Origin of the sequence: Pedobacter sp. V48 (assembly GCF_000523515.1) — a bacterium.
GTDB lineage: Bacteria > Bacteroidota > Bacteroidia > Sphingobacteriales > Sphingobacteriaceae > Pedobacter.
On sequence record NZ_AWRU01000009.1, the window covers coordinates 26,953 to 215,871 of the forward strand.

Genomic DNA, 188,919 nt, shown 5'->3' on the forward strand with positions numbered 1-188,919 from the left:
TCCCAGGTATAGAAATCTTGAGGCAGGAGATAAGCATGGTTTTATTGGCGGATATAATATACAAGGGCACGGAGAGCGTCAGGAATGGACAGATAAATCAGAGGGCCTTAAGGGGTTTGGAGCCAGTTTTAAAGAACAGCTAACTACCCCAGGACCGTGGACAGTTTGGATGGCAGGATGGGGTGAATGCCTTCCATATTTTGATAACACAGTATCTGTTTCAAATGATGAAAAAGACAAATGGGGAATGCCCTTGATCAAAATTGATTTTTCATTTAGAGAAAATGAGCAAAAAATGATGAGTGATATTAAGGATACGGCATCTGAAATGCTTTCTGATGCAGGATTTGAGGATATCGACGCCTTCTCATATAATAAGCCCGGTGGATCTACAGTGCATGAAATGGGTACCGCAAGGATGGGAAAAGATCCTAAAACATCTGTTTTAAACAGATTTAATCAGATTCATGCTGTAAACAATGTGTTTGTAACTGATGGAAGTTGTATGACTTCGTCTGCTTGTCAGAACCCATCGCTAACTTATATGGCATTAACTGCCAGAGCATGTTCTTACGCCGTTGATGAAATGAAAAAGGGAAATCTCTAAATGAAAAATCTGGCACAATTATTTAAGACTATTATTCAAATCCAAACTAAATGTCATTAAGACCATTAAGTATTCCTTCTTACATTAAAGCGCATCAATACAATGCTGAATGGTTTCTTAACCATGTAGATGATATTCGCAGGGATTTGCATAGGTTTAATCCTGAACATCCTGATGTGACTGTTATTATACCAGCATATAATGAAGAAGATTCGATATTGAGAACGCTGTCTTCTCTCTCGAAAACAATAACCGTTCAGCAGGTTCAAATATTGGTTGTAAATAATAATTCTACAGACAATACACAAAAATTGATTGAACTGACTGGTGCAAATTTTATAATTGAATACAAGCAGGGTGTAAAGCACGCGAGAAATGCAGGGTTGGCTGCTGCAAAAGGAAAAGTTATTATAAATGCTGATGCTGATTCTGTTTACAGTCCCTATTGGGTAGATCTGATCAGTTTGCCTCTAAAGGATAATAATGTGGCTTGTGCTTATGGAAGATTTGCCTTTTTGCCTGATAAAGATGCAAATAGAGGAGCCTATTTTTTATATGAAACTGTTGGTGATCTTTTTAAGAGAGTAATACAGAGAAATAAAGATGAGGCGATGTATGTATATGGATGCAGCTCCGGATACAGAAAGGACCAGGGCCTGTCTGTTGGTGGTTATGAGCATCCTCCGGGAGCGAATGAAGATGGGTATATGGCACTTAAATTAAGAAGCAAGTTTGGCATACTTTATCGGGTAACAGATAACCGATCATTGGTTTGGACATCAGACCGTCGTTTAATGGAGCAGGGAGGGCTGTTAAAAGCATTCATGACAAGGCTTAGTTCCATGTTTAAATAACTTGTCGTTAATTTTACTTTAAGCCGGAAGCCGTAGTTTATGAAATCTAAAATTAAACTTTTATTCAATTTACTAAAGAGTAAACATGTTTTATCCCTAATCAGTAATGGGGTTAATGCTATAATTGGCGTGGTCACTTTAGGGATTCTCTTGCGTTTTCTTACTAAAGAAGACATGGGTAACTGGGGCTTCTTTCTTACTGTTTTACTGCTGGTTGATACTTTTAGATCGGGTTTCTTATCAACTTCATTTGTGAAATTTTATGCTGGTGCAAGTGAACAGCGGCAGCGAGAAATTATAGGGTCAACATGGTATATAGGAATTGTAATTACTTTGATTTTTGTAGTCATAAATATACCTGCTTATTTTGCTTCATTGTATGTAAAGGACACGAGCATTAGTTTGTTTTTGAAGTTTTTTAGTCTTAATTATGTGCTTTCACTTCCTTTTTTCGTGTCCAATTGTATTTTACAAGGGAAACAGCGTTTTGATAGATTGCTCATTCTTAATTTTACAAATCAAGGTTCTTTTTTGGTATTACTGCTTATTTGCATCTTTTTACACAAGATAAATATCCATACTGTTCTGTATTGTTATTTATCCTCAAATCTGATATCAAGTTCATTATCTCTTATTTGTGGATGGGCCAATATCACCAAACTTAAATATAAAACGAAAGCTGGTGTACAGGAAATGTATAACTTTGGGAAGTTTAGTGTGGGTACGAATCTGAGTGCAACTTTATTAAGCTCAACAGATTCATTCATTATTAAAATGTTTTTAGGACCGGCGGCTCTTGCGATTTATGGTGCCGGAATAAAATTGATTGCATTTATAGAAATTCCTTTAAGAAGCTTTGTTTTTACTGCAATGCCTGGATTATCAACTCATTTTAATTCGGGAGAAAAATCAGAAGTACTACTACTTATGAAGAAGTACATAGGCATGCTCACTTTTGCATTATTGCCTTTAAGTGTGTTGGTATTTATATTCGCGGATTACGCTATACTCATTTTAGGTGGAGAAAAGTACGTGTCTACAGAGGCGCCAAACATTTTAAGGATATTTATGGTTATCGCACTATTATACCCTGCAGACCGCTTTTTTGGTTTAACTCTTGATATTATTCACTTACCAAAAATAAATTTTATAAAGGTGGTATTGATGGTTTTAGTAACTGTGGTTACTGACTGGCTATCCATTAAACTGACKSKTMSKATYTNTGGTGTTGCTGCTGCTTCAATCTTTTGCACTTTGACAGGGATGATAATTGGATTTTATGCTTTGAACCGTTATTATCAGAGATTTACCTTTTTAGATATCTATAGTAGTGGTTACAGGGATGTGTTTTCGCTTTTAAAAAGCAGTTACGGAAAGTTTTTTAATAAATCCGGTCGGATTAGTTAACCTTAACAAAGGTTGGAGTTTCGGTAACTTTAATGTTGATTTTTTGATTTGTTACGGCCATTTTCTGAAAAGTCATTTCATCGGCTCCTGCCTTCGGATGACAGATGGTTACTTCTTTAATTCCATTTCCAAGATTTAATGTGTAATCAGCTGTTTTGCCTTTTTTATCGGGAACAGTAAGCACATAAATTTTAGAATCACCGGAAGTATACAGATCAACAAGTGGATCAAATGAAGAGGTGCTTTGATACAAGTAATCGCCCATTAGTTTTTTTGCCTGAAATATGAAATCGGCTGAAGGCCTTCTTTTTGTTTTATCTACCAATCCAGCAGATGAATATTGAGTAGGATCATTAACGTTGACATCATTTAACATATAGAAAAAAGTACGATTGATCCCTTTTCTAGCATATAAAAGAGCTGTTCTTAATATCCAGTCGGCTTGAGTATCTATTGTAGATTTAGTACCAATAGCAATAGCCCGTTGAGGACTCTTATCATTTACATCAAATCCGCACTCAGTTACCCATACCGGCCTTTCATCTGCATGGTCCTTGCTTAATTGAACGAAGCTTGAAGCAACGCTTCCAATATCAGATAGTTCGGGTGCTGCACCAGATTTCCAGTTGTCATTTGAATACTGATGATAATTAATAACATCAAAGCATAAAGTATATTTACCATCCTTAATCCTGTTGGATTTGCACCAGTCAATAATTCTTTTAACGAATTCTGGCTCTGGGAAAGCGATTCCAGCCATAACGACTTTCATGTAAGGATCGGCCGTTTTTACGCCTACATCTTTCCCTAATGTACCCATGTGTCCGTCATAAAATGCAGAGAGTTGAGCTGCATACTGCTCAGGGGTTTGCTGAGCTTCAGCACCTCGCCAGTTCTTATCAGGCTCGTTACTGCATTCTATATAGCTAAGTACACCCAAACCTATTTTTGGATTATTTTCGTACGCGGGATGCTTGATTAAAACATTATCAATGTTTTTATTTTTTCCGTACCTGGCAGCGATCTGGAAACCAGCTTTTGCCATCGAAATGTAGGATGAAGGTTCACTTTTATCGCTGCCTTTTGAAACCGGAGTATAGTCTCTAAGACTTCCAAAGGGATCAGCAGGATTATATTCAGGATAACTTTTTCTCATCCATCCCGGCATGATCTGCAAGCACATTAACGACTGGATATCATTGGCGCTGTTTTTTTGATAAATCTGATCATAAAAATTTAGATCAAAGGATCCTTCTTTTGGCTCTATTTTTTCCCAATCAAGATAATGTCTAAAGCCTGAAAAAGTTTTAATGAGATCGAATCTGGAATTGTCAAGTTGATTTGAACCGTTGTTACTTATATACTCCCATTCAAATCCATTTACTCCCAGCATGTTTTTAAAAGGCAGGGAGCCTTTGTTAGCCTCGGTAATTAAATTTAGATTCGTTTTATCTTCTACCGTAGCGACAGGTAAAGTCTTTTTGCAGCAACTACAACTTAAACCGGCAAATATGGTAAAGACCAAAAGATATCCAGATTTCATATTCCCAAATTTAATTAAAACAGTTCACATTAAGGCTATTCAACTGCCCCAACAGATGGAGTTAATGGATTTCTTGCTTTTCCGTAATAGTCTAGATTAACTTCTTTACTTATTAATGCATCAAAATTTTGAATTGAAAGAGATACTCCTAAATGCTTTGCCTTAGAATTATTATTAAGATTAAATGATGTTTCGTCTGTAATTCCTGCATCCTGATAGGTCTTAAAGTACTTATTTCCCGAACCAGTGGGTTTTGTGTTTTCTAACTCATTCCAAAAATAGTTTTTATTGTTGTTTCCGACCAGAACAAGTTTGTACGCAAGGTTATTTGTTACTTCGCATTTGCCACCCAATAAACTGTACATATCTAGCACTTGTGCCGGAAAAGATCCTGATTTTGGCAGTAAGTTTCCACAGGTATTATTAAATACTTTAGCATTTACATAGGTAGTTTTTCCTGGAATTATATTTCTTTGAAACGATTGAAGTTCAAAAGCACTATACTCTCTGGAACTTACAATAATATTATTAAATATTAATACTTGTTTTGGAGTTGTTCCTATACTATAAGCCCAAGCTCTTATTGCATTTCCCTGATGATCTCTAACTAAATTGTTATAGAATTTTCCATTCCCCTGTAGGTAGAATATACCATTGTGATTGCTATTGTCCTGATTAACATTTTGAACCAGATTGTTATGTATATTAAAAGAATCAGCATTTTCAATAACAACCACACTACCAACAGCTCTTGAGTTTTTATAAATTACATTGGCTATTTCCACATTCCTTACAAGCCCGGTAACGAGGTTATTTTGTGCAGACCCCTTAAATCTTATCAGGGTGCCTGTATTATCACAATCAATATTTAAAAATTTCAGGTTATTTGAATAGGAGGTCTCCGATCCATCATAATTTTTCCTTGAATCATATTGGATAACCCCATATGTAGTCAGGTTTGAAAATGAAAAATTCTTCAGCGTAAAGTCATCAATATTATCTTTAAGAAGTACTGATGCCCCATCGGCAGTTCTATTTTTAAATACGAAGCCCTTTTCTATTCCGGCAGTGCCTTTACCATCTAGTATTACATTTTTGAGATTAGACAGTCTGATTTGTGTATTACCCAATAACTGAATAAGTCCATCGTTCTGGATGGTTACGGTAAAATTCTTATTGCTAATATTAGAGATCTGGATGTCTTTATAGGATCCACCTTTTATTTTAATAAGTGTTGCCGAAGAAATGTTAAGAGTTTTACCATCAATAGAAAGATTTCCTGATCCAGTGCCAATATTTAATATCTTACTAGGAGCGGCTATACTATCTTTTGGGGGTGTGGGCTTTGGCTGTTCTACTGGGACGGGAGTAATTGGCTCTAAAAGCTCTGCAGCTTTTTTGCATGAAATGCTGATTATTAGCAAAACAAATAGGGTTAAATGCATTCTAAAGCTATTCTTCATAAGTTGAAATAAGTTGGGGGTGTCATCCTATGCCGCAATTGTAGTGAAATTCCTGCAAAAAAAAATTTATTAGCACAGATAATAAATTGAATAATACCCATTCAGCCTATCTAAAATATCAGAAATGTTGCATTGGGGAAGGTTTTTCCCATTTTTATGAAAATAATATAGTTTTAGCGGATTTTTTTTATGACAATTAAATTACATTTATTTCGAATTAAGAAAGATTCCTTATTCTGGCAGTATAGGGAGGTGGCTGCTTATTTCGGCGCGATTTTTATGCCTTTAATCTTGACTTAATTCGAGGATTTTTTTCTACGATTGTGTAACACAGTTAAGATTTGTTTACAAATAGTGGTGTCAAATTTCCTTGCAAAGAGCATGTCGGAGTTAGTAAGTGAAGGAAGATCTTCCATGACCAGTATCTTTGGATGAGCCTTTTGCTCAGACCAGTCGATATACCTGAGGTTGTTGTTTAGCACTCGGTTTTTGAATTCTGAGTTCATAATTAGACTTGCTATAATGAACTCATCAGGAGACCAGGTATATTTAAGAAATTGACGAAGTTTTAAATTAGTGTAGAATTTGTCATCAAGATATTTAGCGCATTCCCCACTTATAGTCCACCAGGTCGAATTACTTCCTCCATAGAGATCAACTGGAATAGGGAATTTTCTTCTCGGAGCAATAGTGTTTAATACCGCCTGCAAAAGATACCTACCCCTAACGGTAAAGTCTGTAAAATGATATTGCTCATATCTGGCATTCGCCTGTTTCCACCACTCCGAAACACTGGTATCATCGTAAGAAATAAAATTTATACCTTTTTTACTTTCAAAAAAATTATAGATATACTCAGAAGATTTTAATGGATAGTCCTGACCACTTAAGAGATTGATAAAATCATAATTCTTCCCCGTTGCCAAAATTTCATGTAAAGAGTGGGTTATAGCGTTCAAAAAACTATTGCCTCCCCAGTTGCAGACTGTTCTGTTTCTTATAATATTTACATTTCCACCTATGTCCTTGAAAGTGGTTAAGTCAACTTTTTTATCGACGTGCAGGTATATATCAAAATTCGGATGCTGCAGGCTTTCTACAAGCATTAACAGCTGATCAGGATTTTTATGTGCCATTATAAGATGAGCAATACGCATTTGATGATTTATAGAGGTTAATTTTTGATTCCTGATAAATGAGAATTAATAATTTCAACGATCTCTTTAGTCCTGTTTTTCCAGGTATTCCTTTTGGCTAATTCCTTTCTTTTTTGAATTATGATGTGGTCATTATTGACTATCGCATCATTTATAGCCCTGGAAAAAGTATTTGCATCATTGCAGTATTCCACCAGATCATCTGTGAAGTCCTTCAGATCAGGGTTGAAGTCGGTCGCTATTACCGGTTTTCCTGCACTAAGATATTCAAACAGTTTAATTGGAAAAATAGTGTCACTTACATCGTCTTTTTTAAACGGTATGATCGCTACGGTAAAGCTATTTAATAGCAATGGAACTTCGTTATACGGTATTGAACCTATGATATGTACATTAGACATTTTTTGTAATAGTTCCGGGACAAAGCTGTTTTCAACAGGACCGGCAAAAACAAATGTTTTATCTGTATTCATCCGGATAACTTCTAAAATGAGCTCGTAATTTATACGACGCTCAATCGTTCCAAGATAGCCGATTATTGGTTTAGGTAGATTTTTTAGCTTCTCATGTATCGGAGTTGTTTCATTTAAGGTTTCATATAAATGATATGAATCGGTTGCATTCGGGACGAAATAAGTATTTGGGTTAACTAGCTTTTTTTCATTATATAATGCCTTGCTTGTACAGATGATCAGATCGCTTTCTCTAGCTAGCTTCTCTTCGGATTTAATTCCATGCCTCATATCATATGGCACTATCATCGGATCAACGCACTGATAAATGGTTAGCATTGGATTAATTTTCCTGCCTACATTAGGATAGTGAAAGTTGAACGAGTTGATATAAATAAATTCCAAAATATTATTAGCTTTCAAAATTTTCTTTATGCGGTAGGCTATTATAGACTCATTTATTTTAAGCATCCACCTAAAAAGTTTACCCTCGGGCAGAAAGTTAATAGGAATTATTGGGGGGGTGATTATGGTCTTTAGGTTAGGCAGGTCTGTATCTAATAACCCATCTGAAAAAATGGAAAACTTCTCTTTGTACTTACTTAGCTGAGTCGAATTTCTGAATCTAAAGTAATCTTTAAGCGTAAGAGGATAATCAATAAAAAAAACCTTATTATCTTTTGCCAGGTTACGCGCGATAAACAGGGAGGTTGCCTGTATCTCGCTTTTAAAGTGGGTATTCCCTAGAAAAATAATTACTTTATCTTTTAGATTCATGAGCGTACGTTAATTCAGTGACTACTTTATAGGCATATTTCGTGCCTTTTAAATGCAAGACACTAAAAAAATAAAAAAAAAGTATATTTTTTACTAAAACGATATCTTTGTTTATTGTTTTTGGCAATTTCCCAAGGGTTAATTTAATGAGAAAAAAATATTTATTATATATATGTGTGCTTATCATTGGAAGCATAATTGGCATTATAGCTGACAGAAACCGAGAGTATTTAATCAATGGACAATTTTTAAGAGATCATTTACATCTCAGGAAAGCGATAGCTGATAAAGATAAAGTTATAAAATCAAATGATATAATGATATTTTTTGCATTTGGGCAATCCAATTCAGCGAATTATGGTGAAGGAGGTTACCATTGTCGCAATGAGGTTTATAACTATTACAAGGGCGATATTTATAAAGCAGAGGAGCCGTTGTTGGGTCCTGATGGGAAAGGGACAAGCGTTTGGTCAAGACTTGGTGACATGCTGATCGATAGCGGGCTTTATAAAAAGGTAATTATTATTCCAATAGGTATTGGCTCTACATCTATTCAGTCGTGGGTAGAGGAAAGCTCTGCAAAGAAGTTGGATCAGACACTAAATTATTTAGGAAAGGATAATATAAAACCTACACATATTTTTTGGCAGCAGGGAGAAACTGACAATGTAGATGGAACAAGTAAAAATCAGTATAAAGAAAGACTAAAAATGCTGATCAATGTATTTAGAAAACGAAATATCCAAGCCCCGTTCTATACATCAATAACATCTTATTTTCCTTATAATAATAACAACCCATTAGGAATAAATAAAGGTATTACGGAAGCTCAGCAAGAGGTCGCAAAAGAGGTTCCTGGGGTAATTGAAGGCCCGAATACCGATTCTTTGAACTTAGCTTATTATCGTTATGAGGCTGTTCATTTTACAGAAAAAGGTTTGGATAGATTGGCGTACGAATGGTTTAAGAAAATAAAGGCCGCCGAAGCTAATTAAAAAGAAATTCGAGTCTTGATTTTGTATATCTCCAAAAATCTTTAATTATATACAATAGTTTTTTTGGAAAAAGAAGTATATGTGCTATCAATATAAACCATATGCGATAGTCATCTATGGAAGCGGTAACCAGTAAGGATATTGGAAGAAATACTTGATAATAATCAGCCATTAAGATGTGTAATGGTTGATTTTGCGGGCTAATCACAAGAACAGATTTATAACCAAATGATTTTGATCTGATGAAAGCCAAAAGGATATATAGACCCAGAAACAATACAGGTAAGGGCATAAATAGATTGCTGAGCATAACGAGCAATGAAATGGCCTCTAACACAAATATCATGATTTCCTTTGTTTTAAAATTGTCGGGGTTCAAATTGCTTGCATAAGTATTGGTTCCGGTGATAATATCATTTTCCCGATCATGGAATTGATGCCACAAAATTCCCCTTATTCCATAGCACATTGCCCATACCCCGGTGCTTATAAACCATATCCAATCCATTTGGGCATGCGCGATAAAACTTATACTACTGATCATTAAAAGGCTGGTGAAAATATGTGAACCAGAGGCATCTGCGAACACACCTAATATTCCTCTGTCTTTAAGTCTGACTGGCTTAAAAGAGTATAAGGAGAAACTAACCCACGGAATACAATACAAAATGACGGATCTCAGGTCCGGTAGTAAAAGACTTGCACAAAAGCAGCCAATTAATATTAGTGTAATTGGAAGCAGCCAATGAAAATATACTTTGACATTTGCCATTCTGTTTTTCTTTCCTTGAGTATTGTCAATTCCAATATCTGTTATGTCGTTAATTATACTAACGTAAATTGCACCTATAATCAGTGAGAGAAGCAGGAATAACAGATGAGGTACTATTGATAAAAAAGATCCATTTACCTTAAGGGCAGTAGCATAACCTATTGCAAGGAGCGGAGGTAATTTGTATTCCCACCAATCTGCAGATCTGATGATTTTTTTCATTAATGGCTTTAGGAGTGTAGGTTTGTCTTTTTAAATTTATTGGCTAAGGAGTTTATCTTTCGCTGAAAGCCGATCAAGAAGACCTGAGGTATTGTTTTAAGTGTATACGGGATATTTATATTAAATGATTTTTTTAATAATCTAACCGAATTTAGCAGATTAAGTTCCCTAATAAGATTATGCTTTGAAAGTTCAATTAAACTTGCCATATATCTCTCCTCCATCTGTTTCTGCTCATTCTGTGTTAAGAGTGCGCTAAACTTAGTCATTTTAGCTTTCAAATCCGCAACGTAGAGGAGTTCTAAGACTTCGCTCCATTTTCTTCCGTCATAAACATTTATTTCATCTACTCTTTTTCTCCAAAGTTTATTTAGTGTAAATGCGGCTTTGCATTCCTTTGTAAGTATCATTTCAAGATATAAACACCAATCGTCGCCGATGTTCATGTTTTCATCCCAGCCAGATACAACTGATGATTTCCGCATCACTAATGAAGACGAAGGAGAGGGGCAGGCTTGAATATAAAGATCCCGAAGATCGAGATTATTTAAGTTAATCCAATGGTCTTTTTCTTTGCCGAAATAAGGTTTTAAGAAAGGGTCGTTATTTAAAAAACTCCAGCTCTCTCCGTTTTTAGTGTCTTGGTCCCAATTTGCAAACACAAAGTCGAGCTGTTCACTCTCTAACTTTTTTAGGCAACTTTCCAAAAAATCAGGATGCCATATATCATCAGAATCCAGAGAAGCGAGAATTGTGCCTTGGGCTTTGCTAAGGCCAAAATTTCTTGCTGAGGCCTGTCCGCCATTTTCTTTCCAGTAATACTCTATTTCAGGATATTTTGCTATAAGTTCTTTAGTTTGATCAGTAGATCCATCATCAACCACAATGATTTGAACATTTTTGTAAGTCTGATTGATTGCACTGTGAATTGCATCAGGCAACTTTTTTTCTCTATTATAGGTCGGAATAATTATCGAAACCAAAGGATTAGTGCTCATCTATTAGATCGTTTAAATAATTAGCAAAAACAGTTTCAGGGGAAGAGGGGATGTGTTTGGAAATGTGTAAGGAAGCTTGTTCTCCTATTTTTTTCCATTCTTCCCGTTTTTCCCATGCCCGATCCATAGCCAATTCAAAATCTCTTTCGGTTGCTTCCGCTATGAATCCATTAATTCCATCTTCAATTATGTCTGCATTTCCGCCTGCGTTGCTTACAATAACAGGTCTGCCTACTGACATAGCTTCTATCATAGACAAGGGAAGTCCCTCACTTCTGGACGGGAGAACCAGAGCATGATGCTCTGCCCAAACATTCTCAACATTATCAAGATAGCCGATAAACTTAACATTGTTGATGTTTAAAAGTTTTGCCATCTCTTTCAAACCTTCTTCATCAAGTCCACTTCCTATAAAAGAGATCGTGATAGGCCGGGTTCTCCATTTTTCTTTATTCATAATTCTCAGTAGAATGTCCTGACCTTTATCAATTATAAATAGTCTGGCAACGCAGGCCAGTTGGTAGCCCTTACTGGTTGTAGGAAAGGGTAGAGGGGTAACATTGGTTTTAACCGGATTAAAAACAATTTTGCTATTTGGAAGTCTTATTCCGAATTGCTCTTCAGTTAACTGTTTGTTATGATTGGATACAAAGAAATTCATTTTTGCTCTAAGCAAGGTTTCCTTCATATAGCTTCTATCGGTATGGTAAGGCCAAAAGAAATCAACCGCTTTTTGTGCAATTATTACATATGAGATGTTTAGTCTGAAACATTCATAAGCATAAATGAGCCCATCGAAATTTATTCCCTGGGCAATAATAACCAAGTCTGGTTTGTTATCTTTTATTGATGCGCGGAATTTGTTTAGCGCATGGTTGTCGGTAAAATTATTAGTTAAAATTCTTTGGTAAAGTTGTTTTAATTTTCTTGTTGCTTTATTAGAAAAGGAAAGCTTAGGCTCAAGTTCAATAAATGTAGCTCCTGCAAGTTTTAACTTTACAAATTCAGCATGCAGAAAATTAATTTTGGATTTATATACGGTAATAGACGAATTGTTTATCATAGGGATACTTTTTGCCCAAAGTTCCTCACTTCCTCCCCAGTCATCCATGCAGCAGGTTATTATTGAAATTTTTTTTAAACGCCTCATTAAAATAATTTATTTTTCACACTATCTTCTTTAAACAAATCTGCATAGTCCCCTTTTAAGGAAAGTAATTCCTGGTCTGTTCCTTGCTGTGAAATGGTTCCTGCCGAAAGCACATAAATATAATCAGCATGTTTAACAGCAGAATGCCTGTGACTTATAATTAAAGCCGATCTATTGCCAATACGGCTTCTAAAGCTATCAAATAAATCCTTCTCAGCAATGGCATCTAAAGCACTTGTGGCCTCATCTAGTATCAACAGGCGGGCATTGCTATAAAAACTTCGCGCAATGGCTAATTTTTGCCACTGTCCAATGCTTACTTCCTGACCATCTTCAAAGACTCTCCCCATCATGGTTTTGTATCCATAAGGGAATTTTTCTACAAATGAGTGTGCCCCAGAATTTTGAGCTGCTTTAACAATATCATTTTCACTGTAAGGTCTGTCTATATCACCGAATTTAATGTTATCTGCTGCTGAAACATTATAACGGGAAAAATCCTGAAAAACTACGCTTACCTGTTTCCTGTATTCCGATTTCTCAAAGCTCTGGATATCTGTATCGTTTAAGGTTATTGTGCCAGAATTGGGCTCATAGAGCCTGCAGAGGAGTTTTATTAGTGTGGATTTACCTGCACCATTTAAACCTACTACTGCAATTATTTTCCCAGATGGGATTTTTAAATTGATATCAACTAGAGTTGGCTTATCCGAATGCGGATAGATGAAATTAATGTTTTTAAGTTCCAGATTGGTAACATCTTCCACAGGCACAGGCTTACCAATCGTTTCATTAGTCATATCAGTTTGAAGATCAAAAAGCTCAAATATGCTGTTTATGAAAATGCTATTCTGATATAAAATAGAGATTCCAGCACCAATATTTTGCATTAAAGTAAAGGCCTGAGGAAATGCCATTAAGAACAAAACGATATCACCTACACTGGTTTTTCCGCTAACTGTTCCTAAAGCAATATAGCCTATACAGGTAAAAAAGCCAATGCTGGCAAGTGAGGTGGTAAATAATTCATTCAAAGTACGTCTGTAGCTTAGCTTTATTTTTTGATCTATAACCTCTATTCTAATGCTTTGATAGAGGTTTTTAAAGTAATTGCCCAAATTGAAACTCCTAATCTCTTTGGCTGGCTGATCAGAGGTGATCAGATTACTCAGATAAGCAGCTTTACGCTCTAGTTTAGTGTGCTTTATTCTCCAGATATTCTGTTTGTTTGCAAAATAAATCCTTACGAAAAGTGTTGGCAGAATGAAAACAACTAACAGGGGTAACAGTATCCAGTTAATTGTGATAAAAAGAGAACCAACTGCGCAAAGATTAAGGGTGTTTTTGGCAATTTCAATTAGTGTGGTTACTACAAGATTTGGACGATCAGCACCAGCATCTTTTGCTCGCTTTAGGATATCAAAATAATCAGGACTTTCATAGTAAGAGAGATCCATTTGGATGGCCGATTCATGAATTTTTTCATCAATGTAATTAGCTACTTTAGTTGCCTGAACTTCGGTAGTATACACTGAAACAGCCCGTGCAATAGCATAAAAAACAGCTATAATTCCGGCGATAACAACATATTTTAAGATAGTGCCCTCCTGGTTTGCATGGATGAATTCTGTTGCAGAGATCTTGTCTACCAGAATTTTTAAGGCATAAAATGATCCCATGAATAACAGGGTTTCTGCCAGGATCATCCCAATGGAAACAAGCATCCACCCCCTTGCTGCCAACCAAACTAATTTGAGCGTTCTTTTTAGGTTTAAATTGGTGCTAAGCGTTTTGAGCTTTTGAGTGATTGCGTGAACCATGGAGTTTATACAAACTTAATTATATTATTTAAGACAACATATATGCGTACCTATCTAAACAAATCTATAAAAAAAACTATCTTCATGTAGATTAATTATCTTGACCGAGTGTTTATTGGTCGAACTACTTAATTGAATTAGCATGGTATTTGATTATTAGAAGTATATGAAAAAAAATAATGTGATCATTGGACTGGTTTTTATTACCATTGTTTTGATTTCAGCGAGCTGCACTCAAGATAAAAAAGATGTTATAAATATCCCCGCTCTTAGAACAAAGCAAGTTAAAATTAAGGATATGTTTGGAGTAAACGGTTTTGAATGGGACTTTTATGATTCAAAATATAATTTTGATACTTCAAAATTTAATCTCGTAACCAATTTTAGTGGTTTCAGACATTTTCTTGATTGGGAGCGGATAGAGCCTGAAAAAGGAGTTTTTAGATTTAATCATAAGCCTGAAGGGGGCTGGAGCTATGACGAAGTATATCAAAAATGTCATAAGGATAGTATGGTTGTTTTAGTTGATATTCAAACTATCCCTAATTGGTTAATTAATACTTATCCGGTTGCCAAAAGACAAAGAGATTTAATCCCCGTAAGTTATGGGGCAAAAAGAGATAATCCCGCGTCTTATATAGAAATTGCACGTGCAGGATTTCAGTTTGCAGCCAGATATGGACATAATTCAAAGATTGAAAAAGAATTAATTAAAGTTCCAAAAGAAGCCGAGCATCCTGTTATTGGCTTAGGATATGTAAAATATATAGAAAGTGGTAATGAACCTGATAAATGGTGGAAAGGTAAGGACAGCGAGCAAACCCCGGAAGAACATGCTGCACAATTGTCTGCATTTTACGATGGTCATAAAGGTACCTTAGGGAAGGATGTTGGTGTAAAAACTGCGGACTCTACTATGAAAGTAGTAATGGGAGGCATCGCTAAACCAAATGTTGAGTTTGTTGATCGAATGGTTGAATGGTGTAAGAAGAATAGAGGATATAAGAAAAATGGAGACATTGACCTATGCTTTGATGTGATTAATNTAMSACATGTATTCTAACGATTATACGGGTTGGTTTGCGAAATTTACAGGGAAAAAGAGGGGAGTAGCACCTGAAACAAACAGTATGACAAAAATTGCAGGAAGCTTTACTGATTTTGCTTCCAAATTGAATAAGGGGGTAGAAGTTTGGTCAACAGAAACAGGATATGACCTTAGTGAAAGAAGCGTGCAAAGGGCAATACCAATTGGATCAAAATCAAATGAAATCACTCAAGCCGACTGGTTAATAAGATTAGGGTTGTTATATGCCAGACAGGGAATCGATAGGGTTTTCTATTATCAGCTTTATGATAATAATGATCCCGGAACGGATACTGGAACACCTTACGGGTTTTCCGGTTTATTGGATAAAACAGGGAAGCGCAGGGCTGTAGCAGATTATGTTCATCAGATTACTGCATTAATGGGGAATTACTATTATTATAATACCATTAACCAGGATCCATTGGTTGATATTTATCAATCTGGTAAAAAACGCATGTATATATTAGTAGTTCCAGACGAGGTTGACAGAAAAGAAAAATATGAGCTTGACTTGAATTTTGCTAAAAAGGCCATTATACGCACGCTTAATCCTGGATCCAACCAAATGACCAGTAAAGAAGTTGACACTGATAATGGAATACTCGAAATTGAAGTTACCGAAACTCCAGTTTTTGTTGAAGCTAAATAGAGTATATCTTATGCAATTTATTGAAACAATACAAATAATAACTACTTTAGTCAATAGATGGGTATAACTTCAATTATTACAGTTAATTTTAATCAGCCAGAAGTTACCATAGCTTTTCTTAGTTCTGTTAAAAAGCATACTTCAAAAGAAAAAATTCAACTAATTCTTGTTGATAATGGAAGTCGAATTGATCATGAGCATGATTTTAGGGCTGCGTACGACGGTTTAATATATATCCGTTCGACTGAAAATCTTGGATTTGCCGGTGGAAATAATTTAGGTATTAAAGCGGCTACCGGCGATTATCTTTTGTTTTTGAACAATGATACTGAAATTGTTGATGGTTTGGTAGATACACTGAGATTGGAGCTAGATAATAATCAGGATATAGGTATAATCTCTCCTTTAATTTTATTTTTTGAGAACCCTCAAATCATTCAGTATGCGGGTTTTACCGAAATGAATTACCTGACATGTAGAAATAAGGGAATCGGAAATATGGAAACTGATACGGGTCAATTTAATAACGATAGCAGGGAAACTGCATATTGTCATGGAGCTGCGATGATGTGTAGAGGGAAAGATCTGTTAAAAGCTGGTTTAATGGCGGAAGAGTTTTTTCTGTATTATGAGGAGCTTGATTGGTGTGAGAAATTTAAAAAAGCGGGAAAAAAGATTTGGTTTACAGGTAAAACAAGAGTCTATCATAAAGAGTCTATGAGTGTTGGGAAAGAAAGTGATATTAAAACTTATTTCATGACCAGAAACAGATTGCTTTTTATAAGAAGAAATACGAGCAATTTAACCACCTTTATTTTTGGTGTTTACTATATTTTATTCGCATGTACAAAGCAGATGATTTTATATTTATCAAAAAAACGTTTCGATTTGATTAAATGGATCGTAAAGGGGGTGTTGTGGAATTTCGTTAACTCCAAAAACAGTAGTAAATTGGGATTCAAAATTAAAAATTWRYSATYNTWGCSYNCYRSWTWTGCCTTTTTGTAGTAGTATACACTTTTGTTGGGTATGGTTTTGTACTGTTTATAATTATCAAACTAAAAAGACTCTTTAAAACTAAAACTGTTCTTCCGTTAGATAAGATTGAACCATTTGTTACTATAATGATTGCAGCTTATAATGAGGAAGATATTATTGAAAAGAAGATCGAAAATACCTTAGAACTTGCATATCCTGAAGGAAGGCTGCAGGTTATATGCATAACGGATGGCTCATCTGATAGTACCCCAGATAAAGTGAAGCAGTTTAAAGATTTGCTGTTACTGCATATAGATGTAAGGGGGGGCAAAATGGCAGCCATAGAAAGAGCTATACCATATGTAGAGGGAGAAATTATAATTTTTACAGATGCAAACACCTTCTTAAACAAACATGCTGTTCAGGAATTAGTAAAACACTATCAGAATGAGAAAGTTGGGGCGGTAGCTGGTGAAAAAAGAATTTTTGTTGATACAACCGCTGATGCCAGCTCTGCCGGAGAAGGCTTCTATTGGAAGTATGAATCCTTATTAAAAAAATGGGATTATGAACTTTATTCAAATGTGGGTGCAGCAGGAGAGCTTTTTAGTATAAGGGCAAAACTTTATGCACCTATTGAAACCGATACCATTATCGATGATCATATGATCGCAATGAGAATAGCCGAAAGGGGCTATGTTATTGCATACGAACCCAATGCTTATGCGCTTGAAACAGCTTCTGCCAACTCCAGCGAGGAGTTAAAGCGAAAAATCAGGATTGCCGCTGGCGGTATACAATCTATCTTTCGTTTAAAAAAAGCAGCCAATCCGTTTAATTATCCTTTATTAACTTTTCAATATATAAGTCATCGTGTTCTGCGTTGGACTGTTACACCTTTTCTCCTTATTTTAATCTTTATATTAAATGCGCTAATTCTTTACAAGTATAATTCGGCTACTTACTTATTGATATTTATCGGCCAGGTGTTTTTCTATGGAATGAGCCTGATCGGTTGGTTTTTTGAAAGCAAAAATATAAAAGTAAAGGTTTTTTTTGTGCCATATTACTTTTGTATGATGAATTATGCAGTATTAGCCGGAATAATCAGGTATTTTAAAAAGACCCAAAGTGCAGCGTGGGAAAAATCGAAACGAAAATAAAAGGTCTATTGATAATCAAGATAAACGATTTTACTGATTTCACTACTAAAAGCCAGGCTCCAAATATACTCTGGGGTAGATAAAAAACTTTTAATCAGGAATAAGGTATTACCCCTTTTAATTGAATCATGTAAAACAGAAATCTGAGTTAAATCGTCAACTAAGCCTTCTCCTGTGGCTTTTAGGAGCGCCTCTTTTTTCGTCCAAAGATGATAGAAAGCTAAACTTAAATCCTTGCTTAGATTAAGATCAGAAGTCTCATCACTATTAAAAACAGAAGCGACCAGCGACTCGATGTTAAAGCTTCTATTTATGTATTCAATGTCAATACCCACTGGCTTTTTACACACTGCAATTAATATCTGATCACCACTGTGCGAAACATTATATTCAATTCCTTCGACATAAGGTTTTTTATTTGGGGAAAGAAGAAATTGAATTTTTTCAGGGTCCTTACAAAGCAATTTAGATAAGATCATTCTAGTCGCCGTTTTTGCCGATACGTAGTTTTTCCTATCGTTGATATGAAAGTATCGGGATGCTTTGTAAGCTTCATCAGCTGATAAGATGTCCTTTAATTCAACAGCAACTGGATAATATTTTTGAGCAAAAATCCTAAATACATAAACAGTGTCGTTTTGCAGCTCGATCTTGTCAGAAAAAATTTTCCATTTAGCATCTATTGGATTAGCATTCATTTTCGGAACTTAGCCTTTATCTATCGTTTTTTGCAATATTTGAGCAAATATTTTATCGTTTGGTGAATGTAAGAAAGTCTTATGATCACCGGGTATAGTTTTAATATCCACCCCTTCTTTCGCAAAATTATTCCATCCCAAGCTAACAAGATCATCCAAATAATACAACCTTTTTTCAACTCTGAAAAGTGTTACCCTTAGGTTACTAGGAGCCAGAACATAATCACTTAAGGCTTTGCTATAAATTTTGTATATCTCTTTCTCGTATCCTGTAAAAATGTCTTTTTCCATAGAATCTGTCGAATACATTAATGCCTCAAATTTGTCTTTGATTATTTTAAACTGATATTCTAAGGTTTCTTTAGGCTGGTGTATGAAAGACTTTGTAAAGAATGGCACCTTGTAGAATTGACGCTGGACTTTTGTTGCTAGCTTATTTAACTTAGTTTCCTGTCCGGAATTTGAACCTGCATAGGTATCAATAACACCAAGTATTTTGATCTCTTTACCCATTTCTTTCAGTTGCTTAGCAATTTCGAAAGCTATAAAACCTCCCAATGAATAACCAGCAAAAGAATACGGGCCATTTGGCTGAACTTTTAAAATTTCATCTATAAGTTTCTTCGAAATTCCTTCGATAGTAGGAGGGATTTCAGTTTCCTTGTTAAGCCCCAATGCCTGTATCCCGTATATTGGTTGGTCCTCATCAAGATGTTCTATTATTGATTTAAACAAAAGAATATTTAAACCACCACCATGAATTAAAAAAATAGGATCTTTAGTACCAACAGTTTTAATTGGAACAATTGATTGATAGCTATTTTCCCTGTTATCCTGGCATAATTGAAGTGCTAATTTTTCAATAGTTGAATTTTCAAAAAGAGTAGCTAAAGGAAGCCGCTTACCGGTTTCTTTCTCAATAGCAACCATTACTTTTACTGCAAGAAGTGAATGACCACCGAGTTCAAAAAAGTCATCATCTGTTTTAATATTCTCCAGCTCAAGTGCTGCCAACCAAATGTCTGATATTATCTGCTCATTTTTTGTTTTGGGTGACAGTCCATTACCGGATTTAATAGCTTTTTTTGAAATCCTGATTGGAAGTGCATTTCTGTCGATTTTAGCATTGGGCGTTAAAGGGAAGCTTTTTAATGCTACAAATTCTTCAGGAATCATATAGGTTGGGAGTGTTTTGTAAAGCTCCTGTTTCCAGTTCTGGATAACCTCTTTTGACAACAGTATTTCGTTCTTTGAAAAGGGTGTTCTTGCAAAGTTATAGATGTCCGATTCTAATGAAGACTTATATGGATTTTGTGGAAGCGCATTTTCAAATGTCAAAGGAATGAAGGTAACGTCATAAGTACCATCAGTTCCATCGGTACTCCATTTTATGTAGGCCTTAAAATTAAATTCCGTACCAATATTCCAGAAAATATCAGGGTCCAAGCCTTCCTTTAATGCGCTTATTTCTTTTTTAATGTGTTTAATTGATAAGCCTGAATTTTCACTATTGATCAACTGTAGTAACTTATAATCTGGAGCAGTTCTGGAGTTTAATACATTTTTAACTTCCAGTACAGAATTTGTGTTTGCAGTTAAAAGATGTCTAACTTTATCGAGTTGCATCTGATCATCTTTCCAGTCGACTTTAATCTCGGGTGCCTTTTCATGATGAGTTTTACCAACATAGAGCCATACGTCGTAATGATACTTTGTGGTTTCATTTAGCAACTGCCCTCTTCTGAGCTGTATGTCAATTCCGCTAATGCTAGGTATCAACTTTTGAAGATTGTAAAAGAACTCAGGGTCGGCAACAAATTCGTCCTCAATTTTAACTCTATTGAGCACAGTTTCTTTAAATTTAGCTAACGTGTTTTCATCAGAAGAATTAGGAAGATAATCCATTGCATGACACATTTCGAGTGTGTTTTTTCCTTGCATATCTCCAATAAATATGCATCCTGAATGATCAATTGCGGCAACTGATTTTTTTATAACATCAATTAAATACTTTGCGTTAGGAAAATATTGAGCAACACTATGTAATAATATCAGATCAAAACGCTCTTCTGATACAAATGAGAAATCATCAGCAGGGCAGGCCATTGCTTTAACGTGTCCCCATTTCTCAGAATCGGATAAAATTTTTTCATTTAGTTTCTCAATAGCTGTTTCTGCGTAATCAGTTGCTACATAGTAATCTGCTTGGGGAGCTAATTCAAACAACAATTGACCCGCACCACTCCCAATTTCATAGATTCTTTTAGGATTAAGTTGCTTAATGCGCTCCACAGATGCTTGCAGCCACTGAGATGATTGCGCAGCTAAATCAGTTTTATTTTTATAATGTTCAAGTAAAGTGTCGTCAAGATTTTGGTCAGAGATTCCAAGATTTTGTCTAGACTCTGCACCTATGTTATATAAGGTGTCCCACCTGTCTTTCCATGAAAGACTATCTTCTTGCCCGTTATCATTTAATGTTACATAGGCAATTAAGCGTTTATCAGAAATAGCATCACCCTGGGCTACTACAACAGATTGTTTTACGTTCTGCTGAGAAGATAGTATACTTTCAATTTCGCCCAATTCTATTCTATGGCCTCGTATTTTTACTTGTTGATCAATTCTGCCGAGACATTGAAACTCGCCATTTTCAAGTAACTTACCTAAGTCTCCGGTTCTGTATAATTTTGAACCATTTGATTTATTAAAACTATCCAAGACAAATTTCTCCGATGTAAGTTCTTGTCGGTTGAGGTATCCATCTGCAACCCCAAAACCACCAATATATATTTCCCCTGGCATGCCGACAGGTAATGTATTACCTTTTTCATCAAGTACGTAGATCTCTGTGTGATCGATAGGCAATCCTATCGTGATTAACCTGTCTTGGGATGTAATACGTTTAATGGCCGACCAAATTGTTGTTTCAGTTGGGCCATACATATTCCATACCTCATTTGATCTTGTCAGTAGCCTGTCTGAAAGCTCTTTTGGTAAAGCTTCTCCTCCGGTTAATATCTTTATCGGATATTTTTTCTCCCAGCCAGAGTCAATCATCATCTGCCAGGTTGAAGGCGTCGCCTGCATAATACTTACAAGATGTTCATCAATTAAGTCTAAAAGTATCCTTCCATCTTTTATTGAGTCGGCATCAGCGATGATCACTTGGGCACCAGCTATTAAAGGAAGGTAGAGCTCTAGTCCTGCAATATCAAATGAAATAGTTGTGATGGCCAGCAAGCGGTCATCGGAACTAATGCCAGGATATTTTTGCATGCTGAGTAGGAAATTGGCCAAATTTTTATGAGTAATTTTTACACCCTTTGGTTTACCGGTAGAGCCTGATGTATACAGAATATAAGCAAGATCACTCGTTTTAAATTCCCTTATAAGATCAACATGAGCGTAGTTATCAAGCTCAGACCACACATCCTCAATAATTATTTCAATCGCCTTGCTGTGGTACTTGTTCTTGTGTTTGCTGGAAACGAGTAAAATTTTGGCTGAAGAGTCTTCAAGCATAAACTCTATTCTTTCGTGTGGATATTCGGGATCTAAGGGTACATAAACAGCCCCTGCTTTAAGGATTCCCAATAAGGAAACCATCATGCTTGTGGAGCGATCAGCCGCAAGGGCCACTATGTCTCCGGTTTTTATACCTTTTTTAATTAGCAATAAAGCAAGCTGGTTAGCTTTACTAATCAATTCTGCATAGCTGAGTTTCTCATTATTAAAACTCACAGCTACTTTAGACGGATTTAAAAGGGCAACCTGGTTAATCAGCTGTACTACATTTTTCTCAATTTCACTGGAATAACCTTCTTCCAGTTGAACAGGTTCTTTATGATGAGAAATGATGTTTTGTAATTCAATGTCAGGATTTTGAGCAAGCGATTTAAGTAATAGCTCAAATTCATTTGTCATCCGTTCAATTGTTGAGGCATTAAATAATTGCGAATTATAAGTCCACTCTAATGTAAAAGCTTCTTTAGAACCTGTTGCATTAAGGAATATCTCAAATGTTTCGTATTCTCTTGGATTGGATACAAGTTTGTGATGCAAGTTCTCAAAAGATACAGCGCTATCCATGCCCATATCGATATTAAAAACAACAGGCACAAGAGGGATGCGTGAGCTGTCTCTTTTAATACTTAGTTTTTTAATTAGTTGACCAAAACTGAATTGTTGATGGTCATAAGCATCAAAAAAAGCATTTTTTCTATCTTTAAGATACTCGTTGAACGAAACATCAAGGTTGATGGTTGTTTTTAACGGTAGGAGGTTAACACAATGACCAACGAGCTCAAAATTTTCAGTAGCCGATTGTCCTGCTGCCGGAAGCCCGACTACAATATTTGATTGTTTTGTCACCTGGCATAAAAAAATCTCAAATGCACTCAATAGTACATTTACAAAACTGCAACCAGCCTTAATACCAGTTTCTTTTAGCTGATTAATTAAGTCTATTGGCAGTTTATGATCAATGCGATTTGCCTTATAGGATCTTGTAACAGGTCTGGGGTTATCCGTCGGTAAATCCAGAACAGGGACAATACCCTGATAAGTTTCCAACCAGAAATTTTCAATTTTTTTAAAATCGGCACTGTTTAAGAATGCTGCTTGTTCTTCAGCATACGAACTGATTTGGGGACCGTTATTAGGCAGGGAAATGGGTAGGCCCTTAGCATAAGCATTATAAAATTTACTTAAGTCCTCAAGGATAATTCCTATCGACCATCCATCACCAATTATATGATGAATAACCAATGTAAAATAGTGATGATTGTCACTCAGTTTATGAACAAATACCCGAAACAAAGGTCCTTCCTGAAGGTTAAAAGGATTGCTCATTTCGTTTTTTATGAACTTGCTCAAAGCATCTTGCTGGCCGGCTTCAGTCTCAGAAGAAAAATCTTTGATGTCCATAACAACCTCCTGGTCATCATAAATGATTAGATTTTCTCCATTTGAACTTATTACAGATCTCAGTGCCTCATGGCGTTTTACTACTTTTGAGAATGCCTTTTTGAAAACATCAAAATGAAATGTTCCTTTTAAATCTAATGATACAGACTCGTTATAGGCAAGGCTGGCAGGGTTACCACCAATTATGCAGGATAACCAGATTTCTCTTTGTGGCTCATTAATTAATACTATCTTTTCGATCTCCTTTAAATCCTCGAAAGGATCAAAATCGATCTCACTGAAATTTATGGAAGGGCTCTGATTAGTCATAGTATTTAATTAAATCCTAGTTGAAGATATTTCCCATTCTTAGGGTCTTTGATGAACCATGCAGGATTACCTGTTTTATCTTTACCAAGTCTGGCACCATCAATAGGCGGTGTATCGGCACTGATAACAATAGCTTGGGGATTAAATTTTACATCAGATCCTCCTGAGGATGGAAAGAAGCCTGCAGCTATCATTTCATCCATACTCTCTACAAAACAATTGATCACCTGTTCAATATCACTATTTGATGTTGCTTCAGTTACAAAGCAGGGGAACCCATCAAGAATATGGATGCCCTTTTGCCTCATTAAGGTAAACATCAATTCGCTGTATGGGATCTCCTCATTGAATTTAACTTTCCATAAAGACCCATAATTAGCAACAAAGAAAGGAAGATGTCTTTTTTCTATTTCCTTGTTAATGGTTTTGGCAATATAGTCTCCTTTTTCATTTAGCTCCAATTGTAATTTTGGTCCTTTTTCTTTCATGTATAGTAATGACGCTTTTGCCGAAGCCAAAGCTAAAGGATGACGAACAAAGGTTCCGGCAAAGTAAGTTACGCCAACCTCAGGGTATGAGCTATCTCCATAACTCCAGGTTCCCCCGTCAAGGGCATCCATATATTCCTTTTTACCGGCAATAACACCAATTGGGATACCAGCGCCAACCACCTTACCATAAGAAGCAAGGTCTGCACGCACATTAAACAAAGCCTGTGCACCACCAGGATGCATCCTGAAACCCGTGATTACCTCATCAAATATTAAAGCTGATCCGCTGGCAGAGGTGATTTTTCGTACTTCTTTAACAAAATCTATTGGTACAAACTCAGGACGTCTGCTTTGTATAGGCTCAATAAGAACTGCAGCAATTTCGTCGGCTTTCTCTTTGATTATAGCCAAAGCTTCTTCAGTTCCATAATCTAGTACAAGAATATTTTTAACTGCATCAGGCATTATACCGGCAGCTGCAGGAAATGATTTTAATTTTTTTGTTCCTCTAACCAGTACTTCGTCAATAATGCCATGATATGATCCTGTGAAGGCAACAATTAATGATCTTCCGGTAACTGTTCTTGCAATTCTAATGCAGCCAAGTACGGCTTCTGACCCAGTGCTGCAAAGGGCTGACCTGTCGAATCCGGTAAATTCACATACTAATTTACTTACTTCAGCGGCAAGTTCGTGTTGTGGGCCTACTTCATATCCGTTTTCAATCTGGTCATGCATTGCTTTTTTGATGACCTCTGGTTGGTAACCAAGCAAGTTAGAACCAAATCCGTTTAACACATCGATATATTCATTCCCATCAAGATCCCACATTCTACTGCCACTCGATTTATTTATTACAATAGGGTAGGTCAGTTCTTTTGTTAAAGGTTTAAAACCTGAAACAACCCTCGGGTCAGCCATATAATTCCGGCTTTCCTCTGCATATTTTTTACTCTTAAATGTTTTGTGATTATAACGCTCAATCAATTTTTCGAGAAAGCTTAACTGATCTTTGTTCAGCTCTGTTGATTGACGATCTATTTTGGGGGTGGCTCCAAACGGTTTTTGAATTTCAGATTTTTCTTGAACGGTTAGTTCAGATTCCTCTTGTTGTACTGGCTTTGATGGTTGTATCGCAATAGGGGCAGCCACAGGATTATTCCCATTCATTAACAAAACTTGTTTAGACAAGATTTCTAACTGCTGCGCTATCAGCCCCAGCGCTGAATTATTGTAGTCGATAGCATTTCCAAATGAAACCGGCGCAATAACCTGATGATTATTTACATGAACTACAGGATTACTGTTTTGTGTTGACTCAGGGCTTTGCTGAACAGTATTGTTCTCTATGTAATCTGTTAATAATTCAATAGTAGAATATTCTTCATTTAATTTCCTAAATGTAATAGGTAAATTAAATTCTCTTTTCAAAGAGATTGCTATCTGAGTAAGTAATAAAGAATCTAATCCTATTTCAAGGAAATTTTGATTTGATTCAACATTTTGCATTTCAATTCCAGATGCATCCTCTAGTACTTGTCTGATCTTAATTGCTAGGTTATTCTTTTTCATCGCAAGAGTGTTGTTAGTGTTTGGTTTATTGCTATCGTCCTCTGGTATCACTTTGTTTATCGCAACTGCATCCACCCAGTGTCTCTTTCTATCAAACTGATAGGTCGGGAGATCTAAGAAGGATCTTTTTTGATTGTGATAAAAATTATCCCAATTTGGTTGCAGGCCATAATTCCAAAGCTGACCTAATGTGTTTAGTATAATGCAATAATCGTTCTCATTATTTGATAAGCTCTGCATTCCCCTTACAGGAGTCGATTTTAGCGCGGCAATCTGTCTTACCAGCGTGGTTGTTACCGAGCCTGGTCCAACTTCCAGGAAAATTGGAGAATTGTAAGTAAGCGCGGTTTCTATCGCCTTAGAAAATTGAACGGTATTTCTTAAGTGACTAGCCCAGTATTGAGGATCTGTTGCCTCTTCATTGGTTAAAACAACACCGGTAACTGTTGAGATAATTGGTGTCTGAGGAACAGAAAGTGATATTTCAGAAACTACTTTTTGAAAGTCATCAACTATTGGATCCATCATAGATGAATGGAAAGCATGGCTTGTAAACAGGAGTTTATTTGGGATCTCTTTAGTGTCAAGTAGTTTGCTGAATTGCAGGATCTGGTCTTCTGGACCTGCAATTACACAAAGTTTAGGGCTGTTTACTGCTGCAACACATAGCCCTTTGCTTAACAAACTGCTTACTAGATCTGATTCGCTTCTTACAGATAACATAGATCCGGCAGCAAGTGCATTAACCATTGCTCCCCTGGTTGCTATTAATTTTAACCCATCCTCTAATGAAAAAATTCCTGAAAGGTGTGCCGCAACATATTCTCCGATGCTATGACCGCAAAGTAGAGTAGGAGTAATACCCCAATTCATCCATAGCCTGGCAAGAGCATATTCAATGACAAATAATGCTGGTTGGGTGTACCTGGTTTCTTTTAATAGTTGTTCTGCTTTTTCATCAACAGAGTTGGTAAATATGATTTCTTTGATGTCCAGATCTATATATTGCTTAAGTATTTCCGAGCAATGATCTACAGCTTCTCTAAATATGGGCTCATCCTTATATAGATCAGCTGCCATGTTTAAGTATTGCGCTCCCTGACCTGGGAATGTAAACACCACCTCTTCAGGCATTTCGCGAAGATTATTTATGCTCCCTGTTTTAGGTAGTTCCAAATGGTGTTGGCTTATAATAGATTCAGTGTTGTTTACAACAGCAAACCTTCTATAAGAGAAGTCGTTCCTTGTTTTTTGAAGCGTATAAGCAATATCTGAAATATTAATATCCTTATTCTTTTTTACATAATCAGCTATTGAGGACCCATATTGTTCTCTGCTGTTCTCTGATTTGGCCGACCAGGTGATTAAGTCGTATGGTCTGCCGGTTGATGACTTTGGTTCTAGATTTTCATATTCTTCAACAATCACATGTACATTTGTACCTCCAACACCAAAGGAACTTACGCCAGCAATTCTCTTAGTTTCACATGTCCAATCACTCAGGCTATTGTTAACATAAAAAGGGCTGTTTAGAAAGTCGATGTTCTTATTTCCCTGTTTGTACCCCAAAGAAGCTGGTATTTTCTTGTGATGTAGAGATAGACAAGCCTTAATCAGTCCTGTAACTCCTGCAGCCTGGGTAAGATGTCCGAAATTGCTTTTAACTGATCCTATGGCACAAAATTGAGTCTTATTCTGATGGCCAAAGGCCTCAACAAGTCCATCAAATTCAATTGGATCGCCAATTGGGGTCCCTGTGCCATGTGTTTCGATATAGCTGATTGCTGAGGCATCAATACCTGCGTCTGTTATCGCTTGTTTAATTGCATTTGCCTGGCCTTCAGTATTCGGAGCGGTAAAGCTTCCTTTTTCTGCTCCATCGTTGTTTAAACCGACACCTTTAATTACCCCGTAAACAACATCACCATCACGTTTAGCATCTGATAATCTTTTAAGTAAAACAACACCAGCGCCATCACTAAACACAGTTCCGGTAGCATCATTGTCAAACGGACGGCAATGACCATCGGCGCTCAACATACTGCCTTCCTGGTAAATGTGTCCGCTGTTAATAGGCGACGTGATACTGGAGGCCCCCGCAATAGCTGCATCACATTGTCCAGAACGCAAGCTGTTTACCGCTTCAACAATAGCGAGTAATGAAGTTGAGCAGGCCGAGTTCACACTTACCGCTTGTCCTTTTAGATTTAAATGATAAGCTGTTCTTGACGCAATGTAATCCTTTTCATTAACGGTAAGTACCTGCAGACTTCCCTGGTTTTCTATTAAATCGGGGTATTGTAATAAATTGTTTACATAATAGGTGTTGCTGCCGCTACCTGCATAAACGGCGACTTTTTTGGGGTAAACAGGGAATAAATGCCCCGTTTTTTCCAACACCTCCCAGGCTATCTCTAAAAATATTCTTTGCTGAGGATCCATTAAATCTGCGAGCTTTGTGTTGATTCCAAAAAAAGCAGGATCAAATTTTTCGGCGTCTTTAATTACTCCTCGTGCTTTAACATACGCTTTGTCATTTTTTATACGATCAGGAATGCTGATGTCTAGTTCCTCGTCACTAAAAAATTTGGTTGTTTCCTTACCTTCGATAAGCAGACCCCATAAATCTTCAATAGTTTCTGCTCCGGGGAATCTGCCTGCCATTCCTATTACAGCTATATCCTGTGAATCGTTACTATACGCACCTAGTTTAGCTGATGATACCTGCTCAGGACTCTTCTTTTCAAGAAACTCGGCTATGCCTGCAACAGTAGGATATTGATATAATTTGGTGATAGGTAAATGATAACTGAATTGATATTTCAGCTCTGCTATTGTTTTTTGAGCAAGAAGAGAATTGCCTCCAAGCTCAAAAAAATTGTCTTCAATTCCTATTTTGTCATATTGGAATATATCGAGGAATAAGCCTGTAACGTCCTTTTCGATCTTTGTCTTTGGACTTTTATACAACACATTTAGTTCAGGTCTTTTAAGATCTGGTTTGGGTAGTGCTTTCCTGTCTACTTTTCCGCTTGTTGTTTTGGGAAGCTCATTAAGCCAAATAAAGCCTGATGGGATCATATAATCAGGAAGGAGCTTACTTATGTGGTATCTAAGCTTGTTGCTGTCTCCTGTTGCATCATTTCCTGTTAGATAGGCTATGATTGCTTTTCTGCCTGGATAATCCTCTCTTAATATCACTATTGCCTGATTAACGCTTTCTTCTTTCATCAGGGCAACTTCGATTTCACCGAGTTCAACTCTGTTGCCTCTTATTTTAACCTGGCCATCTTTCCTGCCTTCAAATTCTATTTCGCCATTGTCTAAAAGCTTACCCAGGTCTCCGGTTCTGTACACCTTAATCTGTCCAAGGGTTGGGTGGGTAAGTTCAATGAATTTTTCATTTGTAAGTTCCGGTTGATGAAAATATCCATTTGATAAGCAAGCGCCTGAAATACATATTTCGCCAGTTTGTCCATTTTCAAGAAAAGTCGATTTTTCATCAATAAAATAAATGGATGATTGTGCTATTGTTTCCCCAATTGTGGGTATTGATGCCCACTTATCAGGGTCGCCAGTAAGTTTTAATTCCGTTACCCATATGGTTGTTTCGGTTGGTCCATAGACATTTACCAGGCTAGAATTGGAAATAGAAGAGAAGAATTCTCTTATATTAGGTGTGATTTTAAGTAGTTCCCCCCCTGTTATTAACTCTTTTAAGTTAGCTGGAAATCTCTGTTCCTTTGTAGCAGCTTCTGTTAAATATTGAAGGGTAACATAAGGCAAAAAGGCTTTGTTTATGTTATTTGAAATAATAAAATCTAAAAGTTTTGCGCCGTCAAGTCTATAATCTTCATTAATAAGGTACAGTGTAGCACCCGTAGTTAGTGGGACGAAAATCTCTTGAAATGATGCATCAAAACTGAGATGGCAAAACTGTAATGCATTAATACCTTTACCGTTAAGGGCGTGATCTTTTTGCCATTGTAAGAAATGAATCAGACTTTTGTGGCTGATACATACTCCTTTTGGTTTCCCTGTGGAGCCTGACGTATAAAGAATGCATCCATTTTCAGATTGCAGGAAATTGTCATTTTTAGTCGTATCAGCGTATGATTTATCTGAAATTATAACATCAAGCCCCAGGCCAGTAAAGATGTTGGATTCCTTTAGCAACGCGATGCATGTGCTTACTCCGGAGTCTTCTATAATCTGTAATAGCCTGTTTTCAGGATAGCTGGAGTCTAATGGTAAATAGGTTTTCCCTGCTTTTAGAATTGCCAGTAATCCAACAATCATTTCTATTGAGCGGGTTGCGCTTATTCCAATAATTTGCTGATCAAATGCTTGGTTTAAAATAATAGTTGCCAAATTTTCAGCTCTATTATTTAATTCACGGTAGGTAATAGACTTTTCGCCAAAAACTATGGCGGTAATTTCTGGAAAATCCTGAGCTGCAATATTAAATAACTGGTGAACCGTTAGTTTGTTCTGGATATTTGAAATTTGATCTTTAAACATATGAGCGTGATTGAATAAATTAACCTTACATACGCTAACTTGCAAAAGTTGTTCCTTTTATTAAAGGTCATTTCATTTGGGTTCATTATTCCTGTTAATGGGAAGATTGTTGAAAGGGACCAGAATTAATTATTCGGTTCAGCTTGCTTGGCTCTTTCTCTTGATAGGCGCATATCAGATGCCCTTTCACATTCCTTGGTTGACTCAGGTAACACCTGTTGCTGTTAACCCGAACCAGACCATTCCCAAAGCCATGCAAGGCGAGATGACAATGAAATAGTAGTGCAAAAAAAAGACCCTTATTGAAACAATAAGAATCCTTTTGGAGATTTTAGCTTTTAAAGGCTAAATTATTTTTTCTCTGGCGGAGTGGATACAATTTCTCCCCACTCGTTAACATAGGCCATCATGCTTTCCAGATCACCACCAGAGGAATTCTGTTGACGTTCAAGTTTGCGCTGCTCTTTATCTTCTTTTTTCTTTTGTCTGTTTTTTTCTAGTTGCTTCTTCATGAAGGTAGCCTGAGATTTAGCCATAAATTCAATGTATTAGTTAAAAAATAACTCTTCTCTGGTTTTACCTGTTTGCCAACATGTAAACTTATTGTTTACTGTTAATATGGCTTAATATAATTAATTCTCGGGCGACAACGGACCAGTAGCCAGGAGGAATTGAAACCCAATCAAAAGGTTTGATTGGCAAGTAAATATTAAGAGAATAGTATAATGATATCCCGTTTGTGCAAATATACTAAATTTCTGGTTAAGAATCAATATTTGAAACAACCGGTTGCTTAACGGGAAGTTAAACCATTACTATATTTCTTATAAACCAACCCTAATGGCATAGGTTACTTTAATGCGTGCCTTTAATTCCTTAGTGGTAGCCGTTCTTAATTTGGCTGATAGATTATAGGTGAATGAAGAGGACGTAAGGAAGGTCCTGACATCTGAACTTCCGGATGTTATTGGAATGCTAAGTTTAGTGGCTCGAGTATTTGGAGGATTTACTGTAGCAATTGATTGGTCTGCTTGCCCGGATGCCTGCAGTTTGACAATTATGTTTTCTATGTTTTGAATGTTATTTAAACTATCTGCGTCCAAAAGTTCTAAGTTAAATTCTTTGATGCGTATGTTTTTTACATTACCTAATCCGAACCTTGATGATTCTTTATTGATCAAAGAATCGAGATTTAAGTTTTTGACATTGAGGTTTCCAAGGATTGTTCCGGATTCGGTACCTGTGATCTTTGGTATTGTAAAAGATATGCCATCGGCAGGGGTAATGAAAAGATCACGTTCGATGGATTCTTTAATGTTGTTGCAAGATAGAAGTACCGTTGCAATTATCAGAGTGGATGCCAGCAAAGTATTAATTTTAGTTCTCATATAAATTACTTTAATTTGATTTTTCATCTTCACAAAGGTTCAAATTATTCTCCATACCACCAATTAATTGTTTGGAGAGCTCGAGGTTCGAAAATCATTTTTTCTGCTGAACTTCTCATATATTTGGCTATTATAGACCACAGAATATTATATTGTGTGTTTATTTAATTATCTGTAAAACAGGATATTTGAATGTGATTTGTTTAAGTTTTAGTTTATAAAGATGAGTGTTTTAGGTGTTTTGAGAATGTTAAAATGCAGAATAATATTCTGTTTACTGATTTATTTATCTGTATTGCAGTTAGTTGTGTTCGTTTTGGTGTGCTAATACTGTTGTCTGTTATATGCCGCCGAAAAATCACTTCTCATGCTCTTAAATCGTTCAACTACGGTGGCAATAAACGCCTCATCAAGAATTTGAAAGACCTCGTTTGCCCCTCCTCCACTCAGGTCCAGTTCTGATAATTTATAGCTTTGTTCGAGGGTTCCCTGCTCAAATTTGATGATGTATTTTTGGTTCATATTAAACAAGGTGATCTTGCATTCTGGATGTGGAAGTTCTGCTATTACTCTCATGCTTTCTGTAATTTATTAGATAAAAAAATTGATTTTGTATTGAAAAAAAGCCGCCTTTCATTTTGTCGGACGACTTTTTTTGATGGTTATTTTACGGCTCTGTAGGTTAAAGTCTAATGCCCATTTCTTTTACAAGAAAATCAGCTTTGTCAATTTTTGAAGCCACCCATAGTATATAACGAATGTCTACGCCAATTGACCTGCTGTAGCTGTCATTCCATGCATAGTCGTTTATTGTTGCTCCAAATGCACGGTCAAAATTTACGCCTACCAGCTCGCCATAGGCATTCATAATAGGAGAGCCTGAATTTCCGCCGGTGGTGTCCATGTTGTAAAGGAAAGAAACGGGGACGTCGTTAAGGTCTTTCTTTGCGTATAGACCAAAATCTTTAGCATTCCAAAGCGCTTTGATTTGCTCTGGGTAAGCAAATTCTGGATTCCCTGTTGCGCCTTTTTCAAGTATTCCTTTTATTGTTGTGTATGGTCTCATGTATGAGGCATCTGCCGGCCAGTACCCTTTAACGTAGCCATAGGTTAACCTAAGAGTGCTGTTTGCATCAGGAATGAAGTCTTTGTTCAAGAACTTCTCTTTAATGTTTACATAGTCGCCCATGAGCTTGTTTAACAGTCCGTCTCTGCGGTCTTTTTCTGGTTTTAACTCGTTGATCTGTTTTGCGATATCATCCTCAAACAGAAGTAGGCCATCATTATATGTAGAAATAGATTTTGGCGATTGTAATAGTACGTTTAAAACGTAATTGGCTTCTTTTAGTTTAGATACTTCAAAAACACTTTCGACATATTGATCGATAACATCATTGCTATTGGCTCCCTTACTGGTGATTTTGTTAACAGCTGTTACTTTTTGGATGGGGCTGAACTGAGAAGCGTCTTCTAGCATTTTTTTAAATATCTTTCTATCTGCGTCTATGTCATATGATTCATAGGTACTTGATAAGGTTTGTTTAAGTTTTTGGATGTTCTGATCAAAAAAGTCTTGCTTTTGAGCTGCGGGCTGCGCTTTAAGAGCGGTTTTGAATGCATTTATATTTTTAGCAACCGTTAATAGGTTTGTTGAGCTGTAAATCTGTGTAAACCAAAGATCGCGCTGGGCATCAGTATTGATAAGTTTATACAGGTTATCTATTTCGGTCATCAGGTTTCCGTATTTTGCTTTAGCATTAACATTATTGTTGATGAACTGAATTAGGGCTTCTTCTTCCTTTTTCTTTTTTGAAATTAGATCTATCCCTTTTAGCCCCTGCAGTTTGCCTCTGTAGTTCTTTAAAACATTAGCGTTTCTTTTTATGCGGGTTGCCAGTTTAATTTCGGTAGCCTTGTCCTTTTTACCAATAGTTTCCATTGTTGAGTTCTGGAAATCATATAAGTTAGATACATAAGGTAGAAGGAACTTTTCCTGGTACTCTATAAATGCAGCCGGACGATGGCGGAATGTTTTTCCTGGATACCCTAAGATGAAAACAAAATCCTCCTCGTTAGTGCCTTTAGCATTTACTTTTAAGAATTTCTTAGGCGTGTATGGTACGTTGTCTTTAGAGAATTTAGAAGGAGAGCCGTCGGGCGCTACGTAAGCACGCATAAACGAGAAATCTCCGGTATGACGAGGCCATACCCAGTTGTCCGTTTCGCCGCCAAATTCGCCTATTTGTCTGTTAGGTACGTAAACAAGTCTAACATCCTGAATGGTTTTGTAACGGAATAACACATAGGTTTTTCCAATAAACATTTCTGATACCTCTGCTTTAATGCTTGGGTCTTTCCTTTCTGCTTCAATAACGATGTTTTTCATTACATCATTGATTATTTTTAATCGCGAAGCAGGATCTTCTATTTGTGCTACAGCACCTAAAACACGATCAGATACATCTTCATAACTATCAGTTATGCGGCATGTTAGTCCTTTTGCTTCAATTTCCTGTTCACGTGTTTTGGCAACAAATCCGTTTGTCAGGTAATCATTTTCTACAGTGCTGGCAAGTTGTACCGCGCTGAAGGCGCAGTGGTGATTGGTAATGATTAAGCCTTCATTTGAAACGAAAGACCCGGTGCAACCACCAACATTGACAAGTGCATCAACCAGGCTAGTGCCTTTTGGATTATATATGTTGTTTTGGTCGATTTTTAAACCAGCCTTTTTCAAGTCAAGTTTGTGGATTTCGCTTAATGGGAACATTCCTTCTTCCCATGGCTTATAACCCGATTGGATTATTCCGAGTGTAAGAAGTGAAGTGATAATTAAGGTTTTCTTATTCATCTTTATGGTTAATATAGTAGTTAAAACTGCAAATTTAGGGATTTAATTATGCTTTTACCCATAGATGGCAGTATTGACTCCCTGGTTTTGTATTTTTGCAATTCATTTACATAGATTAAAATGGCAGAGGATTTACGTATAATAACGGATATTAGTAAGGAAGAGCAATACCGCTCAATTATTCCGCAAATAAAGGCTTTGATAAGTGGGGAGAACGATCAGATTGCTAACCTGGCTAACATAGCGGCAGCTTTAAAAGAACAATTTAAATGGTTCTGGGTTGGTTTTTATCTGGTAAAAGGCGATGAGTTGGTGCTTGGGCCTTTTCAGGGGCCAGTTGCTTGTACCAGAATCAAAAAAGGTAGAGGTGTTTGCGGTGCTTCGTGGGAACAGGCAGAGACTTTGATAGTGCCCGATGTTGATGCGTTTGCTGGTCATATTGCTTGTGCTTCTGCTTCAAAGTCAGAAATTGTTTTGCCTGTTTTTAATAACAGCGAAATTGTTGGTGTATTAGATGTAGATAGTGAATATCTTTCTCATTTTGATGATATTGATGCTAAATACTTAAAGGAAATAGTTGGTTTACTAGATGCCTAAATTAGCATATTCTTTTTATCAAAGTACCGATGTAAATAATCTTGCTGTGCAGTTGCTTGGCAAGTTGTTGTTTACCAGGATTGATGGCGAACTGACCGGTGGAGTTATAGTTGAAACAGAAGCGTATAAAGGAACAGAAGATAAGGCATCTCATGCGTATGGAGGGCGCTTTACAAACCGTACTCAGGTTATGTATGAAAAGGGTGGCCTGTCGTATGTTTACCTCTGTTATGGCATTCATCATCTTTTTAATGTAGTTACTGCTCCAAAGGGAACTCCGCATGCTGTTTTAATTAGAGGTATTGAACCTGTACAGGGAATAGATATAATGCTTAAGAGGAGGAATATGGCAATATTAAAGCCTAATATTACGGCAGGTCCGGGAGCACTTTCAAAAGCAATGGGAATTGATAAAAGATTAAATGCAGAAGATCTGTTGGGAGATGAGATATGGATTGAAGATAACGGGATTGTTTTTCCTGTCGATCAGATTGTTTCATCAGCAAGAGTCGGTGTTGATTATGCCGAAGATCATGCGCTGCTTCCCTGGAGATATTACATCAGGGGGAATAAATTTGTGAGCAAGCCAAACAAATAAAACTGGTTTTTACAGTAAGTAAAACCACTATTGTTGATAACAAATGGGGCAGGTGATTTAATTATCTGCCTTTTTTATTGATATTTGAATCGATGAATTTTGAGAATAATTTAGCCTTTGCTCAAAGCCTAGATCAGGCAGATCCGCTTAGTAGTTTTAGGCATGATTTCTTATTTCCACAGCAAAATGGAAATCCATTTATTTACTTGTGTGGTAATTCTTTAGGATTGCAACCTAAAGCTGTACGTAAGGTAGTTGATGAGCAGTTAAACAACTGGCGCAATCTTGCTGTAGAAGGGTGGTTTGAAGGTGATAATCCTTGGATGTTCTATCATAAAGAGTTAAAAAAACTGATGGGCCCGTTGGTTGGGGCAAGCACTGATGAGGTTTGTCCGATGAATACTTTAACGGTGAATTTGCACTTGTTGATGGTCAGTTTTTATAAGCCCGTTAGAGGCAGGTTCAAGATCATCATGGAAGCAGGTGCCTTTCCATCAGACCAATATGCAGTTGAAAGCCAGGTTCGTTTTCATGGATATGATGCTAAAGAAGCGATTGTTGAGGTGGCCCCAAGAATAGGTGAATATATATTAAGAACAGAAGATATTTTAGCACAGATTGCCAAACATGGAGATGAAGTAGCGTTAGTGTTATTTAGCGGGGTAAATTACTTTACCGGGCAATGGTTCGATATGGAAGCCATAACCATGGCAGGGCATGCTGAAGGGGCTGTTGTGGGCTTTGATCTGGCACATGCTGCAGGCAATGTTCCATTAAAATTACACGATTGGGATATTGACTTTGCTTGTTGGTGTTCCTATAAATATCAAAACTCAGGACCAGGTGGAATAAGTGGCATTTTTGTTCATGAAAAGCATTTTACAGATACCACACTGAATCGCTTTGCAGGATGGTGGGGATATCAGCAGGCGCATCGATTTAAAATGGAGAAGGGCTTTTTGCCTGAACCGGGTGCAGATGGCTGGCAGGTGAGTTGCACTCAGGTGATGCCTATGGCATTGTACTTCGCCTCATTGCAGATTTTCGAAAAAGCAGGATTTATTGAGCCATTAAGACTTAAAAGTAAAACTTTAACCTCTTATTTATTTCATATTGTAAATCAGGTAAATAAGCTGTTGAGTTGTGAGCAGTTTGAAATTATAACTCCTGATAATGAAAATGAGCGTGGGGCTCAGGTATCTATTATTGCAAAACAGAAAGGGAAAGAGATTTTCGAGAAACTAATAGCAAATAATGTTCTTGGCGATTGGAGGGAACCTAATGTAATCAGATTGAGCCCGGTTCCCTTGTATAATTCATTTGAAGATGTATTTCGCACAGGCGAACTTTTATTACAGATTACTAAAGGTGTTATTTAATACTATTTAAGAGATTTTAATATGATAAACTATAATCCAAAAGACTGGTTCACTTTTATCTTTCAGGTTCATAAGGCTGATACAATTAGAAAATTGTGGCCATTAATGATTAGCGTTGCTATTTTTTCGGCTATAATTGCATTTTTGGAGCTAAATTACCTCAAACTCGCAGAAACTACCTACGTTAAAAATATAGGAATGATGCACAACTTGCTTGGTTTTGTAATCTCCATGTTGTTGGTATTTAGAACCAATACTTCTTACGACAGGTGGTGGGAAGGACGGAGGCTTTTAGGATCGCTAACCAATGTGAGTCGTAATTTCGCAATAAAGATTAAGTCGTTAAAACTAAATGAAGAACATATAGAATTTTTTGAGTACGGAATTCCCAAGTATGCATTCGCTTTAAAAGAGCATTTGAGGGAAAAACAATATTTCGGTAAAAACAGTTTTCTTATTGAGGTTGACGGTGGGAAGCACATTCCTAATCAGGTAGCAGCCAGTATTTCGTCTAAAGTTTTTGAGCTGCAGGCGGCAGGAAATATCAGTCAGGAACAGTTAATTATACTTAATGCAGATGTTCAGCAGTTTACTGATATTTGTGGTGGCTGTGAGCGTATTAAGAATACACCTATTCCGTATTCTTATAGTGCTTTCATTAAGAAATTCATTTTCATATATGTAATTACTTTGCCATTTGGCTGGGTGTTTAGCTTAGGTTACTTTGTGGTTCCTATTGTGCCGTTTATACTTTATGTGCTGGCCAGTTTGGAGCTTATTGCAGAAGAGATTGAAAACCCTTTCGGATCTGATGCAAATGATTTGCCTGTTGACGAGATTTGTAATAACATTGAAAAGCATGTAGAGCAAATATTGCGATAAGATGGTTAAAATTGCCTGGCATCCTTTGTTTGCACATCCGTTACCAGAGGGGCATCGCTTCCCGATGCTTAAGTATGAGTTAATCCCCGAGCAGTTATTGCATCAGGGATATATAAGCAGGAAGAATCTGTTTGCTCCCGATAAAGTAAGTGAAGAGGTGATTTTGCTGACACATAAGGACGAGTATTGGGAAGAGCTAAGGGATTTAACGCTTCCTGCAAAGGAACAGCGAAGGATTGGGTTTCCTTTAACAGCGCAATTGGTAGAGCGCGAGGTGAGAATTACCCAGGGAACGATTGATGGTGCCCTGTATGCAAAGCAGTTTGGTATCGCTTTTAATGTTGCAGGTGGTACTCATCATGCCGGGAGCAATTGGGGCGAGGGGTTTTGCTTGTTAAACGACCAGGCTATCGCGGCCAACTATTTGCTAAATAATGGTTTATCTAATCGGATCTTAATTGTAGATTTAGATGTTCATCAGGGAAATGGTACAGCGGAGATCTTTTATAGTGAGCCACGTGTGTTTACATTTTCTATGCACGGTGACAAAAATTTCCCATTTAGAAAAGAGCAATCTGATTTAGATATAGCGTTGGAGGATGGAATCGAAGATGAATTGTATTTAAGTAAATTAGAATCTCATTTGCCCGCGCTGCTAAAACATAAACCTGATTTTGTATTTTACTTATCAGGGGTTGACGTACTTAAAAGCGATAAGTTAGGTAAGCTCGCTTTATCAAAAGCGGCTTGCATGGAAAGAGACAGTATGGTATTGCAGTTTTGTAAAGACAATAATTTACCAGTTCAGGTGAGTATGGGCGGAGGGTATTCTCCAGATATAAAAGATATAGTGGATGCACATTGCAACACATTTAAAGTTGGTTTAGATATTTTTGAATAATTATGAAGATTGTTATTGCAGAAAAGCCTTCAGTGGCTCGTGAGTTGGCTAAAGTCTTCGGCGCTACTACAAAAAAAGACGGCTATATAGAGGGTAAGGGATATTCTTTTACCTGGGCATTTGGGCATTTGCTTCAATTGGCTCCTCCTCAAGAGTATGGTTTTATTGGATGGAGGAGGCAACATTTACCAATGCTGCCTAAAAAATTTAAACTTGGTATTAGGAAAATTAAAACCAAGGATGGGTTGGTGGAAGATCCGGGCGTTAGGAAACAGCTGGACATCATTAAGAAATTGTTTGATGAAGCTACCGAGATCATTGTGGCAACGGATGCCGGGCGGGAAGGTGAGCTTATTTTCCGCTATATCTATTATTTTTTGAAATGTAAAAAACCCTTCAAAAGGCTGTGGATCTCATCGCAAACTGACGAAGCGATTAAGGAAGGCTTTAGAAATCTAAAGCCGGGAACAGATTATGATACACTTTTTAATTCGGCACATTGCAGATCTGAATCAGATTGGCTGGTAGGAATGAATGCAACCCAGGCACTTAGTATATCTGCAGGAGCGCGGTCGGTGCTTTCATTGGGAAGGGTTCAAACACCTACTTTGGCAATGATCTGCTCCCGCTTTCTGGAAATTAAGAATTTTGTGCCTCAACTATATTATCAGCTTGCCATACAATTAGACAAGGACGGCCAGTTGTTTAAAGCAATCTCCGTAAATAACTTTGATAAGAAGGAGGAAGCAGAAGAACTGTTTGCAAAAATTGAGGACGTTGCATCTGGTTTTCCATATGGAGGTAAGATCTTGACTGTAGAAGCAAAACCAAGAAAAGAGCCACCTCCCTTATTACATGATTTAAGTAGCTTACAGCAAGAAGCCAACAAGCGCAAAGGATTTACAGCAGATCAGACGCTGAACTTGTTACAGGGCTTATATGAAAGTAAATTGGTTACTTATCCCCGTACAGGGAGCAGGTATATCGGTGATGATGTTTTTGCTGGTGTTCCTAACCTGATAGATAAGCTGAAGGTGCATAAGGATTTTGGGAAACAGGCCGATTTTCTACAAACGGTTTCTTTAAATAAGAGAAGTGTAAATGCAAAAAAGGTAACCGATCACCATGCTATTTTGCCTACAGGCGAATCTCCTTATCAATTGAGTGGCGATAAACAGGCCATTTATGATATGGTAGTTGGCCGTATGCTTGAAGCGTTCCACCAGGAATGCGTAAAAGAAGTCACAAAGATAACAATTGAAGCCGGGTCAGTTTTTATTGCAAATGGAACAGTAATTCGTTCTGCTGGCTGGAGATCGGTATTTAATGAATCGGATGACGAAAAGAAGGACGAAGAAAATCCATCATTACCGAAGGTAAAGGCAGGCGAAGAGCTTCCAATTGTAAATAAGGCTTTACTTGAGAAGCAAACAAAGCCTAAGCCGCTGTATAATGAAGCATCCTTATTAAAAGCCCTTGAAACCTCAGGGAAAGATATAGAGGATGAAGAATTGAGGTATGCAATGAAAGACAGTGGATTGGGAACTCCTGCTACCAGAGCTGCTATTATTGAAACGTTGATTAACCGTGAATATATTGTCAGGGAAAAAAGAAACCTTGTTCCTACAAGTAAAGGCTTAGCCGTTTATGATGTAGTAAAAGATCAGAAAATTGCACAAGCAGAATTAACCGGACAGTGGGAAAAGAGATTGGAAGAGATCCGTTCCGGCGCGTCGGTGGCCGATTTTAAAGCTGAAATTACTGATTATACCAGGACTATTACGAACGAGTTGTTACAATCTGGAATGGGACTGGCAGAAAAGTTCGCAAAAGACGAGAAGCTGGAAGAGAAAGTGAGTTAAGAGATCAGAATTTTTTGTAAGTATATTCGCTTGTATTAACCATATGAAAAGAAGATTATGTATTCCATACTGATTTTTATTGCTGTGTTTGTGCTGTTTACAGTTTGGGTGCTTAACTTTCCTATTTTCGGGCGAGTACCTGAGGGTGCTCGCTTAGCACGTATAAAAAAATTGCCTAATTATAGGGATGGTGCACTTGAAAACTTGTCGCCAACCCCTATGAAACCTGATAACGTAAGTTATTGGGATATGATAAAAGGAATGTTACGGGGCAATGTAAATGGGGCTCCTAAAAGTCCGGTACCTACCATTAAACCCGACTTTGCACAAGATGCTTCCCAGACTAAAATAATATGGTTTGGGCATTCTTCTTATCTAATACAAACAGATGGACAAAATATATTGGTTGATCCCGTATTAAGCGAAAGGCCATCTCCCTTTTCATTTATCGGGACCAAAAGGTTTTTAGGGACAGATTTTGTAAAAGCCGAAGATTTTCCTGAACTGGATGTTGTGCTAATCACTCATGATCATTATGATCATCTGGATTATCAAGCCATTTTAAAATTAAAGGATAAAACAAAGCACTTCATCGTTTCATTGGGTGTAGGATCGCATTTGGAGAAATGGGGTGTGTCTGCTTCCTGGATTACTGAAATGTCATGGGGAGAGGAAATTGTTTACAATACGCTGAAATTTACTGCGCTTGCTGCCCGTCATTTTACTGGAAGGACATTTAAAAGAAATCAGACGGTATGGTCTGCATTTGTTTTACAAACATCAAAAGATAAATTGTATTTAGGGGGCGATTCAGGATATGATACACATTTTAAAGATGCAGGAGAACATTATGGCCCGTTTGATATTGCAATATTGGAATGTGGGCAGTACAATACCTACTGGCCTTTAATACATATGTTCCCTGAGCAAACTGTTCAGGCTGCAATAGATTTGAACGCAAAGGTTCTGCTACCTGTCCATTGGGGGAAATTTAAATTAGCTATGCACGACTGGAATGATCCGATCATAAGGGTTGTTAATAAGGCAAATGAAGAAAATTTGAAAATTGCTACTCCATTAATGGGCGAATCTGTAATTTTAAATAAGAATTATCCTTCTAGCAAATGGTGGTTAGCACATAACTTATAATCTTAAACAATATTGATAAATAGATGTTGTTTATTTGATAGTCATCTATAACTTAAAACAATGAAAACTGATTTTGTAGAAATTTTTCAAACCATTAGGGCATCGCTGCAGCCTTATGCTACTGTGGGTTTTAGTAATAGAGTAAACAGTGAAACCTCCTTCGACCTTTGGAGTGACAAGAATGTAGTGATTGAAGGAAGGCAAAGAAATGAAGTTTTCTTTGCGAGCGTAATTATACAAAAGGGGCATGTTGGTTTTTATTATATGCCTGTATACACGGAGCCAGATATGAAAAAGATTTTTGGTCCTGAGCTGCTTAAATTGTTAAATGGTAAGTCATGTTTCCATATTAAAAAGCTGGATGACGCATTGATGTTACAAATAGAGGAGGCGCTGGCGGCTGGGTTTAAAGTTTATAAAGAAAAGGGTTGGGTATAAAACCAGATTGGCAACAAGATGTAATTACCAGTTTTGGGAATATTGGTATTACCACACATGATATTGAATCGTTGGAATACAAACTGCTATCTGTAGGTGCAGGGGAGGTTGTAGTTAATCTTATTTCACTTAAAAATACTTATCGTCCTGAAGATCTGATATTGCTGCAAGAGCAATGTCAATTGAAAAATATTGCAGTGCTACATTTATGGGAAGATGTATGGAAAACTAGAAAAGCACAGGTAATAGGACGAATCTCTTCTATTCTTGGTCTGAATAAACGCATTCATGCGCGCAAAACTAAGATTATTCAAATTACACAAAAGCATGCTGATGATTTCTTAAATAATAATCATCTGCAGGCATCGGCCAAATCTAATTACAAATTCGGGCTGAGTTTAGATGATCAGATTATTGCAGTTGCTTGTTTTAGTAACCTCAGGTATATGAAAGGACTTAGTCCAGGCTATCGATCTGCTGAACTTATCAGGTTTGCCAGTATATCTGGTTATACCGTTATCGGAGGTTTTACCAAGTTATTACAACATTTTATCAAGACCTATAAGCCAAATGACATAATGAGCTATGCTGACAGGGATTGGTCGTTAGGGAAAGCTTACGAGCAATCGGGTTTTAAACTCGCTCATGTTACGCCGCCTTTGGAGATGCGATTGAAGAAAGACACCTTGGTTAGGTACTTTCCTCATAGGTTACCGGCTGAGTCTATTGAAGACGAGTATTTAGAGATTTATAATACTGGTAATTTAAAATATATTTTATATTTATAATGCATCAAAATCCTTTGTTGATCATTTTGGGACCAACTGCATCTGGTAAAACCAAGCTCGCTGTGAAATTAGCCGAAGCGCTAAATGGCGAGATAATCAGTGCAGATAGCAGACAAATCTTTAGGGGTATGGATATTGGTACGGGCAAAGATCTTAGTGAGTATGCGGTGAATGGAAAAAGCATTCCGTATCATTTGATCGATATTAAACAAGCAGGAGAAAGATATAACGTAAACGAATTTAAAGAGGACTTCTTTGCTGTTTTTCAGAAATTAACTGACCAAAGTGTACTTCCTATACTTTGTGGTGGTACAGGGATGTATGTTCACAGTATTCTTCAAAATCATGAATACACCGCTATACCAGTAAATAGTGAACTTAGGGACACTTTAAAAGAACTGAATAATGAGTTATTACGGAACAAGTTGTCTGCTTATCCATCCGAATTTACAAACCACGCAGATCAATCATCCCAAAAAAGAATGATCAGAGCAATTGAGATTGCAGAATACCTGATTCATAACGATTTGCCACGAATTGAAAGACCTTTAATTGATCCACTGGTAATCGGTTTGACATCGAATGTTGAACTTCGGAGACAGAAAGTGATCAATCGTCTTGAGCTTAGGTTCGATGAAGGTATGATAGATGAAGTGAGGAAGTTAATTGCTGAAGGAGTTACTAAAGAAGACCTTGTTTTTTATGGCCTGGAGTATAAATTTATTGCAGCTTACATTTTCGATGAGCTTAGCTATTGGGAATTGAAAGAAAGACTCGCTACAGCAATTTGCCAATTTGCAAAACGACAGATGACATTTTTTAGGAAAATGGAGAAGGATGGTGTTAAAATAACCTGGCTTAATACGGAACTAAACTCNNAWGANGWTWKWTCNTMKTKCTSTMWSWACTTTTAAATTGAAATATAATGATCGTAGTTAAGCTATGTGATATAATTGTTAGTGTAATTTAAAAGTTGTTATTCCTTTAATAATATATTTCTTTTCAATGTATGGCATACAATTTGTAAATGATCAGTTGTATAGCAAAAAACCTATACATTAAATTTAAATAAACGATCAAATGAAAAACTCTACAAAATTCTTTGCGACTGCAGTAGCTGCAGTGGCATTATTTTTTACCACTAATGCCAGTGCTCAAAAACTAGGTATTGGAGTGAACCTGGGTGTTCCAACAAACGACGGTTATAGTTTTGCGATTGGCGCAGACGCCAGACTTCAATTTGATGTGTCGAAACAAATATCTATTCCGGTAACTACGGGTTATACTCATTTTCTTGGAAAAGAAGTAGCAGGTGTTGACGTGCCTGATTTTGGTTATATTCCATTAAAGGCTGGTGTAAAAATATTTTTCGATGAAACTGGATCAGGTCTTTACGGTTTAGGTGAGCTGGGAGCTGCTTTCGGCGTTACTAATGGTTCAGGAACTTCATTTCTTTATTCACCTGCCCTAGGTTATTCATGGAGCAACGGTTTGGATTTAGGAGTGAAATATGAAGGTCTTTCAAAAGGAGGAGGAAATTTAGGGCAAGTAGCCTTGCGCGTCGCTTACGGGTTTAAACTATAGTAATTTAATAAATAAAGTTTATAGCCCTGCCTGAAAATTCAGGCAGGGCTTTTTGCTGGATAATTTATTAAGGGTATAATAATTAGGGTATGCATGGAAAGGTGGGCTTGATATTAGTGCCAGATACGAAGGTTATAATCAAGGCAGCTCTTCGAGCACTTATCAACCAGTAAATGGTCAGTTTGCACTGAGGCTTGCCTACCGGTTCAAGTTATAATGCTGAATTTGAATATTTTATTTAAAGCCTCTGAATTTTTCAGGGGCTTTTTTAGTTATTTAAATATAAAATAGGTATTTTAACCAAAAAAACAATGCAATGGAGCTATTTTAGGCCTGTACAAGCATGAATTTGCCATTTTAGAGCTACATATAGATTCATAGATTCATAAAAATATAGATAAAGTATGAAAAAATATCTTGCAGCCGGAGTCCTTTTGATGGCTCTGTCTTGTACAAATACAGATAAAAAAAAAACGCAAGCTTCAACAGATAGTATATCTGAAAGTAAGGTAGCTACTACTGCTGTTGTTGAATTAACCGATAGTAAAGTTCAAAATATTTATGATGGTTATATCTATTTAAAAGATGCTTTAGTAGAATCAAAGTTTGAAGATGCTCAAAAAGCAGCAACACAGTTAAAGACCAGCCTTACTAATTTTCCAGGTTGTGAGAATACGGCTATAATTGCAGAAAAAATAGCTTCGGCCAAAGATATAGCCTCGCAAAGAAAAGAATTTACTTATTTGAGTTCAGATGTAATTGCGATGTTTAAACACGCAGATTTGAAAAAAGGCTCTATTTATGTTCAACATTGTCCTATGGCCAATAAAGGAGAAGGAGGGGATTGGCTGGCTTCCGAAAAACAGATTCAGAATCCTTATTATGGAGATGAAATGATGGATTGCGGCGCAGTTTTGGAAGAGATCAAACCCAGTAAGTAGTTATTAATCTTACTTGATTTTGACCCACATTTAATAATTATTTAACAGCTTTGTTATAGTTGATTTAATGCTAATAAAAAAGGATTAGTTAGTTTTGTTTATTATAAATTTAAGATATATATATGTCAGATATTGCAGAAATTAAGATTGATGGGAAGATATACGAATTCCCAGTTATAACAGGTTCCGAAGGAGAGAAGGCCATAGATATTTCCAAACTTAGAGACTTAACAGGTCATATTACTTTAGATTTTGGCTATAAAAACACTGGGTCAACGAAAAGTGCCATCACTTTTCTTGATGGTGAAAAGGGTGTTCTAAAATATCGTGGTTATCCAATTGAAGAGTTAGCGGAAAAGTCAACATTTCTTGAGGTAGCATATTTACTTATATATGGAGATTTACCTAAACAAAACGAACTGAACGATTTTCAGGCTCAAATTAGCAGACATACGCTAATTCATGAAGATATGAAGAAGTTCCTTGATGGATACCCTTCAAAATCTCATCCAATGGCGCAATTGTCTTCATTGGTTTGTTCATTGTCAACATTTTATCCTGAATCGTTAAATGCAAATTCGTCAGCGGAAACGATGGATTTAACAATGATCAAGTTGTTGGCTAAATTCCCTACAATTGTATCTTTCATTTATAAAAAATCATTAGGTCACCCACTTATTTATCCTAAAAATAAGTTCGATTACGTTAGCAATTTCTTAAATATGATCTTTGGRCRMYSTWCCGAAGAAATAGAAATAGACCCTGTAGTTGTCAGTGCAATGAACACGTTGCTCATTCTTCATGCTGATCATGAGCAAAACTGTTCTGCATCAACTGTAAGAATGGTAGGTTCTTCTGATTGTAATTTATACGCTTCGGTATCTGCCGGTATTGATGCCCTATGGGGACCATTACATGGTGGAGCTAACCAAGCTGTAATTGAGATGCTAGAGCGTATTAAAGAAGATGGCGGAGATACCGAAAAATGGATCAACAAGGCAAAAGATAAGAATGATCCTTTCCGCATGATGGGTTTTGGACATAGAGTTTACAAAAACTTTGATCCAAGAGCTAAGATCATCAAAAAAGCTTGTGATGATATTTTAGAGAAATTAGGTATTGATGATCCTGTTTTAGAAATTGCTAAAAAATTAGAAGAAACTGCGTTAAGCGATCCATACTTTGTTGAGCGCAAGCTTTATCCTAATGTTGATTTCTATTCAGGGATAATTTACAGAGCACTTGGTTTCCCAACGGATATGTTTACAGTTCTTTTTGCTTTGGGCCGTTTACCAGGATGGATTGCTCAGTGGAAAGAAATGCACGAAAATAAAGAGCCTATCGGCCGACCACGTCAAATATATGTAGGTCATACAAATAGAGAATTTGTTGCCATAGAAAAAAGAAAATAGCTTAACCGTATATCTTAAATAAAAAAACCTTAGCTGTTTAGCTAAGGTTTTTTTATTTATACAAAGTAATATATGAATCGCTCAATTATCCATTCAGAAATGAAAGCCGCCATAATATACAGGAAGCAGAGTGTTATCATTTTCTTAATGGTCACTTTCCTGGAACGCTGGTAGAATACAGTTAAAGCTTTATAGAGATACCAGATAATCCCAATAATTACCGCCCATTTAATTAGATCACTGATAGTGGATCCCGTACCAAATAAATCCCTCCGCAAAGGAACAGTAACTATTTGGGTAATAAAAAAAGCAGTTGTTCCGTGTATAGTAAATATAAGGTGATCTAAATAATAGATGTGGTTTTTTCTGAAATTCCACATAATAAATAAAGCCAGTAAAGGCATCAATAGGAAATATTGTTTAGGCCTGTAATGTTCAAGTTCTTCTTTTACGGACCAATTTCCGGACGCTGATTTCTGGTTTATAGCAATTTCACGTTTCTTAAAAATTCTATCAATCCAGGAATCACGATCTTCTTCATTTAGTTTTTGCTGCCTTAGCAGGTATGAACTATACGTGCTGTCTTGCTTAATAATGTGTGATCTCTCATAAGACTTTAACACATCGTCATATTCATTGGTCTTTAAACTATCTATGATATGTTTAAGTTCAGTAATTTTCTTTTCCTGATCTGAGAAACTAAGTGATTTAAATTCAACCAAGTCAAGTTTTCTTTGCACATATGTTGCCGATTTTCCAATAAAAGAATCATCCTCAAAATCCCCATCCTCAAGGGTTTTTTTTAGCGCTTCTGTTTTTGATTTTGCTGAATCCTTACTTGCAGAAGAATGAAATTCTACTGCTTCGGCTTTGTGTTCTAATTTATTTGGAACTACAATGAAATAAACAATAGAAACAAAGATATACATGCTAACCGGATTGATATATCTGGCCCTTTTACCAGCTAAATAATCCAGCGTAACTTCTCCGGGTTTTGTAAGTAAGGGTGATAAAGTTTGAAAAAACTTATTGTCGAAGTGGAAATAATGGGCAATACTGTGACTTATGAACTGCCAGAAATTTTCTTTAAGTTCCAGGTTGGCCTGTCCACAATTACTGCAATAATGTTTTTCTACATTCTGCCCGCAATTGAGGCAATTATGTTCTTTTCTATATTTACCAGTCGACATAAATCTATTAAAAACGGTTACTAAAAAATCCTAAAGCAATTGAGTTAATGGCTCATTGCTTTTATAGCTGATTCCTCTGCACGGTTATGTTTATACTTGAAAATAAATGGAAAAATAACAGCTAGCACTAGAGCATACGATGCAAAAGTAATCCAGATTCCTTGCCAATCCTTACTATGGTCGGCATAAGTAAAAAATTTATCAATTATTAACCCGCTTGTAAAACTTCCAAAAAGTGCTCCAAAACCGTTTACCATCATCATGAATAAGCCTTGTGCGCTACCTCTTATAGTGGCATCAATTTGAGTTTCCATAAATAGGGATCCCGAGATATTGAAAAAGTCGAAAGCCATACCGTAAACAATACAAGAAAGGATGATCATCCATAAGCCACCTGCCGGATCAGCAAAAGCGAAAAGACCAAATCTTAGCACCCATGCTAGCATACTGAGCAACATCACGTACTTAATCCCGAATTTCCTTAAGAAAAAAGGTATCGCAAGAATAAACAATGTCTCAGATATCTGAGAAATGGACATTATAATTGCAGGGTATTTAACAGCGAGCAGGTTTTCGTATTCCGGTATATTTTTAAAGTCGTGCAAATAGGTATCGCCGTAAGCATTGGTCAGTTGTAGGGCGGCCCCTAAAAACATAGAGAAAAAGAAAAATACGGCAAATTTCTTTTGTTTAAATAAAGTAAATGCCCTTAAGCCGAGTGCATCAACAAATGATTTCGAATCAATTCTGTTGGCAAGAGGGGGGCATTTAGGTAATGTAAAAGCATAAATACCCAGAGCTAGTGACACAGCAGAAGCAATATAAAATTGATTGGAGGATGCCTCGTTTCCTGAAAGACTTACTACCCATAAGGCGGCAATAAATCCGATGGTTCCCCAAATCCTGATAGGCGGATAATCTTTTACCACATCTTTCTGGGCACTTTTTAATGCTGAATAAGCTACTGTAATAGATAGAGAGAGCGTTGGCATGTAAAAGAACATGTTTACTAATATGACCCAGAAAAAGGTTGTCGGGTTATCTACAAGTGGCAAGGAGAAAAGACTAATTGCTCCAAGGATGTGTAAAATTCCATATAGTTTCTCTGCATTAATAAAACGATCGGAAATGATACCCATAAGGGCGGGCATAAAAATAGCAGAAATACCCATCGTAGAGAAGATTGCTCCAAACTCTGAACCAGACCATCTTTTATTTTGAAACCAATAAACTCCAATGGTAATGAGCCAGGAACCCCATATAAAGAATTGTAAAAAATTCATTAGAGTTAAGCGAAACTTAACATTCATAAATAATAGTTTAGTTGGTTTTTTAAAGTAATGGCTGAATATATAACTATTTTAAAATTGTTAAGCTGAATTTCTTTTATTTATTTCATCACGAATTCTTGCAGCCTTCTCATAGGCTTCTTCAGCAATTGCATCCTGGAGTTTTTGCTGCAGTTCTTCCATGCTTAAGGCTTTGTAATTAGTGCCTGGAATTGAAGTGCTGATGTCTTCTGAACCCTGTTCTTTTGGAATGCTATCTATGTTTTCAAGAAATAGGAAATCATTTCCCTCAATTACAATTCCTGCTGAAGATAGAATGAACTCATAGGTATAGATAGCAGCATTAAAACGAACAGCCAAAGCTATCGCGTCCGACGTGCGAGCATCTATTTCATGAGTGGTTTCACCATCAGTACAGATCAGTTTTGCAAAAAAAACGCCTTCTACCAAGTTATAAATCAAAACTTCCTGTATTTCAATATTATAAGTTTGGGCAAATGTTTTGAACAGATCATGAGTTAATGGCCTGCTTGGTGTCATTTTTTCAATTTCTATAGCAATAGCCTGCGCTTCAAAGGCGCCAATAATTATAGGCAAACGTCTTCTTCCGTTTACTTCGCCAAGAACCAGAGCATAAGCTCCTGATTGAGTTTGGCTATAGGATAAACCAACAATATCGAGTTTTACTTTTTTCATATTAAATAATATCCGGCAAATGCAGATTGCCCTTGCCAGATATTTAATTAACCTTTATGTGCTTTTAATGCTTCTATTAATTTTGGAACAACTTCAAACGCGTCGCCAACAATTCCGTAATCGGCTACTTTAAAGAAAGGTGCTTCAGGATCTTTGTTAATTACAACAATAACTTTGGATGAACTAACACCAGCTAAATGCTGTATTGCACCTGAAATACCTATTGCAATATATAAGTTTGGACTGATGGCGATACCCGTCTGACCAACGTGTTCCGAGTGTGGTCTCCAGTCAGCATCAGAAACTGGTTTAGAACAAGCAGTTGCTGCACCAAGAAGGTCGGCCAGTTCCTCTATCATTCCCCAATTTTCAGGGCCCTTTAATCCTCTTCCCGCCGATACTACAAGTTCTGCATCAGGTAAGGAAACCTTATTGGTTGCTCTTACAATTTCTTTAACGATAGCAGTAAGATCAGTTGCTTTAATTTCCGGACTAAACGCTTCAACAGTTGTATCAACTGCTGATTCTTTAACACCAAACGCATTTGGATTTAATGCTATTATTTTAACTGCTGAAGTTAATTCTGTAACTGCAAAAGCTTTACCCGAAAAAGCAGTCTTTTTAACAAGAAACTTGCCGCCATCCAACTGAGGAAGTTCTACCGCACCATCTACTAATCCGGCTTTAAGTTTAACCGCCACGCGAGGAGCTAGGCCTTTTCCTGAGAAAGAGTTTGATAAGACAACTACGTCTGCATTTTCTTTTTTTGCTGCTTCAGCAATAATTGAGGCATATGCCTGATTTACGAAATTCTTAAGCTGATCATTAGAAACATTTAAAACTTTAGAAGCTCCGTATTTACCTAATGCCTTTAGTTCACTTTCATCAACATTACCTATAGATATCGCGGTTAAACCACCGCCTTGTTTATCTGCAATGGCTTTTGCATAAGATACTGCCTCGAAAACAGATTTCTTAAACTTGCCATCTACTTGTTCTACATATACTAAAACTGACATACGATCTTTATTAAATAATTTTTAAACTCTGAAATAGAACTTCAGTTAGATAACTTTAGCCTCCTGATGTAATAAGTCAATTAATTTAGCGGTCTCTTCAGCCGGGATAAGCTTAACTGCACCACGTGGTGGAGGAGTTTCAAATTGTTGAACCTTAGCAACCTGTTCGATTTCTTTAGCTTCAACAACTACAAGAGGTTTAGTTCTTGCCGACATAATACCTCTCATGTTAGGGATTTTAGGTTCAGCAGTTCCCTCTGCACAACTTGCAATAAACTTGCCAGTTACAGAAACAACTTCTTTACCACCTTCAATTTCGCGGTCAATTGTTGCAGTTGTTCCGTCATAATCTAATTTCTTGATGATAGAAATAGACGGGATATCAAGGAATTCGCCAATCATTGCAGCAACCTGAGACCCATTATAATCTATAGATTCGCGACCGCAAAGGATCATGTCAAATTCAGTAGTCTTGGCGTATTCTGCTATCTGATAAGCTGTAAAATAAGCATCTCTTGGAATCGCATTAATTCTAACGGCGTCATCAGCACCTATAGCAAGTGCTTTTCTTATGGTTGGCTCTGTCTGGCTTTCTCCAACATTTATTACGGTTACCGTTCCTTTACCACCCTCACAAAGCTCAATAGCTCTTGATAAGGCGATCTCATCATAAGGGTTAACAATAAATTGTACACCAGAGGTATTGAATTGTGTATTATCGTTAGTAAAAGTTATTTTTGTTGTTGTGTCGGGCACATTACTGATACAAACTAATATTTTCATATGTATAAATTTGTTTTAAAGGTAATGAAGCTGTTTTAGCTAAAATTGTCTTTTTGCAAATCTAATTAAAAAAGCAGGGATTAAAAATGCAAAGTACCCGATTAACCAAACTATTAAACTTTTTAGAGAGCGAACCTAATGATCCTTTCGTTTTGTATGCCCTTGCAACAGAATATAATTCAGCAAATGACCCTGAAAAAGCATTTGAATACTATTTAAAACTTGTAGCTGAGCACCCTGATTATGTTGGAACTTATTATCATCTCGGAAAGTTATATGAAAAAACAGGGAAAACTGAAGAGGGTATAAAAATATACCAAAAAGGGATGCTTGCAGCCAAAAATAAAAGAGATATGCATGCTTTTTCTGAGTTACAAGGCGCGTATAATTCTGCAGCGGGTTTAGATTATGAAGATGATTAATTACTAAAAGATTGAGCAGTAAGAAGCAACTTTTGTTTATCAGAAATGTGATACTGTTCACGTTTACTGCTTTTGGCGGTGCGCAAGCGCATCTGGCTTTATTGCTTAAGTATTTTGTAAAGGATACCAAATACATCACAGAAGAAGAATTGTTGGAACTGAATGCATTAGCACAGGTATTGCCCGGCCCGGCATCTACTCAAACACTGGTTGGTATTGCTTATAAAGTAGGAGGGTTAAAACTTTCTTTAGTCACTTTTATAATCTGGATTTTTCCCTCTGCTGCTATCATGACTTTTGCCGCTATCAGCTATGCAAAGGTTGACCACAAAGAAAAGTTTGTAGAGATATTGGAATATATACAACCGATAGCTTTGGGTATTGTTGCTTTTGGGGCATATAATCTTTCAAGAAGGGTGCTGGTTTCACAATTGTCGGTATTTCTTGCTATTTCAGCTATAATTTCTACCCTTGTCTTGAGAAATGCCTATGTATTTCCTATTGCAATTTTAATAGGAGGTATGATTTCATCTGCCTTAGATGCTCCAAAAGAGGAAAGCGAAATCCGGGTAAAGCTATTCTCAAATATAAATCCCAAAAAACTGATCTATTTTGTAGGGGTATTGTTATTTCTGGCCTTATTAGGGGCCATTATTAACCGTACTTCGCCTTTTAGTTTGCCTATCAGGTTGTTCGAGAACTTTTACCGCAATGGTATCTTTATTTTTGGTGGTGGACAAGTGCTTGTTCCGCTTATGTTTACTGAGTTTGTGCAAATGAAGCATTATCTGCATTCTTCAGGCTTTCTATCTGGCTTTGCATTGCAGCAAGCTTTACCGGGACCTACGTTCTCGTTTACCAGCTATGTTGGTGCGTTAAGTATGAGGAACTTTGGATATGGAATAACCGGCCAGATAACGGGAGGGATAGTAGCCGTTTTAGGCATCAATCTGCCTGGATTGATTTTGGTGTTATTTATTGTTCCCTTTTGGGAAGATCTTAAAAAGATAGCCCGTATTAAATATTCGTTATCCGGGATAAATGCTGTCAGCGTGGGTTTTATTATTGCTGCATTTATTCTCCTTGTAAAACCAATTGGTATGGACTTTACAGCTATAACGGTTTTAATAGTGACTTTTCTTATTCTGAATTTCACTAAAATAAGTCCACCTTTTATTGTTTTGGGCGGTATATTGTTAGGCTACTTTTTATAGCTCAAAAAGAATTACCTGATTAGAACGGAGCATCTTCATCATGCATGTCATCCATGCGCGACGGTTTAATGATTACATTTCCGGCGGGTCTGTCAAAATCTTGTGAAGGATGCATGCCTGCCCCCGGGCTGTCCATAGAGAATGAAGTAGGGGCAGAGAAGCTTTCTTCCAAATCCGCAAATTTCACATACTTACCAATAAAGCGTAGCGGCACAATTCCGGTTTCACCGTTACGGTGTTTTGCAATAATTACCTCACCAATACCAGCTTGTGAGCGTCCCTGCTCATCTTCGGTAATACCATAATATTCTGGTCTGTATAAGAATAGCACCATATCGGCATCCTGCTCAATAGATCCAGACTCACGTAAATCTGATAGCATTGGTCGTTTTCCGTTAACACCAGGTCTGCTCTCTACTGCACGACTTAACTGTGATAGCGCAAGTACGGGTACGTTTAGTTCTTTAGCAACAGATTTAAGCGCTCTTGATATACTACCAATTTCCTGTTCCCTATTACCACCACCGCTTTGTCCTTCTCCCTTACCATGCATCAACTGCAAGTAATCGATGATGATTAGCTGCAAGTCATACTGAGATTTAAGTCTCCTGCATTTTGCTCTGAATTCAAAGATGTTAAGGGCAGGGGTATCGTCTATTAATAGTGGTGCCTCTGTTAAGGTTCCTATTTTACTATGTAGCTGTTGCCATTCCCATTCTGCCAGATTTCCTTTTCTGATTTTTTCCTGCTCAATCTCGGTTTCTCCTGAAATCAAACGATTTACCAATTGAACCGACGACATCTCTAATGAGAACACTACAACGGGTCTTTTAAATTCTACAGCTGCATTACGTGCACAGGTTAGAACGAATGCTGTTTTACCCATCGCCGGACGAGCCGCAATGATTACTAAATCTGAAGGTTGCCATCCACCTGTAATACGATCAAGATCAGTAAAGCCGGATGGAACACCGGTTAACCCATCACTCTTACCACGAAGCGCTTCTAAGGTGGCTAAAGATTGTTTTACAATCTCATCCATCTTTTGTGTATCTCTTCTTAAGTTGTTCTGAGCAATATCAAATAAGTTCTTTTCCGCATGATCCAGCAAATCAAATATATCTGTGGTGTCCTCGTAAGCATTCTGAATAATCTCTGAAGAGATCCTGATCAATTCCCTCTGAATATATTTTTGGGAAATGATACGGGCATGGAATTCTATGTTCGCTGCTGAAGCAACTCTATTTGTCAGGTTAGTAATATAATAAGCGCCCCCAATCATTTCTAATTGTCCCAGCGTTCTTAATTCAGAGGTAACGGTTAAAATATCTACTGGTTTGGATTTTTGAAAAAGCCCCTGAATCGCTTCAAAGATTTTTTTATGCCCTTCATGATAAAATACTTCGGGTTTTAGAATGTCAATTACGGTAGATAGGGCATCTTTTTCGAGCATTAATGCGCCAAGTACAGCTTCTTCAAGGTCAATCGCCTGAGGCGGGATCTTTCCCATCGTGGTCATAGAATTACTTAATCTATTTTTCCGCGCTGTGAAGTTTGCCTTGTCTTGTCCTTGTGTTCCGTTATCGCTGCTCATGAATACAAAAATAGACAAAAATTAGGTCTCTTCTTAAAATCTTTATGAACAWTCCCACAACTTAAATTCATTAGTCCTAACATGACTTTCGTGAATTCGAACAATTTCCTAACAACAAGATGTTAATAAGCAAAACACTCGCACTTAAAAATTAGGTTAAATTAATCGCAATTTTTGAGCTATTTTTGCCCTTCAATTTAAAGGAAATGGAAAACTCAAGAAGGTCTGCCAGACCTAAAGAAAATAATGAGTTCGTATTTGGTATACGTGCAGTTATAGAGGCTATTAAGGCTGGTAAAGATATAGAGAGTATTTACATACAACGTAGTTTAACTGGCGAGATTATATTGGAGTTAAAACAGCTATTAAAGGAGGTTGATGCGCCGGTGCATAATGTTCCGGTAGAGAAATTGAACCGGATGACCCAAAAAAATCATCAGGGAGTAATTGCTGTAATTTCATCCATTACCTTTCAAAAAATTGAAGATATCATCCCATTAGTTTACGAAAAGGGAGAAACACCTTTAATTTTGATTCTTGATGGGATTACCGATGTAAGAAATATGGGGGCCATAGCCAGAACTGCTGCCTGCGCAGGAGTACACGCTATAATTGTGCCTACTAAAAATTCTGCGCAGATCAACGCTGATGCCATTAAGACTTCAGCGGGAGCTTTATTTAGTATACCGGTATGCAGACATCCAAATCTTCAAAAAACAGCGTTGTTTTTGCAGGAATGTGGATTACAGATAGTTGCTTGTACAGAAAAGACCAACGATTTAATATATGCGCCGGATTACACTGCCCCAACAGCTATTGTTATGGGAGCTGAAGATGAGGGAATTTCAAATGAAATTATGAGAATGGCCAACCATCTGGCTAAGATTCCAATGCTTGGCGAAATCAATTCATTAAACGTATCAGTTTCTGCGGGTATTATCCTGTACGAAGCGATAAGACAACGTTCGTAATAATTTGGAATGATAAGTTTAACTTATCATTCCTCAAATAGATAACCACTATAGGCAAGTCCTTTAGCTACACTAATAAAATTATCTCCCGAATGCACTGGTGTACTTGGGAATTTTGTTTTAAAGAGATCTTTGATTGCAGCAACCATAGATGTACCTCCAGTAAGGAAAAGGCTATCAATGTCATTTACAGCGATCTGATGATTTAATAGAAAATCATCTAAGTAAGCACTTATCTTTTTAATATCTTTTTGAATGATGCCATTATACTGATCAATGGTTACTTCATCGTTAATTTCAATATCCATTTTTGAATACTGAAACTGCGAAACAGGAAGTGACGATAATTCCACTTTTGTTTTTTCAACTGATTGAAAAAGAGAATATCCTAGATTATTGTCGGTAAGGGTAATCAGGTTTTTGAATTTTCTATCTTGCTTAGAGTAATGATAGTAGTTTTGAAGATCATTTTTAATCTTAATTCCGTTAAAAAAGTTCATTTGTTCCCAGGAACATATATTCGCAAATAAAGAAACCGGGACTGTAAGCATTTTTCCTGGTGCTGCTTCGTATAGCGTGTGTTTTCCAAAATGAGGTGTTCCTTTGTCCCACATAAATGCAGAATCAAAGCTGTCGCCCCCAATATAAATGCCTCCGGTAGCGATTATGTCGTTTCTTCTGTTTTTGCTGCCAACCTTTGCCGGGTCAAGCTCCAGATATGTAAAATCCGTTGTTCCACCACCTAAATCCGCTACCAGTACTTTTTCCTTTTTAGATATTGTCTTTTCGTATGCGAAAGCAGCACCTATAGGTTCAAACTGGAATCTTACTTCTTCAAAGCCAGCATTTTCTGCTGCCTTATTTAATCTCTTTTGTGCAAGAGCATCCTTTGCAGTATTGTCATCGTCGAAAAAGACAGGGCGACCGATAATAGCCTTTTTACAATCATAACCAATAACCTCATCGGCTTTTTCCTTTAATTCCTTTAATATCAGGGTAACAAGATCGGAGGCGTTGAACTTTTTGTTATGAATTCTGGTTTCTATAAAACTGCTTCTTGGCAGAATACGTTTTATTGATTTCATGAATCTACCTTTCATTCCATCCTTTATGTATTGGGCTACGGCTTGGTCGCCAACCACATATTTTAGGGGTTCTGCAGCACTTTGCTCACTTTGAAAATATAGTATTGAAGGAACAATGATTGTTTTTATGATTTCCTTTTTTTCTTCATCAAAAATTGATAGGGCTGAATTGGTTGTGCCGAAATCAATTCCATATAAAAATTTAGACATTGCAACGTTAAAATTGGACGTAAATAAAACAACACATCCGGATTAAGACCTGGCCCGATCCGGATGTGTTAAAAGATAATTCAATGGGTTTAAATATATTTTGTGCCGAATTTTGATTTTACATCAGCAACAATTTGCTTTATGCTTTGTTCAGATGATCTTGGACAAATTAATAGTGTATTGTTAGATTCTACAACAATGTAATCATGTAAATCCTGCAAAATCACCAATTTATTCTTTGGCACATTTACCATGCAGTTTGATGAGTTAAACATCATCACCTTTTCTGAGGGAATTACTGCATTGCCAACATAATCGTGCTCAGCAATATCATAGATAGAAGCCCAGGTTCCAAGGTCAGACCAACCAAAATCAGCGGGAAGTACATAAACATTATCTGCCTTTTCCATAATCCCGAAGTCAATGGAAATATTAGTACACTGCAAATATGCATTTCCTATAAATTCGGCTTCATTAGCTGTATTATATAAATCATCTCCCTGATGGAATATCTCGTACATGTCCGGTAAATGCTTTGAGAAAGCATTGTTAATTGATTTTGCAGACCAGATAAAAATCCCGGCATTCCATAAGAAATCCCCGCTTTGTACAAAAGATTTGGCCAGATCTAAATTAGGCTTTTCAGTAAAGATTTTTACTTTATGGATCTGCTCATCAGTTTTTAATGAACTCTCCGTGTATTGTATATAACCATAGCCGGTATCAGGTCTGCTAGGTTTTATGCCTAAAGTAATCAGGCAATCATTTTCAGATGCTGCTTTTAAAGATTGTTCAATCGCTTCAACAAAAGCGTCCTGATTGGTAATGGTATGATCAGAAGGCGCTACTACAATAGTTGCATTTGGATTAATCTGGGCAATTTTCATTGATCCATAAGAAACACATGGAGCTGTATTTCTCATAATAGGTTCTGCCAAAATTTGATTCTCATTCAAATCAGGAAGCTGCTCTTTGATGATATGCGTATATATTTCGTTAGTTACTACAAATATATTTTCTGGAGGACAAATCTTTAAAAAACGATCGTAAGTGCTCTGTATAAGTGTTTTTCCAACACCGAAAAAATCAATAAACTGTTTAGGATATTCTGTTCTGCTGACAGGCCAAAAACGGCTTCCAACACCGCCAGCCATTATTAAGGCGTAATTATTATTATTCATATTTGATATTACAGTCTCTTTAAATTATACCTTCTTGTAAAAGGTCGTGAAAATGTATCATGCCAAAATAGGCTCCATTATCGGTAACCAATAGTTGCGTAATGTTGTTTTCTTTTATCATATCCAAAGCAGTGATTGCTAAAACCGCTCTATCTACTTTCTTTGGATTGGGGTTCATTMRMTCNYTMGCTNNAATATCGGCTAAATTAGAATGTTTTTCCAGCATTCTACGAATATCTCCATCAGTAATTATCCCCAAAATAGCATTGCTTTCAATAACAACAACAGCACCCAAACGGTTTTGACTAATTTCGATTATGACATCTTTAACCGATGCCGAAGGATGAATACTTGGTTTCTCGTTCTTCAGGGCAATATCTCCGGCTTTTAAATAGAGTTTTTTACCCAGTGCTCCACCCGGGTGAAAGCGCGCAAAGTCGTCTTCATTAAAATTACGTGCGTTTAACAAAGCAATAGCCAAAGCATCGCCCATAGCAAGCTGGGCAGTGGTACTGGTAGTAGGAGCCAAGTTATGCGGACAGGCTTCTTTTGCTACGAAGGTGTTTAATATAAAATCGGCCTGCAAAGCCAAATCAGAATTTAACTGACCAACCATACCGATCATAATGTTGCCGGCTTGTTTAAGTAATGGTGTCAATACCTTTATTTCAGGAGTATTTCCACTCTTGGAAATACAGATTACAATGTCGTTTTTTTGGATCATTCCGAGGTCTCCATGTACAGCGTCTGCTGCATGCATAAATATGGCCGGAGTACCCGTTGAGTTAAAAGTTGCCACAATTTTTTGCGCAATAATGGCGCTTTTTCCAATTCCGGTTACAATTACACGACCCTCACTTTCGATAATTAGGTCAATAATCTTAACAAAATCGTCATTTATATTTTCAATTAAGCCTAAAATAGCCTGAGCTTCCAACTGTAAAGTGCTAACAGCGTCGTCGATAATAGATTTTTTACTTTTCAAACAGAATTATTTAGTATATTGATGCTTTGAATTTGTGCAAAATTATGTTATTTTGAAGTAAAAATAGCACTGAATATTTTATACACGAAATGGATATAAAAAAGTCGTTGTTTGATAACTTACAAACCTTTTTTGGTTTTGATAATTTTAAAGGAGATCAGGAGTCTATCATCACCAATATTCTTGAAAAAAGAAATACGTTTGTTATAATGCCTACGGGTGGGGGGAAGTCCATTTGCTACCAGTTGCCAGCTTTGATGGAAGAGGGAACTGCTATCGTGATATCGCCATTAATTGCATTGATGAAAAATCAGGTAGATCAGCTAAGGGCATTTGGAGGAAGTGATAGTATTGCACACTTTTTAAATTCTTCTTTAAATAAAACCGAAATTACTCAAGTTAAAAGTGATTTATTAAGCGGACAGACAAAATTGTTGTATGTTGCTCCCGAATCGCTTTCTAAGCAAGACAATATAGATTTCTTAAAATTGATTAAGATTTCTTTTGTGGCGGTTGATGAAGCCCACTGTATTTCCGAGTGGGGCCATGATTTTAGGCCCGAATACAGGAAAATCAGGCAAGTGATACAAGGTCTGGGCGAAGATATTCCAATTATAGCCTTAACTGCTACTGCAACACCTAAGGTTCAGCAGGATATCATTAAGAACCTTCAAATGTCTGATGCCACTTTGTTTAAATCATCATTTAACAGGCCCAACTTATTTTATGAGATCAGGCCCAAGAGGGATGTCATTAAAGAAATCATCAGATATATAAAATACAATACCGGTAAATCAGGGATTATTTATTGCCTTAGCCGTAAAAAGGTTGAAGAGGTTGCAGAAACCCTAAATCTGAACGGTATTAAAGCCTTACCATATCATGCAGGCTTAGAACCAAAGGTGAGAGCCGATACTCAGGATAGGTTCCTTATGGAGGATGTAGAGGTTATTGTAGCCACTATCGCCTTTGGTATGGGAATCGATAAACCGGATGTGCGTTTTGTAATTCACCATGATATCCCTAAAAGCATGGAAGGTTATTACCAGGAGACTGGTAGGGCCGGACGTGATGGAGGAGAGGGAATTTGTATTGCTTTCTACGCTCAAAAGGATGTAGATAAGCTGGCCAAGTTTATGAAGGACAAGCCGGTATCTGAACGCGAAATAGGCACTCAGATATTAAAGGAGGTTATTGATTATGCTGAATCAGGCGTGTGCCGAAGAAAGCAGATCCTTCATTACTTTGGAGAGAACTTCAATGAGACCGGTTGTAATTGCATGTGTGATAACTGTAAGAAACCGAAAAAACTATTTGAGGCAGAAGAATCTTTGATGGTTCTGTTAAAGCTGATTAAAAAAATAGGAGAGAAGTTTGATGATGCCCATATCCTGAGCGTTATTTTAGGTAATGAAACTGCTCAGACAATTGCTTATGAACACAGTAAGCTTCCTGAATTTGGCTTAGGAGTTGTTGAGGGAGAGAATCATTGGAAATCACTTATAAGACAAGCGGTATTAAATAATTTCTTATCTAAAGACATAGACAATTACGGTTTACTTGGGTTAACCAATGGCGGATTAAGCTTTATTGAAAATCCATATGCACTTAAGTTTGTCCTAAATGAGCCAATAGAAAGTGCAGCGGATGATGATGAAGATGATGTGAAGCATGGTAGTGGAGCTGTAGATGCTCAGTTACTGCAGTTGCTGAAAGATCTGAGAAAGAAAATAGCMAAACAAAAGAATGTACCTCCTTTTGTAGTGTTTCAGGATCCATCTCTTGAAGAGATGTGTACCCATTATCCAATTTCGATGGACGAGCTAAAGCAAATATCGGGAGTTGGTCATGGAAAAGCGCTTAAATTTGGAGGATCTTTTCTTGAGCTTATCAAAAAATATGTAGAGGATAATGATATCGAACGTCCTATTGATCTGATTATTAAAACACAGGCCAATAAATCTCAGCTTAAAGTATCGATTATTCAGAATATAGACAGAAAAATTGGCCTCGAAGACATTGCAAAATCGAAGGGTATCACATACGATGATATTCTAAAAGAAGTAGAAGCAATTGTAAATTCTGGCACCAAACTAAATCTTAGTTACTTTGTGGATGAAGTGATAGATGAGGACCGCCAGGATGAAGTATTTGATTATTTCCAATCAGCAGAAAATGACTCAATTGATGAAGCATTAAGAGAACTTGGAGAATCAGATTATTCTCGTGAAGAAATACAGCTGATGCGTATTAAATTCATGTCTGAACTAGGTAATTAACAATAAAAACAACGATGATCAATTTCCCTTTAAATAATTTCAAAAATCAGGAATCAGGTAATTTCTTTTTAATGGCAGGGCCCTGTGCCATAGAAGGCGAAGAAATAGCCATGCGCATAGCCGAAAAGATAGTGACAATAACAGATAAACTACAAATACCATATATTTTTAAAGGCTCATACCGTAAAGCTAACCGCTCTAAAGGTGATTCTTTTACCGGAATTGGTGATGAAAAAGCACTTAAAATATTAGAGAAAGTAAGTAAAACCTTTGGTGTACCAACGGTAACAGATATTCATKAMASCRMTGNSKYWGMTATGGCTGCTGCTTACGTTGATGTGTTGCAGATTCCAGCTTTTTTATGCAGACAGACCGACTTGTTAATTGCAGCTGCCAAAACAAATAAGGTTGTAAACGTTAAAAAAGGACAATTTCTATCTGCCGGATCAATGAAATTTGCTGTAGAAAAAATAGTAGAGGCAGGAAATAATAAAGTGATCCTTACAGATAGAGGCAATACTTTTGGCTATCAGGATCTTATCGTAGATTACCGTGGTTTGCCCGAAATGCAATCTTTTGGAGTACCTGTTGTTATGGACTGTACGCATTCATTACAGCAGCCAAATCAAAGCAGTGGTGTAACAGGAGGTAAACCGGCATTAATAGAAACAATTGCTAAAGCTGCAATTGCGGTGGGAGCGGATGGCTTGTTTATTGAAACACATCCTGATCCGGCAAATGCAAAATCAGATGGTGCTAATATGCTGCATCTCGATTTGCTCGAAGACCTTTTGGTTAAACTAATTAGAGTAAGAAAAGCGGTTATTTAATCGCTTTTAAAGCTTACTGATAACAAAAGAAGTTCTCCTGTTCAGCTTTCTATTTTCTTCAGTGTTATTGGATGTAATAGGGTTCGATTCACCATACCCTTTGTAAGTTAAGCGCTCAGCCGCTATTTTATGTTCTAAAAGGTAATCATAAACCGCTTTGGCACGCTGCATAGAGAGTTTTTCGTTGTCCTTTACATTTCCAACATTGTCAGTATGTCCCTGTATTTCAATGCTAATATTGGCATTGTTATTTAAAAGATCTACAAGTGTAGTTAATTCGGTAACGGATGCAGGTAGCAAACTATGCTGGTTGGTGTTAAAGAATATGTTTTTCAATATTACATTGGTGCCTACCTTTAGTTTTTCCAGCAAAATCTCCAGCAGAAAGGGTTTGTTAGAATAGGAACTATTCAATTCATAATTTTCAGAATAAAACAAATAACCATCGGAGCTAGCGTTAAAGGCATAGTTTCCTCCAATTGGCATTACGGCAAGGAAATCTCCGGTTTCTTTAGAAGTATAATCGTTATATTCAGTTTTTCCATTTTTGAGGTCCACTACCTGAACCTTTGCTTCTACAAATACACCTGTTTTTTTATCCTTTACAATGCCTTTTACATAAGTAATCGGGAGTGGTTTTTTATTTTCTGGCATTTTGAACCGGTAAATGTCCATGTCGCCAAATCCTCCTTTTAAATTCGAAGAAAACAAACCTTCTGTGCCATCAGGAGTTACTATTAAGCCGGTTTCTTCATTAAATGTATTAATAGGATAACCTAGGTTTTCTGGTTTGCCCCAATGCCCGGAATCGTCCAATCTGCTTAAAAAAACGTCCTTATTTCCTAATCCAGGCCATCCGTCCGACGAAAAATAAAGCGTTTTTCCGTCTGGATGGATAAATGGAGTATGCTCATCATATGGCGTATTTATTTCGGGTCCAAGATTTTGAGGGACGCCCCAATACCCATCACTTTTTAGTGTGCTTTTCCATATGTCATAGCCACCTAAACCACCTGGTCGGTTGCTTACAAAAAACAAAGTGGTGCCATCAGGACTAATTGCAGGTTGCGAATCCCAAAAAGGTGAGTTTAAAGGGGCACCGAGATTAAAAGGTTCGCCCCAGTTATTACCTTCTTTATGGCTAACATAAATGTCGCATCTGCCTAAGCCATCAGGTCTGTTGCATCCAGTAAAAAACAAATAAAGCCCGTCAGGTGAAATGGATTGAGCGCCCTCGTTAAATTTTGAAGTGTTAATTTTATCACTCAATGGAGTAGGAGTTGTCCATTCTTTATTAACCTTGGCAGAAATAAAGAAGTCTTCGTTTCCATTTATGTTTCTGCTAAAAATTAGTTTTTCTCCATCTGCAGTAACAGAAGGAAAGTAGTCTCTATAGCTGGAATTTATCTCTTTTCCCAGGTTAACCGGCTCGTATTGCTGGGGGAATTTTATTGCTAAAACGGCAAACTCACAATCTTTAAGGTATTTATTGGCTTTATTAATGAAATCTTTATCGTTGCCTTTGTAGTTTTTAATAAAGAGTTCGATGTGTTTTAAAGCATTCGAATAGTCGCCTGTATTTAACTCAGATTCAGCTAACCCGTAATATAAACGGGGATCAGCTTTATCGGCTCCAAGATTTAAAGCACTCAGATATGCCGTTTTAGCTGCGTCAAAGTTCTTTGTTCTGCGATTGATATCGCCAAGTTGTATAAAGGCAAACTGAAAAGACGGATCTTCTTTTACAGTTTCTAATAAAGCAGAAACTGCAAGGTCATAATTATCTTGCTTTAAATAATTCTGAGCTTTATCAAAATTGGTCTGCGCCTTCTTTATATTGGTAGTTTGGGCACCAGCATGTACAACAACAAAGAGTAAGAAGAACAGGAGTAACGTTTTCTTCATTGACGCTTATATTAACGATAATATTAAATATAGCGAAATAGATAGAAAACCTATGGAATGTTTAAAAATTTATGTGTCTGTAAAGAAATTTCCCATTTCGGATTAGCCATTACATAATCAATGATCAATGGGGTAATCTCCTTTGATTTTGACCACTCTGGCTGTAAATATAGTTTACAGTTTTCGGAAACTGTTTCAGCATATTTCTCTGCCCATTCGAAATCGCTTTTGTTGAACACAATAACCTTTAGTTCATTTGCAAAAGGTGTAATATCGGGTCTTGGGGCTTTAAATTTCTTGGGCGATAAACAAATCCAATCCCATTCTCCAGAAAGCGGGTATGCACCAGAGGTTTCAATAAAGGTTAATATTTTCCGTTCGCGAAGCCTTTGAGTAAGGTAATCGAGGTTATAGATTAAAGGCTCCCCACCGGTAATGACGACAGCTTTACCTGGAAAAGTATCGGCTTTAGCAACAATATCATCAGATAAAGTGAGCGGGTGTAGTTCAGCATCCCAGCTTTCCTTTACATCACACCAGTGACAACCAACATCACAACCGCCTAAGCGAATAAAATAAGCTGCTTTACCGGTATTAAATCCTTCCCCCTGTATAGTGTAAAACTCTTCCATCAATGGAAGTAGCGTGCCGTCTGCTGGTATTTGATGTGCCATATATAAGGGTGCAAAGTTAAATAAATATCCGGGGGAAATTAGATTATATGTATATTGAGCCAATATAAATGACCTATCTGTGAAGAAGTTGTTTGAAATTTAATTAGAGTTCGATTTTGAAGTGGCATAAAATAGAGACAGAAATACCTGACGAGGAATTTGTGAAGCAGATCAATATTGGTGGTAAAAAGGTATGTCTGGTAAAACATCAACAAAAAATTTTTGCAGTACAAAACACCTGTCCACATGCCGGAGGTATTTTAAGTGGCGGATGGTGTAAAAACGGGCATCTCATTTGTCCTATTCATCGTTGGGAGTATAATCTTGAAAACGGAAGAGGAGCAGAGGGCCAGGGCGATTACATAGATATTTACCCGCTAGAAACCAGATCTGACGGGGTTTATGTAGGTTTTAAAGAAAGCTGGATTAAAAAGCTTTTTGGAAAATAGAATATTATAGAAACTTATTTACCTGTAGATTTCTTTTTTAGCCGATGCAAGTGTGTTCTTTAACAAACCAACAATAGTCATTAATCCAACACCACCCGGAACAGGAGTTATCCATGAAGCTTTTGGTGCAACATTTTCAAAATCTACATCCCCATACAGTTTGTATCCTGATTTTGTAGCAGTAGAAGTTTCTCTGTTCATACCCACATCAATAACGATAGCACCAGGCTTCACCATATCAGCAGTAATGAAGTTCTTTTTGCCAATAGCAGCAATAATGATATCACCTTGCAAACACATTTCTTTTAAGTTAGTAGTTCTGCTATGAGTAAGGCTTACTGTACAGTTACCGGGATTTGCATTGCGGGCCATCAGAATACTCATTGGGCTACCAACAATATTACTTCTACCAACAACTACGCAGTGTTTACCAACCGTATCTATTTGATAAGACTCCAACATTAGCATAATACCGTAAGGCGTTGCAGGAATAAAGCATGGTAAATTGCGCATCATGCGTCCTAAATTGATTGGATGAAATCCATCCACATCCTTACGGTGATCGATAGCTTCAGTTACCTTTTCAGGATCAATATGTTTAGGAAGTGGAAGTTRWRYWRYYANMAMMRTSAAMAMCWGCRWMMWMGTTRRYTTCNYWRWCTTNWTTGNAWCAGNNMTWSCTMAGNAWCGGNAASAKCRTNRTSTRRKCAATGAAGACTGGAAGCCAACTTTTTCGCAGTTTTTCATTTTGCTGGCAACATAAGTCTCACTTCCTCCATCATTACCTACAAGTATGGCTACCAGGTGGGGCTTTCTGCCGCTCTCTGCTAAAAAATCTGCAGCCTCAACCGCTATTTCCTGTTTTATTTTCTCTGATACAAATTTTCCGTCAAGTAACTGCATTTAAATGATGTTATTCGTTAATAAATATATTCAGCCAGGCCGAATTGTTGCAATAAATGTTAATCTAATTTCAATACCGCCATAAATGCAGTTTGTGGAATTTCCACATTTCCTACCTGACGCATACGTTTCTTACCTTGTTTCTGTTTTTCCAATAACTTACGTTTACGGGAAATATCACCGCCATAACATTTAGCGGTAACATCTTTACGTAAAGCGCTGAGCGTTTCACGGGCAATAACTTTTGCACCAATAGACGCCTGTATCTTAATCTCGAATTGTTGACGAGGGATTAGTTCTCTTAGTTTCTCACAAATTTTCTTTCCAAAATCGTAAGCATTGCTACGGTGAATCAATGAAGATAAAGCATCAACAGGTTCATCATTTAGCAGCATGTCTAGTCTTACCAGGTCCGACTTGCGGTAACCAACCTGATGGTAGTCAAATGAGGCATAACCTTTAGAAATTGTTTTCAGCTTATCATAAAAGTCAAAAACGATCTCTCCCATAGGCATTTCAAAAACAAGTTCTACACGATCTGAAGTCAGGTAAGATTGATTTACAATAATTCCTCTTTTCTGAATACAAAGTGACATTACTGGACCCACAAATTCGGCCTTGGTAATGATATTTGCTTTGATATAAGGTTCTTCTACAGAATCCAATTTACTTGGATCTGGTAAATCAGAAGGATTGTTTACAGTAACTTCTTCGCCCTTAGTGGTGTGCGCGATATATGATACGTTGGGTACGGTTGTAATAACCGTCATGTCAAATTCACGCTCTAAACGTTCCTGGATAATTTCCATGTGCAGCATTCCTAAGAAACCGCAACGGAAACCGAAGCCTAAAGCCGCTGAACTTTCAGGTTCAAACACAATAGAAGCATCGTTAAGTTGCAACTTGTGCATTGCCTCACGCAATTCCTCAAACTCATCAGTATCAACAGGATAAATTCCGGCGAAAACCATTGGTTTAACCTCTTCAAAACCTTGAATTGATTCTAACGATGGTCTGTCAACAGTGGTTATCGTATCACCAACTTTTACTTCACGGGCTTCTTTGATCCCCGAAATAATATAACCTACATCACCGGTCTTAACAACACTGCGTGGCGACATATCCAGTTTCAGGATACCAACTTCGTCTGCTAAATATTGTTTGCCTGTGTTTATGAATTTAACCTTATCACCTTTTTTAATCTGACCGTTTACTACTTTATAGTAAGCGATAATTCCCCTGAAAGGATTAAAAACAGAGTCGAAAATCAATGCCTGTAAAGGCGCGTCAGGATCACCAACCGGAGCAGGAACACGGTCTACAATAGCCTGAATAATATCAGGAATTCCCAAGCCCGTTTTGCCTGATGCAGGGATAATCTCCTCACGTTTACAGCCAATTAAGTCAATAATCTGATCTTTTACTTCCTCAGGCATTGCCCCAGGTAAATCCATTTTATTCAAAATCGGGATAATCTCAAGATCGTGCTCTAAAGCCAAATATAAGTTTGAAATAGTTTGTGCCTGAATTCCCTGAGATGCATCAACAATCAGTAGGGCGCCTTCGCAAGCTGCAATAGAACGCGAAACTTCGTAAGAAAAATCTACGTGTCCGGGAGTATCAATCAGGTTAAAATTGTATTCAATTTCGCCAACCTTATAATTCATTTGTATGGCATGACTTTTAATCGTTATGCCTCGCTCACGTTCAAGGTCCATGTTATCCAATAACTGGGCCTGCGATTCGCGTTGAGTAATCGTCTCAGTGTATTCTAATAAACGGTCAGCCAAGGTGCTTTTCCCGTGGTCAATATGTGCAATTATGCAAAAATTACGTATATGCTTCATCAGTGGCGCAAAGATAAGATTTTGAGCGGATTATTATGCAGGTTTGTTGGCCAGCCCGATTAAATTTTTTACAGTCTCACTATCAGTAAGATCGTAACTAAATTCATCAGCTACACTTCSMATKCTYANWTCNKKSGGWKWCTAAACTGCATTTGGCTCTTAACTGCATGCTTTGCAGAGGCATGAAACTCTTTAGCGCCTGTTAATTTAATGATGTCAGCAATATTACTTATAGAAACACCGGCACCAGGCATAATGATAATTCTGTCTTTAGCCTGTTTAATCAGCTTTGCAAGTACACCTGCTCCTTTAAACGCAGAAGATTCTCCGCCCGAAGTAAGAATTCGCTCACAGCCGAGCTCAATAATGTCCTCTAAAGCCTTTTCCAGGTCATTACTCATGTCAAAAGCCCTGTGAAACGTTACAGGCATAGGTTTAGCTGCTTCAATAAGTGCTGCGCATCTTTCTTTGTCTACGCTGCCATCAGTTTTTAAGATACCTATAACTACTCCATCACAATTTAATGATTTGCAGATTTTTATATCTTCTTTCATTAGGTCAAACTCCAAATCAGAGTATAGAAAATCGCCTCCGCGTGGTCGTATAATAGGGTATACCTTTATAGAAAGCATTTTTTTCGCTAAAGCGATTGTTGCATAACTTGGTGTTGTGCCGCCTTCAGGTAAATTATCGCATAGCTCAATCCTTATTGCTCCCCCTTCCTGAGCTGCAAGAGCAGATCTTACAGAATTGGCGCAAACCTCCATATTTACCATGATACTTAAATATTAATAATAACTTTTTCCGGGAATTAAAAGGTCATTTTTCTGTTCAGTACAAACGGCATAACTAAAGCCTTTCTGAATAGCATAAGCGCCATATTCTCCTTTTTTATTGATGGCAAGAAAGCCTACCTGTATCACTTTTGCAATTTCAGGTTTCTTTTTAATGATTCTCATTACGGCCTCTTTGCAGGCGTCTTCGGGCGAATAGCCCTGGCGCATTAGTTCTACTACCAGAAAGCTTCCGACGTTACGGATCACTTCTTCGCCAACTCCGGTAGAAGTAGCGCCACCAACTTCATTATCCACATATAAACCAGCGCCAATTATTGGGCTGTCGCCTACACGGCCATGTAGTTTATAAGCCATTCCGCTGGTTGTACATGCACCGGAGATATTTCCTTTTGCATCAATGGCCAGCATGCCTATAGTGTCGTGATTGTATTGATTGCCGGGTAATTTAGTAGGAGCAGCTTTTTGATAGAGCTTGTTCTCAATATTCATTACCGGGGCATATTTTGCGGTTTTAAGCCATTCTTTCCAGGCTTTTTCACTTTCTTTGGTAAGTAAATTTTCCTTTTTAAAACCGTTTTCTAAAGCAAACTGAAGGGCGCCATCACCAACAAGCATTACATGTGGTGTTTTTTCCATTACCAATCTGGCAACAGAAATTGGGTGCATAATATGTTCCAGGCCCGCTACAGAACCACAATTACCCTGTTCGTCCATAATACAGGCATCAAGTGTAACGTGCCCGTCTCTATCGGGCAAGCCGCCATAACCTACCGATTGATTTTTAGGGTCAGCTTCTGGCACGTGAACACCTTGTTCAACTGCGTCCAGTGCTCTCCCTCCTGAAGACAATACTTTCCATGCTGCCTGATTAGCAGCAATTCCAAAATCCCAGGTAGAGATTACAATAGGTTTAACATCAATTGAGGTTGATTTAGCCGGAATCATTTCGGCTATACTACTTTTATTAACAGCTAGAAGCGAAGCCGATATTGCAGTTGTTTTTATGAATTTTCTACGATTAAACATTGTAGGTTTAAAGTAACTAAATAATTTTAAAATTATCAGCATCTCTTAGAAAAGGAAAACTATGGCGGGTTTTAACCAAGTCATAGTAACCTATGCTAAAGGTGTATAGATCTTCATCTTCAGGTTTGTAATAAACAGTTTTTCCCATTGGGTCAATACATTGAGAATGACCACTGTGATAAACTTCTTTTCCATCATGACCAACCCTGTTTGCGGCAATCACATAACTTTGATTTTCAATGGCACGGGCAGGAATGAGTGCGTTCCAATGGCTCGATCTTTTATCTGGCCAGCTTGCAATTAATAATAGTATATCATATTCTGCATTCTGATTGCGCAGCCATACAGGGAAACGAAGGTCATAGCAGATGGCTAGACGTATTTTCCAGCCTTTTAAGTCTACAATCACTTTGTCGTGGCCAGGCGTGTAAGTCTTATCTTCATCACCTAAACCGAAAAGGTGACGTTTATCATAATGGCTGAAACTACCATCCGGCAACATCCATATTAAGCGGTTAAAATATTTATCGTTTTCTTTTACAATTAAACTTCCGGTAACAACGCAATCGTATTTATCGGCTGTTTGTGCCATCCACTGCATTGTTTTTCCGTTCATTTCTTCGGCAAGTGAGGCAGCATTCATGCTAAAACCTGTGTTGAACATCTCTGGAAGTATGATCAGATCTGTTTTCTCTTTTATCCCCATTGATAATCTGAGGGCAAGGTTCTGTAAGTTTTTATCTATGTTTTCCCAAAATAGATAGGCCTGATAAATTGTAATTTTGAGATTGCTAATATTCAGGTTATTTGGTTGATCCATTATTCTAATTTAAAGGGATGTAAATTATAACTTCATTAGTCCTTCAACGGCTTTTTCTAATGTTTCGTGCTTTTTAGCAAAACAAAAGCGTAATACTTTATGATCTGTTTTTCTAATGTAGAAGGCCGAAACAGGTATGCTCGCTACTCCATTTTCCCTGACAAGCTTTTGGGCCATATCTGTATCTTTCTCGTCATTCAAGTGAGCATAGCTAACACATTGAAAATAAGAACCATGACAAGGTAATAATTTAAATTTAGTTTCGCCAAGTAATGAACGGAAGAAATCCCGCTTTTCCTGGAAAAAATCGGGTAACCCGCTGTATGTTTCAGGGTCATTAAGGTAATTAGCTACGCCTACCTGCATTGGCGTGTTTACACTAAAAACGTTGAACTGGTGTACTTTACGAAATTCCTTCATTAAGTTGGCAGGAGCAAGGCAGTAGCCGAGTTTCCATCCTGTTGTGTGTAGTAATTTGCCAAATGATGCTGCAATAAAACTTCTGTCTCTTAATTCGGGATATAAAGCGAGGCTATGATGTTTTTTACCATCAAATATGATATGCTCATACACCTCATCACTAAGAATAAGTATATCTGTATTCTTAGTGAGTTTAATAAGCGCTTTGATGTCCTTTTCCGTTAAAATACTGCCAGTAGGGTTGTGGGGGCTATTTAAAATGATCATTTTGGTGTTCACAGTAAATAGTTTCCTTACCATTTCCCAATCGATCTCATAATCCGGTGGCACCATTTCGTAAGGCTTTACCAGTCCACCCAATAGTTTAATTGCAGGGGCATAAGAGTCGTAAGCCGGTTCAAAAATAATTACCTCGTCACCAGCGGTAATGCAGGAAGATAATGCAGTAAAGATAGCCTGTGTTCCGCCTGCGGTAACCGTAACTTCAGTATCCGGATTATAATCAGCATCGTAAAGTGTATTTGCTTTTTCTGCAATAAGTTCCCTAAGTGATTGTAATCCTGGCATAGGGGCGTACTGATTAAAGCCTTTCTTCATTGCATTAGATACAAAATCTACCAGTTTAGGATCGCAGTCATAATCCGGAAATCCTTGTGATAGGTTTATAGCATTATGTTCTTCAGCAAGTTTGGACATCACCGTAAAAATAGTGGTGCCAACTGTGGGTAATTTGGAATGTATTGATATCATGTTTAAGCGAAAATAGAAATAATATTTATCCTGTTATATCAGAATTATTTAATAATTTCAACCTGCTATGACTTTTAAAACAAAAGAGAGCAGGTTACTGCTTATTTTAGGGAGCTTCTTTGTCGCGAACGCCATACTCTCAGAGTTTATTGGTGTAAAGATATTTACAGTTGAGGGTACTCTTGGTATCGAAAAGTTTAATATTAATTTACTGGGAGTACCCAATCTCTCTTATAATATGTCGGCCGGTGTTTTAACCTGGCCCATCATATTTATCATGACTGATATTATAAATGAGTATTTTGGCGTGCGACAAGTTCGTTATTTATCTATTTTAACGGCCATTTTAATAGCATATGCATTTATTGTTGTGGGTGGAGCTATGCACTTACAGCCTTCCGATTTTTGGGTTACACAAACCATTAATGGCGAATCATTAAATATGAATAATGCCTTTACCGGTATATTCGGACAGGGTATGTGGATCATAGTGGGCTCTATTGTTGCTTTCCTTGTAGGCCAGATTGCTGATGTGCTTATTTTTCATAAAATTAAGAAAGTTACCGGCGACAAGGCCTTGTGGTTACGTGCCACCGGTTCAACATTAGTTTCGCAATGCATTGATAGTTTTGTGGTTATCTTTATTGCTTTTTATCTTAACCCCCAGTACCACTGGAGCTGGCAAATGGTTGCTGCAATAGGCCTGGTAAATTACACCTATAAGTTCGTGGTAGCCATTCTGATGACTCCTATATTATATGTTGTTCATGGGATTATAGACAGGTACCTTGGGAAAGACCTGTCCCATCGGATGATAACAATGGCAGGCAGGAGGTAAGTGGCTTACATCCTGTTTACCGATAGTATTTTAAACTCCTGTAAACCGTCGGGCATTTCCCAGGTAATAATGTCGTTTGTCCTGTAGCCAAACAGTGCAATTCCTATGGGAGCAAAAACAGATACTTTTTGAAGTTTTATGTTTGCCTCTTCGGGCATTACAAGTTTAAAGGTAAACTCTTTACCGGTTTTGGTATTTGCTATACGGGCTTCAGATTTTAGGCACACTACATCAGATGGAAGTTCCGCTTCTGAGTATATGGTGGCTTCTTTTAATTCGTTGCTTAATTTTTCTTTGTTGTAAGCGCTCATATTTGATTTTTCCAGATGTTCCTTTAATAATTTAAAGTCGCTTTTTGATAATGACAATGATTTAGTTTCCATGATCTTGAGTGTATTGTGAATTAATATTTGTTATATTTTTTCAAAAAATTAATACGCGATTCAGACTTTTGCTAAAAAGGCATTAATATTGAAAAATGAAGAATGAGAAAAAGCAGATTTTTATTAGGTGCTTTTAACCCCCGCATCGAAAAAAGAAAATCGAAATGATACGGGGTCTAATTAATAAAGTCCTTGCTGGTGGTTTGAAAACTAAAACCGAAAGGATAGTTTTCTCTAAAAAACCGTTTGAAAAGCGCATACGCATGTAACTGATGCCTATTGTAGGCGCCAATAATAGCTTTTTGTATGTTCTTTTGGTGATTCATTGTTTGCTAATGTCGTCACCTTTTTCCTCATTTCAAAAGATAATCGGTTTTTACAATAAAAAATGATTTGGAGTTTACTTAGTGATGAGATAAGTTCTATCAAATTTTCTATTCACCCAGGCATACCCTATAGAATCCCCTTATAACCGGGTTCTAATTGTCTGTTGTTATAAGGAACAGGACGCGAAATATTAGCTTTTTATTCTTCTGTCAAAAACAAAAGGTTCCGATTTTAATAATTTTATCGATTTAAAATCCGGATGGTTGGGGTTTATTAGGTAATTGTATTCTGCTGTAATGATAGAAGAGGGAACTTTTAAAATGGCAGATTTACCCTCGTTGATCCAGTCTTCCCCAATTTTTTGAGTTAATGGTATGTTGTGGTATTCAATCCAGTTGCCTGGTAATTTTTTAATATCTACAGGAATGATTCTTATGTCGTCGGGGATTTCTATAGTCATTACCTGAAACGATTGGTTTAATCCTATTTGATTTCTGTGCACAACATTTTCCAGACAAGCCAGTGAGCGGGAGCCCGCACTATATATTACCTCTACGTCGTTAGGATTCCAGCGTGCGGCTCTGCCCGAAGCAAATAACTTGGTGGCATATTTAGCCAATGCTATACGAAATACATGCATGATTAAGCTAAATCACCATATTCAATCCTTATCAGTTCCTCTTCAATTAGGGTAATACCGGTAATGGTATCCATAAGATCGAAAGGAGTTTGATTGCCAAGACCATATGAAGGAGTGTTTAGCCACTGATGAAAAAGCTTTGCAGACCCAAAAATTTCGATGCCTTTATCAAAAAGAGAAAAAGATTTTAAAAGCTTTTCACTTAAAGCGGCATCTAGCTTTGATGAATTTGAAACGTAATTTTGTATCGTTTTTACATTTGTTTTAAAAGTATCCTGAAACTCTTCTTTAGTGAAACCCGAAAGATTAAGAAAATCAATGGCGGCTTTTGCTGATAATCCGTTTTTAGAATTAGTAAGAACACTTATTGGGTTGCCATATAACGATTGGTAAGACGCAATAACTGCGCTTTCTGAAACAACAGATATTTTTGACTTTGTTTTGTATGGTTTTGGAGTGTTTGCCATAATGCTTTTATCTAAATACAAAACAAATATAGGAATTTTTTCCTTAATTATTAGAATTTTTTCTCGTTTGTTTTTGTTGATAATCATCATGACCATTTAGTACCCTCTTTACGGAATTGAGCATGTCATCCAAATCAAAGGGTTTGCTGATAAAACCATTGGCGCAGGCTTCTTCTAAAACCGCTCTTTCGGCGGCATGTGCCGACATAATTATAATTGCAATATGGTCGGTTTTTTTATTGGTTTTTAAGTCTCTGCAAATATTTATACCATTGCCATCGGGTAATTTTACGTCTAAAAGTATCAATTCAGGATGTTGAACAGCTACTTTTTCATAAAAATCTTTTGCAGTCCCAGAAGTCACAACTTCATAACCGGCTTCTACCAATACGTATTCAACTATAAAACGGATATCTTCGTCATCCTCAACAACATGTATAAGTTCAGCCATGGCATAATCATTTGTTTAGTTCGCTTTAGAAAATAACCTGTGAACTTATAAAAGGTTTTAAAAAAAAAGAGTACGGGTACAAAAAGTGCAATAGAAGTGAAGTTATGCGCGTTTATTTCCAAAATAATATATATTTGGCTTATAAATTAAAAAATCAAAACATGGAAAAATTTTCAAAAGTTAAAGAATTGTTAGCTTCTGTTGAGGCTGATGCTGAGAAATTTTACAATTCTGGCAACAATGCAGCTGGAACAAGAGTACGTAAAGCTATGCAAGATTTAAAAGTTCTTGCTCAAGAAATTCGTGCTGAAGTTACAGAGAAAAAAAACGCTAAATAAGTATTAATTTATTTAAATATCAGTAGCGGTTTTTGCCGCTACTGAATATTTTATCTATTATATGCCATATAAACCCAGTTCCAGCCGATATACTCAAATGCAATACCGCCGTTGCGGTAACAGTGGGTTAAAACTTCCAGCAATTTCATTAGGCCTATGGCACAATTTTGGTCATGTAGATCAGTTGGAAAATTGCAGTAACATATTAAAACTCGCTTTTGACAGTGGTATTACTCACTTCGATCTTGCTAATAACTACGGTCCGCCTCCAGGTTCAGCCGAAGAAAATTTTGGTAAGCTATTAAAGAGAGATTTTGCCGGTTACAGAGATGAAATGATCATTTCAAGTAAGGCTGGTTATACCATGTGGGATGGACCTTATGGCGATTGGGGCTCTAAAAAATATCTGGTATCAAGTTTAGATCAGAGTTTAAAAAGAATGGAGCTAGATTATGTTGATATTTTTTATCACCATCGTCCGGATCCGGAGACTCCGCTTGAGGAAACCATGGCAGCATTAGATCTGATTGTTCGTCAGGGTAAGGCATTATATGTAGGTATATCTAATTATAAACCTGAAGAGGCCGCGCGTGCCATTCAAATTTTAAAAGAACTAGGCACCCCATGTATTATCCATCAGCCCAAATACTCTATGTATGAGCGTTGGATAGAGGATAGCTTATTAGATCTTTTAGGTAATGAAGGTGTTGGCTGTATTCCATTTTCGCCGCTGGCACAAGGAATGCTTACTGATAAGTATTTAAAAGGAATTCCTGAGGATTCAAGAGCAGCAAAGTCTCATGGATTTTTACAGCGCGATCAAATTACTGACCAAAAACTAGCTCAGCTTAATAAACTGAATGCTATAGCTCAGGAAAGAGGACAAAAATTGGCTCATATGGCGCTGTCTTGGATTTTACGGGACGAAAGAATTACTTCTGTATTGGTAGGCGCAAGCAAACCGGAGCAGCTTGCTGATTCATTAAAGTGCCTGGAGAACATCAATTTTACCAAAGATGAATTAAACAGGATCGATCTTATTTTATCTAATTCTTAAGAATAGCTTAATGGATTCACCCCAAACCCTGCCGGTTTTAAATGCCGAAGAACTTCGTGTTTTAGGTGTATTAATGGAGAAATCGAAGACTACTCCTGAGTATTATCCAATGACCATCAATGCAATTACGGCAGCTTGTAATCAGAAAACTTCGCGTAAGCCGGTTGTACAATACGATGAGCAGACGGTAATATTGGCTCTTGATACTTTAAAAAGGAAGAGTTTAATTTCAACTGCAACAGGTGGTTCTAGCAGGAGCATTAAGTACAAGCATAATTTTGCTATTGTTTTTCCTGTAACGCCTCAGGAAGTAGCTATTATTTGTTTGCTGATGTTACGAGGTGCACAAACACCAGGTGAATTAAATACGAATTCGGGCAGATTATATGAGTTTGAATCGCTGGAAGATGTACAGTCTGTACTTGAAAGACTATCAGATCCGGAAATGCCCTATGTTTTGCAGTTACCTAAGCGCGCAGGACAAAAGGAAATGCGTTATGTACATTTATTGAGCGGAACTCCTGATTTAACACAGGATGATTCGATAGACGATAATTACAGCAGACCCGCAAGTGATTTGGAACAGCGGTTGGCAAAAGTAGAAGAGGAGCTTGCAATAATGAAAGCCGATTTTGATAAACTTATGAAAGAATTGATGGGGTAAGTTTTACCTCAATACTACTTCTTTGCAAGAGTTTTTGCAGAATCCGTTTTAGTAGTGTCTGCAGCTATAACTGCAGTGCTATCTGTTTTTGCATCAGCAACCAGAGGCTCCGGTGCCCTTAGCTGCATCTTTTGTGTATCACCGCAGGCACTTAACAGCAATAAAAGACCAAAGAGAGGTAAAATACTTTTCATAAGTTTTGACTAAATAGTTGATTTAGTCAAAAGTATATACTAATATTCAAAAGTAAATACTTTTGCAAGTATTTGACATATCTATGGCTAAATGTCGTTTGTCCTTTCCGGATGTATAACACCAATCCTTAATGCTTTTAACCCGCTTAACCCTTGTAAGTCCTCTAAATCAAGTTCTTCCATCTCCTGATCCAGCACTCCGGTTTCCTGTAAATAAGTGACAAAAGGAAGGTAATCGTCAATATCCCGCTTATTAAAATAGATCAATGCTATTTTATCTGGCTGTGTTAACCGCTCACTGGTACCTCTGATGTGAACTTTGTCGATTCGTTTTTTTATCATTTGATACCTGATATTGTATGCACCCTCTACATCAAATTTGCGCTCATCAGCTCTAAAACTAATGTCGATTGTATGGTTGTGGACAAACAACAACTGAGTAGTATATAGCTTGGTTGGCATTGCAGGTAATAAGGCATGAGTCATTCTAACTACATTTGCCATTGACGAAAGCTGCCACAGCCTAAGATTTTTAAGGTGAAAATGATTAAAGATTTTATCTGGAGAAATGGACTGGCCAATGTAAATATCGTATTCAACACCATCAGTTCTGAATTTCTCGAAATAACAAGGATACGATTGCTGCAACTTCTCTTTTTCGGCTTCAAAAAAGTTGTTGATTGCAGTATTTATCATTTGCATAGAAACTTCCAGGGCATATCTGTTTTTGTGAACATCGCCATCTGCAGCTCCGGAAACCAGCAAATAATCGTCAATTAATTTTTTGAGTTTAGGTTCCTGCTGAGATAAATGAAATAAATAATCGCTCGATTCTTCTTTTAAAAAGCTGTTTAGATTATTCTCGTCCTGGGTATTTAGTGTTTCTTGTAAAAGTAACTGCTGCCATTTTCTCGAATTGAAAATCATCTCTTCCATTAAAGAAGAGTAGTGATGGTCTTTTAGCTGATCAAGCGCTTCAGAAAGTAGGCTTAAATGATGACTCAGATCAGCTTTACTGGCCGTATTTCGTTCAATTGTAGAGTTTCTGATGTCAATAGCTCCATAAAAAGGATATACATCTTTAAAGCTGATGTCTTCATTTCTAATTGGCAAATGCTTGTTTTTATCATGCATATGATGCCATGCTACTTCATTAAATTTCCATTGAACTGAAGGCTGGATAGAGGTGAATTTCTCTTTTATAACGTTTTCCAGTTCCAGGTTAAATTCATCAATATAGATCTGTAATAGCTGAGATATTGGGGCAATAGCAGGCTCTAGCAGTGCAAGTATTTTCTCATCAAAAGTTTCTCCTTCCCATGTGTGTACGGCTAAAACACCTACAATCACGTGGTCGTAAAAAACGGGAGTGAGGGCAAGAGACTTAACTCCCAGTTTCACAAAATGATGAAGCCAATGAAATACAACGGGATCTTCGGCAAGAATATCAGGAGAAAAGAATGAATTCGGATTTGCGGTATAACCTTCGGCATATTGCTGAAACGTTTCAGGGTCTAAATTGTCTTCACCCCATACAGAAAACAGTATTCCTGTACCGCCCTTTACATTACCATAAACCGGTTTGTTGTTAACCCTTACAAAAGGAAACAGGTCGAACTCAATTTTGTTATTTTGTACTATTGTTTTTAAAGATTGGATAACACCGCTATATGTTGCTGCCTGATCGCCAAGGGTACGGTTAAGCCGAATGTTTTTGATGTTTTCTACAGCCTGGATAGCGGTTACATCAGATACAGTGATTACAGAGATACCTCTAAAACGGAAAAGATCAAGTGGCAGTATTTTTTCTAATATTTCATAACTTGAGCCTTCTCCTATGTATTGCTGAAGTTCTCTGAAATTGAGTGGTGGTAATTCACCTTTTGGCGTAACTTCTATGAAATCTGTATTCAGGTTTACATGAAAATAACCTAAAAGACCTGTGTCAGTTTTGAGACCTGCATGATACTGATGTGTTTTTACAGGTACATGAAAATTGTAAAGTTCCTTTAAAATAAACGAATAAATCAACTGTAGGCGCTCTTTATGGTAGTCGGAAGGGGTTTTAGAAACCACATACGAATCCTGATCATTTTTCTTGTTTTCCAGCAACTCGTACATAAGTTCTGTACCATAAAAAGTTATAGGCTGTAATGGAAAGCAAAGTCCCCAGGCCAACTTATCCTCAGTTGCAAGTGCAGGGGTAAGGCAAGCATACATGTTTTCGAGTAAGCTTTCATATTCATGTATGCTTTCAAGTGGGATTTCTTCTTCTTCAACATTATATTTTTTAAACTCCTTAAGAGCCGTTTTATACAATGCACCTTTTACCGTTTTTTCACCTTTTATTCTTCCTCTCAGGTACTTAATAAAAGGACCGAAAGAGATTGCCGAATCAACTTCAAGTGAATGTGCTTTATTTCCAGAAACGTCTAGGATAACTTTTTTCATTTCGGATATTTTACTTCATTAGGATGAAGGTACTGACTTTAGATGTCTTAAAAGTCAATATGTAACATTCTGATTCAAATTTATTTAAAAAAAATCATTTTCAGCAGAAGATATTCAAGTAAACAGGCTTTATTTGACTAGATTTAATTAAGGTTTTAACTATTAAAAATCATTACTCATTATGAAAAACACTTCAGGAAATTTCTTTGAAAAGGCATCTACAAAAATTACAAACTGGACAGGAAGTCCGGTAGCTTTCGGTGTAGCATTTCTAATTGTGCTAACATGGATACTTTCAGGCCCCATTTTCAATTATTCAGATACCTGGCAGCTTGTTATCAATACAGGTACCACAATAATTACCTTTTTAATGGTTTTCCTTATCCAAAAATCTCAAAATAAAGATTCAAAAGCTATTCAGCTTAAGTTAAACGAATTGATAGCTGCAAGCAGACATGCCAGCAACAGGATGGTTGATATTGAGGATTTAACGGAATCAGAGCTGGATGTTCTTCATAAATACTATCAAAAACTTTCTGATATATCTGAGGCCGACAATGATATTCATACCTCTCACTCTATTGATGCAGCGGTAACTTTGCATAGGGTTAAAAAAGAAAAAAGAGCCCTTGAATAAGTTCAAGGCTCTTTTTCAGATAAGCTATAAGAGTTGAATTAAAGTTTTTCTAGCTCTTTATTAATAAAAGCCAATTCATCTTCACTAAGAGAGATATTAATTGCTTTTGCATTATCTACTGCCTGATTTGCATTTCTGGCACCAGCAAGTACTATAGTTATACCAGGTTGTAACGTTGTCCACCTTAAAACCAATTGCGATAAAGAAGCATTTTTGCTGATCGCTAAAGGCTCTATTGCGTTTAGGAATGATTTTACGTTTTCCCGATCGAACTGGCCAAAGTAACCATTTCTATGATCATCTGATTTTAAGGTTGCGTCTTTGAAATACTTACCGGTAAGCAAGCCTCTTTCCAAAGGACTATAGGCAATAATTCCAATGTTATTTGCTATGGTATAAGGGATTACATCTTTTTCAATTGCCCTGTTAAGCATACTGTAAGAGAGCTGATTAGAAGCCAGATGGGTTGATTCTTTGGCTTCTTTTAACTGCTCCAGACTATAATTACTTACACCTGCAGCGCTGATTTTTCCTTGTTGGATCAGAAGTTCCAATGCTTCCATAGTTTCACTTATGGGCGTTGTAGCATCTGGCCAGTGTAGCTGTAGTAAATCTAAGTAGTCTGTACCCAAACGTTTTAAGCTTTCCTCGACTTCTTTAATGATATTTGCTTTGGCTGCATATTTATAAACCGGTATCGTTTTTCCATTGTCGTTAGCGTCAAAAAAGAACTCACCTTTTCCGTTATTGCTGCCATCCCAAACTAAACCGAATTTGCTTAATAGCTGAATTTTACTTCTGTCTTTACCTTTAATTGCCTGGCCAATAAGTTCTTCGCTTAAGCCAAAGCCATAAAAAGGAGCGGTGTCTAAACTTGTAACACCATGATCTAAAGATGCATGAACAGCATCAATAGAGTCTTGTTTCTCGTTTCCTCCCCACATATTGCCGCCTATTGCAAAGGCGCCGTAAGTTATAGCAGWYWRSWTTMAATMYGWTYTTCMTNAATYWWCTNAYRWTCCNTKYTTTATTCTTTTTATTGTGCTATCAGAGATAGTTATTAATATCAGGCAAGTTTATCTGTTTCATGTATAATGACAGCACCATCAATAATGTCAACAGAATCTTTGATAAATTTATTAATATGAGTGGTTTGGTTATGCAGTTCCAGTGCTTCTTTGCTTGCCCATTCCTCATGAAAAATGAACAAAGCAGGATCGTCAGTTGATTGATGAAGATCGTATTGAATGCAGGCTTCTTCTTTTCTGGATTCTACAACCAGCTCCAATAAAATGGCTTTAAACTGATCAATGTGCTGTTGCTTGGCTCTGGAAATTGCTGTTAGATAAATGCTCATGTTCTTTGTTTATAAATATGTTGTTCAAATGTGTTGTGTATCTTTCAAGATCGACTACAATATTAGCATTCTTTTCTACATCGTGAAAGTGCAGGCCGGGTAATGGTTTCATTCCAGTAAAGGCATTCATGCGATGAAAGCCAAATAAAGCACCATCATCAACACTGGTTTCATTAAAGAACTCTCCCGGTAGGCTAAAAGCTTCTTTTGGAGCATTCCATGACGAGGTAACCATATATTGTTTACCATGCAGCATACCACCTGTGCCATAATTAACAGTTGGGTTTTGAGATGAACGTCCATCGCTATGATAAATTCCGGTTTGGTGACCTTCTGTAAAAACCACGTCAATATATTTTTTTAATCCGTTAGGTACCTGAAACCACCAGATAGGAGTATGGTAAATAACAATATCAGCCCATACATAATTCTCTACTTCATGTTTTGGATCATATTCATCATTGATATCGGTAGATCTGATTTCAAATCCTTCTTTGCCATTAAAAAACTGACGTGTGGTATCAAAAATTGTTTTATTAAAACGGCCTCCAGAATGTCCAAAGACCTGTCCTCCGTTAATTACAAATATTTTTTTTGTTTCCATTTTAATAGAATTGATTTTACTTCTTAATTGTGGTGACAAAATTACGGCTAGATATGTTACTATTAAAATAATATAAATCATACCTTTGTATCATAATTATGATATATTGTTATGGTTAATTTAGAATGGTTCAGAACCTTTAAGGCTATTTATGAAACAGGTACGCTAACCGGTGCTGCCGAGTCATTGTATATTTCGCAGCCAGGTGTGAGTTTACATTTAAGCTCATTGGAATCGTATGTAGGTTACAAACTTTTTGATCGGACGTCGAGGAAAATGGTGTCTACCGAACGCGGAAAGATACTTTATAATTATATACAGGAATCACTGTGTAAACTGGAAGAAGCGGAGCGCCACTTCCATAAAAGTACAGAAAAGGAAAAGCCGACCATAAGCATTGGTATGTGTTTTGAGACCTTCCAGTTCACACTTGAATCTTATTTGCCTACTTTGGATTTTAATGTAATTATTAAGTTTGGAGACTATCCTCAAATGCTTAGTGACCTGGATAATGGTATTCTGGATCTGATTATTACACCACAAAAGGGAGATTACAAGGGATTGATTTATACTCCTTTTTTTAAAGAAAGAATAGTAGTAATTGGCGGGGCAAAAACATCCACAGAAGAGCTTGATCCTTTGCTAAAAAGCAGAGATCTGAGCGGTATACAGGATTGGTTAAAACACCAAACCTGGTATGGTACAACTGGAGATATGGAGCATTTACGGAGGTTTTGGCATATCAATTTTGGTAAACGACCTGATTTTAAACCTAATTATATTGTACCTAACATGAGCTCAATTATCCGTTGTTTAAGTGGGGGAGAGGGAATTGCTGTTATTCCCGATTTTCTTTCTAAAAAAGAACTTGATTCCGGTAACGTTAAGCAAATATGGGATGGCTATAATGTAATAGAAAATACATTGTATTTTGGCACAAGAAAGAAAACAATGTATCTGGAAGAGGTCATGCAAATTCAGGAAATCTTTTTGAAAGAAATGGTTAATGAGAACCATGATAAATAAACAATAATTTTTAATTAAGTGATATACTTATGATGGTATATTCAGAAACTAACTGTTATTTTGATCTGTTTTTAGAATCGTAATACGGTACGTACACATTTATTAAGCAAGGGAGGACTAAACATTGAAAATACAATACTTTAAATATTTACTGTTAATTCAAATTGGTTTAATGTCTTTTTTGCCATTGCATGGTTTTGCTCAAAATGGATTGCAACGGATGGACGATCAGATACTTATTGATCTTTCAAGAACCAGAACACCTGGGAAAACAGGTTTCTTTATGTTCTTATCTAAAAACAATGATTTAGTTAACGTAGGTGTTCCAGTAGGCTTGTTTGCCGCGGGTGTAATTGGCAAGGACAAAGAAATGAGGCAGAATGCCTTATATGTTGTGAGTAGTTCGGCTGTTAATGCGCTGGTTACTATGCTAATTAAAAAAGCCGTTAAGCGCCCAAGACCATTTCTTGCCAATATTAAAATTAATGCTGTTTATCAGCCTTCCCATTATTCGTTCCCATCCGGGCATACCTCTACATCGTTTACAACTGCTACTGCTTTATCTCAGGCATACCCTAAATGGTATGTAATTGCGCCTGCATATCTATGGGCCGGTTCTGTTAGCTTTTCGCGTTTATACTTAGGAGTTCATTACCCAACAGATGTGGCAGCAGGTGCTGTATTAGGTACTGGAACTGCGCTTTCGTTTAGATTTATGAGACCAAATTAGTCTTACTGCTTTTCTCTTTAAGATAAAGCTTTGCAGATTCACTCATTGTAATAAGGGCGCCGCCAAGTATCACAATGTCTTTGATAACTAATCTTCCACGGCCAGATAAATAGGGGAATCCCCATTGTTCATCTGTTAAATGCGGCACCCAACTTTCAGGAGTTGTAACCAGGAAAGACAATGTGCCAATCGACATTAGGAATATAAGTGCACTGCCAATGATACTAGCTAAGGGGGCTACTTTATGTAGGGAAACCAAAATAGCAAGCGTAATTAAGAATACTCCTAGGCCCGCCGAAAAACCATAAGTATTATTGGCTATGTGCCATTGATGATTTGCCGGAATCAAGTCGCCTTCTTTATTCATGTAGCTTTTATACTCAGCAGGATGGTTGTAAAAGAAAGACATAAATGGGCTGTTGGCCACAAAAGGAACAACGCCATCAGCCTCATACGTAAAAAACTTTAAACCACCTATCCAAAGAAAGACGATAACAATTCCAAAGCGGATTGCATTTTTACCTAATTGGTCAAGATTGGCTATTGTATTTATGATTGAATTTTTCATGCTATTGATTTTTATACAAATCTATAGCAACCCGGGTAAGTAGTACATGGACAAAAAGGGTTAATCCTTGGACATATCCGCCACAATGGAGATGCCGGTTTTATCTCTGAAAGCTTGTGGCGAAACTTTAGTGAATTTTTTAAACACGCGACTAAAATAGAACTCGTCCTGAAACCGTAAATTATAGGCAATTTCTTTAATGCTTTGCCTGGTTAAATGAAGTTGTTTTTTTGCCTCGAGCATTAATTTTTCCTGAATTAATTGTGAGGGTGACTTTCTGAAATAACGGGTACAACGCCTGGTAAAATTGTCTCTAGACATGGACAGTAATTCGGCATAGTCAACTGGTTTATGGAGATTAAGGAAATGCTCGTCCAACAACTGGCTAAACTGCTCCATAAGTTCATCTCTTTCGCTATCGTTATTTTTATTAGAAACCGCATTCATCTTAATGCTGCTTGACTTGGCTAAAAAGAGTTGCAAATATGCGCGTGGTACTATATCAGACAGGGTTTCGTTGTTTAATTCTTCTGTTAAATCATCCACTAGTTTATCAAATACCCTTGCTTCTTTTTCTGTTAATATTACAATTGGATCGATGTAGATGTTGTTGAACAATAAGCCATTGCAACGCACTTCAGTACGATGAAATTCAATGCAATAAAAGTCACCATGAAACTGCAGCTCGGTGCATTTTATAGATTCGGATTTTTCCAGATAAATAACCTGTAATGGTGTAGAAAACAGTAAAGCAGGAGCAGCAAAAGGGAAAACACCAAAATCGGCATGATAYAGNACCWYKYSCWTMTTTAATAAACAACACAGTATACATGGTTGACTGAGCAGGTGCGCTGAGGTCTTTGTAAGTGGTTTCTTTTAAGCTTAACAGCTGTTCTCCTAATGGTGAAATTAGCTCTTGCATTAATGGGGTTTTATTGAAGCATTTTTTGAGGCAATATTTTGCTGTTTTATATTTTGGAGTATTTCATCGTCGAAACCATTTTTTGCTAGTATGGAAATAATAAAATCAGTTTTTCCATCAATATAGCTATCAATGTCAAAAGGATATTTTTTAGCCAGTTCCGTTTTTAATGTCCCGTATTCTATTACTATTTCTGGATGTGAACGAAGGTAGTCTCTAAAGCGGATATGGTTTTTTAAACCAATGCCATCCTGCGTACAAACGTATAAGTGGTGTCTAGGCCATTGTTTTCCTGAACCGTCAGCAGGGCTTAAATCCGACATTCTTTCAAAAGCATCTCTACTAACAATGCCCATTTCTCCCAGGTAGTTATATCCAAGTCCTTTCAATATCCGGATAATCTCTTTAAAATTGCTTTTATCCTTAATGACCAGATCTAAATCAATAATTGGTTTTGCAGCAAGCCCCTGCACAGAAGTACTACCAACATGTTCAATTCCGATAATGTAATCCTTTAGCTGCTTATTAAATATAGAGCTCAGCTTCTCGAAAACTGATGCCCAGTCGCTGGAGTAGGGTACAACTATAACTTCTTTACTTGTCATGATATCGTCTCTAAAATTATTAATATTTTCTGTATTGAACAACTGATAACGCTCTTGCAAAAGGAACATCGTCGGGCAATCTCTAACAAGTATGATATTAATAAGATAAAACTTAAAAATTATCTTTTTTATATTTACGCCCTGCTATTACTAAAAACCGATAAAGATAAAATTAGTCGCAATAATTTATGAAACAGAATGGAACTGCCTTGAATACAACGGATAATAACCTTTCTTTAACCGAGTTGGAAGATTTATTAGGCGAACAACACATTGGTACTTCTTATAATACCCCCTTAAGAGCAGATGCTTTTGAGCTGGGAGATGATGAAAAAATTAAGATTATTGCAGGGCATTTTCGGGAAATCATGGAAACGCTTGGACTTGATCTTACAGACGACAGTCTTAACGGAACACCGGGCCGAGTAGCAAAAATGTTTGTGAAAGAAATTTTTAGCGGCCTTAATCCGGTAAATAACCCTCAGATTACTTTATTTGATAATAAGTATCAGTATAACCAAATGCTGGTAGAGAAAAATATAACCCTTTATTCTAATTGTGAGCATCACTTTGTACCCATTATTGGTAAAGCACACATTGCCTATATCTCTTCAGGAAAGGTTATTGGATTATCAAAATTAAACAGGATTGTTCAATATTATTCCCAAAGACCGCAGGTACAGGAACGTTTAACCATCCAAATAGCTAACGAATTAAAAACAATTCTGGAAACTGATGATGTTGCTGTAGTTATTGATGCAGCTCATTTATGTGTATCGTCCAGAGGCATAAAGGATGTAAACAGCAGCACCGTAACCGCTGAATATTCAGGTGCATTTCTAGATAAGGCAACAAAAGAGGAATTTTTGCAATATATCCGTCCTAGTTAATGTCTTAATTCTAAATGGTTAGAGGTGAAGCATTACCCAGCCTTAATTTTTGACTTCAATAATAAAAGATAAATATATCTTTTATTATTGAAGCTTATGTTTTACATTTGTGGCGCAGATGGGAATTTTTTCAAAAACATGTGAATATGCAATGCGTTCAGTTTTCTTTATTGCGCATCGGACTGCTGCAGGCAGCAGGGTAGGGATAAAGGAAATAGCATCGGGTATTGAATCTCCTGAGCATTTTCTGGCTAAGATTTTACAAGATCTTAGCAGGAAAGGAATTGTGCAATCTGTTAAGGGGCCAAATGGAGGTTTTTATATGGATGCATCTACACTTAAAAGGCCTCTATCTGACATTGTTGAGGCTATTGATGGAAATAGCCTGTTTACCGGATGTGGTTTAGGATTAGCATATTGTTCAGAAAGCAATCCTTGTCCATTGCATCATGAGTTTAAGGCCATTCGAAACAAAATACAGCAAATKYTKMAGGMCANKTCRATASMWGATWYWRMWRATGMTNYWGRANCWCGNSRATWRCTRANWTTAANRAWRATWWRAATYTNNRRMTWAMTAAANNWTAAAAANNWATWAAWATWTWWYTAWATNRASKAWWRAAMRRWAWYAATRKATTNKYKMWAYRRYTMMTGWACWAAANNASAAYGGWKTAKCNKYAACANWWMCWKTWCTAMARSAGRANKGTKTAYCMWTAANWMMWSAWYTCWAMAACMKGWTKWWTAYSSRKAATCNSYRAASTNNYAAAMASCNRWWYMRYWTKGGSAATNRGCNRWAKTGGNTNAWRCAGMAAAYMKMKYYRRCMMTGGMGNNKTAWTGSCWKWKGYRGAMARKATAGNNRRCMCWRGMRTRTTARTNYYAGNYRKYRGACMRGAKMRRKMWCAANNATKKTAGNKTMGACATYWRAYYRSAKCAATNNAKSARRTTKTANGNNGAMATNNWKMAWYRCMKSAAWTNAGKAGRTKYWWGGAMANGCRGCNWYACCNRSAAWTNNMRWASMTGNATNGWCWGNGKCNTKANMCAANAAYTSKMWRASCWRAWRWCKGSTCAKSAGNAYRRAWSKMYAKGAKSRMRWMMCKKYWCRGYAGNTAWGNKAWRSRYAGRATNNCGWCNNMMWTTACNNTWSRTWWKAYMWWYKTMSRWYCGANWGRWRKWAMWKYRTYYKMCCWTKTWCCNGNTCMGNTNRTRKMARMRTKWMMGYSYWTKTACCNGGWMAKKAWATYANYATYANRMRYGYYWKTANCRGNWATKWMAWKMWMTCMGGCACNNGNYYAKTAYMGWATTTCNRWRMASKCCGRMAMARGAKYRKKMTYGRATWYMRRTRRWSKYMKMARWARSWRYKKKCWTGNNGWTANYAAAKRGKSWKATNAKTRWMKATKTTNAYKWCGTTATTAAAGAGGGAGATATTGTAGATGTTACTTCMCCTGCCGGTGACTTTAAACTCGCTAATGATTTAGCAGCACCTGTAGTGTTAATTAGCGGCGGGGTTGGGCTAACGCCAATGATCAGTATGCTGGAGAACCTTGTGGAACAGAAATTCATTTATCCTATTACCTGGTTACATGGCTGCAGGAACCGTTCAGTACATGCCTTCAAAGATCAGCTGGATCAAATTGTTAATGCAAATGAATCAATTGAACAACATGTTTTTTATGATGCGCCAACAGCGCTGGACAAACTGGAGGGAGTGATGGAAGGATTTCTCGATATCAATAAAATAGCATCGTTACCTCAATATCCTGGTGCTATGTATTATGTTTGTGGGCCAGCTCCATTTATTCGTAAGCAGTATCAGGATTTGATTTCCCGCGGAATTGAAAAAGAGTCGATCTTGTTCGAAGAATTTGGTCCTGCTTTACTTCAGTTAAACTAGCTTCGTTTAGCAAATTATGGCTTATTATTTGGTCGCCTTATCACCAGTAAACTTTTTATATGAAAGCAGACATCAATAATTTTGAAGATATTGTTTTATTTGTAGATGGCTTCTACAGCAAGGTTAATCAAGATGATTTGATTGGCCCTATTTTCAACGCGGTGATTACAGACTGGAATCCACATTTGGCAAAAATGTATGACTTCTGGAATGCAGTACTCTTTGGAGTTGCTGGATTTAAAGGAAATCCTTTTGCCAGGCATGCGCCTTTGCCATTACAAAAAGTTCATTTTGAACGATGGTTACTGCTATTCGAACAAGCCATAGATGAACATTTTTCGGGTGAATTGGCTGATGAAACCAAGAAAAAAGCGGGAATGATGGCTGAGATGTTTTTAAGCAAACTCTCCCATATGAAAGGTGGTTCAGATAGGGTAATTGTATAGTAGCGTTTAACTTTTTGATGATCTATTAAGGCACGAAGTTGTGACAGACTATTCGTGCCTTTTAACTTGGTTTTTATTTTAATAATCATATTTTTGGTTAACTCTTAAATAAATTGCTTTCCGGAGCTTTATTTTTTTAATCCATCTAGCTGACCAAATAAAAGTAGAAACACAATGAAAAATCTTAGGGGCATTATATGTTTAATTGCAACAAGCATATTGCTATTCAACTCACTCCATTCTTTTGGTCAAACCAAAAAGCAAAAGTCAAAGAAGCCGCTAGTTGTATTTGTTACAGGCGATCATGAATACAGTAGTGAAGCAACTATGCCACTTATAGCGGCAGAGCTGGAAAAAAATTATGGAATGCGTACAATCGTTCTTAAATCTTCACCTGATTATAAATCTGAAGAAAACATTCCTGGATTGGAAGCATTAAAAGAGGCTGATTTGGCTGTGTTCTTTCTACGCTGGAGACGCTTGCCTGAAGAGCAGGTAAAATACATTGATGATTACTTAAAATCAGGCAAGCCAGTAATGGGCTTTAGAACAACTACACATGCATTTAACTACCCGGCAGGACACCTTCTTGAGAAGTGGAATGCTTTTGGTGAATTTGCATTTGGCGCGCCTCCGGGATGGGGTAAAGGCGGACACACACATTACGGACATAAATCTACCACAGATGTTTCGGTTATTCATGCACAGGCAAAACATCCAATTTTAACCGGTGTCCCAAATAATTTCCATGCTGCTTCGTGGTTATACCATGTGTTGCCACATTATCCGGTAAAAGGATCAACATGGTTACTAATGGGTAAATCTGTAAATCCTGATAAAGAGGCAGTAGACAACCCTGTTGCCTGGACCTGGAAGACAGCTGCAGGAGGCAACACTTTTATGACCACACTTGGCCACCCTGCAGATTTTAATGAAGAAGGTTTCCAAAGACTTGTCATAAATGCTGTTCATTGGACATTAGATAAGTCTGTTCCGAAAAAATGGGCAGGAAAAATCGACATGAACGTTCCATACAGAGAGTAATAATACGATCTATAAATCCACTTTTTAACCAAATACAACATTACCTAATACTTTATGGAACTTTCGATACATAATTGGATGCGATCCGAAACGATAGAAACAACCATTCGCAGAGCATCTGGACTAGGATACACAAAACTTGAAATTGCAGGGAGTCCTGAACATTATGATACCAATTTGGTACGAAAATTATTAAAAGAATATGGTTTAACCTGTTGGGGATCTGTTACCCTAATGCTGGAGGACCGTAATTTGCTTGCCAAAGATGAAGCCCAACGGGCAAAGTCGGTCCAATATGTAAAAGATGTTGTCCGAATGGTTAAAGAGCTTGATGGACATATGGTTTCTGTAGTACCCGGTACTGTCGGAAAAATAGTTCCCGATGGCAGGCCAGAGGAAGAGTGGCAATGGGCCGTTGAATCTCTAAAAGTAGTTTACGAATATGCAGAACAATCGGGTATATTAATTGGAATAGAACCCATTAACAGGTTCGAAACATATTTCATTAACAGGGGAGATCAAGCGCTGGCATTGGCTCAGGCTGTTGGATCTAACTGTGGAGTTTGTCTGGATACTTTTCATATGAATATTGAAGAGACAGATATGTTCGAAACGATCAGAAGGGCAAAAGGCAAACTGATCGGCTTTCACGTTGCTGATAACAACAGAATGGCACCTGGAATGGGTAATTTGAACTGGAGTAAAATAATTGACACACTTCATGAGGTGGGATATAATGAAGTACTTTCGGTTGAATTTTGCTCTCCGTTGGACCGTACTCCTGCAAATCCTTATCCGAATTCTGTTGATGAAAATCCAATAGATCTATCTCCTGAGCAAAAGAAATTTTTGGAAGATCATGGCAGTACTTCAGTTTCTGAAGAATTTTATACCATGCTAACCCAAAAATCTTTTGAAACCTTATCAAGCCTTATTAACAACACGAATTAAACCACAAAATAAACCTAAATGAAAATAACAAATGTAGAAGCGTTTTGGTTACGCTGTCCCATTCCGAAAGAAAAGCAACACTTTTCTGATTATGGCTTGCTAACCAATTTTGATATGACCCTTGTTGTGATAACAACAGAAGATGGCCTTCAGGGTTTTGGAGAAGCTAAAGCAGCAGTAGGATCCTCGGGCGTATGCGCCTCAATTGTAAGTTGCATTGAGAATGAACTTAAACCTGTTTTGATAGGGAAAGACGCAAAAAATATAAACCGTATCTGGGAAGAAATGTATAATGGTACACGTGATCATTATGCACTTACAAGAGGCCGCAGATTTCCAATTCTTGGACGAAGAGGACTTACCGTGTCGGCAATGAGTGGTATAGATACTGCTTTGTGGGATTTGAAAGGTAAGGCACTTGGTGTTCCGGTAATGGATTTACTAGGTGGTGCTTGTCGCGATCAGATGCCTGCCTATGCAAGCGGAGGCTGGGCAGATGCCGAAAACATTGGCGCACAATTAAACGGTTATGTAGCTAAAGGATTTAATGCAGTAAAAATGCGTGTTGGTATTATGGACCAAACTGTTCAGAATAGCATCGATAGGGTAAAAGCTGCAAGAAAAGCCTTAGGGCCAAACATTAAACTTATGGCTGATGCACATGGCACCTTTAGTGTGCCAGAGGCTAAGCAGTTTTGCAGAGGAGTAGAAGATTGTAACCTGTACTGGTTCGAAGAACCTATCAGTCCTGATAACAGACATGGAACTGCAGAGGTAAGAGCTTCGACAGCTATTCCGATAGCAGCTGGAGAAAGCGAATACACCAGCTTTGATATTCGTGATCTGCTTGAAGTAAGAGCGCTCGATGTGATTCAGCCTGATGCTGCTATCATAGGCGGTATTTCAGAAACTATGCGTGTTGGGCATTTGGCTAGCGTTAATCAGCTTGAACTGGCTCCGCACTGCTGGGGATCGGCTTTTTCTTTTATGGCAGGCTTAAATGTAGCTTTCGCATCTCAAGCGGCAACAATAATTGAGTTTTCTTTAGGAGGAAATCCAATGATGTATGATTTGGTAAAAGAGCAGATTGAAGTTAAGGCTGGCGTAATTGGCGCTCCAACAGCTCCTGGATTAGGATTAACTCCTAATTGGGATTTCGTAAAGGAATTCAAACAAAAAGTTTAAAAAAAGGTAATTAAATTGTATTTATAAATTTTTACATATGGCACGTGCACTAAAAATTAATCACGTTACACTAATTGTAGACAACCTGGAGAAAGCAGGAGAATTCTATCAAAATGAATTAGGTTTAGAACCACTTGCAGCATTTAGGTTCGACTACCCTGTAATGTTTTTTAAATTTAATGATGAACAACAATTACATCTTTCTGAGTGGGAAGATACCACTTCCTTCCGTGGACATATCTGTGTACAGGTTGATGACTTTAACAGCATTTTCTTCCGCATGAAAGAACTTAATGTTATTGATGTAAAACCTTGGGGAAAGGTTCGGCAACTGCCTGATGGCGCCATGCAAATGTTTGTACGCGACCCTGCAGGTAACCTGGTAGAAATTTCCTCGACACCAGGAGGTGAGGTAGATCCATTGATATTTAAGGATGAGTTTTATGAAGAGGGTTTGTATGTTTCAAACAGAAATGATTTTAGAGGATTCAGATCTGATGACGCCACCTTATATCATAAATAGCTAATGAAAAAGAGCGTTTTATTGCTTGAAACTATTGATGATGATGCATTGAAAATCCTTCAGGATCATGTAAACGTATTTACCGGATATGATGATGCTTCTTTAAGGAATGTTTTAGGGGTGCATGAGATCAATGCTGTAATTACCCGTGGCAAGGGTCAAATAAATAAAGCACTAATGGAAGCCATTCCAGCCTTGCAGGTTGCTGCAAGGTGTGGGGTTGGTTTGGATAATGTTGATGTACAGGAGGCTACTGCCAGAAATATCATGGTGATAAATGCACCTGGTTCAAATGCTGCAACTATTGCAGAGCATACTTTATCGTTAATGTTGATGCTAATGCGCAACATGTACGAATCTGTTGCTGAGGTTAAAAATGATAACTGGAATTGGCGCAATCAATACGCTGGTGATGAGTTAAATGGAAAAACACTTGGTGTTTTGGGAATGGGGAATATAGGCAAACGTGTAGCCAAACTTGGCGAGGCTTTTGGAATGAATGTTTTGTATTGGAGCAGATCGAAACAGGACCTCCCATATACCTATTTGTCAATGAATGAGGTAATAGCGCAATCGGATGTACTTAGTCTTCATTTACCATTTACTAAGGAAACAGGTACTATATTAGGAGCGGAACAATTGGCTTTAATGAAACCTGATTCTTTATTGATTAACACTGCCAGGGGAGCATTAATTGATCATGAGGCTCTTTTAAAGGCACTTAATGAGCAAAGAATTTCAGGGTTCGCAGCTGATGTGTTGCCAGAAGAGCCTCCTGTTTCTGGCTTCCCGATATTGCATCATTCCCGTGCACTTGTTACGCCACATTCTGGAAGCCTTACCGCTTCAACATACAGGCAAATGTGTGTACTTACCGTAAAAAATGTAGTAGCAGTACTCACAGGCGAAAAAGCAGATACCAAAAGCATATTCAATTTTAGTGCGCTTAAAAAGACCTAGGTAGCACACACCGTCATCTCGACAATAGGAGAAATCTCTCCCATCTCGAGATGACGAAAGCTTTAAACATCTTACTTCTCCAGCGGATGTTGTTTTAACAGCTCAGCTGGAGAATAAAAACCTGTTTTAGCTTTCGTTGCATTACGTACCTGCTTTACTTTTGCTGGAGAAATGGCGGATGCCTGATTACCAAATGAGTTTCTCACATAAGTAAGTACCGCAGCTACCTCTTCATCTTTTAGCATACCTCCAAAAGGAGTCATTGGTACTTGTCCACTATATTTTTTACCTTTAATTTCAACTGGTCCTTGTAAACCTTTTAGTACCAGCTTAATTAAGCGGTCCTGACTTCCCGTAACCCATTTTGATCCTGTAATTGGAGGAAATCCAGATGATGGCAAACCTTTACCATCTCCCTGATGGCAGGTAATGCAAAAACCTTCTTTAGCAAATATTGCTCGTCCTTTTACAAAGAGCTTGCGCTCTTCGCCACTCAAAGCTGTGGTCAGCTTTTCTCCCTTTTTCTCTGTTACAGATCTTCCGTTTAAGTGAGCTATGGCAGTTTCATAAGGTGCTCTCATCCAATCATCAAGGTTTTTTTTGCCAACTTCCAGCTCTATCGGTAATGCTTTCTCTTTAGGTAACCAAGATGCGGCAGCAATCACTTCAAGTCGAACCCTGCCGTTTTCATCGGCCGCAGACTGCATTAACAATTCCGGCTGATCAGCTATCTGATGTCCTGTGTATCTTAACACTCTTACCGCAGCTGCCCTTGCATGGAAATCCTTTGCTTTTAACAACTGTCTAAGTAACTGATCGTCTACTTTATTTAACCCCCAGGTTACCCAAAGTGCTTCCAAAAGGTTGTGCTCAAATCTAGGATCATTTTTATCCAGTTTGACCAGCCATGTTTTCACCTCATTAAGCACGTCAGAAACTCTACGTCCGCGCAGCTCAGATCTGGTACGGGACCGAGTTCTGTCTTCCGGTAACTTTAGGTTATCTAAAAGCTCCGGAATACTTGCGTCTGCAATTTTTACTGGCTTTATTAACGGACGAGAAGGGTAGGTGATTCTGTAAATACGTCCGTGTACGTGGTCTCTTAAAGGATCTCGGGCATTGTGCTGCATGTGTCCGATTAAGATGTTGTGCCAATCGGCAACATATAAGGAACCGTCAGGTGCAAACTCCATATCTACCGGCCTAAAATTTTTGTCTTCTGCTATTAGCAAATCCTGTCTGTGTCTACTTTTATATCCCGTTCCATCATCAACAAGAGTATGTTCTTTAGTACCTAAGAAACCGATCGTATTATTTATTAAAAAATCACCTTGCAGTTCATCAGGGAAGTGCCTACTAGAAACAAACTCCAAACCAGAGGTAGGACGAACACGATGTTCAGGTTGTAATAAATCTCTGGATTTCTCAGTAAACACGCCATATCTTGGTTTTACTGAAACTGGCAACATCCAGCATACATCAGGGCTTGATGTTTCTGCATAAAAATTCTGCCCCCATTTATCAAAGSYAAKAYCSSARGGATTAGGGACATATGGTTGAGCAGTGCGTTCTAACTTATGTAATTGTGGACTGTAGCGATAGAAACCACCATTGGTAGCCCTAACAGGCCCATAAGATGTTTCTACGTTTGTGTGCAAAAACACACCTTCTCCCATATATATAGCTCCTGAAGGATCAGTAGTAAAGGCGTGTATATTGTGATGTGTATCATGATCATCGAAACCGCTCAACAGAATTTCTTTTTTGTCTGCTTTGCCGTCGCCATCAGTATCCTTTAAAAGCACAAAGTTTGTTCCTTGCGAAAGGTAAACCCCCTCGGCAGTGATTTCAAAACCTAACGGAAGATGTAATCCATCTGCAAAAACGGTCTGCTTATCGGCTTTTCCATCATTATTTGTATCTTCTAGAATTATCAACTTATCATTAGGCTTAGCATCTCCAGGTTTATAATGCGGGTAACTAGGCATGGTTGCTACCCATAATCTGCCCCTGTTATCGAAAGTGATCTGACAAGGCTTAGCCAAATCAGGAAACTCTTTTTCTGAGGCAAACAGTTCTATTTTAAAACCTGGAGCCACTTTTAGTTTTGCTAACGCTTCCTCACCAGATAAATACTTCAAGCTTCCATTCCGATCAGCRTKATNMATYTNKAKWWWASTACNSKSRSKRKMGWTGKATNWCWWMTYMGYRRYAMCNCRKATSCANYKTTTCACCCTTTACAGCTTTCCAAATTGCTGTATCCCTTATTGCTGTCATTTCCCGGAGTCTTTTAATCTCTGCAGGATAATTATCTGGCCCAAAAGGATCATATCTGCGGCCATACGCATGTACTCCATTTGGAATTTTAAAGTCGTTGTGCCATGTCCAGTTTTTCTCTAGTACTGCTGAATGAACAAGGGCCCTGTTTTCTTCAGCTTTCGCTGTAACTTCACCAAAAATCTGGTTGGCTAACAAAGGAGCGAAACGTGCATACGCGGTATCACTAAGTTGTGATCCATCTATAGTCAGGTACTTTTCTGTAGTTTCGAACCATTTTTTTGTAGGCGAATAAACATCAACAAAGCGTACATTATTGTTCGCTGCTATCTCTTTCATAGCGTCTGCATATAAGGAAAGATTGATGTTTTCCTGTTTTCCATTGGGTAGATCAAACTGTTTGGAAAGGTCTTCGAATGCAATTGGTGAAACAATGGCTAGCTGAGGAGTAGAAATACCGTTGTACTGTTGTTTTAAAGTATGTTTAATAAAGGCATCAAGTTCAGCCTTATAATTTTCAAGACCCTTTGGTCCTTCAAAAGATTCATTGTATCCAAAGAACGCAATAACTACATCGGCTTTTAGCCTGGTAAGCCATTGATCTTCAGTTTCAAAATGCCCCTCGCTATCTGAATTGGTAGCAAGCTCTGTTTGGAATTTTTCTGCCCCAGGAAAGGCCCATGGCGACAATCTGCTGGCATGTGGCCGGAAACCAGGAGTATTCCCGCCATCGCACATGTTTCGTATATATAAGTTTAGCTCTGGATACCGCAAATGCATTTCTGTTTCGAAATGTCCATAGTTCATCATTCTTGATCCCAAATTGTTTCCTATAAGGACAATGTGCGTCCCTTTTTTTAGTTGGAGTAGCGTGGTGCTCGTTGGTGTGAATTGCAGGGTAAAGAGCGCAATTACCACACCCGCCAAAATTGTAAGAGTAACCTTGGTTCTCTTTTTTGCGAATCTGATCATCTGATATTATATAGTACCTAACAAATACTAAATATAACTTTTTATGCTATACAATTTAACAATGTCTTAACAAATTCAAGAATTGAGCTGTTATAACTATTAACACCATCAGCCTGAATTGAAATTCTAATTAGTTCTTTGATCTAAAAAGATCATATCTGCTTGCTTATCGGTTTTATTTGAATCATTTGTAACTTCTTCGTGATGTCCCTCTGACAGTAGAAATATTTATTCCTAATTTTAATCACAGACTTATACTTCATAAAAAATAACAACAATGAAAATACTTCCCCAAATCGCCATATTGGATGATTATCAAAGTGTAGCTTTTTCGTTTGGCGATTGGACCAACGTTCATAAAAAGGCCGACATTACCGTATTCAATCACCATATGGCTTCGCAAGAAGAAGTTATACGGACCTTGCAACCATTTCAGGCCATCTGTGTAATGCGTGAGAGGACACCTTTGTCAAGAGAAATCTTATCTAGTTTACCTAATCTGAAGCTTATTGTTTCTACCGGTCGGCGTAATGCCTCCATAGATGCAAAAGCTGCAGAAGAATTGGGGATTGCCATTTCAATTACCGGATATCATGCTAGTGGCGCGCCGGAAATAACCTGGGCACTATTGCTGGCAGTGGCCAGAAATGTTGTGGCAGAATCGACAGCTTTAAGAAAGGGTAACTGGCAAAGAGAAGTGGGAGTGGATTTGAAAGGGAGAACCATTGGGATTATTGGTTTAGGTAATATTGGGAGTACAATTGCACGTTATGCAAAAGCTTTTGAGATGGAGGTGATTGCCTGGAGTGAAAACCTTACTTTAGAGAAAGCAAATGAACATAGTGTAAGACTGGTTAGTAAAGAAGAATTATTTAAAACGGCCGACTTTGTAACCCTGCATTTGGTATTAAGCTCACGTTCTAGAAACATTGTAACTTCATCTGAACTTAATTTAATGAAACCAACGGCTTATCTTATCAATACCTCAAGAGGCCCCCTTGTAAATGAGGTCGACTTGATTAATGTATTGGTAAACAATAAAATTGCAGGAGCGGCTTTAGATGTTTACGATACTGAACCATTGCCAGCCGAGCATCCTTTTCGTAGGCTAGATAATGTGTTGGCTACACCTCATATTGGCTATGTAACAAAGGATACTTATAAGATCTTTTATGAGGATACCATTCGTAGACTGGAAGAATGGTTGTCATAATTTACCCCTTTTATTGTCGGTTATGCCCATCATAGAATCTGTTTAAGTATAGTACCTTAGTACAAGTAAATATTTAAACCTTAAGACTATGAAAAATTTAATTTATCCTTGTTTAACCATCAGAGGTAAGATTGCAGAAGCATCAGATTTTTATATTCAGACTTTTGGCGAAGGAAAAATCAGTCAAACCTCACCATTCGTGATACAAATTGAATTAAGCGGACAAAAGTTTATGTTGCTTAATGATGGGCCAACTTCATCACCTAATCCCTCCATTTCATTCATGGTCATTTGCGAAAGCGAAGAAGAAACAGAAACATATTGGAATAAATTGATGGAAAGTGGCAGTGCCTTAATGGAGCTTGATAGCTACGATTGGAGCCCTAAATATGGCTGGGTACAAGATAAATATGGTGTATCGTGGCAGGTGTACACCGGAGATAAAAGTCAGACTCCTCAAAAGTTTTGTCCTACATTAATGTTTACAGGTGATAAGGCTGGTAAAGCAGAAAAAGCAGTTCATTTTTACACGGACCTGTTTCCTCAGTCTAATATCCAGGGCGTACTAAAATATAGTAAAGAGGATGATGATAATGAAGAATTTGTAAAGCATGCCCAATTTAAGATCAAAGATTTTGTAGCTATGGCTATGGATAGCTCRGMSRRMYWWGGTSWTGRWKTWACTGATGCAATATCGTTGGTTGTTGAATGTGAAAATCAGGAAGAAATTGATAAATATTGGGGTCAGTTAACGGCCAATGGAGGTAAAGAAGTGGCCTGCGGCTGGTTAACTGACCCGTTTGGGATAAGTTGGCAAATTATACCTAAAGCATTAGGTAAATTGGTTAGCGATCCTGTTCGTGGCCAGAGGGTAATGGGGGCATTAATGAAAATGAAAAAACTGATAATTGCAGATTTAGAAAGCGCATAGCAATATAAATAGTCATAAAAGAAAACCTCGGATTTTATACTTTAAAATGAAGTATAAAATCCGAGGTTTTCTTTTACATTAAAATTTTTTAGCCGATTCAGTTCAACTTATTAATTTAAGTTTACAGGTATTGTTTTAGTTATAGTAGGAATTAATAGACCGTTTTCATAAAATTTGACAGTTAAAGTTGCAGTCTTTGATGGAAGAGTTCCTGTAGTAAATGTAATTGTATTTAATCCAACTGTTGAAGTCTCTAAAATCGCCTTGTTTTTTGTTGGATAAGATATAGTCCAGTTTTTATTTGTACCTAATAACTCTGATAACTCACCAGCATCAGCTGTTACTTCCACTTTGAATTTTAGAGCGCTCTCAACTAAATTAGCGGATATTTCAAATAAATTACTGTTAAGGGTAGTAGTAGTCGAATTTAGGATGTTTTTACCTTTGTATATCGTAGAACTAAGTGCTGGATATTCGATTAAATCAAAGGATTTGATGTAAGAAGTTGATTTTTTAAATTGATCTAAATAGCTAAGATTTATTTTATTAAGTATAGAATCGGGATATAGTGCAGTGTATTTAGCTTTTACCTGATTGATTACTTTGGTAGTATCTAAATAATATAGGTGAGTCATGATACTATTACCCAAAGAAACATCGCTCAGTAGACCATCAGTTTTTAAATCTTCTGCAATATCGTTTAGAATTTCAGTCAGCTCACCGTCTGATCTAAACCCAACTAGCATTGTGGATAACGAGAGCAAAATATTACTTCTACTTGAGGATCCAATTAGATTTACCTTTTCTGCTCTTTTAATCCCAGGATTTTGAATACCAAAAACATTCAAAACTTCATTTACCGATTGAATTTTTGCATCATTAAAGGACTTTCCTTGATCAATTAAATATTTTACCCTTGGTTCTTCCAGAGCAGTAAGAATGTTGACATTGACTGCTTCCGACGTATTGATCTTTACAAGACCGGATAATGATATTTGAGAAGAAGAGTTCTTACCTGATACTTCGTTGAAATAGAAGCCAGAAGAAACAACTCTAACATTTTTGCCCTTAAGATTTTTAACCCTCAGACTAAATGATCCATAATTATCGGTAATTGTACTATTAAAACTTCTGCCTGTTTGAGTCAATGTTGAGTCCATCTCGAATAGATATAATATTGAACCTTTTAAGAATCCGCCCTTTTCAATTTTTCCATTTATTTCTTGTGTGCTCTCTCCATTTTTCAATTCTTCCAAATCGGCGGCCATTTTTGTTATTGCGGATTGTAATTCACTTGTAGCCGTCGCAGTGGCTTTTTGTTCAGTATCAATTTTAGTTATCGTTTCACCTAATTGAGTAATTGTAGTTTTTAAAGACTCTAGTTGTATAATAGTAGCTGCTTGTTGAAGCGATATTTTTAAGTTAGCTATGTCAACAGAATTGGTAACTCCGCCATTTTTTATTTCATTAGCAAGGGTCGATAGGTCAGATGTTAGAGCTTTTAAGGAATTAATCTCATTGGAGTTGAGTTTACCTTGTTGTTGCAAAATGGTAAGATTAGAATTGATATTGCTAATTTGATTTTCGATACCTGAAACTCTAGACTCTAATTCAGCGATCTGCCTTTTAAGATCTTCATCATTTTTTTTGCATGAAATTAATAGCGATAGGCTTGTTGCAAGAAATAATAAGGCAATAATTTTATAAGATTTTGAGAGCATGCGTTTTTTTCTGTAAAAATATATATTTATTCAATAAAATAGCTTAATAATGAAAATATTTAATCGACTTAAACTATCGTTCCTTATTGCATTCTGTGGGAATATTAACAATGTGGATTTTTATTTTGTCCGGTATAAAGTCTCTGACATGTGCTTTATTCCTTCTTTATAACTGGTGGGTTTTATATTAAATGTATTTTCAAATTTTGAAGAATTGAAATTGTAGTCATGGTCATATTGATAATACATCTCTACAGTTCCGGCTACAACTTTCTTAAATAAACCCACCAACTGAAGCATAAATTTATTAATAGTGGTGTGAGCAGGCTTTACCCCATAAATTTCTGCAGCCAATCTTATAAATTCTTTTCCTGTTATTGGTGCGGCAGTAGGCAAATGCCATATTTGATTATCAGAATCTGGTGTTTGCCCTAAAAGATACATTGCCTTGCCAGTATCAGGTATGTAAGTAAAATTGTGTAACACTTTTGGGTCGCCTATCCATTGTGCAGATGTTTTTTTTGCATACTTATCTAATACCATCATATCCAGAAAACTATTCATAGAATCTGTACCATAAAAATCTGCAGCCCGGGCAATTGTGGCTTGCATGTTTCCTGCTTTAACCTCGTCCATCAGTTGTGAAGCTATGCGTGCCCTAACTTCACCTTTCACACTAGTTGGGTTGTATGGTGTTGTCTCAAGCATGGGGCCTTTAACCAGCCCGTACATATACACATTGTCGAAAAATATTAACCTCGCCTGCGTTTCTTTTGATGCGTTAATCAGGTTCCGCATAATTACTGGCCATTGTTGCTGCCATATGGTTTTATCATAAATCAGGCCTGCGCACATGTAAACTACAGCAGAACCTTTTACAGCAGCCAATACCTCTGCATAGTTTAACAGATCAGCTTTTTGCCAGGTAACGTTGGTAACTGTAAGTTTAAGTGGCCTGCGACTTACCAGGCGAATAGTTTCGTTAGGATCATGGTTTAATAATTCTTTTGTAAGCGCGTTTGCTGTTGGCCCGCCGGCACCTAATATAGTATGCATGTCTTTTCGATTTGTATCATACAAATGTAGCTGGGGCTTGTAAACCAAAACGTTAACAAAAGATAAGAAATTAATTATGCATGCCTGGAGTTAGGCGTATATTAAAGTCCTTTTTCTTATCCGCGAAAGCGACACAGGTGTAATACCCAAAAAATTGGCAACATAGTGTTGTGGCACACGTTGCATAATTTCAGGTGTTGTTTCGAGCATTTTAAGATAACGTTCTTCAGGAGTTTCAGTAATAAAAGATGTGATCCTGTCTTCGTAACAGCAGATGTAATGTTCTGCAACCAATCGGCCGAAACGTTCCATCTTGTAGCCGAATAATGGGTGACTTAGCATCATGTCCATGTTTTTACGGGAAATAAGTATCAGCCCCGTTTGTTCAAGCGCTTGTATGTATCCAGTGCCGGGTTGCTGAGTAAGAAAGCTTTTGTAAGAGCTTACAAATTCATTTTCAAAGCTGAAATATCCAGTTATTTCAGTACCATCCTTAACATGGTAATAACGAACTGAACCATTTACAATAAAACCAATATCATTACAAACTTTATCCTTAATTGAAAAATGGTCTCTTTTTTTGATGACTTTATAGTTAAGGTGCGGTATGAATTCAGTCCATTCAGCTTCATTAAACGTAATGAAATGCGCCAATCCTTTTCGGAATATATCTAAAGCTTCATTTGAAATGTTGGAACTGATCATAAGGAATGAATTATAGGATATAGATGATTCTAAAAGTAAAAATAAGGTTTTATTTCTTTTTGCTAATCATTTCAAGGATGGATAATGTTCTTATTCGAACAGTAGATGTTCAGTTTTGAACAGCACGGATAGTCCAAAGCCTTACTAAGGTGGGTAAATTCATTGGCATAGCTCTTGAACTGTACGGGAAAATCAAACAATATGAAAAGCCCAAAATCCTTACTTATACTTTTGATACTCATTTTCACAGTTAGTGTAAAAGTACTCGCTCAGAAAATAGTAACGGTAGACATTACAAAGGTTACACATACCGTAAATCGAACCATAAATATGAGTAGTTCACCTCAAAAGCCCATTTTACATATAAATTCAAAGTATGATGCAGGCTTTGCTGTAATAAAACACCGCAACTTTAAAAACGGTGAGATAACGTTTGAGGTGAAAGGTGAAGATATTTTCCAGAAAAGCTTTGTTGGATTTGCTTTTCATATACAAAACGATTCTACTTATGAGGCAATCTATTTTAGGCCATTTAATTTTAGATCTGATAACGAGTTGCGTAAAAAACATGCTGTCCAATATATTTCTCTTCCCGGTAATGACTGGCCAAAGCTTAGAGAAGCTTCTCCATTAAAGTATGAGCAACCGATCGGAGAGGATGTTAATCCGGCAGATTGGTTTAAGGTTCGGATTAAAGTGGAAGCAAAAATAATCAGTGTCTATGTAAATGAAAACCCTAAACCATGCTTGGAAGTAGTTCCGTTAAGCAATCTAAATTCCGGGAAGATAGCTTTCTGGACCGGCAGCGAATCTGCAGGAGATTTCAGAAACTTGAAAATCACAGAAAACTAGCCTTTGCTTTGGTTTTCACCTGCTTGCAACAGTATTTTTTTTATCAGCGCAATCTGTCCTAAATGGTAATGGGTATGCTCAATAATTCCCTGGATATTTCTGTAATAGGTTCCGTATTTCTCATCAGTAAAGTTTTCCCAAAGCTTATGCTCTGGTAACTGCTCAATAAGTATAGTAAAGGTTTCGGCATCTGCAAAGGTTTTATCCAACAGGTTGTCCCAGTCTCTTTGTGACTCGATTGGAGGAAGGTCAAAACTATATTTGTCGCTAGCCACAAGTGGTTCTCCTTGTAGTACCTTTAATACTGCACTTATGTAGTAGTTCACGTGATAAACTAAGGTAGCGATGGTATTAAAAGAATGAAGTTGTGTTGTAGCTTGGTGCCAGTATACATCTGTCAAATTATCTTTAAGGTTTGAAGATGTCCAGTTTCCACCAAAATGGACATCTTTTAAGTGCTTTGCTAATTGCGCTGGTAAATTCATGTTGTTTAATATTTAAGCAGTTAAATTATAATATTACATGTTTATAGGAAGATATAATAATGGGCGAGACCAAAAAATAAGCTTAGCCCAATAATGTAGAGGACATTAACCTTAAACTTTTTCATTAATACCAGGGTAATCATAATCCAGGCTAATGAGTATAAATCAATACGTTTTAAAGCTACACCTCCGGGAAAGATAATGTCTTTCCCCAGAAATAAAGTGAGGTTTAAAATCACCCCCACAACTGCGGCTGTTACAAATCCCAGAACGTTGCCAATTGTTTTATTTCCATGTGTTTTTTCAATAATCGGTCCGCCAACAAATATGAATAAGAATGAAGGGAGAAAGGTGTTGAAGGTTGTAATTAAAAGCCCAATTGTGCCCATAAGGATGGAACCTGAAAAATGATTAAAGGCTGCCATAAACCCTACATAACACACCACAATAATTAATGGGCCGGGAGTTGTTTCAGCCAAGGCAAAACCATCAATCATTTGCATCTTACTTAGCCAGTTCAACTTCGAAACACTAAACTGTGCGACATATGGTAAAACAGTATAAGATCCTCCTATTGTAAACAATGCAGTTTGGGTAAAGAAGAGGCTTAGGTCTTTCCAGAATGGAAAATCAATCGAAAGAAAGTATAATAAAAGCAAAGGAGTTAGCCAGATCAGCGCAAAAATAGCCGTTTGCTTTAAAGATTTGCTATTGGGCGTGTTTGTGCCACGTGCCACAGAGTTTTTATTAAAATAGAAAGTTTCTTCATTAGAAGAGGTTTGGTCATTCTCTGAAATTCTATTAGCAGATAACGCAGGCCATAATCGTTGAATCAGCACAGCGAGTAAAATCGTTCCTATTATGATCAGGAACATCGAGATGTTAAAGAAGAAAATACAGATAAAGGCTAAAGCGCACATTAAAATATGAAGTCTGGTATGGAGTGCTTTTTTGCCTATACCTAACAGCGCTACGATTATGATGGAGATAACCGCAGGCTTAAATCCATTGAACATGGCGAACATCCATGGCTGATTTCCAAAAGCAACGTACAGTACGCTTAGCAATAATAAAATAAACATGGAGGGAAGTACAAATAAAATACCCGCTATTAATCCTCCTTTTTTACCATGTAGCTGCCAGCCAATATAAATGGCTAATTGCTGGGCTTCTGGACCAGGCAAAAGCATGCAAAGATTTAATGCATGGAAAAATCTGCTATTACTAATCCATTTTTTTTGACCGACTAATTCTTCATGCATAATATTGATATGGCCTGCCGTGCCCCCAAAACTTATCCAGCCCAGTTTAAACCAAAACTTTAAAGCTTCTTTAAATGAAGGCTTACCTTGGGGCATAACATTTCTATCTCTATTTTTCAACGTAGTCATTTAGGTTTCTATAATGGTAAAAGGAAAATCAGGAACTATGCAAAAATAGGCAAATTAACGCCCTTAATCAAGGGCATGGTGAGATGTTTTTTGTGTTCGAATAAGGCGTTTTAATGCCTTAAGGTGGGTTTTGTTTTMSMGASASWMKYYCWTTGWTGTCTTGTTGTTGTTGAGGTGTTAGAGGGTCTTAAAACAAGAAATTGTTTATAGGTTGATAGACGTTCTTTTAAAAACTGTTTAAATACGGACTGAGAATTTTTTTCTATTGTTAATCAGGTGTTAAGCTTTAGATAATGTTAAATTCGATTGCATAATTTGTGGCTCTGCATCTTTTTGGTAATATTAGCGGCACTTGAGGATTACCTATGACTACCGTTACAGTACTTGCTATAATTGAACCAGACCTTAAACCCGCACCTCCATTGTCAAAGGTGATGAATGAAAGACTCTCTCGCTTTGCTACTGAGTTGCAGGATTCATTAACAAAAGAACTTATCGAAAACCGGAACTGCGAAGATTTGGTTATTTACATCAGCTATAATAGCAAGTATGCCGTTCGGTGGAAGATTGTAAACGATGTTCCTTCCGCCGTCGAATCTGAAGTTGCCAGGCAATGTGCCAAACTTGGGTTTATTATATGGAAAGGCAGTGAGATCTATAATTTCAAATCAAGAGAATAACTACAGCGTTTCTAGTTGTAGTTATTCTCTTGATTTGGTGCTTAAAACTTGATCAGGCTCGGGTCAGTCACTACCATCTCTGGTTTATTTTTAAATAGGCTCACTGTGCCTTGAATAGTGATGGTCTTTCCGTTAATCTTATCTGCCAGTACTTTCGCTTTTCCTTTTAGCGCTAGGGTAAGGAGTTGATTGGGGTGCGCTGCTCCAACATTAACCAATACCATGGTTTTAATGTCTTTCAGGCTAAATACTTTGCCTGTTACTATTACATTCTTGCCAACAGAGCTTTTTAGGTCAGTCAATTTTACCGTGATTGCCTTAGCCAAAGGCTTGGATGGAACTACAGCGATAGGTACTATAGGTTTTTCCATAGGACGTGCCTGTTGTTGTTGGTCGCTAAATAGTTTGTTTAATTCTCCAGCCAATCGTATACCAGCCTGAGCAATGCGCAGGTGGACAATTGCGATTGATCTTTTGTAGCTAGCTTCATCAATGTTACCACCAGGCTGAGTATCGTCGTAGATCTGGGTGCTTACCTGGTAACTTTCCCATAGCCATTGCATAGGGCTATCGGCCTGCCATTTCTTTACTTGTTCCGGGCTTGCCCAATCGTATTTTTTTGCCATTTCAGCGTAATTGAATCCTTCATGGTCTATAAGTTTTCCATCCCATAAGGCATGCAAATTGGTTCCATTTCCATTAAATCTTACCTGCACATCGTTACCACCTTTATCCTCGGCGCGGCTAACATGCATGGGTTGGTGGGCATCACCAACCAAGTGGATAAGGAATTTTAATGCCTGATTTTTCTGTGCCAGACTAAGCGTTTTGTCTTTGAGGTTTGCTTCTGCTTTTAGAATAGCAGTGTAAACATTGTCTTTATCTTGTTTAATAACATAATCTGTAAATTGTTCTTTGGTTAATCCAAGGGGCAGGTTGATGTAATGCCAGGATGCAGTCTTATTATACTGAGGATCATCACTAATCTCATCAGCCCAAATACTTGCCTCGCTCATGGTTTCACCTTTCAGATAGGTGTTTACGATGGTTTTTGTGTTTGTAGCTAAGTGTTTTTCTGCAATAGTGGCAATGGCTTTATGACCTTTCTGGCCCCAGGATACCAAGGCTATGGTCAATATAATTAGGGATGCGGTTAGGGTATATTGTCTCATGGACCAAAGTTAATCAGGTACAAAAGAATTCCGAATTTTAGTTGCCAACATTTTGTTTTCTTACTTGTATCTTTTGTGTTAGGTATTCGTCACAACATAATTCTTTCTCGTCAGCTCGACGATTGTATTATGATGATCGTATTCCAGCATACAATATACTGGAATGTTGTTTTTTCTTTAAATTAGAGATGCTGTAAAATCCAATGTACCAGTTTAATTACTAAATACATTATATTAACACTATGAAATCAAAAAGACTCTCCTTAATAATTGTTTTTGCGCTGTTATGTGTAATTACGAGAGTTAAAGCACAAACCAGCTTATCATCATTAAAAGTTAACCTTCAACTCATATCCGATCAATTATCATATCCCACAGCATTTGCGGCACCAAATGATAAATCTGGCAACTTATTTGTCTGCGAGCAAAAGGGTAAAATCAGGATCATCAAAAATGGTAAACTCCTATCGAAGCCCTTTTTAGATTTCACAGATGAGGTACTGATGATGGGAAGCAGTGATGAAATGGGATTGTTGGGACTGGCCTTTCATCCTCAATACGCAAAGAATGGCAAGTTCTATGTTTACTTCAGCAAGCGTGTTCCTAAAACTCCGGGCATAGACCATCAAAGTATTATTCGTGAATACAAAGTTTCTGCAGAAAACCCTGATCTGGCTGATAAGGCCAACTCAAAGGATGTTCTGATTATTGATGAACCTGAATCTAACCACAACGGAGGAGACCTAAAGTTTGGCCCTGATGGGTTCTTATATATAGGAGTAGGAGATGGCGGAGCATATAATGATATGCACGGTACCTATGGCAATGGACAAAATTTAAATACTTTACTTGGTAAAATACTAAGACTAGATGTGAGTAAGCTTCCTTATGCCATTCCAAAAGACAACCCATTTATAGGAATGGAGAATACAAAACCTGAAATTTATGCATATGGTTTTAGGAACCCGTGGCGGATTAGCTTCGACAAACTTAACGGAAGATTGTTTGCTGGAGATGTGGGTCAGAAGAACTGGGAAGAAATTGATATTGTTACCAAGGGTGGAAATTATGGCTGGCGGGTAAGGGAAGGTACACATGTTAAATCTCCAAATGATCCTGATCCAAAAAACTGGATCAACCCAATAGCYRANKATSGKMRKARYGWMGKKATTAGCGTTACTGGAGGCTTTCTTTATCGTGGTAAACAAATTCCAGAGCTCTTCGGTAAATTCATCTTTGGCGATTTAATGGGAACCATTTGGACATTAACCGACATTAACAAGGAACTCTGGAAAATGGAGAGACTCTCTATTTCCCGTGAACCTGGACATTGGCAGATCTATAGCTTTGGTGAGGATCGCAATGGCGAAATCTATCTGCTTATTAGTCTTATTGAAGAAGAAAAAGGTACGATTTATAAGATCATACCGGGTAATTAGTTTTTACTTTCTTGCCCATCTTTTTTTGGATTACTTCAAAATGAGGAAGCTCATTAGGACTAACCAGCGAAATTGCTTCTCCCGGTGTGTCAGCACGGCCAGTTCTCCCAATACGGTGAATATAATCTTTAGGTGACCTGGGTAGTTCATAATTAATCACAAAAGGAAGGAAATTAATGTCAATTCCTCTCGCCATTAAATCAGTCGCAACTAATACTCTAAGTTTACCCGATTTAAAATGAGATAAGGCTTCTGTTCTTGCTCCCTGGCTTTTCTTACTGTGAACAGCTTTTGCGTCAATATTATTTTTACGAAGTTTGTTCACAATGGCATCAACCTGATGAACAGAAGAAGCAAATACCAACACTTGTTTCATTTCATGATGGTTGATCAGATGACGTAAAAACGGGCCCTTTTTCTCATCCGTAACTATATACGCTACCTGATTGATAAGGTCAAGCGAATCTTCTTCAACCTCGATTTTAATAACTACCGGATCATGCAGTAAGATTTGGTGAATGTGTTGCAGATCATTACTCAATGTAGCAGAAAACAATATATTTTGCCGCTTTTTAGGTAAATGAGAAATGATTCTGTTTACCTCCTCTTTAAAGCCCAGATTAAGCATCTTATCTGCTTCATCTAGCACCAATGTTTCAATGGCAGATAGGTGTACAGCATTTGATTCTACCAATTCCAATAACCTGCCAGGTGTGGCAACAAGTACATTCACACCTTGTAAAGCCATCATTTGCGGGTTAATAGAAACACCGCCATATACAGCCAATGTTTTAATGGGCACAGTAAGGCCCTTACTAAAAGTCTTAAAAACATCTTTTACCTGTTCGGCAAGTTCACGTGTCGGTACTAAAACCAATACATTTGCATGGCGATTTTTTACCCCCGTTGTTTCTTGTAAATTCATTAGAATGGGCAAAACATATCCCGCAGTTTTTCCAGAACCTGTTTTAGCTATACCCAGCACATCTTTTTTGTTTAATATGGCTGGTATAGCAGTTTGTTGAATAGGAGTAGGTACTGTGAAATTCTGATTTACCAATGCTTCTAATAAAGCAGCCGATAAACCTAAGGAGGTAAAAGACATATTACTTAATATTTGCCGTAAAAATACACAAAAATCGTGTGCCAAAACTTGCCAATGAAAATTGATTTTTTCTGCTTATTTTAYATYGKTAAWAGCTATWYTGATTATATGGATGTTGGTAAAGGACTCTTATTCTTTTTTGGTGCTTTAGGTGTATTTAATGGGCTCATTCTGAGCGTTTATTTTTTCTTTTTTACCCAAAAAAAGCATCTTTCAAATCTACTTTTTGGTGCATTGCTCTTGGCCATAAGCTTAAGGATAGGTAAATCTATTTTTGTAAGTTTTTATCCCTCACTTGCTGAAATTTATCCGCAGATAGGCCTTACAGCATGTTTTTTTATCGGACCTTTTCTTTATTATTTTCTAAAATCAACTATAAACCCTGGTGCGCCTTTAACAAGATCTTCAAAATGGAGTATTGCTTTGTTGTGTGCCATTATCCTGATCCCGGGAATTATATATCCTTATCAAACCTATCCAAAGCTTTGGAACAATTATTTTGTACAGATTATCTATGCAGAGTGGTTTGCTTATTTGGTAGCTTCAGGCTTGGTATTAAAAGATATATTGAAAAAACTGTTTGCAAAAGACAATAAAATGAAAGCCTCAGAAATATGGCTCCTTGCGGTTTTTGGCAGCACAGCTCTTATCTTTGCCTTTTTCCAGTTGGCTTTGTGGAGAGCCTCGTTTTCATTATATCTCAACGGTTCTCTCGCATTTTCTTTTTGCTTATACATGGTCGTTTTTACGCTTCTGTACGGAAAAAAAACAAGCGACTTATTCATTTTGGGACAGAGCAAGTATCCTAACAAGAAAGTAAGCGACCAGGAGGCAAATGCCTTACTTGCACGGCTTGAAAAAATAATGACTGAAAAAGAGTTGTATAAAAATCCGGACCTTAAGTTAAATGAGCTATCAAAAGAAACTAATATTTCCAGTCATCAATTATCTCAACTCCTTAATGATAATCTGGGCAAAAATTTCACTACATATGTTAACGAATTTAGGATCAATGAGGCTTGCAAAATAATGGGTTCAAGTAATCGCTTAACGTTAGAATCTGTTGGTTACGAAGTTGGGTTTAATTCCAAATCCACATTCTTTGCTACTTTTAAAAAACTTACGGGCACAACCCCTGCTATTCATCAGCAAAAAATACAGATAGACAATATTGCCTACAGTACGGATTTATAAATTCGTACTCCTGATTCCCGATTGCAGGACCTCTTGCAGGAAATTGTTTTGGACTTTTGAAAAAAAAGAATCCAATACATGGCCATATCCAGAGTTTTTATAATACTATTTATCCTGATCTTTTTAGCCAGAATTAATACTCATGCCCAGCTGGGTAATATTAAGGGAACAGCCGTCGACATGAATACTCGTAAAGGAGTTGAGTTTGCAACAGCGACCTTACTTTCGGCTAAAGATTCATCTATGATTAAAAGTGTTTTTACAGATACATCAGGATTTTTTCAGCTCACCAACGTACAAGATGGCATCTATATACTGTTGATTTCCTCCATGGAATATCACAAGCAATATCAGGGCCCTCTGCAGATCAGTTCTGCTCAACGGGTTATAGAGCTTAACGAGGTGCCTATGCTTATCAACCAAAGGATCTTAAAAGGGATAGAGGTGGTTGGGAAAGTTCCTTTATTTAGAAATAAACCAAACGGGACAATTGAAGTTAATGTGGCCAATACAATTTTAGCAACAAGCACCTCTGCAATTGAAATTCTTTCCAAATCCCCAAATGTTAACGTTACTGAAGAGGGAGTGTCCGTCAGGGGGAAGGGAGAAGCCATTATTTACCTAAACGGGAGGAGAATAACTACCGAACAGCTGTCTTCTATTTCCTCTTCACAGATCAGAAGGATTGAGATTATTCCAAATCCCTCTTCAAAATATGATGCGGAAGGTAAATCAGTTATTAATGTGATAACAGTTACAAATGCCGAAGAAGGATATAAAGGGAGTTTTAAACAGATATTTACCACTTCAGATTTTAGTTCTCCAAGTGCAAATACCAATATAGATGCCAGCTATAAAAAGAATAAACTATCCTTAACAGGAAGCTATGGGCTATTGCTGGGTAATACCAGAGAAATATTAAATACCACAAGGTCAAGATTAAAGTCTGTGGATCATTTTAGCTCTATACTCATGACTGACTGGAATAGGAAATATGATAATTTTTCTAATTATAGCCTTGGAGGGCAATACGATCTCGACGAAAAGAGTTACCTCTCGGCCGAATATAGTGGATCTTATAATGACTTAGGGGGAAGTACTAAAAGTGAAAATGCCATCACTTCTACCTTAATGAAGGGACTTTTTAGAAGTGACATAGCTAATGATAATGTAGTCAATAACAACTCCATTAACCTTAATTACAATAGAGATATAGACAGTCTTGGGTCTTCTTTATTTATTGGTGGCCAATATGCGGGTTATGTTTCGAAAACAGACGACGATATAAATGAAAATAACTTAGTTAACGGGCAGAAATCCTTTAACGTTTTAAATAATAAAGCAGGTTATAGAATTAGGTTGGCAAATGCCCAGACAGATTATAGTAAGGCATTTAATTTAAATAACAGACTTGAATTCGGAGCTAAATACAGCTTTGCTAGTAATAAATTCTATTCAGATTTTTTTACAGTTAAAGATGGAAATGATTTTGTGCTGGATGAGACACGTTCGGGAGACTTTAAGTATCAGGAAAATATTCCTGCTGCATATCTGAATTTCAATGGTCAAATGAGCCAAAAGGTAAGCTATGGAATAGGGGTAAGAACCGAATGGACCAGTTATAAATTGGAAACTGAAGCTGATCAGGGATTAGAAGAGATAAAAGACAATTACCTTAATTTTTTTCCGAGTGCCTTCATAGCTGTTAAAATGTCTGATCAGCTTCAGTTTAGAATGTCCTATGCTTCGCGGATAACCAGGCCAAGGTACCAGGCATTAAATCCTGCTGGTATGTATCAGGATGCTTACACCAGTATCGAGGGGAATCCTTACTTAAAGCCTGAAAAAACAAACTCTTTTGAGTTAGGAGCATCGTTTGAAAAGTACAATCTTACAGCAGGATATTCCGATACAAAGGATGCTATTACCGGAGCAGCAATACAGGGCGAGGCCGAAAATACCTACGTATTAAAACCTTTAAACCTTAGTAAACTTAGTTCCAGGTTTGTTTCCTTGTCCATTCCCTTTAACCTAAACTGGTTGACATCTATGAACACAGTTGATCTAACTTATAATAAATATATGACTGGCGACTTCCCCTATGGTTTGATGACAAGCCGCCCGCAGTTCCATTTTTATTCCAGCAATAGTTTTAACATCAATAATTTATTTAAAATTCAGGTATTAGCCAGATATACAGGAGACAAGTACGACGGGATTTTTTATAGGCATAACCAAGTTTTAGCGACTTTGGGTGTTGAAATGGATTTTTTTAATAAAGCTTTAAAACTCAATTTACTAGCCAACGATATCTTTCGGAAGGATAAACCTGCGGGTTATTATGAAATTGGTGAGAGTTATATTGAATTTGCAAGAAAGAATAACAACAAATATTACCGGATTACCCTCGCTTATAGTTTTGGCAGGCTTAAAAAGATTACTTACACCAATAAATCTACAGGGCGCGCAGAGAACAGCAGGGCTCAGTAATCATGATTTCAATTACTTTTTTTTGTTGATCTCCAAATAATAACGTTTCTCTTTCGGATCAAGTTTTTCAATTGCACAACGAAGCATTGCCAAAGGCATTGAGCTCGCAAAATTGTCTAAGAATTCAATTAAAACCAATTTATCTCTTTTGCCGGCCTCCCTTACCCAGCTTCCCGCTGCCTTTTGAATAAGGTCGTGCTCATCGTTTATCAATATCTCTGCAATTCTGAAAGTATCTGCTAAGTCATTTTGCCTGATAAAAAAATAAGTGCTTACAATTGCCGTTCTCCGTTCCCAAACATGATCAGATTTAGCAAGTTTGTATAAAATGTCTCTTGGCTTCTCAAACAAATAACCACCAACAACATATGAGGCACTTCTATCAACTAAATCCCAATTATCTATTTTGTCATGGCATTTTATGTAAAGATCAAATAACTCCTTTTTCCTTAGTGGGGTTGTTTTCTTATTCCTTGCCTGAAAATCCATTATGCTTACAGCACCCATTCGCGCTTCGTAATATTCACTTGCTATTAATTTTTCAATTTCATCAATAGGCATTTCAATGAACTGTTTTGCTAAATCAAAAATAGCCGCCATTCTAACACCCAAAAATTTATGCTTTGGATCCTTATCTCTAAAAAATCGCTGAACATTCTCGAGCTCAGCAACTGATTTTACACTTGAAAGTCGTGTTACGAATATTTTAGCTGTCAACTCATTCATAATTGGACATCTATTAAATAGTCTAATCCGTTTTAAAGTGTTTTGGTCTTCATTTTAGCCGCCTCTTTCCTGAAACCATTTATCTGGTCCTTGCTTAATTTTTTTTCTTTCTCCGCCATACTGATTGCCTTCCTTTGATTAAGCAGGGCTTCATCATACCAGCCCAGGCGATAAAAAATATGTGCCAGGGTGTCAAAATAAGTAGCATTAGGGTCAATTTCTATAGATCTCCTGCTCCATAATAACGCTTTATTGAGTAATAACGGATTGCGGGTGCCAAGGGTATAAAAGTCCCAGGCAGCGTTGTTCAGCATATGGGCCACATTTAAGATATTGCCTTCAGAAGAAGTACCTATTGAAGTGACTGAAAACATTTGATTCGCTTTACCATCTCGCTTTAGCTTTTCTACAGTTGCATTTAGAGAATCCAATTTACGTTGGTTCAACTCCTTTGCCCGCTTAATGGAATCTACGCTGATAGACATATAGTATTGATCGTAATGATATCCGGCCTGACTATAATATGCACTAGTATCAGTTGTTGCCTTGTAAAACACAAGCAAATTTTGTGTAGCGCTCTTATCACCTTCCTTATAATTGTTCATCCAGGTATTGCGTACAAAATTAGAAAGCGCATACGCCATATTCTTATCTTTAGCAGCAATGGCCTCTGTTTGGGTATTAGTAATAATACGGTTATTAATGTCAATACGATCTTGTAAGGGGGCATGTGTAAAAATGCTATCTACAATTTTACGGTTGGTGCCAGCAAGGTTGTAAGCCCTACCGAAAGCTATAGGACCTGCCTGATGTATAAACAGTATTTCATCATACGAATTCAATTCAGAAATGCTCAGAAAATCCACATACCTTTCGATCAGTTTGGCATTACTAAAGATACCCGATCGTTCTCTTAAAGCGATATAGTCTTTCAAGAACTGACGGTCTATGTTCTCGTTGTTCTTATAGCGTACATCATAATCAGCCAGTCCGGTGCTATTCTTATATCTTTGCTCGGCCTCCGTAGCTAGCTTCATGAAAAAATCTGAATTACGAGGTACACCACTTGATTTTAAAATCAATGAGCCATCAGGTTTTAGAAATAAGAACGAAGGAAAAATGGTAAGATCATGGTTTTTTCTAAATTTTATTCCATCTCCGCTCCTGTGTTCCACGCGGTAGTTAATAAAATTAGAATTATAATATTGAGCAACCTTTTGGTTAGGCGCGTAAATATTGATTAAAGCAGGTGCATTTGGTACAGTAGAGAAGTCTACAGACACAAATACAGGGCGCTGTTGAGTTTCAGCCTCCCTAAATGTATGTTCGTAGTTTTTCCGAAATTTAACCTGAGCAATAGAAAATGCAGGCATAACAAGTGAAAGAGAAAATAAAGCGATTTTCTTTAATGAGAGGGTCATATGGCAATAATTGATTAACCAAACTTAATGAAAAATAAACTATTTTGCATTGACGGTTAGAAGATCTTCATATCAGTCGCAATTATTGCTAATGGAAGGAATAGCCTATAAAGAGATAAAACCCAATGCTCCGCTTTCTACATTTGTAGATAGCCTCTGGATGTTGTCTAACAAAACTAATCATGAAAAAAGAATTGTCATCGTACCTGATGGCAGGATAGATCTTTTCTTTTCCTTAAAAAAACCATATGAACTTACCCTTTTAGGACTGGAGAATGCTCCTTCGCAGGGCATCCTGATGTCAGAAACGGTCATGCTTGCTGTTAGCTTTAAATTGCTTGCTATTGAATACTTATTTGATCGGAAATTTCCGACACTGGTTGATGCAGCTTATATTTTGCCGCCTGATTATTTTGGGATTACCGTGGAAAACTTTAATGATTTCGAACAATTTTGTAATGTACTTACCGATAAACTATTAAACAAGCTAAATAATTCCGACGTTGATTTGCGTAAACAAAGATTATTTGAGCTGGTATACACTTCCGCTGGATCAATCACTATACAGGAAATTGCTGAAACAATACATTGGACAAGCAGGCAAATTAACAGGTACTTTAATGAATGGTTTGGTATTTCACTAAAAGCTTATTGTACTATCTTAAGGTTTAGGGCTTCCTTTAAGCAGATAAAAGAGGGTAAACTATTCCCAGAGCAAAACTTCACAGATCAATCGCACTTCATAAAAAATGTCAAAAAATTTGCCGGCGTTACTCCTAAAGAACTAAGCAAGAACGAAAACGACCGATTTATACAATTCTCAACATTGCCGAAGAAGTAGTTTTGCATTGTAAAAACTAAATTTTTAATTATGTTGATTCAAAATAAAAGAATAGCTATTGTAGGTGGCGGGCCCGGTGGTCTTACTTTAGCACGACTACTGCAACTTAAAGGGGCAGATGTAAAAGTATACGAAAGGGATTTCAATTCATCTGTAAGGGTACAAGGCGCTACATTAGATCTTCATGAAGAATCGGGCTTAGAGGCACTTCGCAGAGCAGGGTTGATTGATGCCTTTTATGCTAATTACCGTCCGGAGGCGGGCAAATTGCTTGTGTTAGACAAAGATCTGAATATTAAACTGGATGGACATTCTGATGAAGATCATGATGAGGGGCGTCCCGAAATAGACAGGGGGCCATTACGAAATATGCTTCTTGAATCGCTAAAGCGGGATACAGTAATATGGGACAGTCAGTTTGTTTCCATGACACCGCATAATGATGGTTGGAAACTATTGTTTAAAAATGGCACTTCTACTGAAGCAGATATCGTAATAGCTGCCGATGGAGCCAATTCCAAAGTCCGTTCTTACTTAACAGATATAAAGCCTATTTATTCAGGTATTTCAATTGTCGAGGGGAATATTTATCATGCTAAAGAAAATGCCGCTGAGCTGTATAGTATACTTAAAGATGGCAAAATATTTGCCTTGGGAGATCAGAAATCATTGATTTTAAGCTCGAAAGGGGATGGTGCGCTTTCCTTTTACACTGGTTGCAAAGTGCCAGAATTTTGGGTACGCGATAGCGCTATCGATTTTGCAGATAAGAAACAGGTATTTGAATGGTTTAAAAAAGAATTTGGATCATGGCACATTACATGGCAGGAATTATTTGGCAGCGATGAGGTATCTATTGTTCCCCGGCCACAATATCACTTTCCACTAGACCAGCAATGGACTACATTAGCTAATCTTACCGTGATTGGAGATGCCGCCCACCGTATGCCACCATACGCCGGAGAAGGTGTAAATATGACCATGCAGGATGCATTTGAATTGGCTGAGCATCTTTCTGATGATAAATTCCCAGACCTCGAAACTGCCATAGCTGTGTTTGAAAAACAAATGTGTACAAGAGCTTCTGCAGTTACCAAAATGACTTTAGATCAAACTGAAATGCTTCATTCTGATGATGCCATTACCAAATTAGTTGAACTGTTCAGTGGTTTCAGTGGAGAAGAGGAGGTGCTGGGATCTTAAATTGTTTTAAGTGATGCGAGAAATGTTTGCTATGCCATATACACCATTCATTATAATTCATTGGTCCAAATCCACCGTGTATGACTAAAGTTTTTGGCTTAATAAAGTGTTGATCAAAAACCTCAAGTTCAGTCATTAGTTGTTGAATAGCACCAGGTAGATCCGGATAAATTAGCTGATCCGAGATTTCCCCAAAAATCACATTTCTTGGTATCTCTACCGCAGTATAGACGTTGATCTGTTTTGCTGCCTGTGCCTGCTCTTCAGAAACTTCGCAAAAAGGTTCCTTTTTACCGTTGGTGTACTGCACCTGATCTATCAGGTGTTCTACCATTTGTTGCGGTTTCATTTTACCCCAAAGGGCTGGACTATTTGGTTGAAGTTTCAGAAATAGTTCCTCCAAATGTTTCCTGTTATCAGTGTCGATCAAGTTGGAAGCCACCGTTAAAGGATTACTGGCTGTTTTCATTTTTTATACCCTTTAATATGGCATAAATAGCCATTGAATGCCCATGTCCCAGGTCATATTCCTCTTTTAACCAATTCACAATTTCGCCTGCTTTTACACTAGGAAGGAGCTGCCCGTTTGAGGTGAATTTTTTCTCCTCGGCTTTATTCTTAAAATCCTGTGGATCTAACCCGGTTTTTTCTTTGATGGTCTTTAAGTATCCTTGAAATGACATATTGTATTAATTGATAAATGTTTATTCTTTAGTATAAAACAAATATAGGGGTAAGTAAGTTAAACTTAGATGGTGATAAAAGACAATTAATAGGGGTGATTGCGACATCATCATCTTTATTTAGTCAATAATCTATAAATTGACAGAAATTACAACCAATGAGTAAACAGAGTGCCGGTATATTGCTATATAGGATGAAAAATAAAGAACCAGAAGTTTTACTGGTTCATCCTGGTGGCCCTTTTTTCCGTAATAAGGACAAAGGTTGGTGGACTGTTCCTAAGGGCGAACTATTGCCTGATGAAGATACTTTACAAGCAGCCTTGAGGGAATTTAATGAAGAAACAGGTTATCTACCTCATGGAGATTTTAAAGCGCTGAAACCGGTGGTTCAGAAGGGTGGTAAAATAGTTAATTGCTGGACTGTTAGTGGTGATTTAGATGCCGACAATATCACATGCAATACCTTCCCTTTAGAATGGCCACCTAAATCAGGTAAAATTGTCGATTTTCCGGAAATAGATCAGGCCAGGTGGTTTTCTCTAACGCAAGCCGAGGAATTTATCAATCAGCAGCAATGCGAATTTCTTAAAGAGCTTAAAAATATGTTTCTATAGTGGTGTAAATTATCTCGGGTTATTAAAACTGCCTATATAGATCATATCGTTATAGTTTTCAAGGGGATCGTCTATGCTAAGCTCGTCATCTGCATAACAAAGAATAGAGTTTACTGTAGAAATTCCTTTACTGATACAAGCCTGGTAGATGTCTACTTCTGTTTGGTCATCCCAGATCGGTAGCTCTTCAATGGCAGCCTGAATGCTGATTCTTTTGCGACCATGATAAATGGTCAGCCAGTCTGCATCGTAGTCATATTCCTTGCCAATGTCTTTGCTGAACTGAGAGCGAAGTTGGAAATCAGGTGCGTTTCTGGGATAAGCTTCATCTGTATTAAAACTGTTATTGTCTTTCAGGAATTTACTCTGATCAAAGTATTTATAGAATTGCTCTTCTGTTTTATTTTGTGACATTCCTGCCCAGATATGGATGAGTTGCTCTGCCATGTTGTGTTTTTCTTGTGCTTTCAGCTAGCTGCGTTAGTCGTAATGGCCTCAAGGTACGGATTTTTTAGCTTACACGAATAAGCTATTCATTTTCAACAGACGAAAAGAAGGACTGTCTATCGGAGGCAGACCTTCTAGGCAACTTTAGTCTTATTTAACTGTAAGAGATGCAAGCATCTGAGCTTTAGTAAGCCCCTTTGATGTATAATGCAGACTCAGCTCATGATTAGGATTGCTTTTTATCAGCAATAACAGCTCTTTTACGGAGATCACCATAGTCAAATCGGAACTGGTCGCATTGGCAAATGACCAATCTTTCAGTTTCTTTCCCTTTTCATCTTTTAGAACAATATTTCTATTCGTGCCTGCTCCCTTTAAAGTGCAGTGTATGTAATTGATGCGCAACTGATCATTAACATTTGCCTTATCAAGTTGCAGTACCCTTAAGCTTAAAGGCTCGTTTACCGACTGTTTAAGAATAAGCTTGTTGTTTAGGTAAATCTCATAACTGTCCAATCCAAATTTCGTTGTGAAACCGAACGTGGTGAAACATAATGTAATCAGCGTAAATATCTTAATAAACGCCTGATTGAATGTTGTAGTTTTCATACTTCAATTTTTAAATTTAAATACCTGAACAATATTAGCTGAAAAGGAAACCATGCAGAAAAATAGTAGACCAGTAAACGAAAAAGTAGACGAACCTCTACTTTTTATGCTGTTCGTCGAAATAATTTTGGAGGTTTAGCACTTTTAAGTTCCTTTATATATGATATTTAAATATGGACTTCCTTGACAAGCAGGTTAAGCTGCCATTTTCAAAAGGGGCCGTTTCCCTAAAGTATGTCCTTGCTCATAGTGCCTATTGGTTGATGATCACAGGATTCTTTATATATGAGAAAAGATACCTCATACACAAAGCCAGTATGCCTTATTTTGTTGCTTGTGTAACTGTAAGGATTGCTCTGCTAATTGTCATAGCCTACCTTAACCTTCACTTTTTCTTACCAAAATACCTGCTAAAGAAACGATACTTTATATACTCCGTGGCAGTTATTGCTTCTGTAATAGGGTACCTAACAACACAGAGCCTTTTTGATTTTTATTTGTATGGTTATGTTATTGGCCCTATGCGTAACAGCGATTTAATGGAAAGCCTATCCTACAATTTTTTTAGCACGTTATGGTATTTAGGTTTAATGCTGGCGCTTAAGTTAAGTATGGATTGGTATGGGCAACAGCTCCTCATTCAGAAAATTACCGTAGAAAAATTAAATGCCGAAGTTAATTTTCTTCGTGCACAGGTAAATCCACATTTCTTGTTCAACATATTAAATAACTTGTATGCATTAACACTTAAAAAATCAGAACTAGCACCAGATGTAGTACTTAAGCTATCAGAAATGATGGAATACATGTTATATGACAGTACTGATGCAAAGGTGCTGCTGGAAAAAGAAATTGCTTACCTAAGTAATTACATTGAATTAGAGCGACTCAGATTTAGTGCTGATTCTGCTATTTTATTGAATATTAATGTTGAACTAAAAGGTCATGAAATTGCCCCTTTATTGTTGCTGCCTTTGGTAGAAAACGCTTTTAAGCATGGGCTTAGTAAGCAAACTGAAAATAGTTGGCTTACTGTTGATGTAGCATTGAATAATGCAACATTAACAGTTAATATAGAAAACTCAAAACCATCAACAGTTTCTAATAAAAGTAAGGGTGGGATAGGGCTAGGCAATTTAAGAAAACGTTTGGAACTGCTTTATCCGGATAAACACCAACTTGAACTTGATGATAAGAAAAATGTTTTCCATGCCAGGCTGGTAATTGAATTATAACTAAATGGATTGAAATTGGAAATAATGCTGAGAATTGTTGTTGTAGATGATGAACCGCTAGCGCTAGAAATATTGGACGGTTACTTAAAACGTATCGACAATGTACATTCTGTGTCCTTGTTTGCAAACACACGAGAAGCCTTGCGTTTTTTGCAAAATCAACCGGTCGACGTACTATTTCTTGATATTGAGATGCCAGAAATGACAGGTATTGAATTTCTGAACGAATTAACAGATCCACCACTTACAATTTTTACAACTGCTTACCGTGATTATGCTTTTGAAGGTTATGAAATGGGAGTAGTTGATTTTTTATTAAAACCGATTTCCTTTAATCGTCTTAAACAGGCTATTGAAAAAATCACAGAATTCTTAACCTTAAAAGTGCAGAATATAAATATTGATGATAATTCTGCCTTTCAGGAAACTGATTTTATTTTTGTTAAAAGCGGTGTGCAACGCATAAAACTGCATTTTAATGATGTTACCCACATTCAAGGGCTTAAAGACTATGCAATAATTTATACTTATACCGGAAAAATCCTGCTCAAAGGGTCAATTAAAGCAATGCTTGATATTTTTCCGCACGACCGTTTCATTCGGGTACATAAATCCTTCATCGTATCCATTCAGAAAATAACGCGTCTGGAAAGGAACAGAATCGTAATAGATGGTCATCAAATTCCTATCGGACGAAACTTTAAAGATAACCTGGAAAAAGCACTCAATATCTAGGTATCTCCTTCTTTATCCTTAAAATGTTTGGAACTTAATTTTTTGTTATTTATATTGTAGATACATTCATCGCGAAGTAATCAATCGCAATGGTGTCGTAACCAAATTTACTGTTAAATATTAAGTCCCTAGTATGAAAAGAGCAATATCCATTTGTATGGTATGTATTTACATAATGCTGCCGACGCCATTCCCTTAAAAATTCTGGAGCTCTCCAAGTGCTAAATGCCGTGTCTACCTAAATCCCTATACTATGCGTGTTCTGTACTATTATTTAAATCATCTAAAGCTTAAATTAATCTTTGTGGATATCAATTATTTGCCACCATGACTAAATTGTTTTAGCCGATCTACTATTCCAGGAATTCCCTGGTCATTCAAAAAACTAAAACTAAATCCTAAAACTAATATTATGATGAAAAGAATATTTTATTCGGTCATATTTTCTATGCTGTCCTTTCATGCGATGGCTCAGCTTAAGATAATTGGCAAGGTTAGCGATGCAAAAGACAACAGTCCTTTACCAGGTGTAAGTATCCTGGTAAAAGGTACCACACTCGCTACTTCCGCCGATGCCAGCGGGAATTACGGCATTGAAGTAAAAGGAGAAAACGATATTTTGGTTTTCTCCTACACTGGTTATACTACCCAGGAAGTTAAAGTAGGCACCAGGAAAACCATCAATATCCAATTAGCTGAATCCTCAAGCGGTTTAAATGAAGTTGTGGTAATTGGATACGGTACTGTAAAAAAATCTGACCTTACAGGTGCTGTAGTTACGGTTAAAGGCGAGCAACTGATGGATAAACCTGTGGCTAATATATCTCAGGCTTTGCAGGGTAAAGTTACCGGTGTAGAGGTTAGTATTAACAGTGCTGCTCCGGGCGCGGCTGCAAAGGTAAGGATAAGGGGTATTGGCTCAATTAACTCCAACATAGATCCATTGTATGTAATTGATGGGGTAGTTGGCGTAGATCCAAACTCTGTTAACCCGTTGGATGTAGCTTCGGTTGAGGTACTAAAAGATGCTTCATCAACAGCTATTTATGGATCAAGAGGTGCGAATGGTGTAATTATGATTACCACAAAACGTGGGAAAAAGGGTGATGCCACTGTTTCTTATGAAAACAATATGAACATAAGTGAGCTGTACAGGCATTTACCTACATTAAATTCTGAACAGTTTGTGAAAATATACAACGAGTCATTTGCAAATGGTCAAAAGTTTGATCCCGCTGGCGCAGTTTGGGCACCTCCGGTAGCATTAAATCATGCTAATTTTCCATTGCTTTTTGATACAAACGATAAACCTATTTATGATACAAACTGGGAGAAAGAGACTTATAAGCCTGCTTTTTCGCAAAGTCATCAGTTGAATATTCAAGGTGGTAACGAAAAATCAGTTTACAGTTTGTCTTTAGGTTACCTGGATCAGAATGGTTTGGCGCCAACCTCAGCGTTTAAACGCTATTCTGTAAAAATGACCATGGATAATGATGTTAAAGACTGGCTCAAAATAGGTGGAAACATAAACCTGATCAGAAGTTCCCAGCGTTTAGTAACCGACGGAAATGGTAGCTTAAATGTTCCAAGGGCAGTAACAGAAGAAGTGCCAATTGTTCCAGTAAAATATCCCGATGGATCATGGGCAGGAAATTTTGATATAGCAGGGCTGGAAGGTGCTCCAAATCCTGTTCATATTGCTAACGAAAGATATACCATCAATAACAATATGCAGATGCTTGGCGATGTATATGCGGTATTGCATCTTACCAAAGATCTTGATTTTAAAACTGATTTTGGGTATAACCTAAGTGGACAGAAGAATAACTTTTACTCTTCTTTAAATTTACCTCACTTATCGCAGGATCAGGGAGGGGTAGCCAATATTAATTCATACCTAAACTATTACTGGCAAACAGAAAACTACTTGACCTGGAACAAGCAGATAAACGACAAACAAAAATTAACCGCATTACTTGGGGTATCTTTTCAAAGGACCGGTTATGAAAGAGTTCGTTCAGAAACGCAATCATTTATTGATGATATTTTCCAATGGCATTATCAACAAGCCGGCTCGGTTAAAAGTGCCAACGAATCTCAAGATGATCAGTCATCCCTTGCTTCTTTCTACGCTCGTCTTACCTATAATATAGACGAGAAGTATTTGTTTACTGCAACAGGTCGTTATGATGGATCTTCTAGGTTTGGAAAGAACAATAAATATGCTTTCTTCCCTTCCGTAGGTGCTGCTTGGCGTATTTCGCAGGAAGATTTTTTAAAGGATAACAAGTCAATTTCTAATTTGAAAATACGGGCAAGTTACGGTACATCTGGTAACCAGGAAATAGGGCAGGCGCGTTCTCTTGCACAAATTCAACCAAATACAACTGTTTTGAATGGTGCAGCTCAGTCTACATTGCTCCCTAGCTATATTGGTAACCCAGATTTAAAATGGGAAAGATCAATACAAGCAGATGGAGGATTGGAGTTAGGGTTATTTGAGGATCGTGTTAATCTTACTGCTGATTATTACAACAGAGTAACCAAAGACCTTTTACTTCAAACACCAATCCCATGGTCGGCTGGCGAGGTAAATGCCAATGTTTACAAAAACGTAGGTTCGGTAAGGAATTCAGGAATTGAGTTAAGCTTAAATACAGTCAATGTTAAAAACGAAGATTTTGAGTGGTCAACAACCTTCCTGTTTTCGAGCAATAAAAACAAAGTACTGAAACTGAATGATGGTAACGCCGATATCTTCCCTGGACCAAACTTCCTGGGCGAAAATTTCGTGATCAGGGTAGGTGAACCCATCGGATCTTTTTATGGAATGACCCGTCTTGGAACGTATAGCGATTCTGAAAGCGCTGAAGCCGCGGCACATAATTTAAAACCTGGGGATAGAAAATACATTTACAACCCAGATGGTAGTAATTATTACAGCATCATTGGCCAGGCTTATCCAAAATGGACCGGAAATTTCAGTAGTAATTTTAAATATAAAAACTGGGATTTTGCATTTGATATTCGCTTTGTTCAAGGTGTAAATACTGCTGCTAACTTTAAACACTCGGTTGAAGACAGACAAACGCTTTCCAATAGCCTTGCAACTGTGTTAAATGCATGGACTCCAACAAATCAAAACACCTCTGTTTCTCAGGTTCGCAATTACAGATTTGCTCAGGATTCTCATTTTGATACCTGGTGGGTAGAAGATGGTTCATTTATACGTGGCCAAAACTTTATGTTAGGCTTTAGTTTGCCTTCTGCTACAGTAAGTAAATTACATCTTAGTCGCTTGCGCGTTTATGCTAGTGTTCAGAACTTATTTCTCATAACAAAATATACCGGATATGACCCTGAGGTAGACACGTTTAATTCTGGTTACGGTTCTAACTCAGCATTTTCTCAAAATTTGGATTTCTTTTCTAATCCTCGTCCGCGTGTATGGAACCTTGGTTTACAGGCATCATTCTAAAATTTACTCATATGAAAACGATAAAAAATATAATATTGGTAGCATGTATATTACTTACGTGCTCATGCAAAAAGTTTCTGGAAGAAAAACCCACTTATTTTCTGACACCAGAATCTGACTTGTCAAGCGAAAAAGTTGCCAGAGGGTTTGCAAATGCAGGTTATCAAAATTTGCAGGGGTTATTAGCAGGCCAACCTTCATCTTATGGAGGTAATACCTGGAACCTAATGGAGTTTGTAACCGGTAAAGCAAATAGCGATCTGGGCCAAACGGGCTTCGTTAATTTTTCTAATTTATCTTACAATGCAACCTCATTTTATTTCGACACATGGTGGAGACAGCTTTACCTAGGTATTGGTGCATGTAACCTGGCTATTCAAAAAATACCAGCCATTAATGCTACAGGCCTAACAGATGAGGAGAAAACCAACATGCTGGCCGAAGTACGTACTTTAAGGGCATTGTATTATTTTTATCTGGTACGTATGTACGGTGCTGTTCCAAAGGTGACCGAAACACCTAAGGACCTTAACCTGAATTTTCCGCGTACAGCAGCAAAGGAAATATATGATAGCATTATTATACCTGACCTGTTGGAAGCGGAAAAATCAACGCTTGCATGGAAAGACGCTACCGGACTAGTATCTATGGGAGCAGTAAAATCAATATTGGCCGACGTATACTTAACCTATGCTGGTGCCGCAATTAATGGTGGAAATCAGTTTTATGCGGAATCGGCTAAGCGATCTTTAGATGTGATTGAGAAAGGCGGTTATACCTTGTTTCCTGAATATACAGATATGATTAAACCTTCAAATAAAAATACAGGCGAGTTCATATTTCAGGTACAATATGCTGCAGCTGTTCCTTCAAATAATCCGCTTACACCATTAACCATTCCTAATTTTTCGGGTATATCTAAATATTCTGATGAATATGGATCGGTTTATCCAACTCCGCAGTTTATTCAGTCGTTTGCTGCAGGCGATAAAAGAGTTGCCGAAAGACAGTTTTTCTACAGGAGCTATCCAAATATAAAAACCGGACAAACAGTTACTTTCAGACAGGCTTATATTTATAAATGGTTTGATACAGACGCTGTTTTAAACACAGTAAAATCAGATCTTAATTTTACGCTATATCGCTTGCCTGATGTGCAGTTGATGTATGCCGAAGCTTCTAACAGAGCCGAGGGGGGACCTAATTCTAAAGCTATTGGGTATGTAAATGCCATTAGAAACAGGGCAAAACTTGCACCTGTCGGAGCGTTGTCTCAAACAACATTTGAAGAAGAAGTATGGTTACAACGAAATTTTGAACTTTGTTTTGAAAACAAAATGTGGTTTGATATGATCAGAACAAGAAAAGTACATAACGATGTAACAGGAAACTGGGATAATTTTGTTGGCCACAGAACTACTTTTGGAGCTACGTTCGCAGAAAAACAATTGCTATTTCCAGTACCACAACAGGAAATTAATGTTAATCCAAATCTGTTACCAAATAATCCAGGTTTTTAACTTAATTTTTGTTAAAACCAAAAACAAAGAGGGTGATCACCCTCTTTGTTTATACCGCCATTTATAATTTCGCTTGTCCTGACGATGCTTATATTCAAACCGCTTCTGGATCAGCTTAAAACGTAATACTTTTGCATCAATATTATATAAATAAACAATTAAGATAATTGTTTGTTGTTCTATTGTAGTAAGTGCCAAATAGCATTTGCCGGCCAAATATATCGTCTAACCTGATTTGCAACATGATCTGCAAAAAGAAAACCATAGATAAGTGTTTTAGTCTGTTAATATTCACTTGTTTTTGTTGTGCTTTTTTGTTTTGTAACCAGCTATCGCCCAGCAGACATACAATGTTCGCTATAGTTTTGAAAAAGATACTATTAAAGTAAGCGGCGGTCAAACCTTTTCTAATAAACTGATCATAGAGAACCTGTCAGATAACGCCGTTTTATTAAGTTCCGAAGCAATTAAAACACAGACACTTGCAGGTATGATTACGCTTCCTAAAAGCATTAACTTAAATGCCAAAGAGAAAAAGGCATTCCCATTGAAATACATTGCCGACAGAAAAACAATAAACAAAAACATACAAGCTTTTACTGTATCCATTAAATCAGACGATATGCAGTTAAAAATCCAGCCTGCTGTTTCTTTTTATACGCTATTAAGTGATGTGACTGGACTGGCTATCAGCACCGAGCAATCAGAATTTTACCTCAATCAGGTTACCGGTCAATCTCAGATCATGCTGTTATGTACCAACAGAGGGATAGTCCCAATTTCCTTCCGCCTGGTACTTACTGAAGTGCCAGAAGGTCTGGAGTTCACAGGCGAGAAAATGTCGTTGGTTTTGCAGCCGGGTGCTCAGCAATTGTTACCTTTTAATGCGCGGAACAAACTGAAAAATAAAATTGCTGCCGATTTTAATGTAACCATCCAGGCAGTGGATCAGGGTGGTAATCAGCTGGCGCTAAAAAGAATCAGAATCATGAGTGTCAGCAGTGTCAGAAGATATGGAGCAGGTGATAATCCATATGGCGAAAATCTGAACAATACAGCCGCTTTAAGATATATGAGCATGAGCCAGAATAGTTCATTTTATCAGATGCAGGCTAACGGAAAACTTAACTTATCCAACAATTCCGACCTCCATTATCGTTTCAATTTGGATTACTACCAGGATTTGCAAGGCATTAACCTGTACGATAGTTACCTTGACTACCAGCATAAAGACTGGGGATTAAAGATCGGCAGCATTTATGAAAATCTTGATTATGCCCTAAGTGGCAGAGGCGCTAAAGCCACCCTTAATTTCAATGAAGATAAGAGTCTAAGCATATATGGCATGCAGAACAATTATATGCTGATGAGCCAGGTAACAAACTCATTGGAAGGCCCAACTATTATTGCCGCAAACTACGCCTTTAAAACCATCGGTGATCAGCAGGGCAGGCTAACATATCTTCGCAGTCAAAATGGTTTCTTCGGTGTGAACAGCCACCAGGTAAGCGGAAAAACAGCCGTCAGGTTAAACGCCACCCAACAATTAGATCTCGAGGGTGGCTACAGTTTAGAAAAAGCAAATAACCACACAGGCAAACATGCAGCAGCTTTAGGTATAAATTACACACTTAATGCAGGTAGCTATCAATTTACCACTAACAATTATTACAGTACTTCCTATTATACCGGACTGCACAGAGGCCTTTTTCAGAGTGATAACAGAGTCGTTAAAACAATGGAAAAAAGTGTGCTTTCTGCAAGGATCAGTATTTTAAACAATTCACCGGAGTATCAGGATATTGGAAACCGCTATAGCTTTAGTGCAAACAAAAACATCATCAATGTTTACGAGGTAGGTTACAGTATCCTTATGGGGAAGATCAACCTCGATTTCAGACCTTACTTTATGGATCAATCACTTCAGGGGATGCAATTGCTTACACAGCTTAACCAGGATTTTAAATGGAGATCATCTTCAGTCAGAATGCAGGCTAACCTCAATTTTTTTAACAACAACCATAGTTTATCTATTAATGCTGATTATGGATATACCTATAAAAATACTGCTAACGAGCCAAAATCGCCATTTCATTCACTTCGTCTAAATAGCAATTATAGTAACCGTCTGTTTGGCTTTACCAGCTACATTCAGCTCAATCCTTATTATTTAAGCGATTCTTTTTCTGCAACAAAAGATGCCGACTACAAGTTGTATTCATTTGGGCCAAATACCAGCTTTACTTTGTATAGAAACAGGTTAAATGTGCAACTGGCAACATTGTATAATTATTACGGTTTTACCCAAACCAAAAATTACGCTTTGAACGGCAGTGCCAAATGGATGATAAAGGGAAACTGGGCATTAACTGCCGACTTGTTTTACAGTGTTATGAAAACAAAAGTACCATTTGACTATTACGCAATTAATTCATTCAATTCCAATACCTTTAATACCCGTCAGATTAGGGTAGGTATAGAAAAGCAGTTTTCAGGATTAAATAAAAGCAAAGGAAAGAAGCTAGAGTTAGCATACTTCGAAGATTATAACAACAACGGCACCAGAGATCCAAATGAAAAAGGTGCCGAAGACATAACCGTTAAATTAAATGAAGAAACAGCGCGGACCAATTCAAAGGGCACTGTTAAATTTTATGAGGTGAAACCTGGTAATTATACCGTTTATGTGATTAATAGTAAGAATTGGGGAATGCAGGAACCGATATCAATTATCATTACTAAAAACAAATCGATGGAGATTCCGTTGGTAAAAACTATTGTTTTAAAAGGGAAAATGCAGGTAATAGAAAAAAGCTATCAAAACATCAGTCCGATCCTTTCTGGAATACTTGTTAACGCAAAGGATGCAAGTGGAAAAATATATAAAACACTAACCGATGCTTCGGGAAATTACTCTTTTTATCTGCCTGCAGGTACATATGCCGTTTTTGTCGAAACAGAAGGTATGTCATTTAGCATCGGCAACTCCGAAAATAAAGTAGAGCTAAGTCTGGATAAACCAGATAATCAATTGAATTTTGAGATTAAAGACGAGCGGCGCAAGGTAGGAGTAACCCGTTTCTAAAGCGCCACAAAACTAAAAACTATGGTTGTACTGTAAGATCCTGCAGGTTTTCCAAGCAGCTTATTTGTTTCGCTTGCCGGAATACTATACAGTACATTTAAATTTCTGTCGATTACCGGATTTGCTGTGTTTATAAGCTGTTGCGAGGTTGTAGAGAGTGTAACTGTGTTCATCCCCGTCTGACCCACCATGGGGCCTATTCTGAGCACATTTAAGGGAATCTGATTGGCACCCGAAGTTAAGCTCGAGGTTAAAGCCCTAACATACAAATTATAGGGTGTGGTTTTACTGATTTTGAGATGGGCTGGCATTTGTTTGGAAACTCCTTGCTGATAATCACTTGCTGAAGAAAAGGCCAAAGAAACATTGGTTTGATTGGCTACAACTTCAGAAAGGTCGCTAACGGTAACTTGCAGATTACCAGAACGTGATGTTTGCAAAGTTCCGGAAGGGTAGGCCGTACTAAGTTTGTTCCAGGTAAATGTAATGGGCACAAGGTAAGTTCCAGCCTGCACAAAGCTTTGCTTAAGGTTGGCTCCGGTGATGCTAAATGCAGCGTTGAGCACCTGATTGTTATTTGTTGGGACGCCTATTCCTGTAGTGGTAGTTAGTGCCTGACTGGTGGTAGACAAATTAATGGCTGTTGCTGTACCAATTCCGGTTAATGTTCCAGATACCTGGCTAACAGCCGATGAAGGTAGCTGATTATATGGCAAACTTGTATTAAAAGTAAAAAGACTGCTGCCGGTTTGCAGGCTTAATATATACGGTACCGTATTGGATACGGATATGGTTTTTGTAACCGATAAACCATTTGTCGCACGGTAAATACTAAAACTATTTACTGGTAAATTAACGGTTCCCAATGTGGCCTGAGGGGTCATAAACGCAGGAATAGTGATGTCAAAATTAGGCGTGGCAGGTGTGATCCTGTTCGGACTAAGCACACCTGTATAAAATTGTATTGGCGTACGATATATTCCGGCAACCCAGGTGTTTGCAGCCGAGTTGATACGATAATCTACCACAAAAGCTCCTGAGGAAAGATTGGCAAGCGCAGTATACATGACCTGATATGCAGTTGTTAGTGTAACTTCTGTTGAAGAACCAAGAACAGAAAGTGAGCCAATACTTCGTATCTTTAAAAATGCCGCATTTAGTGGCACTGTTGCTGTTCCGCCTACAGTATTGGCAAAATTAGCTGTATTTGCTTTAACCTCAATAACAGGAATAAGACCTACAAGACCATTATAAGTTCCTGAACTTAAAGTTACAGTATAATTGCTGCGTGCCGTTATATTGGCCTCAGGCAATGTTACACTTATCTGAGCATTAAGTGGAGTACACACGCCCATATAAAGCAGCAAAATAAAACTAATATGTAATTTCTTTTTCAGCAACTTTTAAATCGTATTGGCTTCCCGCATCTAAAATCGCGACGGCTAAATAGTTTCCCTTCAGGTTAGCAGGTAAGTCCAGGTTTACCCATTGCTCTGCACCCGGAAGCATTGCAATGGCAATAGATTTTATAGGGATTTCTTCACCTGTATCCTTATTGGTGAGCTCAAATCTAACATACGCGTCTTTATTGATCTGTCCGGAATTTTTCACCTTTACGGCCATTTTTCGGGTACCTATCTTGCTATTACCGGCAATACCTTTATCCACAAAAGCCAGGAATTCCAGATCTCCGGCAGGTAAACCCACTGGCACATGATAAACCTGAACACCAACTTCTATAAGCACATTAACACCTACTTCGGCCTGGTTTGGTTTTTTCTTCATCTGTTCTTTAACCTGTGTAAAAAAAACCATACTATGTGTTAACCTTTTGGAGGTGTCATTCTTAGGGATTACCAGTGAGAGGTTTACTTCTTTTGTTTCTCCGGGTTTCAATCCAAAACTACCTGCTGAAAGCTGGATCCATTTTCCATTGGAATCTTTGATTTGGCCTACAGGGAAATAGCGTTTTGTTCCTGTTGAATCACGATCCCAATCCTTTATACCAGAGGTGAAGTTAAATTCATTTTTCGAATTGTTAACAAAGGTAATTGCTTGCGTAACAGTTTCGCCAGGCTCTCCTTTAAAAAGAATTCGCGAGGGACTAACGGACAAGCCCTGCCCATGCACAAAACTTATGGTAAGGATTGACAACAGTATCCAACTCAGCAAAACAATGTAATGCCTCGTTAATGAATGACAGTGAGGCATCTACAACTGTGTTGCTGTATATATAACTGTTGTAGTATACACTTCGTTAGCTTTACCCAACAAAGGAGCAGCATCCGGAATTGAATAGTTTACATTATAGGTTGCTCCGGTAGTGGCTGTTGCATCAGATACCAGTTCGCCTGGTGTCATTGATAATGGTTGCGTGGTCAGCGTTCCTCCATTTGCCGTTGCAGGATCAACACTTACCTGAACCACACTTAGCGGAACAGCGGTTTGCGCCGGATATACTGTGAATTCTGCCTGAGCTGCAACAGTTATATCGTAATTCTGATTACTGATAACCGTAAAGTGCCCAACCTTAGGTTGAGTTTGTGCTACGGTATAATCTGCAGCCGTGGCATACAGAAAGTTTACGGTAGGATCAGCACCAAGATCTATGGAGATTACTGGAGCAGTTAAATCAATATTTACGGTAACAGGCGCAGTCTGATCGGTCTGCGCGTTGGCTGTAATGCTGAATAGGCCAGCAGAAAGCACTAAGGTTGCTAATAGGGATTTGGTTTTCATCTTAGGGAGATTATGTTCAAACTATAATTAGAACATAAAAGCAGACAAAAAGTTTTTTAAAATGATAAAAAGAATCTTTTCTTTATATTTATTGCATGTGCAGTCGTCTCGACGATAGCTTTAAACCGACAAATTAAAACCTCAGCCTTTTTTAATTGGTCTAAAATTGAAGGGAAGTAACAATCATCAGATTATTTCTTGTACGTTTTCTTTTGCTATCCTTTTGCTTCCCTTTTACTGTTGTTTTGCCTGAGCAATATGGTAGTAGAATTAACGCCAGAATTAGACGATGTATTGGCCAAATCTGACTAACACTTAATATTCGTTTTTGGGTATTTTCGTATATGGAATAATGAAGTTCCTGTTAAACAAATAGTTATGGCCCGATTAAAATCTGGGATACTAGGCCCAATTACTGGGAAAACTAGCCTATCTGGTAGGCTATGAAAGACTTGGACAGTCCGTTCGAAGAATGAAACCCGAAAAGATGGGATGTTGACCTTGCATGCATTTATCCATTCAACAGAGATCAGGTAATGATGCTTGCTTATTTGCCTGCAAACAATACAGCACGCTTTGTTTTAAGCGGCGCCAGAAGAAATGCTGGAACAGATACCCTCCTCGTACACCTGGAAAACGGGGATGGGGGCAATCTAAAAGGGATGATGGTATAGAAACTTATATTGCATTTATTTCTGACGACAGGCTAAGCATTTTCAATAGTCTTTACGTAGGGAGAATTGAGGTTGGTAATTTCAAGAATATCAATCTGATAGAAAAATTTTTAACTACGAATTGATAATTATATTATAATTATGTATTACTATTTGGACTTAATCTAAATAACTCTATATTTGCAGCATAAAAATGCCACACGGTTCGGACCCGTGTGGCTACCGGCTAAGCCGGCTCACCTTTAATCGTAGTTAAAAGTCATGCAAATTAAGAAATTTTTGCTATTGGGTATACTGTGTACCTATGTTATTTTTTCAAAAGCCCAAACAACATCTTCCAGTGTTAGTGGGCAACTCAAAAGCAGCTCAGGAGAACCTGTATCTGCTGCTACCATAAAGCTTCGAAATTCCTCTTACGGAGCAACATCAGACGAAAATGGATTTTACAAAGTTACTAACGTTAAACCAGGAGACTATATTGTCGAAATCAGGGCAATAGGCTTTAAGTCTCAAAAGAAATCAATCAAAATAGGAAATGGTGATGACGTAAAATTAAATCTGGGTCTCGACGAAGATGTCAAAGAAATGGAAACGGTCCATGTAATTGGTCGGACAAAGGCTCAAGAGGTAAACAGACAGGCATTTAACGTAACCGCAATTGACGCGACTAAACTTTACAATACGACCTTAGATATTTCGGGCGCTTTGGATCGTGTTGCGGGTGTTCGGGTAAGAGAGTCGGGTGGGGTAGGTTCCAATTTTAATGTATCACTAAATGGATTTTCAGGCAATCATATTCGCTATTTTATAGATGGTATCCCGATGGACAATTTTGGATCCTCTTTCCAAATCAACAACATTCCTATAAATGTTGCCGAGCGTGTAGAGGTATATAAAGGCGTTGTACCTATGTGGTTGGGCTCTGATGCGCTGGGTGGAGCAGTGAACATTGTGACAGGAAACAGGCATCGGAATTATGTGGATGCCTCTTATTCTTATGGTTCGTTCAATACGCACCGCAGTGTTATTAATGCTGCGGCTACTTCAGAGAGTGGATTAACGGTACAGCTAAGCGCTTTTCAGAATTACTCAGATAATAATTATAAAACAGACCTTAAACTTCGGTTGCAGAATGATATGGTGCCTGAAAAAAGAGCGTCTTCGGTAAGGAGATTTAACGACACTTATCATAACGAAACGTTGATAGCAAATGTTGGTGTGGTTAATAAATCATTCGCAGATAACCTTTTGTTCGGAATAACATTAGGTCAGAACTACAAGGAAATACAAACTGCTGCCAGACCTGAAAGTGTTTATGGTCAGTTACACAGGCGTGGAAGAATCGTTATGCCATCGCTTAAATACAAAAAGACAAATTTAATTAAGGGATTGGACCTTACTGTGAACGCCAACTATAACCTCGGATATGAAAAAACAATAGATACGGCGAGAGCAGATTACGATTGGGACGGGATACGGGATCCTAAGCCTACTTTGGGTGAACGAGACGGCGGACAGCTAGCTAAATACAAAAACAATAATGGGCTTGGTACAGCCATGTTGAGCTATAAAATTTCTGACCATCATTCTGTAGCGGTGAACAACGTGTTTTCTACCTTCAATAGAAAGACTGATGACTTATTGTTTCCCGAAAAAAATGCATTAGATCCGGCAAAAAAAATGGATAAGAATGTACTTGGTTTTGGGTACGGATATGATGTAGAAAATAAGTTGAGCGTAAATCTTTTTGGAAAATACATTTATCTGAACAATGTAATTGGAAGTAGAAACGTAAATAAATCTACAGAGAAACTTGGCTATGGTATGGCCCTGGCTTACTATATTATTCCTGATTTACAACTGAGAACCTCCTATGAACTGACCAACCGGATGCCTGAAGCAAATGAAATATTTGGTGATCTGGAAAATCAGGCTGCTAGTCCGAACTTGAAACCAGAAAAGAGTGATAACCTCAATTTAGGTATTGTATATGGATTTAAGATCAATGAGGTCAATCGCTTTTCTGTAACTGCTAATGCCATTTACAGATACTCGGGTGATTTTATTTACAATAAGTTTGTTGGCGGCACAAGCGGGTCTCAGAATTTGCTCATCGCAGACAATCGTTCGGGTGTACGCACCACAGGCATAGATGGAGAAATCAGGTATTCCTATAAAAATTGGTTAAGTGCCGGTGCTACCGTTACTTATCAGAAATTAAGAAACCTTCAAAAATATGATCCTAAACCAGATGGTGGATTTTATGAGAACGAAAGCGTTGTTTACCTGGATCAGATGCCTAATATCCCTTACTTTTTTGGTAACGCAGATGTGTCTGCATCATTTAAAAATGTTTTAAGAAAAGGCAATAACCTTACAGTGGGTTACAACCTGTTATACGTTAATTCTTTTTGGCTCTATTGGCCAAGTTTAGGGAGCACAAGCGGAGATGACAAAAATGGTATACCTACACAGGTTGCCCATGATATGAATTTTGTTTATAGCATGAAAAATGGCCGCTACAATGTTTCCCTGGAAGTGAAAAACATTACTGATAAACCGGTATTTGACAATTTTAGCTTGCAGAAGCCCGGTCGCGGATTCTATTTAAACTTCAGATACTTCATTAATAAATCATAATAATCATTTTATAAAAATCAACATGAAAACAACAATTACCAAAACGCTTTCGGCTTTGGCACTTATTGCCGCTTTAAGTTCTTGCGATAAAAAAAGCGATAGAGAGGTTATCCCTGAAAATCCCGGAAATTACGTGTTAGCAGTTACACCAACTGCAATTGCAGGCGTAGCCGATTATCTGCTGACGGCCTCTAGCCTTGACGAAGGTTCTGTATCTATTATAGGTAATGGTGTTGAACAGGATGGTACTTATCGTTACTATGTAACACTTGGCAACAAGTTCTTTAGTATGCTTTACGGTCAGGGTAGTCCTGGTGCTGTTACTGTTTATGATGTTAAAAACGGTAAACTAAATAAACTAAATGATTTTACAGCTGCAACAGTTCAAGCGTTTGCTCCAGTTAATGACGACATCTTAATGGTAAAAGTATCCAGATCTTTTGCCGCAGCTGGAAGCAGTACACTGCATACCTGGTATATTGTGAATTCTAACACCAATAAGCAGACATCAGAGGGTACTATAGATGCGCTTCAACCTGCCGGAAACGGTGAAATTGCCCACTTCAGCTGGATTAAACAGGTAGGCAACAAAGTATTTGCGCCATTCTTTAGCATTAAGGGCAGAACCTTTGAAACAGATTTTCCTGATTATGCAGGTATCGCAGTATATTCTTATCCGGGAATGCAATATGAAAAGACAATTAAAGATACGAGAACTAGCTTTATCGGAAGGTATTTTACAGATGGTTTGGGGCAGGTTGAGAATGGAGATTTGTACGCATTCTCTAGTTCAGTAGCAGTTAATGGCGGTGCACTTACTTCAACTAAGCCTTCTTCAATTACCCGCATCAAAGCTGGTACTACAGAATTTGATCAAAGCTACCTGATGAATTTTGAAACTGCGTCTAATGGTTACGTGATCACCAACTGGTTATATATTGGACAAAACAAGTTTATTGCCAACATGGAGACTAAGACGACAAAAGGTGCTTATGTTACCGGTAAGACTTTGGCAGTTGTAGATGTAGTTAACCAAACTGTGTCGGCTGTAACTGGTTTCCCTGAACCTGCTACCATTGTAGATGTAACTGATAATAACTATAGCCCTAAAGATGGTAAAACTGGCTACATCGGTGTGAACTTAAAAGACGGTACTACATGGGTTTACAAAATCGATGCTTCAACCAATAAAGCAACCAGAGGGCTTAAAGTAGAAGGTGGTTTGATCACTGCAATTCAACACCTGCAATAATTAACCCTACAACATACCAATTACATTAAAATATACACCTAACAAATTAGAACAATGATAACCGGAAATAAAACTTCACCACCGAAAAAGAAGAGCAAGGATTCTCTTTTTAACAGGATTAACAAATGGCTGCATCTCTGGTTGGGCCTGGTTTCGGGTATCATTGTTCTGATTGTTTGTATTACAGGATGCATATGGGTGTTTAATGAAGAAATAACAGGATTGTTGGAGCCCGAAACTAAAGTGGAGTGGCAGAACAAACCCGTGCTTAAACCTTCGCAGCTGACGGATATTGCGGCGAAATTGTATGCAGATAAAGTTCCTGCTTATGCCAACTATCACCAGGGTGAGGTAATTAACCTTAGTCTGAGAGATAAGGTTGAAAAACGTGGACGTCGTGGTGGAGGCGGACGTAGGGGCGGAGGAGTATTGCTGAAAGTTAATCCTTATACCGGAGAGGTGATTAGTAAAGAGGTACGCAAACCGGGCGAGACAGATTTTTTTAGATTTATACTGAACGGTCACCGCTTTTTATGGATGCCTTATGAGGTAGGAAGACCAATTGTGAATTATGGAACAATGATTTTTGTATTGCTGCTTATTACCGGGCTGATATGGTGGTACCCTAAGAAGTGGAACAAGTCTACCCGCGATAAAAGCTTTAAGATTAAATGGGGTGCCTCGTTTAAACGGGTAAATCTGGATTTGCATAATGTACTGGGATTTTATTCATTGCTGTTTTTGCTGGCCATTGCGCTATCAGGAATGGTTTATGGAATAAAATGGTACAGCGAAGGCCTTTATTGGGTAACTACAGCTGGCGAAAAACTGCCGGAATATAGAAGAATGGAGTCGGATTCTCTGCAGGCTGGTAAGTTTTATACTCCGGTGCAAGCAATGGATGCGGCATGGACAAAAGTAATTGCCAAGCACCCTAAGTCTACTGGTTTCTATTACAGTTTCCCGGATACCAAACTAGCTAAGGCAACCATCGACATTACGGTTTATCCTACTGTCGGACAGTATTACAATAGTCAGGGCTATTCTTTCGATCAACATACCTTAAAAGAGCTTAAGCGTAAGGATTCTTATTCTGTTCCTTATAATGAGGCTTCGGTTGGACAGAAACTCCGCAAGATGAACTACGACATTCATGTGGGCAGTATCCTGGGCTTTCCGGGTAAGGTATTGGCATTTCTGGCTTCTCTGATTGGTGCAAGTTTACCGATCACCGGTTTCCTGATCTGGTATGGCCGTAAGTTCAAAAAGAAGAAGGGAAAGGCTGATTCCGGTACCGCAAGCGCTGTAAATCTTTCTGATAAACCTGCAGTAAAACCTAAATTAAAAGTGATAACTAAGGAGCAGGAGCCGGTATTGGCTGCTAACTCTGTATCAACTCAGTAAATACTATTCATTTCCTTAAAACCTTAATAACAAAACGATGAAGAAAATAACTTTTTTAGTGCTGACCTTGTTGCTCAGCTTTGTAACCACCAGTATTTTTGCTCATGCCCTGTGGATCGAAACAGCGGCATCTGGTAAAGTAGGACAAAAACAATCGGTTAAAGTATTCTATGGTGAGTATGTGGCCAATGAGCGCGACAGTGTAGCTAAATGGTATTCGGATGTAAAGGAATTTTCACTTTGGCTGGTAGGGCCAGATCAAAAGAAAACTCAGTTGACCCTAACTCCTGGTGCAAACCATTTTGAGGGTACTTTTACACCGGATCAGAATGGGGCTTATACTGTTGTAGTGAGTCACGAAGCCCGGGAACTTGGTGGAGCCACAAAATATCATTTCTTATCTAGTGCTGATGTTATTGTAGGAAAAGCATTGCCAGCTGCAGTTCAAAATCCAAACGTATTGAAACTGCATGTAGAGGGTGCTTCGGCTGCAAAAATCAATAAATCACTTCAATTGAAGGCTTTCCTTAATGATGCTGCTGCAAAAGGAAAAACGGTATCTGTATTTTCTCCTAATGGCTGGTCAAGAGAATTGACTACCGATGATAGTGGTGCAGCAGAGTTTACGCCTTTATGGAAAGGCAGGTATGTAGTTGAAGTGAGCGACATGGATAAAACTCCGGGCCAGCACAATGGTAAAGATTATAAAGCTACCTGGAAGGGTGCTACTTATAGCTTCGAGATCAATTAGCTTTCTTAAAAATGGGACAGATCAGGAATTCTCTTATTTGTCCCTTCACTTTGCCATATTTTCTTTAGGTCTCAAGGTTTTGACTGGACTTTAAACATAAATAGACTGTTGTAGATAAATATTGCTACAACTTTACAGCTTAACAAAGCTGTAGACAATGCATTCAATCCTCAAGTTCCAATCTGCTTTTGCAGAATCGGAAATCCTTACCTTTAATACACTCCCTCATTTTTGTACTACTGCACTGCACATGGGGCAGGCCCGAAAATTTAATCTAATTGAAGGGGAGGTGTTACTTCAATCTATAAATCATTATCTGGCGCATGTTGAATTGTTTGAATATTCGCTTAGACAGGATGCAAGCATAGATTTTTTAATAAGTGAGCCCTCTTTTCTTATGTACGTTGTACAACATAAAAGCGCTTGTTTTTTATGTTATCGGCCCGCGGGGGAATACCATAAAGTTATACCTGCCGGAATACATAAGATTTTAGTAATTACATTCAGGCTCGATTGGCTGATTTATAAAAGCAAAAAATTAACCGCTTTAAAACCACTGATAGCCTGTTTTAATGAATCAGACAACAGGTATGTTAATCTGCCGGCTTTCGGTATGTCTACCAGCATTTTCAATTTACTAATTAAAATGGATGTTAAAACCAATGATTTAGCTATGGATGCAGATTTCTATAATTTTATCAATAGCTGTATCAATAAATATTATAAGCGGCTTGTTGGTGGCGATATTACTAGTGTTTATTACCAGAAAAAAGCCAGTGCTATTGCCGAGTTCATTAAAAAAAACTTTGCCACTGAACTGGTAGATGATTTGGCTGATCTTGCTGCAAGGTTTATGATGTCGGAGCGGAATCTGATGCGTTTATCAAAAATGGCTTTCGGTATTCCTTTGCATGCGCAGGTCATTAAAATCAGGATGTATTATGGGGTAAAGTATCTGCTTACAACAAATAAACCCATTCGCGAAATAGCGGGATTAGTGGGGTACAAAGATCCGCATTATTTTAGTAGCGCATTTAAAAAATGCTTTGGAGTATCACCTAAATTTCTGATTCAGGGGTGAAATCCTGCCAGAGTATGTCTTAAATATTTTGGCGGGATTTCATATTTTTTTAAAAACAAATGAGCTGCATTTTTGGGCCATTGAAACACATAATTGTAAACCATGCAGACAACATTCTWTANCYCAMCNANNAAAKKYKATTTAKCYRSTRWAGNMAGANWWATKRKKKTWGNATGNCTNATTNTKTANTTNTGATTNTTGYYTWSYYWRTGYMKMYYKYTKMAWGYWRWTYATTTKYWAWKYKTTMATTTWMNTNKASACTGKSTWWATNNNNTTTAATTGGTGAGTATAGTAAATTGGTTGCATGGGGTATTCCGATAACTGAACTGGTTATTGGTATGTTGTTAATTTTTGCTCCTATTAGAAAATGGGGTTTGTATGCCTCATTTGTACTTATGATTTTGTTTACCCTGTATCTGTTATATATGGTCTTTTCTGGCAGCAGGTTGCCCTGCCATTGTGGTGGAGTGATTAGTACAATGACATGGCAGCAGCACATCTGGTTTAATCTGGGGTTTGTGTTACTGGCATTTACGGGGATTTTTCTTTACAGAAAATAAAGACTTTACGCGCGTAAAACAGGTAATTGCTGTAGCCTGTTAAAATAAACACAGTSYCAKWARAYTMAMACYTTAAAAATGAACAACATTAAAAAAGCGGCACTGGGTGTGTTAATAGGAGGTTTTGCATTTGGCTTCAGTGCATTCACAACAATTAAAAGGACTAATATAGTGCTATATTATAAAACGGACATGACGTATCCTCTGCCTAGTGATCCAAGAGGTTATTTTTATTATTCAGGTGATAGATGTGAGTCTTCTGGCTCAATGTGTTCTGCACAGTGGGAAATAGGATCTAATTCTAAACCTGTTTTTGATGGAACACCTTTGCCAGAGTTAGGTAAGTTTTTCATATCCGGTTCTGCTACAACGGGCCATTTTGAATAATAAATAAGTTAGGGGTGCTACCTGCCCCTGCTTAACTAATTTGTTATCTGTCATTTTGCTGTATTCCAGTTAGACTCAATTCATTTTCATCAATAGGAAAAATATACCGTTTATCATTTGGAAGTAACCTATAAGTTTGATTATTTAATACTCTTGTAAGGGTAGTCGAAAATCTATTGTCTCTGTTTAAGCGCCTCAGATCCTGCCATCTAAGTCCTCTGAATACTAATTCCTTTCTGCGCTCATTTACAATATAGTTTAATACCTGCTCTGCATTATTGGCGTTAATATCTCTGTATTTGCGGTTATATCTGTTCCATAAAAGGTGGTTCAAGTCTGCTAGTGCAATAGCAATTTTGCCATCTCTGGCATTAGATTCTGCACGGATCAAAAAAAGCTCATCAGTGGCTAAACCGCCAAACAAGTTTTTGTCACCATTGTAGCTGCCTTTATAAGTTTTGGTCCCATTAGGGTTATCTTTAAAGAAAACTGTACGTCGATAATCTCCCTCTGCATAAGCATCAACTAGTGCAGGTTCAACAATTAACCTTGAAATATTGAAAATCCCGTAGGTAAAGGTACTTTGGAATATCACCTCAGGATTGAATCTTTGGATAGGGTTGGCTGCATCAGGATTCAGCGTTGCATAGTCAATGAGATCTGACTGGATTTGTAGCGCCGAGTCGGCATATAAACCAGCCGGCTCATAATCTTCCATAGCCAAATAAGTCCTGGCCAATAATGCAAAAGCAGCCTGCCTGGATGGTCTTGTTTTAAACAATGGTGTAGTGCCCAATAAAGGGATAGCTGATTTTAGATCTTTAGTAATTTGATCGTAAGTCTGTTGAAGAGTGGAGCGCTTTAGTTGTATGTTCACATTGTAGTCGAGCCTCAAAGGTAATCCCTGTGCTGATTTTGCGGTAGTCTTTATATAGGCCTGGCAATATTCCTGGGCAAGGTTAAAAAAGTCGAAAGCACGAAAGAATAAGGCACTGCCATGTATATTATTCCATTCATCTTGTCGAGCAGTAGGCGCTTTTATTTTTTCTATACCATCCAGAATAACATTAGAATTTAGGATTCGTCTGTAAGAATTTTCCCAATCTGTACTCGGTTCTGCACCATAAAAGTTAGCTGTGGGAGCCCAGATATAAGCTGATTTTTCCTGAACAGTGAAAAGCGATTGCCATGACGAGTAAAGGATGTAAAAATCGCCAGAGGCAATTTCAGCCAAACTACAGGCTTGTGCGCTATTAAAAGTCAGAGTGGAATTGTCTAATAAGGCCTGAAAATCTTCAAGGGTTTTTGGTACAACCATTGCTTGGTCGGGGTTAGCCTCCAGCCAGCCTTTCTTACAAGAAGAGAATGATACCATCAAAAGTATGGTGATAGATAGCACTATTTTATTTATTTTCATATCGCTCTAAATTCATTTAAAAATTAACCTTTAGCCCAATAGCAAAGCTTTTTGCAATTTGATTCGAATATCGATCTCCTGTTGACGGGACAAGATCTGGATCCAATCTAAAATCATTTGCTTTCCAGATAATTCCAAGATTATTGACATAAAAATAAAGTTGTAATTGCTTTACAGGTATGTTTTTCCAGTTGCTTGGATCAAAGTCAAAACTAATGCTTACATCCTGTAACCGAATGTGATCACCCCGTGCTATTGTGGCCGATGAACTACTATAAAATTTGTCTCGAGAACCATCTTCACCAAAACTTCCCATTGATGGAATATTGGTAGTGGCCTCATCTCCACTTTTCTGCCAGCGATTTTCAAAATCAGCACTCATGTATGAAATAGTGTTTGTGTTATACAGATTGTAATACTCTATTGTTGGTTTTCTGAAATAATAGCCAAACTTATAGCTGATGTTGAATGCTAATGTGAATTTTTGAAAAGAAAAAACATTGTTTAAGCCTCCAAAAACAGTAGGCATTGCCCGGCCATTATACTCAATGTCTTCTATTGTGCTGTTAAGGATGGTTTTGTAGTCTTTACTAACCTGGCCATTTACATAGCCTCTGGGATCGCCATTTAACGGATCTAATCCCGCCCACTTGTAACTGTAAATTCCATATACAGGTCTGTTTAATATCGGGATACTGCTGTAGGTTCCAACATAGTAGATACTGGCAGGCTGAACAGCATGATAATCTGTAACCCAGTCATGTACGGCTGAGAGTATAAAGCTTGTTGTCCAGCCCAGTTTTCCTTTTAAATTTTGTGAATTTAGGGAGATATCCAATCCTTTTGTTTTCAGTTTCGAGTAGTTTCCTCTTAAGACTTTGATACCGCTATTTGAAGCGAAAGCCTTGTCGCCCAGTATATCAGAGCCATTTTTGATATAATATTCCACTTTTCCACTAATTGCGGAATTTCTCAGTCCAAACTCAATTCCAACATTCGCAATAGCTACCTTTTCCCATTTAAGTTCAGGATTACCAATATTGATAATGTTTGCGTAAGGCAGGCCGGTGTATGTAGCGCCTGAAATGCCGTACCTCAATGTAGTAATTCCTGTGTTTGATTTATCAAGATTACCATTATACCCGTATGACGCCCTGAATTTTAAAACAGGCAACCAGCTTAACTTATAAAAATCTTCTCTGTCAACATTCCACAGTGCTCCGGCAGACCATAATGGAACATATTTTTGATTGGTTTTTATGCCAAAATAATTGGAGCCATCAGCCCGTGCACTTGCTGATAGGGTATATCTGCCATCATAAGTGTAAGCTGCATTAATATATGAGGAGCGCATTCTATTTGTTCTTTTAAAAAAGCGATAGCTAGTTCCGATTTGTCCTGATCCTAAAGGGTTTAGGTTAAAATAACCTGTAGTGTCCACTGCTATTGATTTCCCTGAATTTGGATCATACCCATATTTAGTTTGACTGTTCCGGTCTGATACAGATTCCGAAATTTCATAACCCATAATGGCTGAAATGGAATTTTTTTGCCACCGCTTCTCATAGTTTAACTGGGTTCGTAAGTTATTAGAAGAGGCTTTTCCATTATTTGTAGAAAGAACTCCCCCCAAAGGAATATTGTAACCACTAACTTTACCTGAAGTTAAAATAGAATATTGATTGATAAGGTTTCTGATGTGAAAGGTTTCGATACCGCTGTATTGTGAAGCCCTACTATCAAACTCCTGATATTGGTATTTTATAGTTGCGCTTAAGCCTGTAATGATAGTGTAGGTTAACCCTCCGTTTAATCGTAGGTTATTATCCTTTATGGTACGTAGCGATTTACCCAATTCGTTTAGGGGTACATATGACCAATCTAAAAATCCTTTATCGAGTGCCTCTTTTCTAAAATCTGCATTGAAATCATGATCGAGGACAGTATTCCGACCATTTACATCTCTAAATTGATAATAAGGGGTAGTATGAAATGATATTTCGCTTAAGGTGCTATCTATGTTTGAAGTTAATTTTGAATAATACACGCCTAGTTCCAGCTCAAGGTTTTTAACAGGACGAAGGGTATTTTGGCTATTTATAGTGATCCTGCGGTTATTATTAGCGATCAGGGTCGCATCAGTTTTGTCGTATCCGGCAGAGAAATAATGATTTGTTTTTGCTGTTCCTCCACTTAATGACATAGCATATTGCTGCGAAACAGCCTTCCTGTAAAAATATTTTATTTCATCGTTTCTCAGGTCTTTACTTCTTAGAACATTTAACTGCCTTGTGGTTTCATCGGCAGATTGACCCATCCGTTGTTTATTTAGGATTTGTACAACAGGAGAAACTGCGATATAGTTGTGCGGGTCAGCTAATATTTTATCATATTTTCCATGGTCGAATAAAAAAGTTTCTACATCAATATAATCAGAGGAGGATAAATAGTTTGGATTATAAGAAAGATTGGGCTTGCCGGCAATGGTAACATTTGAATTTACAGATACGCTTAAGGGCTGTTTGTTTTTACCTCTTTTGGTAGTAATTACAATCACCCCATTTCCTGCCCTAACACCCCATATAGATGCAGCTGCGGCATCTTTTAAAACTGTAATTGTGTCGATATCGTTTGGGTTGATGAAATTGAAGTCTCCATCAAAAGGAAAGTTATCCAAAATGATCAGGGGTTGATCGTTTGCAAAAATGGTGCTCCGGCCGCGAACCGACAAATCAAGGGCACCAGAATTGGCTCTAACTGTATTCCTATTAAATAATAGACCACTGGTAATGCCCTCTAGTCTCGATAATACATCAGGGCTTACCTTGCGTGCAAATTGCATACTATCTACCAATGCAAAACTTCCTGTGGCACGTTGTTTTGGTATTTTTTGATAACCTGTACTTACTACTTCTACTTCCTTTAGCAGATCGTTATTTAAAGATAAGCTAACCTTTTCCATTTTGGCTAAAGCCTTTATTTCCTTGTTTTGACAGCCCACGTAAGAAATAATCAGTGTGGCTCCGGTATCTACTCGCTTTAGTAAGTATTGGCCCTTAGCATCGGTAACAGTTATTTTGTTTTCTCCTTTAACACTGACACTTGCACCTTCCAGTAATTGATTCTGCTCATTTATTACTATACCATGTACATCAATAATCGGAGAGGAATTTATGATGATCATTTTTTTTGAAATGATGTAAGTAAGCGGGAGGCCTGATAAAATACGGTTCATGACCTGGGGCAAACTTACATTTTGAAAATCTGCATCGATCCGTTGATCTACGTTTAGTTTTTGCTCATTCCAGATTACCTGATAGTCAGTCTGCCTGGTTATTTCTTTAAAGACTTGAACAAGAGTGATTTTTTTCTTTACGAAATTCAGCTTTTGAGCCGTTACTGATGTGCTGAGCAAGCACAGTATTGATAGTATGAATACTGAATTTAACTTCATTATTGGGTTATAATAATTTTTTTGCCTTGGATTTTAAAGTGTGCATCGCTGGCAAGTTCAAGCGTTGTTAGTATAACAGAAAACTGCTCGGATCTGGTAAATGAGCCTCCCAAAATTTCTTTGCCTATCTGATTGTTTTGATACACGATTTCAATATCGTACCATCTGGCCACTTTACGCATGATACTTTCCAAAGACTCATTTCGGAATGCGAATTTGCCATCTTTCCAGGCAATAGCACCACTGGTATCAACTTGGTTAATCTCTATAGGCTTGTTGTTGGTAAAAGTAGATTGCTGGCCGGGTTTGAGCACTACGTCATCTCGAGTGTTCATGTCACCCTGACGTAGGTCAGGATCTCGCAACAGCTTGGCGGATTTGCTAGTGCGAGATCCTGAGATAAACTCAGCATGACGAACGGCAACTGAGCCTTCTAAAAGCGTGGTCTTTATGATACCTTCATCGGCATAATTGCTAATGTTGAAATGGGTACCTAATACCTCTACCAGCTGTTCATTTGATACTACTATGAATGGATGGGTTTTATTTTTGGCTACCTCAAAATAAGCCTCACCACTTAATTCAATCTTACGCTGAGTTGTGCCTGCAAAACTTGATGGAAACTTTAAACTGGAAGCTGCATTTAGCCAAACCCTGGTGCCATCAGGTAGGGTGATTTGGTATTGCCCGCCCCGAGGCGTGGCAACTGTTATTTTTTCTGTGCTATTCAAGAGATCTCTCCTGTCGCCGAGATGACGGGGGCTGGTTTGAGAAGATGCCGAATTGTTAGAGATGACCGCAGTGTTATCGTTGTACTTTAAACTTGAGCCATCAACTACTACACCGGTCTTTGCTTGGCTTAAGTGTATGGTTTTGCCATTGGCAAAAGTTAATGTTGCCTTGTTTGAGCCTGGAAGAATATCGTTTTTAGCAAGTGGAAGGTTAACGTTGTTCTGCAAAGGGCCATGATGTTTGCCCTGAGGACTGTTAAAAAACATCCACATTAACCCTAAAATTGCAAAAGCTAGTACAGCTACGCGAATGAGTACATCTGATAATTTTTTGGGTCTACTGCTTTGTTCTCTAATCCTCATCAGCGCAGTTCCCAAATCAAAATTTAATTTATGGAAGTATATATTCTTTCCGTTATCCAGATGATTTAAAAAATCTGTGATTTCGTCTTTAGAAATGTCGGCAATAAAGCGATTACCTTCATAAACGGGCAAAATATCTACATCATTTTCACGCATTATAGATAGCGCCTCAAAAACCAATTGTTTTGAATCTAGTTTAATAATATACAGTTTAGTTATCTCTATTTGTCTTATCCCATAAAGCTGATTGCCAACGGTAGTCGCTCTCTTTAGGGATTAAAGAAACAAATAATAATTCAATTAAAACGTGAACATAAACTACAGTATCTAAAGAATATCAAAAAATGTTATTTGACGACTAAATATTAAAGATATGCGAAATATCTATAGTTAGAAAAAATCTGATTGAAGGTTAGTTATTTGTATTACTGTAATTATCAATAAACCATTTTAATGCAGGATTTCTATTGGTTTGTTTGTAAGCTACAACAACTTCGGTATTTACAGGAATATTTTCCAACTCAATAAATGAAACTTCTAAATATCCATATTGTTTTTTGAGCGATAGGGGTAATATAGATACACCAAGTCCTGCTTCTACTAATTGTAATATAGAGTGGACATTATTAGCTTCATGCGTAATATCGGGCGTAAATTGCATCCGTTTACAAATTTCAATTAATTTATTGTTATAGTGAGGTGCAAATTCTTTATTAAAAAAAATAAATGGGCTCTTTTTTAAAAAGTCGGCCAGGTCCTTAATTGTGCTGAACTTTTTTGCTGAAGAGGGAATAACAACTACAAAAGGATCAAAAAATAAGGTTTTAATAATTAATTTTTCGGAAAGAATAGGTGCCCTTAAAATACCTACATCTAATTTCCCTTGCTCCAATGCTTCAATTTGGGTTATTGTTGGCAGTTCAAATAAACCTGTTTTTATATACGGGAATTCTTCGCGCATTGCCTTTAAAATTTCTGCCAGATAGGATTGATAGACCGAACTTATATACCCGATTTTTAATTCTCCGCTAAGGCTTAAATGGATTTGCCGAACTATATTTTTACTTTCTTCCAGTCTTGCAAAAATAGCATCCACTTCAGTTTTGAAATACTTTCCAGCATCTGTTAAAGCAACGCGTTTGTTGTCGCGCGTAAATAACTGCACCTCTAATTCCTCTTCCAATTCTTTAATCTGACGACTTAATGGAGGCTGAGAAATAAAAAGTTTTGTCGCAGCTTTTGTAAAATGCAATTCTTCTGCAACAGTTTTAAAATATAAAAGATGTCTGAGTTCCATATTTATAATACCTATTGAGTATCGTGAATTGATAAAATTGATATTTTTCAAATATGGTAAAAGGAGCTAGGTTTGACAAATGAAAAATTTAAGATATGAAAACAGAGTATTTAAAAAAGGCTACGAACGACGAGATTAAGGAAAGGTTTGATAATGATGTTGAACGCTTTTCAAATCTTGAAGTGGGACAGCAAACAACCATTGATGCTCCACTTACCATGGAATTATGTACAGAGGCAGCAAAATATATTAATCCAGATGCAAAAGAATTACTGGATATAGGTTGTGGTGCAGGTAATTATACCTTAAAAATGCTAAGCAAAATCCCTGAATTGAATTGTACACTGAATGATTTGAGCATGCCAATGTTAGAACGGGCAAAAGAAAGGGTATCTGCAAAAACTAATGGTAAGGTAAATGTGATACAAGATGATATGCGTAATCTTGATTTACCGGATAATCACTTTGATGTCGTATTGGCTGCCGCCACATTCCATCATTTACGTACTGATGCCGACTGGGAACTTGTCTTTACTAAATTATACATTGCATTGAAACCAGGTGGTAGTATTTGGATTTCTGACTTAATTACCCATGACTCTGAATTGATAAATAAGCTTTTTCAGGATAATTATAGGGCATACCTTGAAACTTTGGGCGGACCTGAATATGCACAAAAAGTATTTGATTATATTGCTTACGAGGATACACCGCGTTCCTTAAGCTATCAGCTCGCTTTGTTAAGTAAAGTTGGGTTCAAAGAGATTGAAATACTGCATAAGAATTCTTATTTTGCAGCATTTGGAGCAATAAAGTAAGGTCAATGAACAATAAATTTCTGGAATTCATTATTTATATCACTTCCGAAAGAAAAACGTTTGTTATTTTATGACAACCCAGACGAAAATTCCTATTGATGTAGTTCATTTGCTACCTGTTCTTGATAAGAAACTACTTGATTTACTGAAATCACTTGAACCTGGTGATTGGCAAAAACAAACTATTGCAAAACTTTGGACAGTTAAAGATGTTGTTGCACATTTACTAGACGGCAATATTCGAGTGCTTTCCATTCTCCGTGATCATCATTTCGGTGAACATCCTGATGGAAATTCCTATCAGGATTTAGTTGATTTCCTGAATCGACTAAATGCTGACTGGGTAAAAGCTATGAAAAGAGTAAGTCCGCAAATGCTTATTTTTCTTCTTGAAATAACTGGTCAGCAATTTTGTGACTATCTTAAATCTTTAAGTCCTTTGGATAAATCGGTTTTAGCAGTTGGCTGGACCGGTGAATCGGAAAGCAAAAACTGGACAGAAATAGCGCGTCAATACACAGAAAAGTGGTTGCATCAACAGCAAATAAGAGCTGCTGTAAATAAACCGGATTTAATAACGCTTGAATTTTATTATCCTTTTATTGATATTTTTATGCTTGCTCTTCCATATACTTACAGGTCAATAACCGCAGATGATGGGACAATTGTAAAGGTTACTGTTACAACAGACGTTGGCGGTTCATGGTATTTGCTAAGAATTGATAATAAATGGCTATTAACGAAAAACAGAACAGAGGCAGCGACAACTGAAATTATTATTGATCCTGAAACGTCGTGGAAGCTATTTTCAAAAAGCTTGCAGCCAGAACAAGTGAAAGATAAAGTGAAAATTATTGGTAATCAGGAGCTTGGGTTGACTGCACTGACAATGCTTTCTGTTATGGCTTAAGGATTTTTATCTTAAATTAGTGTGGAAAAGATCAATGCTATTTAGCATTAGATCCCAAGGCAATTGTTTTGTCTATAAAAAACAGAAGTACACTTAGATATGATTACTCCGGGTGCAATTCCGGAAAATGGAATATGCTTAAATCCGTTTTTGATTAAAAAGGAAACCCCCTCTGCATATTGATCTCTTTCTGAATCATCTAATACTACCACACCTTCTTCTGTTAAAGATTGGATAGCTTGTTTACAGCAATTTACCCTATCCCTTCCGTCAACAATGATGACATCAAATTTCTTTCCGGTTTTAGCTGCACTCCTGCAGTAATCTCCATCGGGAACAAGGTCACAAAAAATCAGATGGACATTATCAAGTTTGGAGGCTTTATTTGTTTTAAACCATATTTTATCGTGTTCAACAGAATAAACTTCTCCGGCTAAATCGGCATAAAAGAATGTCGAATTACCCGAACCAAATTCAAATACACGTTGCTGTTTATTCAGGCGTTCTTTGATAAAATCGATGAAAGAATAGGTCACCCAGGCAATAGGTTTTCCAGTCTCATCGATAGCAGACTTTGTTTTATACGCATCAAACCACCCTCTATCAGCAAGATAGCCTTTGAAACCCAGGGACAATAATACCTTTAGTTTGTTGGGCTGGAATAGGGTAAATGGAGATATTTTATTTTTCATAGGGGGCACAGATTGCAATATCGCGCAATATACATAAATTGTAACGACTGCAATTATCCTTTATTACTGTATCACATACAGAATGAGGTTCTAGTATACATGTTCAATTTACGCAGGCAGAAAGATTAATGCACCTAATACCAGTATGCTGTATGAAATTATTCCTCCCAGCAGCAAATACTTGTTGGCGCGTAAAATTCCAATTATTAAGCTGATGATACAAATAGCTGTTGCCCATAAGGTATAGTTGTAATCTCCTTTTGCCAGTAAATAAATGAGGTGAACAAGGGCTATATTTCCAGCTATTAATGCTGTGGGGATCAGTTTGTGCTGGATTAAGGAAAAAGCTTTCATATTCATATGATGCTGGCTTTTGGTTTCATTTTTTTAAGGATATAGTTAATAATGGCATAAATGGTGAATATGGCCAATGTACCATTTACAATGATTGCAGCAATAAAGGAAGCCTGACGATAGCCGACAAGTATGCTGATCATAGCAATAATGATAAGGATCAATAAAATCAGAATAGAATAAATGAAAGTAATTTTTAAAGGGCTGATGGCTCTTTTTTTCTTCTTATCTGTGCGATATAAGTATACTACAAAACCGCTAATTGACAAAAAAGCACTTGTAAGGCCGAGGACGGCATACAATATTTTTAAACCTAAACCGCCAAAATCACCAAAATGAAGAGCCTCTTGTACCGAATAAAATTTATCCCGGAATGATGCTCTGCTAATGTCGCATTTGAATAAAGGTTTATATGTAGTCTTAGAAATAACAAGTGAATTTATGTTTCTTTCGTAAATCTGGCCGTCAACACTTCCATGAATTTCTATGGTAGCTGTTCCGTCCTCAGAAGCACGCACATAACCAGGTCTAAGATCTGGGAATTCTTGTTTTGCCACCTTAAATATTGTATCCCAATGTACCGCAATGACTGCATCTTCTTTCTTATCCATGATTACCTCAGCCTTAAAATCATTAGGAGCTTCAATGTTAAACCATTGCATCAGTTTAGGCTGTAGGCCTAGCCAGGCACCGGAACATGCAATTACAAAATTGAAAGCCAATGCACTTATACCTAGTATTTTATGCCAGTCGGCCAATAAAATACGCAAATTCTTCTTTCGGATTTTTGGATAAGGTTGCTTTTTCATGAAGTTTCCATAGATCAGAAAGCCCGTAATGGTAACTATTATAAAGGCTACTCCGGCCAAACCCACCAGTTGCCGACCCCAAAAACCTTCATACAAACGGACATGCATTTGCCTCAGGTAATTGGCTAACGAATTTTGCCGGTCGCGACTGCCCAGGATTTTGTCCTGCACTGGATCTACAAACAGAGAATAGGACTGGCTTGATTGTTTGTCTTTGCCTTTTACAGCAAAACTGAAAGTAGCGATGCCTCCTGGCTTGTCGGGCATTTCGATCAGTAAACCACTCATCTTGGGATATTGCTTTTTAGCTTCGGCAAAAGAGTTATCAATTTTCGGTAGCGCAGGTGTTGCTTGAGATGCGGTATAAACCGAATAATAACGCCTTTGGACCCAGCCATCGATTTCAGGGATGAATACCGCGACTGCACCGGTAAAGCAAAGAATACCAATTACAATGCCGGTGTACAAGCCCGCCCAATGGTGGATTTTCCAGAGCAAATTGTGCCCTTTTTTATCGTTATTATTCGGTTTCATTAGAATGTATAACCAATTCCAATCATGAAATTTCTTGGTGCACCCGGATACAATCTATTAAAATCATATCCGCCCACCCAGTGGGTTTTGTTGAACACGTTGTTCAGGTTACCTGAAATTTTGAACTTATCGATACTATAATATAGGGCAGCGCTGAACAGCGTATATTCAGGAAGCTCCAATGCCGTATTCAAAGTATTTCTTTTGCCCGTGTAGTTTACGCCAGCACCAATACCAAGACCTTTTAGGTCAGGATTCAGGAATGTGTATTTTGCCCATAAACCGCCTTGTGCCTTTGGGGCGTTGGCATTCAACAAACCTACATTTTCAGGCTTGTCGCTTTTGGTAGTTTCAGCTCTGCTAACTGCAAAGTTTGCGGTAACACTAAAGTTTGGCATAATGGCTCCATTGATGTCAATTTCAATACCCTTAGCGCGTTGCTGGCCTTCTTGTCTGAGTTCTTCGGTATTTCCTGGGTTACCTGCATTGATCAATACATTGTTCTGCTCTATGCGATAAAACGAAAGATTGGCAGAAAGTCGTTTTTCAAAGAATTCAGTTTTTGCACCCACTTCATACATGTTGCTGATTAGGGGATCAAATGGACCGCCGAATCTAGCCGGATCTCCAATCTGAGCAACACTTTGCGGCTGATAACCTTCAGCATAAGTACCATATAAACTTACCTGATCGAAAGGCGTATAGACCAAACCAACTCTAGGTATGAGCGCCTTTTGCTCTACCTTTTTCTCATCCGATTTTTTATATTTGTTGATATCTGTGTAGTATTCTTGTCTTAGGGCCAACAAAGCCTGGAATTTGCCAAAGCTTATCTGATCCTGGATATAAATTCCATGAACATAATATTTGGCAGGATCAGTTTGTGAAGAGGCATTGATGTAGCCGGAAATTTCAGAAATGGAATAATCAGGATTTACGAGGTCAAAATGAGGAACATTGGGCACCGGATTACCATCTTTTATCACAAAAAGTTCAGGTGTGTTTTTGTTATAATTACCCACTGTACCATCCAGTTTACGATATCCTGTTGCATTATAGTTAGAATTACCTATAGGTGATTCATTTTGGATATAATCGTATCCAGTAACTACTTTATGTTTTAAAGGCCCTGTATTGAAGTCTGTAACAAAATATGAGGTAATGTTATCGCTATAATTTTTTCCTTGTCTGCGGATGGTCTGCATTTCCATCTTTGTAGGGATTGAAACTCCGGCAGCATCTACTGCATACCTGTTTGAAGTGCGGTGCTCAAGTAAGTCCTCATCATACATAAATTTCATATAAGAGGCATTGAAAGTCACGTTTTTGGTGATTTTTCTTTGTAGTGATGTGGTAACGTACAAATTTGTTTCATTCTCGAAATCATTTCTTTTTCCAAGAGCAAAAGAAATAGGGGTAGAGTTAAGGTCAGTTCCTGCAGTAGCGCCAAATATAGGCTGACCGCGGTCTAAGCGACTTTTGGTTTTAGAATATACAAAATCAAAGTTCACCTGCGTTTTATCATCAGGGATGAATGAAATGGAAGGTGCAATAACAATATCCTCACCACCTTGTAATACCCGGAACGACTCTGCGTTTTGGTAAGCAAGGTTCAGGCGGTAAAGTAAAGTCTTGGTATCATTCATAGGGCCTGTAAAATCTGCCATCAGCCTGTTGGTATTGTAACTTCCTGTAGAGAAATTGATTGATTTTCTAGCTTCGTCAAGAGGCTTTTTTGTCACGGTGTTCACTGTGCCTCCTGGGTCTGTGTTTGCAAATAAGGCAGAAGCCGGGCCTTTGATTACCTCTATCCGTTCTACGTTTGGAAGCAAGGGCTGGCTCCAGCTGCTGGTAGGGGTTCTCAGCCCATTAATTAATGCATTGCTTGATCTGAATCCCCTTAAAGAGATATCGTTGTTGTAGTAAGAAAAGTGAGTAGCACCGCTGATGTTTTTAATTACATCACTTGCTTTAAAAGCCTGCTGATCGTCTATAACCTCTTTAGTGACGTAACTGATTGCCTGTGGTACATACCGTAGGGGAGTTTCCGTTTTTGTTCCCGAAAAAGATTTGGTATTCTTATATGCCTGTTCTTTCCTTCCGGTTATCTCTACACCTTGCAATTCGTTGTCTTTATTTTCCAATTGGATGGTCAATTGTGTTTTTCCATTTTGAAGGTTAAATCTTGTGCTCTGTGTTTCATAACCAATATAAGAAGCAATAAAGCTGTAGGAGCCGGGTGTAAGATTAGAAAACTCGAAAAGACCATCCTGATCAGTGATCTGAATTATGTTCTTTTCTACCAATTTAACGGTGGCTCCGGGAATGGGCTTGTTGGATTTGTCAGTTATTTTGCCATTTATATTCAGCTGGGCTGATGCTACCTGAGCGACTAGCGACAAACAAATAAAATAGAGCGCAGCGTAAAGTATCTTCATGTAAGACTTATTTAGATTAATTAAAAATAAAGGCCAAATATAAGAAGAGTTTTAATATTAGCAACATTGAATGTGTTACATTTTAAACAGTTTTAGAGTGGCTTAGTCCTTAAGGAATTATAGATTTATACTTGCCAAAATAGATTTTGCCTATCGAAATATAGAATTAAATGATTGTGATTATTAGTCCTAATATCATAAATTTATAAATAGTCAGAACACGACTTGCAAACAGTTCAATACCATAAATTGATAAAAATGGAAAAAGAATCAAACGATATCAGTAAATGCCCATTCCATAATGGCAGCATGAAACACAATGTTGGCGGTGGCGGCACCAGAAACCGTGACTGGTGGCCCAACCAATTAAAGTTAAGCATCCTGCGTCAGCACTCCTCGTTGTCGAACCCACTGGGCGAAGATTTTGACTATACAGAGGCGTTTAAAAGCCTTGATCTGGAAGCAGTAAAAAAAGACCTTCATGCACTTATGACTGACTCCCAGGACTGGTGGCCGGCCGACTTTGGACATTACGGTGGCTTGTTTATTCGCATGGCATGGCATAGTGCCGGTACCTATCGTGTGGGTGATGGCCGTGGTGGTGCAGGTGCTGGGCAGCAACGTTTTGCCCCGCTTAATAGTTGGCCTGATAATGTGAGTCTTGATAAGGCACGTAGATTACTTTGGCCTATTAAACAAAAATATGGTAATAAGATTTCATGGGCCGATTTGATGATTCTTACCGGAAATATAGCACTTGAATCAATGGGCTTTAAAACATTTGGTTTTGCCGGTGGGCGTCCAGACGTATGGGAACCAGATGAGGATGTGTATTGGGGTTCTGAGACCACATGGCTTGGTGGTGACCTGCGTTATGCGCATGGATCAGAAGGTGTTGAAGAGAACCACGGAGTCGTGGTGTCTGACGACAATGCAGACGGTAAAATCCACTCGCGCAATCTGGAGAAACCATTGGCCGCTGTACAGATGGGACTTATCTACGTAAACCCGGAAGGACCTGATGGTAATCCGGACCCTATTGCCGCGGCTAAAGACATCCGCGATACTTTTGGTCGTATGGCAATGAACGATGAAGAAACGGTTGCGCTGATTGCAGGAGGACATAGTTTTGGAAAAACTCATGGTGCGGCCCCCGCTACCAATGTAGGCAAAGAACCTGAAGCCGTTGACTTGGATATGCAGGGTCTTGGCTGGAGCAACAGTTATGGCTCAGGTAAAGGTGCTGATGCTATTACAAGTGGGCTTGAAGTAATCTGGACAACAACACCAACTCAATGGAGCAATAATTTCTTTGAAAACCTGCTTGGTTTTGAATGGCAACTTACTAAAAGTCCAGCTGGTGCACACCAGTGGGTAGCTAAAGATGCCGGAGATATTATTCCGGATGCATTTGATAGTTCAAAAAAACATGCACCTAGCATGCTTACAACTGATCTTGCCTTGAGGTTTGATCCTGCCTACGAAAAAATATCGAGACGTTTTCTGGAAAACCCGGATGAATTTGCGGATGCTTTTGCCCGTGCTTGGTTCAAATTAACACACCGTGATATGGGACCACGTGCACGGTACCTTGGACCGGATGTGCCTACAGAAGAATTGATTTGGCAAGATCCCATTCCTGGAGTTGACCATAAGCTAATAGACGAGAATGATATTACCGCATTGAAGGCAAAGGTATTGGAATCGGGATTGAGTATATCAGAACTGGTTTCTACAGCATGGGCTTCAGCTTCCACTTTCCGTGGTTCAGACAAACGGGGTGGTGCTAATGGTGCTCGTATTCGCCTGGCCCCTCAAAAATACTGGCAGGTGAATAATCCATCGCAGTTACAAAAGGTGCTCGAGAAGTTAGAAAATATTCAAAACGATTTTAATAGTGCACAGTCGGGCGGTAAAAAAGTTTCTTTAGCAGATTTGATCGTATTGGCAGGTGGTGCAGGTATTGAAAAAGCAGCGAAGGATGCAGGACACAGCATTACGGTGCCTTTTGCATCTGGCCGTGCAGATGCTTCACAGGAACAAACTGATGTGGAATCTGTGGGTTATCTGGAGCCAATTGCTGATGGTTTCCGCAATTATCGTAAATCAAAAATTCCTGTATCTACTGAAGAGTTATTGATAGATAAAGCTCATTTGCTGACTCTTTCTGCGCCTGAGTTGACAGTCTTAGTAGGAGGGTTGCGTGCATTGAATATAAATTTTGATGGTTCAAAACATGGTATTTTTACTTCTCGTGCGGGACAGCTTACTAACGATTTCTTTGTAAATCTGCTGGATATGAGAACGTCATGGAAAGCTGTATCTCAAGATAGAGAACTATATGAAGGTAGTGATCGTACTACTGGTGAGATAAAGTGGACCGCAACTCGTGCAGATCTTGTGTTTGGCTCTAACTCAGAATTGAGGGCTATTGCTGAAGTATATGGAAGTGCGGATGCTCAAAGTAAGTTTGTGAAAGACTTTGTAGCGGCCTGGAGTAAAGTAATGAATTTAGATAGGTTTGATTTATTGTAATTAGATCACTCTTTTAGATACGATTTTAATGAGCACCGCGCACAATAGGACCACTGTTGTGTGCGGTGCCTTTTTTATATGATACGAGTTTCATATTAGTTACTTTTCAAAGAAGGTGAAACTCTTTTTTCTGGTGGTAATGCTTTAAATTCTTTATATGCAGCCATTAGATAAAACTTCATATCCTCATCATCCATCTTGTCTAGTTTTTTGATTGTTGGCCTGTACAATACCATAAAATAATCCAGTTCAGCTCCAGAGAGCGGAGTTAATGTTTTAACTACCTTTTCATTAAAACGCTGATCGATCTTGCGCTCTGTTTTCTCACGTTCCAGTTTCCTTTTAAACCGTCTGGCAAATTTTCCTTCACGACCAAAATACCTAGATGGAGAGAAAATGAATGGTTGGTTCTTTGCCAGTTTAATTGCCTTTGCTTTTCGATATACATCTGCATATTGTATTTCAGGATTAAATGCCTCAGCTTTGATTTCTACAGTATTAAGAAATCTATTGTTTAGTGTCATATACTTGCGTATAGGCTTTGCATTTATCAAAAACAGGGTGTCGGAAAAGTAACCAGGCTGATTAAAAATTAATATTTGATTAGGAATAGCTCTAATATTAAACTCGCCTTTGGCATTAGTGATTACCTTTTCTTTGGAAGTAGCATTCGTTACTTCTACGTTTTCTAACGTGAGGCGTGAATCTCTGTCAACCACTGTACCAGTAACAACTTGAGATGAAACCTGTTGGATCAGAAAGAATTGTAAAACCAAAACGAGAGCTGTTAAACGCATATCTAAAGTTATGCAATTATGATGGTTTACTTTTCGAATCCATTGAGCGTCAGGTGTTAAATAGTGTTAAAGTCGATTGATATAATCGGTAACTTCAAAAACTATTAACAACATTGTCTAAATCAACCCCTAAGAAAGTCTATTATACACCTCTTATCGATCTGTGTTTGTCTGTAATTTTGAGTTAGAAAGCATCTGGCAAATGATGCAGGAATATATTTTTTAAATAATAATTCTTACGACTATGAAAAATGAAGATTTCACAACAACGATTTTAGTTGCTGCCACAGCATCGGATGTTTTTAGTGCTATTAATAATGTACGTGGCTGGTGGTCTGAAAATATTGACGGAGACACAGACAAACTTAATAGTGGGTTTTTATATCATTATCAGGATGTCCATCGCGCCAAAATGCAGATTACTGAACTTGTGCCAAACAAAAAAGTGGTTTGGCATGTGCTTGATAACTATTTTAAATTTACTAAAGATGAGACTGAATGGAAAGATACTAATGTAGTCTTTGAAATCTCTGAGAAAGATGGTAAAACACAATTGAAATTTACACACCATGGTTTGGTGCCAGATTATGAGTGTTTTAATGTCTGCCACGATGCATGGACACATTATATACAAGATAGTTTGAAAAATCTTATTTTAACAGGTAAAGGTGATGCAACACCTAAAGATGTAGAAGAAGGGACTCTTAAAACGCAGTTGCCAGATAATGAGCTTTCAAGAGAACAAACAAAAAGTATTTATCACAAACTGCTTATTGAAGCACCGGTAGAAAAGGTTTATAGTGCTTTAACCACCCAAAAAGGCCTGGCTGGCTGGTGGACACCTGATACAATTGCAAAACCCGAAGTAGGGAGTGTTGCAAGGTTTGCTTTTGGACCGAGCTATTTTAAAGAAATGAAGATTACTGAACTTAGACCATACAGTAGCATAAAATGGCTTTGCCTTAAAGCATATGAAGAGTGGGTAGGCACCACGATTACTTTTGAATTGGAACCACATCGTAAAGGATCTTCGCTATCTTTTCATCATGATGGATGGGCCGCATATACACCAGAATTTGCCGGTTGCAGTTTTGACTGGGCGCTTTTTCTGAGGAGTTTGAAATTGCTTTGTGAAACTGGCAAAGGAATGCCATATCCGGATTTTAATAAGTAAAAATCATTGAAAATTCTGTGCCAGTAACGGCACAGAATTTCAGCAAAAGCCGATTTATTTTCCTTTCAGTTTGTCTGAAAAAAGTTTCATATAAAATCCACCAACCACACTTCTTGCTTTAAAGTTGTCGCGGATACCGGTATTGGAGTCATAAAAGTCGTTCAAGGGAACGCGCGATTCTGTTTCGATAGCGTGTCTGTAAACCGGTTTTACCAATGCTTCAAATTCCTTCTCCGTTGAAGCAAAAGTCGCTGTCCATAAGATCCAGTCATTTTTAGTATATGCCTTTCTGCTGTCCAACGGTAAACCGAATTTGTTTTGCTTTGTCAGGTAATACTTAATTTCGGTATCATAAACCTTCTGCGGAAATAAGTTCAGACCCAAAACTTTATCCCATACCAGGTTATACTTCTGGCTCCAGGTGTTTTTGTTATCAAAAGTCAAGGCATAATGGTCGCCCGCGTCAGCCATTTCTATCCATTTAGGTACCATGCTTTCGGCAATTGCTCTGTATTTGGTAGCGGTTTCAGTAAAGCCTAATGTTTCAGCCATTTGTGCATAGCTGGCAATACCTACAATTGCTTTTACTGATAAGTTCGCATTTCTTGCCAGGTGGCCTGCAAAATCATCCGTACACAACTGCGTTTTAGGATCCAATCCTTCTTTGGTCAGGTAATCTGCCCAAGTGGTCAGGGTTTTCCAATGCTTTTTTGCATAGTTTGCATTACCCTGAGCCTTGGCAATGGCTGCCGTAAGGATAATCATATTGCCCGATTCTTCAACTGGCATTGGCTCCCCGTAAGTCTGGCCGTTAGCCAATGGGTATGTACCCAAATCGTGTGCGGCCCATGGGTGAGGATATTTGCCGCTTTCGCTGAAATAAAATATACCGTTCAACATACCTTGTAGTAAAGCAGGATTGTAAATCAGGTAGAGCGGGGCAGAAGGGTAAGTTACGTCAACAGTATTGATGAATCCACCACTATTATTTTCTTTAGATAACCATAAGATTTCGCCCTCAGGACTTTTTACCAAGGTATGGGCTGCGATACTCTGACGATAGCCAAGTATGCACAAGTGTGCATATTCCTTACCACCAGATTTAAGTGCATCAGCATATACTTCTTTGTTAAAAGTCTCACATTTTTGCATTACCACTTTGTACTGATTAGCTGCATCGGTCAGTTGACCTTCCATAGTTTCTTTTCCAGAAGTGTTCCACCACGGTCTCAGGTTTCTCTTGAAATATTGAATTGCATAAACCTCGTCGTAACCCAGCTCAACAAAGCGCTCTACCTGTGTTTGACCAACAGTTCCAAAAGGAACGACAGTGTTTAGGGCAAGAGATTTGCCTCGTGAGGCAGTAGAAGTTGAAGACCCGTTTCTGAATGCATCAGCTGCAGAACTGCTGTTGGTGATAAACTGTACCGCATTGCTAGACTTAGGAGCAGCTACGTAGAAATAACCCCAATCGATGCGCATATCATCAGCACCTTTTTGCAGAACTGGTTGTTCTACCGTACCCGCTTTTAGGATTGATAATTTAGCTGTTGAGTATTTTTTAGCAGTTACTTCCTGTGAAGGTCTATATACTGCGATGTTTGAAGAAGCACTCAGTAAAACCTTCACTGCGTGAGTTTTTTTGTCGTTGGCCTGTACATTGTATGTGATGTAAGAAACCGGACGTGACAGTAATCCCAAATCATTCATCAGTAGGGGCGAAGTAAAGGTGACTTTAAGATCAACCTTGCCGCAAGTAAAATCATAGATCGTTTGAGTAGCAGTGACCTCTACATTTTTCTGTTTTGCCAATTGAATCTTGGCCGCGTTGTCCTTCACTTTATCGGCCAAACCAAAGTCCAGATATCTGCCTCCGGCCGAGTTGGCCAGGTGGATGGCGATGACATTCTGGCCGGCCTTTAGGTCGCTTTTATCTAGTGGGAAATATTGGAACGTATTAGTCCATCCTTCTTTTTGATAGACCTTTTTACCGTTCAGATATACTTCAATGTTGTCATCATGGTTCATTTTTAACAACAGCTCATTGATGCTGGTAGGATGGGTAATATTAAACGACCTTCTTACCCAAATGTCATTAGATTTCCAAAGCGTTTTTACTTGTTTGGCGTCATCTCCAATAGGAGCCGAACCCGTCTTCCAATCAGGTGCAGCATATGCAGCCGACTTCCAGTCGCCCTGAGGCGCCGTTTCCGTATACTTTACTGAATAAGGAGTTTCGTCAGAAGTACCGAGTATTGTTTTATAGTTTGCCTCTTCTTTACCGAGGAAGCGATAGATATTACCGTCTACATTGATCAAGCCCAGGAGCGAGTGATCTGCACCTGTCCAGTGAGTGGTAGTAGATGCATTGAGTTGATCGGTATTTGACCAGATACTGAAATTAGGATTGTGCGTGATTAACGGGTAGGATGGTGCCTTCCTATCCTGGGCGTTGGTTTGGCCTATTGCGAAAAAGCAAGCCAGTAAGCCCAGGACCCTTAATTTGTTGGATTTGTTCATTTTTGTGTATATAGTTGATTTTGTATTATTAATTTGGATTGTAAAATTAAGTTATTGAAGTTTATTGAGACTGCGCATCTGTATCAAGTTTTCGCGTATGCGTCTCAATCTTGGTAAAATAGAACAAAATTGACTCCTAGCTGGTACATAGATAAATGTGGTTGCAAGGAATCACTATTTCCTGTAGCTTCGCCAATAATAAGTTACTCTAAAATAAATGCCGGTATACAATTCATTAAGCAATCTTCAACTGGTCGATCTTTTAAAAAAGGATGATGAAGCCGCTTTTACTGAGATTTATTCCCGTTATGCAGAGAACTTAGCCAGGTTTGCCAGTTCTAAATTATATAGCCTTGAAGATTCACGCGATATCATTCACGATCTATTTGTGAAATTTTGGGAGGAAAGGAAATCCTTAAAAATAGATCGAAATTTAGAGGCTTACTTATTTACAATGGTTCGTTATCGCATCATTGATAAGATCAGAAAGAACATTACTCATGAAGATTACATGGGAATGGTGCTGTCTTTACAGACAAGTTTAAGGTCAGAAATTGAACAGCAAATAGCACTAAAAGAATTAAAACAGACTATTGGGAAATCTCTAGAAAAATTATCTCCAAGAGTACAAGAGATTTACCATTTAAGCCGTGAGGAAAACTTAAGCATTTCTGAAATAGCAAATAAATTACAGCTTTCTGAACAAACAGTAAAAAATCAGCTAACTTCTGCATTGAAGCACTTGCGCCAGTCGTTAACAGTATGTTCTGTCTCTGCTTTAGTATTTTGGTATTTATATTAGCCCTTCTATAATAAGAAAAAAATATTTCATTTTCTTATAGTACCAAACTGTGGTTCATACGACTATTGTCAAAATCCGATAAAATGAACCGTAATAAGATCGAAGCTTTATTAGACCGTTATCTAAAAAAGGAAACATCAGCTGAAGAAAATCATCTGATTGAAAAGTGGCTGGACGAAAATGGAAATGTTAATTCTGAGTGGGGGCAGTTAAATCGTTCAGGTAAAGATCAATGGCTGTCTGATGTTTTTTTAGAGATTAAGGGCACTATTAGGGCGAATGAACTTAAAGTAGTACCGGTGGGATCACAAAAATACCTATGGTACAAAATTGCAGGTGTGGCGGCCGTGTTAATTATGGTTTTTGGCCTCTACTTAAGCTGGCCACTATTAGAAAAGAGCATGCTGTCGCAAGATTTGGCCTCACTGTCCATTCCTGATCATGAAAAAAAACAGATTACCCTCGCTGATGGTACCCAGGTTTGGTTAAATGCCGGTTCTGAATTAAAATATCCTAACGAATTTAATGGAAAAACAAGAGAGATTTATCTTTCGGGTGAAGCCTATTTTGATGTCAAACATGATGCTGCCAAACCTTTTCTCATTCATACAGGAAAAGTACTTACCACAGTATTGGGAACTGCCTTTAATATTAAAGAAGATCAAAGCAAGCATACGCTGGAAGTTACGGTAACCAGGGGTAAAGTGAGTGTAGCAGACGACGGTAAGGTTTTAAGCATTCTTACCAGCAATCAGCAGGTAAGTGTTGATATGATAAGCAGAAAACCTATCGAAAAAACAATAGATGCTCAAACGGTTATAGCCTGGAGGGATGAGAATATACTTTTTGATGATATTACGCTTTCAGATGCTGCGATACAGCTTGAACAGCATTTTCATGTAAAGATTACTTTTAATAATGACAAGTTAAAAAAATGTCGATTTAGCGGTGCAACACTGAAAGGAGATCAACTGAACAAAATTTTAGACGTGATCACTGACTTTAATAATGCAACCTGGGAAACCAAATCGAGTGGACACATCGTCATCTATGGCGAAGGTTGTAATTAATAATACCTAAAAAATTTAAGATGAATAACGACTAAGTTTTATATACGCTGAATATGCCTCAAGGAAGTAGTGTCAGCAAAATAACCTGTAAACCGACGGCCATCGGTCTACAGGAATCCCGGAGTGTCCGGGGCTTTAAATAATTGGAATCACTTAAAACATTTTAAAATTATGAAAAATTCTGCAACAATGTGGAATATGGAGGTGGCATGTGCTTATCTCATTGGTATAACATTAAGTAAACAATTTATAATCTGGTTGATGCGTGTAAGTATTGTCATATTTCTTTTCTTCTTAATTTCATTGCAGTTCCTCATGGCTGTACCGGTAAACGGTCAGAAAATGAGCGATTACAAAGTGACGATTAAGCTGGAAGATGAAAGTTTATTAGCCGGTTTAAAAAAAATTGAGGCACAAACGAATTTCCGATTCTATTATAGGAAATCGGAAATAAAGGAAATCACAGACCTCAATATTGCATTTAGTACAAGAACGGTAGAAAACACATTATATGAACTGTTAAAAAACACGGATTTCTCTTTCCGACAGGTCAATAATAATATTCTACTGGAAAGGCGCAGACAAGAAACCGGGTATACTGTAAGGGGGAGGGTAATAGGTTCCGACCACAAACCAGTTGAATTGGCTACTATCCAAATTATGAAGGTTACTAATCAAAGTATCGTTTCTACAGCACTAGCAGACACCGGTGGTCGATTTAGCCTAAAGGTTTATGAACAAGGAGACTACTTGCTTAAGATATCGTCAGTGGAAACAGACAGCTTAATGCAGAAAGTCACTATAGGGAACACAGAGGTACTTGAAGTGCCGGATATTGTTCTTAATAAATCGGCCATACAATTAAAAGATGTTACCATTACCACTACAAGGCAACTAATCAGTCGCTCTCTCGATAAATTGATCCTAAATGTAGAGGGTAGTATCTATGAAAAGGGTGAAGATGCGCTAAAATTATTTAACGTAATACCCGGTGTTTATGTAAGTGGAAAAGAAATTGTGTTCAGGGGTTCTGAAGGTGTGACTGTATATATCGACAATAGGAAAGTCTTGCTATCGGGAGACCAGTTGTTATCTTATCTGCGGTCTATTCCTTCTGAATCCATCAAATCTTACGAGTTGAAAGCAGTTCCGGGGGCAGAAAATGATGCGCAAAATGGCGGGGTAATTATAAATATTGTTTTAAAATCTGAGTACAAATACGGGCTTAGCGGTAATGTAAGCAGCGGATACTGGTATAATAAATACGACAACACAAAAGCCACAACATTTTTAAATTACCGTGCAGGTAAATTTAATTTTCAGGCGAGTTTTAATTATTACTGGACTCCGGCTTTTTATGAGGATAACATTAATCAGCAGTTCAAATCAACAGGCATTATTAGCAAGCAAACCGAAAAGTATGATGAACGCTATCATAACATAGGCTATAATGGTAGTGTAGATTATAAACTGAATTCTCAACAAACAGTCGGTGTCAGTTACAATATGTTTACCAATCCTGGTAGTGTCAGTAGTATATATGAAACAGATATTGATTATCTGGCCAATATAAAGGCAAGTACTGCCGACTCTTCTTTGCACACAAAAAAAAGCACTACCTTTCGTTATGTTAACCAAATGGCTAACGCATTTTACCGGAATAAACTGGACACAATTGGTAGTAAACTGGATATTGGGTATAGCTATATATCGTATGGCTTAAGAGACCCTTCCGCTTTAGAAACTCAATTTTTAAACGGAAATGGGGCAGAATCCCATCCTCGTGATAGCTTATTCACCAAGACGATTGGCAAATCGAAGGTGCATGTAGCCAATATAGATCTAGAAAAACATCTCTTTAAATCATTTATATTTAATACAGGAAGTAAATTTACTGCATCCAATACGGATTATTCAATGGATTATCGAAATGGCCTGAATGACCAGTCTCCATTAGATCCCTTAAAGTCCAACAGGTTTTTGTATAGTGAATATATTCTGGCCTTCTACGGCACGCTTGCCAAGTCTTTTAAACAATGGGATTTCAAAGTTGGAATAAGGACTGAACAAACTAATTACCGTGGCAAATCAGTTACTACTAAACAAACTATCGGACGTAACCAGTGGAACTTTTTTCCATCAGCTTTTTTAAATAGGAAATTTGGAGAAAATCATTCACTTACGCTATCTTATAACAGAACAATAGATCGCCCTGGATTCAGACAATTGAATCCTTTTGTAACCTATATAAGTCTCAATAGCATCCAGGAAGGAAATCCTAACTTACGACCTTACTTCAGCAATAATTTACAATTGGAATATTTGTTAAACAGGAAATACAGTTTAACTGTTGGGTATCAAAATACAAATAATGCCATTACTGAGAATCTCACTAATATTGGGGATGTCATCATTTCAAGGGACGAAAATATCGCCAACAACAAAAATGTTTTCACCTCTTTATACATTCCGATAAAGTTAACCAATTGGTGGGAAATTAATACGAATGTCACGCTGAGATATCGGACGATAGATATTCATGGCACTGCGGCCTTAAACAGGTCTAAATTTACACAATACCTTAGGACTGCCAGTAAGTTTAATTTGCCGAGAAAGTACTTTGTTGAGGTTTCAGGATTTTATAAAAGCAGTGATTTCTATGGTATTTATGACCAACAAAGAGTTGGGAAACTGGACATAAACATAAAGAAGAGCTTTCTTAATGATAGACTAACCTCGAGTTTTGAATTGCAGGATCCTTTTCATTTATATAAACCGCGATATGAAATTAATACTGCGGAATTTATCAGAAATGTTCTAAGGAACAGACTTGATTTTGTGAGGTATATTGGCGTTTTCTTCACCTATAATTTCTCAAGTGGGAAAAAACAAGACAATAAGGAAAACGTGGACGCTGCAGGAAATGAAGCGAGGGGACGTTTGTAACCTCACCTGGTCATCCTCTCTTTACCTCGAGAGGATGACCTTGCCTTTTAGAGGACACCCTCTTTATCGTGAAGGCAATAGGTATTTCCCCATTGGTTTAACAACTCAATAATCGGAACCAGGGTTAAGCCGAGTTCGGTCAATTTATATTCAACTCTTGGTGGAGATTCTGCATAAACCGTCCGTAAAATGATGCCATCACGCTCCAGTTCGCGCAATTGTGCGGTAAGCGTAGCCTGGGTAATATCAGGCATCTTCTTTTTAAGTGCCCCAAAACGCTTTGGACATTCCAATAAAATAGCATTCAGGATCAGTAGCTTCCATTTGCCACCAATAATACGAAGCACTTTTGTCATAGGGCAGTTATATTCGCCGGTTTCCTCTTTTACAAATGGCTGTAAATCAATATTCGTATCTTTTTTCATACCTGGTATCTTTTTTTAAACTACTTGTGTGGCTGTCGCAAAGACTTCAATTTTGCTGGCTAATTTAACCAAAAATGAGCAGACAAATTTCAAAATGGTTTCTATTGACAATTATATCATCTTCTATTTTTTTAGCTGTTATTGATATTTTTATTGTTAATGTAGCCCTACCTTCTATACGCAAAGGCATTAATGGTTCTGATGGTGATATCCAGCTCGTTATTGCCTTATATCTGCTTGGCTATGCAGCCTTTCTCATTACCGGAGGTAGGGCGGGTGACCAATTTGGGAAGAAAAAGGTTTTTTTAATTGGAATGATTGCTTTTACCGTTGCCTCTGCCTTTTGTGGTATTTCTCAAACCGCTTTTCAGTTAAATCTAGCCCGTTTGCTGCAGGGCATCAGTGCAGGTTTTATGATTCCCCAAGGTATCTCCTATATCCAGGTGCTTTTTCCAGATCCTGTGGAACGTATAAAAGCTATTAGTATTTATGGAAGTATTGCCGGCTCAGCGTCTGTTATCGGACAATTTTTAGGTGGTCTATTGCCCGATCTGCATTTCATTGTGGCAGGCTGGCGCCTTATTTTCCTAATCAATGTTCCATTGGGGCTAGCTTCAGTTGTGCTTGCAGTAAAATTCCTACCCAGCAGGAACAGTCAGACCAAAGAGAAATTCGATTACTCAGGTGTGCTACTTCTTACATTAACTTTAATGGCTTTAATTTATCCCTTGATCCGCGGCAGGGAGCTAGGGTGGCCACTTTGGAGCCTGCTTTGTGTCGGAGGATCTGTGCCATTGCTTCTTTGGTTTGTCTATGATCAGAAACAAAAACTCAAACGAGGAGGATACCCCCTCATCGACATGAAACTGTTCGCCTTCAAAGATTTTAACATAGCACTTTGGGCTGTATTGTTTTATTTTATGGTACAGGATTCTTATTTTCTGCTCAATGTGATCCTGTTACAAACTGGATTTGGAATTGGTTCTACAGAAGCGGGTCTGTTCTTTGTATTGCAGGGACTTGGTTTCGTGGTCGCATCGCTGATCTCAATCCGTTTGGTACCCCGATATGGGAAAAAAGTATTGCAGGGTGGAATACTGATCATGATTATTGCCAGCGCATTGCATATCGCTGTATTCAATTCAGTCCACATTAACCGGTTTATTGCTTATCCTGTTCTGTTTATTTATGGGCTTGGTTGTGGTTCGGTGCTTCCATCATTGCTGACAATGGCATTAAAAAGCATACCTACGAAATTTGCAGGTGCTGCTTCGGGTACTTATGCAACTTTTCAGCAAACCGCTATTGCACTCGGTATTGGAATTATTGGCGGCCTATTCTTTTCTCTGGCAGGAGAAAATCCATCCGCTGCTACTTATTTAAAAGCTTATCAGACCGCCATGTCCGTCAATATGTTCTTACTTGTTTTAGTAGGTTTGTTTTTAGTACTACTGCCCGAAAAGAAAGTCGTTACTGATGACAGTACTGAAGTTTTTATTTAATCTTTAGATCGCTGGGAGACTCTGCCACTTTTTTCAGTTCTTGCAGAGCCGCCTCCCAGCCGCTAACTGCATCACCAAACTCCGCATCTGTCAATTCCTCAAATAATTCTTCAGTAGCGTAGAGTATAGTATGGTCATGTTTAAACATAGTGGTATAACTGATTACAGAGGAAAGTTCCTGCATATCCTTGCCAGTAAATAGTTCATGTTTAAGATATTCACCAGGCCTGTAGTCAAGCAGTCTGCCGTAAGTGATCTGGATTCCGGAAAGATTTTGCCATCCAAAAAAAGAATCCGGATTCCAGTCAGTTTTATATATTCCGCCCAGCTTTCGGGTAATCAATGGATTCGTAAATACCTTCCATATTTTATCCGGGGTAGTGTTGATCAGGACAGATTTTTCTATGCGCATCAGTTTTAAAATAAAGGTAATATTCTAAATCAAGTTTAGTTATTTTTACAACAAATCAAAACGATGGTCATTAGATTTTTTTTATAAAATGTCAAAAGCACCGCTCATTGAAGGAACATTTCTACTGGAGAAAATACCGGGTAAAGGTGGTTGGACTTATTTGAGGCTGCCTGGAGTTAGCTCGGATTATAGAGGTAAATTTGGAACTGTGAAGGTGAGTGGCACTATTGATGATTATGAATTGATCAATTATGGATTGATGCCTATCAGAGATGGTGGACTGTTCCTTCCAATAAAAGCAGAGATCAGGAAAAAGACAGGAAAAAAAGAAGGTGATAAAGTATTCGTGCTATTATACGCAGATGCTGAAGACATGCCTATGGCAATGCCCGAAGATCTTTTAGTATGCCTACAGGATGAACCTGAGGCTTATCAAACTTACCAGAGCTACACTGAAACTGAACGCAAAGCTTTTCTGGATTGGATCGGAGAGGCAAACCAGGACGAAGTACGGGTACGGCGCATTGCCCAAACCATCGATTTGCTGCTAAGCAAACAAAAAAGGTAATTTAATAGGGATATGAAAGACTATATTTTTGAAATTCAACTAAAAGTAAGGGACTATGAATGTGACATACAAGGCGTAGTAAATAACGCAATTTACCAGAATTATTTGGAGCATGCAAGGCATGAGTATCTTCATTCTAAGGCAATTTCGTTTAAGGAGCTTACAGAACAAGGCATTTTGCTAATGGTGTCCAGAATAGAAATGGATTTTAAGAATTCACTGACTTCAGAAGATATTTTTTCTGTGAAACTGTGGATTGAAAGGCAAGGAGTGAAAATGGTCTTCTTTGAGGATATCTACCGGCTGTCAGACAATGCATTGTGTCTTAAGGCTAGAGTGGAGGCAATAGCAAAGATAGATGGTAAGCTTACACGTGGGGAGATCTTTGAAACTTTAAATTTTTAAAAAACAGGGAATAATGAATAAACATCAGACTTTGACCGCTTGGGCCGCCGATTGTGCTGAACGTGTGCTATTTGTTTTTGAAGAGGCCAGTCCTTTTGACAAAAGACCACGTGAGGCGGTCGCTGCCGCCCGTTCATGGATCCGCGGAGAACTCAAAATGACTGAAGCAAGAAAATTCGCCTTTGCTGCACATGCGGCAGCGAGAGAGGTGATTGACATCCAGGCTATAGCTGCTGCCAGATCTGCTGGGCACGCAGCCGCTACCACTCATGTGCCTGCTCATGCTAAATATGCCGCATCATATGCACTTAAGGCAGTAAAAGATATTGAGGATGAAAAGGAATGGCAACAGAAATATTTTCCTGGTGGTTGCTGATGGTCTGAGAAATATAAAACTGATAACCATTAAATGATTTTCTTAACCCCTGGAATTAGTAAAATAAGTAATCCAAGTACAAAACTGCCCAATACTATTAATGGTGCTACAACCAGAAGTTTTATTGCAGGATCAATGGCCCAATTTCTTGCTGCCAGCGTAAAGCCGACAACTACTAGCGGATGAAAAATATACACGGCAAAACTACTCCGTGATAGTTTAGCAAGCATTGCAGAAGAAGTGTTCCAACTTCTTTTTCCTTTAATCAATAATGCTGTTAGGATAGAAATGCCAATCCATTGTTCCCATACAGCATATAATAAACCCTGCCAATGAAGACCACCGGAAAACCATAGAGAAGGTGTATCTAGTTTAAATTTGATAATAAAAAATACTGGATAAAACAATAAACACAGCCATGCTGATATTTTGAGTTGTTTGCCTGTTTTATCAGAAAGTCCATAAAGCCAGTTGTGTTTGGCGGCCAACAATCCAACAATGAATAATGCAATATATTGTGAAAAGTGCCCCAATTGAAATCCGATTGGTTCAAGAACCCATCCTACAGGAAATATGATTCTGACTAAAAAGCTAATAATTCCTAGTGCTGCAGCAAACAATAATATGGTAACTGAGTTTGGCGCTGCAAGATTTTTTTTGAAACTAATTATAAATATTTTTTTTGTTGCCACATAAATTAGGGTAAAAAGGAGTAATGCTGCCACAAACCATGTAACGCCTAATTCGATCCAGTGATCATATCCACTTAGATATTCAAAATAGGTAGTATGATGCTCGTTTGCAAAATAGTAAACAAGATAGCTGATGAATGGTGAAAGAATAAAGGAATAGAATAATATAGGTATTCCTAACCTGACAAGACGGTCTTTAATAAATTTTGATGTCCCTTTTCTAGAATAAGAAGAATAGGTAAAATAGGCTGCTAACATGAAGAAATAACCCATAAAAAAGGACTGGTTTAAGCTTACAAACATTATCATAGGAATACGTGCTCCTATAACAGTAGTTTGTTCGTTATAATACCAGCCATCAGAAGAACTATAAGCAATAAAAGTGTGATGAAGCACAACTAATATTGTTAATAGCATTTTAATATTCTCTATGTATAATAATTTGTTTGATGAACCAGGATCCTGATTCAAAGTGACAGGTACAGTTGACATAATAAATTGGTTTAGTGTTATTGATGACAAACGTACAACAAGAAAAAACAGTTAAAGGAAGGTATGTTGCAAGTAACTAGCTTTTGTGATGAGCAACAAGTTTAGGCGATATATTTGTTGCGAAGCTGCTGATAATAGTTGTTGAAACTTTCGATTTGTTTTCTGGAAACAGGAACCTTCATCGTAGTTTCATGAAAAGTCAATAGGTAGCCCTGGGAGTTTCCTGATACTTTTTGAACCTTAAACATATTTACTAAATAGGCTCTGTGGCACCTGAAAAAGTGCGGGTAATCCGCTATTTGAGCTTCAAACTGCGTTAAAGAAATTCTCTTTACCTCTGTAGTAATTTGATTGCCGTTTGATTTCGTCAATTCAATATAGTTTCCATCTGCTTTTACAAATAACAATTGATCTATATCCAGACTAAAATCATCTTGTTTAACCTGAGTATTCACATAAAGTTTTGATGCAACTTCTGTTGTTTTTGATTCAATATTCAGCTGAATAAATTGCAACACAAACGGTGAGCCTTTTTTCGATTCAAAATAGAAGCTGGATAATCTTAGGAAGAAATAGAAAAATATGCCGGCAACAAAACAGTTTCTGATTTCTTCCCATAGATAATGCCACGACCAGTTGTTTGTATTGTTGTAGATCAGGTCACGCATAAAGAAGCTTGATAACCCTGCTAAAAGAAGGATGAATCCAATCTGTAAATATTCCTCAAGCAACGTCCAATTTTCAGACTGATATTTTCTTTTTCTAATATAATTGAGCCCTTCAAAATAAATCAAAAGGATTAATGCGGGTGATAATGCGTGGAGAAAACAAATAAAAAAATAATGCATTCTCAATTCTGGATCATAGACTCCAAAAGGTTTAAATAATAAAAGGAATATCAGGATAACAGCAAAAACAATACCTGCACTTTTGAGTAAATTTTCGGATTGATATCTGGTTGGATATTCAATATTATTAATCAAATGGGCCTTATTGATGTAAAATCTCATTCCTGAAAGTGCTTTAGCTTGGCATTAAAATTACGTAAAATCTCGTATTTTAGGTTTCTTGTGTTCAAATAACTTGAAATACAGATTTTATAAATCTGGAATATGTAATAGTAGGCATTAAATAGGAAGAAAAAGGCATAAAAAAACCTATTTCGTGAGGAAATAGGTTTTTAATCTGGTGATCCCGCTGGGATTCGAACCCAGGACCACTACATTAAAAGTGTAATGCTCTACCAGCTGAGCTACGGAATCATTTTCTCATCAAACTAAAAACCTCAAATCCTGAAGTTTTTTGGTGATCCCGCTGGGATTCGAACCCAGGACCACTACATTAAAAGTGTAATGCTCTACCAGCTGAGCTACGGAATCATGCTCCTTTTGTTTGATGAGGGTGCAAAGATAGGATTATAAAATTATTCTGCTAAATAAATTGAGAAATATTTTTAATTATTTTGAAGTATTTAGCTAACTCTTTAATTCTCATTACAGTGCGTTTTCCTACTTTCTGGAAATAACCTTATTTAATCCTTTTCATTACAATAGGATCGGGGATATCTACTATCAAAGGGACCTTTTCTACCGTAACAAAGCTAGAGTCTAATCCAAAGCCGCGCTTCTCAGAGATACTCAAAAGTTTCAATATTCTATGGTACGACATCGTAACCCGCTCAATAAATTTCAAGCTGTTAGAGTTTGAAATGATTTTCTCTAGTACAACAAATCTAAAGTCACCGGGAATTTTTTGAGCTTTTAACGATTCGTACTTACTCGTAATGTCAATTTCACCGCTCTGCACCAATTCTTCCACCACTTTTCTGAATAATGCATTAACCCTTTGTTCAACCCTAAAACCTAGCCTAAAATCGATTCTAATCAATTTTCCCGGTATCATTTGGTCTACTTCATACTCTAAGGTATATGGCTCGTCAGTAACGTCTACATGCAGCAACCAGTAAACATCTGCTCTTTTAGGATGTTTCTGGATAATAGAATAAATAACTGATGATTCAATCTCACTGTTAAAGTTAGCACTGGTAAGATAAACGAGGTTAGACGAGTATTTGGCAATAGAAGCATCAGCACTTATGTTTTTAATCAACTGATAGAAATCCTGAATGTCTACAAACTTCATATATCTGTTTCTAATTCTACGTCCGTTGTGCCATGTCCACATAACCGAGAACAATGTGATACCCAGAATTAAGGTAAACCATCCACCATGCAGAATTTTTGCTGCATTTCCCGCCAAAAATGTCAGCTCAATAACTCCATAGATCAACAAAAATATTCCTATTAAATACCTTGGAACCTTTTTCCTTAAAAGGAATACAGAAACCAAAATAGTAGTCATTAACATGGCCACTGTAATAGACAAACCATAAGCGGCCTCCATATTAACAGATTTCTGGAAAATCAGTACCACAATGATACAACCAACCATTAATATCCAGTTCATAGAAGGGACATACAATTGGCCTTTCTGCTCACTGGGATAATTAATTTTAACCTTTGGCCAAAGGTTAAGCCTAACAGCCTCAGCAATCAATGTAAATGAACCCGATATAAGGGCCTGACTGGCAATAGCCGCCGCCACAGTTGCAATCGCAATACCGTATATCAGGAACCAATCCGGCATTAAATGATAGAAGGGATTTACATCGCCCAGATGTTTGCCTTGTAAATTCCATAACCAAACACCCTGGCCCATATAGTTTAATATCAAGCATATCTTTACGTAGATCCAACTAATCCTGATGTTAGAGCGACCGCAGTGACCCAAATCTGAATACAAAGCCTCAGCTCCCGTAGTACATAAAAATACCGCCCCGATGATTAAAAAAGCCTCAGGATTGGTAGTAAGAATATGATAAGCATAGTACGGATTAATTGCCTTTAGTATCACAGGCAGCTCCATAACATGCACAAAACCTAAAACGGCAATCATGGTAAACCAAAGCCACATAATAGGGCCAAAGGCTTTGCCAACAAGCGAGGTTCCAAATTGCTGCAAGCCAAACAGAAAAATAATGATGGCCAGTACAATGGGAACAGTAGGCAGGTCATGATAGATAAGTCCCAAACCCTCAATGGCAGCCGAAACAGTAACCGCAGGGGTCATTATCCCATCGGCAAGCAAGGCTGCCCCACCAACCATAGCCGGTATGATCAGCCATTTGGCTTTTCGCTTAACTAAAGAAAAAAGAGAGAAAATCCCACCTTCACCTTTATTATCAGCCTGTAAAGTAATAATAACGTATTTGATGGTGGTTTGTAAGGTAAGTGTCCAAACTATACAGGATAAACCTCCTAAAATAAGATCTTGTGTAATCAGTCGATCTCCAATAATTGCTTTAAATACATATAGGGGAGAAGTACCAATATCTCCATAGATAATACCTAAACTGATTAGTAATCCTGCAGCACTTAGCTTTTGAATGTGTTTATGATGGCCCATGGCTTTTTAAAAAAATATTGCGGCAAATGTATGAATAATCTATAACGAAAAAACCCCGGAAGAAAATTAGCCGTAAAGCCAAGATTCTTACCGGGGTTAGGTGAAATAATCACCTCTCCGTACAAATCGTTTTTTATGGATTCATCTTAACAAGATCAGCATTGTAAAGTTTGTCTGTAACCCCTTTTAATTTGGCTGCAGGTACTTTAATTACTTTTCTGTCATAAGTCATTAATCCATTAGTTTCTTGCTCAACATCAGTAGTTTGGGTATATACAGCTGCCGAAAGTCCTTTTTTAATTAGTCCTTCCATCTCAGTCATAAATGAAGCGTATTTATCAAACAATTCATCTGCGGTCTTAAATGTCTGATATCCCCAGTTATCTTTTTCTTTCCAGGTATGTCCCGGTACAGGTAAACCTAAGCCACCGTATTCACCTAAAACAATTGCATGAGTTGGGCCAAAAAGGTCAGGTCTAGGCATTCTAGGATTAGGATAATGGTGTAAATCAACAATATCGCCAGTTACAACATGGTTCCCACCACTTGCACTGTTTACCAGACGAGAAGGATCTTTTTCTTTAGTCCATTCCGCAATTTCTTTGGTTTTAAATTGTCCCCATGCTTCGTTAAACGGAGTCCAGACAACAATACTGGGGAAGTTATGCAAGTCATCCATGATCTTGTTCCATTCCTTGCGGTATATCGCTTCAGATTCTGCAGAGCGGTCTTTATCTGTACCACCCATTGTACCTAAATTAGGTTCCCATTGGTTACCCAAATCTCCACTTGGCATATCCTGCCATACCAAAATACCTTGTTTATCACATTCATAATACCAGCGTGCAGGCTCCACTTTAATGTGCTTACGGATCATATTAAAGCCCATTTCTTTGGTTTTAATAATATCGAATTTCAAAGCCTCGTCGGTAGGGGCAGTATATAAACCATCTGGCCACCATCCCTGATCCAACGGTCCATATTGAAATACAAACTTGTCATTCAGCAACATTCTTTGGATGCCGTTAGCATCCGGACCCATTGATGATTTACGCATTGCGAAGTAACTCTTAACCTCATCGACTGGTTTTCCATTACGTACCAACGCAACTTTTAAGTCGTATAAGAATGGGTTTGCAGGGGACCATAGTTTCGGATTCGCAATAACCAATGTAGCTGCCTCGGTGGCATCTACCTCTTGCTCAGAAACCTTAGATGCACCATCAAAAGCTGTGATTCTTAACTTATCACCAGCTTGCGCTGCTTGCACATCAGCAGAAACAGTTAAAGATTTAGCATCAATATCTGGCGTTTGTTTGGTCGAAGCGATATAGCTTTTGGCAACGCTTTCTAACCATACGGTTTGCCATATTCCGGTAACTGGTGTATACCAGATGCCTTCTGGTTTTATTTGTTGTTTACCTCTAGGTTGTGGCCCATTATCCGTTGGATCCCAAACACTAACAGTTAATTCTTGTTTGCCGCCTTTTTTTAAGAAAGGAGTGATGTCAAAAGAAAATGGATCAAATCCGCCTTCATGTGTGCCAACTTTTTTCCCGTTTAAGTAGATTTCCGATTTCCAGTCCACCGCACCAAAATGCAATAAAATGGTGTTTTTCATATTAGAAGGCACAGAAAAGCTGGTTCGGTACCATAGCAGGCTATCTTTACCAACAGTTTTACCTACACCAGATAAAGATGATTCAACTGCAAAAGGAACTAATATTTTACCTTGATAGGCTTTAGGCTCGCTTTCATTTTTGTGATTGATAGAGTAGTTCCATAAACCATTTAAATTTTTCCAGTTATTACTGCGTACCAATTGTGGTCTTGGATACTCAGGAAGTGGGTTTGCAGGGTTTAATTTTTCCGCCCATGGCGTAGAGATCTTTCCGGGTACTGGTTTCCAATTTTCTGATTGTGCTGAAGCGATCAGCGACTGGGAAAGGCATAGCCCGATTAAGTAAGAGAATAATTTCATAAAATGAATACTTGGTTTAATGATTTGTGTGTTCCTCCCTGCTTAACAGGCCGAACGAATATTCAAATAAAGGAATTATGTTTTGACAAATCGGCTCAAAATTTATTCAAATCGTCGCAATTTGATTTGAAATTAATTAATTTGGCCCATTCAAGAACCCCCTGGTAATTGTAACGTTAACCATTTACAAACTAAACTTGAAAAAGCTAACCACAACTGCTCTTTTCCTATTTGTTTTTTTAAACCTTCTAAAGGCACAGCCTTATTATTTCAGGCATTATCAGGTAGAACAAGGTTTGTCTTACAACTCCGTATTTAGCATTGTACAAGATTCAAAAGGCTTTTTATGGTTTGGGACAAAAGATGGCTTAAATAGGTTTGATGGATATAGCTTTAAAGTATTCCGTAGCAAGCCAGGCGATACTACCAGCCTCAGAAATAATGTGATCAGGGCAATTTTTGAAGATGCAAGAAAGCAACTTTGGGTAGGAACTTCAAACGGATTGTATTGCTATAATGACACTACACAGCAATTTAAGTTAGTGCCAATAACACTTAATAAAGGTGTTTGGGATATGAAGAGCCATGGTAACGGTGATATATGTTTTATTGCCGATCGTAAACTCTATAAGTATAACAGGAGTAAGCACACATTCGAAGAATTTAGTAAACATCAGGATTTTGAAGCTACGGCTACTACGTTTTCAAGGGATGGAACACTATGGGTATCATCACCCGATGGATTAATCAGAAAGTATAATAAAGCAAACGATAGCTTTACGTCGTTCAACCTTTTTAAAAATTCACCACCCGTTATCTCTCATTGGATAGATAAAATATACACTACAGCCTCTAATTCTATTTTAGTAGGAACTTCACATCAGGGTGTAAAACTGTTTGATCTTGTTACATTAAGCTATAAGGATATTTTAACCTTTAATAAGGATAAGACCAGCATTTATGCCAAGAACTTTATTCATAATAATGGAGATGAATATTGGGTAGCAACAGAATCAGGTGTATTTGTTTACAACTTAAAAACAGGGAAATATACCAATCTGCGTAAAAATCCAAATGACCGGTACGCCATATCAGATAATGCGGTTTATACCTTTGCTAAAGATAAAGAAGGTGGTATTTGGGTAGGTACTTATTTTGGTGGGGTTAATTATTATCCAAAACCATTTACCTTTTTCGATAAGTTTTTCCCGCAAAACAATAAACGATCACTTAGCGGAAGTGCCATTCGCGAGATCTGTAACGATAAATTTGGAAACTTATGGGTGGGTACAGAGGACGCCGGGGTAAACAAGATTTCGCCCAATGGCGATTTTACCGCATTTATTCCTGATGGATCTAAAGGTAGTATAGCTCATACGAACGTTCATGGCTTAAAAGCCATAGGCGATGAATTATGGATAGGCACATATGAGCAGGGGCTAGACATACTAGATATAAAATCGGGCAAAGTAATCAGGCATTACGACAAAGGAGATGCCCCAAATGCACTTAACAGCAACTTTGTTGATTGCTTTTATCAAACCCGTTCCGGAGACATTCTGGTTGGTACTGCCGATGGATTGTATCGCTACAATAAAACCACTCATGATTTTACCCTAATTAAAGAGGTTCCGCAAAATTTCCATTATACAGCTATAACAGAAGATGCTGATGGCACTATCTGGATAGCAACAATAAGCGGTGGTCTTTTGTATTTTAACCCTAAAACGAATAAACAAGGCTTCTATAGAAATGATGCTCAGAACGAAAATAGCTTAAGTGATAATTTTGTAAACGGGGTGTTCATCTCTGTCGATAAAACACTGTGGGTCACCACGGAAAATGGCTTAAACCAATTCAATCCTGTAGATAAAACTTTTAAAAGATATGGCACGAAGGATGGCTTCCCCAGCGATGTTTTCTATAAAACTGAGGAGGATAAGGCAGGTAATTTATGGATCAGTTCCTCTAAAGGACTAATTTGCTATAATCCCAAAACAAAGAAAATAAGGGTATACACCACAGCGAACGGATTGCTGAGCGATCAGTTCAATTATAACTCATCATTTCAGGATGCCGGCGGTCAGATCTATTTTGGCAGTGTAAATGGTTTGGTAAGCTTTAACCCTTCGCAATTTAAACAAAACACCATTGTACCTCAGGTTTACATTACAGGCTTCCAGGTATTTAATCAGGAACTGTTGATCAATGCTGAAGGTTCTCCGCTTAAAAAATCAATATCCTATACAGATCAGATCAAACTTAAATACGATCAGTCTACCTTTAGTATTGATTTTGCAGCACTTGCATATACCGATCACGAAACTGCGGAATATGCTTATAAGCTAGAAGGGATCGATAAAGATTTTACCTATCTTAAAAAGAACAGGAGGGTGTTCTATACCAAGCTTAGCCCAGGTATATATACCTTTCTTGTTAAGGGTGCCAACAGTAGTGGCGTATGGAACGAAACACCAAGGGAATTAATTATAGAAATATCTCCTCCGTTTTGGTTAAGTGGTTGGGCTTATTTGTTTTATCTGCTGTTATCTATCGCTGCAGTTTATGCTCTAGTGATATACACTAATAATAAAATTAAGCTTAGAAACAAGAGGAGGATAGAACAGCTGGAGAACCAAAAAGAAAGGGAAATCTATGAGGCTAAAATTGAATTCTTTACGCAGATAACACATGAGATAAGAACACCACTTACTTTAATAAAAGGGCCATTAGAAACAGTCATAAAAAAATATGCCCCGGTTCCAGAGGTACTTAACTATCTGCTTACAATGGAAAAGAATGCCGACAGGCTTTTGCATTTAACCAACCAGCTGCTCGATTTCAGAAAGATAGAGTCGAGGGAATATTGCCTTAACCTGATGAAAAGTAACATCAGCGAAATTTTAAGAGAACATTACCTAAGGTTCAAAAATGCAGCTGAAGAAAAGCAGATTCACTTTCAGCTCAATTTACCACAAACGGAGTTTTATAGCAAAGCCGATGCCGAAGCAGTTAATAAGATTTTAAGCAATTTACTAAGCAATGCCATTAAATATGCCGATAAAAGAGTTGATGTCTTGCTGCTTAATCCTGATCCTTACTCTAATCAATACGCTGTAGTAGTTAAAAACGACGGTTTTTTAATCCCGGAAGAAATGAGGGAAAGAATCTTTGAATCGTTTGTCAGGTTAAAGGAAACATCCAATCAAATCGGTACAGGTATAGGACTGGCACTTGCACGCTCTTTGTCCAGGTTACATGGCGGTACTTTAACATTTCGTGCCGATGAAAATGAAATGAATGTATTTGAAGTAAAATTGCCTTATTATCCTTCTAACGAAGCCATCGAAGAAAAATCAGTTCAACGGGAAATCATAACCGCCCCGGTTTATCAGGAAGTAAGCCCAGAAATTGAAAATACAATTCAAGAAGCTAAACCGCTGATATTGTTGGTAGATGATAATGCCGATATCCTACAGTTCATTTCAAAAGAACTTAGTTCTACGTACAATTGCATTACCGCCTCTAATGGTCAGATAGCACTTGATATGATAAAAGAGCATACTGTACAACTGATCGTTAGCGATGTAATGATGCCAGTTATGGATGGCTATGAGCTCTGCAGGCAGATAAAAACCAATCTTGATTATAGCCATATTCCCCTTATTTTACTTACAGCAAAAAGTGCATTTCAATCAAAGATAGAAGGCTTAGAAATAGGCGCCGACGCATATATAGAGAAACCCTTCTCGCCGCAACACTTACAAGTGCAAATTCAAAACCTTTTGTTCAACAGAAATCAATTAAAAGACTACTTCGTAAGGTCACCTTTAATTCATATAAAAAGCATTGCCCATACTAAGCCTGATGAGATTCTTTTAGAAAAACTGAATGACTTTATCCTTAAAAACATTGCAAACCGTGATCTGGATGTAGACAAACTAGCCGAAACATTAAACATGAGCCGGGCCACATTCTATCGTAAAATAAAGTCCATTTCTAACCTGTCGCCAAACGAGCTCATCAATATCACACGACTTAAAAAAGCGGCAGAACTACTTGTAGAAACAAATTATAAAATTCAGCAAATAGCTGATTTAACAGGTTTTACCTCTCAATCTCAATTAGGTAGGGCGTTTACAAAGCAGTTTGGTGTAACACCGTCAGAGTATGCTAATAATTTCATCAGGAAAAATGAATAAATTAGAGCATGAACCGCAGAACACAATATAAGTTAAGACAACTTGGAGTAATTATAATTGCATGGCTCATTATTGGCTTTATAATGGCCGTTTATGATCATATGATATTATACACCAATAATTCATTGGGCCCATCTGCCGACTATACTTTTCTTTCATCGGTCATTAGAAACATGTTTGCTGCACTGGTTGGTGCTCTTTTAGGCGGAAGTCTGCTCGTATTCTTTGTAAATGTAAAGTACCAGGACAAGTCTTACGGCTATACCGTACTTGCGGTAATGATATCTTTTGTACTTATTATTTTGTTCATCAACGTCTTGTTTCGTATTTTTTCTGTTCAGGATACGCACCGACTTTTTAAAAATGGTCTTGCCTGGGGTATAGTAGTGGCTGTTACCCAATTGCTTTTGCAAATCAATAGCAAGTTTGGCCATGGCACGTTCTGGAATATTGTAAGTGGAAAATACAATACTCCAAGAGAGGAACAACGCATTTTTATGTTTCTGGACATCAATTCATCCACAACTATAGCTGAACAGTTAGGTGATCAAAAATACCATGAATTTCTTAAGGACTTCTTTACCGACATTACCAACCCCATACTGGACAACAAAGGAGAAATATACCAGTATGCCGGCGACGAAGTTATTGTGGCCTGGAAGTATGAGGACGGGATTGAAAACAGCATGTGTGTACGATGTTTTTTCGATATTAAGACCTACATTAACAGTATAAAAAATAAATACCTGAAGCGTTATGGTGTGGTGCCTACCTTCAAAGCCGGAATCCATTGCGGTAAAGTCGTAGCTGGCGAGGTTGGAATAATTAAGCGGGATATAACCTACTCAGGTGATGTATTAAACACAACTTCCAGGATCCAGGGAATGTGTAAGCTGTACGATGAAGAAGTAATTGCATCTTCAGAGCTCATAAACAAGCTTCAGTTAACCAGCAGTTATATAGTGCAGGCCCTGGGGTCAATAAAATTAAAAGGCAAAGAGCACGAAATGCTGCTCAGCTCTGTTAAACCAAATATTTCTTCATAAAATATCTCTTATTATGCCATCACATGCGTTGCCAATACTATCATCATTATTAGATAACGATTTTTATAAAATTACTATGCAGCAGGGGGTAATTCGTTTATTTCCTGCTGCAAAAGCACGATATGCATTTATAAATCGGGGTAAACATTCATTTCCTGATGGTTTTGCAAAAGCCTTAAGAGAGGCCGTAAATGAAATGGCCACATTAAAATTAAGCAGAGAAGAAAAACACTTTTTGCAGGTAAACTGCCCATATCTTGATCCTGTATATCTTGATTTTCTGGAAGGATACCGGTACAATCCGGAAGAAATATACATCACGCAAAACGGAGATCAGCTTGAGGTACATGTAGAAGGCCTATGGTACCGAACCATTTTATGGGAAGTACCATTGATGTCGCTCATTTGTGAGCTTTTCTACATCCTTAATGATTCCCAAAGGATTTCTAACGACGAGGTAATTAACCATACTAAAGAAAAGATCGAAAACTACCGCCGTTTAGGTGTTACAGTAGCAGAGTTTGGTACCCGTCGCAGGTACTCTTATCAAGTGCATAGATTGGTACTTCAGGCGCTTAGCCAATATGGCGAGGGTTCATTTATAGGTACCAGCAATGTACATATGGCCATGATCCATAAAACAAAACCAATTGGAACCCATGCCCATGAATGGTTTATGTTTCATGCCGCACGCTATGGCTTTAAAATGGCCAATGCAACAGGATTGGAGCATTGGGTAGCCGTTTACCGTGGCGATTTGGGGATTGCATTATCTGATACTTATACTACCGAAGTGTTCTTTAAACAGTTCGATAAAATGTTTTCGAAGCTGTTCGATGGCGTTAGGCACGATAGTGGCGATGCATTACTTTTTGCCGATAAAGTAATTTCGCATTACAACAGCATGGGCATCGATCCAAGAACCAAAACCATAATTTTTTCTGATGGATTGAACTATGAAAAAGTAGCACGCATTGCTGATCATTGTCGGGATAAAATTGGAATGTCATTTGGAATAGGTACAAACCTTACCAACGATGCCGGTCCTGAAGCAATGAATATTGTGATAAAAATGACTGAGGCACAGCCAAAGGATGGGGAGTGGACAGAGGTTGTGAAGCTTTCTGACGAACCTGGAAAGCACACGGGAACCGAACGCATGATCAATCTTGCCAAAACCATTCTGGAGATAGATTAGAAAAGAACAGCTTTACGCAACGAATTTGTTGCTATTACTTTAAGTCGCAGGAAATTTCTAGTTTTAGTAACTAAAATAAACTCAACACATGAAATCAAAAACTTTGTTTAATTGCTGCATGGCGGTTATTATCTTTACTATGGGTAGTTCAATGCAATCGATTGCTGCTGCCCACCAAAAACAATTTTATCAAATAACGGTGTATCACCTTAAAACCAAGGCTCAGGAAGAAAGGGTAGATAAATTCCTCTCAGAAGCTTATGTGCCTGCAGCTCATCGTTTAGGTATTAAAACAGTAGGTGTATTTAAATCTGCAGATATCGATACTGCTACCGATAAAAAGATCTATGTATTTCTTGCTTTTCAATCACTAAAACAGTTTAGCGAAGTGTCTAGATTGCTTTTAAAAGATAAAGAACTGGCAACAAAAGGAGCTGACTATGTAAATGCAGCTTACAATGATGCAGCTTTTGTAAGAAAAGAAAACATCATTTTAGAGGCATTTACAGGAATGCCAACATTAAAGAAACCCGTATTCAGTAATGCCAAAAGCGAGCGTATATATGAATTACGTAGCTACGAAAGTGCTTCTGAAAAGCAGCATGTTAATAAAGTTCAAATGTTTAACAATGAAGAAGTTGAAATCTTTGATCGTATAGGTAGCCAGGCCGTATTCTACGGTGAAGTATTAGCTGGTAGCCGTATGCCAAACCTGATGTATTTAACCACTTACAGCGATAAAAAATCGAGAGATGAACATTGGAAAGTTTTTGGTGCCGATCCAAAATGGAAACGTGTATCAGCTTTGCCTGAATATCAGAATAATGTTTCAAGAAACGATACTCAATTTATTGTTCCTACGGACTATTCTGATTTTTAAAATTTATGAATATAAAACATATAGTTTTACTAATCGTGTTACTTTGTGCAAGTAGTGTATTTGCACAAAGTAAACACGGTAAAACATCACGGTTTAAAAGCTATAAGGGTTTAATTATGGCTGGCTATCAGGGCTGGCATAATGCCGCGGAAGATGGTGCTGGCCGAGGCTGGTATCACTACCAATCTAAAGGAAAATTTGAACCTGGGAGTACAAATGTCGATTTATGGCCAGAAACAAGTGAGCTAAAAAAGGTATATCAAACATCTTTTGTACACGCTGATGGCAGTGCTGCTTATCTGCCAAGCGCTCATGATGCATCAACTGTTGAAACTCATTTTAAATGGATGAAAGATTACGGACTGGATGGTGTTTTTATGCAGCGTTTTGTAGCAGAGATCAGAGGAAAATCTGGCCGCAATCATTTCAATACCGTACTTGGAAATGCTTTGACGTCCTCACAAAAAAATGGAAGAGCTATTTCTGTAATGTACGATTTGTCTGGCACCAGAGATAGTGTTGACGTACCGGTGCTCATTAACGATTGGAAAAACCTGGTCGACAGTATGAAAATAACCAGCCAGGGGAACAATCAAACCTATTTATACCACAACGGAAAGCCTCTTGTGGTTTTGTGGGGAGTTGGATTTGGAGATAATCGGAAGTATACCCTAAAGGATGTTGCAAAAATGGTCGATTTTTTAAAGAATGACCCTGTATACGGTGGCTGTTCGGTAATGTTAGGCGTACCTACTTACTGGCGTGAATTTGGAAACGACACAGAGAAGAACCCATTGCTTCATGAGATCATGAAAAAAGCAGATATCATCCATCCATGGACCATTGGCAGATATGGCAATGAAACTGCATATAATAAATACGCAGAGGTTCAAAAAGGGGATATAGCCTGGTGTAAGCAAAATAAGCTCGATTATGTTGGGGTTGTATTTCCGGGCTTCAGCTGGCACAATATGAATCCAAAATCCCCGTCTAACCAAATTCCAAGAAACAGGGGCAAGTTCTTTTGGAAACAACTCTCTACGGCTATAAAAAATGGTGCAGAGATGCTTTATGTCGCTATGTTTGACGAGGTAGACGAGGGAACAGCTATTTTTAAAATATCTAAAAAKSMMSSRGNYGKCGNNWGTASRKWTGTAACCTTCGAGGAAGATATTCCTTCTGATTACTACATGTACCTTTCGGGATATGCTGGTAAAATGCTTAGAAAACAAGTTCCTTTCAGAGAAGATGTTCCTTTACCGCCAAAGCAAAAATAATTTTCCTAATTTTCCACGGATAATTAATCAGATCATTAAATGAAGGTTGTGTTAAACAGAAAAAGTTTTGCATTGGTTTTTTTGCTGCTGGCTACTGGCGTATGTTTTGCTCAGAAAAAGGTTAAAAAGCAAGGGGTCAGCGATAGGGTCTTTTGGCTGCAACAAATGGATAAGATGGTGAGACCCGTGCTATACGATCTCTCTAATGACAGTCTGAGGATAAAAATGCCACAGGTAACCTCTAATACCACAGATAATAAAGCACAGCGGATACAAGTGCAATATCTTGAAGTTTTAGGCAGGGTTTTGAGTGGCATAGCGCCCTGGCTGCAATTAGAGGGTGGTAATGCTGCGGAAAAGGATTTGCGCAAGCAGTACCGCAATATGGTGTTGAAAGGACTTGCTAACGCCTTGGATTCCAATAAAAAGGACTTTATGCGCTTTGATCTGGCAGGTCAGCAACTGGTAGATGCCTCATTTTTGTCTTTTGCTTTTGTAAGGGCTCCCTGGCTTTGGGAAAATCTTGGTAAACAGGAAAAAGAGCGATTGGTGAGCTCCATAAAAACCACCAGGAAATTTAAACCTGGCTTTTCTAACTGGTTGCTTTTTTCGGCAATGAACGAAGCATTTTTGTGTAAGTATGGGTTCGAGTGGGACCCAATGAGGGTCGATTATGCCATGCAGCAACTGGAACAATGGTATGTTGGAGATGGGCTTTATTCCGATGGACCCGTGTTTGCACTGGACTACTATAATAGCTTTGTAATTCATCCCTATCTGGCAGCAATAACAGAAATTGTCAATAAAAAAAACAATGGGTATAACGCATTATCCGAAAAAATAAAGAAACGTAATGAACGCTACGCGGAAATTCAGGAAAGGATGATTAATATAGATGGAACCTATCCAGCAACTGGTCGCTCTCTTATTTATCGTGGCGCAGCGTTTCACCACCTGGCCGATATGGCTTGGCGTAAAGAACTGCCAAAGCAGTTAACAGCTGCTCAGGTACGTTGTGCACTTACCGCTGTAATCAGAAAAACATTAGAAAGCCCATCCACGTATAAAAATGGGTGGCTTTCTCTTGGTGTTTATGGTCAGCAACCGTCAATAGCAGACACTTACAACAATCAGGGAAGCCCTTATTTAAGCACCAGTATATTCCTGCCGCTTGGCTTGCCTTCAACAGATCCCTTCTGGGCAAACCCACCTGAAAAATGGAGTGCCCAAAAGATCTGGAGTGGCGAAGATTTTCCAAACGACCATGGTGTTGACCTTAGGTAACGCTAAACTAGTCTACAGCCTTAAAAACATAATTGCCAGAGCCGATTTCCAGTAAAGCGAAACCCTTTTTAATTCCCTTAAATGCAACTTCCTTGTTGTTTTTTATAAGGGTTTCTCCTTCGTAGATCTTTGTATTTTCCGAGGCAGGTATATAGATTGTGGCTTTGGAGTTTACAGGCACCTCTATCTTCAGTTCAAAGTTGTTTTCAGTTTTGCTCCAATCAGAAACAACATTTCCGTAAGGGGTTTTATAGCTGGCTCTTGCATGGGTAATATTTCCAACCTGTTCAGGTTTTATTTCCAGTTTATCATAAGCTATTGCATCAGCAGCGGCCTTTATTCCACCCAAGCCACTGTACAGCCATTCCATCAAATGACCCAGCATAAAATGATTATTGGACACAAA

Annotated in this window: 150 protein-coding genes, 2 tRNA genes and 11 pseudogenes; 82 read left to right on the forward strand and 81 right to left on the reverse strand. The window is 37.7% G+C overall.

The genetic code is table 11. The annotated features are described in order from the left end of the window. The 3 genes from N824_RS34135 to N824_RS10395 all read left to right on the forward strand — a co-directional run. Window positions 1-607, forward strand: a 607-nt coding sequence (locus tag N824_RS34135) for a GMC family oxidoreductase (RefSeq protein WP_048905251.1), incomplete at its 5' end; no start/stop codon positions are given. 50 nt (window positions 608-657) lie between these two features. Then, window positions 658-1,461: a glycosyltransferase family 2 protein gene (locus N824_RS10390; RefSeq protein ID WP_048905093.1), complete on the forward strand. Its 804-nt coding sequence runs from the start codon at window positions 658-660 to the stop codon at window positions 1,459-1,461. 39 nt (window positions 1,462-1,500) lie between these two features. Next, window positions 1,501-2,868, forward strand: coding sequence for a lipopolysaccharide biosynthesis protein (locus N824_RS10395; protein WP_048905094.1), 1,368 nt, complete (start codon window positions 1,501-1,503; stop codon window positions 2,866-2,868). Here the strand turns inward: N824_RS10395 and N824_RS10400 are convergent. The 4 genes from N824_RS10400 to N824_RS10415 form a co-directional block, all read right to left on the reverse strand. Further along, window positions 2,861-4,411, reverse strand: coding sequence for a beta-galactosidase (locus N824_RS10400; protein WP_048905095.1), 1,551 nt, complete (start codon window positions 4,409-4,411; stop codon window positions 2,861-2,863). The two genes, N824_RS10395 and N824_RS10400, sit on opposite strands and share 8 nt — an antisense overlap. Before the next feature lie 35 nt (window positions 4,412-4,446). After that, the gene (locus N824_RS10405; protein WP_152542164.1) at window positions 4,447-5,874 is read right to left on the reverse strand and encodes a hypothetical protein; all 1,428 of its coding nucleotides are present in this window, start codon (window positions 5,872-5,874) and stop codon (window positions 4,447-4,449) included. A 296-nt stretch (window positions 5,875-6,170) separates the two neighbouring features. Then, window positions 6,171-7,031 (reverse strand): beta-1,6-N-acetylglucosaminyltransferase, encoded by an 861-nt coding sequence (locus tag N824_RS10410; protein ID WP_052334112.1) that lies wholly within the window; start codon window positions 7,029-7,031, stop codon window positions 6,171-6,173. 17 nt (window positions 7,032-7,048) lie between these two features. Then, a complete protein-coding gene (locus N824_RS10415; protein ID WP_048905097.1) occupies window positions 7,049-8,260 on the reverse strand; it encodes a glycosyltransferase in 1,212 nt (403 codons plus the stop codon). Window positions 8,261-8,406: 146 nt separating this feature from the next. Between N824_RS10415 and N824_RS10420 the strand changes: the two genes are divergently transcribed. After that, complete coding sequence (locus N824_RS10420) at window positions 8,407-9,255, forward strand: sialate O-acetylesterase (RefSeq protein ID WP_048905098.1); 849 nt, start codon at window positions 8,407-8,409, stop codon at window positions 9,253-9,255. On the opposite strand, the gene N824_RS10425 is transcribed toward N824_RS10420, so the two are convergent. From N824_RS10425 to N824_RS10440, 4 genes are read right to left on the reverse strand one after another with little or no spacing between them, the layout of a single operon-like run. Continuing rightward, window positions 9,248-10,249 carry a UbiA family prenyltransferase gene (locus N824_RS10425; protein WP_048905099.1) on the reverse strand — a complete coding sequence of 334 codons (1,002 nt, stop codon included), beginning with the start codon at window positions 10,247-10,249 and terminating at the stop codon, window positions 9,248-9,250. The genes N824_RS10420 and N824_RS10425 overlap by 8 nt on opposite strands. An 8-nt stretch (window positions 10,250-10,257) precedes the next feature. Continuing rightward, complete coding sequence (locus N824_RS10430; protein WP_048905100.1) at window positions 10,258-11,247, reverse strand: glycosyltransferase family 2 protein; 990 nt, start codon at window positions 11,245-11,247, stop codon at window positions 10,258-10,260. Further along, complete coding sequence (locus N824_RS10435; RefSeq protein ID WP_161662296.1) at window positions 11,237-12,358, reverse strand: glycosyltransferase family 4 protein; 1,122 nt, start codon at window positions 12,356-12,358, stop codon at window positions 11,237-11,239. Before N824_RS10435 ends, N824_RS10430 begins: the two co-directional genes overlap by 11 nt. 38 nt (window positions 12,359-12,396) lie before the next feature. Further along, window positions 12,397-14,217 carry an ABC transporter ATP-binding protein gene (locus N824_RS10440; RefSeq protein WP_048905102.1) on the reverse strand — a complete coding sequence of 607 codons (1,821 nt, stop codon included), beginning with the start codon at window positions 14,215-14,217 and terminating at the stop codon, window positions 12,397-12,399. Between the two features lie 1,052 nt (window positions 14,218-15,269). On the opposite strand from N824_RS10440, the gene N824_RS10450 reads away from it, so the two are divergent. The 3 genes and pseudogenes from N824_RS10450 to N824_RS10460 all read left to right on the forward strand — a co-directional run bounded on the left by N824_RS10450 (window position 15,270) and on the right by N824_RS10460 (window position 18,097). Beyond that, entirely contained in the window at window positions 15,270-15,956 is a 687-nt protein-coding gene (locus tag N824_RS10450) for a hypothetical protein (RefSeq protein WP_048905104.1), read from the forward strand. A 57-nt stretch (window positions 15,957-16,013) separates the two neighbouring features. Then, window positions 16,014-16,964, forward strand: a pseudogene (locus N824_RS10455) (glycosyltransferase family 2 protein). A gap of 116 nt (window positions 16,965-17,080) precedes the next feature. After that, window positions 17,081-18,097, forward strand: coding sequence for a glycosyltransferase family 2 protein (locus N824_RS10460; RefSeq protein WP_235207072.1), 1,017 nt, complete (start codon window positions 17,081-17,083; stop codon window positions 18,095-18,097). A 5-nt stretch (window positions 18,098-18,102) separates the two neighbouring features. On the opposite strand, the gene N824_RS10465 is transcribed toward N824_RS10460, so the two are convergent. The 7 genes from N824_RS10465 to N824_RS10500 all read right to left on the reverse strand — a co-directional run bounded on the left by N824_RS10465 (window position 18,103) and on the right by N824_RS10500 (window position 34,856). Next, window positions 18,103-18,795, reverse strand: a complete 693-nt coding sequence (locus N824_RS10465) for a 4'-phosphopantetheinyl transferase superfamily protein (RefSeq protein ID WP_048905106.1) — start codon at window positions 18,793-18,795, stop codon at window positions 18,103-18,105. Between the two features lie 9 nt (window positions 18,796-18,804). Beyond that, window positions 18,805-24,033, reverse strand: a complete 5,229-nt coding sequence (locus N824_RS10470) for a non-ribosomal peptide synthetase (protein WP_048905107.1) — start codon at window positions 24,031-24,033, stop codon at window positions 18,805-18,807. Window positions 24,034-24,038: 5 nt separating this feature from the next. Then, on the reverse strand, window positions 24,039-30,617 hold the full coding sequence (locus N824_RS10475) for a type I polyketide synthase (RefSeq protein WP_048905108.1): 6,579 nt from the start codon (window positions 30,615-30,617) through the stop codon (window positions 24,039-24,041). Window positions 30,618-30,967: 350 nt separating this feature from the next. Next, complete coding sequence (locus N824_RS10485) at window positions 30,968-31,129, reverse strand: hypothetical protein (RefSeq protein WP_232325457.1); 162 nt, start codon at window positions 31,127-31,129, stop codon at window positions 30,968-30,970. Window positions 31,130-31,441: 312 nt separating this feature from the next. Next, window positions 31,442-32,005: a hypothetical protein gene (locus N824_RS10490; RefSeq protein WP_152542166.1), complete on the reverse strand. Its 564-nt coding sequence runs from the start codon at window positions 32,003-32,005 to the stop codon at window positions 31,442-31,444. A 324-nt stretch (window positions 32,006-32,329) separates the two neighbouring features. Further along, window positions 32,330-32,581 (reverse strand): hypothetical protein, encoded by a 252-nt coding sequence (locus tag N824_RS10495; protein WP_048905112.1) that lies wholly within the window; start codon window positions 32,579-32,581, stop codon window positions 32,330-32,332. Between the two features lie 106 nt (window positions 32,582-32,687). After that, window positions 32,688-34,856 (reverse strand): S46 family peptidase, encoded by a 2,169-nt coding sequence (locus N824_RS10500; RefSeq protein ID WP_052334113.1) that lies wholly within the window; start codon window positions 34,854-34,856, stop codon window positions 32,688-32,690. A 120-nt stretch (window positions 34,857-34,976) separates the two neighbouring features. On the opposite strand from N824_RS10500, the gene N824_RS10505 reads away from it, so the two are divergent. The 13 genes and pseudogenes from N824_RS10505 to N824_RS10565 all read left to right on the forward strand — a co-directional run bounded on the left by N824_RS10505 (window position 34,977) and on the right by N824_RS10565 (window position 47,387). Then, the gene (locus N824_RS10505; protein WP_048905113.1) at window positions 34,977-35,453 is read left to right on the forward strand and encodes a GAF domain-containing protein; all 477 of its coding nucleotides are present in this window, start codon (window positions 34,977-34,979) and stop codon (window positions 35,451-35,453) included. Next, window positions 35,446-36,051 carry a DNA-3-methyladenine glycosylase gene (locus N824_RS10510; RefSeq protein ID WP_048905114.1) on the forward strand — a complete coding sequence of 202 codons (606 nt, stop codon included), beginning with the start codon at window positions 35,446-35,448 and terminating at the stop codon, window positions 36,049-36,051. Before N824_RS10505 ends, N824_RS10510 begins: the two co-directional genes overlap by 8 nt. A gap of 92 nt (window positions 36,052-36,143) precedes the next feature. After that, window positions 36,144-37,430, forward strand: coding sequence for a kynureninase (gene kynU / locus N824_RS10515; protein ID WP_048905115.1), 1,287 nt, complete (start codon window positions 36,144-36,146; stop codon window positions 37,428-37,430). Window positions 37,431-37,451: 21 nt separating this feature from the next. Next, window positions 37,452-38,312 carry a bestrophin family protein gene (locus N824_RS10520; protein ID WP_048905116.1) on the forward strand — a complete coding sequence of 287 codons (861 nt, stop codon included), beginning with the start codon at window positions 37,452-37,454 and terminating at the stop codon, window positions 38,310-38,312. Window position 38,313: 1 nt separating this feature from the next. Further along, on the forward strand, window positions 38,314-39,213 hold the full coding sequence (locus N824_RS10525; protein ID WP_048905117.1) for a histone deacetylase: 900 nt from the start codon (window positions 38,314-38,316) through the stop codon (window positions 39,211-39,213). Between the two features lie 2 nt (window positions 39,214-39,215). After that, on the forward strand, window positions 39,216-41,075 hold the full coding sequence (gene topB, locus N824_RS10530) for a DNA topoisomerase III (RefSeq protein ID WP_048905118.1): 1,860 nt from the start codon (window positions 39,216-39,218) through the stop codon (window positions 41,073-41,075). A gap of 57 nt (window positions 41,076-41,132) precedes the next feature. Continuing rightward, the gene (locus N824_RS10535) at window positions 41,133-42,224 is read left to right on the forward strand and encodes an MBL fold metallo-hydrolase (protein ID WP_048905119.1); all 1,092 of its coding nucleotides are present in this window, start codon (window positions 41,133-41,135) and stop codon (window positions 42,222-42,224) included. 60 nt (window positions 42,225-42,284) lie between these two features. After that, complete coding sequence (locus N824_RS10540; RefSeq protein ID WP_052334114.1) at window positions 42,285-42,662, forward strand: hypothetical protein; 378 nt, start codon at window positions 42,285-42,287, stop codon at window positions 42,660-42,662. Continuing rightward, complete coding sequence (locus N824_RS10545; protein ID WP_048905120.1) at window positions 42,653-43,450, forward strand: hypothetical protein; 798 nt, start codon at window positions 42,653-42,655, stop codon at window positions 43,448-43,450. The genes N824_RS10540 and N824_RS10545 overlap by 10 nt, the downstream gene beginning before the upstream one ends. A 17-nt stretch (window positions 43,451-43,467) precedes the next feature. Then, window positions 43,468-44,364 (forward strand): annotated as a pseudogene (gene miaA / locus N824_RS10550) (tRNA (adenosine(37)-N6)-dimethylallyltransferase MiaA). 166 nt (window positions 44,365-44,530) lie between these two features. Next, a complete protein-coding gene (locus N824_RS10555) occupies window positions 44,531-45,034 on the forward strand; it encodes a hypothetical protein (protein WP_048905122.1) in 504 nt (167 codons plus the stop codon). A 404-nt stretch (window positions 45,035-45,438) separates the two neighbouring features. Beyond that, entirely contained in the window at window positions 45,439-45,975 is a 537-nt protein-coding gene (locus N824_RS10560) for a DUF3347 domain-containing protein (RefSeq protein ID WP_048905123.1), read from the forward strand. A 122-nt stretch (window positions 45,976-46,097) separates the two neighbouring features. Continuing rightward, complete coding sequence (locus N824_RS10565) at window positions 46,098-47,387, forward strand: citrate synthase (RefSeq protein WP_048905124.1); 1,290 nt, start codon at window positions 46,098-46,100, stop codon at window positions 47,385-47,387. Window positions 47,388-47,443: 56 nt separating this feature from the next. On the opposite strand, the gene N824_RS10570 is transcribed toward N824_RS10565, so the two are convergent. Genes N824_RS10570 through N824_RS10590 form a run of 5 tightly spaced genes read right to left on the reverse strand, consistent with a single transcriptional unit; the run spans window position 47,444 to window position 52,364 of the window. Further along, window positions 47,444-48,577 carry a DUF3667 domain-containing protein gene (locus tag N824_RS10570; RefSeq protein WP_048905125.1) on the reverse strand — a complete coding sequence of 378 codons (1,134 nt, stop codon included), beginning with the start codon at window positions 48,575-48,577 and terminating at the stop codon, window positions 47,444-47,446. A 44-nt stretch (window positions 48,578-48,621) separates the two neighbouring features. Beyond that, entirely contained in the window at window positions 48,622-49,887 is a 1,266-nt protein-coding gene (locus N824_RS10575; RefSeq protein WP_084498273.1) for a nucleoside permease, read from the reverse strand. 60 nt (window positions 49,888-49,947) lie between these two features. Next, window positions 49,948-50,562, reverse strand: coding sequence for a bifunctional nuclease family protein (locus N824_RS10580; protein ID WP_048905127.1), 615 nt, complete (start codon window positions 50,560-50,562; stop codon window positions 49,948-49,950). Window positions 50,563-50,609: 47 nt separating this feature from the next. Next, entirely contained in the window at window positions 50,610-51,581 is a 972-nt protein-coding gene (locus tag N824_RS10585; protein ID WP_048905128.1) for an electron transfer flavoprotein subunit alpha/FixB family protein, read from the reverse strand. Between the two features lie 45 nt (window positions 51,582-51,626). Next, the gene (locus tag N824_RS10590; RefSeq protein WP_048905129.1) at window positions 51,627-52,364 is read right to left on the reverse strand and encodes an electron transfer flavoprotein subunit beta/FixA family protein; all 738 of its coding nucleotides are present in this window, start codon (window positions 52,362-52,364) and stop codon (window positions 51,627-51,629) included. An 86-nt stretch (window positions 52,365-52,450) separates the two neighbouring features. On the opposite strand from N824_RS10590, the gene N824_RS10595 reads away from it, so the two are divergent. Both N824_RS10595 and chrA (N824_RS10600) read left to right on the forward strand, forming a co-directional pair. After that, window positions 52,451-52,786: a lipopolysaccharide assembly protein LapB gene (locus tag N824_RS10595; protein ID WP_048905130.1), complete on the forward strand. Its 336-nt coding sequence runs from the start codon at window positions 52,451-52,453 to the stop codon at window positions 52,784-52,786. Between the two features lie 11 nt (window positions 52,787-52,797). Further along, window positions 52,798-54,000 carry a chromate efflux transporter gene (gene chrA, locus N824_RS10600; protein WP_235207073.1) on the forward strand — a complete coding sequence of 401 codons (1,203 nt, stop codon included), beginning with the start codon at window positions 52,798-52,800 and terminating at the stop codon, window positions 53,998-54,000. Between the two features lie 19 nt (window positions 54,001-54,019). Here chrA (N824_RS10600) and dnaB read toward each other — a convergent pair whose 3' ends face one another. After that, window positions 54,020-55,594, reverse strand: coding sequence for a replicative DNA helicase (gene dnaB / locus N824_RS10605; protein ID WP_048905131.1), 1,575 nt, complete (start codon window positions 55,592-55,594; stop codon window positions 54,020-54,022). Window positions 55,595-55,800: 206 nt separating this feature from the next. Here dnaB and rlmB point away from each other — a divergent pair, with 206 nt between their 5' ends. After that, entirely contained in the window at window positions 55,801-56,565 is a 765-nt protein-coding gene (gene rlmB, locus N824_RS10610; RefSeq protein WP_048905132.1) for a 23S rRNA (guanosine(2251)-2'-O)-methyltransferase RlmB, read from the forward strand. Window positions 56,566-56,591: 26 nt separating this feature from the next. Here rlmB and N824_RS10615 read toward each other — a convergent pair whose 3' ends face one another. The 3 genes from N824_RS10615 to N824_RS10625 all read right to left on the reverse strand — a co-directional run bounded on the left by N824_RS10615 (window position 56,592) and on the right by N824_RS10625 (window position 60,026). Then, entirely contained in the window at window positions 56,592-57,860 is a 1,269-nt protein-coding gene (locus tag N824_RS10615) for an Hsp70 family protein (RefSeq protein ID WP_048905133.1), read from the reverse strand. 89 nt (window positions 57,861-57,949) lie between these two features. Continuing rightward, window positions 57,950-59,041, reverse strand: coding sequence for a mannose-1-phosphate guanylyltransferase (locus N824_RS10620; protein ID WP_048905134.1), 1,092 nt, complete (start codon window positions 59,039-59,041; stop codon window positions 57,950-57,952). A gap of 19 nt (window positions 59,042-59,060) precedes the next feature. Then, window positions 59,061-60,026: an SIS domain-containing protein gene (locus tag N824_RS10625; RefSeq protein ID WP_048905135.1), complete on the reverse strand. Its 966-nt coding sequence runs from the start codon at window positions 60,024-60,026 to the stop codon at window positions 59,061-59,063. Window positions 60,027-60,115: 89 nt separating this feature from the next. Here N824_RS10625 and recQ point away from each other — a divergent pair, with 89 nt between their 5' ends. Both recQ and kdsA read left to right on the forward strand, forming a co-directional pair. Then, on the forward strand, window positions 60,116-62,305 hold the full coding sequence (gene recQ / locus N824_RS10630) for a DNA helicase RecQ (RefSeq protein ID WP_048905136.1): 2,190 nt from the start codon (window positions 60,116-60,118) through the stop codon (window positions 62,303-62,305). Window positions 62,306-62,319: 14 nt separating this feature from the next. Beyond that, window positions 62,320-63,135, forward strand: a pseudogene (kdsA, locus tag N824_RS10635) (3-deoxy-8-phosphooctulonate synthase). 6 nt (window positions 63,136-63,141) lie between these two features. On the opposite strand, the gene N824_RS10640 reads toward kdsA, so the two are convergent. Together N824_RS10640 and N824_RS10645 are read right to left on the reverse strand one after the other, a co-directional pair. Then, window positions 63,142-65,040, reverse strand: coding sequence for an OmpA family protein (locus N824_RS10640; protein ID WP_048905138.1), 1,899 nt, complete (start codon window positions 65,038-65,040; stop codon window positions 63,142-63,144). Window positions 65,041-65,090: 50 nt separating this feature from the next. Beyond that, window positions 65,091-65,714, reverse strand: a complete 624-nt coding sequence (locus tag N824_RS10645; RefSeq protein ID WP_048905139.1) for a 7-carboxy-7-deazaguanine synthase QueE — start codon at window positions 65,712-65,714, stop codon at window positions 65,091-65,093. 116 nt (window positions 65,715-65,830) lie between these two features. On the opposite strand from N824_RS10645, the gene N824_RS10650 reads away from it, so the two are divergent. Continuing rightward, on the forward strand, window positions 65,831-66,163 hold the full coding sequence (locus N824_RS10650) for a Rieske (2Fe-2S) protein (RefSeq protein WP_048905140.1): 333 nt from the start codon (window positions 65,831-65,833) through the stop codon (window positions 66,161-66,163). 18 nt (window positions 66,164-66,181) lie between these two features. Here the strand turns inward: N824_RS10650 and N824_RS10655 are convergent. The 6 genes and pseudogenes from N824_RS10655 to N824_RS10680 all read right to left on the reverse strand — a co-directional run bounded on the left by N824_RS10655 (window position 66,182) and on the right by N824_RS10680 (window position 72,726). Continuing rightward, window positions 66,182-67,066, reverse strand: a pseudogene (locus tag N824_RS10655) (bifunctional 5,10-methylenetetrahydrofolate dehydrogenase/5,10-methenyltetrahydrofolate cyclohydrolase). Window positions 67,067-67,125: 59 nt separating this feature from the next. Continuing rightward, window positions 67,126-68,913 carry a translation elongation factor 4 gene (gene lepA, locus N824_RS10660; protein WP_048905142.1) on the reverse strand — a complete coding sequence of 596 codons (1,788 nt, stop codon included), beginning with the start codon at window positions 68,911-68,913 and terminating at the stop codon, window positions 67,126-67,128. A gap of 125 nt (window positions 68,914-69,038) precedes the next feature. After that, window positions 69,039-69,689: pseudogene (locus N824_RS10665) on the reverse strand (copper homeostasis protein CutC). Between the two features lie 12 nt (window positions 69,690-69,701). Beyond that, entirely contained in the window at window positions 69,702-70,736 is a 1,035-nt protein-coding gene (locus tag N824_RS10670) for a N(4)-(beta-N-acetylglucosaminyl)-L-asparaginase (RefSeq protein ID WP_048905244.1), read from the reverse strand. A 16-nt stretch (window positions 70,737-70,752) separates the two neighbouring features. After that, window positions 70,753-71,556 (reverse strand): nitrilase family protein, encoded by an 804-nt coding sequence (locus N824_RS10675; RefSeq protein WP_048905143.1) that lies wholly within the window; start codon window positions 71,554-71,556, stop codon window positions 70,753-70,755. 24 nt (window positions 71,557-71,580) lie between these two features. Next, window positions 71,581-72,726, reverse strand: coding sequence for a methionine aminotransferase (locus N824_RS10680; RefSeq protein WP_048905144.1), 1,146 nt, complete (start codon window positions 72,724-72,726; stop codon window positions 71,581-71,583). 67 nt (window positions 72,727-72,793) lie between these two features. Between N824_RS10680 and N824_RS10685 the strand changes: the two genes are divergently transcribed. Then, window positions 72,794-73,564 (forward strand): queuosine precursor transporter, encoded by a 771-nt coding sequence (locus N824_RS10685; protein WP_048905145.1) that lies wholly within the window; start codon window positions 72,794-72,796, stop codon window positions 73,562-73,564. A 5-nt stretch (window positions 73,565-73,569) separates the two neighbouring features. Here the strand turns inward: N824_RS10685 and N824_RS10690 are convergent, their stop codons facing one another. The 4 genes from N824_RS10690 to N824_RS10705 all read right to left on the reverse strand — a co-directional run bounded on the left by N824_RS10690 (window position 73,570) and on the right by N824_RS10705 (window position 75,832). Next, window positions 73,570-73,947, reverse strand: a complete 378-nt coding sequence (locus tag N824_RS10690) for a GreA/GreB family elongation factor (RefSeq protein ID WP_048905146.1) — start codon at window positions 73,945-73,947, stop codon at window positions 73,570-73,572. A 517-nt stretch (window positions 73,948-74,464) separates the two neighbouring features. Further along, window positions 74,465-74,914, reverse strand: a complete 450-nt coding sequence (locus N824_RS10695; RefSeq protein WP_048905147.1) for an RES family NAD+ phosphorylase — start codon at window positions 74,912-74,914, stop codon at window positions 74,465-74,467. A 2-nt stretch (window positions 74,915-74,916) separates the two neighbouring features. Further along, the gene (locus N824_RS10700; protein WP_235207074.1) at window positions 74,917-75,471 is read right to left on the reverse strand and encodes an antitoxin Xre/MbcA/ParS toxin-binding domain-containing protein; all 555 of its coding nucleotides are present in this window, start codon (window positions 75,469-75,471) and stop codon (window positions 74,917-74,919) included. Continuing rightward, window positions 75,425-75,832, reverse strand: a complete 408-nt coding sequence (locus N824_RS10705) for a response regulator transcription factor (RefSeq protein ID WP_048905148.1) — start codon at window positions 75,830-75,832, stop codon at window positions 75,425-75,427. The genes N824_RS10700 and N824_RS10705 overlap by 47 nt, the downstream gene beginning before the upstream one ends. A gap of 161 nt (window positions 75,833-75,993) precedes the next feature. On the opposite strand from N824_RS10705, the gene N824_RS10710 reads away from it, so the two are divergent. From N824_RS10710 to N824_RS10720, 3 genes are all read left to right on the forward strand, one after another. Beyond that, entirely contained in the window at window positions 75,994-76,170 is a 177-nt protein-coding gene (locus N824_RS10710) for a hypothetical protein (protein WP_048905246.1), read from the forward strand. Between the two features lie 61 nt (window positions 76,171-76,231). Beyond that, window positions 76,232-77,227, forward strand: coding sequence for an L-glyceraldehyde 3-phosphate reductase (mgrA, locus tag N824_RS10715; protein ID WP_048905149.1), 996 nt, complete (start codon window positions 76,232-76,234; stop codon window positions 77,225-77,227). Between the two features lie 10 nt (window positions 77,228-77,237). Beyond that, window positions 77,238-77,891, forward strand: a complete 654-nt coding sequence (locus tag N824_RS10720; RefSeq protein WP_048905150.1) for a YceH family protein — start codon at window positions 77,238-77,240, stop codon at window positions 77,889-77,891. A 14-nt stretch (window positions 77,892-77,905) separates the two neighbouring features. Here N824_RS10720 and N824_RS10725 read toward each other — a convergent pair whose 3' ends face one another. Both N824_RS10725 and N824_RS10730 read right to left on the reverse strand, forming a co-directional pair. Further along, window positions 77,906-78,085: a hypothetical protein gene (locus N824_RS10725; protein ID WP_048905151.1), complete on the reverse strand. Its 180-nt coding sequence runs from the start codon at window positions 78,083-78,085 to the stop codon at window positions 77,906-77,908. An 87-nt stretch (window positions 78,086-78,172) separates the two neighbouring features. Continuing rightward, entirely contained in the window at window positions 78,173-80,536 is a 2,364-nt protein-coding gene (locus N824_RS10730; RefSeq protein ID WP_048905152.1) for a GAF domain-containing protein, read from the reverse strand. 181 nt (window positions 80,537-80,717) lie between these two features. Between N824_RS10730 and N824_RS10735 the strand changes: the two genes are divergently transcribed. Further along, window positions 80,718-81,173, forward strand: a complete 456-nt coding sequence (locus N824_RS10735; RefSeq protein ID WP_048905153.1) for a low affinity iron permease family protein — start codon at window positions 80,718-80,720, stop codon at window positions 81,171-81,173. Between the two features lie 38 nt (window positions 81,174-81,211). Here the strand turns inward: N824_RS10735 and N824_RS10740 are convergent. The 3 genes and pseudogenes from N824_RS10740 to N824_RS10750 all read right to left on the reverse strand — a co-directional run bounded on the left by N824_RS10740 (window position 81,212) and on the right by N824_RS10750 (window position 83,134). Further along, window positions 81,212-82,213 (reverse strand): annotated as a pseudogene (locus N824_RS10740) (aldo/keto reductase). A gap of 26 nt (window positions 82,214-82,239) precedes the next feature. After that, window positions 82,240-82,530: a putative quinol monooxygenase gene (locus tag N824_RS10745; protein WP_048905154.1), complete on the reverse strand. Its 291-nt coding sequence runs from the start codon at window positions 82,528-82,530 to the stop codon at window positions 82,240-82,242. Further along, window positions 82,481-83,134 (reverse strand): NAD(P)H-dependent oxidoreductase, encoded by a 654-nt coding sequence (locus N824_RS10750; RefSeq protein ID WP_048905155.1) that lies wholly within the window; start codon window positions 83,132-83,134, stop codon window positions 82,481-82,483. The genes N824_RS10745 and N824_RS10750 overlap by 50 nt, the downstream gene beginning before the upstream one ends. A 111-nt stretch (window positions 83,135-83,245) precedes the next feature. Here N824_RS10750 and N824_RS10755 point away from each other — a divergent pair, with 111 nt between their 5' ends. Both N824_RS10755 and N824_RS10760 read left to right on the forward strand, forming a co-directional pair. Beyond that, on the forward strand, window positions 83,246-84,160 hold the full coding sequence (locus N824_RS10755; RefSeq protein ID WP_048905156.1) for a LysR family transcriptional regulator: 915 nt from the start codon (window positions 83,246-83,248) through the stop codon (window positions 84,158-84,160). Between the two features lie 172 nt (window positions 84,161-84,332). Continuing rightward, complete coding sequence (locus N824_RS10760) at window positions 84,333-84,890, forward strand: phosphatase PAP2 family protein (RefSeq protein ID WP_048905157.1); 558 nt, start codon at window positions 84,333-84,335, stop codon at window positions 84,888-84,890. On the opposite strand, the gene N824_RS10765 is transcribed toward N824_RS10760, so the two are convergent. The 3 genes from N824_RS10765 to N824_RS10775 all read right to left on the reverse strand — a co-directional run bounded on the left by N824_RS10765 (window position 84,874) and on the right by N824_RS10775 (window position 87,054). Continuing rightward, complete coding sequence (locus N824_RS10765; RefSeq protein ID WP_048905158.1) at window positions 84,874-85,458, reverse strand: DUF417 family protein; 585 nt, start codon at window positions 85,456-85,458, stop codon at window positions 84,874-84,876. The two genes, N824_RS10760 and N824_RS10765, sit on opposite strands and share 17 nt — an antisense overlap. A 60-nt stretch (window positions 85,459-85,518) precedes the next feature. After that, window positions 85,519-86,076, reverse strand: coding sequence for an AraC family transcriptional regulator (locus N824_RS33030; protein ID WP_200869863.1), 558 nt, complete (start codon window positions 86,074-86,076; stop codon window positions 85,519-85,521). 303 nt (window positions 86,077-86,379) lie between these two features. Then, window positions 86,380-87,054, reverse strand: a complete 675-nt coding sequence (locus tag N824_RS10775) for a GrpB family protein (protein ID WP_048905159.1) — start codon at window positions 87,052-87,054, stop codon at window positions 86,380-86,382. A gap of 119 nt (window positions 87,055-87,173) precedes the next feature. Here N824_RS10775 and folE point away from each other — a divergent pair, with 119 nt between their 5' ends. The 9 genes and pseudogenes from folE (at window position 87,174) to N824_RS10815 (ending at window position 94,873) form a co-directional block, all read left to right on the forward strand. After that, a complete protein-coding gene (folE, locus tag N824_RS10780; RefSeq protein WP_048905160.1) occupies window positions 87,174-87,875 on the forward strand; it encodes a GTP cyclohydrolase I FolE in 702 nt (233 codons plus the stop codon). Between the two features lie 118 nt (window positions 87,876-87,993). Next, window positions 87,994-88,785: pseudogene (locus N824_RS38325) on the forward strand (Rrf2 family transcriptional regulator). Between the two features lie 574 nt (window positions 88,786-89,359). Further along, window positions 89,360-89,764: a hypothetical protein gene (locus tag N824_RS10785; protein ID WP_152542171.1), complete on the forward strand. Its 405-nt coding sequence runs from the start codon at window positions 89,360-89,362 to the stop codon at window positions 89,762-89,764. Window positions 89,765-89,823: 59 nt separating this feature from the next. Next, on the forward strand, window positions 89,824-90,210 hold the full coding sequence (locus N824_RS10790) for a group III truncated hemoglobin (RefSeq protein ID WP_048905162.1): 387 nt from the start codon (window positions 89,824-89,826) through the stop codon (window positions 90,208-90,210). A gap of 174 nt (window positions 90,211-90,384) precedes the next feature. After that, the gene (locus tag N824_RS10795; RefSeq protein ID WP_048905163.1) at window positions 90,385-91,254 is read left to right on the forward strand and encodes a ThuA domain-containing protein; all 870 of its coding nucleotides are present in this window, start codon (window positions 90,385-90,387) and stop codon (window positions 91,252-91,254) included. A gap of 54 nt (window positions 91,255-91,308) precedes the next feature. Further along, window positions 91,309-92,205 carry a sugar phosphate isomerase/epimerase gene (locus tag N824_RS10800; RefSeq protein ID WP_048905164.1) on the forward strand — a complete coding sequence of 299 codons (897 nt, stop codon included), beginning with the start codon at window positions 91,309-91,311 and terminating at the stop codon, window positions 92,203-92,205. A gap of 18 nt (window positions 92,206-92,223) precedes the next feature. Continuing rightward, window positions 92,224-93,390 (forward strand): mandelate racemase/muconate lactonizing enzyme family protein, encoded by a 1,167-nt coding sequence (locus N824_RS10805; RefSeq protein WP_048905165.1) that lies wholly within the window; start codon window positions 92,224-92,226, stop codon window positions 93,388-93,390. A gap of 37 nt (window positions 93,391-93,427) precedes the next feature. Further along, window positions 93,428-93,913, forward strand: coding sequence for a VOC family protein (locus tag N824_RS10810; protein ID WP_048905166.1), 486 nt, complete (start codon window positions 93,428-93,430; stop codon window positions 93,911-93,913). 3 nt (window positions 93,914-93,916) lie between these two features. After that, the gene (locus tag N824_RS10815; protein WP_048905167.1) at window positions 93,917-94,873 is read left to right on the forward strand and encodes a 2-hydroxyacid dehydrogenase; all 957 of its coding nucleotides are present in this window, start codon (window positions 93,917-93,919) and stop codon (window positions 94,871-94,873) included. Window positions 94,874-94,944: 71 nt separating this feature from the next. Here the strand turns inward: N824_RS10815 and N824_RS10820 are convergent, their stop codons facing one another. Then, window positions 94,945-97,014 carry a PVC-type heme-binding CxxCH protein gene (locus N824_RS10820; RefSeq protein WP_200869864.1) on the reverse strand — a complete coding sequence of 690 codons (2,070 nt, stop codon included), beginning with the start codon at window positions 97,012-97,014 and terminating at the stop codon, window positions 94,945-94,947. A gap of 13 nt (window positions 97,015-97,027) precedes the next feature. Then, window positions 97,028-98,122 (reverse strand): annotated as a pseudogene (locus N824_RS33035) (SGNH/GDSL hydrolase family protein). 277 nt (window positions 98,123-98,399) lie between these two features. Between N824_RS33035 and N824_RS10825 the strand changes: the two are divergent. Together N824_RS10825 and N824_RS10830 are read left to right on the forward strand one after the other, a co-directional pair. Next, window positions 98,400-99,335, forward strand: a complete 936-nt coding sequence (locus N824_RS10825) for a D-2-hydroxyacid dehydrogenase family protein (protein WP_048905168.1) — start codon at window positions 98,400-98,402, stop codon at window positions 99,333-99,335. 88 nt (window positions 99,336-99,423) lie between these two features. After that, complete coding sequence (locus N824_RS10830; RefSeq protein ID WP_048905169.1) at window positions 99,424-100,266, forward strand: VOC family protein; 843 nt, start codon at window positions 99,424-99,426, stop codon at window positions 100,264-100,266. A 110-nt stretch (window positions 100,267-100,376) separates the two neighbouring features. Here N824_RS10830 and N824_RS10835 read toward each other — a convergent pair whose 3' ends face one another. The 3 genes from N824_RS10835 to N824_RS10845 all read right to left on the reverse strand — a co-directional run bounded on the left by N824_RS10835 (window position 100,377) and on the right by N824_RS10845 (window position 103,748). Then, complete coding sequence (locus N824_RS10835) at window positions 100,377-101,987, reverse strand: hypothetical protein (RefSeq protein WP_048905170.1); 1,611 nt, start codon at window positions 101,985-101,987, stop codon at window positions 100,377-100,379. Window positions 101,988-102,107: 120 nt separating this feature from the next. Next, window positions 102,108-103,043 carry an NAD-dependent epimerase/dehydratase family protein gene (locus N824_RS10840; RefSeq protein WP_048905171.1) on the reverse strand — a complete coding sequence of 312 codons (936 nt, stop codon included), beginning with the start codon at window positions 103,041-103,043 and terminating at the stop codon, window positions 102,108-102,110. A gap of 90 nt (window positions 103,044-103,133) precedes the next feature. Further along, complete coding sequence (locus N824_RS10845; RefSeq protein WP_048905172.1) at window positions 103,134-103,748, reverse strand: Crp/Fnr family transcriptional regulator; 615 nt, start codon at window positions 103,746-103,748, stop codon at window positions 103,134-103,136. A 201-nt stretch (window positions 103,749-103,949) separates the two neighbouring features. Between N824_RS10845 and N824_RS10850 the strand changes: the two genes are divergently transcribed. Further along, a complete protein-coding gene (locus N824_RS10850) occupies window positions 103,950-104,600 on the forward strand; it encodes a hypothetical protein (RefSeq protein WP_048905173.1) in 651 nt (216 codons plus the stop codon). Here the strand turns inward: N824_RS10850 and N824_RS10855 are convergent. Both N824_RS10855 and chrA (N824_RS10860) read right to left on the reverse strand, forming a co-directional pair. Beyond that, window positions 104,597-105,085, reverse strand: coding sequence for a DinB family protein (locus tag N824_RS10855; protein WP_048905174.1), 489 nt, complete (start codon window positions 105,083-105,085; stop codon window positions 104,597-104,599). The genes N824_RS10850 and N824_RS10855 overlap by 4 nt on opposite strands. A 41-nt stretch (window positions 105,086-105,126) precedes the next feature. Then, window positions 105,127-106,467, reverse strand: a complete 1,341-nt coding sequence (gene chrA, locus N824_RS10860) for a chromate efflux transporter (protein ID WP_235207075.1) — start codon at window positions 106,465-106,467, stop codon at window positions 105,127-105,129. 374 nt (window positions 106,468-106,841) lie between these two features. Here chrA (N824_RS10860) and N824_RS10865 point away from each other — a divergent pair, with 374 nt between their 5' ends. After that, the gene (locus tag N824_RS10865) at window positions 106,842-107,156 is read left to right on the forward strand and encodes a hypothetical protein (RefSeq protein ID WP_048905176.1); all 315 of its coding nucleotides are present in this window, start codon (window positions 106,842-106,844) and stop codon (window positions 107,154-107,156) included. Window positions 107,157-107,197: 41 nt separating this feature from the next. Here the strand turns inward: N824_RS10865 and N824_RS10870 are convergent, their stop codons facing one another. Beyond that, window positions 107,198-108,328 carry a S1/P1 nuclease gene (locus N824_RS10870; protein WP_048905177.1) on the reverse strand — a complete coding sequence of 377 codons (1,131 nt, stop codon included), beginning with the start codon at window positions 108,326-108,328 and terminating at the stop codon, window positions 107,198-107,200. Window positions 108,329-108,570: 242 nt separating this feature from the next. Between N824_RS10870 and N824_RS10875 the strand changes: the two are divergent. After that, window positions 108,571-109,767 (forward strand): annotated as a pseudogene (locus N824_RS10875) (sorbosone dehydrogenase family protein). Here the strand turns inward: N824_RS10875 and N824_RS10880 are convergent. Further along, window positions 109,751-110,872 carry a DEAD/DEAH box helicase gene (locus N824_RS10880; protein WP_048905179.1) on the reverse strand — a complete coding sequence of 374 codons (1,122 nt, stop codon included), beginning with the start codon at window positions 110,870-110,872 and terminating at the stop codon, window positions 109,751-109,753. The pseudogene N824_RS10875 and the gene N824_RS10880 overlap by 17 nt on opposite strands. A 108-nt stretch (window positions 110,873-110,980) precedes the next feature. Here N824_RS10880 and N824_RS10885 point away from each other — a divergent pair, with 108 nt between their 5' ends. Both N824_RS10885 and N824_RS10890 read left to right on the forward strand, forming a co-directional pair. Beyond that, complete coding sequence (locus tag N824_RS10885; RefSeq protein WP_048905180.1) at window positions 110,981-112,066, forward strand: AraC family transcriptional regulator; 1,086 nt, start codon at window positions 110,981-110,983, stop codon at window positions 112,064-112,066. Between the two features lie 78 nt (window positions 112,067-112,144). Further along, window positions 112,145-114,556 carry an outer membrane beta-barrel family protein gene (locus N824_RS10890; protein ID WP_048905181.1) on the forward strand — a complete coding sequence of 804 codons (2,412 nt, stop codon included), beginning with the start codon at window positions 112,145-112,147 and terminating at the stop codon, window positions 114,554-114,556. A 12-nt stretch (window positions 114,557-114,568) separates the two neighbouring features. On the opposite strand, the gene N824_RS10895 is transcribed toward N824_RS10890, so the two are convergent. Further along, window positions 114,569-115,282 carry a DNA alkylation repair protein gene (locus N824_RS10895; protein ID WP_048905182.1) on the reverse strand — a complete coding sequence of 238 codons (714 nt, stop codon included), beginning with the start codon at window positions 115,280-115,282 and terminating at the stop codon, window positions 114,569-114,571. 32 nt (window positions 115,283-115,314) lie between these two features. Then, entirely contained in the window at window positions 115,315-116,703 is a 1,389-nt protein-coding gene (locus N824_RS10900) for a hypothetical protein (RefSeq protein ID WP_048905183.1), read from the reverse strand. A gap of 49 nt (window positions 116,704-116,752) precedes the next feature. Here N824_RS10900 and N824_RS10905 point away from each other — a divergent pair, with 49 nt between their 5' ends. Together N824_RS10905 and N824_RS10910 are read left to right on the forward strand one after the other, a co-directional pair. Then, entirely contained in the window at window positions 116,753-117,544 is a 792-nt protein-coding gene (locus tag N824_RS10905) for an AraC family transcriptional regulator (RefSeq protein ID WP_235207076.1), read from the forward strand. Between the two features lie 30 nt (window positions 117,545-117,574). Beyond that, a complete protein-coding gene (locus N824_RS10910; RefSeq protein ID WP_048905185.1) occupies window positions 117,575-118,747 on the forward strand; it encodes an NAD(P)/FAD-dependent oxidoreductase in 1,173 nt (390 codons plus the stop codon). On the opposite strand, the gene N824_RS10915 is transcribed toward N824_RS10910, so the two are convergent. Both N824_RS10915 and N824_RS10920 read right to left on the reverse strand, forming a co-directional pair. Continuing rightward, window positions 118,716-119,216, reverse strand: coding sequence for a hypothetical protein (locus N824_RS10915; RefSeq protein WP_048905186.1), 501 nt, complete (start codon window positions 119,214-119,216; stop codon window positions 118,716-118,718). The genes N824_RS10910 and N824_RS10915 overlap by 32 nt on opposite strands. Further along, window positions 119,200-119,430, reverse strand: a complete 231-nt coding sequence (locus N824_RS10920; RefSeq protein WP_048905187.1) for a DUF4287 domain-containing protein — start codon at window positions 119,428-119,430, stop codon at window positions 119,200-119,202. The genes N824_RS10915 and N824_RS10920 overlap by 17 nt, the downstream gene beginning before the upstream one ends. 158 nt (window positions 119,431-119,588) lie before the next feature. Between N824_RS10920 and N824_RS10925 the strand changes: the two genes are divergently transcribed. Next, window positions 119,589-120,047 (forward strand): NUDIX domain-containing protein, encoded by a 459-nt coding sequence (locus N824_RS10925; protein WP_048905188.1) that lies wholly within the window; start codon window positions 119,589-119,591, stop codon window positions 120,045-120,047. Between the two features lie 9 nt (window positions 120,048-120,056). Here N824_RS10925 and N824_RS10930 read toward each other — a convergent pair whose 3' ends face one another. Further along, entirely contained in the window at window positions 120,057-120,494 is a 438-nt protein-coding gene (locus N824_RS10930; RefSeq protein ID WP_048905189.1) for an immunity 22 family protein, read from the reverse strand. A gap of 150 nt (window positions 120,495-120,644) precedes the next feature. Continuing rightward, on the reverse strand, window positions 120,645-121,103 hold the full coding sequence (locus N824_RS10935; RefSeq protein WP_048905190.1) for a hypothetical protein: 459 nt from the start codon (window positions 121,101-121,103) through the stop codon (window positions 120,645-120,647). A 173-nt stretch (window positions 121,104-121,276) separates the two neighbouring features. Between N824_RS10935 and N824_RS10940 the strand changes: the two genes are divergently transcribed. From N824_RS10940 to N824_RS10965, 5 genes are all read left to right on the forward strand, one after another. Then, entirely contained in the window at window positions 121,277-122,338 is a 1,062-nt protein-coding gene (locus N824_RS10940) for a sensor histidine kinase (RefSeq protein ID WP_084498275.1), read from the forward strand. A gap of 24 nt (window positions 122,339-122,362) precedes the next feature. Further along, window positions 122,363-123,073 (forward strand): LytTR family DNA-binding domain-containing protein, encoded by a 711-nt coding sequence (locus N824_RS10945; protein WP_048905191.1) that lies wholly within the window; start codon window positions 122,363-122,365, stop codon window positions 123,071-123,073. Window positions 123,074-123,485: 412 nt separating this feature from the next. Next, entirely contained in the window at window positions 123,486-126,554 is a 3,069-nt protein-coding gene (locus N824_RS10950; RefSeq protein ID WP_048905192.1) for a TonB-dependent receptor, read from the forward strand. 11 nt (window positions 126,555-126,565) lie between these two features. After that, on the forward strand, window positions 126,566-128,074 hold the full coding sequence (locus N824_RS10955) for a RagB/SusD family nutrient uptake outer membrane protein (protein ID WP_048905248.1): 1,509 nt from the start codon (window positions 126,566-126,568) through the stop codon (window positions 128,072-128,074). 490 nt (window positions 128,075-128,564) lie between these two features. Beyond that, entirely contained in the window at window positions 128,565-131,159 is a 2,595-nt protein-coding gene (locus tag N824_RS10965; protein ID WP_048905194.1) for a collagen binding domain-containing protein, read from the forward strand. On the opposite strand, the gene N824_RS10970 is transcribed toward N824_RS10965, so the two are convergent. The 3 genes from N824_RS10970 to N824_RS10980 are packed head-to-tail and all read right to left on the reverse strand — an operon-like array spanning window position 131,156 to window position 133,898. Continuing rightward, window positions 131,156-132,559, reverse strand: coding sequence for a hypothetical protein (locus tag N824_RS10970; RefSeq protein ID WP_048905195.1), 1,404 nt, complete (start codon window positions 132,557-132,559; stop codon window positions 131,156-131,158). The two genes, N824_RS10965 and N824_RS10970, sit on opposite strands and share 4 nt — an antisense overlap. Then, complete coding sequence (locus tag N824_RS10975; protein WP_152542173.1) at window positions 132,534-133,370, reverse strand: hypothetical protein; 837 nt, start codon at window positions 133,368-133,370, stop codon at window positions 132,534-132,536. Before N824_RS10975 ends, N824_RS10970 begins: the two co-directional genes overlap by 26 nt. Next, window positions 133,371-133,898, reverse strand: coding sequence for a hypothetical protein (locus N824_RS10980; protein WP_048905197.1), 528 nt, complete (start codon window positions 133,896-133,898; stop codon window positions 133,371-133,373). Window positions 133,899-134,434: 536 nt separating this feature from the next. Here N824_RS10980 and N824_RS31220 point away from each other — a divergent pair. From N824_RS31220 to N824_RS11015, 8 genes and pseudogenes are all read left to right on the forward strand, one after another. Then, window positions 134,435-134,572: a hypothetical protein gene (locus N824_RS31220; protein ID WP_161662297.1), complete on the forward strand. Its 138-nt coding sequence runs from the start codon at window positions 134,435-134,437 to the stop codon at window positions 134,570-134,572. 261 nt (window positions 134,573-134,833) lie between these two features. Then, a complete protein-coding gene (locus N824_RS10985) occupies window positions 134,834-137,212 on the forward strand; it encodes a TonB-dependent receptor (RefSeq protein ID WP_048905198.1) in 2,379 nt (792 codons plus the stop codon). A 22-nt stretch (window positions 137,213-137,234) separates the two neighbouring features. Further along, window positions 137,235-138,464: a DUF4374 domain-containing protein gene (locus N824_RS10990; protein WP_048905199.1), complete on the forward strand. Its 1,230-nt coding sequence runs from the start codon at window positions 137,235-137,237 to the stop codon at window positions 138,462-138,464. Between the two features lie 54 nt (window positions 138,465-138,518). Continuing rightward, on the forward strand, window positions 138,519-139,868 hold the full coding sequence (locus tag N824_RS10995; protein ID WP_048905200.1) for a PepSY domain-containing protein: 1,350 nt from the start codon (window positions 138,519-138,521) through the stop codon (window positions 139,866-139,868). A 37-nt stretch (window positions 139,869-139,905) separates the two neighbouring features. Beyond that, window positions 139,906-140,619, forward strand: coding sequence for a DUF4198 domain-containing protein (locus N824_RS11000; RefSeq protein ID WP_048905201.1), 714 nt, complete (start codon window positions 139,906-139,908; stop codon window positions 140,617-140,619). Between the two features lie 157 nt (window positions 140,620-140,776). Further along, the gene (locus N824_RS11005; RefSeq protein WP_048905202.1) at window positions 140,777-141,700 is read left to right on the forward strand and encodes a helix-turn-helix transcriptional regulator; all 924 of its coding nucleotides are present in this window, start codon (window positions 140,777-140,779) and stop codon (window positions 141,698-141,700) included. 173 nt (window positions 141,701-141,873) lie between these two features. Beyond that, window positions 141,874-142,260: pseudogene (locus tag N824_RS38330) on the forward strand (MauE/DoxX family redox-associated membrane protein). A 78-nt stretch (window positions 142,261-142,338) separates the two neighbouring features. Next, window positions 142,339-142,647: a hypothetical protein gene (locus tag N824_RS11015; protein ID WP_048905204.1), complete on the forward strand. Its 309-nt coding sequence runs from the start codon at window positions 142,339-142,341 to the stop codon at window positions 142,645-142,647. A gap of 43 nt (window positions 142,648-142,690) precedes the next feature. On the opposite strand, the gene N824_RS11020 is transcribed toward N824_RS11015, so the two are convergent. The 4 genes from N824_RS11020 to N824_RS11035 all read right to left on the reverse strand — a co-directional run bounded on the left by N824_RS11020 (window position 142,691) and on the right by N824_RS11035 (window position 149,960). Next, on the reverse strand, window positions 142,691-144,064 hold the full coding sequence (locus N824_RS11020) for a RagB/SusD family nutrient uptake outer membrane protein (protein WP_048905205.1): 1,374 nt from the start codon (window positions 144,062-144,064) through the stop codon (window positions 142,691-142,693). Between the two features lie 16 nt (window positions 144,065-144,080). Beyond that, the gene (locus N824_RS11025) at window positions 144,081-147,518 is read right to left on the reverse strand and encodes a SusC/RagA family TonB-linked outer membrane protein (protein ID WP_048905206.1); all 3,438 of its coding nucleotides are present in this window, start codon (window positions 147,516-147,518) and stop codon (window positions 144,081-144,083) included. Next, window positions 147,518-148,768 carry a FecR family protein gene (locus N824_RS11030; RefSeq protein ID WP_048905207.1) on the reverse strand — a complete coding sequence of 417 codons (1,251 nt, stop codon included), beginning with the start codon at window positions 148,766-148,768 and terminating at the stop codon, window positions 147,518-147,520. Before N824_RS11030 ends, N824_RS11025 begins: the two co-directional genes overlap by 1 nt. Window positions 148,769-149,024: 256 nt before the next feature. Continuing rightward, window positions 149,025-149,960 (reverse strand): LysR family transcriptional regulator, encoded by a 936-nt coding sequence (locus tag N824_RS11035; protein ID WP_235207077.1) that lies wholly within the window; start codon window positions 149,958-149,960, stop codon window positions 149,025-149,027. A gap of 44 nt (window positions 149,961-150,004) precedes the next feature. Between N824_RS11035 and N824_RS11040 the strand changes: the two genes are divergently transcribed. Further along, entirely contained in the window at window positions 150,005-150,727 is a 723-nt protein-coding gene (locus N824_RS11040) for a class I SAM-dependent methyltransferase (protein WP_048905209.1), read from the forward strand. A 70-nt stretch (window positions 150,728-150,797) separates the two neighbouring features. Continuing rightward, window positions 150,798-151,637: a maleylpyruvate isomerase N-terminal domain-containing protein gene (locus N824_RS11045; protein ID WP_048905210.1), complete on the forward strand. Its 840-nt coding sequence runs from the start codon at window positions 150,798-150,800 to the stop codon at window positions 151,635-151,637. A gap of 47 nt (window positions 151,638-151,684) precedes the next feature. On the opposite strand, the gene N824_RS11050 is transcribed toward N824_RS11045, so the two are convergent. The 4 genes from N824_RS11050 to N824_RS11065 all read right to left on the reverse strand — a co-directional run bounded on the left by N824_RS11050 (window position 151,685) and on the right by N824_RS11065 (window position 156,464). Continuing rightward, entirely contained in the window at window positions 151,685-152,329 is a 645-nt protein-coding gene (locus N824_RS11050) for an FkbM family methyltransferase (protein ID WP_048905211.1), read from the reverse strand. Between the two features lie 108 nt (window positions 152,330-152,437). Beyond that, window positions 152,438-152,689, reverse strand: a complete 252-nt coding sequence (locus N824_RS11055; protein ID WP_048905212.1) for a hypothetical protein — start codon at window positions 152,687-152,689, stop codon at window positions 152,438-152,440. Beyond that, window positions 152,686-154,026 (reverse strand): PepSY domain-containing protein, encoded by a 1,341-nt coding sequence (locus tag N824_RS11060; RefSeq protein WP_048905213.1) that lies wholly within the window; start codon window positions 154,024-154,026, stop codon window positions 152,686-152,688. Before N824_RS11060 ends, N824_RS11055 begins: the two co-directional genes overlap by 4 nt. Further along, window positions 154,026-156,464: a TonB-dependent receptor gene (locus N824_RS11065; RefSeq protein WP_048905214.1), complete on the reverse strand. Its 2,439-nt coding sequence runs from the start codon at window positions 156,462-156,464 to the stop codon at window positions 154,026-154,028. The genes N824_RS11060 and N824_RS11065 overlap by 1 nt, the downstream gene beginning before the upstream one ends. Before the next feature lie 258 nt (window positions 156,465-156,722). Between N824_RS11065 and katG the strand changes: the two genes are divergently transcribed. Then, a complete protein-coding gene (katG, locus tag N824_RS11070) occupies window positions 156,723-158,999 on the forward strand; it encodes a catalase/peroxidase HPI (protein ID WP_048905215.1) in 2,277 nt (758 codons plus the stop codon). A 95-nt stretch (window positions 159,000-159,094) separates the two neighbouring features. Here katG and N824_RS11075 read toward each other — a convergent pair whose 3' ends face one another. Beyond that, window positions 159,095-159,796 (reverse strand): hypothetical protein, encoded by a 702-nt coding sequence (locus tag N824_RS11075; protein WP_048905216.1) that lies wholly within the window; start codon window positions 159,794-159,796, stop codon window positions 159,095-159,097. A gap of 244 nt (window positions 159,797-160,040) precedes the next feature. Here N824_RS11075 and N824_RS11080 point away from each other — a divergent pair, with 244 nt between their 5' ends. Beyond that, window positions 160,041-160,970 (forward strand): SRPBCC domain-containing protein, encoded by a 930-nt coding sequence (locus tag N824_RS11080; RefSeq protein ID WP_048905217.1) that lies wholly within the window; start codon window positions 160,041-160,043, stop codon window positions 160,968-160,970. Window positions 160,971-161,024: 54 nt separating this feature from the next. Here the strand turns inward: N824_RS11080 and N824_RS11085 are convergent, their stop codons facing one another. Continuing rightward, window positions 161,025-163,490 carry a glutaminase family protein gene (locus N824_RS11085; protein WP_048905218.1) on the reverse strand — a complete coding sequence of 822 codons (2,466 nt, stop codon included), beginning with the start codon at window positions 163,488-163,490 and terminating at the stop codon, window positions 161,025-161,027. 217 nt (window positions 163,491-163,707) lie between these two features. Between N824_RS11085 and N824_RS11090 the strand changes: the two genes are divergently transcribed. From N824_RS11090 to N824_RS11100, 3 genes are all read left to right on the forward strand, one after another. Next, entirely contained in the window at window positions 163,708-164,292 is a 585-nt protein-coding gene (locus N824_RS11090) for an RNA polymerase sigma factor (protein WP_048905219.1), read from the forward strand. An 83-nt stretch (window positions 164,293-164,375) separates the two neighbouring features. Continuing rightward, window positions 164,376-165,362 (forward strand): FecR family protein, encoded by a 987-nt coding sequence (locus tag N824_RS11095; protein ID WP_048905220.1) that lies wholly within the window; start codon window positions 164,376-164,378, stop codon window positions 165,360-165,362. 171 nt (window positions 165,363-165,533) lie between these two features. Beyond that, window positions 165,534-168,308, forward strand: a complete 2,775-nt coding sequence (locus N824_RS11100) for an outer membrane beta-barrel family protein (RefSeq protein WP_048905221.1) — start codon at window positions 165,534-165,536, stop codon at window positions 168,306-168,308. Window positions 168,309-168,355: 47 nt separating this feature from the next. On the opposite strand, the gene N824_RS11105 is transcribed toward N824_RS11100, so the two are convergent. After that, window positions 168,356-168,733 (reverse strand): helix-turn-helix domain-containing protein, encoded by a 378-nt coding sequence (locus N824_RS11105; protein ID WP_048905222.1) that lies wholly within the window; start codon window positions 168,731-168,733, stop codon window positions 168,356-168,358. A 74-nt stretch (window positions 168,734-168,807) separates the two neighbouring features. Between N824_RS11105 and N824_RS11110 the strand changes: the two genes are divergently transcribed. After that, window positions 168,808-170,235: an MFS transporter gene (locus N824_RS11110; protein WP_048905223.1), complete on the forward strand. Its 1,428-nt coding sequence runs from the start codon at window positions 168,808-168,810 to the stop codon at window positions 170,233-170,235. Here the strand turns inward: N824_RS11110 and N824_RS11115 are convergent. Next, complete coding sequence (locus tag N824_RS11115; RefSeq protein ID WP_048905224.1) at window positions 170,228-170,647, reverse strand: SRPBCC domain-containing protein; 420 nt, start codon at window positions 170,645-170,647, stop codon at window positions 170,228-170,230. The genes N824_RS11110 and N824_RS11115 overlap by 8 nt on opposite strands. 88 nt (window positions 170,648-170,735) lie before the next feature. Here N824_RS11115 and N824_RS11120 point away from each other — a divergent pair, with 88 nt between their 5' ends. From N824_RS11120 to N824_RS11130, 3 genes are read left to right on the forward strand one after another with little or no spacing between them, the layout of a single operon-like run. Next, window positions 170,736-171,215, forward strand: coding sequence for a YdeI/OmpD-associated family protein (locus N824_RS11120; RefSeq protein ID WP_048905225.1), 480 nt, complete (start codon window positions 170,736-170,738; stop codon window positions 171,213-171,215). A 12-nt stretch (window positions 171,216-171,227) separates the two neighbouring features. Then, complete coding sequence (locus N824_RS11125; protein WP_048905226.1) at window positions 171,228-171,620, forward strand: thioesterase family protein; 393 nt, start codon at window positions 171,228-171,230, stop codon at window positions 171,618-171,620. Window positions 171,621-171,633: 13 nt separating this feature from the next. Continuing rightward, window positions 171,634-171,996 carry a putative immunity protein gene (locus N824_RS11130; protein ID WP_048905227.1) on the forward strand — a complete coding sequence of 121 codons (363 nt, stop codon included), beginning with the start codon at window positions 171,634-171,636 and terminating at the stop codon, window positions 171,994-171,996. Between the two features lie 29 nt (window positions 171,997-172,025). Here the strand turns inward: N824_RS11130 and N824_RS11135 are convergent, their stop codons facing one another. From N824_RS11135 to N824_RS11160, 6 genes are all read right to left on the reverse strand, one after another. Next, window positions 172,026-173,210, reverse strand: a complete 1,185-nt coding sequence (locus tag N824_RS11135; RefSeq protein WP_152542177.1) for an acyltransferase — start codon at window positions 173,208-173,210, stop codon at window positions 172,026-172,028. A 71-nt stretch (window positions 173,211-173,281) separates the two neighbouring features. After that, window positions 173,282-174,190 (reverse strand): LytTR family DNA-binding domain-containing protein, encoded by a 909-nt coding sequence (locus N824_RS11140; protein WP_048905229.1) that lies wholly within the window; start codon window positions 174,188-174,190, stop codon window positions 173,282-173,284. A gap of 176 nt (window positions 174,191-174,366) precedes the next feature. Continuing rightward, window positions 174,367-174,442: transfer RNA gene (locus N824_RS11145), tRNA-Lys, on the reverse strand. A gap of 41 nt (window positions 174,443-174,483) precedes the next feature. Then, window positions 174,484-174,559: transfer RNA gene (locus N824_RS11150), tRNA-Lys, on the reverse strand. Between the two features lie 148 nt (window positions 174,560-174,707). Then, window positions 174,708-176,645 (reverse strand): KUP/HAK/KT family potassium transporter, encoded by a 1,938-nt coding sequence (locus N824_RS11155; protein ID WP_048905230.1) that lies wholly within the window; start codon window positions 176,643-176,645, stop codon window positions 174,708-174,710. A gap of 133 nt (window positions 176,646-176,778) precedes the next feature. Further along, a complete protein-coding gene (locus N824_RS11160) occupies window positions 176,779-178,626 on the reverse strand; it encodes a glycoside hydrolase family 2 protein (protein WP_048905231.1) in 1,848 nt (615 codons plus the stop codon). A 197-nt stretch (window positions 178,627-178,823) separates the two neighbouring features. Between N824_RS11160 and N824_RS11165 the strand changes: the two genes are divergently transcribed. The 6 genes and pseudogenes from N824_RS11165 (at window position 178,824) to N824_RS11190 (ending at window position 188,513) form a co-directional block, all read left to right on the forward strand. Beyond that, window positions 178,824-182,828, forward strand: coding sequence for a hybrid sensor histidine kinase/response regulator transcription factor (locus N824_RS11165; RefSeq protein ID WP_048905232.1), 4,005 nt, complete (start codon window positions 178,824-178,826; stop codon window positions 182,826-182,828). A gap of 8 nt (window positions 182,829-182,836) precedes the next feature. Further along, window positions 182,837-183,874 (forward strand): adenylate/guanylate cyclase domain-containing protein, encoded by a 1,038-nt coding sequence (locus tag N824_RS11170; protein WP_048905233.1) that lies wholly within the window; start codon window positions 182,837-182,839, stop codon window positions 183,872-183,874. 13 nt (window positions 183,875-183,887) lie between these two features. Further along, window positions 183,888-185,072, forward strand: coding sequence for a nicotinate phosphoribosyltransferase (gene pncB / locus N824_RS11175; RefSeq protein ID WP_048905234.1), 1,185 nt, complete (start codon window positions 183,888-183,890; stop codon window positions 185,070-185,072). Between the two features lie 88 nt (window positions 185,073-185,160). After that, window positions 185,161-185,952, forward strand: coding sequence for an NIPSNAP family protein (locus tag N824_RS11180; RefSeq protein ID WP_235207078.1), 792 nt, complete (start codon window positions 185,161-185,163; stop codon window positions 185,950-185,952). Window positions 185,953-185,957: 5 nt separating this feature from the next. Beyond that, a pseudogene (locus N824_RS11185) lies at window positions 185,958-187,229 on the forward strand (glycoside hydrolase family 71/99-like protein). A 39-nt stretch (window positions 187,230-187,268) separates the two neighbouring features. Continuing rightward, window positions 187,269-188,513: a DUF2264 domain-containing protein gene (locus N824_RS11190; protein WP_084498276.1), complete on the forward strand. Its 1,245-nt coding sequence runs from the start codon at window positions 187,269-187,271 to the stop codon at window positions 188,511-188,513. A gap of 7 nt (window positions 188,514-188,520) precedes the next feature. Here N824_RS11190 and N824_RS11195 read toward each other — a convergent pair. Further along, window positions 188,521-188,919, reverse strand: a 399-nt coding sequence (locus N824_RS11195; protein ID WP_152542180.1) for an alpha-L-rhamnosidase C-terminal domain-containing protein, incomplete at its 5' end; no start/stop codon positions are given.

Bases quoted from the DNA above. Each gene is read 5' to 3' on its own strand.
- N824_RS10390 (WP_048905093.1), top strand. From the start codon at position 658: ATGTCATTAAGACCATTAAGTATTCCTTCTTACATTAAAGCGCATCAA.
- N824_RS10400 (WP_048905095.1), bottom strand. From the start codon at position 4,411: ATGAAATCTGGATATCTTTTGGTCTTTACCATATTTGCCGGTTTAAGT.
- N824_RS10405 (WP_152542164.1), bottom strand. From the start codon at position 5,874: ATGAAGAATAGCTTTAGAATGCATTTAACCCTATTTGTTTTGCTAATA.
- N824_RS10410 (WP_052334112.1), bottom strand. From the start codon at position 7,031: ATGCGTATTGCTCATCTTATAATGGCACATAAAAATCCTGATCAGCTG.
- N824_RS10415 (WP_048905097.1), bottom strand. From the start codon at position 8,260: ATGAATCTAAAAGATAAAGTAATTATTTTTCTAGGGAATACCCACTTT.
- N824_RS10420 (WP_048905098.1), top strand. From the start codon at position 8,407: ATGAGAAAAAAATATTTATTATATATATGTGTGCTTATCATTGGAAGC.
- N824_RS10425 (WP_048905099.1), bottom strand. From the start codon at position 10,249: ATGAAAAAAATCATCAGATCTGCAGATTGGTGGGAATACAAATTACCT.
- N824_RS10430 (WP_048905100.1), bottom strand. From the start codon at position 11,247: ATGAGCACTAATCCTTTGGTTTCGATAATTATTCCGACCTATAATAGA.
- N824_RS10435 (WP_161662296.1), bottom strand. From the start codon at position 12,358: ATGGATGACTGGGGAGGAAGTGAGGAACTTTGGGCAAAAAGTATCCCT.
- N824_RS10440 (WP_048905102.1), bottom strand. From the start codon at position 14,217: ATGGTTCACGCAATCACTCAAAAGCTCAAAACGCTTAGCACCAATTTA.
- N824_RS10450 (WP_048905104.1), top strand. From the start codon at position 15,270: ATGTATTCTAACGATTATACGGGTTGGTTTGCGAAATTTACAGGGAAA.
- N824_RS10460 (WP_235207072.1), top strand. From the start codon at position 17,081: ATGATTGCAGCTTATAATGAGGAAGATATTATTGAAAAGAAGATCGAA.
- N824_RS10465 (WP_048905106.1), bottom strand. From the start codon at position 18,795: ATGAATGCTAATCCAATAGATGCTAAATGGAAAATTTTTTCTGACAAG.
- N824_RS10470 (WP_048905107.1), bottom strand. From the start codon at position 24,033: ATGACTAATCAGAGCCCTTCCATAAATTTCAGTGAGATCGATTTTGAT.
- N824_RS10475 (WP_048905108.1), bottom strand. From the start codon at position 30,617: ATGTTTAAAGATCAAATTTCAAATATCCAGAACAAACTAACGGTTCAC.
- N824_RS10485 (WP_232325457.1), bottom strand. From the start codon at position 31,129: ATGAAGAAGCAACTAGAAAAAAACAGACAAAAGAAAAAAGAAGATAAA.
- N824_RS10490 (WP_152542166.1), bottom strand. From the start codon at position 32,005: ATGAGAACTAAAATTAATACTTTGCTGGCATCCACTCTGATAATTGCA.
- N824_RS10495 (WP_048905112.1), bottom strand. From the start codon at position 32,581: ATGAGAGTAATAGCAGAACTTCCACATCCAGAATGCAAGATCACCTTG.
- N824_RS10500 (WP_052334113.1), bottom strand. From the start codon at position 34,856: ATGAATAAGAAAACCTTAATTATCACTTCACTTCTTACACTCGGAATA.
- N824_RS10505 (WP_048905113.1), top strand. From the start codon at position 34,977: ATGGCAGAGGATTTACGTATAATAACGGATATTAGTAAGGAAGAGCAA.
- N824_RS10510 (WP_048905114.1), top strand. From the start codon at position 35,446: ATGCCTAAATTAGCATATTCTTTTTATCAAAGTACCGATGTAAATAAT.
- kynU (WP_048905115.1), top strand. From the start codon at position 36,144: ATGAATTTTGAGAATAATTTAGCCTTTGCTCAAAGCCTAGATCAGGCA.
- N824_RS10520 (WP_048905116.1), top strand. From the start codon at position 37,452: ATGATAAACTATAATCCAAAAGACTGGTTCACTTTTATCTTTCAGGTT.
- N824_RS10525 (WP_048905117.1), top strand. From the start codon at position 38,314: ATGGTTAAAATTGCCTGGCATCCTTTGTTTGCACATCCGTTACCAGAG.
- topB (WP_048905118.1), top strand. From the start codon at position 39,216: ATGAAGATTGTTATTGCAGAAAAGCCTTCAGTGGCTCGTGAGTTGGCT.
- N824_RS10535 (WP_048905119.1), top strand. From the start codon at position 41,133: ATGTATTCCATACTGATTTTTATTGCTGTGTTTGTGCTGTTTACAGTT.
- N824_RS10540 (WP_052334114.1), top strand. From the start codon at position 42,285: ATGAAAACTGATTTTGTAGAAATTTTTCAAACCATTAGGGCATCGCTG.
- N824_RS10555 (WP_048905122.1), top strand. From the start codon at position 44,531: ATGAAAAACTCTACAAAATTCTTTGCGACTGCAGTAGCTGCAGTGGCA.
- N824_RS10560 (WP_048905123.1), top strand. From the start codon at position 45,439: ATGAAAAAATATCTTGCAGCCGGAGTCCTTTTGATGGCTCTGTCTTGT.
- N824_RS10570 (WP_048905125.1), bottom strand. From the start codon at position 48,577: ATGTCGACTGGTAAATATAGAAAAGAACATAATTGCCTCAATTGCGGG.
- N824_RS10575 (WP_084498273.1), bottom strand. From the start codon at position 49,887: ATGAATGTTAAGTTTCGCTTAACTCTAATGAATTTTTTACAATTCTTT.
- N824_RS10580 (WP_048905127.1), bottom strand. From the start codon at position 50,562: ATGAAAAAAGTAAAACTCGATATTGTTGGTTTATCCTATAGCCAAACT.
- N824_RS10585 (WP_048905128.1), bottom strand. From the start codon at position 51,581: ATGTCAGTTTTAGTATATGTAGAACAAGTAGATGGCAAGTTTAAGAAA.
- N824_RS10590 (WP_048905129.1), bottom strand. From the start codon at position 52,364: ATGAAAATATTAGTTTGTATCAGTAATGTGCCCGACACAACAACAAAA.
- N824_RS10595 (WP_048905130.1), top strand. From the start codon at position 52,451: ATGCAAAGTACCCGATTAACCAAACTATTAAACTTTTTAGAGAGCGAA.
- dnaB (WP_048905131.1), bottom strand. From the start codon at position 55,594: ATGAGCAGCGATAACGGAACACAAGGACAAGACAAGGCAAACTTCACA.
- rlmB (WP_048905132.1), top strand. From the start codon at position 55,801: ATGGAAAACTCAAGAAGGTCTGCCAGACCTAAAGAAAATAATGAGTTC.
- N824_RS10615 (WP_048905133.1), bottom strand. From the start codon at position 57,860: ATGTCTAAATTTTTATATGGAATTGATTTCGGCACAACCAATTCAGCC.
- N824_RS10620 (WP_048905134.1), bottom strand. From the start codon at position 59,041: ATGAATAATAATAATTACGCCTTAATAATGGCTGGCGGTGTTGGAAGC.
- N824_RS10640 (WP_048905138.1), bottom strand. From the start codon at position 65,040: ATGAAGAAAACGTTACTCCTGTTCTTCTTACTCTTTGTTGTTGTACAT.
- N824_RS10645 (WP_048905139.1), bottom strand. From the start codon at position 65,714: ATGGCACATCAAATACCAGCAGACGGCACGCTACTTCCATTGATGGAA.
- lepA (WP_048905142.1), bottom strand. From the start codon at position 68,913: ATGAAGCATATACGTAATTTTTGCATAATTGCACATATTGACCACGGG.
- N824_RS10670 (WP_048905244.1), bottom strand. From the start codon at position 70,736: ATGTTTAATCGTAGAAAATTCATAAAAACAACTGCAATATCGGCTTCG.
- N824_RS10675 (WP_048905143.1), bottom strand. From the start codon at position 71,556: ATGGATCAACCAAATAACCTGAATATTAGCAATCTCAAAATTACAATT.
- N824_RS10680 (WP_048905144.1), bottom strand. From the start codon at position 72,726: ATGATATCAATACATTCCAAATTACCCACAGTTGGCACCACTATTTTT.
- N824_RS10685 (WP_048905145.1), top strand. From the start codon at position 72,794: ATGACTTTTAAAACAAAAGAGAGCAGGTTACTGCTTATTTTAGGGAGC.
- N824_RS10690 (WP_048905146.1), bottom strand. From the start codon at position 73,947: ATGGAAACTAAATCATTGTCATTATCAAAAAGCGACTTTAAATTATTA.
- N824_RS10695 (WP_048905147.1), bottom strand. From the start codon at position 74,914: ATGCATGTATTTCGTATAGCATTGGCTAAATATGCCACCAAGTTATTT.
- N824_RS10700 (WP_235207074.1), bottom strand. From the start codon at position 75,471: ATGATGATTATCAACAAAAACAAACGAGAAAAAATTCTAATAATTAAG.
- N824_RS10705 (WP_048905148.1), bottom strand. From the start codon at position 75,832: ATGGCTGAACTTATACATGTTGTTGAGGATGACGAAGATATCCGTTTT.
- N824_RS10710 (WP_048905246.1), top strand. From the start codon at position 75,994: ATGGAAAAATTTTCAAAAGTTAAAGAATTGTTAGCTTCTGTTGAGGCT.
- mgrA (WP_048905149.1), top strand. From the start codon at position 76,232: ATGCCATATAAACCCAGTTCCAGCCGATATACTCAAATGCAATACCGC.
- N824_RS10720 (WP_048905150.1), top strand. From the start codon at position 77,238: ATGGATTCACCCCAAACCCTGCCGGTTTTAAATGCCGAAGAACTTCGT.
- N824_RS10725 (WP_048905151.1), bottom strand. From the start codon at position 78,085: ATGAAAAGTATTTTACCTCTCTTTGGTCTTTTATTGCTGTTAAGTGCC.
- N824_RS10730 (WP_048905152.1), bottom strand. From the start codon at position 80,536: ATGAAAAAAGTTATCCTAGACGTTTCTGGAAATAAAGCACATTCACTT.
- N824_RS10735 (WP_048905153.1), top strand. From the start codon at position 80,718: ATGAAAAACACTTCAGGAAATTTCTTTGAAAAGGCATCTACAAAAATT.
- N824_RS10745 (WP_048905154.1), bottom strand. From the start codon at position 82,530: ATGAGCATTTATCTAACAGCAATTTCCAGAGCCAAGCAACAGCACATT.
- N824_RS10750 (WP_048905155.1), bottom strand. From the start codon at position 83,134: ATGGAAACAAAAAAAATATTTGTAATTAACGGAGGACAGGTCTTTGGA.
- N824_RS10755 (WP_048905156.1), top strand. From the start codon at position 83,246: ATGGTTAATTTAGAATGGTTCAGAACCTTTAAGGCTATTTATGAAACA.
- N824_RS10760 (WP_048905157.1), top strand. From the start codon at position 84,333: ATGTCTTTTTTGCCATTGCATGGTTTTGCTCAAAATGGATTGCAACGG.
- N824_RS10765 (WP_048905158.1), bottom strand. From the start codon at position 85,458: ATGAAAAATTCAATCATAAATACAATAGCCAATCTTGACCAATTAGGT.
- N824_RS10775 (WP_048905159.1), bottom strand. From the start codon at position 87,054: ATGTTCCTTTTGCAAGAGCGTTATCAGTTGTTCAATACAGAAAATATT.
- folE (WP_048905160.1), top strand. From the start codon at position 87,174: ATGAAACAGAATGGAACTGCCTTGAATACAACGGATAATAACCTTTCT.
- N824_RS10790 (WP_048905162.1), top strand. From the start codon at position 89,824: ATGAAAGCAGACATCAATAATTTTGAAGATATTGTTTTATTTGTAGAT.
- N824_RS10795 (WP_048905163.1), top strand. From the start codon at position 90,385: ATGAAAAATCTTAGGGGCATTATATGTTTAATTGCAACAAGCATATTG.
- N824_RS10800 (WP_048905164.1), top strand. From the start codon at position 91,309: ATGGAACTTTCGATACATAATTGGATGCGATCCGAAACGATAGAAACA.
- N824_RS10805 (WP_048905165.1), top strand. From the start codon at position 92,224: ATGAAAATAACAAATGTAGAAGCGTTTTGGTTACGCTGTCCCATTCCG.
- N824_RS10810 (WP_048905166.1), top strand. From the start codon at position 93,428: ATGGCACGTGCACTAAAAATTAATCACGTTACACTAATTGTAGACAAC.
- N824_RS10815 (WP_048905167.1), top strand. From the start codon at position 93,917: ATGAAAAAGAGCGTTTTATTGCTTGAAACTATTGATGATGATGCATTG.
- N824_RS10825 (WP_048905168.1), top strand. From the start codon at position 98,400: ATGAAAATACTTCCCCAAATCGCCATATTGGATGATTATCAAAGTGTA.
- N824_RS10835 (WP_048905170.1), bottom strand. From the start codon at position 101,987: ATGCTCTCAAAATCTTATAAAATTATTGCCTTATTATTTCTTGCAACA.
- N824_RS10840 (WP_048905171.1), bottom strand. From the start codon at position 103,043: ATGCATACTATATTAGGTGCCGGCGGGCCAACAGCAAACGCGCTTACA.
- N824_RS10845 (WP_048905172.1), bottom strand. From the start codon at position 103,748: ATGATCAGTTCCAACATTTCAAATGAAGCTTTAGATATATTCCGAAAA.
- N824_RS10850 (WP_048905173.1), top strand. From the start codon at position 103,950: ATGAAAAGCCCAAAATCCTTACTTATACTTTTGATACTCATTTTCACA.
- N824_RS10855 (WP_048905174.1), bottom strand. From the start codon at position 105,085: ATGAATTTACCAGCGCAATTAGCAAAGCACTTAAAAGATGTCCATTTT.
- N824_RS10865 (WP_048905176.1), top strand. From the start codon at position 106,842: ATGACTACCGTTACAGTACTTGCTATAATTGAACCAGACCTTAAACCC.
- N824_RS10870 (WP_048905177.1), bottom strand. From the start codon at position 108,328: ATGAGACAATATACCCTAACCGCATCCCTAATTATATTGACCATAGCC.
- N824_RS10880 (WP_048905179.1), bottom strand. From the start codon at position 110,872: ATGTCTTTTACCTCCTTAGGTTTATCGGCTGCTTTATTAGAAGCATTG.
- N824_RS10885 (WP_048905180.1), top strand. From the start codon at position 110,981: ATGGATGTTGGTAAAGGACTCTTATTCTTTTTTGGTGCTTTAGGTGTA.
- N824_RS10890 (WP_048905181.1), top strand. From the start codon at position 112,145: ATGGCCATATCCAGAGTTTTTATAATACTATTTATCCTGATCTTTTTA.
- N824_RS10895 (WP_048905182.1), bottom strand. From the start codon at position 115,282: ATGAATGAGTTGACAGCTAAAATATTCGTAACACGACTTTCAAGTGTA.
- N824_RS10900 (WP_048905183.1), bottom strand. From the start codon at position 116,703: ATGACCCTCTCATTAAAGAAAATCGCTTTATTTTCTCTTTCACTTGTT.
- N824_RS10910 (WP_048905185.1), top strand. From the start codon at position 117,575: ATGTTGATTCAAAATAAAAGAATAGCTATTGTAGGTGGCGGGCCCGGT.
- N824_RS10915 (WP_048905186.1), bottom strand. From the start codon at position 119,216: ATGAAAACAGCCAGTAATCCTTTAACGGTGGCTTCCAACTTGATCGAC.
- N824_RS10920 (WP_048905187.1), bottom strand. From the start codon at position 119,430: ATGTCATTTCAAGGATACTTAAAGACCATCAAAGAAAAAACCGGGTTA.
- N824_RS10925 (WP_048905188.1), top strand. From the start codon at position 119,589: ATGAGTAAACAGAGTGCCGGTATATTGCTATATAGGATGAAAAATAAA.
- N824_RS10930 (WP_048905189.1), bottom strand. From the start codon at position 120,494: ATGGCAGAGCAACTCATCCATATCTGGGCAGGAATGTCACAAAATAAA.
- N824_RS10935 (WP_048905190.1), bottom strand. From the start codon at position 121,103: ATGAAAACTACAACATTCAATCAGGCGTTTATTAAGATATTTACGCTG.
- N824_RS10940 (WP_084498275.1), top strand. From the start codon at position 121,277: ATGGACTTCCTTGACAAGCAGGTTAAGCTGCCATTTTCAAAAGGGGCC.
- N824_RS10945 (WP_048905191.1), top strand. From the start codon at position 122,363: ATGCTGAGAATTGTTGTTGTAGATGATGAACCGCTAGCGCTAGAAATA.
- N824_RS10950 (WP_048905192.1), top strand. From the start codon at position 123,486: ATGATGAAAAGAATATTTTATTCGGTCATATTTTCTATGCTGTCCTTT.
- N824_RS10955 (WP_048905248.1), top strand. From the start codon at position 126,566: ATGAAAACGATAAAAAATATAATATTGGTAGCATGTATATTACTTACG.
- N824_RS10965 (WP_048905194.1), top strand. From the start codon at position 128,565: ATGATTACGCTTCCTAAAAGCATTAACTTAAATGCCAAAGAGAAAAAG.
- N824_RS10975 (WP_152542173.1), bottom strand. From the start codon at position 133,370: ATGCCTCACTGTCATTCATTAACGAGGCATTACATTGTTTTGCTGAGT.
- N824_RS10980 (WP_048905197.1), bottom strand. From the start codon at position 133,898: ATGAAAACCAAATCCCTATTAGCAACCTTAGTGCTTTCTGCTGGCCTA.
- N824_RS31220 (WP_161662297.1), top strand. From the start codon at position 134,435: ATGATGCTTGCTTATTTGCCTGCAAACAATACAGCACGCTTTGTTTTA.
- N824_RS10985 (WP_048905198.1), top strand. From the start codon at position 134,834: ATGCAAATTAAGAAATTTTTGCTATTGGGTATACTGTGTACCTATGTT.
- N824_RS10990 (WP_048905199.1), top strand. From the start codon at position 137,235: ATGAAAACAACAATTACCAAAACGCTTTCGGCTTTGGCACTTATTGCC.
- N824_RS10995 (WP_048905200.1), top strand. From the start codon at position 138,519: ATGATAACCGGAAATAAAACTTCACCACCGAAAAAGAAGAGCAAGGAT.
- N824_RS11000 (WP_048905201.1), top strand. From the start codon at position 139,906: ATGAAGAAAATAACTTTTTTAGTGCTGACCTTGTTGCTCAGCTTTGTA.
- N824_RS11005 (WP_048905202.1), top strand. From the start codon at position 140,777: ATGCATTCAATCCTCAAGTTCCAATCTGCTTTTGCAGAATCGGAAATC.
- N824_RS11015 (WP_048905204.1), top strand. From the start codon at position 142,339: ATGAACAACATTAAAAAAGCGGCACTGGGTGTGTTAATAGGAGGTTTT.
- N824_RS11020 (WP_048905205.1), bottom strand. From the start codon at position 144,064: ATGAAAATAAATAAAATAGTGCTATCTATCACCATACTTTTGATGGTA.
- N824_RS11025 (WP_048905206.1), bottom strand. From the start codon at position 147,518: ATGAAGTTAAATTCAGTATTCATACTATCAATACTGTGCTTGCTCAGC.
- N824_RS11030 (WP_048905207.1), bottom strand. From the start codon at position 148,768: ATGCGTGAAAATGATGTAGATATTTTGCCCGTTTATGAAGGTAATCGC.
- N824_RS11040 (WP_048905209.1), top strand. From the start codon at position 150,005: ATGAAAACAGAGTATTTAAAAAAGGCTACGAACGACGAGATTAAGGAA.
- N824_RS11045 (WP_048905210.1), top strand. From the start codon at position 150,798: ATGACAACCCAGACGAAAATTCCTATTGATGTAGTTCATTTGCTACCT.
- N824_RS11050 (WP_048905211.1), bottom strand. From the start codon at position 152,329: ATGAAAAATAAAATATCTCCATTTACCCTATTCCAGCCCAACAAACTA.
- N824_RS11055 (WP_048905212.1), bottom strand. From the start codon at position 152,689: ATGAATATGAAAGCTTTTTCCTTAATCCAGCACAAACTGATCCCCACA.
- N824_RS11060 (WP_048905213.1), bottom strand. From the start codon at position 154,026: ATGAAACCGAATAATAACGATAAAAAAGGGCACAATTTGCTCTGGAAA.
- N824_RS11065 (WP_048905214.1), bottom strand. From the start codon at position 156,464: ATGAAGATACTTTACGCTGCGCTCTATTTTATTTGTTTGTCGCTAGTC.
- katG (WP_048905215.1), top strand. From the start codon at position 156,723: ATGGAAAAAGAATCAAACGATATCAGTAAATGCCCATTCCATAATGGC.
- N824_RS11075 (WP_048905216.1), bottom strand. From the start codon at position 159,796: ATGCGTTTAACAGCTCTCGTTTTGGTTTTACAATTCTTTCTGATCCAA.
- N824_RS11080 (WP_048905217.1), top strand. From the start codon at position 160,041: ATGAAAAATGAAGATTTCACAACAACGATTTTAGTTGCTGCCACAGCA.
- N824_RS11085 (WP_048905218.1), bottom strand. From the start codon at position 163,490: ATGAACAAATCCAACAAATTAAGGGTCCTGGGCTTACTGGCTTGCTTT.
- N824_RS11090 (WP_048905219.1), top strand. From the start codon at position 163,708: ATGCCGGTATACAATTCATTAAGCAATCTTCAACTGGTCGATCTTTTA.
- N824_RS11095 (WP_048905220.1), top strand. From the start codon at position 164,376: ATGAACCGTAATAAGATCGAAGCTTTATTAGACCGTTATCTAAAAAAG.
- N824_RS11100 (WP_048905221.1), top strand. From the start codon at position 165,534: ATGAAAAATTCTGCAACAATGTGGAATATGGAGGTGGCATGTGCTTAT.
- N824_RS11105 (WP_048905222.1), bottom strand. From the start codon at position 168,733: ATGAAAAAAGATACGAATATTGATTTACAGCCATTTGTAAAAGAGGAA.
- N824_RS11110 (WP_048905223.1), top strand. From the start codon at position 168,808: ATGAGCAGACAAATTTCAAAATGGTTTCTATTGACAATTATATCATCT.
- N824_RS11115 (WP_048905224.1), bottom strand. From the start codon at position 170,647: ATGCGCATAGAAAAATCTGTCCTGATCAACACTACCCCGGATAAAATA.
- N824_RS11120 (WP_048905225.1), top strand. From the start codon at position 170,736: ATGTCAAAAGCACCGCTCATTGAAGGAACATTTCTACTGGAGAAAATA.
- N824_RS11125 (WP_048905226.1), top strand. From the start codon at position 171,228: ATGAAAGACTATATTTTTGAAATTCAACTAAAAGTAAGGGACTATGAA.
- N824_RS11130 (WP_048905227.1), top strand. From the start codon at position 171,634: ATGAATAAACATCAGACTTTGACCGCTTGGGCCGCCGATTGTGCTGAA.
- N824_RS11140 (WP_048905229.1), bottom strand. From the start codon at position 174,190: ATGAGATTTTACATCAATAAGGCCCATTTGATTAATAATATTGAATAT.
- N824_RS11155 (WP_048905230.1), bottom strand. From the start codon at position 176,645: ATGGGCCATCATAAACACATTCAAAAGCTAAGTGCTGCAGGATTACTA.
- N824_RS11160 (WP_048905231.1), bottom strand. From the start codon at position 178,626: ATGAAATTATTCTCTTACTTAATCGGGCTATGCCTTTCCCAGTCGCTG.
- N824_RS11170 (WP_048905233.1), top strand. From the start codon at position 182,837: ATGAACCGCAGAACACAATATAAGTTAAGACAACTTGGAGTAATTATA.
- pncB (WP_048905234.1), top strand. From the start codon at position 183,888: ATGCCATCACATGCGTTGCCAATACTATCATCATTATTAGATAACGAT.
- N824_RS11180 (WP_235207078.1), top strand. From the start codon at position 185,161: ATGAAATCAAAAACTTTGTTTAATTGCTGCATGGCGGTTATTATCTTT.
- N824_RS11190 (WP_084498276.1), top strand. From the start codon at position 187,269: ATGAAGGTTGTGTTAAACAGAAAAAGTTTTGCATTGGTTTTTTTGCTG.